We start from the raw sequence: 193,760 nt of genomic DNA on the forward strand, positions 1-193,760 counted from the left end.
CCCCCCCCCCCCCCCCCCCCCCCCCCCCCCCCCCCCCCCCCCCCCCCCCCCCCCGACTCTGTGCGGTGACCGCACCGGCTAGGTCGGGACGGTGGTCTCGATGGCGGTGCAGCGCCAGCGGCCACGGTGGTGCTCCAGGCGCAGGGCCAGGGCGTGCACGCGTCCACGCAGGACGACGACGGCGCCGGTCTCCATCACCCCTGGTACGGGCGCTTGCACCCACGTTCGCAGGACACGGGGTGGCGCGATGAAGGCCTTGCCGCCCGGGACCGGAACGCGGTGGACGGCCAAGCCCTGCCAGACCTCCGGGTCCGCCGTACCTGAGAGATGCCGTGGCGGACGCGTCCCGGCCAGGATCTCGATGACGATCCGTACGGTGGCCTCAGCGTGCCCTCGCGGCGGCGTACCGACCAGCGACAGATGCGATTTTCGCCTGGCCGCAGGGAGCGGGACGTCCCGTTGGAGGGCCAGCGAACCGTTCGTCTTGCAGCCGGCGGTGTTCGGGACGATGCGTACGAGCGTGTGCCCGTGGGACATGGCGGCCTCCTGGCGGATCGGCGACGTACACCAGAGGCACCAGAAGGCCGGTTGATACAGGCCCGCCGAAGAAAGCTCACCGGAAAAGCCGAACGGCGGCGCACGTCGCATTCGACGCGCGCCGCCGTCCGGGCGAGTCCTCCGGGAGGAGGGAGGAGGGGAGGACTCTCAGGGGTGGCTTACCTGTTCCCAGGTCAGGCGGTGTCCTCCGGCTTCGCCGCCTTCTCCTTGTCCGCGCCGGCCTTCTTCTCGGACGCTCCCGCGTCGGCCGCGGCCAGCTCAGGGGACACGGCAGGGTCGGCGGCCACCGACTCCTCGCCCTCCGGTTCCCGTCCGGGCGTCGCGAAGTTGAACTTCTCGATCAGGAACTTGAAGATCACGTAGTAGAGGAAGAAGTAGAGCACTCCCATCCCCAGGATCAACCCCAGTCCCTTGGTGTTGTCCTTGGTCATGTTGAGCAGGAAGTCGATCCCGCCCGCGGAGAAGCCGAACCCGAGCTGGGCCCCGGCGGCCTCCAGTACCGCCATCGAGATGCCGGTGAGCACCACATGCACCGCGTACAGCACCGGTGCGACGAACATGAACGCGAACTCGATCGGCTCGGTGACGCCGGTGACGAACGCGGTCAGCGCGGCGGAGATCATGATGCCGCCGACGGCCTTGCGGCGGTGCGGCGGCGCCGCGCGCCAGATCGCCATCGCCGCGCCGGGCAGGCCGAACATCAGCACCGGGAAGAATCCGGCCAGGTAGCCACCCGCGTTGGGGTCGCCGGCCAGGTAGCGGTTGATCTCGCCGTGCACCACGCCGCCCTCGGCCTGGAAGTCGCCGAACACGAACCAGATGAGCGAGTTCGGGATGTGGTGCAGGCCGAACGGCAGCAGCAGCCGGTTGACGACGCCGTACACGCCGGCTCCCAGCGCCCCCGCACCGGTCACCCAGTCGCCGAAGCTGTCCAGCAGGCCGCCGAGGACCGGCCACAGGAGGCCGATGAGCACGCCGAGCGCGAGCGCGGCGACCGCGGTGATGATCGGCACGAACCGGCGGCCACCGAAGAAGGCCAGCCAGGTCGGCAGCTTGATCCGGTAGTACCGCTGGTAGAGCAGGGCGGCGATCACACCGATGAGGATGCCGCCGAGCACGTCGGTGGGGTTCTTGGCACCCCAGTCGATGACCTGCGCCGGGGCCCCGTCGACCACCTTGGTGATCATGACGCGGTCCTTCAGCTCATCGCTGTAGGAGAACATCACCTTGGACACCCGGTCGTAGACCAGGTAGCCGACCACGGCGGCCAGCGCGGTGGAGCCGTCGGCCTTGCGGGCGAAGCCGATCGCCACACCGACGGCGAACAGCAGCGGCAGCGCGGCGAACAGCGCGTCGCCGGCGTTGCCGACGACGTTGGCGACCTCGATCCAGCCCAGGCCGTCCTTGCCCAGCATGTCGGCCTGGCCCAGCCGCAGCAGCAGTGCCGCGGCCGGCAGGACGGCGATCGGCAGCATCAGGCTGCGGCCGATCCGCTGGAGCACGGCGAGGGTCTTCGACCCTCGGCGCGGTGCAGTGGTCCCGCCCACTGCGGTTGTCGAACTCATCAGGGGGTTCCTCCTCGAAACGGAAGGGGTTCTACGCGGGGGATGGGGGGTTCCCGAGGGCTGTGTGAACCTGGTAGCGATCGGCCCGGTAGGTCGAAACGCCCAGCTCCGCGCAGACTCCTCCGGAGTAGGAGCGGCGTTGCAGGAGCAGCACGGCGCTGCCCCGGGATATCTGCAGGTGCCTGGCCTCCGTGGAGTCGGCCAGCCCGGCGTCGATGGTCTGGTCACCGGCGTCGAAGACCAGTCCGTAGACCGCCTCCAGCACGCCGTACAGCGAACGGTCCGCCAGCCGGCGGTCGAGCAGGTCGGGGGCCAGCGAGGCCAGGATGTGCGAACGTTCCAGCGCCATCGGCTCGCCGTCGGCGGTCCGCAGCCGCTCGATCACGTGCACTCCGGTGCCGGGCGGTACCTCGAAGATCCGGGCCAGCCTGGTGTCGGCGGGCATGGTCCGGCGGTCCAGATCGACCGAGCCCGGCCGCATCCCGCGCGCCAGCATGTCCTCGGTGAACGAGACCAGCCGGAGCGGCATCTCGATCTTGGGCCGGGCCACGAACGTGCCCTTGCCCGGGACGCGGTACAGCCGTCCCTCCGACACCAGCTGGTCGACGCCCTGCCGGACCGTCATCCGGGACACCCCGTACGTACCGCACAGCTCGCGCTCCGAGGGGATCGGAGCATCGACGGGCAGCTCCGAGCCCTCGATCAGGTCGAGCAGGATGGCCCGGAGCTGGAAGTACTTGGGCACCGGGCTGTGCGGGTCGATCGTCGTCACGGGCGTCCTCGGGGGCCGGGTCCAGGTCCGCGGCAAACCGGCCGATTTGCCACAGTTCCTAACTGGTCTAGGCCGGACTAGACCACAGCATTGGAACCACTGTCAATGCACGAACGGATAACGACCGGATCACGCCAAGGCCGCCCAAGATCGAATGAACTCCCAGGTCAGAACGCTGCGCGAGGAGCGTGCCCTGGTCAAAGGGAGCTCCGTAGGGCCGCGGCGGCGCCTGGACTGACGAACGCAGGGAGCGAGGAACGAGCGACCGGAGTGAGGAGGGAAGGCGGCGCCTTAAGGCGGCCCGGAGGGGCGACCGGAAGGCTCTGTTTCCGGGGGCGCATCTTCTTCCGGCTCTCGGCCTGGGGTGGGGAGGTTGAAGCGCCTGATCACGAAGGTGAAGATCAGGTAGTAGAGGACGAAGTAGATGACGCCCAGGCCGATGATCAGGAACAGGTGCCGGGTGTTGCTCTTGGTGGCGTTCAGCAGCATGTCGATCAGGCCGGCCGAGAAGCTGAAGCCGAGCTGGGCGTCGATCGCGGCCAGCAGGTACATCGACACCCCGGTCAGCAGGACGTGGATGCCGTACAGCACCGGGGCCACGAACATGAACGAGAACTCGATCGGCTCGGTGACGCCGGTGACGAACGCGGTGAGCGCGGCGGAGATCATGATGCCGCCGACGGCCTTGCGGCGGTGCGGTGGCGCGGCGCGCCAGATCGCCAGCGCGGCGCCGGGCAGGCCGAACATCAGCACCGGGAAGAACCCGGCGAGGAACGTCCCGGCGTGCGGGTCGCCGGCCAGGTAGCGGTTGATCTCGCCGTGCGTCACCCCGTCCGGGCCCTCGTAGCTGCCGAACACGAACCAGATCAGCGAGTTGAGGATGTGGTGCAGGCCGAACGGCAGCAGCAGCCGGTTGGCGATGCCGTACACGCCGGCGCCGATCGCGCCCAGCCCGGTGATCCATTCGCCGAACGAGTCGATCCAGCCGCCCAGCGCGGGCCAGATCAACCCGAACAGCACGCCCAGCAGCAGCGCCGCCGCCGAGCTGACGATCGGGACGAACCTGCGGCCGCCGAAGAAGGCCAGCCAGGCGGGCAGCTTGATCCGGTAGAAGCGCTGGTAGAGCAGCGCCACCATGAGGCCGACCATGATGCCGCCGAGCACCTGGGTGGGGTTCTTGACGCCGAAGTCGATCACCTCCTTGACCGTCCCGTCCTCCTGCTGGACGTTGGCCACCACGCCGCCCTTGAGCTGCTCGGAGTCGGCGAACATCACCTTGGTGACGCGGTCGAAGACCAGGTAGGCGGCCACGGCGGCGAGCGCGGTGGAGCCGTCGGAGCGGCGGGCGAAGCCGATCGCCACGCCGACCGCGAACAGGATCGCCAGGTTGTCCAGCAGCGCGCCGCCGGCGGCGGCGAAGATCTCGGCGACCCGGTTCCAGCCGAGCCCGTCGGCGCCGAGCAGGTCGTCCTGGCCGAGCCGGAGCAGGATGCCGGCGGCGGGCAGCACGGCGATCGGCAGCATCAGGCTGCGGCCGATCCGCTGCAGGACGGCGAACATGGCCGGCCAGAGGCCGCCCGAGCCGTCGCCGGCGTTCCCGCCGGACGTGGCGGTCAACGAACTCATGAGCGGTCGCCTCCCCCGAGACCCGGCGTCTGTCGCTTTGACTGATTGGTGGGATATGGTGCCTACTGGTCTAGGCCGGACTAGACCAGTTGACCCGGTCGGCATCGCCCCGTGATGGTGGCGTCACAGAGAGTGCGCACCGATGGCATCACTTCTGATCACCGCCAGCAGCATGATCGCTTCCCCTGAGGGGGCCTCTACCCGCGTCCTGACCCCGGGATACGTCCGGGTCGAGGACGGAGTGATCACCGAGGTCGGCGAGGGCCGGCCGGCGGGCGCGCCCGGGGTCGATCTGGACGGCGGGATCCTCGCTCCCGGGCTGGTGGACCTGCAGGTCAACGGGTTCTTCGGGTACGACATGGCGGACGTCGACGAGACCGGCTGGCACACCGTGACCAGACGCCTGCCCGAGACCGGCGTGACCGCGTTCCTGCCCACGTTCATCACCGCTCCCGTACGGGAGCACGCCGAGGCGCTGCGCCGGACCCGCGACCTGCTGCCGGGGCTCCCGGACGGCGGCAGCCGCGTGCTCGGCGTACATCTGGAGGGGCCGTTCCTCTCCGAGAAGCGCAAGGGCGCCCACAACGCCGTGCACCTGACCGACCCGACGCCCGAGGCGATCGCCACGCTGCTGGAGACCGGCCTGGTCACGCTGGTCACGCTGGCCCCCGAACGGGACGGCGCCCTGGACGCGATCCGTACCCTCACCGAGAACGGCGTGCTGGTCAGCGTCGGCCACAGTGACGCGACCGCCGACCAGGTCTCGGCCGCCGCCGACGCGGGGGCCCGCAAGGTCACCCACATCTTCAACGCCCAGTCCGGTGTCCATCACCGCACTCCGGGCGTCGCCACCCAGGCGCTGACCGACCCCCGGCTGAGCCCCGGCCTGATCCTCGACCTGCACCACGTGACGGCGCCGGCCGCCCGGCTGGTCTTCATGTCCGCGCCCGGACGGGTCGTGCTGGTCACCGACGCCGCCTCGTCCGCCGGGATGCCGCCCGGGACGTACGACCTGGGCGGCGAGCCGATCGAGATGCCGGCCGAAGGGCCGCCGCTGCGCGCCGACGGCACCATCGCCGGATCCGGCCTGCGGCTGGACGAGGCCATCGCCAACGCGATCGCGATCGGGATCGACCCGGTGACCGCGATCGACGCCGCCACCCGCGTTCCGGCCGGCCTCATCGGCCGTACCGACCTGGGCCGCATCGCCCCCGGCGCCAAGGCCGACCTGGTCTGGCTCGGCCCCGACCACCGGGCGCATGCGACGTGGATCGCCGGGGAGAACGTCTTCGGAGGGGATCATGACTAGCACCAGCCGGATGCGCGCGGAGATCGGCGAACAGCCCGACGCGCTGCGCCGTACGATCGACGCCCTGCTGCCGAGGATGGCCGAAGTGGGGCTGCTGGCGCGGGAGACCCGCCAGGTCCTGTTCATCGCGCGCGGGTCGTCCGACAACGCCGCGATGTACGGGCGCTACCTGGTGGAGTCGCACGCCGGGAGGCTCGCCACCATGGCGGCGCCGTCCATCGCCACCACCTACCGCAGCAGGCTGGACCTGTCCGGGGTGCTGGCCGTGGCGATCAGCCAGTCGGGCAAGACCGAGGAGATCGTGGAGACCCTGGACTGGGCGGCCGCCTGCGGCGCCCGGACCGTGGCGGTCACCAACGGCGCGGGCTCGCCGCTGGCCGAGGCCGCCGAGGTCGCGCTGATCACCGAGGCGGGCGACGAGATCGCCGTACCGGCGACCAAGACCTACACCACCCAGCTGGCCGCGCTGTCGGTGCTGGGCCTCGGCCTCGGCGCCGACGTCGAGCCCGGCGACCTGCGCCGGGTCCCGGACGAGGTGGCGCGGATGGTCGAGCTGACCGAGGCGTCCGCGGAGCTGCCCGCGATCGTCGAGGAGCTGGCCGCGGTGCCCGGCGCGGTGGTGTCGGGACGCGGGATCGCGTTCGGCACGGCGCTGGAGCTCGCGCTCAAGATCAAGGAGGCGTGCTACCTGCACGCCATGGGCCTGTCGTACGCCGACCTGCTGCACGGGCCGATCGCGGTGGTCGACGACCAGACCCCGGCCATCCTGGTGGCGGCCGACTCCGGCCCCACCCTGCCCGGGACGATCGCGCTCGCCGAGCGGGTCCGCGGAGCGGGTGCCCGCGCGTACGGTATCGGTGGCGGTACCGGACTGGAACGCGCGTGCTCGCGGGCGCTGCCCGGCCCGGCGCTGCCCGAGTGGGTCGCCCCCCTGGGGCTCATCGTGGCGGGCCAGCTCCTCGTCGAGGCACTGGCCCGCAGGCTCGGCGTGGACCCCGACGTCCCGCGCGGGCTCAACAAGGTCACCCAGACCGGCTGACGGCCGGAACGGGACGAAAAACAGGAGTGCACATGGACAAGGCCGAAGCCATCGTGGCGGCGCTGGGCGGCGCCGGGAACATCATCGAGATCGAGCCCTGCGCCACCCGGCTGCGGACCGAGGTCTCCGATGCGGGCAAGGTCGACGAGGCGGCGCTCAAGAAGGCCGGCGCGTTCGGCGTCATGCGCAGCGGCACCGTCGTCCAGGTGGTCGTGGGCCCCGAGGCCGACACCATCGCCAGCGACATCGAGGACATCCTCGAGTAGGAACCCCTGGAAGGCGGACCCCTGGAAGGCAAGGCAATGACGCGAGTACTGGCACCGGTGGACGGCCGCGTGGTCGGGCTCGCCGGGGTACCCGATCCGGTGTTCGCCCAGGCCATGGTCGGGCCGGGCACCGCGATCGACCCCGAGCGGGCGCCCGGCCGGGCACTGTCCCCGGTGGACGGCAAGATCGTCAAACTGCATCCGCACGCGTTCGTGGTCGTCGACGCCGAGGGCCACGGCGTGCTCGTCCACCTGGGCGTGGACACCGTCCAGCTCAAGGGCGCGGGCTTCGAGCTGCTGGCCGCCGAGGGCGACCAGGTGACCGCGGGGCAGCCGCTGGTCGGCTGGAACCCGGCCGACATCGAGGCGGGCGGCCGTTCCCCGGTCACCGCCGTGGTGGCACTGGACGCCGGCGCCGACGCGCTGACGGGCGTGCGGGAGACCGGCGAGATCGAGAGGGGGGCCGAGCTTTTCACGTGGACCTGAGTGCCGCGGTCTTCGACCTGGACGGCACGCTGATCGACACCGAGCCGCGCAACCGGGTGATGTGGTCCCGGCTGTTCGAGGCGCACGGGGCCGCGTACGACCACGACCTGATCTCTTCGTTCGTCGGGCGGCGCGGCCGCGAGGTCCTCGCCGAGCTCATGCACCTGTTCCCCGGCCGTACGGTCGAGGAGCTGTTCGAGCAGGCCATCGCCTACGAGCACGGTCCCGACGCGCCCCCCATCGGCGTGGTCCCCGGCGCGGTCGAGCTGATCAGGGCGCTGCACGAGGCGGGCGTCCCGCTGGGCGTGGCGACCTCCGGGCAGCGCTCGTACGCCGAGGGCCTGCTGGAAGAGCTGGGCGTGCGGGAGTGCTTCGGCGCCGTGGTGACCGCCGACGACGTCAGGACGGGCAAGCCGCACCCGGAGGGTTTCCTCGCCGCGTGCGCAGGGCTCGGCGTCGCGCCGCAGCGGTCGGTGGGCTTCGAGGACGCCCCGGCCGGGGTGGCCGCGGTGAAGGCCGCGGGTATGACCTGCATCGGGGTGACCACCACGCTGCCGGCCGCCGCCCTGATCGAAGCCGATCATGTGGTGGCGAACCTGAAGGAACTGGACGTCCTGCCGGGGCCCGCGCTGCGGGTCCTCGGCGGCTGAGAGAGACGACCCCCCGCCGGGACCGGCCTGCAGGGGCGACATACGAGGAGTTGCTGTGACCGAGCGTAACGTCAAGATCGAGTCCAAGGTGGGGCTGCACGCCCGGCCGGCCGCGCTGTTCGTGCAGACCGCCGCCAAGGCTCCGATGGACGTCACCGTGGCCAAGCGCGGGGGCGCTCCCGTGAACGCCAAGAGCATCCTGGCCGTTCTCGGCCTGGACGCCCGCCACGGCGAGGACGTCGTCATCGCCGCCGACGGCGACGGCGCCGACGAGCTGCTGGACGATCTGGAGGCCCTGCTCGCAAAGCCGGAGCCCGAGGGTGCCTGAGCGGCTGCAGGGCGCGGGCGTCAGCCCCGGAATCGGAGCGGGCCCCGTCCGTACCGTGGCGGGGGCCGTGCCGGAGCCGGACGCCGGCGCCCGGCACGGTGGTGACGCCGCGGCCGAGAAGGCGTCCGCGCTGGCCGCGCTCGAAGCGGTGGCCGCCGACCTGGAGGCCCGCGGCGCTCAAGCGGGCGAGCTCGGCAACACCAGCGGTATGGAGGTGCTCGGCGCGCAGGCGATGATGGCCCGCGACCCGGGCCTCGCCGACGGCGTGTCCGCCAAGGTCGACGAAGGCGTCGCCGCTGCCCGGGCCGTGTACGAGGCGTTCGGTGTCTACCGCGAGATGCTCGCCAGTGCGGGGGAGTACCTCGCCGCCCGGGTGAGCGACCTCGACGACATCCGCGACCGGGCCGTCGCCCGGCTGCTGGGCCTGCCGATGCCCGGGATCCCCGAATCGGACGAGCCGTTCGTGCTGGTCGCGCGGGATCTCGCGCCCGCCGACACGGCGCTGCTCGATCCCGCCAAGGTGGTCGCGTTCGTGACCGAGCAGGGCGGGCCGACCAGCCACACCGCGATCCTGGCCCGGACGATGGGTGTCCCCGCCGTGGTGGCGCTGCCCGGCGCGACCGCGCTGGCCGACGGCACCCGGGTCCTGGTGGACGGCGGTGCGGGCACCGTCCAGGTCGACCCGGACGAGGCGGAGGTCGCGGCGGCGCGCGGCGCGGCGACGGCCCGCGCCTCGCTGCTGACCGAGGCCGCCGGCCCCGGCGCCACCAAGGACGGGCACCAGGTCCCGCTGCTGGCCAACATCGGCGGGCCGCGCGACATCGAAGGGGCGCTCGCCAACGGCGCCGAGGGCGTCGGGCTCTACCGCACCGAGTTCCTGTTCCTCGACCGTTCCGAGCCGCCGACCGACGCCGAGCAGGAAGCGGCGTACCGGACCGTTCTCGAAGCCTTCCCCGAGGGCCGCGTCGTCGTCCGGACCCTGGACGCCGGCGCGGACAAGCCGCTGGCGTTCCTGCCGCCGCCCGGAGACGAGCCCAACCCGGCGCTCGGCGAGCGCGGCCTGCGGATGGCGCGTTCCTACCCGGACGTCCTGCGCGCCCAGCTCGCGGCGCTGGCCCGTGCCGCCGCCGGAACGACGGCGAAGCTCGAGGTCATGGCGCCGATGGTGACCGACGCCGACGAGGCCGCCTCGTTCGCCGCCGAGTGCCGTACGGCCGGGATCGAGCATCCCGGCGTCATGATCGAGGTGCCGGCCGCCGCGCTGCGCGCCGCCGATCTGGCGGCCGAGGTGGAGTTCTTCAGCATCGGCACCAACGACCTGACCCAGTACGCGTGCGCCGCCGACCGGCAGATCGGCGGGCTGGCCGCGTTCCAGGACCCGTGGCGCCCCGCGGTCCTGGACCTGGTCGCGATGACCGCCGGTCCCGCCGCCGAGGCCGGCAAGAGCTGCGGTGTCTGCGGCGAGGCGGCCGGTGACGCGGTCCTGGCCTGCGTGCTGGTCGGACTCGGCGTGACCTCGCTGTCGATGAGCGCGCCGTCGCTGCCGCTCGTACGGGCCGCGCTGGCCCGGCACACCCTGGCCGAATGCCGCCAGGCGGCCGCCGCCGCGCGCGCCGCCCGTACGGCCAAGGACGCAAAGGAATTCGCCCGAGTCCTCCTGCCGTACCTGAGCGACCTAGGCCTCTGACAGCCGACCTAGACCACCGCGCGAGTGCGTTTTCTGCCCGGTGAGGCGACGCCGAAGGCGAGCCTCACCGGGCAGATCGCGAAGCGATGCCGCGCTCGCACAAGGCACGGTCACGGTGCGAGCCGCCAGGCGAGCACCGTGGGCCGGGACTTTGAAACACAGCGCTCAGCCGGTGATGAGCCAGCGGCCGCCGGTTTGGCGGAGGGTGTAGCGCGCCGCGAGGATCCCGCCGGGACGGGCCGGTTCGCCCTTCCACTTGAGATCCTCGAACCCGACCGTGATGTCCCCGTTCTCGGGCCCGGCCTCGGCCGTGGGCACGGTCACGCCGCGCAGGGCGGTGACGTCCTGGGGCCGCAGCTTGCCCTTGGCCTCGTCAAGTCCCTTGCGGCAGTCGCCGGCCGCACCGAACGTGGCGCTCTCGTACCCGGGCGTGAGGTGGGAGCACACCTTGGCGTCACCCGCCGCGATCCCGCGCAGGTACTGGTAGAGCACCTTCCTGGCCGCGAGGCTCTGCGCGGCGGGGACGGCGGTCTGCGTGCTGGGCCGCTGGTCGCCCGGCTCGGGCGTGAGCGGCGGCATCGTCGCCTCACCCTCGCCGCACGCGCTGAGCGCCATGGCGAGGATCGGTACGGCCAGAAGCGGAACGAGTGCCGTACGGGCCCTACGGGACCAGGGCATGGACGCGGGGTGCACGGAACCTCCTGGGGGCTGGCTCGCGCGATCTTCCCAGGCTGCGGCCCGCCCGTCCATACGCGCGGGTCTACCCGTACGACAGTCCGTGACCGGGGGGCTGCCCGCCCGCCTTCACCGGGAGCCTGCCGATCGGATCGACCGAGCCCGCCAGGACCCTGGCCAGCGCCGCGATCGAGACGGCGCCGCCGGAGTAGGTGGCCAGGGCGGCCTTGGCCCGTCCCGACTTGTCCAGGTCGTACGGGCGGCCCAGCGCGGCGACCACGACCGGCTTGCCCCCGAGGGCGCGGATCCGGGCGGCGGTCGCGGACGCGCCGGCGTTCTCCGTGGTCAGGACCGTGACGTCGGCCGAGGCGGGCGAGCCCGCGATGGGGATCCCGGCGCGGCGCAGCGCCTTCGCCAGGCTTTCGCTGCGGGGGCCGGTGACGTGGACGGTCTTGTCCTTGCCGAGAGGCAGGACCCGGTCGTCATTGCGGACGAGCGTGACGGCGTGCTCGGCGACCCGTGAAGCGGTGGACTTGTGGGATTCCGCCCCGACCACCGCGTCCGCGCGTGCGGGGTCGGCCATGGTGCCGGCGAACAGGCCGCGCAGCTCCTTGAGCCGCAGGATCCGGCCGACCGACTCGTCCAGGCGCTTGGGCGGGATCTTCCCGTCGCGTACGGCGCGTACGACCGCCTTGTGGGCCGTCGGCAGGCTCGGCGGCATGAGCAGCTGGTCGGCCCCGGCGTTGATCGCCCGGACCGGGGTGGCCGCGTCGCCGTACTTCTCGCGCGCCCCGGCCATCTGCAGCGAGTCGGTGACGATGACGCCCTGGTAGCCGAGATGCTGCCGCAGCAGGCCGGTCAGCACGGTCTTGGACAGCGTGGACGGGTCGCCCGACTTGTCGAGCCCCGGGACGACGATGTGCGCCGACATGATCGCGTCCACCCCGGCGGTGATCGCGGCCTTGAACGGGGGCGCGTCCAGCCGTTCCCACTGGGCCCGGGTGTGCTTGATCACCGGCAGCCCGGTGTGGCTGTCGGTGTCGGTGTCGCCATGGCCGGGGAAGTGCTTGGCGGTGGCCGCGACGCCGGCCGCCTGGTAGCCGCCGATGGCCGCGCCGAGCAGCTGCGACACCAGCGCGGGATCGGAGCCGAACGACCGCAGCCCGATCACCGGATTGGCCGGGTTGATGTTGACGTCGGCGACCGGCGCGTAGTTCTGGTTGATCCCGACGGCGCGCAGCTCGGTGCCGGTGACCTGGGCGGCGGCGCGCGCGTCGTCGGTCCGGCGGGTCGCGCCGAGCGCCATGTTGCCGGGGAACTTGGTGAGGAACGGGGTACGCGTGACCAGCCCCTGCTCCTCGTCCACGGCCAGCAGCAGCGGCAGCTTGGCGGCCTTCTGCAGGGAGTTGGACAGCCGTGCGGTGCCCTCGGGCCCGCCGGCCATGTTGCCGGGGAAGTAGATCAGGCCGCCCACGTGGTAGCGCTTGATCATCGACCTGGCGTCGGCGGCGCTGGAGAAGGTCGGCACGAACAGCTGCCCGACCTTCTCTTCCAGGGTCATGTCCGCCACGTACCCGGGGATCCATTTGCCGTCCGGTGTGGGCGAGGCGCTCGGCGAGGACGTGGCCGCGCCGGTACGTGACGCGGGGTCGCCGGTACGGGGGCCGCCGTCAGGCGCGGAGCCGCCGCCGCAACCGGCGAGCGGTACCGCGACCGCGGCCACCGCGGCCAGCGCGATCATAGGTGAGGCACGCACGGGAGAAGACTCCCCGACATGGTCGCTGTTACTCGTTCGTGATCGGACCCGGGTGACGCTAACCGGTCGGGCGTCCCGTGTCGATTCACGCTGCGTCGATTCGCGCCGTGTCGACGCGCGGCGCGCCGTGGGCCAGGGGCCGAGGATCAGGGGAGGGGGTGGCCGAGTCTGCGCAGCGCGAGGGCGGCGGCGCCCACGGCCCCGTCGCCGGCCCGGCGGGGCTCGGCGGCGAAGCGGTCGCGCAGCCCGTCCCGTACCGCGTCGGCGACGGGGCCGTCGCGCAGCACCGAACCGTGCATGACCACCGGCGCGTACGGGTCGTTCAGCGCCGGCCGTACGGCGTCGACGTCCCGCAGCAGCCACTCGGCGGCCTCGGCGGTGATGCGCCTGGCCACCGGATCGCCGGCGGCCGCGGCGGCCGCGACCACCGGGCCGAGCCGGCCCAGGGCCGCGGGCGGGCGGCCGTACACCTCTTTGATGATCGCTTGGGCCAGCTGGGGATTGGGCGGCGGGCCGGGCTGGAAGCGCGGTACGGGCACCGGCCGCGGATCGGGCGGACGCCCGTGCTGGTCACCACGGTGCTGTTCGCCACGGTGCTGTTCCGCACGGTGCTGGTCACCACGGTGCTGTTCGCCACGGTGCTGGTCACCACGGTCGGGCCCGTCGACGACCAGGACCGCGGTCGTTCCCTGGGCGAGGGCGGCGAGGCGGGGGCGCGTGCCGGGCAGCGGGCCGCTGCCGTTCCCCGGGGGACCGTTGCCGGGCGGTGCCGGGCCGTGATCGGCGGAAGGGGACGGGGCCGGTCCCGCCATCGCCGGCGCGCGATGGTGCCGCGCGCGGCGCCGGGCCGGCTCGTACTCCTTCGCCGCCGGCGCCGCCGCGCCGAGCAGCGCGCGCGGCACCGACTCGGTCAGCAGCGTCGGGGAGCCGCGTCCGTCGTAGGCCGCCAGGGCCGCGCGGACCGCCTCCCTCCCGAGCCAGACGGCCGAACCCTCGTCGCCGACCAGCCAGCCGTAGCCGTCGGCGCGCTGCAGGATCGTCCCGTCGCTGATCACCGCGGCGCCCGCGCCGGTACCGGAGAACACCACGATGCCCTTGGGGGCGGTGGTCCCGGCGGCGAAGGCGACCGCGATGTCGGTCACGACGGCGGGCGAGCCGCGCAGCCCGGCGATGTTCCAGGCGCGCCGTGCGGCCGCGACCGCAGCGGGACGTCCCGCCGAGCCGGCCCCGGCGATCCCGAACACGCCGCCGATCACGTGGGAACGATCCACATCGGCGAGCGCTTCCCGGAGGGCCATGGTGAGCGCCCCCGCGGTGTCGCCCCCGGAATTGGGGTTGGCACCGGGGCCGGTTCCGAAACCGGCCGGAGCTCCCCCGAGCGTTAGTACGACACAGCGGGTCTTCGTGCCACCCGCGTCTATACCGATCACGTACGGACCGGCCAAATGGGTCAACACATGGCGACCGTAGCCCTTTCTACCGTTGACGTGACATCCTGCAAGTAAGAAAATTTCTTCCATGAGGAAACCCACCGGCTCCGAGCCGGGCAGCACCGGGGAGGCCGGCGCGCTCAGGACACCGGCGTCGCGTGAGGGCGTGACCAGGGACGCGACGCCGCTGAGCACCGTGGTCAGGGTGCGTTCCCTGCTGCCTTCACTGCCCCCCGCTGAGCGCCGAGTCGCTCAACGCGTCATCGACGACCCCGAAGGGGTCGCCAACTCCACCATCACCGAACTCGCCCAGACCTGCGGTACCTCTGAGACCACGGTCATCAGGTTCTGCCGGGCGATCGGGTTTCATGGTTATCCAGAGCTGCGGCTGACCCTGGCCACCGAAGCGGGCCGGGCGCAGAGCGCCACCGGCGGCCGGGTCATCGGCAGCGACATCAGTCCCGACGACTCGCTCGAACAGATCGTGGAGAAGGTGACGTTCGCCGATGCCAGGGCCGTCGAGGAGACCGCGGCCCAGCTCGACATCAAGACGCTCGAGCAGGTCGTGGACGCGGTGGTCGCCGCGGACCGGGTCGACGTCTACGGCGTCGGCGCCAGCGCCTTCGTCGCCGCGGACTTCCAGCAGAAACTGCACCGCATCGGCAGGGTCTGCTCCGCCTGGTCGGACGCGCACATCATGCTCACCAGCGCCGCGGTGCTGGGGAGCGGCGACGTCTCGATCGGGATCTCGCACACGGGCGCGACGGTGGAGACCATCGACGCGCTCGAAGTCGCAAAGAGCAAGGGGGTGACGACCGTAGCCCTGACCAATTTCCCCAAGTCGCCCATCGCCGAGGTGGCCGATCTCGTCCTCACCACGGCGGCCCGGGAGACCACGTTCCGCTCGGGCGCGACCGCCAGCAGGCTGGCGCAGCTGACAGTGGTCGACTGCCTGTTCGTCGGCGTGGCCCAGCGCACGTACGGCTCCACCCGAAAGGCCCTCGAGGCCACGTTCGAGGCAGTCCGTGGCCGAACCGTACGACCCGACCGGAGGCGTCGGTGATCGATTGCGAACTGCCCACCGAGGGGCGCAACCCGCGCACCCTCGACGTCGACACGCTGCCCACCCTCGAGGTGCTGCGCCGCATCAACGCCGAGGACGCGACGGTGCCACTGGTGGTGGCGTCCGTGCTGCCGGAGATCGCCGAGCTGGTCGACATGGCCGTCGGCTCGCTGCGCGACGGCGGCCGGGTGCACTACTTCGGCGCCGGTACCTCGGGCCGGCTCGCGGTACTGGACGCGGCGGAACTGCCGCCCACGTTCGGTATCTGGGGCCGGGTCGTGGCGCACAACGCCGGCGGTTTCGGCGCGCTGTCCCAGGCGGTCTCGGAGGTCGAGGACGACCACGAGCTCGGCGCCAGGGACGCGAGCGAGGTCCGGGACGGCGACGTCGCGATCGGCATCGCCGCCAGCGGCCGTACCCCGTACGTGCTGGGCGCGCTGCGGGCGGCCGCGGCGGCCGGCGCGCGGACGGCGCTGATCAGCTGCAATCCGCACACCCCGCACGGTGAGGAGGTCGAGGTCCATATCGCGCTGGCCACCGGACCCGAGGTGATCAGCGGCTCCACCCGGATGAAGGCCGGCACCGCGACGAAGCTGGTGCTGAACTCCTTCTCCACCACGCTGATGATCAGGATGGGCCGGACCTACTCCAACCTGATGGTCAGCGTGAACGCGCTCAACTCCAAGCTGCGCGCCCGGCTGGTGCGGATCCTCACCGAGGCGACCGGGATGGACCCGGTCTCGTGTGAGAACGCCCTGGTCGAGGCGGGCGGCGACACCCGGGTGGCGCTGGTCTCGCTGCTGGGCGAGGTACCCGCAGCACGCGCGACAAGGGTCCTGGAGGAATCCGATGGCGGAGTGAGAGAGGCCCTGCAACGCCTCAGATCCGCCTGACCTCTCGTTGACTCGTGGCGTGTTCGCCCCGAAAACGGCCCCGGAAGGGCGAACACGCCACGAGTCGACCTCCTACTTCAGGTAGGGGCGCAGCTCCTGGCGGGCGACGGTCCGGACGTGTACCTCGTCCGGGCCGTCGAACAGCCGCATGGCGCGGACCCAGGTGTACATCTGGGCCAGCGGCGTGTCGTCGCTGACGCCCGCGCCGCCGTGTACCTGGATCGCGCGGTCGATGACCTCGTGCGTGATCCGGGGCACGATCACCTTGATCGCCGCGATCTCGGTACGGGCCCCCTTCGCGCCGTGCTTGTCGATCAGCCAGGCCGTCTTGAGCGTCATCAGCCGGGCCTGCTCGATCGCCATCCGGGACTCGGCGATCTGCTGCTGGACGACGCCCTGCGTGGCCAGCGGGGCACCGAACGCCACCCGGTCGACGGCGCGCCGGCACATCAGCTCAAGGGCGCGCTCGGCCATGCCCAGCGCCCGCATGCAGTGGTGGATGCGGCCGGGCCCGAGGCGGGCCTGAGCGATCATGAACCCGTCGCCCTCGCCCGCGATCAGGTTCGAAGCCGGCACCCGGACGTTGTCGAACCGCAGCTCCGAGTGCCCGTGCTGGTCCTGGTAGCCGAAGACGGGCAGGTGCCGGACGATCGTCAGCCCGGGGGTGTCGCGTGGCACGAGGATCTGCGACTGCCGCCGGTGCGCGGGCCCGTCCGGGTCCGACTTGCCCATCACGATGAAGATCTTGCAGCGCTCGTCGGCGGCACCGGTGATCCACCACTTGCGGCCGTTGATCACGTACTCGTCGCCGTCCCGGACGATCGACGTGGTGATGTTGGTCGCGTCCGAGGAGGCCACGTCCGGCTCGGTCATCGCGAACGCGGACCGGATCTCGCCGTCCAGCAGCGGCTCCAGCCAGCGCTTCCGCTGCTCGTCGGTCCCGAACATGTGCAGGACCTCCATGTTCCCGGTGTCCGGGGCGGCGCAGTTGACCGCCTCCGGCGCCAGGTCGGGGGAGCGCCCGGTCACCTCGGCGAGCGTCGCGTACTCCAGGTTCGTGAGCCCCGACACGTCCGGCAGGAAGAGGTTCCACAGACCGCGCCTGCGCGCCTCGGCCTTGAGCTCCTGGACGACCGGCGGCAGCGCGTGCGGATCGTTCGCGGCCCGCCAGGCCGCGTACACCGGCTCGGCCGGGTATACGTGCTCGTCCATGAACTCCAGCAGTCTCGTCTGGTGGTCCCGCGCCTTGGGGCTCAGTTCGAAGTCCATGACCGCAGTTTCGCAGAACGCGATTCGGTCGGTCTTGCCGGGATCGCCTACCATCGGGCCGTGACCGTCAACGCTGTGATCACCGACTGGGGCGGCGTGCTGACCTCCCCCCTGAACGATGCCGTCGCCGTCTGGCTCGCCGCCGACGGCATCGACGTCGCCGTCTGGCTCGCCGCCGACGGCATCGACGTCGCCGGCTACAAGACCGTGATGCGCGGCTGGGTGAAGCAGGCCTACGACGGGTCGGGCGTCAACCCCATCCACGGCCTGGAGGACGGCACCCTCGACGTGGCCGAGTTCGAACGGCTGCTGGCCGCCGAGCTGCGTACCGTGGACGGCGGCCCGGTCGTCGCCGAAGGCCTGATCCAGCGGATGTTCGGCGCGTTCCATCCGGTCGAGCCGATGTACGACGCGCTGCGCGCCGCCCGCGCCTCGGGCACCCGTACCGCGCTGCTGTCCAACTCCTGGGGCAACGACTACCCGCGCGACCTGTTCGCCGATCTCTTCGACGCCGTGGTGATCTCCTGCGAGGTCGGCATGCGCAAGCCCGACGAGCGCATCTTCCATCATGCCGTCGAGCTGGTCGGCCTGCCCGCCGCCGAGTGCGTGTTCATCGACGACATCGAGCACAACATCACGGCCGCCGCCGCCGTCGGCATGAAGACCGTCCACCACACCGACGTCGACACGACACTCGGCGAGCTGCGGGCGATGGGACTCGCCGTCTGACGATCTGGCAGACTTGCTGATCGTCATGCGCGTCTACGTTCCGTCCACACTCACCGGTCTCGCCCGCGTCCACGAAGCGCGGGAGGCCGGGCCAGCGCCCCTCGCCGCCTACGCGGTGACACCGGCGCTGCGCGAGTGGTACGCCGAAGGCGACACCGAGGAGCTGGAGTACGCGGCGCTGACCGCCGCCGCCCGCGCCTCGCTGGGCCTGCTGGCCGACGATCCCGAGGCCCCGCCGCGCCGGGTCGTGCTGGCCGCCGAGGTCCCCGACCAGAGCGTCGACCAGATCGGCGCTGCCCGAGGCCCATTCAGCGACGACGACCGCGCCCTCGTCCGGGTGACCGTCCCGATCCCGTGGCGCAAGATCGCGGCCGGGCATCTGGACGATCCCGGCGCCGCCGACGACGTACGGGCCGCCGCCGGGGCGCTCCCGGCCGCCCGCGCGGGCGACGACGACGCGGCCTTCACCGTGGCCGGCGCCGAAGGCCACGAGCTGATGTGGTTCGCCACCCAGGAACTGCGCGACCTGATCTCCTGACCTGGATCCCTCCTGCTTCCCCTTCACGGGGCTGGGTAGACCTGCTGGCATCGACGACGATGTCGGACTTCCAGGGAGCAGGCGATGGACGCCGTCACGAACGTCCCCGTACCGGTGAACGAGCCCGTCAAGGGGTACGCGCCCGGCAGCCCCGAGCGGGCCGCGCTGGAGGCCAGGATCAAGGAACTGGCCGGCGAGCGGACCGAGCTCACCATGACGATCGGTGCCGAGCGGCGGCTCGGCGGCGGTACCCCGATCGACGTGGTGGAGCCGCACAACCACGGCCACGTGCTCGGCACGATGGGCAACGCGACCGCCGTCGACGTGCAGGCCGCGATCGCGGCCGCGCGCGCGGCGGCGCCGGCCTGGCGGGCGATGCCGTTCGACGAGCGGGCCGCGATCCTGCTGCGCGCCGCCGACCTGCTCGCCGGCCCGTGGCGCGCCACGATCAACGCCGCAACGATCCTCGGCCAGTCCAAGTCGGTCCAGCAGGCCGAGATCGACGCGGCCTGCGAGCTGATCGACTTCTGGCGGTTCAACGTCGACTACGCGCGCCGGCTGTACGCCCAGCAGCCGATCTCCTCGCCCGGCGTGTGGAACCGGATGGACTACCGGCCGCTGGAGGGGTTCGTGGTCGCGATCACCCCGTTCAACTTCACCGCGATCGCCGGCAACCTGCCGACCGCGCCCGCGCTGATGGGAAACGTGGTGATCTGGAAGCCGTCGCCCACCCAGCAGCTCGCCGCGCACCACACGATGCGGCTGCTGGAGGCCGCCGGACTGCCGCCCGGCGTGATCAACCTGGTCACCGGGGACGGCCGGGCCCTGTCGGAGGTGGCGATCCCGCACCCGGACCTGGCCGGGATCCACTTCACCGGCAGCACCGGCACGTTCCAGCACCTCTGGCGTACGGTCGGCGAGCACATCTCCACGTACCACGGCTATCCGCGCGTGGTCGGCGAGACCGGCGGCAAGGACTTCGTCGTCGCGCACCCCTCGGCCGACCCCGCCGTACTGAAGACCGCGCTGGTACGGGGCGCGTTCGAGTACCAGGGCCAGAAATGCTCGGCCGCCTCCCGCGCCTACGTCCCGCGCTCGATCTGGACGCGCATCCGGGACGGGTTCTGCGATGAGGTCGAGGCGCTGACCATGGGGAACGTGGCCGAGGACCTGTCGCTGTTCATGGGCGCCGTGATCGACGAGCGCGCGTTCGCCAAGCACAAGGCCGCCCTCGAACGGGCCCGCGGGATCGACACGATGAAGGTCCTGGCGGGCGGCATGCTGGACGACTCCCAGGGCTACTTCGTCCGGCCGACCGTGCTGGAGTCGTCCGACCCCGAGGACGAGATCTTCGTCCAGGAGTACTTCGGTCCCATCGTGGGCGTGCACGTCTACGACGACGGCGACTACGACACGATGCTGACCCAGATGGAACGCGTCGCCGCGTACGCGCTGACCGGCGCGATCATCGCCCGGGACCGGGCCGCGGTCGAGGCCGCGAGCGAGCGGCTGCGGTTCGCGGCGGGCAACTTCTACGTCAACGACAAGCCGACCGGCTCGATCGTTGGCCAGCAGCCGTTCGGCGGCGCCCGGGCCAGCGGCACCAACGACAAGGCCGGTTCGATCTTCAACCTGACCCGCTGGGCCAGCATGCGCGTGATCAAGGAGACCTTCGTGGCTCCCACCGACCACCGCTACCCCCACATGGGCCCCTGACCATGGCCTTGCGGGCAGTTGCGGTATCCGTCGCCAGGCTCGACGATGAGTCCGCCCGTACGCACGCGTACGGGCGGACCCCGCGCGCCGAACGGCGCCACCGCGAACGTGCTTGGGAACGGGATGACGACGCTGAACCGTCTGGTGCTGTGGAACATCGATCACACGCTCGTGGACGTCGGACGGGTCACCCGCGAGGCGTACGCCGAGGCGTTCCAGCGAACCTGCGGGCGCCCGCTGGTGCGGCTGGCGCCGACCCCGGGCCGTACCGAGTCCGAGATCATCTTCGAGACGCTGGCGTTCAACGACGTCGTCACCACCGATGACCACCTGCCCGCGTTCATGACCGCGCTCGCCGAGTCGTTCGCGGCCCGGCGGGGCGACCTGAAGGCGCACGGCAGGGTGCTGGCCGGCGCCGGCGAGGCGGTGGGCGCGATCGCCCGCCTCCCTGACACCGCGCAGTCGGTGCTCACCGGCTCGATCGAGCCGAACGCGGTGCTGAAGGTGACCGAGCTCGGCCTGGCCGGGCGACTCGAGCTCGAGGTCGGCGGCTACGAGAACGGCGTCTACAGCAAGGCCGCGCTGCTGGAGGTGGCCCGTACGAACGCCGGGGACAAGCACGGTGTCCGCTATGGCGAGCGGGCGACCGTCTACGTCGCCGACTCGCCGCGCGACATCCAGGCCGCGCACATCGCCGGGTCGCCGATCATCGCGGTGGCCTCCGGCAGCGCGACCGAGGCCGAACTGCGCGCCGCCGGGGCCGAGGTGGTGCTGTCCACGCTGGCCGACACCGACGCGGTCGTCCGGGCCGTACTGGAGCTCACCGCGCACTGACCCCGTGGTTGAAGGACCCGTGGTGGCACCTCCGGCGGTCTCAAGATCGCTCAGCTTGCGCAGGTCGTTCGGCACGCCCGATCCTGGGAACGTACGGCTGGGGCGAGGGGAGAGACATGTCGCGCGACACAGAGGTATCCGAAGGTGCGCTGTTGTGGGAGCCGTCTGAGGAGGTCGTCGCCAACGCGCGGGTGACCCATTTCCTGCATTGGCTGTGGGACCGCGGCGTGACGGCGGAGTCGTACGACGATCTGTGGCGCTGGTCGGTCACCGAGGTGGACGCGTTCTGGGACGCGATCTGGTCGTACTTCAAGGTCGTCGGGGAGCGCGGCGACGGGCCTGTCCGTGCTGGCGGCGGCATGCCGGTGGACGGGCTGAGCTGGTTCCCCGGGACGACCGTCAACTACGCCGCCAACGCGCTGCGGCGGGCCGCCGAGGCACCCGACGAGCCGATGGTGATCTTCCGCTCAGAGGCGGGCGGGCACCGGGTGATCAACGGCCGCGAGCTGTGCATGCAGGTCGCGGAGGTGCGCGCCGGGCTGGCCCGGCTGGGCGTCGGCCGGGGCGACCGGGTGGTCGGGTACGTGCCCAACATCCCCGAGGCGCTGATCTGCTTCCTGGCGACCGCCTCGCTCGGCGCGATCTGGTCGTCGTGCTCGCCGGACTTCGGGGCCTCGTCGGTGATCGACCGGTTCGCCCAGATCGAGCCCAAGGTCATGATCGCGGTGGACGGCTACGCCTACAACGGCAAGCGGTTCGACCGGCGCGGGGTCGTCAGCGAGATCGAGGCGGAGCTGCCCACGCTGGCCGCGACCGTGCTGATCCCGTACCTGGACCCCGCCTCCACGCCGGAGGGCCTGCGGGCCGGGATCTCGTACGCGGACCTGCCCGCCACCGACCACGACACGCTGGAGTTCGAGGACGTCCCGTTCGACCATCCGCTGTGGGTCGTCTACTCGTCCGGGACCACCGGCCTGCCCAAGCCGATCGTGCACGGCCACGGCGGCGTGGTCCTCGAACACCTCAAGGCGCTGTCGTTCCACCAGGACCTCGGCCCCGGCGACGTGTTCTTCTGGTACACCACCACCGGCTGGATGATGTGGAACTACCTGGTCGGTGGCCTGCTGGTGGGCTCGACCGTGGTGCTGTACGACGGCGCCCCCATCGACCTATGGAAGATGGCCGCCGACACCGGCATCACCTACATGGGCGTAGGCGCTCCCTACATCACCTCTTGCGCGAAGCAGGGCGAGAAGCCGGGCGAGCAGTACGACCTCTCCGGCCTGCGCGGCATCGGTTCCACCGGCTCGCCCCTACCGCCCGAGGGCTTCTCCTGGGTGTACGAGGCGATCGGCAAGGACCTGCTGCTGGGCTCGCTGTCGGGTGGCACCGACCTGTGCACCGGCTTCGTGGGGCCGTCCGTACTGCTGCCCCTGTACGCGGGCGTCCTGCAGTGCCGCAGCCTCGGCGCCAAGGTCGAGGCGTACGACGACGCGGGCAAGGCCGTCAGCGACGAGGTGGGCGAGCTGGTCATCACCGAGCCGATGCCGTCCATGCCGGTCTCCTTCTGGAACGACCCGGACGGGGCGCGCTACCGCGAGTCCTACTTCGAGATGTACCCCGGCATCTGGCGGCACGGCGACTGGATCAAGATCCGGCCGGACGGCGGCTGCGTGATCTACGGCCGGTCCGACTCCACCCTCAACCGGGGCGGGATCCGGATGGGCACCGCCGACTTCTACCGGGTGGTCGAGGCGTTCCCGGAGATCGCCGACAGCCTGGTGATCGACACCGGCCGGCTGGGCCAGGAGGGCCGGCTGATCCTGTACGTCCAGCCGGCCGAGGGCGGCGAGCTGTCGGACGACCTGATCGGGCGCCTGGCCCGCGAGCTGCGCTCGGCGCTGTCGCCGCGGCACGTCCCGGACGAGATCCACGCGGTCCCGGGCATCCCGCGGACGCTGTCGGGCAAGAAGCTGGAGGTCCCGGTCCGCAAGATCCTCCAGGGCACCCCGGTCGACCAGGCCGCCAACCGCGACTCGCTGGCCAACCCGGAGGTCCTGGAGCACTTCATCCCTCCGTCCTGAGGCGGGCGTAGTCCAGGATGTCGCCGCGCCGGTAGAGGCGGCGGACGCGGCCACCGCCGAGCGGCTCGGTCCGGGCGGGCTCGGGCCAGCCGGCCGGTGGCCGCTTCGGATAGACGGTGACGCTCGTCTGGGCCAGGCCGAGGACGCGGGCGGCGTCGGCGAGCGTGATCAGCTCCTCGGGGTCGCCCTCGCCCTCGCGGGCCGAGCCCTGGTCCTTCTCGTACGCGGCGTACCAGGCGGCCCACTCCGCCCTGTCCCAGTAGAGGGACTTGCCTGCCCGATGGGCCACTTCCGGATGGCCGTTACCGGCCCGTTCGGCCCAGAGCGTTTTCATGGCGTGCCGGGTGAGTCCGTGCTCGGCCGCCAGTTCGTCGCGGGTCGCCAGTCCGGGCGGGACTCCAGGGGCCGTACGGCGCGCCGCGTACCAGCGGTCCCAGGCCTCGGCATCCCACGCGAGCTGGGAACCGACCGTTCCGGCGGGCTCCGGATGGCCGTTGCGGGCCCGCTCGCGGAACCACTTCTCCAGCGTGCTGAGGCCCAGCCCGTACGCGTCCATGAGGTCGGCCCTGGTGTAGGCGCGGCGTCCATCGAGGCTGGTCATGGCCCTATTGTCGCCGCCGCGTCGGCACGCCCGCGAATGTTCCGGACGGGGCGACGCTGAGCTGGCATAATGTCGGGCGTCGCCGGGTCTGGGCGGTTCCCCTGCGCGGCCGGCAAAGATCTCAAGATCAACTCAAAGTGTCCCCAGGGGCGGCGCAGCGTCACATCGCGACGTAAGGTCTCAGGTCCGGGTGAACTTCCCTTGGCTTTGGGGCGTCACACAATCATGGGATCGGTCTGCGCACACGCGGCCGGCGGGTCCCTCGGGTCCGGTCGATCCAGAGAGGGCGGTTCGGCGCATGGAGGTTGGGGCGCTGCGTTCCGGTGACCCGGAGCGGCTGGGGCCTTACGCTCTCATCGGCCGGGTCGGCGAGGGCGGTCAGGGCACCGTGTTCCTCGCCGCCGCCGAGGACGGCGCCCAGGTGGCGCTCAAGCTGCTGCACAGCGAGCTGACCGCCGACGAGAAGGCCCGCGCCCGGTTCCTGCGCGAGCTGGAGGTCGCCAAGCGGGTGGCCCCGTTCTGCACGGCCCAGGTCATCGACGCCGACGCCGGCGGCGAGCGGCCGTACATCGTCAGCGAGTACGTCCCCGGGCCCTCGCTCAACCAGCTGGTGACCGAGCAGGGCCCGCTGGGCGGCGCCGCGCTGGACCGGCTCGCGGTCGGTACCGCCACCGCGCTGGCGGCGATCCACCAGGCGAAGATCATCCACCGCGACTTCAAGCCGCACAACGTGCTGATCGGCGCCGACGGGCCGCGCGTGATCGACTTCGGGGTGGCCCGGGCGATCAGCGGCTCCACCACGCTCACCAGCAAGGTGATCGGGACGCCCTCCTACATGGCGCCCGAGCAGCTGCAGGGCGACGAGATCGGTACCCCGGCCGACGTGTTCTGCTGGGCCGCGACGCTGGCCTTCGCGGCCACCGGCGAGCCCCCGTTCGGCCAGGACACCATCCCCGCGGTGATCAACCGGATCCTGCACCACGAGCCCGAGCTGGGCGAGCTGGACGGCACGCTGCGCGTGCTGGTCACCGACTGCCTCAGCAAGGATCCGGCCGACCGGCCCAACGCCCGCCAGCTGCTGATGCGGCTGCTCGGCCACCAGGAGCCCGCCCAGGTGCCCGCATCGGTCCCCGTCGCCGCCGGCGAGGCCGACGACGAGGACGCGGACGCGATCCTGGCCGAGGGCAGCGAGCTGGCCGCCGAGCTCGACCAGGAGGAGGCGCGCGCCGCCGCGACCGCCGTCCCGTCCCGGTCACCGCTGGGCGCCGCCGGCATCGCGACCGCCGGGACCACCCAGTCCATCGGCCTCGGCCGCAAGGAGCTGTACGGCCGCGAGGACGTGTACGGCCCCGACGATCCGTACGACCCCGACGACGCGTACGGCCCTGAGGCCGCCTACGACGCCGACGAGGCGTACGACGACGTCCAGGACGAAGCCGACGACTGGGCGGGCGGTCCGCGCCGCGAGAGCCACGAGGAGCGGCTGCCGTCGCCCTCGGAGTGGGCGGCACAGAACACGCTGCCCCCCGAGCTGATCGAAGGGCGCGGGCAGGGCCTGCGCCAGGCGCTCGGCGACCGCAACCGGGTGGCCGCCCTCGCCGGCGCCGCGGCGCTCGTCGTCGCGGTGACCGTCGCGTCGGCGATGCTGCTGCTCGGCGGCGACGGCAAGGACAAGACCGGCCAGCCCATCAGCAACTCCAACCGGCCGATGCCGCCCGCGAGTTCGGTCCCGAGCACCACGCCCACCGAGTCGGCCCGCAACGCGCCACGGCCGACGGACACCGGGCAGGGCACGGCGCAGCCCTCGCCGTCGGAGACGCTCTCGCCCACGACGTCCCCGTCCCCGACGGTGAGCGGCGGCCCGGCGACCACGCCGCCGGTGGACCCGCCGACCGACCCGGAGGACCCGCCGACGGATCCCGAGGACCCGCCGACGGATCCCGAGGACCCGCCGCCGGACCCTGACCCGGGTGCCGGTGGTGGTGCGGACACCGGCGCCTGAACGGGCGGTAAAACCGGGTCAATGTTCACCGGCGACAGGTTTGGTGAGCCTGACCCTAAGGAAGGCCATGGTGGCCGCACATCCCCGCGAGTCGGCTTTGGGGGAATTCCTGGCTACGCTGGCGCAGTGAGCGGCGCCACAACGGAGTGGCGAGAGGTCTTCAGGGGAGTTGTTGTTTGATGGGCGGCAAGCTCGACCAGGCCAAGCACGACCTGCTCCGGCGGGCGGCGGAAACGTGCGCGCAGCGGCCGGGGGCCCGCAGCGTGGGGGACGTTGAGGAGGCGGTCGAGTACCTCCGGCTCTACTACCGCAACGTGGCCCCGGAGGATCTGCTGTCCCGGGATCCGGCCGACATCTGCGGGCCCGCGATGGCCCACCGGCTGCTGGGCGAGGAGCGTCCCCAGGGGCGCGCGAAGGTACGGGTCTTCACGCCCACGCTGGAGGAGAACGGCTGGGACCCCGGGCACACCGTGGTCCAGGTGGTGACCGACGACATGCCGTTCCTGGTGGACTCGGTCACGATGGAGCTGTCCCGGCACCAGCTCACCACCCACCTGATCGTGCACCCGCTGCTCGGGGTGGACCGTGACGTGGCGGGCCGGCTCCTGGCGTTCCGCAGGAAGCTGGCCAGCGACACCGACATCGACGAGTCGTGGATCCACATCGAGGTGGACCGCACCAGCGACCGGGCCCGGCTCGACGAGCTGGAGCGCGATCTCATCCGCGTGCTGCAGGACGTGCGGGTCGCGGTCGAGGACGAGCCCAAGATGCGCTCCCGGGCCGGCGAGATCGCGCTCGGCATCCGGGACGAGCCGCCGCCGCTGGCGGAGAAGGAGCTGGACGAGGGCGTCGAGCTGCTCGACTGGCTGGCCGACGGCCACTTCACGTTCCTCGGCTACCGCGACTACACCCTCACCGACGACGGCACCGCGCTGCGGCCGGTCCCGGGCACCGGGCTGGGCGTGCTGCGCAACGACAAGCCCGAGTCCGACAGCTTCGCCGCGCTGCCGCCGGAGGTCCGCGACAAGGCCACCGAGATGCACCTGCTGGTGCTCACCAAGGCCAACTCGCGCGCGACCGTGCACCGCCCCGCCTACCTGGACTACATCGGCGTCAAGAAGTTCGACGCCGCCGGGAAGGTGGCGGGCGAGCGGCGCTTCCTCGGCCTGTTCACGCACGTCGCCTACAGCGAGTCGATCGCCAACGTCCCGGTGCTCAAGCGCAAGCTCTCGGAGGTCTTGGACCGCGCCGAGTTCACCGCCGACAGCTACGACGGCCAGGACCTGATCGAGATACTGGAGAGCTACCCGCGCGACGAGCTGTTCCAGATCTCGGTCGACGACCTGGAGCCGATCGCGCTGGGCGTGCTGCGGCTGCGCGAGCGCCGCCGGCTCAAGCTCTTCCTGCGCAAGGACCTGTACGGCCGGTTCATGTCCTGCATGGTCTACCTGCCCCGGGACCGCTACACCACCAAGGTCCGGCTGCGGATCCAGGAGATACTGCGCAGCGCGTTCGACGGCGTCAGCGTCGACTACAGCGCCAACGTGACCGAGTCGATCCTGGCGCGCCTGCACGTGGTCGTACGCGGCGAGCGCGGCCGTCCGCTCCCTGACGTGGACGTGGAGGACCTGGAGGCCCGGCTGGCGGCGGCCACCCGCTCCTGGGCCGACGACCTGTCCGACGCGATCGTCGAGCAGTGCGGCGAGGAGCGCTCGGGCGTCCTGGCCCGCCGGTACGGCGACGCGTTCCCCGAGGGCTACAAGGCCGACTTCCCGGCCCGTACCGCCGTGGCCGACCTCAAGCGGCTGGACGAGCTGGACGAGTCCCGCGACACCTCGATCAACCTGTACGAGCCGTACGGTGCCGGTCCGGGCGAGCGCCGGCTCAAGATCTACCGGCTGGGCGAGCCGATCTCGCTGTCGCGGGTGCTGCCGCTGCTGCAGAACATGGGCGTCGAGGTGATCGACGAGCGGCCGTACGAGATCCTGCCCAAGAACGCCGGGGGGCCTGGGAACGGCACGGCCGCGGGACGGTCCTGGATCTACGATCTCGGGCTGCGCTACGTCCCGCCGGCGGGCGTGGCCGAGGAGGCCATCAAGGACCTCTTCCAGGAGGCGTTCACCGCGCTGTGGCGGGGCGAGATCGAGAACGACGGCTTCAACGCGCTGGTGCTGCACGTCGGGCTCACCTTCCGGCAAGCGATGATCATGCGGGCGTACGCGCTCTACCTGCGGCAGACCGGGATCACGTTCTCCAAGCGCTACGTCGAGCAGGTGCTGCTGCGCAACCCGTCGATCACCCGGCTGCTGATCCGGCTCTGGGAGAGCCGGCTCGACCCCGGGCTGGCCGGCGGCGAGCAGGAGCGCAGCGCCGGGATCTCCGAGGAGCTGAACGGCGACCTGGACGAGGTCGCCAGCCTCGACGAGGACCGCATCCTGCGGGCCTACCTCGACCTGATCCAGGCCACCCTGCGCACCAACCACTACCAGCGCAAGCCGTACCTGTCGCTGAAGTTCGACCCGTCCGGGATCCCCGAACTGCCGCAGCCGCGGCCCACGTTCGAGATCTTCGTGTACTCGCCCCGGGTGGAGGGCGTGCACCTGCGGTTCGGCTCGGTGGCGCGCGGCGGGCTGCGCTGGTCCGACCGGCGCGAGGACTTCCGTACCGAGGTCCTCGGCCTGGTCAAGGCGCAGGCCGTCAAGAACACCGTGATCGTTCCGGCCGGTGCCAAGGGCGGCTTCGTCGGCAAGCAGCTGCCCGACCCGGCCACCGACCGCGAGGCCTTCATGAAGGCCGGCATCGCCTGCTACAAGGACTTCATCTCCGGGCTCCTGGACGTCACCGACAACCTCGTCGACGGCAAGGTCGTACCGCCGCCCAACGTCGTCCGGCACGACGGCGACGACACCTACCTCGTGGTCGCCGCCGACAAGGGCACCGCGACGTTCTCCGACATCGCCAACGAGGTCGCCGCCTCGTACGGCTTCTGGCTGGGCGACGCGTTCGCCTCCGGTGGCTCGGTCGGCTACGACCACAAGGCGATGGGCATCACCGCGCGCGGCGCCTGGGAGTCGGTGAAGTACCTGTTCCGCTCGCTCGGCAAGGACGTCCAGAGCGAGGACTTCACCACCGTCGGCATCGGCGACATGTCGGGCGACGTGTTCGGCAACGGGATGCTGCTGTCCAAGCACACCAAGCTGGTCGCCGCGTTCGACCACCGGCACATCTTCCTCGACCCCGATCCCGACCCCGAGGCCTCGTTCGCCGAGCGCGAGCGGCTCTTCGCCCTGCCGCGCAGCACCTGGGGCGACTACGACGCCAAGCTGATCTCCAAGGGCGGCGGCGTCTTCCCCCGTACGGTCAAGTCGATCCGGCTCACCCCGGAGATGCGGGCCGCTCTCGGCATCGCCCCCGACGTCAAGGCGATGACCCCGTTCCAGCTGATCCACGCGGCCCTGTGCGCCCCGGTCGATCTGCTCTGGAACGGCGGCATCGGCACCTACGTCAAGGCGTCCACCGAGAACAACGCCGACGTCGGCGACAAGGCCAACGACCAGGTCCGCGCCGACGGCGCCGAGCTGCGCTGCCGGGTGATCGGCGAGGGCGGCAACCTCGGCCTCACCCAGCTCGGCCGGATCGAGTACTCCCGGGGCGGCGGCCTCGTCAACACCGACTTCATCGACAACTCGGCCGGGGTCGACACCTCCGACCACGAGGTCAACATCAAGATCCTGCTCGACCAGGTCGTCCGGGACGGCGAGCTGACCGGCAAGCAGCGCGACCAGCTGCTGACCGAGATGACCGACGAGGTCGCCGACCTCGTCCTGGCCGACAACTACGCGCAGAACGTCGTGCTGGCCGCCACCCGCACGCAGGCGCCGTCCATGCTGCACGTACACGCCCGCTACCTGCGCAAGCTGGAACGCGACGGCAAGATCAGCCGCAAGCTGGAGGCCCTGCCCGACGACAAGGCCCTCGCCGAACGCCGCCAGGCCGGCCTCGGCCTCACCGGTCCCGAGTTCTCGGTCCTGCTCGCCTACTCCAAGCTGACCCTGGACGCCGAGCTGATCGAGTCCAACCTCGCCGACGACCCGTACCTGGAGTCCTGGCTCGTCGACTACTTCCCGAGCCCGCTGCGCGAACGGTTCCGCCCCTACATGGACCGGCACCCGCTGCGCCGCGAGATCATCACCACCGCGGTGGTGAACGACGTGGTCAACAACAGCGGCATCACGTTCGGCTTCCGCCTCAACGAGGAGACCGGGGCGTCCTCGCCCGACATCGCGCGCGCCTACCTGGTCGCCCGCGAGGTCTTCGACATGCCCCGGTTCTGGCGCTCCGTCGAGGGCCTGTCCCACCAGGTCGACGAGTCCACCCAGATCAAGATGCTGCTGGAGGCCCGCAAGCTGACCGAACGCGGCGCCCGCTGGCTGCTGCACAACCGGCGCCCCCCGTTCGACATCCGGGAGAACATCGACTTCTTCTCCGGCGGCGCCGTCACCCTCGGCGCCCGGCTGCCCAAGCTCCTCGTCGGCCTCGACCTGGCCTCGTTCGAGCAGCGCCGCGACGAGTTCGCCGAACGCGGCGTACCCGACGAGCTGGCCGAGCAGTGCGCGATGCTCGTCCCCGCCTACTCCACGTTCGACCTGGTGGGGATCGCGCACGACACCGGTCGCCCGGTCGAGGAGGCCGCCGAGGTCTACTTCGACCTCGCCGACCGCCTCCAGTTGTCCCGCCTGCGCGAGCGCATCATCACCCTGCCCCGCGACGACCGCTGGCGCTCCATGGCCCGCTCCGCCCTCCGCGACGACCTGTACGCCGCCCACGCGGCCCTCACCCGCGACGTCCTGGTCACCAGCGAACCGGGCACCCTGCCCGAACACCGGATGGCCCACTGGTCGGACAAGAACAGCACCGCGGTCGCCAGAGCCCAGCAGACCCTGTCGGAGATCTGGGAGAGCGACAGCTTCGACCTGGCAACCCTGTCAGTGGCCCTAGGAGCAATCCGCACCCTGGTAACAGCGAGTAATTTGCCGAACTAGCTGTATTTACCTGGGGGACCACCCCCAGACCCCCAGGCGGACCGTTCGCGGCCCCTTCGCTCGCTGCGCTCGCGAAGGGGCCGCGCTCGGATCCGTGCGGGGGGCTCCGCCCCCCACGCCCCCCGCCGGGGGAGACCCCCTGGCCCCCGTCTCTGACGGGCTGGGGTGGAAGTAGCGACAAGAGGTCATCGGTGCCGCCGGGTGCCGGTACGGCCCGCCGCAGCGGTCAACTAAAGCAGGACGTCCCGGCACCCGACCGAACCGCGAACCATCCTCGCAGCGTGACCGACCGGTCACTCAGGGAAAATGCTTATCTGGCGAATGTCGGCCATGTCCGCCCCACAGAACCGCTGCCCTCAGCCCGTGACATGGGGGCAAGGGGCGAAGCCCCAGGAGTTGGGGACTAGGGGGCGGAGCCCCCAGCCAGGGGGCGTGGGGGGCGGGAGCCCACCACCCGGACTGGACGCGTTCCCGGAGCGAGCGCCAGCGAGCGCAGGGGGCGTGGCCGGTCCGCCTGGGGGTCTGGGGGTGGTCCCCCCAGGGGTTACTGCCCGCCTGATTCAGCCTGCCGCATCCAGCGGATTTCGGCCTCGATGAAGTCGTCGATGTCGCCGTCCAGGACGGCGGTGGGGTTGCCTACCTCTACGCCGGTGCGGAGGTCCTTGACGATCTGGTACGGGTGCAGGACGTAGTTGCGGATCTGGGTGCCCCAGCTGCTGGTGCCCTCGCCGCGGAGTTGGGACATCGTCTCGGCTTCCTGCTTGCGCTTGCGCTCTAGCAGTTTGGCCTGGAGGACGTTCATCGCGCTGGCGCGGTTCTGGAGCTGGCTGCGCTCGTTCTGGCAGGAGACCACGATGCCGCTGGGGAGGTGGGTGATGCGTACGGCGGAGTCGGTGGTGTTGACGCCCTGGCCGCCGGGGCCGGAGGAGCGGTAGACGTCGATGCGCAGTTCGCTCTCGTCGATGTCGACGTGGTCGCTGCGCTCGACGACGGGGACGACGTCCAGGCCGGCGAAGGAGGTCTGGCGGCGGCTGGCGTTGTCGAACGGGGAGATGCGGACCAGGCGGTGGGTGCCGTGCTCGCCACGGAGGGTGCCGTAGGCGTAGGGGGCCTTCACCGCGAAGGTGGTGGACTTGATCCCGGCCTCTTCGGCGTAGGACGTCTCGTACACCTCGGTGGGGTAGCCGTGGCGCTCGGCCCAGCGCAGGTACATCCGCTGGAGCTGGAGGGCCCAGTCGGCGGCGTCGATGCCGCCGGCCTGGGCGTTGATGGTGACGAGGGCCTCGCGCTCGTCGTACTCGCCGGACATCAGCGTGCGGACCTCGAGCAGCTGGACGGCCTTGACCAGGCCTGCCAGCTCGTCGTCGGCCTCCTTGCGGGTGTCCTCGTCCTCCATCTCGCGGGCCAGCTCGTAGAGCGTTCCGGCGTCGTCGATGCGCTGGCGCAGGCTCTCGACCCTGCCCAGCTCGCTTTCGAGGTACGACAGGCGGCGGGTCACCGACTGGGCACGCTCCTGGTCGTTCCACAGTTCAGGATCGGCGGCCTGCTCGCGCAGCTCGGAGATGTCGCGCCGCATGGCGTCGATGTCCAGCACCTGCTCGATGCTGGACAGGGTCGCGCCGAGTTCCTTGAGCTGTTCTTCCGGGTCGATGCCTGCCACACTCCGAGCTTATCGCCGTCCCGGTACTGCCCCGAGCAGTGCGCGACACCGCATTCCCGCCTGACCAATACGCTGTGGGTGGCAGAATCTCGGGTCACCGCGGCGGAGCGGATCCATTTCGGGGGATTCGTTGGCACAGGGCCGAGGGAGAGGTGGGTTCGGGCGGCGTCATGGCTACTGCGCGAAGGACCTCGTCACTGCTTGTGGTGGCACTGCTGGTGCTGGTGCCGTTCGCGGCGTCCGGCTGCGCCGGAAGCGAACCGGAGGTACGGCCGACGACGGTCGCCGCCACCACCGAGAAGCCCGAGCCCGAGCCGCTGACGCTCGCCGTGGCCGAGCGGGAGTTCCGTACCTTCGTCACCAACGACGATGTGGCGCGTGCCGCCGGTGACGAGCGGCTGGCGCTGACGTGGGTGTCGGACGGCGAGTCGCCGCTGACGGCGGCCGAGTACCGCAAGGCCGCGTTCGACGGTGATCCGGTACGGCGCTACGCGTACGCCGAGCCGAAGCTGTACGTCCCCAAGCTCAAGCCCGACGTGTTCCCGCAGTGGTTCGTGGCGTCGGTGTCGCGGAGCGTCCCGGGGGAGGAGAAGAGCAAGGAGAACGTGCTGATGGCGTTCATCCTGCGCTCGCCCGAGGATCGCTGGACGCTGAGCCTGAAGACGACGATGGCGCCCAAGGCCAAGCTGCCCAAGGTCGTGCTCGACGCCGAGGGGTACGCGACGGCCCTGACGACCGCGGACACCTCGGTGCTGATCAGGCCGCGGGAGATGCCGGGGATCCAGGCGACGGTGGCCTACGAGGGGCCCGACAGCGTGGCCGCCAAGGTGATGAAGTCCGGGCCGGTCACCACCGGTTACTACGCGAAGAGCCGCAAGGCCAAGCGGAAGGCCAGGCAGAAGGACCTGACGCTGCAGACGGTGCTGACCGCCACCCCGTACCCGATCTTCGCGCTGCGGACCGAGAACGCCGCCGGGCTGGTGCTGTACACGCTGTACCGCAACAGCGTCACGGGGGTCAAGGACAAGGAGAAGAACCCGGCCGCGAAGCCGCCGATCCCGCCGGAGATCGCGCATCTGCTGGACGGGACGGTCGAGGGCGACGAGATCCATGTCTCCGAGACCCTGCAGTTCGCCGCGTTCGATCCGGCCCGTCCCAAGGAGGACGAGGACGAGGACAAGGACGGGGCGCCGCGGGCCAAGGCGGATGTGATCGCCGACGCGGGCGGGATCTACAAGGCCGTCACGCCGCCGGCGAAGAATCCCTGACGGCGGCCCGTCAGTAGGCGCGCTGGAGGATCAGCGCGACGAAGAGCAGCGCGACGAGCGCGGCCAGAATCAGCGCGGGCGGGATGGACGGGCCGTCCCTGTGCACCTGGTCCCGGGCGTTCCGGCAGGTCGGGCAGCGGCCCTCGACCACCGGACCCGAGCACCGGGCACAGATCAGATGTTCGCAGCTCATATGGCCGTCTCTCTGGATCGGGAACTAGCTGTCACTAAGAACTTTAGGCGCGATTCCACAGCATTCCGCATGACCGGGATGTAAAGTCCTGGACCAGGCTGGGGCCCGGCCGGTTCGAGGCGGTGGTTCGCCGCCCCTACACTGCTCGGGGCCACATGGTCGCCGGGTTACCGGGGCCGGGGCCTGAGCCCTTAGAGTCGACCGTCCGCGGCCGATAGGCCCGGAGATGTAGCTGGCACCCGCCACTGGAGGTGACCTATCAGCCGGAACGGCGGCTGTATGATGCCGCCTCAGGCAGGTTGACGGACCTGGGCACGGGCCCGCGCAAGCAAGGCGCCCGGAGTACCGCCCTCGTCCACGGCCCCCGCCCCCGGGCCGGTCCCCGGCGGAGAGGTCACGAACCGCTACAGGAAAACTACAGTCCGCATCTCAGGGACGACAAGAGATATAGACGCGATTCCTCCCGTACGTGACCGCGCGGGGTCCTTCGCAAGAATGGTGCTGAACCGCCGTGATGCAGCCGTGATCCACTTCGACAACGTCACCAAGGCCTATCCGACCCAGAACCGGCCTGCCCTCCAGCACGTGAACGTCGCCATCGAAAAGGGCGAGTTCCTGTTCCTGGTCGGGCCCTCCGGCTCCGGAAAGTCCACCTTTCTCCGCCTCATCCTCAAGGAGGAGCGCCCCTCGCAGGGGCACGTCCACGTGGCGGGCAAGGACCTGAGCAGGCTGAGCAACTGGAAGGTGCCGCACCTGCGCCGCAGGATCGGCTGCGTGTTCCAGGACTTCCGGTTGCTGCCCAACAAGAACGTGTTCGAGAACGTCGCGTTCGCGCTCGAGGTGATCGGCAAGCCGCGGCGCTTCATCGGCAAGGTCGTCCCGGAGGTCATCGACCTGGTCGGCCTGGAGGGCAAGGGGCACCGGATGCCCGACGAGCTCTCCGGCGGTGAGCAGCAGCGTGTCGCCATCGCGCGCGCGTTCGTCAACCGCCCGATGATCCTGCTGGCCGACGAGCCGACCGGGAACATCGACCCGGCCACCTCGATCGGCATCATGAAGGTGCTGGACCGGATCAACCGGACCGGCACCACCGTGGTCATGGCCACCCACGACGCCGCGATCGTCGACGCGTTCCGTAAGCGCGTCGTCGAACTGGAGGACGGCCGGGTCGTCCGCGACCAGTCGCGCGGCGTCTACGGCCAGGCCTACTGAGACCCGGCCACCGGCCATCTGAACCGACGGTCCGCGGCGGGCGTACCACAAGCCCGCACCGGACTCACGCTCCCAGGCGGGGCTAAGGCGATCAAGGACAGCGAGGCATGCGCGTACAGTTCGTTCTCCAGGAGATCTGGATCGGTCTCCGCCGGAACCTGACGATGACGATCTCTCTCGTCATCACCGTCGCCATCGCCATGGCGCTCTTCGGCACCGGTCTGCTCATCAGGCAGCAGGTCAACTCGTCCAAGACCTACTGGTACGACAAGGTCGAGGTCTCGATCTTCCTGTGCGCCAAGACCAGCTCCAACCCGTCCTGCCAGAAGGCGGACGCCACCGAGCCACAGAAGGCCGAACTGAAGGCCGAGCTGGAGAAGCTGCCCCAGGTCGCCAAGGTCGAGTACGAGAGCAAGCAGCAGGCGTGGGCGCGCTTCAAGGACCGCTTCGCCAGTACCCCGGGCTTCGTGCAGAGCGCGAAGGAGGGGGACATCCCCGACTCGTTCCGGATCAGGCTGAAGAACCCCGAGCAGTACAAGGACGTCGCGCAGGCGGCGCTCGGCAGACCCGGGGTCGATCAGGTGATCAACGAGCAGGAGATCCTGAAGAAGTTCTTCACGATCCTCAACGGGCTGCAATGGGCCGCGCTGTTCATCGCGCTGGTGCAGGTGATCGCCTCGGTCCTGCTGGTCGGCAACACGGTCCGGCTGTCGGCGTTCAACCGGCGGCGGGAGACCGGGATCATGAGACTGGTCGGCGCGTCCAACACCTATATCCAGCTGCCCTTCATCCTGGAGGGAGCGATCGCGGGACTGATCGGCGGGATCTTCGCATCGGTCCTGCTGATACCCAGCAAGGTGCTGCTGATCGACAGGCTCGCCGGCAACGTCGGGTTCGCGAGCACGCTGGGCTGGGGGACGGTGATCGCCGTCATCGTGCTGTCGATCTGCTTCGGCGTGCTGCTGTGCGCCGTGGCCTCGTTCCTCACGCTGCGCCGCTACCTGAAGATCTGAACCGGACACGGTCCGTACCATCGCACCCGGATACCTCGCGCCCGCGGTATCCGGGTGCGGTCGTTGCCGCCTCTAGACTGGGCGGCCTAGCCTCGCCGCCGGACAAGGATCGACCAGTGTCACGTGAGACAGGGCGCAAGCTCATCGCCCAGAACAAACGGGCCCGCTACGACTACCACATCGACGACGAGTGGGAGGCGGGCCTGGTGCTGATGGGCACCGAGGTCAAGGCGCTGCGCGCCGGCCGCGCCTCGCTCGCCGACGGCTACGCCCACGTCATGGACGGGGAGGTGTGGCTGGAGAACGTGCACATTCCCGAGTACACCCAGGGCACCTGGACCAACCACGCCCCGCGCCGGCGGCGCAAGCTGCTGCTCAACAAGCGCGAGATCCTGAAGATCATCGACAAGTCGTCCGAGCCCGGCTGGACGCTGATCCCGCTCGCGCTCTACTTCAAGGACGGTAAGGCCAAAATCGAGATCGGCCTGGCCCGTGGTAAGAAGTCGTACGACAAGCGCCAGGCCCTCGCCAAGCGCGAGGCCGACCGGGAGATGCAGCGCGCCGCGTCGGCCCGGTTCAGGAGACGGTGAAGGGTACCGATGAGGAACCGAGCCCGGAGGGTGATCGCGGCCACGACCTGCGCGGTCCTGGTCGGCGGCGGCGCGGGCGCCTGTTTCGCCGAGCCGTCCGCACTGCCCACCATGCGGGACTTCCTGATCGCCTGGGAGGTCGGCAACCACAAGGCCGCCGCCCGCCTGACCACCGGCGCCGACCGCGCGGAGGTCGCCGCGGCGCTCGGCCAGGTGAGCGCCCAGCTCGACGCCGCGTCGATGAAGCTGGCGCTGGGCGTCCCCCCGGGCAACGGCCAGGAACGGGCCAAGGCGATCGTCAAGCAGGGCGACTCGGCCGAGGCGCGCTTCTCGGTCAAGGTCGACCTGGGTGAGAACGGCGAGCCCTGGACCTACCTCGGCCTGATGGACCTCAAGCGGATCGGCGGCAAGTGGAAGGTCCAGTGGGACCCGTCGATCATCCACCCCAGCCTCAAGGCCGGGCAGCGCCTCGCCGTGGTGACCGAGGTCCCCGAGCGCTCCCCGATCCAGGACTCGGCCGCCCGCTCCGTCCTGCGCAAGGTCGACGTCGTGGACGTCGGCGTCTACCCCGGCCAGGTCCGCGATCCCGCCAAGACCCTCGCGCAGCTCGCCAAGGCCACCAAGGCCGCCAGCGGCAAGCAGCTGGACACCGAGCGGCTGGTCGGCCGGGTCAAGGCCGCGCCGCCGAACGCGTTCCTGTCCCTGATGACCCTGCAGCGGCCCGACCACGACAACCTCATCCTGCGGCTCCAGCAGGTCCAGGGCCTGCACTTCCAGGCGGTCCAGGAGCCGATCGCCCCCGCGTTCGCCCCCGAGGTCGTCGGCGCCCTCGGCCCGGCCACGGCCGACCGCCTGCAGCAGGTCGGCGCCCCGTACCAGCCCGGTGACACGATCGGCGTCAGCGGCCTCCAGCTGCTCCAACAGCGCCGCCTGGCGGGCACCCCGACCGTACGGGTGGTCGCCCAGGACCCGAGCGGCAAGTCGCGCCAGGAGCTGCGCGCCTGGCCCGGCCAGGACCCGCAGCCGGTCCGCACCACCCTGGACCGCCGGATCCAGCCCCGCGCCGAGCTGGCCCTGAGCGGCCTGAACGTGCCGGCCTCCCTGGTCGTCGTCCGCCCCAGCACCGGCGAGGTGATGGCCGCCGCCAACCACCGCACCCAGGGCAAGAACCTGGCGATGGAGGGCCGCTACACGCCCGGGCTCACGTTCGGGCTCGTCTCCGCGCAGGCGCTGCTGAACGGCGGGATGACGCAGGACACCAAGACCGAGTGCCCGGCCACCACCAGCGTCGGCGGCCGTACGTTCAGCAACCCCGGTGGCAAGGCGCGCCCGGCGTCCACCCTCCAGATGCACTTCGCCTTCTCCTGCGCCACCACCCTCGCGGGCCTGAGCACCCGCCTGGACGCCAAGACACTGGTCGCCGAGGCCCAGCGGCTCGGCCTCGGCACGGGCTGGGCCCTGTCCGTCCCGACCTTCTCCGGCACCGTCCCCACCCCGGCCAACGACGCCGAGAAGGCCGCCATGATGATCGGCCAGGGCGGGATCCAGGTGAGCCCGCTGTCCATGGCCATGGCGGCCGCCGCCGTCGAGAACGGCACCTGGCGCCCCCCGTACCTCCTGCGGGACCCCAGCGACCTCCAGCCGGGCATCACGGCCCAGCCCCTTCCCGGGCGGTCGATCTCGGACATGCAGATGCTGTATCGCCGCGCCGTCCACTCCGGTACCGCCAGCGACGCCAACATCGGCGGCGCCGGCAAGGTCTCCGGCGTGGTCGACACCATCGAGCAGAACGGCAAGACCGTCTCCTGGTTCGTCGGCTCCCGCAGCGACCTGGCCTTCGCGATCGCCGTGGAGGGCAAGGTCAACGCCGCCAAGGTCGCCGCCGGCTTCCTCACCGGCACCCCGGCGGTCCCCGCGAGCCGCTAGCGGTCGAGCCGCCAGCGGTTTTGTGATCTCTTTACGGCCCGGCCGGAACCCGGGACGCCCCCTTGCTCGTCTTTACGGGTGACCGAGGCTCCGCTCGGGGGGTTGCGGACCCGGTCGTCGTGAATGAGACCAGAGCCTCGTCTCGGGGGAGGCTCTGGTCTTGCTTTTTGCGGCGCCTCCGGCTCGCGGGCGGGTGGGGCCTGGGCTTGGAAACACTGCTGGGGCGGGAATCCCGTTGGCGTGGGGTGTGTTAACCATGTAGCGTCTGCTGTGGATGCTTCGGTGTCCGCGTTGACAACTCAACATGGGGGTGACCGGCTTCGACTTCGGTAGGTCGAGCCAGGGGAAGCGGGTCGAGGGTTGCTGTCGTGACCTCGTTAATCCTGTGACAGCAAACCAATAACTGCCAACAAGAAGCAGTCCGAGTTCGCTCTCGCCGCCTGAGGCGAGTAGCGACTCTGTCAGCCCGGGTGAGTCTCCGCCCCGGGGTCTGACATCATCAGGAGACTTCACCTGCCCACCCGGTCGCGGGGTGAGTGGGAACATCTAACAGCGACTGAGCCTGTCGGCGACGCGCCTGCGCGAGCGCCGGGGCTGAGAAAGCGTTAAGCAGGCTGCACCCGGAGAAGCCCTGACTCATCATCGAAGGACGCGGGTTCGATTCCCGCCACCTCCACCATGAAGAACAGCCCGTCCGAAACATGCGTTTCGGGCGGGCTGTTCTGCTGTCGGCGGCAGCCTTACCCTGTACGAGTGATTCCAGCGACCGACGCCGACGAGCTGCCCCGTATCCCGCTGAGCCGGAGGCGGGTGCTGCGCGCGGCCGTGGGGTTGGCCGACCGTGACGGCCTCGACTCGCTGACCATGCGCCGGCTCGCGCAGGAGGTCGGGGTCGAGGCGATGTCGCTGTACCACCACGTCGCCAACAAGGAGGCCGTCTTCGACGGTGTCGTCGAGGTGGTCCTCGGGGAGGTCATGGCGGCGGTGGACGAGGTCGAGGCCCCGTCCCCGGAGGAGGACTGGCAGGCGGCGCTGCGTGCGCGGATCCTTGCCGCGCGGGAGGTCTTCCTGCGCCACCGCTGGGCCCCGCCGGTACTTGAGAACCGGGCCACCGCGAGCCCGGTCTTCATCGCTTACTACGACCAGGTCGTCGCCATCCTCCGGGCGGGCGGGTTCTCCTTCGACCTGGCCCACCGTGCGCTGCACGTTCTGGGCAGCCGCGCCCTGGGGTTCACTCAGGAGTTGTTCCAGCCCGACGGCGCGCAGAGCGCGGACGAGGCCGGCGCGGTCATGGAGCAGATGGCCGACCGGTTTCCGAACATCGTCGGGATGCTGGCGGACGCCGTCCATGACGATCCGGACGGCACCCTGGGCTTCTGCGACGACCAGTTCGAGTTCGAGTTCGCGCTCGACCTGATCCTCGAAGGGCTGGAGCGGCGCCGCGCCGCTGGTTCGTGACCCTCTCCTGAGTGCTTTGGGCACCTTTGGTGACCGGTTGATCCCTTCTGTCGTGGCCATTGACTCCCTTACGTCGTATGGATACCTTACGGCGTATGACAACCTTACGCCGTACGACTGCGCCGAGGCATCGAAGGGGAGACGCCATGAAAGCTTGGGGCTGGGACCGTTACGGCTCGCCTGACGTGCTGACTCTCAAGGATGTCGCTGAGCCGGACATCGCCCGGGACGAGGTGCTCGTGCGGGTGCGGGCGGCGTCCGTCAACCCTTACGACTGGCGCCACCTGCGGGCCGACCCGAAGCTGGTGCGGCTGAGCATCGGCCTGCGGCGGCCCAGGCCGGGCCTGATCCTCGGCGCCGACCTGGCCGGCGTGGTCGAGCGGGTGGGCGACGATGTGACCGGTCTCCAGCCGGGTGACGAGGTCTTCGGGGAGGTCCGGCTGGGCTCGTTCGCCGAGGCCGTCGCCGTCGCGGAGAACCGGCTGGCCGTCAAGCCCGCTCGCCTCACGTTCGAGCAGGCGGCGTCGGTTTCGATGGCCGCGCACACCGCGCTGCAAGGGCTGCGGGACGAAGGGAAGATCTCCGCTGGGCAGCGGGTGCTGGTCAACGGGGCCTCCGGCGGTATCGGTACGTTCGCCGTTCAGCTCGCCAAGACGTTCGGAGCCGAGGTCACCGGTGTGTGCAGCACCCGGAACGTCGGGCTGGTCCGTTCCCTGGGCGCGGACGAGGTCGTTGACTACACCCGCGAGGATTTCACCGAACGGGAGGGGCGTTACGACCTGCTCATGGACATCGTGGGCGACCGGTCGCTGGCGGCGCTACGGCGCCCGCTGACGTCCCGGGGGACTCTGGTGATCGTGGGCGGCATCGCCTCGGGCCGCGGCGCGTTGCTCGGCCCGGCGGCGCAGATTCTCCGCGGGGCCCTGGCCTCGCCGTTCGTCAGCCAGCGCATCGTCAACGTGGGGTGGAAGCCCAACTCCGCGGACCTGCGGTTCCTGGCGGAGTCGATGGAGAAGGAACGGCTCGTGCCTGTCATCGACCGGACCTACCCGTTCGCCGAGACCCCTGAGGCGCTGCGGTACATCGAGCGCGGCCACGCCCGTGGCAAGGTCGCGATCACACTGTGAGCGGGACCTTGTGGACCTCGTCGGCCCGGTGGCCCGCCCGCTCGTGGACGCGCTGCACCGCCTCGGCGGAGGGTGCTTCGGACAGGCAGTAGACCAGGCCCGCTTCCGGGTCCGCCCAGGCGTGCTCGAAGGTCACGCCTTCCTCCGCCTGGATCGCCAGGTCGGCGTCGTGCGCTTCCTTCAGTTGCTCGGCGGTGATGCCGTTGAGTCCGTGGTGTACGTCCATGAACGTGGCCATGGCCAATCCCTCCCGTGAGGTCTCTGGACCGGATTCCCGGTCAACGTACTGCCGCGCCTCGGTCTGACGAACCCACGGAAGGGATCGGTACGTCCTAACCGGGGCAAATTGTGGTGCGGGCCGCTTCGGGGAGGGACTGGAGGCGGTGGGCCGGGAGTTCCAGGAGGGTCGTGTTCTCGGACCAGGGGGCGGCCTCGGCGACCAGGGCTCGGGCCTGGCGCTTGGTGAGGGCGGGGTCGAGCTTGATCAGGGCGTCGCGCCAGGCGTTGGCGACCTTGCCGTGGGCTCGGTCCATGAGGGTACGGAGCAGGCGGCGTTCCGGGTCGTGTTCCGGAGGGCGGCGGACGGCGTCGAGGACCGGGCCCTTGGACGCGATGTCGTAGACGTGGTCCAGGATGGCCGGCGGTTCGGTGGGTTCGGCGAGGAAGACGCGGACGTGATCGGCGCGGGTGGCCAGCAGGACGCGGAGGAGGGCGGGCTCCAGGCCGGCCGGCAGGGCGATGGCGACGTGGCGGAGGGTCGCGGCGTAGGGCTTGGCGAGCCAGGTCGTCAGGCGGACGCGGGGGACACCGGGGAGGATGTCCTTGGGCCAGTCGCCGACCAGGACGTTGGGGCTGAGGTCGGCGAGGCCCTGTGCGGTGAGGCCGAGGGTCGTGTGGGACTCGATCGACTGCGGGCCCTGGGTGTAGATGGCGGCGCTGAAGCGTTCGGCCCTTGCCGTGGCGGCGGGCACGCTCTTGGTGGTGGGGCGCAGGATGTAGAGGTCGGCGGCCGAGCCGATGGCCTCGGCGCCGAAGTAGCGGTTGAAGTCCGGGTAGATGGCCTCGGACACGAGGTTGAGGTCGCTCAGGGCGTTCTGCACCTTGAGGGCGAGCGCGGGGGTGCGGTCGCTGGCGCCGTACGCCAGCAGGATCCGGCCCTGGGCGGGGTCGCGCAGGCCCTCGATCGCCCGGGCCACGAACAGGCCGACGCCGTCGGGCGTGTACGGCGGGTCGGTGATCGCCAGGTCGGCGTACTCGCGGGTGGAGGGCGGGAGGCCCAGGCGCAGGTCGGCCCACCTGGTGTGGACGTTCAGGCCGAGGTCTCCGGCCGTGGCGTCGATGTAGGCCAGGATCCGTTCGTCGATGTCGACGACCGTCGTCTCGACGTGGGGGTGGATCATCGCGACCGCGAGCGAGGTCAGGTCGTGGTCGCCCACGCAGAGCAGGCGCGTGCCCGGCAGCCAGAACCTGGCGCCCAGGAGCAGTGCCCGCCGTACGACCGTTTCGGGGGTCGCGGACACGTGGTCGAGCGCGTGCCGGCCTCGGGGGGCGTGGGCGATGAGGTCGCCGAGGCGCTCGATGGTCTCGGTGTGCTGGGCGAGGAGGTGCTCGACGGGGTCCGCCGGGGTGAAGGGCCGGTGGGCGTCGAGCCGCGCGGTAAGGTCCTTCCGCTGCTCCGGGGTCGGGCGGAACCTGTCCTTGGAGCGTTCTAGGGAGAGGTCCGCCAGGATCGCCTCGATCGATCGCCTGGGGGTCGCCGTCTCGCGGACCAGGTCGGCGAGCGTCCACCAGCGGCCGTCCGCCAGCAGGCTGAGCGCTGTGTGGGCCCGCAGCGGGTCCACGCCTTCCGGTCCGGTCTCCATCCGGGAAGCCTATCGACCTGGGACGGGACCGCGCGGGTCGGGCCTGTTCCCGGAAAGTGCGCGCGGAATTCATCCGTGGCCGAAGGCGGGCGAAGTCCTGGTGTGTCGACTTCGCAGGGTTGTGAGGGGTGTGGATTGGTGCGTTCCTGTTTTGTCGCGGGCGATAGTTCTTGGGGACGCTGATGACGCCGGGGCCTAGTGGGGAGCGAGGGAGGGCCGGAATGCGTCAGGGAGGAGGAGCGGCGCACAATTGCCGCGACTTTCGGTCGACGTATTCCTGATGGTCCAGGAGCACTTATCTACCTAGCGTGCGTAGTGGTCGCGGATGGTTCTCTTGTTCAGGCTCCAACGGATTGAATATCGTGGCCGGGTGGTCGCCGGGGATGCACCGCTCCGCTTTCGACAGGTGCCTCTCGCTACGGCCGGGGCGACGGTACGGCTCATCGGGGGGAACGATGGCGAACGCGAAGCTGACACATCCGGACCAGTGGCCGCGGATATCGGGGATCGTGCCCGTGCGGCAGCGCAGGCGGCTGGCGGTACGGCGGGTCTGGAACCTCGTCGGCCGGCGGGCGGAGCTGGACGAGCTGCTCGGGGTCCTCGAGCGGCTCGGTACGGGGAGCCGGCTCATCGAGGTGACCGGGGACGCGGGGATCGGCAAGACGGCGCTGCTGAGCGAGTTCTCCAAGGCGGCGCGGGCCAGGGGCGCGCTGGTGCTGGCGAGCTGGGGGACGGAGGGGCCGCGCGACGCCCGGTACGGGGCGTTCGACGACGTGTCGCTCTTCGAGGGGGCGCCGGAGATCCGCGGCCGGCTGGCGGAGTTCTTCCCCGAGGACGCCTCGCTGCGGCACCCGCCGGACCGGGTCGTCCGCGAGCTGCTGGAGGAGATGGCCGCGCCCGCGCTGGTGCTGGTCATCGATGATCTGCACGCCGCCGATCCGGGCTCGCTGGCGCTGCTCGCGGGGCTGCTGCGGCGGCCGCCGCGGGTCCCGGTGCTGTTCGTGGTGGCGTACCGCGACCAGCAGGCGGGGACGGCGCTGCGGTCGGCGCTGGACGGGGCGTCCCCGCATGTCGGGGCCGCGCACCTGCCCCTGGACGCCCTGTCGGAGGAGGAGATCGGGGAGATCCTCGCGGAGCAGGGCATCGCGAGCTGGCAGCGGCAGCTGTACGAGGACAGCCAGGGCAATCCGGCGTACCTCAAGGCGCTGATCTCCGAGCGGCTGGCGTCGCCGGGGTCGGTCGAGCAGGGCGGGAGCCCGGGCCATTACGCGGTGTTCCTGCGCGAGCTGGACGGGGTGAGCGAGGAGGCGCGGGCGGCGGCGGACGCGGCGGCGGTGGCCGGGGGGCAGTTCGACGCGGAGCTGGTGGCGCGGATGCTGGACCGGCCGGATTCGGTCACGCTGGCGGCGATCGGTGAGCTGATCGGCCGGGGCGTGGTGCGGCCGGAGGCCAGGGGACCGTACTTCGCGTTCCGGCATCCGCTGGTGCATCGCGCGGTCTACTTCGGTGCCGAGCTGAGCCGGCGGATGCATCTGCACTCCAGGGCCGACGCGGTGCTGAGGGAACGCGGCGCGGCGGCGCCCGAGCGGGCCGTCCACGTCGAGCAGCGCGCCAGGCACGGCGACCTGGAGGCCGTCGACGTGCTGGACGAGGCGGCGCGGGCGATCACCGGGACGGCGCCGGTGACGGCGGGGTCGTGGCTCGCCACGGCGCTGCGGGTGCTTCCGCGGGGCCCCGAGCACGTGCAGCGGCGGGCCCGCCTGCTCGTACGGCTGGCGAAGGCCCGCGGTGCCGCCGGCGACATGCGCGGCTGCCGGGACACCATGCACGAGGCGCTGCGCTTCATGTCGCGGGAGCCGGCGTCCGAGCATGCCAAGGCGGTCGCGTTCACCGCGATGATCCAGCGGATGCTGGGCAACCACGCGGAGACCGACGCGATGCTGCGCGCGGAGTACGAGGCGCTCGGCGAGGCCGACGAGGTGGGCCGGGCGGCGCTGGTGTTCGAGATCGCCTCGCGCGAGCTGAACAAGGGGGACTGGTCGTCCTGCTCGCGCTGGGCGGCGCAGGCGCTGGAGCTCGCGCGGCGCAACGGCCACCGCTCGCAGGAGCTGGCCTGCCTCGGGCTGATGGCGAAGGCGAACGTCAGCGTCGGGGAGCTGGAGGTCGCCTCCGGGCACCTGGCGGCGGCGACCGCGATCCTGGACGGGATGCTGGACGGCGACTTCGCGTACAGCCTCGACGCCGTCGTCTGGGTGGGCTGGAGCGACGCGCTGCTCGAACGCTGGGACGAGGCGCTCTGGCACTTCGACAAGGCGATCCAGTTCGCCGGCCGGACGGGGCGGCTGCTGGCGCTCCCGCACCTGCTCGTGGGCCAGGTGTTCGCCCTCTACAACCGGGGCCGGCTGGACGAGGCGCGCCGCGCCGCCGAGTACGCGGTGTATTTGGCGCAGCGGTCCGGCAGCCCCGAGCAGCTCGTCAGCGCGTACTCGATGCTGGCGTGGGCGGACACGATCATGGGCCGGTTCGACCGGGCGGAGGAGAGCGGCGCGGTCGCGACCGGTCAGTTCCGCGGTACGGTCAGCGGCTTCGAGGCGCTCGCCCTGCGGATGCTGGCCGAGGCGCGGCTGATGACCGGGGACGCCGAGGGCTGCCTGGCGCTGGTCGGCCCGGTCGGCGGCCCCAATCTCGGCTCGGCCGACGCCTGCTCCCGGGTCGCCTGGTACGAGCTGCTGACCCGCGCCGAGCTGGAGCTGGACCGGCCGGAGGCGGCGACCAAGTGGGCCGAGTCCGCCACCGCCGCCGCGCAGATCCTGGACCAGCCGGGACGGGGCGCGCTGGCGAGCCTGGCGATGGCCCAGGCGCTGCTGGCCACCGATCCGGAGGCGGCGCTGTGCTCGGCCGAGCGGGCGGCGTCGGGGCTGGCGGCGGCGGGGATGGCGGTGGACGCGCTGCGCGCCAAGGCCGTGCTGGGCGCGGCCCTGTGGCATCACGACCGCTACGACGACGCCGTGCGGGAGCTGAAGGACGCCCAGCTCGGGCTGGAGCGGCTGGGCGCCGTCACGCTGAGCCGGCTGGCCCGCAAGGAGCGGCGGCGGCTCGCCGCGCGCAACTCCCGGGCCAGGACGGCGGCCACGGCGGCCACCTCCGCCGCGCTCGGGATCGTCGCCGTCCTCACCGAGCGGGAGCGGCAGATCGCCGACCTGGTGGGGGAGGGACTGACCAACCGCCTGATCGCCAGGCGGCTGCACATCTCGGAGAAGACGGTGGAGATGCACCTGTCCAAGGTCTTCGCCAAGCTCGGGGTGTCCAACCGGGCCGCGGTCGCGTCCATGGTCACCCGCGACCGGCCCGCGGCCGATCTCGCCTAGCCGGCGGTCACCCGGGCTGCATCGAGGCGTAGATGGCCCGGGTGTCCTCGGCCCAGGGCGCCGACCGCATCGTGTCGCGGTCGAGCCGGATGTGCACCCGGGTGCCCTCGGCGTGGACGGTGGCGTGGTCGCCCGACAGGACGCGGAACCCGTACGTCACGCTGCTCTTGCCGAACTTCTCCACCCACAGGTGGACGCGGACCGTACCGGTCCCGAGCACCGGGGCCATGAAGCCGATCGAGTACGAGGCGACCGCGACGAAGGTGTCGGGATGCGTGGCGGCGCCGTTGGCGAACGTGTAGCCGCGGCTTTCCCAGAAGTCCGTCAGGGTCCGTTCGACGAGGATCTGGTAGCGGGCGTTGTGCACCATTCCGAGCGAGTCCAGATCGTCGAAGTGCACGAAGTGCGAGTCGTGGTAGCCGTATTCCGTCACGGCGGCGGGGCGGGTCTCTGCGGTCACGATTCACTCCCAGGCGGTACGGAGGGGATGGCCACCGTACCCCTGGAATTTCCACTCGGAGCGGCGTGTCAATCCGCCGTCAGTGCCCCGTCAGTGTCGCGTCAGGGCGCGGTAACTCCGGCATCAGTGTCCGGTCGGAGCGGCGCTTCACAATGGCGTGACTCGCCCCCCACCGGCCCGGAGGCCCATGATGACGTCCTTGGAGATCGGTCCCGAGATCGGCCCCGCCGTTGAGGGGATCATGGAAAGGCGCGGCCGCCGGACCTGGTTCGGTGTGGTGGGCGAGATGGCGGGGGACCGGGCTCCGGTGATCGTCTGCCATGGCGGTCCCGGAATGACGCATGACTACCTCCTTCCGGTCGCGGATCTGGTGGGACGGGGACACGCCTGCGTGTTCTACGACCAGTTCGGCAACGGGCGCTCGGGCCACCGGCCGGACGCGCCCGCCGATTTCTGGACGGTCGAGCTGTTCGTCGACGAGTTGGCGGCGCTGATCGAGCACGTGTCGCCGCCGGACGGCTACCACCTGCTCGGCCACTCGTGGGGCGGCATGCTCGCCCTGGAGCTGGCGGCGCGGCGTCCGGAGGGCCTGCGCTCGATCGTCGTGGCGGACGCCTTCGCGTCCAGCGCCGACTACCTGGACGGTGTGGCCGGGCTGGTGGCCGGGCTGCCCGCCGACGTACGGTCCACGATCGAGGAGCACGAGGCCGCGGGCACCACGGAGTCGCCCGAGTACCAGCGTGCGGTCCGTGCCTTCTACGGCCGGCACGTCTGCCGGGCGCGGCCCGTACCGGACGAGGTCATGCGGACCATGGCCGCGCTCGCGGGCGATCCCACCGTCTACACCACGATGGCCGGGCCCAGCGAGTTCCACATGACGGGACCGTTGAAGGACTGGACCATCGCCGACCGGCTGCATCTGGTCGACGTGCCGGTCCTGCTGATCTCGGGCCGCTACGACGAGGTGACGCCGGGCGCGGTCGAGCCGCTGCGCCGCGGCCTGCCGGACGCGCGCTGGGAGCTGTTCGAGGAATCCAGCCACATGCCCCACATCGAGGAGCGCGACCGCTTCACCGACCTCGTCGCCGCCTTCCTCCGTTGACTCGTGGCGTGTTGGCCGCTCGGGACGTCCCGAAAGGCGAACACGCCACGAGTTAACCCGGGGGGGCGGTCAGGTGGGCGTCAAGGGGACGTCAGCGGGGCTCGCCAGACTGGCTGATGTCGGAGCGGTTCGTCGGGGGAGCGCAGATCATGGTTTCTGGTCGGGTCGCCTGATGGGGCGCGCGGCGGTGCTGTCGGGCGTCGGCGGGCATGTTCCGGGGCGGGCGGTCTCGAACGAGGAACTGGCCGAGCGGCTGGACACCTCGGACGAGTGGATCCGGTCGCGTACCGGCATCGAGCGCCGCCACTTCGCGGCGCCCGGCACGGCCACGTCCGATCTGGCCGTGGCCGCCGGGGAACGAGCGCTGAAGTCGTCCCGCGAAGGCACGGCGGACGCGGTCGTGGTGGCCACCACCACGCCGGACCGGCCCTGCCCGGCCACCGCGCCGGCCGTGGCCGCCCGGCTGGGGCTCACCGGCGCGGCGGCGTACGACGTCGGCGCGGTCTGCACCGGGTTCGTCTACGCGCTCGCCAGCGCGAGCGGGCTGATCGCCACCGGCGTCGCCGAGCGCGTGCTGGTGATCGGGGCGGAGACCTACTCCGGCATCCTCGACCCGCTCGACCGGTCCACCTCGGTGATCTTCGGGGACGGGGCGGGCGCGGTGGTGCTGCGCGCGGGCGAGCCGGACGAGCCCGGCGCCGTCGGCCCGTTCGACCTCGGCAGCGACGGCGGCGGCCGGGACCTGATCACCGTCCGGGCCGGCGGCGCCGAGCAGCGGCTGTCCGGCCGGGAGCCCGCGCCGGCGGACCGCTACTTCGCGATGGAGGGCAAGGAGGTCTTCTGGAACGCGGTGGTGCGGATGGCGGCCTCGTCCCGGGCGGTGCTCGGCCGGGCCGGGCTGGACACCGGCGGGATCGACTGGCTGGTCGGCCACCAGGCCAACCTCCGGATCCTGCGGAGCCTGGCCACCGAGCTGGGCGTCCCGGCCGAGCGCAACCTCGGCAACATCGCCGAGGTCGGCAACACCGCCGCCGCGTCCATCCCGCTGGCGCTCGCCGACGCCCATGCCGCCGGCACGCTCGCGGCCGGCGACCGCGTCCTGCTGACCGCCTTCGGCGGCGGCCTCACCTGGGGGTCGGCGCTGCTGACCTGGCCCGACCTGGCCCCCTCCTGAACGAGCACGGCCTGAACGAGCACACACACCCACACCGGAAGGCAGGAGCCGTCATGGCAGCCATGTACGACACGCTCGTCGATCTGCTGGTCAACCGCTTCGAGGTGGACCGCGCGGAGATCGAGCCGGGCGTCACCTTCGAGGATCTGGAGATGGACTCGCTGTTCCTGGTCGAGCTGCTGCTGGTGGTGCAGAGCGAGCTCGGCGTCAAGGTCGGCGAGGACGCCGCCTCGCCGCGCGACACCATCGAGCGGGCCGCCGAGCTGATCGAGGAGCAGGCGGCGATCGCGGCGCGCGCGTCATGACCGCGCCCGGCATCGCGGTGACCGGGATCGGCCTGGTCACCGCCGCCGGCGTCGGCGCCGGGGCGAGCTGGAGCGGGGTCTGCGGCGGGGTCTCGGCCGCGCGCCGGGACCCCGCCCTGGCGGGCCTGCCGGTCGACTTCTCCTGTACGGTCCCGGACTTCGACGCGGGCAGGCTCGTCGGCCGCCGCAGCAGGCTCGTGCACGACCGGTTCGTCCAGCTCGCGATCGTCGCGGCCCGCGAGGCCGTGGCCGACTCCGGACTCGACCCCGAGACGTGGGACGGTGCCCGGGTCGGCGTGGTGATCGGATGCGGCCTCGGCGGGGTCGCGACCTGGGAGCGGCAGCACCGGCTCCTGCTGGACAAGGGACCGGACGCCGTCTCGGCGCTGCTGATCCCGATGCTCGTACCGAACATGGTCGCGGGCCATCTGGCGATGGAGCTGGGCGCGACCGGCCCCAACCTGGTCACCGCGACGGCGTGCGCGTCCGGGGCGACCGCGATCGGGACGGCGCTCGGCCTGCTGCGCGACGGCGCCTGCGACGTGGTCGTCACCGGCGGCGCCGAGGCGGGCGTGAGCCCGCTGATCGTCACCGGGTTCGCGCAGATGGGCGCGCTGTCCACGCGGACGGCCGACCCGGCGGCGGCGTCCCGGCCGTTCGACGCGGACCGGGACGGCTTCGTCATCGGCGAGGGCTCCGGCGTCCTGGTCCTGGAACGGGAGGCCGACGCGGTGGCGCGCGGGGCACGCGTCCGGGCCCGCGCGGCCGGGTACGGCGCCTCCGCCGACGCCCACCACATGACCGCCCCCGACCCGGCGGGCGCCGGAGTGCTGCGCGCGCTGGATGCTGCATTGGCCGAGGCGGGCGTCGGGCCGTCGGACGTCGACCACGTCAACGCGCACGGTACGTCCACTCCGCTGAACGACGTCGCCGAGGCCAGGGTGCTGGCCCGTACGGTCGGCGGCGGCGCCGCGGTCACCTCCACCAAGGGCGTGCTCGGCCACACGCTGGGCGCCGCCGGGGCGATCGAGGCGGCGCTGACCGTACTGGCCGTGGAGACCGGGACAGTGCCGCCGACCGCCAACCTCACCCGCCAGGATCCCGAGATCGACCTGGACGTCGTCGCCGGCTCACCGCGCGCCCGGCGGGTGGACGTCGCGGTGAGCAACTCCTTCGGCTTCGGCGGCCAGAACGCGGTCCTGATCTTCACCGCCGCCTGAGCCCCCAACGGTCGACTCGTGGCGTGTTCGCCCTCGGGACGTTCCGGGATGGCGAACACGCCACGAGTCAACGGGCGCGGTCAGCTGGCGGCGTGGGTTTCGGGGAGGGTGAGCTCCGGGTCGTGGGCGAGGATCGCGGCGTAGCGGCGCTGGAGCGGGAGGCCGGGTGACAGGCCGAGCTCCTGGTCGAGGAACCGGCGGGTGTGGTGGAACTGCTCCAGTGCCTCGCCCTGCCGGCCCGACCGGTAGAGCGCGAGCATCAGCTGGTCGCTGAGCCGCTCGCGCAGCGGATGCTGCGCCACGAGCCGCCGCAGTTCCGGGATCGCCTGGCGCTCGTCGCCGACGGCGAGCCGCGCGCTGATGAGGTCCTCCTGCGCGGCCAGCCGGCGCTCGTCGAACAGCGCGGCGGCGGCCTGGCAGCGCAGCCCCTCGCCCGCGTCGAGCAGGGCCGGGCCGCGCCATAGCCGCAGCGCGGCCGTCAGCAGCTCGGCCGCGTGCGCGGGACGGTCGTGCAGTGCCGCCGCGCCCTGGGTGGCCAGGTCGAGGAACCTGTTGCCGTCCACGCCGTCCTGCGGGATCTCCAGCAGGTAGCCGTTGCGGACCGAGCGCAGGGGCGTGTGGCCCGCCCCGTCCAGCAGCCGCCGCAGCCGGCTGGCGTGCGCCTGCAGGGCGTTGCGCGCGTTGCGCAGCGGCCGGCCCGACCACAGCTCGGCGGCCAGCTCCTCGTGCGATATCGCCTGGCCCGCCTCCAGTGCGAGGACGGCGACCAGGGTACGCACTTTGCCGGCCCGGATCTCGTGTTGCCTTCCGTTCACCGTGAGGGACACGGTGCCAAGGATTCCGATCTGCACGTCACTCCTATGTCGATGAACATCGACGGACATTGACGCGGGGATGCGTTCGCTAATAACGGTTCAGCGATGATTTTCGATGATTACCGGGCGGTGGTGGTGATGTCAAGACGAGGCTTTTCCTTCGGGCCGGCGAGTGTTGGTGGACCAGGGGTCGTCCAGGGGGACCCCAGGGGGTGCCTAGGGATTGCCCCAATGCCGCGGAAAGGTGCCCGGTGTGACACTGGACGAGTCTCGACCTGGCAGCCCGACAGGGGATCGGAGTGAGCGAGTGACGAGTGAATCCGAGATCGCGGAACCGTGGCCGGTGCCTCGCATCGACCACGTCATGGTGCTGGTGGACCGTCCCGCGTACGACGCGGTGGCGGCGAGCCGGTTCGTCCGCGAGCGTTTCGGCAGGCTCAAGGAGAAGCACGCCGACAGCTCGGTGGCCGGCGCCTACTCCACCCTCGGGGTGGCCGGGGACAACACGCTCATCGAGCTGTTCGGTACCGAGATGCCGGGCTCCGCGCCGCTGACCGGAGGGCTGGTCTTCTCGTTCGAGGTGCCCGGCTCGTCGCTGGCCGCGCGGGCGCTGCTGGACCGGTCGGAGGGTGTCGAATACCGCTATGACCTGGTCGAACGCGGGATCGACGGGGAAGCGGAGAAGCGGCCCTGGTACCACCTGATCAGCGCCGGTCTGGGGGAGGGCAGCCCGCTGCTGCTGTTCCTCAACGAGGTGACGCCCGAGTACTTCGCCGCGGCGGGCGGACGGCCCGCCGCGGACGGGACGCTGCGCCGGAGCGACTACCTGGACGCCGTGCTCGGCGGCCGGCCGACCGACTCCCAGGCAATGCGCGACATCGTCGGCGTGACGCTGCTGACCGGTCCGGAACGGGCCCGGGCGATGGCCCGGACGCTGGCGGTGTTCGGCTTCACCGTCACCGAGGACGCCGGCGGTCTCGAGGTCCGCGGGCCGGATCTGACCCTGCGCCTGCGGATCGACGAAACCGCGCGCGAGCGGATCACGGAAATCCGGTTGCGCATATCGCCGGAACGCGCCGAGCCCGGTGAATTCGATTTCTCCGGCGGTTCCCGTCTGGTCATCGAGGCGAATGGCGCCGCGCGCTGGTTCTTCAACTGAGTGCGGGCCGCGGTCGCGGCCATCGCCATGGCTTTTAGGGCCTGGCGCACCTCTTTTTTCGGTGGAGACGAATGGATACCACGTCCTTGTTCTGCCCTGCCCTGAAACGCCGGATCGGCACCGCGCCGGACGCGGTGGCGGTGGAGTTCCGCGACCGGCGCCTGTCCTACGCCGCGCTGTCGGCGCGCGCGGACGGGCTGGCCGCCGAGCTGGCCCGGCGGGGCGTGCGCCGCGGGGACCTCGTCGGCATCGCGGCGAGCCCCTCGCTGGAGCTGCCCGTGGCGGTGCTGGGGATCCTGCGCGCCGGGGCCGCCTGGCTGCCGCTGGATCCCGGCTACCCGCCCGACCGGCTGCGTTACATGATCGACGATTCCGGGATCGGTCTCGTTCTGGCCGGTCCGGACTCGCCGATCGGTGCCGTCATCGGTGATTCGGGCACGGCCAGGACGAGGCGGCTGGAGATGCTCGATCCCGCGACCGTTCCGCTGGGCGGGCGGGCGCCCGAGCCGGACCTCGTGGCCGAGGATCTCGCGTACGTCATCTACACGTCGGGTTCCACCGGCCGTCCGAAGGGCGTCGCGCTGACCCACGGCGGCCTGGCCAACATGGCGGCCGCCCAGGTCGAGGCCTTCGGGGTCACGCCTGCTGACCGGGTCCTGCAGTTCGCTCCGATCAGCTTCGACGCCTCGGTGTTCGAGATGGTCATGGCCCTGTACGCGGGGGGCACGCTGGTCCTGGCGCCGCGAGAGGACATCCCGCCGGGGCCCGGGCTGGCCGACTTCCTCAAGGAACGCCGGATCACGCGGCTGACGCTGCCGCCGTCCGTACTGGCGACCCTGCCGTACACCGAACTGCCAGACCTCGGCGGGCTGGTGTGCGCGGGTGAGGCCCTGCCCGAGCCGCTGGCCGAACGGTGGCTGTCCGGGCGCCGGATGTTCAACGCGTACGGCCCCACCGAGACCACGGTCTGGGCCACGGTCGCGGAGCTGTCGCCGGGTGGCGGCAAGCCCTCGATCGGCACCGCCATACGTGGCGCCACGGCGCTTGTGCTCGATGAGCGCCTGCGGCCGGTCCCCGATGGGGCCCCAGGCGAGCTGGCCATCGGTGGTGCCGGGGTCGGCCGCGGGTACCTCGGCAGGCCGGGGCTGACGGCGGAACGCTTCGTACCGGATCCCGATCCCGCCCGGCCCGGCGGCCGCCTCTACCTGACCGGCGACCGGGTCGTACGGCGGCCGGACGGGAACCTGGAGTTCCTCGGCCGGCTCGACCACCAGGTCAAGATCCGCGGCTTCCGGATCGAGCCGGACGAGGTCGCGCGCCGGCTCGCGGAGTTCCCGGGCGTCACCGATGCCGTCGTGATCGCCCGCGACCTGGGGGCGGGGACGGAGCTTGCCGGGTACGTGACCGGCGCCGGGCTCGACGTGGCGCGGCTGCGCGCCCACCTGGCCGAACGGCTCCCCGCGTACATGGTCCCGGCCGCGCTGGTCCGGCTGGAGACCATGCCGCTGACCCCGAGCGGGAAGATCGATCGGGCCGCGCTCCCCGCGCCCGGCAAGCCTGATACGGGCTGGCCAGGCACGAGCTGGCCAGGCACGGCCGGGTCCGATCATGTCGAGCCCGCGACACCTGCCGAGCGGGCGCTGGCGGCCATCCTCGCCGATCTCCTCGGGGTCGAGCGGCTCGGAGCCACCGACGACTTCTTCGCGCTCGGCGGCCATTCACTGCTCGCCGGGCGGCTGGCGGCCCGCGTCCGCACGGAACTGGGCAAGGAGCTGCCGCTGCGGCGGATCTACGACAGTCCCACCATCGCCGGCATGGCCAGGTCGATCGACGGCGCCGGGCCCGCGATCACCGTCCCGCCGATCCGTCCCGCCGAAGGATCGGAACGGGACGAGCCCGCGCCGCTGTCGTTCCCGCAGGAACGGATCTGGTTCCTGGAGGACCTGTCGCCCGGCAACCTCGCGTACAACGCGCAGGCGACGCTGCGGCTGGAAGGTCCGCTCGACGCGGAGGCGCTGCGCCGCACGCTGACCGAGATCGTGCGCCGACAGGAGATCTTCCGTACCGCCTTCCGGTCGGTCGGCGGCACGCCGGTGCAGGTCACGCGGGCTCCGATGCCGATCCCGCTGCCGGTCGTCGATGTGTCCGGGCTGCCTGGAGATGAACGGGAGCAGCGCGCTGAGGAGGCCGTTGCGGAGGCGATGCGCGAGCCGTTCGACCTGGGCGCGCCGCCGCTGGCGCGCTGGACGCTGATCAAGCACTCCGAGCGGGACCACTCGCTCGTGCACGTCGAGCACCACCTGGTCCACGACGGCTGGTCGTACGCCCTCTTCCTGAGCGAGCTGCGCGAGATCTACGCCGCGTACGCCGCCGGGCGTCCCTCTCCGCTGCCCGAACCTGAGGTCCGGTACGCCGACTTCGCGCGCTGGCAGCGGGAGTGGATGAGCGGCGACGTCCTGAAAGCCCACCTGGAGCACTGGACGGGCGAGCTGGCCGGAGCCCCGCCCGCCCTGGAACTGCCGACCGACCGGCCGCGCCCACCCGTCCAGACGTTCGACGGCTCGGCGGTACGCGTCGACATCCCGGCGGACCTGTGCCGGCGGCTGCGCGAGTACGGGCGGGCGCGCGGCGTGACGCTCTACGCGACCATGCTCGCCGGGTTCGCCGCGCTGATGTCGCGGTACGGCGGCGGACCGGACGTGGTGGTGGGCAGCGGCGTCGCCAACCGGAGGCTCGCCGAGATCGAACGCATGATGGGCATGGTCGTCAACACCCTGCCGCTGCGGATCGATCTCTCGGGCGATCCCTGGTTCGGCGAGCTGACGCGGAGGACGCACGCTGCCGTGGCCCGCGCGCACGAATGGCAGGACGTACCGCTCGACCGCCTGGTCGAGGCGCTGGCACCGCCGCGCGACGCGTCCCGCAACCCGCTGTTCCAGGTGATGTTCAGCTTCCACGACTCGCGGCTGCCGGACCTGGACTTCGCCGGGCTGCGCGGGACCGTTCTCGAACGGCACAACCGCTCGGCCAAGACCGACATCAACGTGGTGGTGCTCCCGAGGGCCGAGCAGCGCGCCGGGCACGGGGCCGGCGACGACGCCGCGCCGATCACGCTGATCTGGGAGTACGCGACCGCGCTGTTCGACGCCGGGACCATGCGGGCGATGGTCGAGCGCTACCTGACGCTGCTGGACGCGGCGCTGTCCGATCCGGACGGCGTTCCGTTCGACCGGCTGCCGTTGCTGACCGGCGACGCGTCCGCGCAGGTCATCGCCGCCTCGCACGGCCCGGCCACCCCGTTTCCGGCCGACCGGACGATCCCCGAACTCTTCGCCGAACGGGTGGCGGAACGTCCCGAAGCGGTGGCGCTGGTGGACGGCGACCGCACCCGCACGTACGCCGAACTCGACGCCGAGACGGATCGGCTCGCGCATCTGCTGCGGGCACGCGGGGTGGGCCGGGACGTCCCGGTCGGGGTCCTGCTGCGGCGCGGCGACGAGATGATCAAGGTGCTGCTCGCCGTGCTCAAGGCGGGCGGCGCCTACGTTCCGCTCGATCCCGGCTACCCGTCCGAACGGCTGGCCTGGATGCTCGCCGATGTCGGCGCGCCGGTCGTCGTCACCCGGGACGGGCTGTCCGACCGCGTCGACACCGGGTCGGCTCAGGTCGTCCACCTCGACCGGATGGAGGCGGAGCTTGCGGATGTCGTGGCGGAACGCCCGCCCAGACCGGCCGCCGCCGCCCGTCCGGACAGCCTCGCCTACATTCTGTTCACCTCCGGATCGACCGGGCGGCCCAAGGGCGTCATGGTCGAGCACCGCTCGGTGCTGCGGCTGGTGTGCGGTGCGGACTACGTCGACTTCGGCCCCGGCGAGCGCTTCGCGCAGGTCGCGGACGCCTCGTTCGACGCGTTCACGTTCGAGATGTGGGGCGCGCTGCTGCACGGCGGCGCGCTCTGCGTGATCCCGTCCGAGGAGCTGCTGACCGAGGGCGGGCTCGGGCGCGCGCTCAAGGCGAACGCCGTGACGAGCATGTTCCTCACCTCCGCGCTGTTCAGCGAGGTGATGACCGGCCACCCCGACAGCTTCGCCGGGATGACGAACCTGCTGGTCGGCGGGGACGTCCTGAACGTGACGCGCGTCCGGGCGCTGGCCGCGAGCGGTCCCGAACGGCGCCCGGCGCGCCTGCTCAACGGCTACGGGCCGACCGAGACGACCACGTTCGCGGTGTGCGGGCTGATCGAGTCGGTCCCGCCGGACGCGGTGTCGGTCCCGATCGGGCGGCCGATCGCCAACACCAGCGGCCATGTGCTCGACCGGTGGCTGCGGCCGGTCCCGGCCGGGGTACCTGGCGAGCTGTTCATCGGCGGCCCCGGCGTGGCACGCGGGTACGCGAACCGGCCCGCGCTGACGGCCGAACGATTCCTGCCCGACCCGTTCGCGGGCGGCGGGGCACGGATGTACCGGACCGGCGACATCGCCCGCTACCTCCCGGACGGCACGATCGAGTTCCTCGGCCGCGCCGACGGCCAGGTCAAGATCCGGGGATTCCGGATCGAGCCGGGCGAGGTCGAGGCGGCGCTCACCGCGCATTCCGGGGTCGCGCAGGCCGTGGTGATCGTGGACGAGCCGCCGTCCGGGCGCAGGCTGGTGGCCTACGTGGTCCCGGACGCGGCCGGATCGGTCGCCGAAGGTGAGATCCGCGCGCATCTGGCCGAGCGCTTGCCGCCGTACCTGCTGCCGGGCGCGATCGTCCGGCTGCCCGGCCTGCCGCTCACCGCGAGCGGCAAGGTCGACCGCGCCGCGCTGCCACCCGTACCGGACGACAGACCGGCCGGCGAGGCCGAGCGAGTGCCGCCGCGTACCGGAACGGAACGCGAGCTGGCGGAGCTGGCCGCCGGGATGCTCGGCGTACGCGAGCTGGGCGTCACCGACGACTTCTTCGTGCTCGGCGGCCACTCCCTGCTGGCGATGCGGCTGGTGGCCAGGACCAACGAGCGGTACGCGGCGACCGTACCGCTGCGCGACTTCCTGCACGCGCCGACTGTGGCGCGGCTGGCGGCCGTGGCGGACGCGACGCGTGGCGCCGCCGTCCCGGAACGGGCCGGGCCGTCGCCCTTCGCCGACACCGATCAGGACCTGCTGGACCGGCTCGACGACCTGTCCGACGACGAGGTGGACGCATTGCTGCGCGACATGTCCGTGGAAGACAGCCCCGAGGCCGAAGGCGAGGTCGAACGGTGACCGAAGACACGAGCCTGCCCACCATGCACGACAAGAACTTGCCCACCATGCCCGGCGCCAGGCGCACCCTGCTGGCCGAGCGGCTCAGGGAGCGCGCCGCCGCCCGGAGCCATCCGCTCTCGTACCCGCAGCAGCGATTGTGGTTCCTCGATCAGCTCGATCCGGCCAACGCGGTCTACATCGTTCCGCTGACCTACCGGATCGACGGCCCGCTGGACGTACCTGCGATGGAACGCGCTCTCACCGAGGTCGTCCGACGGCACCGGGCGCTGCGGACGGTGTTCCGGCCGGTCGACGGGGTGCCCCGGCAGTTCGTGCAGCCGGCCGGTCCGGTGCCGATTCGGGTACGGGACGTCGCGGGCGCGGCGGATCCCGGCGCCGAGGCCGACCGGCTGGCGGCGGAGGAGGCGCGGGCGCCGTTCGATCTGGAGACCGACCTCATGGTCCGGCCACTGCTGATCCGGATGGGCGACGAGGAGCACCGGCTCTGCCTGACGCTGCATCACATCGCCTGCGACGGCTGGTCGCTCGGCGTCCTCGACGGCGAGCTGTCGGCCGCCTACGGCGCGTACCTGGCGGGCGAGGAGCCCCGGCTAGCGCCACTGGAGACCCACTACACCGACTTCGCCCGCGAGCAGGCGGCACTGCTCGGCGACGGGCGGACGCCCGAGGAGATGCTCGGCTACTGGCGCGACCGGCTGGCCGGGACGCCCGCACTTGCCTCCCTCCCGGCCGACCACCCGCGCCCACCCGCGCAGAGCCACGCGGGCGATCACCTGACCTTCGACATCGATCCCGAGGTGGACCGCCAGGTCGGTGAGCTGGCCCGCGCCTGCGGAGCCACGCCGTACGCGGTGCTGCTCGCGGCCTTCGCGACGCTCGTCCACGCGCACACCGGCGGCGAGGAGGTGATCGTCGGCTCGCCGGTCAGCGGGCGCCCGCGCGAGGACCTGGAGCGGCTCGTCGGCTTCTTCGCCAACACGGTCGTCCAGCGCGTCGGCGTCTCGGGAGCGCCGAGCTTCCGGGAGCTGGTGATCCAGGCCCGGGACGAGAGCAGGGCGGCCGTCGCGCACCAGGACCTGCCGTTCGAGAAGCTGGTCGAGGAGCTGCGGCCAGGTCGCGACCCCGCGTACAACCCGATCTTCCAGCTGATGCTGAGCTATCACGACGGCGACGCGCCGGGCCTCACGCTGCCGGGCTGCCGCGTGCGGATGGAGCCCGGCGACACCTCCACCGCCAAATTCGACCTGACGCTGAGCATCACGCGGTCGGCGGACCGGCTCTCCGCCCGGCTGGAGTACGCCACCGACCTTTTCACTGACGGGACGGCCCGCGACCTCGCGGACCAGTTCCGTACCGTGCTGGCCCGTGCGGTCGCCGAGCCGGACCTGAGTATCGGACGGCTGCCGATCCTGCCGGCCGACCAGGAACGGCGCGTGCTCGCCGACTGGAACCCGGACGCCCGCCCGCTGCCCGAAACGCCGCTGCACGAGCTGATCGCCGAGCGCGCGCGCCGTACACCCGACGCACCCGCACTCCTGGACGCGGCGAACCCGGACGGCCGGACGCTGACCTACCGCGAGCTGGACCGGCGGGCCGGCGCGCTCGCCGCCGTCCTGCGGGAGCACGGCGTACGGGCGGACGTCCCGGTCGGGGTGTATCTCGACCGGTCACCCGACCTGGTCGTCGCGCTGCTGGGCATCCTCAAGGCGGGCGGCGCGTACCTGCCGCTCGATCCGGCCTACCCCTGGGCGCGGCTTGAGTACATGGTCGCCGACTCGCAGGCGCCAGTGATCGTGACGCGCGGCGGTCTCGCCCGGCGAGCCGGTGCCCTGCCCGCCACGACGGTCGACATCGACACCGTTGGAGCGGGCTCGGCGGAAAGCGCAGAGGCGCCGCCGATCACGCTGGAGAACCTCGCGTACGTGATCTACACCTCGGGGTCCACCGGCAACCCCAAGGGCGTGATGATCTCCCATCGCAACGTCCTGAACTTCTTCGCCGGCATGGACGAGATCCTGACCGGCGAGGACGCGGAGACCTGGCTCGCCGTCACGAGCGTCTCGTTCGACATCTCGGTGCTGGAGCTGCTGTGGACGCTGGCCCGGGGACACCGGGTCGCGGTACGCGGCGACGAGCCCGCACGGGCGGCCGGTGGTGAGGTGGTGCCCGCCTCGGTGCAGGCCCGGCCGATCGATTTCAGCCTCTTCTACTTCGGCGGGGACCGGGGCGGCGACCCGGGAGATCGCTACCGGCTGATGCTGGAAGGCGCCAAGTTCGCCGACCGCAACGGCTTCGCGGCGGTGTGGACGCCCGAACGCCACTTCCACGAGTTCGGCGGGCTCTACCCCAACCCGTCGGTCACCGCCGCCGCGATCGCGGCCGTCACCGAACGGGTCGCGATCCGCGCGGGGAGCGTGGTGATGCCGCTGCACGACCCGATCCGGGTCGCCGAGGAATGGTCGGTGGTCGACAACATCTCCGGCGGCCGGACCGGCCTGTCGGTCGCCTCCGGCTGGCAGCCCGACGACTTCGCGCTCGCGCCGGGCAACTACGCCGACCGGAAGCAGATCATGATGTCCGGGCTGGCCGAGCTGCGCGAGCTGTGGCGCGGCGGTACGGTCCGGCGCCGCAACGGGGTGGGCGCGGACGCCGAGGTCGGGATCTTCCCGCCGCCGGTGACGCCGGAGCTGCCCGTCTGGGTCACCAGCGCGCGCAGCCCCGAGACGTTCCGGAGCGCGGGCGAGGCTGGCGCGGGCGTCCTCACGCACCTGCTGGGCCACACGTTCGAGCAGCTCGCCGAGAAGATCGACGTCTACCGGCGGGCCTGGCGGGACGCCGGTCACGAGGGCGACGGCCAGGTCACGGTCATGCTGCACACGTTCGCGGGCGCGGACCAGGACGCGGTCCGCGAGCTGGTACGCGAGCCGCTGAGCGCCTACATCAAGTCGTCGTTCGACCTGCTGTCCGGGCTGGGCCAGGCGATGGGCCAGGAGGCGGACCCGCGGACGCTGCCCGAGGACGAGGTGGACGCGCTGGTCGCGCGCGCGTTCGACCGGTTCTTCGAGACCTCGGGGCTGCTCGGTACGCCCGAGCACTGCGCCGATGTCGTCGACCGGCTCAAGGCGATCGGTGTCGACGAGGCCGCGTGCCTGGTCGACTTCGGTGTCGCGCACGACCGGGTGCTGGCCGGGCTGGACGACCTGGCGACCGTACGGGAGCTGAGCGAGGACCGCCGCCGCGCCGCGCTGGCCGACGAGCCGATCCCCGTCCAGCTCCGCCGCCACGGCGTCTCCCATCTCCAGTGCACGCCCTCGATGGCCGGAGTCCTTGCCGAGGACCCCGACGGCGGCGCGGCTCTGGCCGGACTGCGCAGGCTGCTGGTCGGTGGCGAGGCGCTGCCCGCGCCGCTGGCCGAACGGCTCGCGGAGCTGCTGCCGGACGGCGTCCACAACATGTACGGGCCGACCGAGGCGACCGTATGGGCCACCACCGCGCCGGTCGGCGGCTCCGGCTCCGGACCGGTGACCATCGGCCGTCCGATGACGAACGTGCGCGCGTACGTCGTCGACGCCTACCTGCGGCCCGTTCCCGCGAGCGCGCCGGGGGAGCTGCTGCTCGGCGGGCTCGGTCTGGCGCGCGGCTACCTGGGCCGGGCGGCGCTGACGGCCGAACGGTTCGTCCCCGACCCGTTCTCCGGCGAGCCGGGCGCGCGGCTCTACCGCACCGGTGACCTCGTACGGCGCCGGCCGGACGGGCAACTGGAGTTCCTGGGACGGCTCGACCACCAGGTGAAGGTGCACGGGCACCGGATCGAGCTGGGCGAGATCGAGAACGTGCTGCGCGGCCACCCGGACCTGCGCGCTGCGGTGGCCTCCGTACACGGGGACGACGCGGCCCGCCGCATCGTCGCGTACTGCGTACCGGCCGGGCAGGACGAGGCCGCCGCGCCGACCGCGGCCGAGCTGCGCGCGTTCGCCGCCAGGTCGCTGCCCGACTACATGGTGCCCGCCGACCTGGTCTTCCTCGGCGAGCTGCCGATGACACCGAACGGGAAGGTGGACCGCAACCGGCTGCCCGATCCCGAACGTCCGGCCCGCGCCGAGTACGAGCCGCCGGGCGACGACATCGAACGGCGGGTCGCCGAGATCCTGGCCGGCGTCCTGAAGGCCGACCGGATCGGTGTGGCGGACAACTTCTTCGAGGTCGGCGGCAACTCGCTGCTGGCCGTCCAGGCCCGCGCGCTGCTGGGGCCCGTCCTCGGCGAGCGGCTGTCGCTGGTCGACATCTTCCGGTACCCGACCGTACGGGGCCTGGTCACGGCGCTGACCGGCGACGGTACGGCCGGTGAGGGCCTGGACCGGGCGCGCGCCACGGCGGGCCGCCGGGCACGGGTGCTGGCACGGCAGGCGCGGCAGGCGAAGCAAGCGCGGCTGCGCAAGGCGGTCACGGACAGGAAGACGGGAGGCACCTCGTGACGACTGACGGCGAACCGGACGGCGTGGAGCCGATCGCGATCGTGGGCATGGCCTGCCGGGTCCCCGGCGCCCGTACGGTCGGGGACTTCTGGCGCAACATGCGGGACGGGATCGAGTCGATCACCACGTTCGGGCCGGACGAGCTGCGCGCCGCCGGAGTCGCCGAGGACGTCCTGGCCGATCCCGACTACGTCCCCGCCTCCGGCCATCTGGAGGGCGCCGACCTGTTCGACGCCGCGTTCTTCGGCTTCAACCCGGCCGAGGCCGAGACGATGGATCCGCAGCACCGGGTGTTCTGCGAAACCGCGTGGGCGGCCGTCGAGGACAGCGGCCACGACCCGGGCGGGTTCGGCGGCGGCGATGTCGGCGTGTTCGCGGGCGCGTTCATGAACAAGTACCTGACCGCCAACCTCGCCACCAGCGCGCGGTTCCAGCGCTCGCCGATGGCGCCGCTGGCCCGGATGTTCAACGACAAGGACTTCCTGGCCACCCGCGTCGCCCACCTGCTGGACCTGACCGGGCCCGCCTACACCGTCCAGACCGCCTGCTCGACCTCGCTGGTCGCCACCCACCTGGCGTGCCAGTCGCTGCTGAGTTACGACTGCGATGTCGCGCTGGCGGGCGGTGTCACGGTCAACGTGCCGCTGAAGAGCGGCTATCCGGTCGCCGAGAGCGGCCTGTTCAGCGCGGACGGGCACTGCCGCCCGTTCGACGTGCGGGCGGGCGGGACCGTACCGGGCAACGGCGCGGTCGTGCTGGTCCTGCGGCGGCTGTCGGAGGCGCTGGCCGACCGCGATCACGTCTACGCGGTGATCCGGGGCTCGGCCGTCAACAACGACGGCTCGATGAAGGCCGGGTTCGCCGCACCGAGCGTGGCGGGCCAGGCCCGGGTGATCGCGGCGGCGCTGGCGGTGGCCGGAGTGGATCCGGCGACCGTCGGGTATGTGGAGGCGCACGGCACCGCGACCCGGGTCGGTGACCCGATCGAGGTGACGGCACTGGCCCGCGCGTTCGGGGACGGCGTCGAGCCGGGGCGGTGCGCGCTCGGCTCGGTCAAGGCCAACATCGGGCATCTGGACGCGGCGGCGGGCGCGGCCGGTCTGATGCGGGCGGCACTGGCCGTCCACCACGCGCGGATCCCGCCGAACGGCGGCTTCACTGCGCCCGGCCCGGAACTGGAGCTGGACCGTACGCCCTTCTACGTCCCCGCCACCGCCCGCGACTGGCACGCGGACGGCGAGCCGCGCCGCGCCGGGGTGAGCTCGTTCGGCGTCGGCGGTACGAACGCGCATCTCGTACTGGAGCAGGCACCCGAGGCGGAGGCCGACGACGCCGGGCCCGCGCGTCCGTGGCAACTGCTGCCGTTGTCCGCGCGTACGAGAACCGCGCTGGACACCGCGACCGGGCGGCTGGCCGATCATCTCGAATCCGGCGCCCCAAAGCTGGCCGACGTCGCGTACACGCTGCAGGAGGGCCGCCGGCGATTCGGCGTCCGCCGGTACGCGGTGTGCGCGGACGCGGCCGACGCCGTGCGGGCCCTGCGCGGCGAGGAGCCGAACCGGCTGCCGACCCGGACCGTTTCCGGCGACGCGCGCGAGGCCGTCTTCGCGTTCCCCGGCGGCGGGACCCAGCACCCGAACATGGGCCTGGACGTCTACCGCTCCGAGAAGGTGTTCCGCACCGAGGTCGACCAGTGCGCCGAGCTGCTGGAACCCCGCCTCGGCTTCGACCTGCGCAGGCTGCTGTTCCCTGCCGCGTTCCCGCCGCTGGAGGGCGGCGCGCTCACCGGCGGCCGGGTGACCATGGGACGCGACCAGGGCGCGGGCGTCGTGTCGGCGCTGTTCACGATCGAGTACGCGCTGGCCCGCCAGCTCATGGCGTGGGGCGTCCGGCCCGCCGCGATGATCGGGCACAGCCTCGGCGAGTACGTCGCGGCCTGCCTGGCCGGGGTGTTCACGCTGCCGGGCGCGCTCGACATCACGCTGGCGCGCGGGGAGCTGTTCGCGGCCATGCCGCCGGGCCGGATGCTGGTGATCCAGGAGTCCGAGGAACGCGTCGCCGCGCTGCTGCCCGACCGGGTCTCGGTCTCGGCGGTCAACGCGCCCGAGCTGACGGTCGTGGCCGGACCGGACGAGGACATCAAGGCGCTGCGCACGGAGCTGCGCGCACGCGGCGTCGACTGCCGCAACGTGAGCGTGCCGGTGGCGAGCCACTCCTGGATGGTCGAGCCGTACCTGCACGACTTCACCATGAAGGTGAAGAAGCTGCGGCTGACCGAGCCCGAGCTGCCGTTCGTGTCCAGCGTGACGGGCACCTGGATCACCGCCGATGATGCCACCGATCCCGCGTACTGGGCCCGCCACCTGCGCCGGCCCGTACGGTTCGCGGACGGCGTCGCCGAGGTGCTCGCGGCGCCCGGCCGCGCGCTGCTGGAGGTCGGCCCCGGCCGTACGCTGACCGCGCTCGCGGCGGCGCAGCGGCTGGCTCCGGCCCCGATCGCGATCCCCACCATGGGCCTGCCTCGCGACACCCTGCCCGACCTCGCCCACCTGGTCTCGGCGGTCGGCGGCCTGTGGCAGGCCGGGGTCCCGGTGGACTGGCGGGCCTTCCACGGCGAGGCGGACCCGCGCCGCGTACCGCTGCCCGGCTACCCCTTCGAGGGACGGCGCTACTGGGTCGAGCCGGGCCGCGCGAACACGGCAGGCGAGCCCGAGCCGTCCAGCCCTGACGCGCACGAGGAACCGCAGGCCGATGACGGCTTCGTCCCGCCGCGTACCGAACGGGAACGCCAGGTCGCGCGGATCTGGTGCGACCTGCTCGGGCTCGACCGGGTGAGCATGGACGACGACTTCTTCGATCTCGGCGCCCACTCGCTGATGGTCACCCAGGTGACGCGGGACTTGCGCAGGATGGGCGCCACCCAGCTCACCGCTGCGGACGTTCTCAAGGCCTCCACGGTCGCGGACATGGCCGCGCTGGTCGAACGAGCCCTCGGCGGCGAGCCCCTGGCCCCCGTACGGACGGGCCCGCGCCTCGAAGACGAAGTGGTCCTGGACGAGACCATCCGCGCCGACGGCCTGCCCGCACCCGCCCCGGGACCGCCCGAGACCGTGCTGCTCACCGGCGCCACCGGCTTCGTCGGCGCGTTCCTGTGCGCCGAACTGCTCGCCCGTACGAAGGCGACCGTGGTGTGCCTCGTACGCGCGGCCGACGCCACGGCAGGTACCGAACGCGTGAACGCCGCACTCGACTCCTATGGCCTTCCGGGCGCGGGATCCGGACGCCTCCAGGTGGTCGCAGGCGACCTGGCCCGTCCACTGCTCGGCCTGGGCGACGACGGCTTCGCCGACCTGGCGGAACGGGTCGACGCCATTTACCACTGCGGCGCATGGGTGAACTTCGTGCGCCCCTACCGGGCACTGAAAGCCGCCAACGTGCTCGGCACTCAAGAGATCCTGCGGCTGGCCACGCGGAGCAGACTCAAGCCGGTCCACCACATCTCCACGCTCGCCGTGCTGGCGGGCGCCATGACCGGCGACGCGGACGTGCTGCGCGAGGACGACCCGCTGCCGCCTCCGATCGGCCATGACACCTCGTACAGCCAGAGCAAGTGGGTGGCCGAAGGACTCGCCGGGATCGCCAGGGAACGCGGCGTGCCCGTGTCGGTTTACCGGGCCGGCGGCGTCCTGCCCGACAGCCGCAGCGGCGCCGCCAACACCGAGGACTACGTCACCAAGGTCATCCAGGGCTGCGTCCAGCTCGGCCTCGCACCGCTGCGCCGGTACGAGCTGTCGGTCGGCACCGTCGACCATCTGGCTCGCCAGGTCGTCGCCCTCTCGCTGCGGCCCGAGGCTTTGGGCCGGACGTACCACACCATCGATCCCGAGCCGCTGGCCTGGAACCGGATCTTCGACGAGATCAGATCGTTCGGCCATCCGGTACGCGGCGTGCCGTTCGACGAGTGGCGGACGGCGCTCATCGACGAGGTCGACAGCGCGGGCGACGACAACGCCCTGGCCCCGCTGATGGCGATGGTGGGCGACACCCCGGACCGGGCCATGCCGGTCATCGACTGCGCGAACGTCGCGTCGGCGCTGCCCCCGGAGGCGGCTCCGGCACCCCCGCTGGACCAGGCGTTCTTCGACCGGATGCTCGGCTTCCTCGTCCGGGCGCGACTGCTGCCCCCGACCACTCACCCGGCCCCTGCCAACCTGCCCACGAAAGGGAACTGACGTGTCTCTCCTGCTGACCGGTGCCACGATCATCGACGGGCTCGCCCCCGATCCGCTGCCGCGCGGCTCGGTCCGGGTCGACGGCGAGCGGATCGCCGAGGTGGGGACGGGCGAGGTCGCCGGCGACGCCGACGTCGTCGACCTCAGCGGCCTGACCCTGCTCCCCGGCCTCATCGACGCCCACGTCCATCTCGGCTACGCGAGCGAGATGCGGGCCATGCTCAACAACGAGCTGTCCATCGCCGAGCGCGCCGCCGACATCTTCCGCAACCTGAACGAGACGCTGCAGGCCGGGTTCACCGCCGTGCGCGACTGCGGCGGCATCGACCACGGCGTGATCCGTACCGTCGGCCGCGGGCTGGTGCCCGGGCCCCGGATCTGGGCGTCGGCCTCGCCGCTCGTCCAGTGCGGCGGGCACGGCCACCTCGGGTCGCCGTTCCTGCCGCCGGACGCCACGTTCGCCTTCCGGGTCCGCGGCCTCACCGCGGTCGGCCGGATCTCCGACGGCCCCGACGAGGTCCGCAAGGCGGCGCGGGAGTGCTTCCGGCAGGGCGCGACGTTCCTGAAGATGGCGGTGACCGGCGGCGTCGTGTCGCTGACGGACTCGCTCGGCGACACCCAGTTCACCATCGAGGAGATCGCCACGGCGGTGGCCGAGGCGCGCGCCAGGAACACGTACGTGACCGTTCACGCGCACAACGTCGCCGGGATCCGCAACGCGGTCATGGCCGGGGTCGAGTGCGTCGAGCACGGGACCGGGATCGACGAGGAGACGGCCGCGATGATGGCCGAGCGCGGCGTCAGCGTCGTGCCCACCCTGACCATCGCGCAGGACCTGGTCGACAACTTCGAGCGGCACGGGCTGCCGCCGCAGATCCGCGACCGGGTCGGCGACACCATGCGCGGCATGACCGACGGGCTGCTCGCGGCGCGCGCGGCCGGCGTCCCGGTGGGCTCGGGCTCGGACCTGATCGGCCCGGTCCAGGAGCGGCGCGGGCTGGAGATCGCGCTGAAGGCGCGGCTGCTCGGCGCGATGGAGGCGATCAAGTCCGCGACCTCGGTGAACGCCCGGATCATGCGGGTCGCCGACAAGGTCGGCGCGATCGAGGCCGGCCGGTACGCCGACCTGGTCGCCGTGGACTTCGACCCGCTGGCCGAGCCGGACCGGTTCGAGGACCCGGACCGCGTCGTCCTGGTCGTCAAGGGCGGCCGGATCGTCAAGGACACCCGCAAGTGACCGGAGGAGAGCCGATGAGCGAGCCGCGATACCTGGTCGTGGTCAACGACGAGGAGCAGTACTCCCTATGGGACGAGACGATGCCCCTGCCCGGCGGGTGGCGCGCGGCCGGATTCGCCGGTGCGAAGGCGGACTGCCTGGCCCACATCGAGGAGATCTGGACCGACATGCGCCCGCTGAGCCTGCGCACGGCAGGCTGAGCGGGCCGGGCGAGGGGGGACGGGCATGGCGGTCCGGACGGCCGGGCGAAGGCCATTGATCGTGGGCGTCGGGGGGACGGGCCGCTTCGGCTCGACCACGGAACGCGCGCTGCTTCTCGCGCTGCGGGGGGCCGAGGACGGCGGGGCCGAGGTCGTGTCGTTCGACGGCGCCTTCCTCGCCGAGCTTCCGCTGTTCAGGCCCGGCCTCGCCGCCGGGTCGCCCCGCGTACGGGAACTGCTGGCCGCCGTCGCCCGGTCGGACGGGCTCATCGTGGCCAGCCCCAGCTATCACGGAGGTGTTTCCGCGCTGGTGAAGAACGCGCTGGACCATATGGAGCTGCTGCGGGAGGAGCCCCGGCCGTACCTGGACCGGCGGGCGGTCGGCTGCGTCGTCACCGCGGCCGGGGGCCAGGCGGGCGGCGTCACGCTGGCCGCGCTGCGCTCGATCGTGCACGCGCTGCGCGGCTGGCCCACCCCGCTCGGCGCCACCGTGACCACGTCCGAACGGTCGCTCCAGGCCGGGAACGGGGACGTGGTGGACGCGAGCGAGACGCAGTTGCGGGCGGTCGGGCATCAGGTGGTGGAGTTCGCCATGGCGTTCGGTACGGCCACGGCCGAACTGCCCGCCGGGACGGGGGCCGTCCGATGAGCATCGACCCGGACGTCACGATCGAACGGGACCAGGTCGAGCGGGACCCGGTCGAGCGGGACCAGGCGGAACGGGACCCGGCCGCGACGACCAGCGGGCGGATCGAGGACGCCCGGCGGCGCAAGGAGGCCGCGCGGCAGCCGGGATCGCCCCGGGCCGCGCGGCGGCTGCGCGCGCTCGGCAAGCACACCGCGCGCGAGCGCATCGCGATGCTGCTGGACCCCGGCTCGTTCCTGGAGATCGATCCGCTGGTCCGGCACCGCTCGACCAACTTCGGCATCGAGGCCCGGCGCCCGCACGGCGACGGCGTGGTGGCCGGCTCCGGTACGGTCGACGGCCGCCCGGTCTGCGTGTACGCCCAGGACGTCACCTCGTTCGGCGGCAGCGTCGGCGAGGCGTTCGGGGCGAAGGTCGGCAAGGTCCTCGACCTGGCGATGCGCACCGGCTGCCCGGTGATCTGCGTGAACGACTCCAGCGGTGCCCGGATCGAGGAGGGCGTGCTCGCGCTGGCCTCGTACGGTCAGGTCGCGCGGCGGGTGGTCACCGCGTCCGGGGTCGTCCCGCAGATCTCGCTGATCATGGGGATGTGCGCGGGCGGCGCCGTCTACACCCCGGCCGCGACCGACTTCATCGTGATGGTCGACCGGACCTCGCACATGTTCGTGACCGGGCCCGAGGTGATCCGTTCGGTCACCGGCGAGGTGGTCGGTCTGGAGCAGCTCGGCGGGGCCCGGGTGCACGCGGGTCGTACGGGCAACGCGCACTACGTCGCGGCCGACGAGCCGGACGCGATCGCCTACGTCAAGGACCTGCTGTCCTACCTGCCGGACAACTACCTGGACGAGCCGCCGAGCTATCCCGTGGCGGCGGCCATGACGCCGACCGTCCGGGACGCGGAGCTGGACACGCTGATCCCGGACCGTACCGAGCAGGGCTACGACATGCGGGAGGTGATCGGGCGGATCGTCGACGACGGCGACCTGCTGGAGATCCACCAGGACTTCGCCCGCAACATCCTGTGCGGGTTCGGCCGGATCGAGGGCCACTCGGTCGGCGTGGTGGCCAACCAGCCGATGGCGCTGGCCGGATCGCTGGACATCGACGCCTCCGAGAAGGCGGCCAGGTTCGTCCGGTTCTGCGACGCGTTCGGGATCCCGATCCTGACGCTGGTCGACGTCCCGGGGTTCCTGCCGGGTACGGAGCAGGAGCACGCGGGCATCATCCGCCGGGGCGCCAAGCTCGGCTTCGCCTACATCGAGTCGACCGTCCCGAAGGTGACGGTGATCGTCCGCAAGGCGTTCGGCGGCGGGTACGCGGTGATGGGTTCCAAGGAGCTCGGCGCGGACGTGTGCTTCGCCTGGCCCACGGCGGAGATCGGCGTGATGGGCGCCGGCGGCGGCGTGGAGCTGCTCTTCCGCCGGGACCTGGCCGGCGCGGAGGACCCGCAGGCCTTGCGCGGGACGCTCACGCGCCGCTACCAGGAGACGCTGACCAGCCCGTTCGTCGCGGCGGAGCTCGGCTGCGTCGACGACATCATCGAGCCGTCCGAGACCCGGATCAGCGTGGTCAAGGCAATGCGGGCGCTGCGCAACAAGCGGGTCGTCCCGGTCGGCAAGAAGCACAGCAACATCCCGCTCTGAGCCGGCCGCCCCTGAGCCACCGTGCCGGGGCCCGGGGGCCCGCCCCTGTCACCAGGGGTGGGTCCCCGTTCCGGTGAGGAACGCGCGGTCGGGCAGGTCCTCGGGCGCCGCGGTCGCGTACCGCACCACGACCTCCGCCCCCTCCTCGACGGTCTTCGGGCCGGTGAAGTTGTTCATGTCGGTGGCCACGAACCCCGGGGAGACCGCGCAGGCGGTGACCCCGGAGTCGCGCAGCAGCCCCGCGTACATCACCGACAGCAGGTTGGTCGCCGCTTTGGCGGTGCAGTACGGGATGAGGTCGGCCGGCGGCGGGCCGTCCGCCACCCGGGCGAACGACGACAGCGTGCTGGTCAGGTTCACGATCCGGCCGCCCGACCCGCGCAGCAGCGGCAGGAGCGCCTGCGTCACCGCGAACACGCCGACGAAGTTGGTCTCCAGGGTGTCCCGCAGGTCCTGGACCGTGACCTCGTCGAGCGGCCTGCGGCGGCCCGGCGTGACGCCGGTGACTCCCGCGTTGTTGATCAGCAGGTCGAGCCGGCCGAACTCCGCCGCCACATGCTCGGCGACCGCTCGCACCGTGTCCTCGGCCGTGACGTCCAGCCGTACGAACCGGACGTCGCCGCCGCCCGCGACCAGGTCGGCCACCGCCGCCCGGCCACGATCGGCATCGCGCGCGGTCGCCAGCACGACCATCCCGAGATCGGCCAGCTGCCTGCATACCGCCTTGCCGATTCCCTTGTTGGCGCCCGTGACGAGGGCGACCTTCTGGTCCGTGGTCACGTCGTCTCCGCAGGCTCGGCAGGTTCAGCGGGCTTGGCGGCGGCGGTCGCGGGTGCCGGGGCGGCCGGCGGCGGAGCGAGCCGGATCCAGATCGCGGCGACGGCCAGGGCCAGGACGAGCAGGACCGTACAGAACAGGTACACGTTGCTGTACGGGTCGGTCGGGCTCCCGGAACGGCTGCTCTGCTCCAGGATCGCGGCCATCGCGGCGATGCCCAGCGCGCCGCCGAACTGCCGGGCGGTGGTGTTCAGGCCGCTGGAGGTGGCGAACATCGCGGGCGGCGCGGACATGGCGGCCGAGGCGGACGTCCCCATCGTGGCGGCTCCCATGCCGATCCCGGTGAGGATGCTCGCGGGCAGCCACAGCGTCAGGAACGACGCCTGCTCGGTGAGACCGACGGTCAGCCAGATCGCCGTCACCAGGAACACCGCCAGCCCGAACAGGACCGCGAAGCGAGGACCGCCGAGCTTGGCCGCGTACCGGCCGAGACCCACCGCGATGATGGACGCCGACACGGCACCCGGGGTGTTGGCCAGCCCCGCCTCGAGCTCGGAGTACCGCCACACGTCGGTCATGTAGAGGATGGCGACCAGCATGAACGTGTACTGCGCCATCCCGTACAGCAGCGAGGTGACGTTCGTCGCCGTGAACGTGCGGTTGCTCCACAGCTCGGTGTCGATCGCGGGCTTGGGATGCGTCCGCGACCGCAGCACCGTGTAGGCGAGGGCGGCGAGGCCGAACGCGAAGGTCCCCAGGGTCCGCGGGTCGAGCCGGCCCCAGTCGCCGCCCTCGGTCACGCCGAGGGTGAGGGCGCCGATGCCGAGCGCGATCAGCACGGTGCCCAGCGGGTCCGGGATCCGGTCGAACGAGGCCTTGCCGGGCGGCTCCAGCACCCGCAGCGCCGAGACGATCAGGACCGCGCCGATCGGGATGTTGATCAGGAACACGGCGCGCCAGTCGGACAGCTCCACCAGGACGCCGCCGACGATCGGGCCGGCCGCCGCGCCGATGGCCGAGGCCGCGCTCCAGATCCCGATCGAGCCCGCCCGCCGCTCGGCCGGTCCGTCCAGCAGCAGGATCGCCAGCGAGGAGGGGATCATGGCCGCCGCGCCGGCGCCCTGCACCGCGCGGGCGCCGATCAGGAACGGCAGGTTCGGGGCCAGCGCGCACGCCAGCGACGCCAGCGTGAACAGGCCGATGCCGATCACGAACAGCCGGCGCCTGCCGAGCGCGTCCGCCAGCTTGCCGGACGGCGCCAGCAGGGCCGCGAACAGCACCGCGTAGGCGGTGATGATCCACGAGATGTCGGTCACCGACGCGCTCGGGAACGCGCCCTGCACGTTCGGGATCGCGAGGTTGGTGACCGTCGAGTCGAGCATCGAGAGGAACGCGCCGCCCGAGGCGGTGAGCATGATGGCGAGGTAGCCCGCGCGGGGCCTGGTATCGGTCAAGGGGTGCTCCTGATCGGTGTCTCGTCGTCGGCCCCGGCGGCGATCGCGCCCTCCACCTGCTCGATCCGGGCCCGGTCGAGATCGCCGGCGATCCGCTCGTCCTGGTCGATCAGGCCGTCCAGATCGTGCTTCTCGTAGCCGATGATCCCCATGTCGGCGAAGGTGGCCCGCATCTTGTCGCCGAACAGGCCGATGTCGCTCAGCGTGGGCACGATCCGCGAGAACAGGTGGGTCCGGAACAGCCGGAAGTGCTCCGAGCCGCGCATGTAGTCCATGCACTCGTCGGCGTCGACGTCGAGGTTGCGCCAGACCTCCTCGCCGACGAAGCGCTCCTGCATCATGTGGCAGGCCTCGATGCAGAACTCCTCGCGCTCGGCCAGCTCGGACCGGGTCAGCTCGGGGTAGAACTCGCGCAGCGCCAGCCGCCCGAACGCGACGTGCCGCGCCTCGTCCTGCATCACGTACGTGTTGAGCGCCTGTGCGAGCGGCTCGGTGGCGTTGTCACGGATGAGACCGAACGCGGCCAGCGCGAGCCCCTCGATGAGCACCTGCATGCCCAGGTACGTCATGTCCCAGCGCGAGTCGGAGATCACGTCGTCGAGCAGCGACTTCAGGCCGGGGTTGATCGGGTAGGCCAGCTCCAGCTTCTCCCGCAGGTAGCGGGAGTAGACCTCCATGTGCCGGGCCTCGTCCATCACCTGGGTGGCCGCGTAGAACTTGGCGTCCAGGCCGGGCACGGTGCTGACGATCTTGGACGAGCAGATCAGCGCGCCCTGCTCGCCGTGCAGGAACTGGGAGAACTGCCAGGCGGCCAGGTGGTGCCGTACGGTCCCGCGCTCGCGGGGCCCGAGCCGGTCCCAGACCCGGGAGCCGTAGATCGCGATGGTCTGCTCCGGCACGCCCATCGGGTCGTTGACGTCGACGTCGATCGACCAGTCGAGCCGGTCCGACGCGTTCCACTGCTTCTCCTTGCCCTTCTCGTAGAGGCTGAGCAGTCGGTCGCGGCCCTCGTCGTACTCCCAGTCGAAGATGGTGGTGTTCCCGCCGGGGACGTGCCATTTCGTCTGGTCGACCGGCAGCGCGTACAGGCGTTTGCTCACGCGTCTTTCCTCCAGGAATTCATGGGGCTCGGCGCAAACGTAAATCGCGTACGCCGCCACGGGCAGTAGGGATATCCCTGGTCGCCGCGCTGCAGCCGGCGGCGGCCCGGTCCAGTGCGGGGCCGTCAATGCGGCGTCAGTCGCCGGTCAGCATCGAAGTCCAGACTTGCCGTACATCGCGGCACAAGCTCGCGCTGGAATGGACGGAGACAGCCGTTGAGTGACGCGGAACGCGCGGCCGTGGGTGCCGCGGTAAGGCAGCTGCTGGGGGATTCGCTCGGGTACCTGTACCCGGCGGCGCTGCGGGTGGCGGTACGGACGAAGATCGCCGACCATCTGGCGGACGGCCCCCTTCCCCCCGACCGCCTGGCCGTCCTGGCCGGTGCTGAGCCCGACCACCTGCGCCGGGTGCTGCGCTTCCTCGCCACTCGCGGCGTGTTCCGCGAGGACGAGGACGGCGCGTTCCACCTGACGACCGCCGCCTCCCTGCTGCGCGCGGACTCGCCGCTGCCGATGAGCTCGGTCGTCCAGCTGCTGACCGACGAGCTCTACTGGCTCCCGGCCGGCCGCCTCGAGGACACGGTGCGCAAGGGCACCACCGCGTTCGCCGACATCTTCGGCGCGCCCCTGTTCGACTACCTGGCCGGAGACGAGGAGCGCGGCGCGCTGTTCCACACCGCGCTCGACGACCTGTCGGCCACCGAGCACGGCGGCATCGTGGCGAGCTACGACTTCGCCGACGCCAAGACCGTCGTGGACGTCGGCGGCGGCCGGGGCGGGCTGCTGCACGAGGCGCTGAGCCGGAACGAGCACCTGCGCGGCGTCCTGCTCGACGACAAGTCCGTCGTCGCCGAGCACCGGCTGGACGACCCGGCCATCGCGGGCCGCTGGGAGCTGGTGGGCGGCGACTTCTTCACCGACATGCCGGCCGGCGCGGACGTCTACGTCCTCAAGCGCATCCTGCACGACTGGGACGACGCGAACGCCGTACGGCTGCTGCGCGGCTGCCGCGACGCGATGGCCGGCGGCGGACGGGTCCTGGTGGTCGACACCGTCGTACCGCCGGGCAACGAGCCGCACACCAGCAAGGTCTCCGACCTGGCCATGATGATCGTCTTCGATGGCAAGGAGCGGACCGAGGACGAGCTCGCCGGGCTGTTCGCGCAGGCGGGCCTCCGGCTGAACCGGGTCGTCACGACGCCCGGCACCCTCTCGATCGTCGAGGCCGTCGCGGCCTGACCTCCCGGAATGCGGTGACAGCAGATGACCGACCACGGGCACGACGGCGAGCCGCTCGCCCTGCCGCTCAAGCGCACGGTGCCGACCGAGATCCCCGGGGAGTACGCCGAGCTCCGGGAGAAGAGGCCGGTCTGCCCGGTGACCCTGGCGACCGGTGACCCGGCGTACCTGGTCACCCGGCACGAGGACCTCAAGACCGTCCTCGCCGACCGGCGGTTCAGCCGCGCCGCGATGTGCGAGGAGGGCGCGCCCCGGCTGCAGGCGATCCGGCCGAACCCGGAAACGATCATCAACATGGATCCGCCCCGGCACTCCCGGATCCGCCGGCTGGCCGCCGAGGCGTTCACCGCCGAACGGCTCGAACGGCTCTGGCCGTGCATCGAGGACGCCGTGCGCGAGCTGCTCGACGAGATGGCGAAGATGGCGCCGCCGGTGGACCTGATCACGGCGTTCGCCCGGCCGCTGCCGCTGCGGATCATCTGCGACCTGATCGGGGTGCCGTTCGAGGACCGGGCCAGGTTCGTCCGGTGGGCCGAGATCATCATGACCCTCGGCTCCACCGCCGAGGAGATCATGGCCACGTACATCGAGATGCGCGGCTACTTCGTCGAGCTGGTCGGCCGCAAGCGCGACGAGCCGGGCGACGACTTCCTGAGCGTGCTGGCCCGGCGGTCCGGCGAGGACGGCCGGCTGACCGAGTCCGAACTGGTCAGCCTCGGTACGTTCCTGCTGGTCGCCGGGCACGAGACCAGCATCACGATCCTCACGGCGGCGGTGCACCGGATGATCCGGCACCCGGACCAGCTGGCCGCCCTGCGCGCGGACCCGGCGCTGCTGCCGGGCGCCGTCGAGGAGTTCCTGCGGGTGGGCCTGCCCGGCCTGTCCCCGTTCCCGCGGATCGCGCTGACCGATGTCGAGCTGTCCGGCGAGAAGATCCCGAAGGGCGCCGCGGTGATCGTCCAGTACGAGACCGCGCTGCGGGACCCGCGCGTCCAGGACGACCCGGAGCGCTTCGACATCCGGCGCAAGCAGGCCTCCCAGGTCTTCTTCGGGTACGGCCCGCACTTCTGCCTCGGTGCCCCGGTGGCCCGGGCCGAGCTGCGGATCGGGATCCCCGCCCTGTTCGAGCGCTTCCCGGAGCTGGCCCTGGCGATACCCGAGGACGAGCTGAAGTGGAGGGACTACGCGGTGCTCGGCAACTTCGAGGAATTTCCCGTCACCTGGTGAGGTCGCTGTGGACGCGGTAAGGAAACTGCTGGGCGATTCGCTGGCGTACCTGTATCCCGCCGCACTGCGGGTGGCGGTACGGACGAGGATCGCCGACCATCTCGCGGACGGCCCGCTTCCGCCCGGCCGCCTGGCGGCCCTGGCCGGTGCGGAGCCCGATCACTTGCGCCGCGTCCTGCGCTTCCTCGCCACCCGCGACGTGTTCCGCGAGGACGAGAACGGCGCGTTCCACCTGACCACGGCCGCGTCCCTGCTGCGCTCGGACTCGCCCCTGCCCGTCCGGTCCCTGGTCCTGCTGTTCACCGACCCGCTCTACTGGCTGCCCGCCGGGTGCCTCGAAGACACCGTCCGCGCGGGCCGTACCGCGTTCGACGACGTCTTCGGCGCGCCGATCTTCGACCACCTGGCCACCGACAAGGCCGGCGCCGAACTGTTCTCCGATGCCATGGCCGCGCTGAGCGAGATCGAGCAGGACGGCATCGCCGCCGCCTGCGACCTCCCCCAGCGGGCCACCATCGTCGACATCGGCGGTGGCCTCGGCGGGATGCTCCGTACGATCCTCACCCGGAACCCAGGACTGCGCGGCGTCCTGTACGACCGCGAACCCGTCCTGCACCATCACCGGCTGGACGACCCGGCCATCGCGGGCCGCTGGGAGACCGCGGCCGGGGACTTCTACGACCAGGTCCCACCCGGCGCCGACGTCTACCTGCTCAAACGCATCCTGCACGACAAGACCGACACCGACTGCCTGCGCGTCCTGCGCGCCGTCCGGCACGCCATGCCCGACGGGAGCCGCCTCCTGATCGTCGACCCGCTGGTCCCGGCCGGCGGCGACATTCCTCCCGCGACGATGCTCTCCGACCTTCTGGTGATGGCCGTGTTCGGCGGCAGGGAACGCACCCGCGACGAACTCGCCGCCCTCCTATCCGAGGCGGACCTGCTCCTGCACGAGGTGATCCCCACCACCGGCACCCTCACCATCACCGAGGCCCACCCGACGACCCGGGCGCAAGGCCCCCGTCCAGAGGGCGCCCCCGCGGCCCGCGGCCGCTAGTTTGGGGCGTGTGAAACAGGCGTTCAGTGATTTCTTCGACGGTGTCGGGTACCTGTTCCGCGGGCTGGGGTGGATCGCCCGGCATCCGGTGCAGTGGTTGTTCGGGCTCATTCCGGCGCTGATCGTCCTGCTGGCGTACGGGGCGGCGCTCGGGGCGCTGGCGTGGAACCTGGACGACGTCGCCGGGTGGCTGACACCGTTCGCCGACGGCTGGTCGGAGTGGATGCGGAAGGCGACGCGGGTGGTGGCCGGGCTGGCGCTGTTCGGCGCCTCGCTGTTCGTGGCCATCCTGACGTTCACGGCGCTGACGCTGCTGGTGGGCGACCCGTTCTACGAGAGCATCGCGGTCAAGGTCGAGGACTCGCAGGGCGGTGCGCCGCCGGATCCCGAGGTTCCGGTGCTGACGCAGATCGGCCGGGCGATCAAGGACGCGCTGCTGCTCGCGGTGGTGGCGCTGGCGTTCGCGGTGGTGTTCTTCGTGTGCAGTTTCGTGCCCGTGATCGGGCAGACGGTGGTGCCGGTGGTGGCGGCGTTCGTGTCGGGGTACTTCCTGGCGGGCGAGTTGACCTCGGTGGCGATGGACCGGCGCGGGGTGCTGCGCAAGGAGCGGTTCGCGCTGATGAAGCGGCGGCGGCCACTGATGCTGGGGTTCGGGGTGGCGACCGTGGTGATGTTCCTCATCCCGCTGGGCGCGGTGCTGGCGATGCCCGGTGCGGTGGCCGGCGGGACGCTGCTGGCCCGGGAGCGGCTGGCGGCCGATCCGCAGGTCATGGGGGCTCGGCAGGGATATTGAGCGGCCCGGAAGATGTGTCCGGAGTGTGATGGCCCGCCCCATCGGGCGCCCTGATCTTGCCGTAACCTGTGCCGCATGTCCGATGAGGGGGAGCGCGGGGGGCGCTGGGCCGAGATGAGTGATGACTCCGCCGACCGCGAGGAGAGCGCTCGGGTGACCGTTCCCGAGGTCGATATGCCCGAGCCTGAGGGACGGACGGATTTCTCCGGGCCGTCGCCCGCCGAAGCGGCCAGGCAGGCCGACGATGTGAAGGTCGCGCCCGTGATGGAGGCGCCCGTGATGGCGGCGCCGACACCGCAGGAGTTCGACGACGAGCCGTTGTTCGATGGGGAGGGTGACCCGCAGTACGCGGGGGTGGCCTCCACAGCGCCTTCGGGTCCGGTGAAGCCCGGCAAGCCGAGCAGCGGCAACTGGCAGATGCCGGACTGGATGGCCGACGAGGAGGCCGCCGACGCCAAGCTGGGCCGTGCCGGTGATCTCGACGATGGCCGGCGCGCCAAGAGGGACGCCAAAAGGGACGCCAAGAAGGATCAGGCCAAGCGGGACAGGGCCGGTGACCTCGATGGCGGCGGGCGTTCCAAGCTGGCGCTGTACGGCGGGGTGGGGCTGCTGGTCGTGGCCCTGCTGGCGGCCGGTGGTGTCTACCTGCTCAAGCAGGGCGGCGGTGGGCAGGCCGAGGCCGAGAACAAGAAGTCCGCGACCGACCAGCAGCCGCAGACGCCGAAGGTGGCGATGCCGGCGGCCAAGCCGCTGAAGCGGTTCCAGGGGACGCCGAGCCAGGTCCTGGGGATGGTCCCCGACAAGCAGTCGGGGCTCGTCTATCCGCGGATGGGCAAGCCGTGGCAGCTGCCGACCAAGCAGAACAAGCTCGCCACGCCGGGCTGGTCCGGGCAGCAGGTGCTGGTCACCGAGCGGCGCGGCAGCCAGATGTGGTACGGCCAGCTGATGACCGGCGTGCTCAACCCCAACCTGCAGAGCTCGTACACGGGTCCGGAGAGCGTTCCGGCCGTCGCGGTGCTGGCGGCCAAGGGGATCGAGGCGCAGTACTACGCGTTCCCGCACAAGACGACGCCGCTGGCCTCGCAGGAGCTGAACGTGGGCGGGCGCAAGGGCTGGCTCGTCGCCTCGTACATCACCTACAAGCGCGAGGGTGTGCGGGCGACCGGCGAGGTGGTCGCCACGGCGGTGTTCGACAACGGCAAGCCGGCGCCGGCGGTGGCGTTCGCGGCGGTGCCCAACACGCACAAGAAGCTGTGGCCGGACATCAACCGCTTCCTGGGGCAGCTGAAGTTCTCCGGCTGACCGAATGGCGTTCTAGTACGCTGTCGCCATGGCGATCGGGTTGACCGAAGAACATGAGGCGCTGGCGGCGTCGGTGCGCGGATCCGTCGAGCGGAACGGCACTGCTCCCGAGCAGTACGGACTGCACCTGCCCGAGGAGTACGGCGGGCAGGGGTTCGGGCTGCTGGAGCAGGCCGTCGTGCTGGAGGAGCTGGGCCGCGCCCTGGTGCCCGGGACGTACGCGCCGACCGTGCTGGCCTCGGCGATGATCGCGGCCGGCGGGTCGGAGCGGGTGCGCGCGGAGTTCCTGCCCAGGCTCGCGACCGGTGAGCTGAGCGCCGGGTTCGGTTTCGGTGACGGGCTCGTGCTCGGCGGGCCCGGCGTCGACCTGGTGGTCGTGAACGTCGGCGGGCGATGGGCGGTCTTGGACGGGGTCACCGTTCAGGAGGCGGAGTCGCTCGATCTCACCCGTTCGGTGGGATCGATCGCTCTTGAGGGGCTCTCCGTACCGGAAGAGCGTGTCCTGAACGGTGTCGACGCCCTGGCGGTCGTGCTCCTAGGGGCCGAGGCGTGCGGCGTTGCCGGGCGTGCCCTGGACGACGCGGTCGCGTACGCGAAGCTGAGGGAGCAGTTCGGTCGCCCTATCGGCCAGTTCCAGGGCGTCAAGCACAAGTGCTCCCGCATGCTCATCGCCACGGAACGTGCTCGGGCGGCGGTCTGGGACGCGATCCGCGCGCTGGACGAGGACGAGCAGCAGCGCGCCTATGCGTTGGGCGTCGCGGCCGTACTGGCCGCTGATGCGGCGGTGGAGTGCGCCGAGGGCAACATCCAGGTGCATGGTGGCATCGGCTACACCTACGAGCATGAAGCCCACCAGATCTACCGGCGCGCTCTGACGCTGCGCGCCGTGCTGGGGCGCGGCAGTGAGCACCGTGCCCGGGTCGCCGAGTTGGCGGTGGCGGGCGTGCGGCGGCCGATGGCCATCGAGCTTCCCGAGGATGCCGAGGACCTGCGCGGCGCGATCCGGGCCGAGGTGGCGGAGCTGGCCGCGATGGAGATCTTCGGGCAGCGGGCGGCGATGGCCGAGGGCGGCTGGGTCACGCCGCACCTGCCCAGGCCGTGGGGGCGGGCCGCCGGGCCGGTCGAGCAGATCGTGATCCAGCAGGAGCTGAAGGCGGCCGAGGTCCGTCCGGTTCCGCTGATGATCGCGGCCTGGGTGGTGCCGTCGCTGGTCCAGTACGGCACGCCCGAGCAGCAGGAGCGGTTCCTGCCGCCGACGCTGCGCGGCGAGATCATCTGGTGCCAGCTGTTCAGCGAGCCCGGCGCCGGGTCCGACCTGGCCGGGCTGAAGACCCGGGCCGAACGGGTCGAGGGCGGCTGGGCGATCACCGGCCAGAAGATCTGGACATCGCTGGCCCGCGAGTCCCAGTGGGGCATCTGCATCGCCCGTACCGACCCGGACCGCCCCAAGCACGACGGCATCACCTATTTCCTTGTGGACATGGCGTCGCCGGGCATCGAGATCCGGCCGCTGCGCGAGTGCACCGGCGACGCGGTCTTCAACGAGGTCTTCCTGGACGAGGTGTTCGTCCCGGACGAGCTGGTGGTCGGCCCGGTGAACGAGGGCTGGCGGGTCGCCCGCAACACGCTCGCCAACGAGCGGGTCGGGCTGACCAGCTCGTTCCAGCTGGGCGGTGACCTGCCGAAGCTCGTGCAGCTGGCCGGTGAGATGGACCTGTCCGCCGACCCTCTCGTACGGGACGAGCTGGGCCGGCTGGCCTGCGACGAGCACGCGTTCGCGCTGCTCGGGCTGCGGGCAACGCTCAAGCAGCTGTCCGGTACGGACCCGGGCGCCACCGCCAACGTCCGCAAGCTCGTCGCGATGGAGCACGGCCAGAAGGTCACCGAGTACGGCTTCACGCTGCTCGGCGCCGAGGGCGCGCTGACCGGCGGCTGGAAGGGCGAGCTGCGCCGCAAGTGGACGCGCTACCTGCTGGCGTCGCGGGCGATGACGATCGGCGGCGGGACGACCGAGGTCAACCTGAACGTCATCGGCGAGCGGATCCTCGGCCTGCCCCGCGACACGTGAGCATCCGGGCCATCCCGATCCGGGCCGCCCTGGCTGGGATAGCCTGCTTCGCCTGATGAGGGGGCGAACGCGGCACCTGGTGGCCGCTCTTACCGGGCTGGGCCTCGGCCTGGCGGCACTGGGGCCGGCGCTGGCCCCGGGCTTCGTGCTGTCGTACGACATGGTGTTCGTCCCGGATCCGGCGTTCACCCCGATGACGTTCGGGCTGACCGGAACGGTCGCCCGGCACGTCCCGAGCGACGCCGCCGTCACCGCGCTCGCCATGATCATGCCCGCGTGGATCGTGCAGCGGCTCGTGCTGCTCGCGATCTTCGTGATGGCCTGCACGTCGGCGGCCTCGCTGGTGCCGTCCCGGCGGATGGTCCCGAGGCTGGTCGCGGGCGTCTGCTACGCCTGGAACCCGTTCGTCGCCGAGCGCCTGCTGCTGGGGCAGTGGGCGCTGCTGCTGGGGTACGCGGCGCTGCCCTGGGTGCTGGCCGCCGCGTTCAGGACGGACGAGCGCGGTGGCGGGCGCCGCCTGCTCCGTACGTTGATTCCGGCGGCGATCGGAGGGTTCGCGGCCCTCGCCGTATCAGGGCTTGCCGCGCTCATCGTCGGACGGCGGCGCCTCAAGGTGGTCGCGGTCCTGGCCGTACTGAGCCTGCCGTGGCTGGTGCCGGGGCTACTGCGGCCTGGGGGCGTGCCAGGGGACGGCTTGGCCGTCGAAGCGTTCGCCGCACGCGCGGACACTCCGTTCGGCACGCTCGGCAGTCTGCTGCTCCTGGGTGGTATCTGGAACGGGGAGACCGTACCCGTCGGCTACGGAGCCCCGATCACGGCCATCTTCTGGGCCCTGGTCGTGGCGGGAGGGCTCTTCGCGTACGGGAAGTACCGCGAGCGCATCGGCCCTTGGGCGCGCCCCGTCGCGCTGGCGGCCGCGGCCGGGTTCGCAGTGGCGGCCCTAGGGGCGGTGTTCCCGTCCGTACTGGAGGGTGCGATCGGGCTGTGGTCGGGCTTGGCCGTGTTCCGGGACGGGCAGCAGTTCGTCGCGCCACTGGCCGTCGTCATAGCGGTCGGCCTGGGAGTGGCGGCCGATCGAGCCATCGAGGCGAAGTATTCGCCCGTCGCCTATGGAGCGTTGCTGGCCCCCGTGGTGTTGCTGCCCTCATTGGCTTGGGGAGCCGCCGGGCAACTGCGTTCTGTGGACTACCCGGACGACTGGGCGCGCGCGCGGCAGGTCATCGAGGCCGACCGTACGCAGGGGGACATCCTCGTACTGCCGTGGGCCCTCTACCGCAGTTACCCCTGGAACGATGGCCGGCGCTCGCTCGACCCGCTGCCTCGCTACCTGCACCAGCGGCGGGTGATCGTGAACGACGCGGTGATGGTGGACGGTTCGACGGTCGCGCCGGAGGACCCGAAGGCCATGCGCCTGGACGCGGCGGTCCGTTCCGGCGGCCCGCTGACCGAGGTGCTGCGGGACGCGGGGGTCCGGTACGTCGCGGTGGACACCGTGGACCCGGCGGCGGGTCCGGAACGGCTGCCCGGGGCCGAACCCATCGTCCAGGGACGGGATTTGGTCCTGTACCGAATACCGGTATCGGCCTACGCCGCAGAGGAGAAGGTGCCGGTCGGTGCCGTGGTGATTGCCTGGATTGTCGTAAGTGTGGCGATTTCCTGGTCAATGCTGACCCCAGGTACTACTCTGGGCCTCCCGTTACTCGGGAGTACTCCCCGTCGACGTTCCCCCCATCGAAGGGCCCCCTGATGCGCATTGCCGTTGCCGCGATCGTCGGTGTCCTACTGGCCTCCCTCGCCTCGTTCGGCGTGGTGCAGATCACGAACGCCTCCCAGCAGGACCCGGTCATCAAGCCGCTCTACAACTACGGCTCGCGCTGAGCACCGGGTCACTGAGGTCCCGTGGGAACCCTGGGCGGGGAACCCGCCCTGCTGGAGATCGTGGTCCCTGCCTATAACGAGGCCGAGCGGCTTCCGCTCGGCCTGACCCTGCTCGGCGACAAGCTGGCCGGCCTCGGCGTGCGGTCGGAGATCCTCGTCGTCGACAACGCCAGTACCGACGGTACGGCCGATGTCATCGCGGGCTGGGACGGGCCGGTCCCGGTCCGCGGCCTCCACTGCGAGCTCCGCGGCAAGGGCGCGGCCGTACGGGTCGGCCTGCTGGCCACCCGCGCCCCGTACGTGGGGTTCTGCGACGCCGACATGGCCACCGACCTGGCCGCCATCGACGAGGCGCTCGACCTGCTGCGCACCGGCCGTCCCGTGGTCGTCGGCTGCCGCCGGCATCCCGACTCGGTGGTCGAGGGGTACGGGCAGTTCATGCGCCGGCTGGGCGCGATCACGTTCAACCGGATGGTCCGCGACCTGGTCGGCGACATCGCCGACACCCAGTGCGGCTTCAAGTTCTTCTTCGGCCCGCTGGCCCGGGCCGCCGCCGCCGATCTGCGTACGGCCGGGTTCGCGTTCGACGTCGAACTGCTGATGCACTGCGTCCGCCGTGGCGCCGAGATCACCGGAATCCCGGTGGTGTGGTCCGACTGCCCCGGGACGACGTTCTCGGTACGGCGCCACACCTCCCAATGCGTGCTCGACCTCGCCCGCATCCGCGCCCGGGCGACCCGTTTCGGGGGCCTGATCCCCGCGTCGGCACCGGTCGTCCCCCAGATCCTCGCCGTACAGCCCGCACCAGCGCCGTCCCCCCTCGTGCTGCCGAAGGGTCCTGAGGCCAAGACGGGATGAGCATCGGCACTACGCGACTGGCGGTCGTGAACTGGCGGGACCCTTGGCATCCGGCGGCGGGCGGTGCCGAACGCTATGCGTGGGAGGTCGCGCGGCGCCTCGCGGCTGAGGGAGCGCAGGTCCGGTACGTGACGTCGCGCGCGCGCGGACAGCAGCGCCGTAACCGTGTGGAAGGCGTCGAGTTCGTACGGCTCGGGGGCCGCTTCACGGTCTATCCGCTGGTGTTGCTCTGGATGTTCCTCAGGCGCCGCTCGCGCCGGTCCTCCTTTGACGCGGTCATCGACTGCCAGAACGGCATCCCGTTCTTCACTCCCTGGGCGCTGCCCAGGCGCGTCCCCGTCTTCTGCGTGATCCACCACGTACACGACGCACAGTTCGGGCTCTACTTCCCGCGCTGGATGGCTTGGTTCGGCCGCGTACTGGAAGGGCCTGTCAGCCGCTGGGCCTACCGGAGGCACGCGTACGTGTGCGTTTCCCCCTCCACGCTGAGCGCCGTACGGGAACGGCTCGGCTGGACCGGATCGGCCTACGTGGTGCCCAACGGGACAGTGTCCCCTCCAACTGGGTCCGTACAAGAGGAGCCCCGTCCAGAGGAGACCGTTCCGGCCGCCGCACAGGAGAACCCTGGCGGAGACCCCGATCTGGTGTGCGTCACCCGCCTGGTGCCGCACAAGCGGATAGAACGCCTGCTCGACCTGGCCGAGCACCTGAAGCCCCGCTACCCCGGACTCCGGCTGAACGTGATCGGCGACGGTCCCGAGGCGGCCGGATTCGCGGCGGAGATCGTCCGGCGCGATCTCGGCGAGACCGTCATCGCGCACGGATACGTCTCCGAGGAGGCCAAATCGGCGCTGGTCGCGCGGTCGTGCCTGCACCTCAGCACCTCGCAGGGCGAGGGCTGGGGGCTCAGCGTCATCGAGGCCGCGGCCCTGGGCGTACCGACCGTGGCGTACGACGTCGACGGGCTCCGGGACGCCGTACGGGACGGTGTGACCGGCTGGCTGGCCCACTCCGACGAGGATCTCGCGGGCGTGGTCGAGCGCGCTCTCAAGGAACTGGCGGACCCGGAACGGCGGGCCGAGACGGCCGCCGCGTGCCGGGAGTGGGCGGGTGCCTTCGACTGGGCACGGACCGCCGAGCGCTGGGCGGAGCTGATCGCGGCGTCCTCGGCGGCCGGATCGTCGTCGAGCGATGCCGATCGGGCCCTGGTCGTCCGGCGGCGGTACGGGTGACGGTCAGCCGAGGGTCGTGGAGGGACCCGTGCGTGACCTGCTGCTCGCCGAGGGCGACGGAGCCTGGCTCGTACGGGAGGCGACCGCGCTGGAGCGGCTGCTCGGGCACGCCGGCGCCGGCGCGGGAACAGACGAGGACGCGGGCACGGACGCCTGATCCTGCACCGCCGCGACATGATCGGAAGGAGTCCGCGGAGCCATGGCCGTGGGAGAGGCGAGACAGCCTCGTACCAAGGGGGACGCGCCCGCCCCCCGCCCCGCCATGCCCGCGCTCCCGGACGCGGCGGCCGACGAGGTCGATCCGCGGCTGCGCGACCGGCTGCGGACGGTGGTGTGCTGTCTCGCCCTGACCGCGCTGGCGTTCTCCACCCGGCCGGGCGCGATCCTCGCCGACACCAAGATCGACATGGCCGTGAACCCGCTCGGGTTCCTGGGCCGCGCGATGCACCTGTGGGACGCCGAGCAGTTCGGCCAGCTGCAGAACCAGGCGGTCGGCTACCTGTTCCCGATGGGGCCGTTCTTCGCGCTCGGCGACCTGGCCGGGATGCCCGCCTGGATCACCCAGCGGCTGTGGATGTCGCTGCTGATGTGCCTGGCGTTCCTCGGCGTCCGCAAGCTCGCGGCCCGGCTGGGCGTCGGCGGCCCGGCGGCCCGGCTGGCCGGGGCGATGGCGTACGCGCTGGCCCCGAACGCCCTGGCCGCGATGGGGCAGCTGTCCTCGGAGTACCTGACCGCCGCGATGCTGCCGTGGATCGTGCTGCCGCTGGTCACCGCCGCCGAGGGCGGTGGCCGGGTACGGGCGGCGGCCCGGTCCGGCATCGCGGTCGCCTGCTGCGGCGGCATCAACGCGACCGCGACCGTGGCGGTCCTGGTCGTCCCGTTCATCTACCTGATCACCCGGCCGCGCGCTCCCCGGCCGGACGAGCCCGCCAAGGCCGAGGGCAAGCCCGCCAAGAGCGGGCGGAAGCGCGAGCGGCTGCCGCGGCTGCGGCTGCTCGCCTGGTGGTCGGCGGCCGTCGGCGCGGCCATGGCCTGGTGGCTGATCCCGCTGCTGCTCACCGGGACGTACGGCTTCTCCTGGCTCACCTACACCGAGAAGGCCGCGACCACGACCGGGCCGACCGGCCTGATCAACGTGCTGCGCGGCGCCGAGCGCTGGGTCAACTACCTGTTCATCGACGGGCAGGTGTGGTGGCCGGTCGGGCACGGGCTGTCGCTCAGCCCGCTGCCGGTGATCTGTACCGGGGTGGTCGCCGCGCTGTGCCTGGCCGGGCTGCTGACCCGGCTGCTGCCCGAGCGCACCTTCCTGCTGCTGACGCTGGTCGCCGGGCTGGCGATCATCTCGGCGGGGCATCTCAGCGACCTGCCGGGGCCGTTCGCGCCGCAGATCCGCGACATCCTGGACGGGCCGCTCGCGCCGCTGCGCAACCTGCACAAGTTCGACGCCGTGATCCGGCTGCCGCTCGCGCTGGGGCTGGCCCACCTGGTCACCGTGACCGCCCGTACGAGGGCCACCGGGCGCTTCCAATGGCGCGACGGCGCGCGCGCCCTCATCAGCGCGCCCGTGGTCGCGATCGTGGCGCTCAGCGGTATCGGGGCCACGGCCGTCTCCCACGGCCTCTCGGGGCCCGGCGAGTTCAAAGAGGTACCGCGCTACTGGAAGGACGCCGCCTCCTGGCTCAACTCGCGCGCGGGGCAGCAGGGCGTGCTGGCTCTACCCGGGTCCGCGTTCGGTGAGTACCTCTGGGGACGGCCCATGGACGACATCGTCCAGCCGTTGCTGACCGCGCGCTGGGGCGTACGGCAGCTGGTCCCGGCGGGTTCGCCCGGTTACACGCGCGCGCTTGACGCGGTCGACCATCAGGTACGGTCCGGGCAGAGTTCGGCCGGACTGGCGGAATTCCTAGGGCGCATGGGCGTGCGCTACGTCCTCGTACGCAACGACCTGCGCCGGGAGACCCTGCGCGGAGGCTGGCCCGCGCGCCTGCACCAGTCCCTCGACGCCTCCCCGGGACTGCGCCAGGTGGCGGCGTTCGGAGAACCGGTCGGCGGGGACTTCTCCGACGACGCGACCTCGGCGGTGAACCAGAAGTACCAGCCGCTGGAGGTGTACGAGGTCGAGGGCGCGGCGCCGGTGGCGGGGCTGGCCGACGCCGGGGACCCCCTCCGGGTGTACGGGGGACCGGAGTCGCTGCTGACCATGGCCGACACCCGGGCGCTGCCACGACCGCCCGTACTGCTGAACGGCGACGCCCCCGACCTCGGCGGCACGCCCGTGATCACCGACTCGCCCCGGCTGCTGCGCCGGGGGTTCGGCGAGCTGCACCAGACGTCCCAGACGCTGACCGCCGACGAGCGCGAGAAGGGCTCCGACGTCCTCGCCGAGGGCTGGCGCGACTACGCGACGACGGTGGCCTACAGCGGCATCCGCAACGTCACCGCGTCGTCATCGGCCGGGGGAGAGGACGTGATCCCGCAGGCCCGCAGGCCCGACGCGGTCCCGTTCGCGGCCCTGGACGACGACCCGCTCAGCGCCTGGCGGACCGGCGGCTGGAACGGGGCGGCCGGCCAGTGGCTCAAGGTCGACTTCGGCATGCCGCGCGAGATCCCGAGCCTGACGGCCGCGCTCGTCCAGGACCGCGACGAGGGGCCGCCGGTCACGAAGATCGCGGTGGAGACCGAGAGCGGGATCGTCGAGCAGCGGGTCAACGCCACCACCGCCGCCCAGCCGCTGCGCGCCGCGCCCGGCGCGACGCGGTGGCTGCGGCTGCGGATCACCGAGGTCGCCCCGAACGGCGGCTCCGCCGCGTTCACCGGCGCGGGGATCAGCGACCTGCGCATCGGCGGTGTCACGGCGGGCCGCACCTACGTGCTCCCGGCACCAGAGGGCGTCTCGGGTACGCCGTCGTACGTGCTGAGCCGGGCCCCCGGCGCGCGGCCGGAGTGCATGAAGGGCGCCACGCGGTGGGTCTGCTCGGAGACCCTCGGCGCGCGGGACGAGGAGGGCACGGGCTTCGACCGTACGATCACGGTCCCGCAGCCGCACCAGGCGAGCCTCTCCGGCACGGCCACGATGACCGATCCCCGGCTGATCGCCCGGTACACGGGGCTGAGGGGCGATCCCCGCGTCGCGGCCAGCAGCGTCCTGACCGACCATCCCGCGGCCCAGGCCCGATCGGCGTTCGACGGCGATCCGGCGACGGCCTGGATCGCGGGGGAGGGCGAGCGGGCCCCGACGTACGCCGTCCAGTGGGGCCGCGCGACCGAGGTCTCGCAGCTCACCCTGGATCGGCCGCCCGCCGTCTCGGGCCCCGTTCACGTCCAGATCGAGGGCCGCGGCGGCCAGACCCGCGAGGCGCTCTCGGACGCGCGCGGGAAGATCGTGTTCGCCCCGATGGAGACCGACCGGCTGAAGCTGACGATCCGGCGCGGCGGCCGGCTGCAGCCCGTCCAGATCAGCGAGCTGAAGATCCCGGGGGTCCGGCCGTTCCGGGACGTCAGGGGCCTGGCACTGGGGCTGAAATGCGGGTTCGGGCCCCGGCTCCGCGTCGGCGGCAGCACGGTCCACACCAAGGCCACGGGCACGATGGGCGATCTCCTGGAGGGGCGTCCCATCGCGTACCAGGCGTGCCGCAAGACGCCGCTCCAGGCCGGCGCCAATCGGCTGGCCTCGCTGCCGTTCGACGGCTACCGCATCGAGACGGCCCTGGTGGGGCCGCGCATCGGGCCCGGCGAGACGGCGACGGAGCCGGTACGGGTGCTGCGCTGGACGCCCGGCGAGCGCAAGGTCCAGGTGAACGCCGACGGGCGTTCCTTCCTGACCGTGAACGAGAACTACAACGTCGGCTGGGAAGCGCGCATCGGCGGGAAGAAGCTGCGCGCGGTCCGCCTGGACGGATGGAAGCAGGGCTGGATCGTGCCCGCCGGCACCAGCGGCACGGCCGAGATGACCTTCCGCCCGGACCGCGCCCACCGGATCTCGGTCGTGGCCGGGCTGAACCTCCTGCTCCTGATGCTGCTCGTCGCGATCTGGCCCGGTGGCCGCAGGCGGGACCAGCGCCCTCGCACGCCCCTGGACACGGCCGCGAAGGGCTGGCCCGCCTGGGCCGCCATCACGCTCGCGGCGGCCCTCGGCCTCTGGATCGCCGGGCCGCCCGGCCTCGCCGCCACGGCGGGCACGGCCCTGATCTGCGGCTGGGCCGCCACGCGCCGGTCCCGGCTCCTCCAGGCGATCGCCTCACCCTGGATCGTCGCGATCCTCATGATCGCCGGAACGGGCTGCCTCGCCTTCGGCCTCTGGGCCAAGACGGTGGAGAACCCGGCGGCCCCGTCCGGAATGCTCGCCGACGTCGTCCCTCAGCTCATCGGCCTGGTCATTCTCGGCCGGGCGGCCGTTCAGCTGTGGCGGCCCCGCCGGGCTTCGCCGGCAGGTCGGGAAGGGTCGATCGAGCTGAACTGGGCGGGCCCGGACGCCCGTCCTCCGGGTCGCCGTCCGGCGGATCCTCCTGGACCGCCGGCCGTACCACCGGCAGATCCTTCCGGGTCTCCGCCGGCCGGTCCGGACGATCCGGCTCCGGTTTCCGAGCCGGCTCCGGCTCCGGTTCCGCCTTCCGAGCCGGTTCCGGCTCCGCCTGTTGTGTCGGCTTGGCCTCCGGCTCCGGCTGCGCCTTCCGGTCCGGCTGCGCCTTCCGGTCCGGCTTCGCCTTCGGCCGATCGCGGCGCGGACGAGCCAGACGCTGCGCCGGCCGCTCCACCAGGTAGTAGCTCGCCGTCGCCACTGCGATGGTCGCTGCCAGCAGAAGAGGAAGATCCGTCTTGACGCTTCCCTTGAACGCCCGGCCGGTCCAGTCGTACCAGCCGACGATGATGAGCATCTGCCACAGGAACACGCTGTAGGAGATCCGGCCCAGGAACCGCATCACCGGATTGCCCAGGATCGCGTTCATCACCGGATCGCCGCCGCCGGGAGCCAGCGCCACGGGCGCGACGAACGCGGCGGCGCACAGCCCGCTGACGACGACGTCCAGAATCGACGTCCAGGCCATGTCCATCGACCAGACGCCCAGGCCGAGCGGGCCGGTCACCGGAGTCGAGGCGATGACGTACAGCAGCGCCGCCCCCGCCCAGCACGCGCGCCATGACGCGGCGACCGTACGGCACAGGCGCGGTACCGGCCCGTACGGTTCCAGGCGGGCCCAGACCGTGATGACGGCCAGCGCCATCCCGATCGCGAACCAGGCGAAGAAGCGCGGCAGCCACAGCCCGATGTTCTGGTGGTACGGCGTCAGGAAGATGACGGCCGCGTAGACCATCGACAGCCCGGCATAGGCAGCGAGTCCCCTCAGCAGCCGCTTGGCCCGTACGCCGACGTCATTGGAAGAGGTGCGACGCGCGTACCAGGCCAGAACCGCCGCCGTGGCGGGCAGGGAGAGGTACCAGGCCGCTTCCACGGCCAGGCTCCAGGCCTGCCCGAGGTGCGGTGGCCCCAGGCTGCTGTCCCACCACGGCTCGGGAAGGTACGTGTGGGTCAGGGTGAGCAGCGAGCCCCACGAGATGGGGTCGGCGATGTGCCACAGGCCCGCGGTGAGCATGAAGCAGATGACCACGGCCCAGTAGGCGGGCAGGATACGGAAGGCGCGCTTGCGCAGGTACGTCCTGGTACTGGGCTTGGGGCGCCGCACGTCCAGGACGGCCGCCGCGAACGGCCGGTAGAGCAGCAGGCCGGAGAGCGTGAAGAAGATCGGCACCCCGATCTGGCCGCCGTTGTAGAGCCAGCCGTACTCCCGGTAGAGGCTGCCGGACGATCCGGCCACGTGGAAGACCAGCACCGCCAAGGCCGCGATGGCACGGATGCCGTCCAGCGCGTCCTGATGACCCGACACCGCCGGAAGGCCCGGTGCGGGCCGTGCGGTGGCCCGTACGGTGGTGGTGGACCCCCACTGGCCGTTGCTCATGGCAGCCGGCGTAGCACGAGGACCAGGTTCCAGGTGGCGACCTCCCGCAGCCCTGGGACGCGGACGATGCCCCCGGCCCAGCGCGGGAGGTAGCGCGGCATGGCGTTCAGCACCTGTACCTCCTCACAGGAACGGGCCCAGCTCAACGCCGCCGAGACCGAGACGGCGTGCAGGCTCTCGCCGAAGCGGTTCTTGGGCGGACGCCCGTGCGTGCGCTCGTAGCGCCGCGCCGCCCGGTCGCCACCCAGGTAGTGCCATGGGGACGTCTCGTGCCCGCCCCAGGGGGACAGCCAGTTCGTGAACGACAGGAAGACGATGCCCCCTGGCCGTGTCACCCGGACCATCTCCGTGGCCATCTTCCAGGGGTTCGGTACGTGTTCGAGGACGTTGGAGGAGAAGCACACGTCCGCGGAGCCCGTCCGGAAGGGCAACGCCAGAGCCGAAGCCACCAGCGTGTTCGCGGCCGGAACGCCGAGCGAGGACAGTTCGGCGGCGTCATGGTCGATGCCCACGCAGCGGGCCCCCGCCGCCTGGAGCTCGCGGGAGAAGAACCCGGTCCCGGTGCCCACATCGATGACGGCGGCACCGTCCAGTTCGGTGTACACGCCCAGCTGGGCGACCGTGTCACGTGCCATCAGCCGGTAGAAGGACTCCGGATCCGCCGTCTCCCTGCGGAACGCGCTGAACAGCCGTACGGAGCGCGCGAGCGTGGCCGACCGGTCGGACGGTGTGGGGCGGACCGAAGTCATGGCCACCTCGCGGGTGTCGGGGCTGGGTAGGCCGGATCTTACCGACCGGTAGAGAGCAGATGGGAGGTCTCGGCGTCCGGGACCGGATCCGGACCGGCGGCGGCGACCTTGCGCGGCAGCAGCGGGGCCAGTACGGCCGCGAGCGCGAACGCCCCGGCACTGAACAGCAGGGTCCGCGCACCCGCCCCGGCGAACCCGGCCGGGCCGCCGGAGAGCCCGCGCCCGCCGAAGAAGATCACCCCGGCCAGCGCGACCCCCATCGCGTTGCCGAGCTGGATCACCGAGTTGAGCACGCCGGAGGCGGCCCCGGCATCGGCCGCCGGGAGATCGCCCAGCACCAGGTTGGACAGGATCGGGATCGTCAGCCCCATCCCGATCCCCGCCGCGAACAGCCACGGCGCGATCTGGACGGCCGTCACGAACTCGGCGTGCCGGGCCACCGTCCAGGCCAGCCCGGCGGTCCCCGCCGCCATGACCGGCGTGCCCGCCGCGACCAGGGCACGCGCCCTCGGCTGCCCGAACCGGTTGGTGAGCTGGGCCGTACAGGCGATCCCGGCCGGCCAGGCCAGCCCGGTCAGCGCCACCCGCAGCGGCGACCAGCCGAGCCCGAACTGCAGCGTCCAGGTCAGCACGATGAAGTAGGCCGAGACCCCGCAGAACAGGACGAACAGCAGCGCGTTCCCGGCGGCGAACGAGCGGCGCCGGAACAGCCCGGCGGGCACCAGCACGGACCGTCCCTCGCGCTCGCGGCGGCGCTGGTTGCGGACGAAGACGTACAGGACCACGCCCGCCGAGGCCATCGACGCGGCCGTCCAGGGCGGCCAGCCCTGCTCGCGGCCCTGCACGAGGGGATAGGCCAGCAGCAGGGAGGCCACCGAGATCAGCAGCATCCCCGGAACGTCCAGCCGCAGCGGCCGGTCGGCCCGGGACTCGTTCATCCAGCGCATCGCGCCCGCGAGCGCGATCGCCCCGACCGGCAGGTTGACCAGGAAGATCCACCGCCAGCCGAGCCCGCCCCCGTTCAGCAGCCCGCCCAGCAGCGGCCCGCTGACCTGCCCGACGCCCAGCACCACCCCGTACAGGCTGATCGCCAGCGTGCGCTCCCGGCCGGACCGGAACTCGGTGGCGATCATCGACATCACCTGCGGCACCATCACGCCGCCGAACGCGCCCTGCGCCACCCGCGCCGCCACCAGCATCCCGGGCGAGGGGGCCACCGCCGCCAGCGCCGAGACCACCGTGAACCCGGCCACCCCGATCACGAACACCCGGCGCCGCCCGTGGATGTCGCCGAGCCGGCCGCCGGTGACCAGCAGCAGCGCGAAGGCCAGCGTGTACCCGGCGGTGAACCACTGGCCGGCCGCGTACGAGGCGCCCAGATCGGTCTGGATCTCGCGCAGCGCGACCCCCACGATCGTGACGTCCACCAGATCCATGAACGTCGCCAGCAGCACCGCGAGCAGCGCGAGCCAGCGGGCCCGCGGCGTACCGCCGGTGCGTGCCATAGGGGCCTTCCCGAGATGTCGGTCGTACCGCAGGTCGCCGGTCTTGTCGGACGTCCTATTGGACGGGCGATTTGAGAGGTCCTGTAGGGTAACGCGCACATGCCGAGCACGGCCTCCTGGCCGGTGGAACCAGCGGCGTCCTCCGGAGGTGTTCATGCGGCGACCGGTCGGATTGATCCTGATCTGCCTGGGCGCTTTCTGTCTCACTCTCGCGCCCCTCGTGCGGTTCTACGTGGCCGGCCAGGTCGTCAAGGCGCCACTGAACCGCTACCAGGTCACCCGCCTCGAGGCCAAGAACGCCACCTACTTCGACACCGCCACGCTCAAGACCAAGACGGGCGCCACGCTGCAGGCGAGCAACACCGTGCGCGGTGACGTCCGGGCCAACGGCGGCAACGACCGGATCGCGGTCTGGGACTCCTCCACCAACATCGTCGACACGGCGAACCCGGACAAGCCCATCCAGCTCCAGGGCTACCGGATCGCCTTCGACCGGCGGACGTCCCTGCTGACCAACTGCTGCGGCGTCAACGTCGACGGCGACACCCAGGTGAAGATGTCGGGATACGGCCTGCTGTTCCCGCTGGCGAACGTGCACAAGCGGGACTACGACTTCTTCGACATGACCACCAAGCAGTCCGTCCCGATGCGCTACTCCGGCGAGGAGAAGGTCCGGGGCCTGACGGCGTACCGCTTCGTCCAGCAGGTCCCCAACAGCAAGACCGCCGCCCTGGACACCAAGCTGCCGGCCAAGCTGCTGGGCCTGAAGGCGTCGGCGCCCGACCAGAAGGTGGACCGCTACTCCCAGGCGACCATCACGATGTGGGTCGACCCCCGTACCGGCATCCCGGTCAAGCACCGCCAGCAGATCCACAGCACCGTCCAGACCGCGGACGGCAAGGGCAAGATGGTCGTCGCCTCGGCCGACCTCAACACCGAAGCCGGCTCGATCAAGGGCCTGGTGGACATGGCGAACAGCAACGCCTTCAAGATCAACGCGGTCCGGCTGCACATCCCCCTCGGCACCGTCCTGGCCGGGCTGATCATGCTGCTGGTGGGCGCGTTCACCGGCCTGTCCGGCGGCGGGCGTCCCAGGACCCCGCCGGCCCCGCGCCGTTCCGACGGCAAGTTCGGTGCCCCCGCCCCGGCCCGCCGCGACTGACACCCGCCGCGACCTGACGCCCGCCGCGACCGCCCGCCGGTCCGCCGCTGCTGCCTGCCGGCACATCTAGTACCTGTTCTAACGAGATTTCGCATGTCCCACACCCGTTCCAATTTCCTAACTAGAACCTGTTGCAGTTTCGTGGGGCGGCGCCTAGTGTCGAGGCGTGCGGACAAGAGTCACCGAACTATTCGGCATCGAGTACCCGATCTTCGCGTTCAGTCACTGCCGCGACGTGGTCGCGGCCGTGAGCCGCGCCGGCGGCATGGGCGTCCTCGGCGCCCTGAACTTCACCCCCGAGGAGCTCGAACTCGAGCTCAAATGGATCGACGAGAACGTCGGCGGCAAGCCCTACGGCGTCGACGTCGTCATGCCCGCCAAGTACGAGGGAGCCGACGCCGGTGATGCCGGCGAGCTGCTGTCCCGGCTGCAGGGCATGATCCCCGACGGGCACAAGGAGTTCCTCGAGAACCTGCTCGCCGAGCACGGCGTCGAGCCGCTCAACGACGCGGGCGCCGGCAAGGCCCTGCTCGGCTGGACCGACGTCACCGCCCGCCCGCAGGTCGAGGTCGCGCTCCGGCACCCGATCGCCCTGCTGGCCAACGCGCTCGGCCCGCCCCCGGCCGACGTCGTCGAGGAGGCCCACCGGCACGGCGTCAAGGTCGCCGGCCTGGCCTCCAACGCCCGGCACGCCCGCAAGCAGGTCGAGGTCGGCGTCGACATCATCGTCGCCCAGGGCACCGAGGCCGGCGGTCACACCGGCGACGTCTCCACGATGGTCCTGATCCCCGAAGTGGTCGACGCGGTCGGCGAGGACACCATGGTCCTGGCCGCCGGCGGCATCGGCCGCGGCAAGCAGATGGCCGCCGGCATGGCCCTCGGCGCCGACGGCGTCTGGACCGGCTCCATCTGGCTCACCGTGGACGAGGCCGACACCTCCGAGAAGGTCCGCGAGAAGATGCTCGCGGCCACCTCCCGCGACACCGTCCGCTCCCGCGCCTGGACCGGCAAGCCCGCCCGCTTCCTCAAGACCGCTTGGACCGAGGCCTGGGAGAGCGAGAACTCGCCCGGCACGCTCCCGATGCCGATGCAGTTCATGCTGATCTCCAGCGCCCTGCCCCGGATCCAGCGCTCCGGCGACGGCGAGCTGGTCACCTTCCCGGTCGGCCAGATCGTCGGCTCCATGAACCAGGTCAAGCCCGCCGCCCAGGTCGTCTACGACCTGATCGAGGAGTACGTCGAATCCCTGGAACGCCTGAACACCATCACCGAAGCAGAATAGTTGTGGGGGGCGACCCCCCACGCCCCCCGGAGGGGCGACTGCCCCCCTGCGCTCGCTGGCGCTCGCTTTGGGAGGCATTCGCCCCTTGCAGGGGGCTCCGCCCCCTGCACCCCCGCCAAGGGGCTTCGCCCCCTGGACCCCCGGAACGGTTCCGGGGGGCTTCCAGGGGTCAGGTCCAGCGGTTGGGGTTCAATTTGCGGTAGAGGGGGCGGCGGCGCCTGTGGGGCGGCTTGAAGTGGGTCCGGTCCGCGACGGCCATGATCGCCGTTGCGGCGGCCTCGCCCAGTTGCTGGGCGCTGACCGACGGGTGCACATCGCGTTCCGGACGGAAGCGCAGGTCGTCCACATCGCCTAGCACGGTGGCGCCGGTACGGTGCAGATCGTCGAGGTCTTCTTCGCTCCATCGCTGGACCAGCTCACTCGCGGCCTCCGGGACTCCGATCCGGGGGCCGCGCGGCTGTGCGCTCTCGGTCAGGATCCGTTCGCGTAGCGCCCGCGCCTCGAAGTCGTCCCAGCCCGCCGCCTCGATCGCCCGGTTGAGGTGCATCATCAGCTCCGTCTCCGGTAGTGAGAGTCCTGCGTGGGTGCGCCGTACTAGAAGGTTTTCTGGTGGTAGGTCCGTCTGGGCGCCGATGGTGTCGGCGAATCTGTGCCAGAGGAGGTCGGGTGGGGTGCCGGGGTTGATGATCACCGTGATCCGCCCGGCCACTCCGGTCCAGCGGCGGACCAGCCCGCCGAGCGCGAACGAGCGCCACAGATGCAGGTGCCGCTCCTCCTCGATCGCCCGGCCGCCACGGTCCCGCTGCTCGGCCAGCGACTCGAAGAACTGCCGCGCGCCCAGCGACCGGCCGTTGCGCACGTGCTGCTGCCAGAGCGAGGGCAGCGTCCGTCCCAGCGCCCTGGTCGTGATGACCACGTCCAGCTCGGCGGGGCGCAGCTCCTCGGCCAGCCGCTGGACGGCGGGAGCGCGGATCACCGACAGTGCCTCGGCGGACAGGAGTACCGTCCCCGGCCAGTCCCGTACGCGTTCGGACAGCCGCGCCCATTTGCGCTGCTCGGCTTCGGCGCGCTCGGCCGAGACCCACGGGAACTCGGTGCCGAGCAGGCCGTACGCCGCCCGCTCGTGGTTCTCGATCGCGTCCGGCAGGATCTCGCGCAGCGACGGCGGGAAGAGGATCCCCGCCTTGGCGGCGAGCCCGTCCGTACAGCTCCCCAGGATTTCCTGCAGGTACGTCGTTCCTGATTTCTGCTGACCGATATGCAGGATCACCTTGGTCGCCATACGCCCCCCGAACTCTCTACCAGCCCTAACGGCGGAGAGTAACCGCCCGGACCCACCGGATCGGCGGTGAGTCCGGGTGGTTAACGGAACGTTGGGGGGACGTTCATCCCCGTCAGGACACCCGGGTCATCGTGGAGTCGTAACCGCCACCGCCCGGGTAGACCCAGGCACCGTCCAGGGGCCTCGTTCATGATCGCTCCTCTCGCGTCGGCCGCCCTATGACGGCGCGGCCGGCGAAAAGGAATCGGTGACCGTGCTGATCGATTCAGAAGCGGGTCAGCCAGGACAGGACGCGGGCCAGCACGTAGTAGACCCCGGCGGCGATCGCCCAGTTCACGTAGAGCTGGCGTTCGGGGTCGGTCTGGGTGAAGGCGTCCTGGAACGGGGTCGCCAGCCAGCGTCCCGCGTCCAGGGTCGCGTCGACCAGGGTGTTGCCGGGATTGGCGTCGCCCCAGACGAGCAGCATGCCCAGGCCCAGGACGATCACTGCGGCCCAGCCCGCGGCCATGATCGTCATGCTGACCGGGTTGGGGCGGCTGCGGCGCCACCGGGAGGGCTTCCGCTCGACCACGGTCGCCGGACCGGCGGTGCCCTCCGGGCTCGTGCGCTTGCGTCGCCGGAGTAGGGATACGGCCATTGCTGTCACGCTCCTTCCGCGCAGGGAGCCTGCCTCGGACCGAGCGTGGGAAACGGTGGGCGTGTTTCCGGACATCCCATAAGGGGCGCCGGCTTCAGAGCCTGGCGGGCAGTCCGAACAGGTCGAAGGTGTGCGCGTCGAAGGTGGTGATCTCGGCGATCCCGCCGTCCACCCGGAGGACGTCGATGTTCACCGGTGTGAAGGTCTCCCCGTTCTGGCGCACGTAGTTGGCCACCGCCGGCTGCCGGTTGGCCCAGATCGGCAGCGAGCGCCACTCGCCCCACGCCGCTTCGCCTTCGATCACCGGCGTCCACAGCTCCAGGATCGCCTCGCGGCCCTCGTACACCAGGCCGTGCGGCGGCATCGTCTGCCGGGCGTCCTCCCTGAGGAGCTCCGTCAGTGCGGACAGGTCAGAGCGTTCGCTGGCCTCCACGTACCGGCGGAGAACCTCGCGCTCCTCAAGGCCTGCTCGTGCGGTCCATTCCGACCGCTTCTCCGGGAGGTTCTCGCGCAGCGTCCCGCGTCCACGCTGCAGGGCGCTCTTGACGGACGCGACGCTCATCTCGAGCATCTCCGCCGTCTGAGGGGCCGGCCAGCCCAGGACGTCCCGCATGATGAGCACGGCCCGCTGCCTCGGCGGCAGATGCTGGATCGCGGCCAGGAACGCCAGCTCGATCGTCTCCCGTTCCACGACCGTCGCGCCCGGCTCGTCCAGGAACCGGTCGGGGAACGGCTCCAGCCACGAGATCTCCGCCATCGGCGCCGGAGCCGCCGCCATCTCCCGGGTACGGGACGGGCTCGCGAGGGCGTCCAGGCAGGCGTTGGTCGCGATGCGGTACAGCCACGCCCGGAACGTCGACCGCCCCTCGAAGCTCTCCCGCTTCCGCCAGGCCCGCAGCAGCGTCTCCTGGACGAGGTCCTCGGCATCGGTGAACGACCCGAGCATCCGGTAGCAGTGCACGCGGAGCTCATGCCGGTGCCGCTCGGCCATCTCCGCGAATTCGCCCTCGTCCACAGCGCCACATCGTACGGACCGGCTACGACAGGGCCATCCGTTCGGTGCCAGGTCCGGACAGGCTGGAAAGTCCCGTGGTCCGCCCGGACGCCAGCAGGAGCAGGTCGGCGGTCGTTCCGCGGATCTCGTCCGGGCCCTCACCCGCCGACCAGTCCAGGTCGGTGGCGACCAGCGTGATGCCCTTCAGGCGCTTCCGGGCGCCGTAGAAGGCGCTGGCACGGACGTGTTCGATGGCCGCGATCGTCGGCTCCGGAGGCATCTCGCGTGCGCGCCCCAAGGGTCGCGCGATGTCCTGCCCGTGCACCAGCGCGTCGACGAGCGGGTCCAGGGCGGCGGCGAACGGAGCCCGCTTGGCGGAGCCGGCCGTCTCGCGGATCTGCGCGATGAGATCCGCCGGCTCGAATTCGGCCGCGCGCTTGCGGGCCTGGTCGGCCATCATCCGGTTCCAGTCGCCACGGGCCCGGACGATGCCCTTGATCATGCCGGGCAGCGTGTCGCGGGTGGACATGGTCAGGTGGGCGGCCACGTCGCGTACCGTCCAGCCGGAGCACAGCGAGTCCACCCGCCACTCGTGCTCGTCGAGGTCTTCGAGGAGGTCGGCGAAGCTGAGCCGTTCGGCCTTCGTCCAGGCGAGGATCTTGTCGTTGTCCATGTTCGGCCCCTTCTCAGTCAGGTGGTGGCCGTACCGTCTTGGACGGTCTTCAGCCTGCGGCGCAGGTGGGCGCGCTCGGGTTCGGTACCGGCCAGGCCGAGCGCCTCCCGGTAGGCGGCCGCGGCCTCGGCGGGCCGGCCGAGCCGCTGCAGCAGGTCCGCCCGCGCGGTCGGATAGGGATGGTGGCCGCGCAGCCGCGGCTCGCCGGCCAGCCCGTCCAGCAGTTTCAGGCCCGCCTCGGGGCCGTCGCGCATCGCCACGGCGGCGGCCCGGTTCAGCGCGACGATGGGGGACGGGATGAGCGTGAGCAGCACGTCGTAGAGCGCCACGATCTGCGGCCAGTCGGTACTCGCGACGTCCTCGGCCTCGTCGTGCAGCGCGGCGATCGCGGCCTGGACCCCGTACGGGCCGGGCCCGCCACCGGTCAGCGCGACGATCACCAGCCCCCGGCCCTCCTCGATCATCGCGCGGTCCCAGCGCCCGCGGTCCTGGTCCTCGAGCAGGATGAGCTCCCCACCGGGACCGGTACGGGCGTCCCGCCGCGCGTGGATCAGGAGCATCAGCCCGAGCAGCCCCGCGACCTCCCGCTCGTCCGGCAGCAGCCGGCGCAGGATCCGCGCCAGCCGGACCGCCTCCTCCGCCAGGTCGAGCCGCTGCAGATCCGGGCCCGCACTGGCCGCGTACCCCTCGGTGAAGATCGAGTAGAGCACCTGGAGCACTCCGGGCAGCCGTCCCGGCAGCTCGTCCGCACCGGGCACCCGGAACGGGATGCGCGCCTGGCTGATCTTCTTCTTCGCCCGCACGATCCGCTTGGCCATCGTCGCCGGCGGGACGAGGAAGGCGCGGGCGACCTCGGGCGTCTCCAGCCCGCCGAGGCACCGCAGGGTCAGCGCCACCCGGTCCTCGGCCGGAAGGGCCGGATGGGCGCAGGTGAAGAACAGCTCCAGCCGGTCGTCGGGCAGGTCCCGTCCCGCGTCCGGGGGCGGGGCGGAATCGGCCCGTTCCGCCTCCACCCGCAGGACGGCCAGCCGCTCGGCGTAGGTCCTGTCCCGCCGCAGCCGGTCGACGGCCTTGCGCCGGGCCGTGGTCATCAGCCAGGCCCCGGGCTTCGGTGGGACCCCGTCCACCGGCCAGCGCACCAGCGCCGCCTCCATCGCCTCGGAGGTGACCTCCTCGGCCAGATCGAGATCACCGAAGCGGCGGACGAGGGACGCCAGCAGCCGGCCCCGCTCCTCGCGGAACATCGCCTCCACGGTCGGCCCCGCGGTCCGCTCGTCCATCGCCGTCAGGCCCCGAAGTCCGCGATCGGCCGTACGACGATCGAGCCGCCGTCAAGGGCGCCGGGGCAGCGGGCGGCCCAGTCGAGCGCGACGTCCAGGTCCGGAACGTCGATCACGTAGTAGCCGCCGAGCACCTCGTGCGTCTCGGCGAACGGCCCGTCCGTGATGATGGTGCGCTCACCGTCCGCGCCGACCTGGATCGTCGTGGCGGTGGTCAGGTCCGCCAGCGAGTGCGAGTCGACCACGATCCCCGCCCCCTGCACCTCCTGGTCGTACTTCATCCAGTCCTCGGGGGTGCACGTGGCGTCCTCGATGTTCGCCGGGCTGTGGATCAGCAGCATGTACTTCATGATCGTCTCCTGTCGCGGTGTGGTGCGTCCGGCGTGATCCGCCGTACGACATCACTACGAACAGGGTGCCGCCTAAAAGACATCCGGACGCCACTCGGTTTCCGACCTGGCCGAATCTTCGCTAGCGGACCGTAGTCGGACGCTAGGGTCGATACCCGGTGTGTCGGTCCGATCACTGTGAGGTGCTCAATGTCAGCGACCGCTCGTAGCCTGCCCTACGCCCCCGAGGCCGACCAGGTCCCTATGCTGGAGGCGCAGCAAGAGGGGATGTGGCATGGCCGCTGACATGGAGCATGATCCGCGGTGCGTTGAGGAGCAGCGGCTTCTGAACGGCTTCCTGGAACTGGACACGCCGGAGGGTTATCGCGCGGAGTTCATCGAGGGAGAGATCGTCGTGTCGCCACCCCCGTTCGCCAAGCACGAGAAGATCGTGGCTCGCATCATCATGCAGGTCAGGGATCACGCCGCGACCATCGACTTCGCCGGTCAGGTGGGCCTGCGACTGGACCGGGGGGAGCGGTGCACGAAGAACCTCCTCATCCCGGACACGGTGTTCGCCCCTCTCGAGTTCGACGTGTTCGAGGTCGAAGACCCGTGGATCCCCCCACACGACCTGCTGATGGTGGTGGAGGTGACCTCCGGCAAGCCGGAGCGTGATCGAGGGGTGAAGCGGCACTGCTACGCCAAGGCCGGCATTCCGCTCTACCTGCTGGTCGACCGCTCGGAGCAGACGGTGACGCTGTTCAACGAGCCCGATCAGGCGGCCGAGGACTATCGCGAGGATGTACGCGTCGGCTTTGGGAAGCCGGTCGAGCTGCCCGAGCCGTTCTCCTTCACCCTCGACACGGGCGAGTTCGCCTGAGCCCGTCGCCGGTTCAGCGTTGCGTGAGGGACTGCGGGTAGTCGGTGATGATCCCGTCCACTCCGAGTCCGAGCATCTTGCGCATGGCGCCGGGCTCGTTGACCGTCCACACGTTGATGCCCATACCGAGACCGTGGACCCGGTCGACCAGGGCCTGGTTGGTCACCGTGTGCTGCGGGTTCACGTCGTCGGCCCATTTGCTCAGGGCGACCAGTTCGGTGTCGGTCGGACGTTCGGCGTCGAGCACGCCGACGGGGACCTGGGGAAGCAGGTCGTGGAAGCGCCGGGCGTCGTCCACCTCGAAGGACTGGACGCCGAGCCGGTCCTTGGCGAGTTCCTTGCGCAGGTAGCCCCCCGGTACGGCGCGAAGTTCGCCGGCGAGATCGTCCGGCAGCCCCTCGTAGTGCGCGCACGGGCTGATCTCGGCCAGCAGGCCGGTCTTGCCCCGGACCTGCCCGATGACCTGGCGTACGGAGATGACGCGCTCGCCCGCGAAGCGCTCGTGGAACCACGAGCCGGCGTCGAGCGTGCGCAGTTCGTCCCAGGTGAAGTCCGATACGCGGTACGACGCGCGGCCGGGGAAGCGCTGCTCGACGTCGGTGGTCCGTTCCATGGTGCAGTCGTGGAAGTTGACCAGCCGCCCGTCCTTGGTGCGCTGGACATCGATCTCCACGGAGTCCGCGCCCTGCCGGATCGCGGTACGGACGGCGATCGCGGTGTTCTCGGGGGCGACACCGGACGACCCGCGATGGGCGATCACGTCCGCTCCGGCGGCACTGGCCGGGACGGCCGAGACGATCAGCACCGGCAGGCCGATCATGGAAGCGAGGGCGACGCGCAGGGCGGCGATTCGCATGGAGGGCCTTTCGTAGGACGACATCGCGATCAAGGTGTCGGTCCTCGATGGCGCCCTCGTCAACACGCGGTGTCGCGTCGAAGGACGGTGCGTGGCACGTCGCCCTAGGTTCGTTCGGCCATCGGGCTCAGCAGAGCCAGACGATGTCCGTGAACCTCAGCACCTTGGCGTCGTCATCGATGATGAACGTGATCATCCCGTGACTGTCGCCATGACCGAAGAAGGCGTGGCGCTCGGCGGTCTGACCAGGCCGGATCGGGACGGCGTCCCAAGGCGCGTCGAGAAGTTGCAGGATTCGCTCGAACAGCAGTCCGTGCCGCACCTCATCCGGCAGCCCGTTCAGTTCGTACAGCGCTCGTCCGAAGAATCCTCCGAACTCGTAGGTCACAGCCGGCCGGCCCACCCATCGATCTGATCGGCACCTACGAACTCGTCGTCACGGCCCTCCAAGGCGGCTCGGACGCCCTCTTCGAAGTACGGGCCGGAGTACGCGATCGCGCGGAGCCGCCACTGACGCACGACTTCACGAATCTGGCGATACCGCTCGAAGTCATGAGCGGCATCGAGGGCAGCGTCGTACTCATCGCGGAACTGCTTGCGAAACGAGTGCGGCAGGGCGTTGTAGATCGCGGCCGGATCGTCGCCAGGATCGTGGCGGTGGGCCGGGTCCACGGGCTGGGCGCTCATGGTTTCGAGCCTACCTTCGAGGCGTTCGTCTTCCAGAGGGTCTCTGCTGTGGACATCTCGCGAGCGTCGGCGCCGGGGACATTCGGCGAACTTCTGGACGGGGGGCTGCTTTTTGCTCACCCTCGGTAGTCTACCGTGCGCGGTCTGGTGATCACTTGCCCTGGAAGACGGCGGGGCGCTTCTCCTTGAAGGCCTTGGAGCCCTCCTTGGCGTCCTCGGAGGCGAAGACGGGCCAGCCGATCTCGTCGCTGATCTTGAGGGCGTCCTCTTCGGAGAGGTGCGCGGTCTCGCGGTACGTGCGCAGGATGGCCTGGACGGACAGGGGGCCGCAGGCGGCGATCTGGTCGGCGAGTTCGCGGGCGGCGGTGAGGGCCTGGCCGTCGGGGACGATCTTGTTGATCAGGCCCATGTCCAGTGCTTCCCGCGGGGTGACCGCGCGGGCCGTGAGCATGATGTCCATGGCGGCGGCGTAGCCGATCTGGCGGGGGAGGCGGATCGCACTGCCGCCCATGGGGAACAGGCCGCGCTTGGCCTCGTACAGGCCCAGGGTGGCGCCCTCGGCGACGACGCGAAGGTCGGTGCCGGTGAGGAGTTCGGTGCCGCCGGCGACGGCGTAGCCCTCGATGGCGCAGATGAGCGGCTTGGTGGGACGGGCCTCGCGGAGCAGGCCCTTCCAGTGGTAGTTCGGGACCTTGTCCATCCGCGCCTGGATGGCGGGGTCGGATGGGGGAGTGCCCATGGCCTTGAGGTCGGCGCCCGCGCAGAAGGTGCCGTCGGCTCCGGTCAGGATGCCGACGCGTACCTCCGGGGTCTCGGAGATGTAGGCCCAGGCGTCGGCCATCCCGATGAGCATCGACCCGCTCAGCGCGTTGCGGGCCTCCGGTCGGTTCAGGGTCACGATGACGACGTGCCCGTCCTGCTCGACGGTGCAGTGCTCGGTGCTGATCGGCAGTCGCTCGGCCATCGTTCCTCCACTCAACCGGTCATAAAACAAGAACAGATTCTAGTAACAGGTTCGGCTCGTCAACAGGTCTTGCCGATCAAAACGAGAACGTGATCTACTTTGCCCCCCGGCACCCTTGTGGGGTGCGCCGCGATCACCGAGGAGAACCGATGGGGTCGTTGGGTTTTTGGCGGCTGGCACAGGCCGACCCGGAGTGGATCGCCGCCGTCGACCCGGACGGTACCGAGTACACCGCCGGCGAGCTGCTGGGCCGGGCGAACCGGCTCGTGCACGGGCTGCGCGATCTGGGCCTGGAACGGAACGACGGCATCTGCGGGCTCGTGCCCAACGGTGTGGACGGACTCGTCCTGTACCTGGCCGCGCTGCAGGCCGGCTGGTACTACACGCCCGTCAACTGGCATCTGACCGGCCCGGAGATCGGCTACATCGTGGCCGACAGCGAGGCCAAGGCGTTCATCGTCCACGAGCGGTACGCCGCGGAGGGCGCGCGCGGAGCCGAGGAGTCGGGCATCGACCCGCGCCGGCGGTTCGCGATCGGCGCCGTCGAGGGCTTCCGGCCGTACGAGGAACTGGTCGCGGGGCAGCCCGATTCGCTGCCGGCCGACCGCAGCAACGGCGCCACCATGCACTACACGTCCGGTACGACCGGGCAGCCCAAGGGCGTGCGGCGCAAGCTGATGGGGCTCGACCCCGATGACAGCGCGGAGCTGCTGACGTTCCTGCTGGGGCTGTTCGGCATCCCGCCGGGCCGGCCCGCCGGGCAGGCGCCGCAGGCGCACCTGATCACCTCGCCGAACTACCACACCGCCGTCACGCAGTTCGGCGGTACGGCGCTGAACATGGGCCACACGCTGGTCTACATGGACCGGTGGGAGGCCGAGGACTGCCTGCGCGTGATCCAGCAGTACGAGATCACCAACACGCACATGGTGCCGACGCACTTCAAGCGGCTGCTGTCGCTGCCCAAGGACGTGCGCGAGCGGTACGACGTGTCGTCGATGAAGTGGGCGATCCACGCGGCGGCTCCGTGTCCCGTACCGATCAAGCACCAGATGCTGGACTGGTGGGGCGACTGTATCTGGGAGTACTACGCGGCCACCGAGGGCGGCGGAACGATCGCGAGCCCGCAGGACTGGCTCGCGCACCCCGGAACGGTCGGCAACGCCTGGCCGATCAGCGAGCTGCTGATCGTGAACGACGACGGCGAGCCGGTGCCCACCGGAACGCCCGGCACCATCTACATGAAGATGGCCGGGGTCGAGTTCGAGTACAAGGGCGACCAGGAGAAGACGCAGAAGAACCGGCTGAAGGACCACTTCACCGTCGGTGACATCGGCTATCTCACCGAGGACGGCTTCCTGTTCCTGTCCGACCGCAAGTCGGACATGATCATCTCGGGTGGCGCCAACATCTACCCGGCCGAGATCGAGAACGAGATCATCCTGCACGCCAAGGTCGCGGACGTGGCCGTGTTCGGCATCCCGGACGAGGAGTGGGGCGAGCAGATCAAGGCGGTCGTCGAGCCCGCCGCGGGCATCGCGCCGGGGCCGGAACTGGCCGCGGAGCTGCTGGCCTCGCTGGAGGGCCGGCTGGCCAAGATGAAGTGGCCGAAGACCATCGACTTCATCGAGGTCATGCCGCGCGAGCCCAACGGCAAGCTGCTCAAGCGCAAGCTGCGCGACCCGTACTGGAAGGACCACGAGCGTGCCATCTGAGGCGCCCAACCATGTCCTGGAGTTCCCCGGCGGCTACACGCGCTCGGTCGGGCCGGTCATCGGGCGGTTCCTGAGCGAGCTGCGCGACGGCCGGCTGGTCGGGGTGCGGACGGCCGCCGGCCAGGTCCTGTTCCCGCCGCTGGAGTACGACCCGGCCGACGGCGAGGAGGTCACCGGCGAGTTCGTCGAGGTCGGCCCGGTCGGCACGGTGAAGACCTGGTCCTGGGTGCCGCGGCCGCTGAAGACCCACCCGCTCGACCGGCCCTTCGCCTGGGCGCTCGTCCAGCCGGACGGCGCCGACACGGCGATGCTGCACGCGCTCGACATGGGCGTGTTCCAGGAGGGCGCCGAGCCGCCCAAGGAACTGCGGACCGGGATGCGCGTGCGCGCCCAGTGGCGTACGGACCGTACCGGCGCCATCGGCGACATCGCGTGCTTCCTCCCCGAGGTCACGATGATCACTTCGCCGACCCGGCTGGAGTACCGGCTGCAGCCCGGCCGCGCGCTGAGCCGGTTCCTGGACGGCATCGCCGAGGGCCGGATCCTCGGCCACCGCTGCGACGTCTGCGGCGAGGTCATCGTCCCGATGAAGGGCCTGTGCTCGCGCGACGGCGTCCCCACGACCGAAGAGGTGGAGCTGCCGCACACCGGCACCGTCACCACGTACGCGGTCAACAACCTGCCCGACCCGCGCGCCCCCGAGGTGCCGTTCGTGTCGGCGTACGTGCTGCTGGACGGCGCGGGCGTGCCGCTGCTCAGCCTGGTCTCCGGCATCCCCGCCGACCAGGTCAGGGAGGGCATGCGGGTGAAGGCCGCGTGGCGCCCGCGCGAGGAGTGGGGCAAGACCATGAACAACATCAAGTGGTTCGAGCCCCTCGACGAGCCCGACGCCCCCTACGACGCGATCAAGGATTTCGTATGAGTACGGTCGCTGCGAGCGGAGCGAGCAAATGAGCAGAGACGTCGCCGTTGTCGCGTTCGTGCAGAGTGTGCACGCCGCGGAGCCGGCCGGGTTCTCCGACATCGAGCTGCTGGCCCCGGTGATCACCGGGATCAAGGAGCGGACCGGGCTGAAGCGGTTCGGGTTCACCTGTTCCGGGTCGAACGACTACCTGGAGGGCAGGCCGTTCGCGTTCGTGTCGGCCCTGGAGACGGTCGGCGCGTGGCCGCCGATCGCCGAGAGCCATGTGGAGATGGACGCGGCCTGGGCGCTGTACGAGGCGTGGGTCCAGCTCCAGCACGGCGAGATCGACACGGCCCTGGTGTACGGGTTCGGCAAGTCGACCCAGAACGATCTGCGCGAGGTCATGACGCAGCAGCTCGACCCGTACTACCTGGCGCCCCTCGGCGTCGACCAGGTCTCGCTGGCCGCACTCCAGGCCAGGGCGTACATGGAACGTTCGGGGGCCAAGGAGGACGATCTGCGCGCGGTCGCGGCGCGGTCGCGGACATCCGGACGGGACAACCCGTTCGCGGTGCACCTGCCGGAGCCGGAGGACACCGGCTACGACGTGGCGCCGCTGCGCCCGTACGACGTCGCGCCGATCACCGACGGGGCCGCCGCGATCGTGCTGGCCACCGGTGACAAGGCGCGCGAGCTGTGCGAACGGCCCGCGTGGATCCGCGGCATCGACCACCGCGCCGAGGCGCACTCGCCGGGAGTCAGGGACCTGTCCCGTTCCGAGTCGACCCGGCTGGCCGCTGAGAAGGCGGGCGCGACCGGGATCGAGGTGGCGGAGCTGCACGCGCAGTTCAGCCACGAGGAGCTGATCCTGCGCGAGGCGCTCGGGCTCGGCGAGGGCGCCACGGTCAACCCGTCGGGCGGGCCGCTGTCGGCGAACCCGATGATGGCCGCCGGGCTGATCCGGATCGGCGAGGCCGCGGCCCGCATCCACGACGGCTCGGCGAACCGGACGCTCGGCCACGCCTCCTCGGGGCCGTGCCTGCAGCAGAACCTCGTCTGCGTCCTTTCGGGAGACAACAATGGGTAACCCCTGCGCGGTCATCGCCGAATCGGTGGGCTCGGGGTCAGACCACGTCATCAACCGGGAGCTTCACAATGGGTAACCCGTGCGCGGTCATCGGCGTGGGTCAGACCACGTACAAGACCAAGCGGCTCGATGTGTCGATGGCTGGGCTGCTGCGCGAGGCGGCCGTCAAGGCCCTCGAGGACGCCGGGCTGACCTGGAAGGACATCGACGCCGTCGTCGTCGGCAAGGCGCCCGACATGTTCGAGGGCATGATGATGCCCGAGGCGTACCTGGCCGACGCGCTGGGCGCCAACGGCAAGCCGATCATGCGGGTGCACACGGCCGGCTCGGTCGGCGGGTCGACCGCGATCGTGGCGGCCGGGCTGATCCAGAGCGGCGTGCACGAGCGGGTGCTGACCGTCGCGTGGGAGAAGCAGTCCGAGTCCAACGCGACGTGGGCGCTGACGGTGAACGGGCCGTACACGACCTCGCTGGTGGTGGGTGCCGGCGGCTACTTCGCCCCGTACATCCGCGCCTACATGCGGCGGTCCGGCGCGCCCGACCACATCGGCACGCTGGTCGCGGTCAAGGACCGGCAGAACGCGCTGAAGAACCCGGTCGCGCATCTGAAGATCCCCGGCATCTCGCGCGAGATGGTCGAGGCGACGCCGATGCTGTGGGAGCCGATCCGCTACCTGGAGACCTGCCCTTCGTCGGACGGCGCGTGCGCGATGGTGCTGTCGTCGGAGGACGCGGCGCGCAAGGCGCCCAACAAGCCCGCGTGGATCCACGGGACGTCGATGCGGTCCGAGCCGATGGGGTTCGCCGGCCGTGACACCGTGAGCCCGCAGGCCGGCAAGGACGCCGCGGCGGACGTGTACCGGCAGGCCGGGATCACCGATCCGCGCCGCGAGCTGGACTGCGCCGAGGTGTACGTGCCGTTCTCCTGGTACGAGCCGATGTGGCTGGAGAACCTCGGGTTCTGCGGCGAGGGCGAGGGCTGGAAGCTGACCGAGGCCGGCGCGACCGCGCTGGACGGGGACATCCCGTGGAACGCCTCGGGCGGCGTGCTGTCGTCCAACCCCATCGGCGCCTCCGGCATGATCCGGTTCGCCGAGGCGGCGCTGCAGGTACGCGGACTCGCCGGCGACCATCAGGTGGACGGCGCGCGCCGGGCCCTCGGGCACGCCTACGGCGGCGGCGCGCAGTTCTACTCGATGTGGATCGTCGGATCGGAAAAGCCCTAGCACCACCCACCCCTCGTCCTCCGGAGGCCGTCCGATGGAGTTCAACCACGCCGATATCTTCGAGGGAGTCGCCGACGCGATTGGGGACCGCGTCGCGCTCGTCTGCGCGGACAGGCGGCTCACCTACGCCGAGGTGGACGCGCAGGCCAACCGGCTCGCGCACCATCTCCTCTCGGCCGGGGTCAAGCCCGGCCAGCATGTCGCGATGCAGCTCTACAACGGCATCGAGTACGCCGTCGCGCTGCTCGCCACCCTGAAGATCAGGGCCGTTCCGATCAACGTGAACTACCGCTACGTCGAGAAGGAACTGCTCTACATCTTCCGCGACTCCGACAGCGTCGCGCTGCTGTACGACGTCGAGTTCGACGACCGGGTGGCCACCGCCGTCGCGCAGGCACCGGATCTGCGGCACCTGATCGCGGTCGGCGGGGCGTCCAGCGTCCCGGGCGCGGTGGAGTACGAGCAGGCACTGGCCGCCCAGCCCGACACCCGGGGCTTCCCGGCCCGGTCGGAGGACGACACCTACATCGTCTACACCGGCGGCACGACCGGCATGCCCAAGGGCGTCATGTGGGGCCTGAAGGACATGCTGATCGCGTTCTGGAACCCCGCGCTGCCGCGCCCGGACCGGCCGGAGGACGTGGTGGGCAACGCCGTGAGCGGCGGCCCGATGGTGATGATGCCGATCGCGCCGCTGATGCACGGCGCGGCGCAGGTGGGCAGCTGGATCGGCTGGTTCATCGGCGCCACGCTGGTGTACGTCCGCAAGTTCGACGCGGTGGGGATCTGGCGGACGATCGAGCGCGAGAAGGTCAACTCGCTGACCATCACCGGTGACGCCATGGCCATCCCCATGGTCGAGGAGCTGGAGCGCACGCCGTACGACCTGTCCTCGCTGCTGGCGTTCGTCTCGACCGGCGCGATCCTGAGCGGCACCGTGCGCGACCGGCTGGCCGAGGCGATGCCGAACGTGATCATCATGGACCGGTTCGGCTCCACCGAGTCGGGGTCCACGGCGGCGGCCGTCTCGGGCTCCAGCCCCGAGAAGGGCCTCCGCTTCGAGGCCGACGTGGAGAACGTCGCCGTGCTGGACGACGCGCTCAAGCCCGTCGTGGCCGGCTCGGGCGTGCTCGGCCAGGTCGCCCGCAGCGGCTACATCGCGCGGGGCTACTACAACGACCCGGAGAAGACGGCCAAGACGTTCCCCGAGGTCGAGGGGCGGCGCTGGCTGCTCACCGGCGACATCGCCACGGTCGAGGCCGACGGCAGCATCGCGGTGTTCGGACGGGGCTCGCAGGCCATCAACACCGGCGGCGAGAAGGTCTTCCCCGAGGAGATCGAGGCCGTGCTCAAGGGGCACCCGGCCGTCTTCGACGCGGTCGTCACCGGCATCCCGGACGAGCGGTTCGGGTTCCGGGTGGCGGCGGTCATCCAGCCGCACGGGGAGACCCCCAAGCCCGAGGACCTCGACGCGTTCTGCCGCGAGAACCTCTCGGGCTACAAGGTGCCGCGCACCTACGCGTTCGTGACCGAGATGAAGCGCTCGCCCGCAGGGAAGGCCGACTACCGCTGGGCGAAGGCCCAGTTTTAAAGACCCGGCCCACGGTGCTCGCCTGGCGGCTCGCATCGTGACCGGATCTTGGGCGAGCGCGGCATCGCTTCGCGATCTGCACGGGTGAGGCTCGCCTCCGGCGTCGCCTCACCCGTGCAGGTAACGCGCTCGCGCGGTGGCCGGGGCCGCTTGAGGCAGGCACTAGGCTCCCGGGGAGACAGGGAGATCGAGGTGGGAGCTTGTCGACCCCGGAACGCGAGCGGGCGGTGGCCGAGCTGCGGGAGGCGATGCAGCGCAGCACGCTCTACACGGTGCTGCTGCACCACACCACCGCGAGCAAGGCGGGCCTGAACGTCACCGACGCGCAGTGCCTGAACGCGCTGTCGCTGGACGGCCCGCAGACACCGGGACGGCTCGCGCAGATGATGGGGATCACCACCGGCGGTGCGATCACCGCGGTGATCGACCGGCTGGAGAAGGCGGGCTACGTCAGGCGCAGCCGGGATCCCGACGACCGCCGGCGGGTGATCGTCGAGCTGGTCCCCGAGAACGCCGAACGGTACGCGCGCTACTTCGAGCCCATCGCCGAGGAGTTCGGCGAGCACCTGGCCGGTTACTCCGACACGCAGCTGCGCGCGCTGTCGGACTACATGCGGCACAGCAACGAGACGATGCCCGGCCTCATCGACCGAGTCCGGCATATGCCGTAATACGGAGTCGGTGCTCCTCGCGGGTCCGCCGCTGTGAGAGCGTGCGTCCCATGTCTTCCTCGACGCGCAACGCGTACGCGTTGGCGGGCCTCATGGCCGCCGCCGGGACCACCCACTTCGTCGCGCCCAAGCCGTACGACACGATCGTCCCCGGACGGCTGCCCGGCAGCCCCCGGGCCTGGACGTACGCCAGCGGCGTGGCCGAACTGGCCTGCGCCGCCGCGATCGCCGTACCGAAGACCCGGCGCGCCGGTGCGTTCGCCACGGCGGCGCTGTTCGCGGCCGTCTTCCCGGCCAACGTCAAGATGGCCTATGACTGGCGGCGGCGGCCCCTCCCGCAGCGCGCGATCGCGTACGGGAGGCTGCCGCTCCAGGCCCCGCTCGTCGCCTGGGCCATGCGCGTCGCCAAAGACGGCCGCTAAGCACCCCGCTCACTTCCGGGCAGGCCGGTGGAGGCGCTTTAGCGGGTGGTGATGATGGCTGAGCCGTGGCCGAACAGGCCCTGGTTCACGGCGATGCCGACTTGGGCGCCTTCCACCTGGCGGTCTTCGGCCTGGCCGCGGAGCTGCCAGGTGAGCTCGCAGATCTGGGCGATCGCCTGGGCCGGGATCGCCTCGCCGAACGAGGCCAGCCCGCCGGACGGGTTCACCGGGACGCGGCCGCCGAGCGTGGTGGCGCCGGAGCGCAGCAGCTCTTCGGCACCGCCGGGCTCGCACAGGCCGATGTCCTCGTACCAGTCCAGCTCCAGGGCCGTCGACAGGTCGTACACCTCGGCCACCGACAGGTCCGACGGGCCGATCCCCGCCTCCTCGTACGCGGCGTCGGCCAGCGAGGCCCGGAACGGCCGCTCCGGCGCGGGTACCGCCATCGCCGAGTCGGTCGCGAAGTCGGGCAGGTCCACCACGGTCTTGGGGAACGTGGGCGTGACCGTCGACAGGCCGGAGATCCGGACCGGGTCCTTGATCCCGTGCTTGCGGGCGTACTCGGTCGAGCACAGCACCAGCGCGGCGCCGCCGTCGCTGGTGGCGCAGATGTCCAGCAGCCGCAGCGGGTCGGCGACCACGGCGGACTCGCGGACGTCCTCCAGGGTCACCTCCTTGCGGTAGCGGGCGTTCGGGTTGGCGAGCCCGTGCCGGGCGTTCTTGACCTTGACGGCGGCGAAGTCGTCCAGCGTCGCCCCGTACATCGCCATCCGGCGCCGCGCGTAGAGCGCGAAGTAGATCGGGTTCGTCGCGCCGAGCAGCCGGAACCGCAGCCAGTCCGGGTCGTCGGGACGGTCGCCGCCCACCGGCTTGAAGAAGCCCTTGGGCGCCGCGTCCGCGCCGACCACGAGGGCCACGTCGCACAGCCCGGCGAGGATCCGTGCCCGCGCGTTGTCGATCGCCTGCGCGCCCGAGGCGCACGCGGCGTAGCTGCTGGAGATCCGCGCGCCCGACCAGCCCAGCGCCTGCGCGAACGTGGCGCCCGAGATGAAGCCCGGGTAGCCGTTGCGGATCGTGTCGGCGCCCGCGACGTACTGGACGTCGGTCCAGTTCACCCCGGCGTCGGCCAGCGCCGCGCGGGCGGCCGCCAGCCCGTACTCGACGAAGTTGCGCCCCCACTTACCCCAGGGATGCATCCCAGCGCCGATGACGGCAATGTCGTTGCTCACTGGACCGGCCTCCACATCCATACGGTGTATTCGGCCTCGTCGTCCTCGTACAGGATGCCTTCGGCCAACTCGACCTCCATGCCGACCTCGAGGTCGGCGGTGCCGAAACCGGGGACGACCTGGCCGAGGACGACCATCTTCTCCGTCTCCAGCTCGACGGCCGCGACCGTGTAGGGCCGGAACGGGTCGGGGGAGACGTAGGGCGGCGGTGGTTTGTAGCGGGAGTCGGCGTACGACCAGATGCGCCCCCGGTTGGAGAAGGAGTACTCCTCCAGCTCGGAGCCGTCCTTGGGGCCGGCGCAGGTGGGATTGCGGCAGGCCAGGTCGTTGCGCGGGAAGTACGGGGTCCCGCACGCCGTGCAGCGGGTCCCGATGAGCCGCACGTCGTCTCCGGTGGAGAACCAGCCCTCTACCGCGGGCCGCCGTTCCTTGGTCGTGCTCAACGCGCCTCCCTGGATTTACCGGCCCCTCGATTCACCGGCGCAGCCTAACGAACAAACGTCTGCTTGAATCCGGCCGCTCCCGCTCACTGGAACGGACCGCCGGGTGGACCGCGCCTTCCAACCGGCAGGGCTTCCTAACTGACGCGTCAGTCACTTCGGTACAGTGCAACCGAGCCGGATTCTAAGGAGTACGCATGCGGACTGGGCTTCAAGGAAAGACCGCACTGGTCACCGGGGCGTCCCGGGGCATCGGCAAGGCGACCGCCCTGGCGCTGGCGGCCGAGGGCGCCAACGTCGTGCTCTCCTCGCGCAAGCAGGAGGCACTGGACGAGGTGGCGGCGGAGATCCGCGCCGCGCACCCGGAGGCCGGGGTACTGGCCAAGGCCGCGCACGTGGGCGACCCGGAAGCGGCCAAGGCCTGCGTGGACGCGGCCGTCGCCGAGTTCGGCGCCCTGGACGTGCTGGTCAACAACGCCGGGACCAGCCCGCACTTCGGCCCGATGGTCGACATCGAGCCGGCCGCCGCGGAGAAGACCGTCCAGGTCAACCAGTTCGCCGTGGTCCTGTGGACCCAGCTCGCCTGGAAGGCGTCGATGGCCGAGCGCGGCGGCTCGATCATCAACATCGCCTCGGTCGGCGGCCTGATCACCGAGCACGGGATCGGGTACTACAACGCCACCAAGGCCGCCGTCATCCACCTCACCCGGCAGTTCGCGATGGAGCTGTCGCCCGGGGCCCGGGTCAACTGCATCGCGCCGGGGCTGGTCAAGACCGCGCTCGCCCGCGCGCTGTGGGAGAAGAACGAGGAGCAGATCAGCAAGAACATGCCGCTGGGCCGGCTCGGCGAGCCCGAGGACATCGCCAGCGCGGCGGTCTTCCTGGCCGGCGACACCGCGTCCTGGATGACCGGGCAGACCCTGGTCATCGACGGTGGTACGACCATCCGTGCCTCGATCGCCTAGTTCGTTCGCCCGTTCGCCAAAGGAGCAAGCATGAGCCGCTGGGGACTGACCGTACCGCTGACCGGGCTGCCGCTGGCCGAGCACCGCGAGATCATCGCGGGGCTGCCCGCGCTCGGCTACACCGACGCCTGGTCCGCCGAGACCAATGGCACCGACGCGTTCACGCCGCTCGCCCTGACCTCGCAGTGGGCACCCGAGCTGCGTCTCGGGCCGGCGATCGTGCCGGTCTACACGCGCGGGCCCGCGCTGCTGGCGCAGCAGGCCGCCACCCTCGCCGATCTGGCCCCCGGCCGGTTCGTGCTGGGGATCGGTACCTCCTCCGACACGATCGTCGAGCGCTGGAACGGCATCCCGTTCGAGGAGCCGTACAAGCGCACCCGCGACACGCTGCGCTTCCTGCGCAAGGCGCTGGCGGGGGAGAAGGTCAAGGAGGAGTACGACACCTTCACGGTCAAGGGCTTCAAGCTGGAGAGGGCCCCGGGTACGCCGCCGCCGATCGTGCTGGCGGCGCTGCGTCCGGGCATGCTCCGGCTGGCCGCTCGTGAGGCCGACGGCGCGATCACCAACTGGCTCGCGCCGAAGGATGTCCCGACCGTACGGAGCGAGCTGGGTGAGGACCCGGAGCTGATCGCCCGGCTGTTCGTATGCCCGACCGCGGACGCCGACGAGGCCCGCGCGATCGGCCGCTGGATGATCGCCGCGTACATGACCGTGCCGGTGTACCGGGCCTTCCACGAGTGGCTCGGCCGGGGCGAGGCGCTGCGCCCGATGAACGAGGCGTGGGCCGCCGGCGACCGCAAGAAGGCGCTGGAGCTCATCCCGGACCAGGTCGTGGACGATCTGATCGTGCACGGCTCGCCGGCGGCGTGCCGGGCCCGGATCCGCGAGTACGTGGACAACGGCCTCACCACGCCGGTGCTCGCGATCGTCCCGGGCGGCGGGCTCTCGACCGCCGACGCGGTACGGGAGCTGGCACCCAACGCGTAGTGCGATGCCTGATCGGAACGCCTGATCGGGGCGCCTGATCGGAACGGCGGAGGAGCCCGGTGCGCGGTGGCGCCGGGCTTTTTCGCTGTCCGAAATTGGTGCGGATCGATGTTTACCCCCCGAAGGTCTCGGAAAGGGTCGTCCGGACAGGTCCGTTGACCTGCCGCGTAACGACCGTGACGTAGACCGAGACGTGAAGGAGCCCATAGTGCTCACCCTGACCAGCGGCGCCGTCCAGGTGATCCGTACCGTGACGGCCAACCCTGAGATGCCGCCGGAGACCGGCATCCGCATCGAGTCCGGGATCGACGGCTCGGACGCGCTCCGCCTGTCGGTGGCCCCGGCCCCCGAGGCGGGCGACCAGGTCGTGGAGGCCGAGGGCGCCCGGGTCTACCTGGAGCCGGTCGTGGCCGAGATGCTCGAGGACAAGACCCTCGACGCCCAGGTCGACCCCCAGGGCGACGTGGCCTTCAGCATCGCCGAGGGCGAGGACGGCCCCGGCCCGGCGGCCGTCTGAGCCGCCCAGTCTTCCCAAAGCACGGCTTCCGCAAGCTTCACCGCGCGTTCCTGAACTCCCCGTTCGGCCAGGAACGTCGGCGCGAGTCCTTCAAAGCCGTGCGGCCGGGGTCCCTTTTCCGGGGTCCCGGCCGCACGGCTTTTTGGAAGGCCGTGCTTTTGCAAGACTGGGCGCCGTGACGACGCCCGAGCCGGAGACGCCCGAGCCAGATCAGCAGGACGAGACCGAGGCGCCGTCGCGGGAGGAGTTGGACCGCCAGGTGCGCGATCACTACGGATCCGGATGGCGCGACCAGCCGCGCGGCCTCGCCTGCGCGGTGGTCGCCGCCTTCCTTGTGCTGACCACGGTGGCCTTCGGCCTCGCGATCATCGCGATGGTGCTGGCCGTGCGGTGAACGGCCCCCGGTTCTGAACGGACTCGGTCCCTGAACGGACTCGGTCCTTGAACGTCCTCAGTCCTTGAAGGAATGGTGCGGGCCCAGCGCCCAGTACTCGTAGAGCCCGTAGCCCGTGTCGTGGGACGTGGGCGCGGCGCCGTCCAGGTACTCGTAGCGGCCCACGGAGTCGACCATCCCCCACATGCGGGCCGCGTCCTCTTCCTTGCGGGTGTCGTACGAGACGCCCTGCACCTTGAGGTCGGGCCCCTGGTACATGCCGTGCTTCCAGTCGGGCTCCAGTCCGTATCCCGTGCCCACCATCATGTGGACGGGCAGGATCGGTGTCGCCCGTACGGCGAACGGCCGGCCGCCAGGGGGACTGAACACGATGGTCGCGGTCGAGACCTCGCGGGTGCCGTCCACGTAGATGGGGTGGTACTCGGGACGGCCCAGATACTCGTTCTCGCGCGTTTCGTCCGACCAGACTCGCACGGACTCTTCCAGTAGCCGGCGCCCCTTGTCGTCCTCCTGGACGATGCAGAGGATGGTGTGGTCCTCGAACTGCATGGGCGTGTAGAGCCAGTAGAACGTGCCCGTGTTCTTGACCTGGATGCCGGGCGGCTCGGGCTCCCCGACGGGGCGGATGCCCCAGGAACGGTCCCGCGAGCCCCACCAGCGGTCCGGGGTGATCTCGATCCGCTCGCCGTCGATCACGACCGATCCGGTCCAGCGGCCGGTCTGCGCGAGCCGCCGCGAGTCGAACACCACCCGCTCCTGCCAGCGCAGGTAGTGCGGCGGCTCCAGCGTCGCCGGGATCGCCCCCTCCCAGGTGAGGTCGAACGAGAGCCCGTGCTCGTTGTCGTCCAGGACGACCCGGAGCCGCTTGAGGCCTTCCAGGACCTCGACCCGGAACGGTCCGACCCGGGTGTCCATCCGGTCGTCGCCCAGCTCGCGCGAGGCCCGGACGACCTTGTGCGCGGGGCCGCGCCGCGCCACCGCGAAGGCGTCCATCACGCCGAGGTTCGGGTACTGCCCGATGCCGATGATCAGCATCAGCTCGTCCGAGCAGCCGTGCAGGTTGAAGTAGTAGCGGTCGTAGAAGTTGCGGTCGGACGTGGTGACGTGCCGCATCACCTCCGGGGCCTGGTGCACGGGGTAGTCGTCGAGCGGCGAGAGCGTCACGGGCGGTCCCCTCCGATGATCTTGGCGAGCAGCCGGCTGCAGTTGTTGTCGTAGGGGAACTCGCTGTCGGGTTCGATCCACTCGAAGTCGATCATCGCCTGCCCGATCCGCGCCATGATGACCGCGAACTTGAATCCGGACAGCACCTCGTAGTACTCCAGGTTGCGCATCGGCCGCCCGAGCAGGTCCTCGTACCGTTCGACGGTCGCGCCGTACGAGGGGAAGCCGGGCAGGCGGGGCGCCTCGACGCCCTCGGAGTGGTGCCGGTCCAGGAACATGAACCAGGCCAGGTCCTCCTCGGGGGCGCCCAGTACGGCGTTCTCCCAGTCCAGGACGGCCTGGGGCACGCCGTCCTGGAAGATGACGTTGCCGATGCGCGCGTCCCCCCACAGCAGGCGCGGCGGGTCGGGCTCGTCCGGGCGGTTGGCCTTGAGCCACGAGAGGGCCTGCAGGGCCGTCTCCTGCGGGCCGTCGTACGCCCAGTGCAGGTAGTGCTCGTAGTAGGCGAGGCGCTGTTCCAGCCCTGGGGCGCCCCACTGGGGCTGGTCGAGGAAGCCGAGATCGAGCGCGTCCGGGTCGAGCCGGTGCAGGCGGGCGAGGATGTCGAGCGTCGACCACCACATCGCCGCCCGCTCCTCCGGCGGGACCTCGGTGACCCAGCCGTCCATGTGGTACGGGGGCATGTCGGTCGGGACGCGGCCCTCGATCCGTCCCATCACGAAGAACGGGGCGCCGAGCGGCTCGGTGGACGGCTCGTACCAGCGGATCGGCGGGACGGGGATGTCGGTGTGCTCGTCGAGGATCCGCATCAGGCGGTACTGCTCCTCGAAGCGCGGCTCGGGGAAGATCTGGTACTTGACCGGAGCGACCCGGGCCACGCACGGCTCCCGGGTCTCCGGTGATCCGCCGGGACCGGTCCAGGCCACGTCGAACAGCAGGGTCTCGCTGGAGAAGCCGCTGGTGGTCGGGGTCTCCAGCAGCGGGACGCGGGCGCCGGGGAGGCGCCCGTCCAGCCAGCCGGTGAGGCTGCGCAGGGTGACGTCCGGATCGCGTTGGTCGGGAACGGGCATGGCCGCCTCCTCGCGTCACCGGGTGGGGGTGGGTCGAGGTGACCAGGTCCCGGGGACTCAAAGTGAAACGTGTTCTATCAACGCGCCCACACCAAGGTCAATGGCCCTTCCCATCGGCCGGCCATCGCCCGCCCATCGGCTCCCCACCGATGCCGGCGGCCGGCGGCCGTGAAAAGATCGGACGATGCGTCTCACCAAACTCGGACATGCCTGCGTACGGCTGCAGAAGGACGACCGGACCCTGGTCATCGACCCCGGGGCGTTCACCCCCGAGGGTGACGCCCTCGACGGCGCCGACGCGGTCCTGATCACGCATGAGCACTTCGACCACTTCGATCCCGACCGGCTCCGCAAGGCCATGGTGGAGAACCCGGCGCTGGAGGTGTGGACGTCCCGCGTCGTCGCCGAGAACCTCGCCGACCTCGGCGGGCGCGTCCACGAGGTCGGGCACGAGGACGCGGTGACCGTCGCCGGATTCGACGTGCACGTCTACGGGCGCGACCACGAGATCCTGCACCCCGACGTTCCGCCGATCCCCAACACGGGCTTCCTCGTCGACGGCGAGGTCTTCCACCCGGGTGACGCGCTCACCGTCCCGAGCGAGCCCGTACGTACCCTGTGCCTGCCCGGCAACGCGCCCTGGATGAAGGTGCCCGAGCTGTTCCTCTACACCCGTGAGGTACGGCCGGAGCGCGCGTTCGTCATCCACGACGGGCTGCTGAACGCCAACGGCCTGGGCGTGATGGAGAACGCCGTGACCAACGCCGGCAAGCAGCTCGGCAAGGAGTTCCGCCGCCTGAAGCCGGGCGAGTCGGTAGAGCTGGACGCGTCTTGACCGAGATCCGGGCGGTGTTCTTCGACATCGGCGAGACCCTCATCAACGAGGGCGAGATCTACGGGCGGTGGGCCGACTGGCTCGGCGTACCGCGGCACGCGTTCCTCACCAAGCTGGGCGCCGTGCTCGCGACCGGCGGCAGCCACCTGGACCTGCTGGAGTACTTCCGCCCCGGCTTCGACTTGAAGGTGGAGCAGAAGAAGCGGATCGAGGCCGGGATGCCGAACGGCTTCGACGCGTCCGACCTCTATCCGGACGCGCGGTCCTGCCTGTCCCGGCTGCGTGCCCAGGGCCTGTACGTCGGCGTCGCCGGCAACCAGCCGGTCGAGGCCGACGAGCAGTTCGCCGCGCTGGGCCTGGAGGCCGACGTGGTGGGGATCTCCGACGTGTGGGGGGTCGAGAAGCCCGCGCAGGAGTTCTTCGCCCGCTGCGCCGACCTGGCGGGCGTGCCCGCCGGGGAGATCCTGTACGTGGGGGACCGCATCGACAACGACGTGCTGCCCGCGCTGGCGTTCGGGATGCAGACGGCGTTCCTGCGGCGGGGCCCGTGGGGCTTCATCCAGCGCGATCCCGAGGCCCTGGCGCGCTGCACGTTCGTGCTGGACGACCTTGAGGTTCTCCCCGACCTCGTCGCGGCACGCAACGGGGGTTGAGAGCCGGCGTTGAGGGCCGGCACCGCGGGTCGAGGACGGGCGGCCCTCCCCCTAGGGGCGATCCCCTAATCCGCGAGTAGGGCATGAAGACCGGCCGCTGGAGTGATTCGCGGACGGCCCCGGTTTCCTACCGTGGAAGACGTATCCGCAGCTGGTGGATACGCATCCTTCACAAGAAATCGGGGAGTAGCCCATCATGAACGGCATTTACCGCCCGCGCGACGGACGCATGATCGCCGGTGTCTGCGCCGGTCTCGGCCGGCGGTTCGGCATGTCGGCCGGGACCGTCCGGCTGCTGGCCGTGCTGTCCTGCCTGCTGCCCGGCCCGCAGTTCGTGGCCTACCTGGTGCTCTGGATCATGCTGCCCAACGAGGACCGCAAGGCCGCCCGCTCCTACTGACGGCCCACCGACGGCCTACCGGCGCTCGGGTCCTGACGGTTCCGGCCGATCTCCCCGCCCTGGCCCTTGGTCCCGGCGACCGCACGGTGTTAGATCGTGGCACGGCGTTTCCGAGAGGCCCGGGGAGGGAGCGGTAGTGCCGTACGAGGGCGCGGGGCCGGGTCCCGGCGCGGACACCGCAGGCGACGCCGCGGGCACGGGCACGGGCGCCGGTACAGTCACGGGCGCCGCGCGGCGGCTGCTGGGGGGACTGCGCGAGCTGGCCCGCGCCCGGCACGAGCCGGGGCGGGACGTCGGCGCGCACGATCCGGTGCACTGGCTGGCCGACCTGCCCGGCGAGGTCTATGTCGAGACCGACGCGGGCCCCGGCGACGTGATCTTCAGCATCCCGGTCATCCCGCTGTCGCCGCCCGCGGTCCTGGAGGAGTTCGACGGCTGGCTCGGGATGCGGCACTGGTACCGCGCCCTGCGCGACACGGCCGAGCGCGCCGCCGCGCAGGGTACCCAGGTGGTGCTGGCCACCGGGCTGCTCGCCTGGCGGCCGCCCGAGGGCCCGGCCATCCGCGACCACCTGCTGTCCACCCCGGTCCGGATCGCCGTCGACGAGCGGTCCGGGCGGCTGGACGTGATCCTGGACGGCCGCTCCTCCGCCCGCGACCGCGAGCTGCTGGCGGGCCTGTCCAGGTTCTGGCACGACCGTACCGAGTGGGTCTGGGACACCATCCAGGCCACGCAGGGGTACGGGCTGCAGGCCTCGGTGGCCGACGTGCTGCGCAAATGGTGCACGGTCGCGTTCGGCGACCGGAGCGAGGCGGTGACGTTCCGGGAGGACTGGGTCCCCGTCCCGGCGGGGCAGATGCCCTCGATCCCGCAGCTACGGCTCGCGCCCGCGCTGGTCGTCCGCCCGCCCGGACAGGCCGCGGTGGCCGAGCACTTCGACCGGCTGATCGCCCGCCTGGACGAGGGACCCGTGCCGGCCGGTCTCGCCACGTTCCTGGCGCCGAGGGGCCGTTCGCCGGTCCTGCACGTCGAGGACCGCGGTCCCGCGACGATCGCCGACATGATCGCGGGGCTGCTCGCCCAGGGCCGCCGCGTCCTGGTGGCGAGCCCGGACGGCCCGGCCGCCGGGGAACTGCACGCCACCCTGCCCGCCGGTATCGCCGGCCTGTGCGCGGCAGTGACCGGCGCCGGCGCGGCGAGCACGGGAGGTCCGGTGAACGCTGGAGGCCCGGCGAGCACGGGCGGTCCGGCGGCTTCGGACTCGGTGGCCGCCGCGATCCTCGAACGCGCCGCCGTACACGACCCGTCCCAGCACCGGGAGCGGCTCGCGGAGCTGACCCGGCAGGAGACCGCCGCCCGTACCGCCGTCACAGAGCTGCGCCAGCGGCTGGAGCACTCCGAGGGTGCCGAGACCCACGACCTCGGCTCCCGCTACCAGGGCACCCGGGTCGCGCTCGACGAGCGGCTGCGCGCGGAGGCCGCCGGTCTCGCCTGGATGCCGGCGCGCCCGGGGATGGCGGAGAAGGCCCCCATCACCCGGCCGCAGGCCGCCGATCTCGTCCGGCTGCTGGCCGAGGAGACCACCGAACGGCGGGCGCGGGTGGCGCAGCGCGACGTCGATCCGGCCACCCTGCCGAGCCCCCCGTACGTCCGGACGCTGATCGAGGCGGAGGCGGCGGCGATCGCGCGCGCCGAACGTTCCGAGACCGACCTGTCCCGGCGGCTGCGCCAGTGCGACGTCCACCTGCTCGCCCGCCTCGACGGCTGCGCGAGCGCGGTGAACGCGGCGCTGCACGAGCTGGGGCTGGAAGGCCACCCCGGCGGCTGGGACTCCACCGACCACGCCGTGCTCGCGTTCACCGACGCCCTCGCCCGGCGCCGCCCGGCGGTCTGGGAACGGGTCGCGGAGATGACGTCCCAGGCCCAATGGGCCGAACGGGCCCTGCGGTCCCAGGCCGGGCACCGGGTCAGGATGCCGCCCGGCGATCCCGACCTGCGGCAGCTGGCCGACGCCGTACGGCAGCTGCGCCACTACCTCGACGACGGCGGCTCGTGGAAGCGCGGCCCGCTGCGTTCCGCGACGCAGCGCCAGACCGAGCCCCTCCTGCACGGCATCACGGTCGACGACCGGCCGCCGACCGATTCCGGGCTGCTCGGCATCCTGTTCACCCACCTCATGGTGCGGATCGCCTGCCGCGAGCTGCAGTACGTGTGGGAGGCGGCCGGAGTGTCGTTCCCGGCCGACGTCCCGCTGGAGGACCGGGTCTCCCGCTTCGTCCGCGCGCACGCACGCCTGGTCCGCCTCCGGGACGTGCTGCCCGCGATCGAGGAGACCGTCGAACTGCTCACCCGTGCGGAGCTGGGCATCCCGCTGACGCACCCGATCCAGTGGCACGGGTACGTCACCGGCCTCGGGAACGCCATCCACGCCCTCGGCGTGAACCGCGCCGCCGCCGACCTCGCCGCGCTGCGCGACTCGATCGGCAAGCGCGGCGACGGCGACGGCGAGGACCCGCCCGAGCTGCGTGCCGCGCTCGCCGCGATCGATGCCAGGGACGACGGCGCGTACGGCCGCTGCCTTCGGGGACTGGCCGAGGCCCGGCATGAGCGGGTGCTGCAGAACCGGTGCGAGGAACTCCTCGACCGCGTCCACGCCGCGCATCCCGACCTGGCCGAACTGCTGGCCACCACGGCGGGCGACCCCGACTGGCACGTACGCGCCGAACGCTGGGACGAGGCGTGGGCGTGGGCCCGCGCCACGGCCCTGCTGGCCGAGATATCGCCCTCCACCGCCGAGACGGGCCTGCGCGACGAACTCGACGAGGCCACCGAACGGCTGGACGAGGCGAGCGCCCGGCTGGCATCGGCCCAGGCCTGGGGTACGGCCCTGGCCCGGATCGTCCCGTCGGTCACCGCGCCGGCGGAGGTCGTCCCCGCGTGGATCGTCCCGCTGTGGCGGGTCCCGGACGTGCTGCCGCCGCGCCCGGACGCGTTCGACGTCGTGATCGTGGACGGCGACAGCGGCGCGGGCGCGGAGGCGCTCTTCGTCCTGTGGCCGGCTCCGCGCGTGATCCTGGTCGGCCCGCGCGGGCCGGACCTCCCCGTCCCCGACGGGCCCGTCCCTGCCGACCTCGCCGAGTACGCCGACCCCACGGCGACCCTCTTCGGCGCGCTCTTGAACCGCTTCGACCCGGCGGCCCTTCCGCAACGGGCGGTCGCGCAGGCCGAGGCGCCGGTCGCGACACCGCTCCCGGTCGCGCTGCCGCGACCGGGACGTTCCATCGTCACCTACAAGCGCTCGGAGCTGGTCGAGCTGGTGCGCAGGGCCGCCGACGGCGAATCCGGCCGCACGGACGACCAGCTGGTCGAGCTGGTCAGCGCGCTGCTGGACTGCCCCGCGGACGAGCAGCTCCTGGTCGGCGCCCGGATCCGGTACGCCGTGGAGGTCTTTCGCGGAACGGAATGACGCGTGCGGCGGCCGAGGCGCGCGGCGGCTCAGTCCTCGACGTCGACGCCGAATCCCCGGGCGAGATCGTCCAGTCCCGTCCCGTACCCCTGCCCGATCGCGCGCAGCCGCCAGGTCCCGCCCCGGCGGTAGATCTCCGCGAGCAGCATCGTGCGCTCGGTCGTCCCCGCGTCCAGCGTCGCCTGCGCCAGCGGCCGCGCGTGCCGGCCCTGGCCCGCCGTGATCTCCACCGCGCCCAGCTCACCGAACGTCGCGTTCCCGTCGATCGCCGCCGCGACCACCACCTTGCGGACCGCGCCGGGCAGCGCGGCCAGGTCGATCGTGACCGCCTGCTCGGCCGGCCCGTCCGCCGACAGCGCCACCGCGCCGCCCGGTCCTTCGGGCGCCCCGTAGAAGACGAAGTCCTCGTCGCAGGTCACCTGCTCGTCCTCGTCGACCGCGAACGCGACGAGATCGACCTCGCAGGCCGTCTGCTGCTCCCACGAGGCGGCGACCGTCCACCGCGCCGCCGCCGCGCTCACCGGAAGGTCCGCGACGGCGCCCCGGATCAGGACGAACGGGTCCGCCGGCCGCTCGCGCGCCGGCCTCGGAACGGGCGCGCCGAGCCAGGCCCCCTCGTACACCGGCAGCTCCAGCGTCTTCACCCGCACCATCCGCCGGTCGTCCTCGCCGCCCGCGAGCACCACCACGTCGGTCACGCTCGCCGACAGGTTCACCGCCGCGGCGCCGCCCAGCTCGACGACGCGGGTCCGGGCACTCGACGCCTCCGGATGGCTCCCGCCGACGACCAGCACGCGCCGTCCCGCCAGCGGTCCCTTCCCGGTACGGGTCTCAGCGGGGGCCTCGGTACGGGGCGCCGGGACCGCTACCTGGGTCGGCGCCTTCGTCTCCTCATGCGCGACCCCGGTGCGGACGTCGTCGAGCATCCGCAGGAAGGTGCGCTCGTCGAGGACGGGCACGCCCTCCGCGAGGGCCCGGCGCGCCTTCGCCGATCCGGACGAGACGTCGTTGGTGACCAGCGCGCTCGTGTAGCCGCTGACGATCTCCATCATGTTCAGCCCGGCCGTCACGGCACGGGCGACCAGTTCCTCGCGGGGGACGCGGGTCCCGCCCGTGATGGCCACCTTCATCCCCTGGACGAGCGGGCCGCCGTCCGCCAGCCGTCCCGGGCTCCGGTACGTGCAGCGGAGCTTGGGCGCGCGGGGCCGGTACGTGCCGTTCTGCTTGGGCGGGCAGGCCACGAGCGGCAGCGACAGCCCGAGCCGCGACGCCGCGATCAGCGAGCCGCGCAGCACGCCGGAGAGCGCGCGAGCGTCCTCCAGCGCGTCGTGCGCGCGGCCCTGCTGGACGCCGTAGTGGGCGGCGAGCGTGGCCAGCCGGAGATCGGCCGTCGGCGGTGCCAGCCGCCGGTTGAGCGCCAGCGTGCACATCCGCCGCTGGACCGGCAGCGCGACCCCGGTCCGCGCGAACTCCCGTTGCAGGAATCCGTAGTCGAACGGCGCGTTGTGCGCGACCAGCACGCGTCCCCGCAGCAGATCGGCGACGTGCCCTCCGACCTGCTCGAACGTCGGTGCCCCGCGCAGCCGTTCGGCGGTCAGCCCGTGGATGTGCACGGGCCCGGGATCGCAGCCCGGATCGAGCAGCGTCGAGAACTCCCCGGTCTGGGTGCCGTCCGGGGCGGCCGTGACGACCGCGATCGACAGGACGCGGTGCTCGGACGAGCGCAGACCCGAGGTCTCCACATCGACGAGCGCCCATTCACGAGAGTCGGTGCGCTGCATGCCGGAAGGTTAAAGCACCACTGACCTGCACATGTACGAAGGGTGCTGAAATGCCCACATGCGGTCAGTGCGGCGGGCGGAGCCCGCGCCTGCGGCTTTCGGCTGCCGGGTGTCAGCCGCGTTCTGTACAAAGAGACGTGTGGCCGACTGGGACGAGGATTCGCGGGCGCTGCTGCGCGCCGCCGCGTACCTGCGGGACGGTGGCGCCGGGCTCGCGGTCATGGCCGATCGTCCGCTCGGGCCGGTGCTGCAGTACGCCGGGGACGTCCTGATCGCGGCACTGGAGCAAGGGAAGCCGGACGCCGGACGGCCGGCGCGCAAATGCGTCGAGGAGCTGGACGGGCGCGGCTGGGACGGCGACGCGGAACTGGCGGCCGAGCTGACCGCCGCACTGGAGGGCGCGCGGAGCGAGCTGGCCGAGGTGCCGGTGGATCTGGGCACGCTCGGAGTGCGGCTCGACGCCGACCAGGCCGAGGGGGTGCAGATCGTGGACCTGCACACCGGCGACATCGGCCCCGACATCGAGGCCGACCCTGATATCGACACTGAGCCCGGCCGCTGGTTGACGTTCTGGCCCGGAGGTCCGTCGTCCGACCCTTCGGAGGAACGGCAGCGGGGCCGTGCCCGGCAGTGGCTCGCCGCGCACGGCTACCGGTCCGGTCCCCGCTCGCTCTGACTCTCTAACTCACGAGCCCGGCCGTACGAGCGGGAACGGGATGGTCTCCCGGATGCTGCGGCCGGTGAGGGTGATCAGCAGCCGGTCGATGCCCATGCCCATGCCGCCGGCCGGGGGCATCGCGTACTCGAGCGCGCGCAGGAAGTCCTCGTCCAGCTCCATCGCCTCCGGATCGCCGCCCGCGGCCTGCAGCGACTGCTCGGTCAGGCGCCGCCGCTGCAGGATCGGGTCGATCAGCTCCGAGTAGGCGGTACCCAGTTCGAGCCCGAAGACGATCAGGTCCCACTTCTCGGCCAGCCGCGGGTCATCGCGGTGCGGCCGGGTGAGCGGCGAGGTCTCGGCCGGGAAGTCGCGGACGAACGTGGGCGCCTTGAGGCCGTCCTCGACGAGGGCCTCGAAGAGCTCCTGGACGAGGCGTCCCTGCCCCCAGTGGGGATCGACGTTGATCCCGGACCGCTCCGCGATCGCCCGTACGGTCTCCAGCGGCGTGTCGGGGGTCAGCTCCTCGCCGAGCGCGCCGGACACCGACCCGTACACGGTGATCTCCCGCCACGGCTCGGCCAGGTCGTACTCCACCCCGTCCCTGACCAGCACGGTGGTACCGAGCGCGGCCTCGGCGGCGGCGATCACCAGCTCGCGGGTCAGGGTGGCCATGGTGTCGTAGTCGCCGTACGGCTGGTACGCCTCCAGCATCGTGAACTCGGGGTTGTGCTTGGGCGAGACGCCCTCGTTGCGGAAGTTGCGGTTCAGCTCGAAGACCTTGCCGACGCCGCCGACCAGCAGCCGCTTGAGGTAGAGCTCGGGCGCGATCCGCAGGTACAGCTGCATGTTGTACGCGTTCATCCGGGTGGTGAACGGCCGGGCCGTCGCGCCGCCGTGCACCGGCTGGAGCATCGGCGTCTCGACCTCCAGGTAGCCGCGGTCGCGCAGGCCGTCCCGTACGGCCGCGACCGCGTCGCCGCGCGTGCGCAGCATCCGGCGCGACTCCTCGTTGACGATGTAGTCGACGTAGCGCTGCCGTACCCGCGCCTCGGGATCGGCGAGGCCCGTGCTCTTGTTCGGCAGCGGGCGCAGGCACTTGGCGGTGAGTTTCCAGCTACCGGCCAGCACGGAAAGCTCACCGGTACGGGACGTCACCACCTCGCCGGTCACGCCGACCTGGTCGCCGAGGTCGATCAGCGTCTTCCAGGTCCGCAGCGAGTCCGCGCCGATCGTCTCGGCGGTCAGCATGACCTGCAGGTCGCCCGTCTCGTCCCGCAGCGTCACGAAGATGAGCCGGCCGTGCTCGCGGGCCAGCACGACACGCCCGGCGATCGCGACGGCCGCGGCCGTGTGGGTGTCGGGCGCCAACTCGGGGAAGCGCTCGCGGATGCCGGCGGCGAAGTCGGTGCGCTCGAAGCCGAGCGCGTACGGCTCCATCCCGGCCTCGCGGATCTGCTCCAGCTTGGCGTGCCTGACCCGTTCCTGCTCCGACAGCCGCCGCTGCGGGGCGCGCCGCGCCTCGGCCGCCTCCTCGATCTCCTGGATCTTGGCGACCAGGTTGGGCGAGGGCACCGTACGGGCGGCGCGGTCCAGCCGGGGGCGGCTGAAGCTCGGCAGGAAGCCCTCGGCCTTGGCATAGGCCAGGCCGAGGCGGAGGATGTCGCGGTTCTGCGTGTAACAGATGAAGCGGGGCCGCCAGTCGGGGTTGTACTTGGCGTTGGCCAGGTACAACGACTCCAGTTGCCAGAACCGGGAGGCGAACGACAGCAGGTGGTAATACAGCCGCGCCACGGGACCGGCGCCGATCTGCGAGCCGCGCTCGAACGCCGAGCGCAGCATCGCGAAGTTCAGCGACAGCTGCTGCGCGCCGACCGTCGCGGCCTTCTCGGCCAGCTTGGCGACCATGAACTCGTTCAGCCCGTTCTCGGCCGCGCGGTCGCGCCGCATCAGGTCCAGGGACAGGCCCGTACGGCCCCAGGGGACGAAGCTGAGCAGCCCGCGCAGCTCGCCCTCGGCGTCGAACGCCTCGACCATCACGCAGCGGCCGTCGGTCGGGTCGCCGAGCCGGCCCAGCGCCATCGAGAAGCCGCGCTCGGTCTCCTCGCCGCGCCAGGCGTCGGCGCTGCGGATCAGCTTGGCCATCTCCCAGCCGGCGATCTGCTCGTGCCGCCGGATCCGGACCGTGTACCCGGCCCGCTCCACCCGCCGTACCGCCTGCCTGACCTGCCGCATCTCGCGGCCCTCGAGGTTGAAGTCGGCCAGGTCCAGGATCGCCTCGTCGCCCAGCTCGAACGCGTCGAACCCGTGCCGCCGATAGATGTGCGCGGCCCGCTCGCCGACGCTGACCGCGCCGGGGATCCAGGCGTGCGCGCGGCACTCGCCGAGCCACGCCGCGATCGCCTGGTCCCAGGACTCCGGATCGCCCAGCGGATCCCCGCTGGCCAGCGACACCGACCCCTCCACCCGGTAGGCGATGGCGGCCTTGCCGTTGGGCGCGACGATGACGTCCTTGTCCCGGCGCAGCGCGAAGTAGCCGAGCGAGTCCTGGTCGCCGTACTCGGCCAGCAGCGTCCGCGCCGCCATCTCCTCGTCGGCGTCCAGCACCGCGTCCCGGCGGCCCGGCCGGAACAGCGCCCAGAACGTCACGATGAGCAGCCCGGTGCCGAGCACCCCGATGATCACGTCGACCCAGCCGGGCACCAGCACGCCGAGCGGCTCGCCGGTGACGCCCGCGCCCAGCACCGTCTGCAGCGCCACGTACGAGGGATCGGACCAGAGCCCGCCGCGCGGATCCTGGTCGGTGACCGTGACCAGGATCGTGCCGATCCCGCCGCTGACCACCACGAGGCCGGTGAAGATGAACGCCGCGACCCGGCGGTTGGCGCGGTCCGGCAGCGTGGTGAACTCGCGCCGCGCCGCGATCAGCAGGCCCAGCACGGCCAGGAACACGCCGGTGGTGATGCACTCGCCGATCGGCGTCGGCTCGTCCGGATCGAGGATGAGCGCGACCAGCAGCAGCGTCGAGGTGGTCGAGTACAGCCCGAACAGCAGCACCAGGATCCGCCAGGCGGCCTTCTTGCGCCGCCGCACGCCCATCGACAGCAGGATCAGCAGCAGCCCGAACGGGACGCTGGCGGTGAAGCCGAGGTAGTAGATCCACCGCAGCGCCCAGATGTCGGCGACCTCGAGGATCAGGTCCGACGACAGCCAGGCCAGGATCGACAGGATCCCCGACAGCCGGGTGTACCAGAAGAAGATCGTCGGCACCGACTGGATCAGGCCCCTGCTGATGGGCTCGCCTCCGCTCGCCGGCTCGCGGCCGCCTTCACGCGGCGGCTTCCCTCCTCGCGTGCTCACTCCTTCGTCGCTCCGCGCGCTCGTCAGTCCAGCCGCCGCGCGGCCGCTCGCGCCGGCCCCATCCTCCGGGTCGGGCTTACTCGCGGTGCCAGGATTCGTCACGTTCGTCCACACTTCTGTCGCTCGCTTGCCGTCCGTGCCGCGAACCACCGCGACACGTCGCGCGTCCTACGGGTAGGGGACGCCGTCACAGGGGGGACAATGGCGTACGGGTCACTTTCCCGCCGCGAGGCGTCCTCCCTGCGCGCTCCCTCTTCCCTGCGAAGGCCGTCCAAGATTGTCAGCAAAAGTCGATATGGTCGCGGATATGCCTAATGAGACCTCCGGTGAGCGTCTGCTCGCCCACCGTTACCGACTGGTCACCCAGGTCGGACGCGGCGGTATGGGTACGGTCTGGCAGGCTCACGATGAGGTCCTCGGTCGTGACGTTGCGGTGAAAGAGGTCATCCTGCCGCATGGTCTCACCGATGAGGAACGCTCGGTCCATCACAAGCGGACGTTCCGCGAGGCGCGAACCGCGGCTCGCCTCGGCCACCCCGGTGTCGTCACGGTGTACGACGTCGTCGAGGAGGACGGCCGGCCGTGGATCATCATGGAGCTCATCCAGGCCCGCTCGCTCGATCAGGTGATCAAGCAGGAGGGCCCGCTGGACACCCGGCGCTCCGCCGAGATCGGCCGCCAGATGCTGGCGGCGCTGCACGCCGCGCACGAGGCCGGCGTGCTGCACCGCGACGTCAAGCCCAGTAACGTGCTGGTCACCCGGGGCGACCGGGCGGTGCTCACCGACTTCGGGATCGCCACCGCCGCCGGTGACGCCACCCTCACCCAGACCGGCCTGGTCATGGGTTCCCCCGCCTACATCGCTCCCGAACGCGCCCGCGGCCGTACCGCGGGGTCCGCGTCCGACCTGTGGTCGCTCGGCGTCACGCTGTACGCGATGACCCACGGCAGGTCGCCGTTCGAGCGCTCCGAGCCGATGGCGGCGCTGGTCGCCGTCATCTCCGAGGACCCCGACCCGCCCGAGAACGCGGGCAAGCTGGCGCCCGTGATCCGCGGGCTGCTGCACAAGGACCCCGAGCAGCGGATGGACGCCATCGAGGCCGGCGCCCTGCTCGACAACATCGTCCGGCAGGAGTCGTTCGACACCCAGCGCACGCTGGCCGTCGAGGTCCCGCCGGAGCAGTACCTGGAGGAGTACCGGGCCGCGGCGGCCACGGACGCGGGCCAGGACGGCGCCTCGCGCACCGCCCAGGACGAGGCGTACCAGGACGAGGCCTACGCGGCCACCTACGCCGACGAGACCTACGCCGACGAGACGTACGCGGAGTCCTACGCCGAGCAGGGCGCGCCTGACGATCCGGGCCGCACCCTTTACGCGCCCGACCCCTCGGCCGGCGAGACCGCCCGTTCCGCCGAGGAGGCGCCGAGCGCCATGGCGTGGCGCCCGGGCCCGCCCACCGAGCCCGCGGGACGGCCGCCGGCCGTCGGCGACCGGCCGCCCCTGGTGGGCAACCGGAACGTCGTCGTGGTCGCCGCGATCGTGGTGGTCCTGCTCGTCGCCGTCGTCGGGTTCGCCCTGGCCAACGGGGGCGAGGACAAGGAAGGCGGGACGCGGGGGAGCACCGCCCCGCCCGAAGCCAAGCGGACGGCGCCCAGTTCCGCTCCCGCCTCGCCGTCGCCGAGCGGTACGCCGGGGATCCCGGAGGGCTTCCGGCTGCACGAGGACCCGACCGGGTTCTCGATGGCCATCCCGAAGGACTGGAGCAAGGCCAAGAAGCGCAGTTCCTCCGCGTCGAGCGTGTTCTTCGAGCCGCCGAGCGGCCCCGGCTACATCCAGATCGACCAGACCGACAATCCCAACGACAGCGCGCTGGAGGACTGGGAGAAGTACGCGCCCACGGCGAGCGGCCGGTTCAGCGGCTACCGGGAGATCAAGATCGCGCCGGTGGTCGACGGCGAGCCGGTCAGCGACCCCGACGGCGAGGACGCCGCCGACTGGGAGTGGACCTACGACGGCAGCGGCGGGCGGCTGCACGCGCTCAACCGCGGCTTCGTCATGAACGACATCGGGTACGCGATCGTGCTGGTCGCGCCGGACAAGGACTGGGAGAGGACGTTCGCCGAGATGGCGCCGATCTACACGTTCTTCAAGCCCGCCGACAACTAGCTCGCCCGGGGCCGCCGCCCCTCGGTTTTCGGTCCTTGACGATAAATAGGTAAGGTCGCCACTCATGTCGGACGGGGATGGATCGGCGCACGCGCAGCGGGGGGACGGGCGCGTGCTCGCCGGGCGCTACCGGCTCGTGTCGGTGGTGGGACGGGGCGGCATGGGGACCGTCTGGCGCGCCCAAGACGAGATGCTCGACCGCGAGGTCGCGGTAAAGGAAGTGCTGCTGCGGCACGAGTTGAGCGATGCCGAGCGCGCCGACCGGCACCGCCGCACGCTGCGCGAGGCCCGGGCCTCGGCCCGGCTGAACCATCCGGGCGTGGTGACCGTACATGATGTCGTGGACGAGGACGACCGTCCGTGGATCGTGATGGAGCTGGTCCCGGCCCGGTCCGTCCAGGAGATCCTGGACGAGGACGGGCCGCTGCCGCCCGGCCGGGTGGCGGCGATCGGCCGGCAGGTCGTGGGGGCGCTGCGGGCGGCGCACGCGATCGGCATCCTGCACCGCGACGTCAAGCCGGCCAACGTGCTGCTCACCGGCGACGACCGCGCGGTGCTCACCGACTTCGGCATCGCGCAGGTCGCGGGGGACGCGACGCTGACCCAGACCGGGCTGCTGGTGGGCTCGCCCGCGTACATGTCGCCCGAGCGGGTGAAGGGCGAGCGCGCGATCCCGGCGTCCGACCTGTGGGCGCTGGGCGCCACGCTGTACGCCGCCTGCGAGGGCCGGCCGCCGCACCACCGGAGCGAGGCCATGGCCGTGCTCGCCGCCGTCATGACCCAGGAGCCCCCGCCGCCGCGCAACGCCGGCCCGCTGGGATCGGTGCTGTACGGGCTGCTGCAGCGCGACCCGGTCGACCGGCTGAGGGCCGAGCAGGCCGAGGAGATGCTGGGCCAGATCGCCGCACAGAGCGCCGCACAGGCCGTTGCACAGAGCGCCGCGCCCGCCCCGAACGGGGCCACGGCGTCCTGGCAGCAGAGCCAGGCGGCGGGCGGGCCCGCGGACCGTACGGCCGGGCTGATGCCGCCGATGCCGGACCTGCCCACCCAGGACCGCGGTGACCAGCGCGCGTCCCCCGACTGGCCCACGACGGGCACGCCGGGCACGCCGGCCAAGCGGCGCAGGATGCTGCTGCCGCTTCTGGCGGGCGCGCTCGTCGCCGCCGTCATCGTGGGCATCGCGGCGGTCGTGTACTGGCCGGAGGCCAAGTCCGCCGGCGGTGAGTTCGATGCCGTCCCGACGCCTACGGCCCCGACGGGCAGCGCACCGGCGGGAGCGGGCCGGCCGACGAAGCCGCCCGCGACGGCTCCGGGCAAGGACCTGCCGGCCTTGCCCGCGGGCTACAAGCGGGCGCGCGGCCCCGGTTTCTCGATCGGGGTACCGGACGGCTGGGTCAGGCGAGAGCAGGGCCTCAGCACGTTCTGGCGCGATCCCCGGACCGGTGCCTACGTCCAGGTGGACCGTACGGGCTGGACGGGCGACCCGTACCAGCACTGGACGCAGTGGGCGCGGGAGGTCCAGGCCAAGAACTCGCTGGCGGGCTTCCGGCGCCTCAACCAGCGCAGGACGTGGGTGGGTGCCCGGCCGGCCGCCGACATCGAGTTCACCTGGAGCAGGTTCCGCGCGATCGATCGCGGCGTCATCGCCGGCGGCCGGTCCTTCGCCGTCCTGGTGGTCGTTCCGACACCGAGGTGGAATGAATACCAGCCGACCGTGAACAATGTCCTCGACGCGTTCCAGCCGTGAGCGCGACTAGGCAGGGCCGCGCGACACGGGGGACCATCTAGCTATGGGACAGGGTCATCTGCTCGCCAACCGGTACCGGTTGGACGCGGTGGTCGGCCGTGGCGGCATGGGCACGGTCTGGCGCGCCTATGACGTGATGCTCGATCGTGAGGTCGCGGTCAAGGAGGTGGTGCTGCCGCCGGGGCTGGGTCCCGACGAGCACGAGCTGACGTACAAGCGCACCTTCCGGGAGGCGCGGGCCTCCGCGCGGCTCAACCACCCCGGCGTCGTCACCGTGCACGACGTCGTGGAGGAAGCCGACCGGCCGTGGATCGTGATGGAGCTGGTCCGCGCCCGTTCCCTGCAGGACGTGCTGGAGGAGGGCCTGCTGGAGCACCAGCGGGTCGCCGAGATCGGGCTGCAGATGCTCGCCGCCCTGCGGCACGCGCACGAGAAGGGGATCCTGCACCGCGACGTCAAGCCCAGCAACGTGCTCATCACCGACGCCGGCCGGGTCGTGCTCACCGACTTCGGCATCGCCCAGGTCGAGGGCGACGCCACGCTCACCCAGACCGGCCTGGTGATGGGCTCGCCCGCGTACATCCCGCCGGAGCGCGCGCAGGGTGAGCGGGCGGTCCCCGCCTCCGACCTGTGGGCGCTCGGGGCGACGCTGTACGCGGCGCTGGAGGGCCGGTCGCCGTACGAGCGGTCCGATGCCATGTCCTCGCTCCAGGCGGCGCTGATCGAGCCCGTACCGCCGCCGCGCAACGCCGGGCCGCTGCGGACGGTGCTGGAGGGTCTGCTCGCGCGCGAGCCCTCCAGGCGGATGACGGCCGCGCAGGCGCAGCCCATGCTCAACCATGTCGCCACGATGCCCCGGCCGATCCCGCCCATGTTCACGCGGCGTTCCGAGGACACCGTGATGGACGAGCCGCAGAGCGGCTACGAGCAGACGGTCGTGGACGAGCCCGCCGAGACCATCCTGGACGCGTCGGAGTTCGAGGAGCTCACCCGGCACGACCCGGGCCCGGGCCCGTCGGCCTCCCAGGCTCCGCCGCCCTCGTACGGGCCCAGCAGCGCCACGTTCAGGCCTGACCTGCCGCCCTCCACCGGCCACGGAACGGGCCACGGAACGGGCCAGGGAGCGGGTCAGGGGACGGGCCAGGGCGGTGCCCCCCGGGATCCGGAGGAAGTACGGACGCTGCTGGAGACCGAGTGGACGCCCCCGCCCGCACACGGCTCCCAGGCGCACGGGTCTCAGCCGCACGGGGGCAGGCCACCGCACGTGCCGCATACTCCGCCTCCGTGGGAGCAGCCCCAGCAGTTCCAGCAGTGGCAGCAGCCCCAGGGGCCCGGTCCCGTGTCCGGGCCGGGACCGGGGCCGGGGCCGGGGCCCGGAGGCCATCGCGAACGGGAGCGCCGCAAGACCATCGTGATCGTCACGATCGCGGTGATCCTGGTGGTGGCGGCCGTGCTGGGCGGTGCGCTGATCCTGCGCACCAAGCTCAACTCCGGCGCGAGCGGGACCTCGGGCGGGACCTCGGACGGAAGCGGAGTCAGGGTCGAGGTCGGCTACAGGGACTGAGAGCCGGCCACCGGGACGGGGGGTCGGCTAGGGCTTGTCTCAAAGTGGCCTCAGCCACCGCGCGAGCGCGTTACCTGGCCGGTGAGGCGAAGCCGGAGGCGAGCCTCACCGGCCAGATCGCGAAGCGATGCCGCGCTCGCACAAGAACCGGTCAGGTACGAGCCGCCAGGCGAGTACCTGGGCCGGGTCTTTAGAAACACAGCCGCCAGGCGAGTACCTGGGCCGGGTCTTAAAACAGGTCAGCTGCCGGCGATGAGGGCGTTGAGGGCCAGCCGCATGTCGGCGACATGGGCGTCCAGCTCGTCCAGCGTGCCGGCCGCCTGGCCCGCGCCGCCCCGCAGCCGGGCGACATCGTCCTCGACCAGCGTCATCCGGTCGTCCAGCGACTTGAGGATCTGCTCGCCGCCGGCCGCGCCGGCGTCGTCGTCCAGTGCCTGCCGCAGCAGCGCCGCCTGCCGGCGCAGCTGCAGCGTGCGGCGGTGCAGCTCGACGAAGATCGAGACCTTGGCCCGCAGCAGCCAGGGATCGAACGGCTTGGTCAGGTAGTCGACCGCGCCCGCCGCGTAGCCCTGGTAGGCCTGCTCGCCGGCCTCGCCCGCCGCGGTGAGGAAGATGATCGGGATGTCCCGGGTCCGCGGCCGGCTCTTGATGTGCCCGGCGGTCTCCAGGCCGTCCATGTCGGGCATCACGACATCGAGCAGGATCAGCGCGAACTCGTCGTTCAGCAGCTCCTTGAGCGCCGCCCGGCCGGAGGCGACGGTGACCACCTCGACCGGGAGCGCGTCGAGGACGGCCATGAGCGCGATGAGGTTCTCCTCGCGATCGTCCACGGCCAGGATCTTCGTGGCGTGCGGCAACGGCTCCTCCGCGCATCGGTCAGGGGCCTGTCCTGCGCCCAACCCTGTCATGCCCGTGCCGGTACCGACAGGCCGTCGGCACCGGAACGGCAGGGAGCCAGCATAGAGTGCCGTTCTCAGGACAGCCATCCGGGCTTGACCAGGCCCGACTCGTAGGCGATCACGACCAGCTGGGCGCGGTCGCGGGCACCGAGCTTGACCATCGTCCGGCTCACATGGGTCTTGGCGGTCGCCGGGCTCACCACCAGCCGGGCGGCGATCTCGTCGTTGGTCAGCCCCTCGCCGACCAGGGTCATCACCTCGCGCTCGCGCTCGGTGAGGGCGTTGAGCCGGGGCGCGGGGGCGGGCTGCTTGGCCCGGGTGGCGAACTCGGCGATCAGCCGCCGGGTCACGCTGGGCGACAGCAGCGCGTCGCCGGCCGCCACCGCCCGGACGGCATGGATCAGCTCGACCGGCTCGGTGTCCTTGACCAGGAAGCCGCCGGCTCCGCCGCGCAGCGCCTCGAACACGTACTCGTCCAGCTCGAACGTGGTGAGGATGACGATCCGTACCCCGTCGAGCCGCTCGTCCGAGGCGATCCTGCGGGTGGCCTCCAGCCCGTCGAGGCCGGGCATCCGGATGTCCATCAGGATCACGTCCGGGCGCAGCCGGCGGGCCTGCGCCACGGCCTCCTCGCCGTCGCCCGCCTCGCCGACCACCTCGATGTCGGCCTGGGCGTCCAGCAGCGCCCGGAACCCGGCGCGGACGAGGATCTGGTCGTCGGCCAGCAGGACCTTGATCACTTGGTGTCTCCCTCGGCTGCGGCCCGTGTTTCGGCTGACGGGGCGTCGGCGGCCCGTGTTTCGGAGGACGGCGCGTCGACGGGCAGGGTGGCGCTCACCCGGAACCCGCCGCCGGGGCGCGGGCCGGCCTGGAAGTCGCCGCCGAGGGCGGCGGCGCGCTCGCGCATGCCGTTGATACCGCTGCCTCCGGGATGGTCGTCCAGCAGGGACACGCCCTGGCCGTCGTCGTCGACCTGTACGGCGACCTCCCGCTCACGGTAGGCGATCCGGACCCGGGCCGTCACCGGTCCGGGCCCGGCGTACCTGGTCACGTTGGTCAGCGACTCCTGGACGATGCGGAACGCGGCCAGATCGGTCCCGGCCGGAAGCGGCCGCCGGTCGCCGGTGATCTCGGCCTCCACCCGCAGGCCCGCCGACCGGGCCCGGCCGAGCAGCTCCTCCAGCCGGTCCAGCCCGGCGGTCGGGGAGCGCGGCGCGGTCTCGCCCTGCGAGCGCAGCACGCCGATCACCGACCGCATCTCGGTGAGCGCCTCCTTGCTGGCCTCCTTGATCGCGGCCAGCGCGGTCCTGGCCTGCTGCGGATCGTCGTCGATCAGATGCAGCGCCACGCCCGCCTGCACGTTGATCATCGAGATGTTGTGCGCCAGCACGTCGTGCAGCTCGCGGGCCATCCGCAGCCGTTCCTCGCTGGCCTGGCGGCGTTCCTCCTCGGCCCGGGTACGGGCGGAGGCGGCGGCCCGCTGGGCGCGCATCCGGATCAGCTCCCCGCTGATCAGCGCGACCAGGGCCCAGCCGAGCGCGAACGCCGTCCCGCCCAGGCTGGGCTCCTCCACCGGGAAGGCCGTCCCGGCCCGGCCGCGCTCCTCGAACGGCACGCCGATCACGGCGGTCAGCGCGAGGTAGCCGCCCAGCGCGGCGAAGCTGCCCGCCCAGGTCACCAGCCGGTGGCCCGCGACCACGGCGCTCAGCAGCGCGACGGCGACCGACAGCACCCCGGGCCCGTACGTGTAGGCGCGCAGCAGGTAGAGGCCGGTGACGGCGCCGACCGTCACCAGCGTGAAGACCGGATTCCGGCGGCGCAGCAGGAGCAGGGCCGGGCCGGCGAGCAGCAGCGCGAACCCGAGCGGGTCGAGCGGTGTACTGGTGTACTCCGGCTCGCCCCATCCGCCGTGCGGGTCGCCCCACGGCTTCGAGCCGTCCGGCTGCCCGCTGCGGCTCTCCCCGCTCTGCGCGCCCATCGACCCGACGACCTGGAAGAACGCCAGGAACAGCGGGACGATCCAGACCGGCCATGTGCCGGGCAGCGGCAGGTGGGATCGCACCTGGGCGCTCGGCGGGGAACTGCTCATGTGAGCAAGCTAGATGATCGGTACAGGTCCCGGCGTCGCCCAGGGGGCGTCAACGGCCGTACTCCCTCAGCCGTACGGGCGATCTTCGAGAGCCGCCGTCCGGGGGATGCCCGGAACGCGCCCTTCCGGCCAGGCTGAAGCCATGATCGAAAACGTCGTCGCGGGGGCCGCGGCATGAGGTCCGCCGACCCGCTCGCCCTGGCCGGGCCGGCGATCCGGTACGGCTCGGGAGTGTGGACGCTCGTCCTGTGGGCCGGCCTGTTCCGCGACGCGTACATCACCGGGACGCTCGGCGGCCGCGGCCTGCTGCTCGGCGGCCTTCTGCTGCTGGGCGCCGACATGCTGGTACGGACCGCCCGGATCTTCCTGCCGCCGCTGCTCTACGGGCTGCTGGAGAGGCGGCCGGGCCTGCGGGCCCGGGTGATCCGGTGCTTCTACGCGATCCAGCGGACGGGCAGGCGCTCGAAGCCCTGGCGGACGGTCGAGCGGAGCCGTACGGGATCGCCCGCCGAGGCCAGCCGGCCGGGCCGTTCCAGCACGGCGGTGACCAGTGCGCGCAGGTGGAGCCGGGCCAGCATGGCGCCCAGGCAGGCGTGCGTCCCGTACCCGAGGGCCAGCTGCGGGCGGGCTCCCGCACCCACCCTGAACCGGTCCGGAACGAAGCGTTCGGGCTCGGGGAACACCGTGTCGTCATGGTCGGCGGCGGTGAGCCACAGCGAGACCCGCTCCCCGGCGAGCAGCGGGACCCCGCCCATGATCGTGGGCCGCAGGACGGTCCGGCGCACGCACATGACCGGTGTCCACCAGCGCAGCATCTCCTCGACGGCGCTGTCGACGAGGTCGTCGTCGGCGCGCGATGCCCGCAGCCGGGCGTACTGCTCCGGATCGCGCAGCAGCGCGTACAGGCCCCCGGCCAGGGTGTTGCGGAGCGTCCCGGGCAGCTCGGCGGCCACCTCGGCGGCGAAGTCGGCGGGGTCGGCGGTGATCCGGGCCAGCAGGGCGCCGGCGGGCGGCTCCATATCGATCATGCCGGTGGCAGGCCCGGTGGCAGGCCCGGCCGGCGGTCCGGCCGTGGGGCCCGGCGTGCCGTGCGGAGCGGTGCCGGATTCGGCGGCGAACAGCTCCGGGTGGGCGAGGGCGTGCCGGACGTCGGCGTACCGCAGCACCGCCCACGACCCCGGCCCGCCGGCGATCCGCTCGTCGAGCCACACGACGGGCGTCCTGGCGCGCAGGCGCTCCAGCCGGTCGTACGGTACGCCGCGCGCGTAGGTGTCAGGGCAGGCCAGGGCGTCCGCGTCCGAGACGGGGTGGGTGCCTCGCCGTCGAGGCATGAACGCGTCCTCTCGTCTCCGGGACCGGTCTTCGGGAGCGGGGTCAGCCCGCGAGCCACTCCCCGGTCTCGACGCTGACCAGCCCGTGCCGCGCCGCCTCGATGACCGCCTCCCGCTGCGAGTGCACGCCGAGCTTGCTCAGCACGCTCTGGACATGGCTGCGGGCGGTGCTGCGGGTGACCCCCATGGCCTTGGCCAGGGCCTGGGTGGACTCGCCGCGGGCCAGCCGGGTCAGCACCTCGCGCTCGCGCGGGGTGAGGAACCGCGCGTAGTCCTGGGCCTGGCTGCGCGGCCGGTCGGCGGCCCCGCCGCGCCGGGTGGCCTGATCGACGACGATCTCGCCGGCCGCGACCCGGCGCAGCACCGCCAGGATGTCGCCGGCCTGCTGGCCCTTGTGCGCGAAACCGCGCACGCCCGCCGCCAGCCCCGCGTCCAGGACGCGCTGCTCCAGGAAGCCGGTCAGCACCACGAACCGGGTGGCCGGGGCCGCGGCGCGCAGCCGCTGCATCCAGTCCAGCGAGGTGCCCGTGGGGAACCGCAGATCGATCAGGCACACGTCGGCCTGCCGGACGCGCAGCAGCGGCAGCACGTCCTCGGGGGAGTACGCCACTCCCGCGACGGTATGCCCCGCGTCGGCCAGCACCAGCGACAGCGAGTCGGCGAACACCGCGTGGTCGTCGCAGATGATGACCCTCATGGATGCGGCCGCCAGTCGTCGGCGCACGCGGCCCCGGCCGGGACGGCGTCGGCGGGCGGCGCCGACGGCAGCAGGACGCGGACCCGGGCACCGCCCATCTCGCAGGTACGGATCTCCAGCCCGCCGCCGTACTCGGAGATCAGGTCGTGCACGATGCCGAGCCCGAGCGAGGCCAGCCCGCCCTTGCCCGCGCCGAAGCCGGGACCGTCGTCGTCGACCTGGACGGCGACCCAGCCCTGGTCGGCCGTGACGCGCACGTCCACCCGGCCTGCCGCGACCCGGCAGGCGTTGTCGAGGATGTTGCGCAGCGCCCGCCACAGCGCCACCGGGTCCATGTGGGCCCAGGCCTCGTCCCCGGTGAAGCCGACCTCGTGCGGGGTGGCCAGCCGCATGCCGGTGACCACCTCGGCGGCGAGGTCGTCCACGCGGATGCGCTCGGGGGCGGGCAGCGGCCGCGTCCCGTCGTCGCCGTCGTCCGCGTCGAGCCGGTTGAGCAGGTGGTCGAGCCAGCGGGTCTCGCCGAGCAGCTGCTCGACGCGCTCGCGGCTGCCGGCGCCGATGTCGTCGGCGACCGCGACCGCCGAGGCGAGCATGATGATCGTGCCGAGCTCATGCCGGATGTCATGGCGCAGCCGCCGCCGCCACAGGCCGGGATCGTCCGGCCGGGGCCGGTGCGGTCCGGCGGGTTCGCCGCCGGGCGCCGTGACATGGTCGGGCACGTCCACCGGAGATGACCGAGACTGCCCGTTGTTCATCGAAGGACCCCCGTCCGGTAAATACCAGCACCGTGACGACGGTCACCCGCGAGCGTTCCGATGTCCAGACAATTGACCGCAACCGACCGGTCAATGACCGGAAGTGGACATGCTTTTGCGCAGGGTAAACCGAGGTGTTTCCGCGTACGTCTAGAACGGTGTCCCTAAGGGGATTGTGTTCGGCCTCCGGGGCATTTCTTTCATACCTACGGCGTAGCCGTCTTGCGCATTCCGGCGGGTGTGATCGAGGGGTGCCGGCGAGAGGGTGACAGCATGCCCACGGTCACTTTTCTCGGACATGCGGGGATGGCGGTGCGCGCGCGGGCGTTCCGCCTGCTCGCGGATCCCTGGCTCGCCTCGGCGGGGGCCTTCCTCGGGGCCTGGCACCAGTACCCGAGAAACGATCATCTCGATGCCGGCGCGCTGGCCGACGCCGACTGGGTCGCCGTGTCGCACGAGCACCTCGATCATTTCGACCCCTGGTTCATCGAACGGCTCTCCGCGCGGACCCGTATCCTCATTCCGCGCTATCCGGGACCCGCGTTCAGAGAACGGATGGCGCTGGCCGCCGGTTCCCGCCAGGTAATCGAGGTGCCGGCCTGGGAGAAATTCCCACTGGACAATCGCGGCTCCTGGCTCACCGTCATTCCGGAACTCTCGCCGATGTGCCATGACGCGGCATTTCTCGTGGTGGCGGACGGCCGCGCGATCCTGCACGGCAACGACGCCAGGCTCACCGCCGCGCAGGCCCGCCGGGCCAAGCATCTGGCCGGCGGCCGGCTCGACCTGATGGCGCTGCAGACCTCGGGCGCCTCCTGGCATCCGATCTGCTACGAGTATCCGGCCGAGGAGATGGCCCGGATCTCGATGGAGAAGCGGATCTCCAAGCTGCGCGCCGCCCACCGCCTGGTCCGGCAGGCGGCGCCGGAACTGGCCATCCCGTTCGCCGGCCCGCCCTGCTTCCTGGACGAGGAGGTCGGGCATCTCAACTGGGTCCTGGACCAGGACGGCGGCGCGTTCTGCGACCCCGACGTCTCGGTCCGCTGGCTGAGCGAGCACCTGCCCGGCCAGCGCTGGGACTCGTTCAGGCCGGGGGACACGCTCGACCTGGACACCGGCGGCGTGGTCCGCGACCCGGTCTCGGCGGAGTTCCGGTACGACGACGACTTCCGCGACGGCTACCTGCGGCGGTACGCGGCGGACCGGGCCGCGGCCATCGAGGGCGTGCTGGCGGACTTCCCGCATCCCGGGCCGGGGCTGTTCGACCGCTTCGCCGCCCACTTCCACCATCTCGGCGGGCTCAGCGGCTACTTTCTCGACAAGATCGACATGATCGTCCGCTTCGATGTCACCGGCCCGGGCGGCGGGGTCTTCGACGTCGGGTTCTCGCCCGGCGGGATCACGGTGGACCGGTCCCGGCCGGAGGTCCGCCCGCACTACCGGATCACCACGGCGGGCCGCTGGGTACAGGGCGTGCTGGACGGCCGGGTCGCCTGGGAGGACCTGCTCATCTCGTTCCGGCTCAGCCTCTACCGCGACCCCGACGTCTACAACGACCACCTCGTCGGCCTGCTCAAGCACGCCAACGCCCCCGCGCTGCGGGCGGTCGAGGCGTACGAGACGGGCCGCGACGAGTCCGAGCGGATCATCGTCGAGTCGGGCGGCCACACCTACGACATCCCGCGCTACTGCCCGCACGCGGGCGAGGACCTGGCCGTCGGCGCGGTCGTCGACGGCGGCCTGGTGCACTGCCTGGCCCACAACTTCGCGTTCGACCTGGCCACCGGCGACTGCGTGAACGCCCGCTGCGTCAACCTGGGCAGCCGCCAGATCTCGTGAAAATTCCCGGATACAGAGGGTTATTCCGCCCCTACGTATATGCCGGTCATGCTACGTTTCTCAAGGTCATGCGGGGGTTGTGAAGGGGTTCGGGGAGTGCTGGGTAACAAGAGAATAGGCCTGCTGGCCGCTGGTTTCGTGCTGCTCATCGTGGCCATGGAGGTGCTCGCACTCCAGATCGGCTCGCTGCCGCTGGACATGCCGAACGCGCCGGCCCTGGCGGAGAACCCCGCCAAGCCCTGACATCCCGTACCGAGGACCCCGTCTCGGCGGGTCCTCCCTGGTATGCGGCTCCTATCTGGTGTTACGTGCCTTCATGATCGACTGAAGGTCCGGATGGCTTCCGCCGGACGCGTCCGCGAGGGTCGGGCAGGCCCACTGCTCCTGGTGTCCCCAGGAGTAGGCGATGTCCATCGGGGGACGCGGGACGAGCCGGTCCCACCGGTGCAGGATCTGGCGCAGCTGCGTCTCGGTGGGCAGCCAGTACTGCCGGTCGCCCTTGGAGCAGCCCTGCCCGAACGTCTGGAACACCGGGACCACCACGCGCCGCGGGATGCCGGCGTCGTCGGCCATCCGGATCATCCGGTCGATCGCGCCGATGTCGCAGCGCGACCGGACCCGGGCCGAGCCCTTGCAGGGGTACGGATCGAGCCCGACCAGGTCCACGTTCACCTTGTCCGGCGTGACCGGCTTCATCGGCCAGTCGGTCAGCGAGATGAACGAGATCTGCCCGGGAGCCTCCCGTTCGATGAGGTCGGCGCGGCGGCGGATCTCCCCGGCGATCCGCGGGCACTCGCGCGGGTTGGGCTCGTCGGACAGGTACCAGCCGTACACCTTGGGGTGGCGCGCGAGCCGCCGTACGGCCTCGGTCAGCGCCTCGTACGACAGCTCGAAGTCGCCGCAGGTGAAGTTGCCGACCCAGAGCATGGCGCGCATGCCGTCCGGGACCCCGTCGACCGAGGCGGCGTCGGGCTTGACGTCCACCAGGTCGTAGCCGAGCTCCCGCAGCCGCGGGTAGTCGGACGGCTCGGTGTTGAGGGCGATGTTCAGCGTCCTGGCGGGCTCGGCGGCGGGCGTTCCCGGGCTGGCCGGGGGACCGGTGTACGGCTCGTACCCGGAGCCGCCGCGCATCACATAGAAGAGGAGGCCCGCGACCAGGAGCGCGACGGCCGCCACGGCGGCCGGGATCTTCGCCCGCATGTCCAACGCTCGCATGCTGTCTCCCCGAACGGTTCGTCAGGCGGCGGAGCCGGGCTCCTCGGCGGCCGGCGGAGGGACGGGCGCGGCCCTGGCCGGGGCCGCGGGCTCGGCGGGCGGGATCTCCATCGGCGGGATCGTGAAGCCGAGGATGTGCCGGACCGTGTCCCACAGCGCCCGGACGGTGGCGCCCATGGACGGATCGCGCAGGTACACCGAGTCCACCGCGACCCGGGCGGGCACGATCCGCTCGATGTAGTTGACGAGGTCGACCTCCTCGCCGGGCGGCAGCACGTCGAAGTCGCGTAGCCGGACCTCGGAGACGCCGGTGAGCCCCGGCCGGTGGTCGAAGATCCAGCGGCAGCCCGGGGCGTAGTGCACGGCCAGGTCGTAGGTCTCCGGTCGCGGCCCGACCAGCGTCATCTGGCCGCGCAGCACGTTCACCAGCTGCGGCAGCTCGTCCAGCGACCACTCGCGCAGCAGCTTGCCGATCCGGGTCAGCCGGGGATCGCAACCGGCGGTGACGGTCAGCCCGCCGACGCCCTGCCGCATCGTCCGGAACTTGTACATCGTGAACGGCCGCCCGCCCTGCCCGACCCGCGTCTGCCGGAAGACCCCCGGACCCGGGCTGGACGCGCGGACGAGCGCGTACAGCAGCAGCAGCGGGACGCACAGCAGGACCAGCCCGGCGGCCGCACCGGCGATGTCCAGGACGCGCCGCGCGGTGGACGGGGGGACGCCGTCGGACGGATCGACCGGGCGCGTCTCCAGCCCGTGCCCCGGTTCGCCCTCGTGTCCCGGATCCCTCTCGCGCCCCGGTTCCTTCTCGCGCTCGGGCATCGCGGTCACCCCTTCCTCTCGACGTGGCGGAACCACGCCAGCAGCGCGACGGTGGTCGCGACGAAGGACACCGACGTGGCGATGGCGGCGCCCGCCGCCTCGTACCGGGGGATCAGGTACACGCCGCTGACCACCACGACGACCAGCCCGATCGCCTGGCCCGCCGAGGCGGCGCCGGGCCGGCCGACGCCGTACAGGAAGGCCATGATCAGGCCGGTGACACCGAACGTCACGACCCCGGCCAGCCGGATGTAGGTGGGCACCACCGCGTCGTCGAAGACCTCGCCGAACACCCAGGGCAGCGCCGTTCCGGCGATCAGCGCGAGCGGCAGCGCGGTGAGCACCGAGACCCCCAGCGCGGGCAGGATGAGCCGCTTCGTACGGCGGGTGGCCTCGGCCCGGTCGTCGCGGGCGAAGTCGGGATACAGCACGTAGTTGAGCGCCAGCCCGGGCAGCTGCACCAGCTCGGCGAACTTGCTGGCCACCGTGTAGACGCCCAGCACCTTCGGCCCCGCCAGCGCGCCGAGCAGCGCCATGTCGAAGCGCAGCTGGAGCAGGTCGATGAGCTGGCCGAAGTAGCCGCGCAGGCCGTACCCGGCGATGGTACGGCCGAGCTTGAGGTCGGGCCGTCCCCAGCCGGCGAAGAACCCGCGCCGCGCGAGCCGGACCACGATCCAGGCGGCCGCCGCCACGTCCGCCAGCACCAGCCCGGTGATCAGCGCGCCCGGCCCGTACCAGCCGATCAGGATCACCAGGTAGATCGGCAGGAACACGAACTCCTCGACGGCGATCGCCAGGCTCGCGCCACGGATGTCGTCGGTGCCCTGGAGCAGCCCCTTGCCGACCGACACGAACCCCTGCGTGAACGTCGGCACGGCCGCCACCAGCGCCACCCAGTACCCGAACGACTGGAAGAACGCCAGGTAGATCAGCGGGCTGAGGGCCAGCCAGCCCAGCGCCCCCGTCAGCGCGCCCCCGGCCGTCAGCCACGCCAGCGTCGGCCGTACGCGCGACTGGTCATGGGCCTTGCCCGCCCCGTCGTGACCGGCCAGGAAGTACGGCGCGGCGGCGGGCAGCCCGGCGTTGGACAGGTGGCAGACCAGGCCGGGCAGGATCCGTACCAGCGTGAACGCGCCGACCAGGGCCGGACCGCCGATCCGCGCCACCATGATCGTCGCGATCCCCAGCGAGGCCAGCGCGCCGACCCGCCCCGCCATGTTCCCGGCCATCAAAGCGACGATCTTCCCGGTGATCGTCCGGGCAGGGGGCTCTGTTCCCCGGTCGCCTCCGGGGCGCCTTTGGCGCCGCGTGCCTGCCCCGACCAACCGACCCCGCCGACCTCCTCGGCCCTCCTCGCTCCGGTCGCTCGTTCCTCGCTCCCTGCGCTCGTCAGTCCAGGCGACGCCGCGCCCCTCCGGCTCCCTCACAGGGCCCTCCCCTCGCGGCGGCCGAAGAGGTGGAGGGCGGCGATGAGGCCGAAGAACGCCCAGCCGTGCCGGTAGTGCAGGGTCTCGTAGAACAGCCCGGACACCAGGAAGACCAGGACGAGCGCGCCGAACAGCTCCGGGCGCGGCACGACCGCCGCGTACGAGGGGATCAGCGCGTCCCGGCGGCCGATCCGCAGGCAGTAGAGCAGCACCACGAAGATCAGGCAGACCAGCGCGATCCCGCCGAGGAAGCCGCGCTCCAGGACGGCCGCGATGTAGTCGTTGTGCGCCTCGCGGACGTAGGTCTCCTGGTTCTGCAGCATCGCGGCCTCGGTGTGGCCCGCGCCGATGCCCCAGGGATGGGTCTGCTCCTCCATCATCCGGACCGTGGTCGCGAACACCGTGCTGCGCGAGCTGGTGCTCTCCCCGGTCGTCCGGCCGATCGAGTCGCGCAGGATGGGGGAGGCGGCGCTGGCGCGGTCGAGCAGCGGCTGGACGTCGATCTGGGACAGGGCCGCGACCCCGCCGCCGCCGACGAACACCGCCAGCGAGACGACCGCGACGGCGTGGTGGGCCTTGCCCTCACGGAACAGCCGGAAGACGTACCCCGCCACGATCGCGAGGCCGAGCGCGAGCGCGCCGCCGTTGGAACCGGTCAGGATCTCGGCGAGCAGCAGGGTCGCGCAGACCGCCCAGCGCCGCCACGCCTTCTCCGGGTAGCGGGCGGCACGGGAGATGAAGTAGACGCAGATGAACCAGTTGGACGCGTAGTTGGCGTCGCCGAAGGTGAACATCGCCCGCTCGCCGTCGATCTGCTTGCCCGACAGCGCGTCGTTCCCGATCACGAACCCGAAGATCATGACGAGGGCGTAGAACGTCCCGATCAGGACCCAGGACCGGATCGCCAGCCGCAGGAACCGCACGTCCCTGGCCAGGTTGACGACGCAGACGCCCCACAGCAGCACGAAGATGTCCTTGACCAGGGTGAGCGCGCCGACGTCGTTCACGACCGCCGCGATCCCGCCGGCGATGATGGTCAGCAGCGTCGGGATGAGGAACGGCCACCGCACCGGATGCCTGTGCGTGGCCGCCCACAGCAGCACCGTGATGGTCAGGACCACGAGCGCGAGGTCGGGCAGCCCGGTGTTGCCGGGTCCCGGCGGCAGCCCGAACGGCATCAGCATCGGCAGCGAGGCGATGCTCCCGACCAGGACCAGGCCCACCAGCGGCCACCGGCGCCGCGGTTCAGGCGTCGACGGCCCGTCCCCCGGCGCGGGGGCGTCGAGCCTGGGGAGGGCGCGCTCGGTGGTCGTCGTCATGGCCTGTGCTCTCCGATCACGCCTGGTAGGGCCGCTGGGAGGTGCCCCGGTACGTGTCGTCGAGGACCGATCCCAGGTACTCGGGGGAGAACCAGCCGCCCACCCGTTCCCGGGCGCGCTCGGCCATCCGGGCGGCCGCGACCGGGTCGTCCAGCAGGTGCGCGATGGCGCCGGCGAGGCGTTCGGGATCCTGCGGCGGTACGAGCAGGCCCGTCTCCCCGGACAGCACCAGGTCCTGGTTGGACGGGACGGCGGTCGCGACCAGCGGGATTCCGGCGCCGATGGCCTCGACCAGCACGCACGGCAGGCCCTCCCACCGGCTCGCCATCGCCATCAGGTCGAACGCGGGCAGCACGTCGGCGACGTCGTCGCGGTGGCCGAGCCAGCGCATCCGGTCCTGGATGCCGAGCCTGGCCGTCAGCTTCTCCAGCTCCCCGGCCATCGCGCCGCCGCCGACCCACAGCCCGAACACGTCCTCCGGCAGCCGGGCCAGCGCCTTCGCGAAGATCTCCGGGCCCTTCTGGAACGTGAGCCGCCCGATCGAGCCGACCACCTTCACCCCGAGCGGCAGGTCGAGCCGCCGCCGGGCCTGGGCGCGCGAGCCGGGCGCGGCGGCGTAGGCGTCCACGTCCACGGCGGGCCATGACAGCCGGATCCGTTCCGGCGTGGCCAGGCCCAGGCGCAGCGCGGTGGTGACGGTCTCCGACCCGATCGCCAGGAACGCGTCGGTGTGCTTGGCGGCGACCCGTTCCAGCCGGATGTAGGCGTACCGCCGCGGCCATGACTGGAACTCGTTGAACGGGAAGCCGTGCCAGGTGTGCACGATGCGCGGCACTCCGGCGCGCGCCGCCGCGATGCGGCCGATCACCCCGCCCTTGGCGCTGTGCGTGTGGACGACGTCGTACCGTCCCTCGGCCAGCACCCGGGTCAGCGTGCGCAGCGCGGCCCGGTCGTCGCGCGGCGAGATCTGCGGGACGAGCGGCCCGACCTGGACGATCTCCATCCCGGCCTTGTACGCCTGCGGCGTCAGGTCTCCGGCGGCGGCGTTGGCGACCGCGTCATCCCCGTACAGGACCTCCTTGACAGGGGAGTCGCCGGCCGTCCGGCTGTCCATGCCGACGCCACCGGTGACGATCGCGCGCTCGTACCCGGACGGGTCCAGCGCCAGCGCGCCGTTCAGCGCTACCTGGCCGGCCCCGCCGTTGAACCGGGTGATCACCGTGGCCACCCTGAGCTTGCGGTCTGTCCTCACGAGCACCTCACTCACACGAGCCCTTCACGCACGACACGGGACTCACAACACGGGCTCACAACACGGGCGGATCGGAGCGGGAGGCCTCGCACGGCGAGGTCGCCTCGCCGCAGGGACGCGGCCGCCGTACGGGGCGGTACTCGGGCATCAGCCGGCGCAGCACCAGCCGCACCTCGTCGGCGTCGCCGCGCCCGGCGGCGCCGGCCAGCGCGTCCAGCAGCCGCGGCAGCCCGGCGGGCGGCGGCGCGGGCCTGGTGCCCCAGATCATGGGATGGGCGGTACGGAGCCGGCGCTCGGAGTCGGCGAAGGTCTTCTCGGCGAGCTTCTCGCCCGGCCCGAGCCCGCTGAACCGGATCGTCACCTCCGGCAGCCGCAGCTGCTCGGCGTACCGGTGCACCAGCTCGACCACCGGGACCGGGCTGCCCATGTCCAGCACGAACGTCTCGGCCTCCTCCGACAGCGCCGCCACCTCCAGCAGCAGCCCGGCCGCCTCCGCCACCGTCATGAAGTGCCGCGCCACCTCCGGATGGGTGACGATGACGGCCTCGCCCGAGGAGATCCGGCCGGCCAGCGTCGCCAGCGGCGGCCCGTCCGCGCCGATGACGCTGCCGATCCGTACGGCCGCGAAGCGGGTCGGGCCCGGGGTGGCGGTCTGCGGCAGCAGCTCGCCGAGCCGCATCGTCGCGCCGAACACCGAGGTCGGGTCGGCGGCCGTGTCCGACGACACCAGCACGAGCCGTTCCACGCCGTGGTGGACGGCCGCGTCCACGAGATGCCGGGTCCCGAACACGTTGGCGGCCACGCCCGCGCACGGATCCCGCTCGACCTTGGCCAGCTCGTTCTGGCCCGCCGTGTGGAAGACCAGCGCGGGCCGCGCCTCGCGGAGGATCCCGTCGATCCGGTCACGGTCGCGGACGTCGGCCTCCGCCGGTGTCACCCTCTCCGCGCCGAGTCGTCCGGCCAGCTCGCGTGCCAGCCCGTCCAGTCGCGGGGCGTCCCGGTCCACCAGGCACAGCGCGTCCGGATCGAGCCGCGCGACCCGGCGGCACAGCGCGGAGCCGATCGTCCCGCAGGCCCCGGTGACCAGCACCCGCCGGCCGCCGATCAGGCGCCGGCCGCGCAGCCCGGCCACCACGACCTCGTCCCGGCCCATGAGCACCGCCATCGGGCCGGCCTCGCGCGCCGGGGGCGGTACGGGACGGCGGAGCCACGGCAGCCGGCGCGCGGTCATCCCCGCGCCCGCAACGCCCCGGTGAACGCGCTGATCACTCTTTCCAGGCCGTCGTCCGACAGGCCCGGATACAGCGGAAGCGACAGCAGCTCCTCGGCGACGAGATCCGTCACGGGGACGGTCGCGCACTCCTCCGCGCCGAGGATCTCCTGGTACGCGGTCATGTGGTTGGCCGGGATGAAGTGGACCGACGTCGCCACGCCCGCCGACTCCAGCTCGGCGATGATCGCGTCCCGGTCTGGCACCCGTACCTGGTAGAGGTGCCAGGCGTGCTGGATCCCGGCCAGCTCCCGCTGCGGTACGACCAGTCCGGGCAGGCCGAGCAGGGCCTCGTCGTACCGCGCGACCAGCTCGGCCCGGCGCCGCTGCCACTCGGGCAGCGCGGTCAGCTGGGCCCGCCCGATCGATGCCTGGATGTCGGTCATGTTGGCCTTGAGGCCGATCGTCTTGACGTCGTACCGCCAGCTGCCGCCGGGCAGGTAGCGCCGCCACGAGTCCTTGCTCATCCCGTGCAGCCGCGTCGCCCGGATCCGGTCGGCGAACTCCTGGTCGCTGGACGCGACGGCCCCGCCCTCACCGATCGGCATGTTCTTGGTGGCGTAGAAGCTGAAGCAGGCGGCATAGGAAGAGGAGCCGACCGGGGCACCGCCCCGTGCCGCACCCGGACCGTGCGCCGCGTCCTCGATCACCCGCGTACGGTCCAGCCCCGCGGCCTCGGTCAGTGCGGCGACGTCGACCGGGTAGCCGCCCTGGTTCTGGACGATCATCGCGGCCGGCCGTGAACGGGCCGCCGCGGCCGCGACCGTGGCGGCACTCGGGACCAGTGTCGCCGCGTCGATGTCGACCAGCACCGGGCGGTGCCCGGCGTGCAGGATCGCGTTGATCGCGCCGCAGAACGTCAGGCTCGGGGTCAGCACCGCCGAACCCGGCGGCAGGTCCATCGCGCGCAGGCACAGCTCCAGCGCGGCCGTACAGGAGGCGACCGCGACGACGTGCGCGGCGCCCAGATGGTCGGCGAAGTCCTGCTCGAACGCGGCGGTCTGCGGCCCGGTGGTCACCCATCCGGAGTCGAGCACCTTCACCACCGCGTCCGGTACCTCGCCGGCGAACGACGGCACGGTGAACGGGACGGTGGACTGCTGCTCGGAACCCATGGCTACCCCTTGATCTTTCGCGTGGTGGCGGCGACCCCGAGCAGCGGCCAGCCGGAGGCGGTGACCAGGTCGCGGACCGACTCCAGGCCCGAGACGCGGGTCACCGGCCCGGCCACCGCGACCACGCCGACCACGTCGTCGGCGCCCGGGTCGATGTCCTCGAAGGCGTGCACATGGCACACCGAACGGGTGAGCACCGGCTGCGTGACCTCACTGGGAGAGGTGACCTCGCCGGACTTCTTGGGGATGACGGCGGTCCCGGCACTGCGCGCCCCGGCCCGTACGACCGAGGTGTCGGACCCCGCGTCCTCGCCGCCGCCGTTCGTGCCGCCGTCCTCGCCCGGCTCGGCGGGGCCGTTCCCGTTGGACGACGCCTTGCCCGGACGGGCGTTGACGACCTTGGTGTCGTCCCCGTACACGGCCGCCGCGACCCGGGAGACCAGCTCGGGCGGCAGCGGCCCGCCCGCCCCGACCAGCGCCACCTTGCCGACCTGCTCGCGCCGTGCGGCCAGCCGGATCCGGCGGCCGAGGTCGGCGAGTTCGGCGTCGCCGCGATCGGCCCAGCCCAGCAGCGGCACGCCCAGCCGCCGCGACACCCGCGACTGGCCGGGCACGGTCGGCCGGAACATCTCGATCACGACCGCGATCAGGATCCCGGCCACCAGCCCGACCAGCCCCGCCACCGCCGCCATCATGATCACCGGGTTGGTCCGGGGCGCGAGCACCGCCGGCTGCACCACCGACGCCGTACCGGTCGTGCTCAGCTGCGTCCGCAGCTCGGTGCGGCTGGTGCGCAGATCGCTCAGCTCGGCCGCGACCCGTTCGCGCTCGTTGGCCGCCTGGATGTCGGGTACCGGAATGGCCCCGGCCTGCCGCGACAGGGGCCCGAGCCGCTTCTCCAGCTCCCGGATCCGCTTCTCGATGGTGGCCAGCTGCGCGGTGATCGCGCCCTGGTTGGACTGGTTGATCTCCGCGACCACGGCGGTCCCGATCGCGTCGGTCAGCCGCCGGGCCACCGCCGCGTCGGCGTCCTCGATCGTCAGCTCCACCACCGTCGACGTACCGAGCCCGGCCACCGAGGTCCGCTTCGCCAGCTCGACCTGATCCCGGGTGAGCCGCTGCTCCCGCAGCACCCGGTCCACCAGCGTGCGGCTGGTCGCGAACGCCTTGACCTGGCTCACCACGATGCTGACGCCCGCGTCCCCGGGCGCCGCGTCGGTGGCCTGGCTGCTGGCCTGGATCCGGGACACGGCCTTGTGCGGCGGTTCCTGCGCCGACATCACCAGCGCGGCCAGCACCAGCGGAAGCAGCGTCATGGCCAGCAGGAGCGCCCAGTAGCTGCGAACCACCCGCGCGGCGACTTCGTCGATCTCCACGATCTTCCTCCCGGCATCGTCCAGCCGAGCGTAGGAACGCGATCACCAAACCGACTCGCCCAACGAGACCATCACCCGCTACGTCATTTTGAGGGGCCCCCAAGGTCGACTCGTGGCGTGTTCGCCCTTCTGGACCGCTCCAAAAGGCGAACACGCCACGAGTCGACGGGACGGGCGGGTGGCCGGCGCGGGTGGCGGTCAGCGGGGTTTCAGGCCTGATCGCATGGCCAGGGTGATCGCTTCCAGGGCCGAGTGCATGTCGAGTTTGGCCAGCAGGTTCTGGGTGTGGGTGCGGACGGTGTTGGCGGACAGGCCGAGGCGGTCGGCGATCTCCGCGCGGTTGAGGCCGTCCACCATGCACTGGAGGACCTCGCGTTCGCGGGGGGTCAGCTCGGCGAGCAGGCGGCCGCCGCCGTTCGGTTCGGGGGCGTCGTTCATCAGCCGGCGCAGGACGTCGCCGAGGATGTCGGGCGGGAGCCAGCCGCCGCGCCGGGCGGCGCCGCGGATCACGCGGGCGACCAGGTCGGCGCTCTCGGTCTTGGACAGCCAGCCGATCGCGCCGCGCCGGACGGCCTGGACGATCGCGTCCACCTCGCTCATCGCCGACAGGATCACCACCCGGACGTCGGGGTGGTGCTCGCGCAGCCGGTCCAGGACGTCCAGGCCGTTCTCGGGGCCCAGCATCAGGTCGAGCACCACGACGTGCGGGCGCTCCGTGGCGGCCAGCGCGAGGGCGCGGCGGGCGTCGCCGGCCACCGGGAGGATCACCAGGTCGGGTTCCCTGCCGAGCCGGGCGGTGAGGGCCTCGGCGAACAGGGCGTGGTCGTCGACGATCAGGACGCGGATGGGCTGCTGCATGGGACGACCATGGACGGTGCGGTGGCCGGCCGGAACCCGCAAACGCTGTACTCCGGACCTGGACGTACGGGAACGGTGCGTCATCGGACCGGCCGTATCGCCGGGATCGGCGCAGGTGAGGGTCGCGGGAAGGGATCCGGGCGCGGACGCGTGCCGGGCGGCGGAAGTTCACGCCCGTCCGGACCCGGTCACCTCGCGATCGGCCCGTTGACCACGCGCGGTGGCGTGCCGAAGCTGTGCGTACCGATTCGTAGGGGGCTCGATGCGTTCGAGGGAAGCGATATGAAGGTCCTGATCACCGGGGGAGCGGGCTTCATCGGAAGCACGATCGCCTCCGCCTTCGCAGAACGGGGGATCACCCCCGTCGTGCTCGACAGCCTGGTCACCGGCCGACACGAATTCACCCAGGGAAAGGTCTTCTACCAGGGCGACATCGGCGACGGCGCGCTGGTCGACGAGATCTTCGCGGCGCATCCCGACATCGCCGTGGCGGTGCACTGCGCGGCGCTGATCGTGGTGCCCGACTCGATGGCCGATCCGCAGCGCTACTACCAGATCAACCTGACCAGGACGCTGGACCTGGCCGGCCATCTGATCCGCAACGGCTGCGATCGGATGATCTTCGCCTCGACCGCGGGGATGTACCGCCCCGAGCCCGATCTGTCGGTCACCGAACTCTCGGCGTTGGAGCCGCAGAACCCCTACACCCGCTCGAAGATGATGGCCGAACTGCTGCTGGAGGACCTCTGCGCCGCCTACGGCCTGCGGGTCGTCTCGCTGCGCTACCTCAACCCGATCGGGGCCGACCCGCTGATGCGGACCGGCCTGCAGAGCAGCAAGCCCACGCACGCGCTCGGCAAGATGATCGAGTCGTACGAGCTGGGCGTGCCGTTCCGGATCACCGGGGTGGACTGGGAGACCCGCGACGGTACGGCGGTACGCGACTACATCCACGTCTGGGACATCGCGCGGGCGTTCTGCGAGGCCGCCGACCGGTTCGACGCGATCATCCCGCCGGAGCGCCCGGACGGGAGCCGCGGCTACGAGGTGATCAACCTCGGCACCGGCGGCGGGACGACCGTACGGGAACTGGTGGAGGCCTTCCGCGGGGTGGTGGGCGACGGGTTCAGGGTCGAGGAGGCCCCGGCCCGGCCGGGCGACGTGGTGGGAGCCTTCGTCGACCCGGCCAAGGCACGGGAAATGCTCGACTGGAAGCCGGAATTCTCCATCGAGGACGCCATCCGCCATTCCCTGGAATGGGCGTCGCGGCGCAGCACAATCGACGCCGCCTGATCACGCCGTCCCGTTGACTCGTGGCGTGTTCGCCTTTCGCCGGCGGCGATGGGGCGAACACGCCACGAGTCAACGCGGGGTGAGGGTGATGGGAAATTCCGTCACGCCTCTGACGAAGGCGTTGGGGAGGATTCTGGGACCCTGGTCGTCGGCGCGTTCGGCGGTGCCGACGCGGGCGATGAACTCCTCGAAGAAGATCTGCAGTTCCAGCCGGGCCAGCGAGGCGCCCAGGCAGAAGTGCGGGCCGAGCCCGAACGCGATGTGGTCGCCGGGGCGCCGGGTGACGTCGAAGACCTCCGGCCGGTCGAAGACCTCCTCGTCCCGGTTGGCCGACCCGTACATGAGCAGGACCTGCTCGCCCGCCGGGATCGGTACGCCGCGTACCTCGGTGTCGGCCGCCGCGACCCGGCACATGTTGAGGATCGGCGTCGTCCAGCGGACGAACTCCTCCACCGCGTCCGGGATCAGCGAGGGGTCGTCGCGCAGCAGCCGCCACTGGTCCGGGTGGGTGATCAGCGCGTCGAGCGCGGTGGCGATCACCGTACGGGTCGTCTCGGCGCCGCCGACCAGGAGCAGCAGCGCCTCGTGGGCCAGATGCTCCTCGTCGTAGGCGGGCTGGTCCGGCCCGGCGTTGGCCCAGATCGACATCAGGTCGTCGGCCGGGCAACCGCGCCGTTCCTTGGCCAGTTCCAGGGCCGCCACGGCGAACCCGGCCGCCGCCTCGGTCGATTCCTGGGTGACGTAGCGCAGCCCGCCGCCCGCCAGCACGGCGGTCGCCGACCAGTCCACCAGGCGCGGCCAGGCGTCGTCGGGGAAGCCGAGCAGCCAGCCGATCACGCGCGCCGGCAGCGGCGCGGCCAGGGCCGGGACGGCGTCGACCGTGCCGGCCTCCAGGGCGGTGTCGATGCAGTCGATCGCCGTGGCCCTGATCCGGTCGGCGTAGCGGGCCGTCCCGCGCGGGGTGAACCACCGGTAGACCATGCGGCGCCGGTGGGCGTGCTCGGGATCGTCCATCCCGATCATGGACGGATCGGCGGGCGTCAGCTGCGGCCGGTACCCGCCGGAGTTGGTCCAGGTCCTGGCATCGCGCTCGATCGCGAAGATGTCGGCGTGCCGCGAGATGCCCCACAGCCCGTTGGCCTCGTCGTGGTAGACGGGTGCCCCGGCACGCAGCTCGGCGTACACCTTCCAGGGGTCGCCCGCGTACATCTCGCCGTCCAGCAGGTCCACGGTCGTGCGCATTGCCTCACTCCTCAGGGATGACTCCGCCGAGCGCCTCGGCACCGAACATCGGCTCGAAGACGGCCCGGAAATCCGGCCCGCGGCGCAGGTGGTGGCCGCCGTCGACGTTCACGACCTGGCCGGTGATCCAGGACGACTCGGGCCCGGCCAGGAAGCGGGCGGCCTCGGCGATGTCCTCGGGCTCGCCGACCCGGTCCAGCGGCATGCAGGCCAGGTAGTCGTCCAGGACCGGTCCCGGGTCGGTGATCCCGGCGACCAGCTCGGTCCGCACCAGGCCCGGCCGGATCCCGTTCACCCGGATCCCGGCCCCGCCCAGCTCGTCGGCGCCCAGCTGGACCAGGTGGTCCACCGCCGCCTTGGAGACGCCGTACGCGCCGAACCAGCGGTGCGTGTTGGACGAGGCGATCGAGGAGATCGCCACGAACGCGCCGCCGCCCGTACGGGCCATCAGGCGCGCGGAGTGCTTAAGCACGAGCATGGTGCCGGTGGCGTTGAGCTCCAGGGTGTCGCGCCAGGCGGCGGTGTCGAGCTGGGGGATGGGCCCGACCGAGGTGGTACCGCCCGCGCAGTGGATCACGGCCCGCAGCGGGGAGGTCGCGGCGGTGGCGCGGACGGCGGCCGCCACCTGGTCCTCGTCCACGACGTCGGCCACCACGTACCGGCAGCCGAGTTCCTTGGCCGCGGCCTGGAGCCGTTCGGCGGTACGGCCGCAGATCATCACGTCCGCGCCGTCGGCCGCGAGCCGCCGCGCGCAGGCCAGGCCGATGCCGCTGCCGCCTCCGGTGACCAGGGCGGACGTGCCGTCGAGGCGCGATGACGTCATGTCGGGCTCCTGAGCGATTCGGGGGTCCAGAGCGGCTCGGGGGTCTCGAAGCCGGCCGGGGCGCCCCAGGCGTTCCGGTGGCTGACCTCGTGGGCGGGACGGCGGGCGGCCACGCCCCACCGGCCGGTCGGGTAGCCGAACGAGACGCAGCACGCCATCGACCAGCCCTCGTCCTTGGGGACGCCGAGGATCTCGTTGGTCTCGTCCGGGTGGAAGAAGCTCAGCACGGAGGTGATCGAGCTGCCGACGCCCTCGGCGCGGGCGGCGAGCTGGGCGCTCCAGATCGCCGGGAAGATCGAGCCGCCGTTCGGGTCGAACCGCGTGTATCCGAACAGGAACAGCGGGACCTCCTCGAAGTGGTCGGCGAGCCACTGCGCGGACTTCACGACGCGGAGCATCTGGGCGCTGTCGGGGTCCTCGGGATCGGCGTTGGCGGCGTCGATCCGCTCCTTGTAGACGGTCTTCCACAGCTTGTCCATGGCGTCCCGGTAGAGCGGCCCGATCCGGCCCTTCAGGCCGGGATCGTCGACCAGCAGGAACCGCCAGCTCTGGCTGTTGCCGCCGCTGGGCGCCCGTACGGCGGCGTCCAGCATCCTGCGCTGGACCTCCACCGGGACCGGATCCGGCCGGACCCGCCGCATCGCGCGGGTGGTGTAGAGGGCCTCGTGCAACTCCATCGGCATCCGTGCTCCCGTTTCGTGGTCCCCGTCCGGTACCTGGAGACCCGTGTCTAAACTAGCGTCGCAACCAAGCAAGCGATAGGGCGAATCCCGGCCGCGTCCGTTGCATCCTCGCCCGCCGGGCGGTGGCCGGACAAGGCCGCCGCGGGCCCTGGAATCGGGCGGCCCTGGAACGCGTGCGAGGCCCGTTCCGCCGGTACCGGGGGCGCGATGGGAACGGATGTACGAGAGGATGGCCGCGGTCACACGTTCGGTCACCGAAGGAGGCGCGTTGAGCGGCGATGTGCGGTTCACCGTCACGCGGACCCTCAGCAAGGAACAGCAGGCCCGTCGCGAGCGGCTGATCGAGGCCGCCCGGATGCTGGCGCTTGAGGGCGGCTATCCGGCCGTGACCATGCACGATGTGGCCGATCGCGCCGGTGTGGCGCGGGCCACCGTCTACCGCTACTTCGCGACCAAGGACCATCTGCTCACCGAGGTGGCCGCCAGCTGGGCGCAGCGGGTGACCGCCGACATCGACGCGCTCGCGGTCGGCGACACCCCGGTCGAGCGGCTCACCGCCCTGCTGGAGCGGATCGTCCGGGCCGGGGCGGAGCAGATCCCGCTGGCCTCGGCGATCGTCCAGGCGGTGACCTCGGACGACTCCAGCGTCGAGGACGACCGCACGGTGCTGTTCCTGTTCCTGCGCGACCGGCTGGCCGCCGCGATCGGCGACCCCGTCCCCGAGCGGGACCAGGTGGAGATCGTTCTCGGCCATGTGCTGCTGGCGGCCCTGGTCAGCCTGACCTCACTGAGCACGCCGGTCGACGAGGTCGCCGCGATGGTCCGCGATGCCGGACGGCTCGTCCTGGCAGGCGCCATCGCGGGACAGAACGCCGAGGCTGGAGCGGGCGCAGGGGCCGGAGCGGGCGCGTAGGCAAAGCCGGCGCCGTAAGCGAAGCCGGGGCCGTAGGTGAAGGCAGACCGGGGTGTAGGCAGAGGTAAAGGGCCTCTGCGGTGTGAGGTGTGTCTCGCGGCCGTTCGTGACCCTGGCTTGGTGTGGCCTTTGTCTCGGCTAGTTCGACGCTGACCGTGCCGTTCGGGCCGTGCTCCGCGGTTCGTTCCGCTTCTCGCCCGGCGTCTCGCGCTGCTTCTCGCCCTGGGTTCCGGCGCTTTCCTCAGTGCCCGGCCGGCGCTGCCGTTCCGCCGGCCTGCGGACGGGCAGCGGGGCCCCGGAGGCCCGCACGGGCAGCCTTTCCGCGAGGGAGCGGGCGAGCATCAGCCCCCCGGCCACGGCGAGGGCGAGGCAGACCACGCCCAGCCCCGCGAGTCCCAGCAGAGTGATCGCCAACAACCCGAAATCCGACCCCATCGATCCGTCTCCTCCCCGGGCGCCACTGGGGCGCGGTGCGGTTCCGCGTCCGGATCATGCCCAGATGTCGGGAAGAGATGCGAGGTGTGGGTGGTTTTGAACCTAGGGCCGGGTGCTTTGCCCCGGATTTGCCACAAGTAAGAAGTTTGATACCTTCTGACCACCTCCGCGATGCACCCCATGCGTCGCTCATCGGGAGGGCGGACCGAGCCGGACGGCCGGATCCCGCCACCCGAGGTCGTGTGTGCGGTCCATGAACCCGCACGACCGTCATCCATCTGATCGCAGTGCCGGTGGCGCTTCATGGCCGCCGGACCGCCGAGTCCGTTCCGCACCGCACAGCGGTGCCAGGAGCCGGGGACCCAACCAACCTGGGGTGAATCGGCGCACGTCCGCGTGTGCCGTAGGGCGACTTCCATGCCCGAATCCGACAGCTAACCCGGTAGGCGGCCATGGAAGAAAAGAGACTCTGACTTGTCGTTCCGCAACTCTCCCGCTCTCGCCGCTCTCCGCGTCCGTACGAGCGAACTGACCTCCCAGACCTTCGCCCTCCGCGGGCGCGCCGCCGCCGGTGTGATCGGTGGCGCCACGATGGGCGTGCTGGCCCTCGGCTCGGCCATGGGCGCGGTGGCCTCCACCACCCCGACCGCCGACCAGGTGCAGACCGTCGCCGGCGTGGCCGGTGTCGGCAAGGGCGGCCACGCCGCCGTCGACCAGCTGACCGACAAGGCCGGTAAGGCCGGCAAGACCGAGTCGACCTCGCAGAAGGCCACCGGCACCGTGGCCGGCGAGGCCGGCGACGCCCAGGAGGACGCCGGTTCGGCCAAGGACGCCAACGCCGGCGCCAAGGCCGCCACCGCCCAGGAAGTGATCGGCCTGGCCAAGAAGCAGGTCGGCATCTCCGAGGGCAAGGGCGGCCAGACCAAGTTCCACGACTGGTACGTGGGCACCGACAACGCCAAGCTGACGGCCCAGCGTGACGGCGGCAACGTGTCCGCCTACAACGGCGCCCAGTGGTGCAACATGTTCGTGTCCTGGGTCGGCGCTCAGACCGGTGTCAAGGGCATGGGCTGGGACGCCTACACCGTCCAGCACGCCATGTGGTTCAAGAAGACCGGCCGCTGGGGCCAGGAGCCCAAGCCCGGCGCCGTGGTGTTCTTCGCCTGGAACGGCGGCGGCATCTCGTCCATCAACCACGTCGGCCTGGTCGTCAAGGACAACGGCGACGGCACCATCGACACGGTCGAGGGCAACACCGGCAACGCCGTGAAGGAGAAGACCCGCAAGGTGTCGCAGGTGGCCGGCTACGGCTACCCCGACTACCGCGGGAAGTGATCCCGCGCGGGTGATGAACCCGTGCTGACGGACCCGAGCCGAGGGCGCCCGGCCACCATGATCATGGTGGCCGGGCGCCCTCGGCGTTTCCCCATGTTCTGGGGCATAACGGAGATCACCCCCGAACATTGACGTCCGCTTGATCCCAGATCGACCCGGCAATGGGCCTGGCTGGAAATGCCTACCCCGGAACGGTCGAAAGCGGGCGAAGGGGGATGGGATGCGGGTCCGGCCCGACGTCAGCGTCGTCGTGATCGCCTACAACGACGCCGGGCGGCTGCCGCGCGCCGTCCGCTCGGTGCTGGCCCAGTCGCTGCGCAGCGTCGAGGTGGTGATCGTCGACGATGCCAGCACCGACGGCACCGGCGAGGTCGCCGACCGGTTCGCCGCCGCGCATCCCGGCCGGGTCCGGGCCGTCCACCTCCCGGAGAACTCCGGCGGCTGCGGCCGGCCCCGCAACGTCGGGATCGAGCACGCCCGCGGGGCCCGGGTGATGTTCCTCGACAGCGACGACGTCCTGGACCGGCACGCCTGCCTGACCATGGTGGCCGCCGCCGAGGAGACCGGCGCCGATCTCGTCTCCGGCCTGTGCGTACGGTCACATCTGGGCCCGCACGCCAGGGAGACGCTCTGGTACCCCCGGCTCTACCGGCGCCGGGCCGTGCACGACTCCGTCCTCGATCACCCCGACCTGCTGTACGACACGCTCTCGACCAACAAGTGCTACCGCCGCGACTTCCTGGTCGCCGGCGGCCTCCGCTTCGTCGAGGGCCTGCACTACGAGGACCTGCTGTTCTCGGCCGAGGCGTACCTCGCGGCGGGCCGGATCGCGGTCGTCCCGCACCGGGTCTACACCTGGTACGTGGAGCCGCACGCCGACCGGCCCTCGATCTCCAACCGCCGCCGCGAGCTGGGCAACCTGGCCGACCGGCTGGAGATCCACCGCCGGATCGACCGGGTCTTCCGCTCGCACGGGGCGACCGAGCTCAAGCTGGCCAAGGACGCCAAGTTCGTCAACCACGACCTGCTGCTCTACCTCTACGACCTGCGCGTCCGCGACGCCGGCTACCGGCGGCGCTTTCTGGAGCTGGCCGCCCCGTACGTCGCCGAGCTGCATCCCGGAGCGCTGGAGGCGGCCAACCGGCTGCCCGCGATCGCCGCGTACCTGGTGGGCCGGGGCGATCTGGAGAGCGCGATCGCCGCCGCCGAGTTCGCCCGCAAGAAGGTCCCCGAGCTCCGCGCCGAGCTGATCGAGCAGGAGGGCCGGATCTACTGGGGCGAGCGGCACCTCCAGGACGGGCCGGGCCGGGACATCCTGGACATCACCGCGCTGGGCATCCACGCCCGGCCCTTGAACGAGCTGCGGCCGGCCACCATCGTGACCGAGCTGCGCCGCGCCGGGTCACGCGCCCGGATGTCCGGATGGGTCGCCAACCCGCTCGGCCGCGTACCCGCCGATGCCCGGCTGCGCGGCGAGCTGGAGCTGCGGGACCGGCGGCACCGCGCGCGGGCCGTCCGCTTTCCGGCCAGGCTCGACCATCGCGGCGACCGGATCGCATGGCGCGCCGCGTTCGACTCCCGGCACCGGCTGCGCCCGCTCGGCTTCGTGGACCCGCTCTGGGACGCCCGGCTGATCATGCGGGTGAACGACGACCGCCTCGTCCTGCGGATCGCCGTGGACAGGGGGGCCGTGGACAGGCACGAGGGAAGGGCGGGCGAGGCAGGGGTCGCCGGTACGGCGGAGCACCCGGGAATCAGCGGAGTGCGGTTGGCGGTCCGTCCAAGGCTCACGCGCCTGGCCGGTACGAGCCTGAGGTCGTACGTGACGGAGGCGGGGAACCTGACGTTCGTTCTCGAAGGAGGCGGACGGCTGACCCGGCCCACCGTGGCCGCGATCCGCGGGTTCCGCCGCAGCGCCGCCGGCCGCCGGGCCTGGCGCAGTGCCCTCCAGGTGGAACGGTCGGCGCGCGCCCTACGGAAATCCCTGCGGCGCAACCTGACGGCTCGCAAGACCAAGACCGCCGTCTTCAACCGGGTGCTCTCAAGGCTTCCGGTACGGCGAGGCACGGTCGTCTTTGAAAGCCATCTGGGCAAGCAGTACTCCGACAATCCCAAGTACATCTACCGGGAGCTGCGCCGTTCGGGCATTCCTGTGCGGGCGTACTGGTCGTACGAGGGGAGCCCCAAGGGTTTTCCCTCCGACGCCACACTCGTGCGTCGCGGGTCATGGCCGTACTACCTCGCTCTCGCGCGCGCGCAGTTCTGGGTCGACAACCAGGGCTTCCCTGAGGGGCTGCGTAAGCGGAAGGCCACCACGTACGTCCAGACGTGGCACGGCTCCGCGTACAAGCTGATGGGGTTCGACAAGCCGAGCCTCAAGAACGCCTCGCGCGCCGAGCAGCAGAAGTTCCGGCGCATGGTCGAGCGGTACGACTGCTTCCTCGTCCGTTCCGAGCATGACGAGCGGACGCTGGTGCCGGGCATGGGTGTCAGCGCCGAACTGCTGCCGGTGGGCTACCCGCGCAACGACCCGCTCGTGACCGGTGATCGGGACCCCGAACTGGCGCGCGAGCTGGCCGAACTGCGCCGCGAGCTGGGCCTGGACGACGGGCGCGAGGTGGTCCTGTACGCGCCGACCTTCCGGGGCGGGCCCAACGGCAGGCCGATCGCCCGCGCGGGGCTGCCGTTCGACGCCGCCCGCTTCGCCGCCGAGCTGGGCGGCGCGCAGATCATGCTCGTACGGCCGCACTACCTGAGCCGGACGGTCCTGCCGCGCCGGCTGCGGCACGCGGTTCGGACGGTCGGGCACATCGCCGACATCACGCCCCTGCTGCTGCTGGCGGACGCGCTGATCACCGACTACTCCTCGGTGATGTTCGACTACGCGCTGCTGGACCGTCCGATGATCTTCTACACGCCGGGGGAGGCCGAGCGGGACGGCCCCCCGAACGTCACCCGCGGCCAATCCTGGGCACCGCGCGGCAGGGAGAGCGAGGGCGGCTACTTCGACCTGGCCGAGGAGGCCCCGGGCCCGGTGGTGGCGGACGAGGACGCGCTGTTCGCCGCGCTGTCCGGCCTGGACGCGGTACGGAGCGACTACGCCGATCGCCGCCGCGCCTTCGCGGCGCGCTATGGCGAGCACGACCGCGGCACGGCCGCCAGGGCGGTCGTCGACCGGTTCTTCAGGGATTCCAGGAACCTCAGGGAGGGAACGCGGCGTGCCTGATTCCAGGGACATCTTCATCGTGTGCAACAACGTCGAGGAGATGGGCGGCGTCCAGCAATGGGCCCATGACACGGCCCGGTTGATGGCGGGCCGCGGCCACCGCATCACCCTGGTCGGCATCACACGGGGAACTGAGCCACATCACCATGAGGCCGACCTGCCGTACAGGGTGGAGTGCCTGCATGAGGCCTGGACGCTGCCCACCCTGCAGTGGCGCCCTCGTACGTTGCGCGCGCGCGCCGACATCTGGTCCCGGCTAAGGGAGAACAGGCGTGCGGCGACCGTACGGCGCGGCGCGGATCGGCTGTCGGAGCTCCTGGCCAAGGCCAGGCCCGGTGGAGTGGTGATCGTGGCCCAGGTCTGGGCGATGGAATGGGTCGCCCAGGCCCGTACCCGGGGGCTGCGGGTCGTGGGGATGTCGCACGAGTCGTACCAGGCGAGCCGCGCCTCGTCGCGGTACGCGCGCGTCAAGGAGCTGTACGCGGGGGTCGACCGGATGCTCTCGCTAACGGCCGAGGACGCCGACGCATGGGCACGGGACGGATTCTCCAACGCCGACCACATCCCTAACGCGCTGCCCGTCATGCCAGTCCCCGCGGCCATACGGCGGGAGCCGGTGGTCGCCTGCGTGGGGCGGCTGTCCCACGAGAAGGGCGTGGACATGGCGATCGAGTCCTGGGCCTCGATCGCTGCGCGCCATCCGCGCTGGCGGCTGCGGCTGTACGGCGCGGGCCCGCAGGAGGACGAGCTGCGGGACCTGGCCGCGCGCCTCGGGGTGGCCGGATCCGTGGAGTTCGCCGGGGTGACCTCCCACGTGATGGAGGCCCTGGGCCGGGCATCGATCCTGGCCCTGCCGTCCCGCCAGGAAGGCCTGCCGATGGCGCTGCTGGAGGCGATGGCGGCCGGGCTCCCGGCGGTCGCGTTCGACTGCGCGCCCGGCGTCCGGGACGTGATCACCGACGGGGTCGACGGACTGCTGGTTCGGGCCGGCGACACCGCCCGCTTCGCCGCCGAGCTGGAGCGCCTGATCCTGGACCCGGGGCTACGCCGGCGGCTGGGCACTGCGGCGCCTGGTGCAATAAGCCGGTTCGACCCGGCAGCGGTACTGGACCGCTGGGAATGGCTGTTCGACCTACTCCACCGCGACCTCCCGCCCCTGTCAGCGGTACCGCCGGTGCCCGAGCCGGCCGGGGCGATGGACCGGATTCGTGAGCGTCGATTGGATCTGTGATGGCCGGGTCCGCGGGCTTAATTTACGGACCATGACGCATCCGCTGCTCTTCCTGCTGACGGCCACCACGCTGATCGCGATCCCTGGTCCCAACCACCTCTACATCACCGCGCGCAGCGTCGCCGAGGGGCGGCGGGCGGGCATCGCGTCCGCGCTCGGTGTGGAGACCGGCACGCTGGTGCATGTGGCCGCTGCGGCGGCGGGACTGTCGGCGCTGGTCGCGGCCTCGGCGACCGCCTTCTCCGTGGTCCGGTACGCGGGCGCCGCGTACCTGGTCTACCTCGCCGTCCGGACGCTGCGGGGCGGGCGCTCCGGCGACGCGGCCGGCAAGGCGCCCGAGCCGCGCGCGCTGGGCCGGGTCTACCTCGACGGCCTGCTGATCAACCTTTTCAACCCCAAGGTGATCCTGCTCTTCCTGGCGTTCCTGCCGCAGTTCGTGGATCAGCGGGCGGGGGCCGTACCCGCGCAGATCGCGGTCCTGGGCCTGGCGGTCGCGCTGATCGGGCTGGCCAGCGACCTGCTGTACGCGATCGTGGCGGCCTCGATCGGCGGCCGGTTGCGCCGTCGCGGGACCGCCCGCCTCCGGGGCGGCGGGCGTTACGCGACCGGCGCCGTCTACCTGGCGCTGGGCCTGGTGGCGGCGTTCGCGGCCCCGGGAAAGGCGGCCCCGTCCATTCGATGAGCCCTGTCCATCCGGTGAGCTCTGTTTGTTCGATGAAAGGGGCCATGCCGGCCGTTGACCTCGTGACTTGACCCCCGCGATGCTGGTCCTATCGCTGGCGCGTTGTCGCATAGCGCTCCCGTACGCGGTGGCTTTGTCACCTGGATGACAACGAAACCGGGGTAATGCGCGGTCCGATGCGGAGTGCTCCCGATCACACGCAGGTAACTTCCGTTGCGCCCCTGGTTTTCGATCGGGGCGGGGAGGTGTGATCGGTGACCACGACACTTGACGAACGCTCACCGCTGAAGCCCTGGGTCGGCGTCCCTTGCGAGATGTCCGACCTGATGCGGCCGCACCTCGAGACGCTGGCCGAGGAGATGATCCAGGAGATCCTCTCGGGCGTCCCCGAATACTCGCGGCCGCAGGACGAGGAGTACTCCCGGCTCGTCCGGCTGGCCGTCGAGGGCGCGCTGCGGCAGTTCGTCGACCTCATCGTCGACCCGGAGAGCTCCTGGGAGCCGGTCGCGGCCGTCTACCGCGAGATCGGCTGGGCCGAGGCGCGCGAGGGGCGCAGCCTCGACGTGCTGCAGACTTCGCTGCGGCTGGGCGCCCGGGTGGCCTGGCGGCGCCTGGCCGCCGAGTCGGAGAACTTCAACATGTCGCGCGGCACGCTGGCCAGCGTCGCCGAGGCGATCTTCGCGTTCCTGGACGAGATCGCCCGCGCCGCCACCGAGGGCTACACCAAGGCCAGGGCGCAGGAGGCGGGCGAGCTGGAGCACCGTCGCCGCAGGCTGCTGGACCTGCTGCTGGCCGAGCCGCCCGCGGCCCCGCAGGCGATCGCCGACCTGGCCAGGCTGGCCCAGTGGCGCGTCCCGCGCACGGCGGCCGTCGTGGTGCTGTACGAGCGGGGCCAGCAGCCGTTCTCGCACCCGTCGCTGCCGCCCGACGTGCTCGCCGACGTCAACCGGCGGGAGCCGTGCCTGATCGTTCCGGATCCGGAGGGCCCGGGCCGGGGCCGCATGCTGGAGTCGGCGCTGCGCAACTGGGTCGCCGCCCTGGGGCCGACCGTACGGACCGGCGACGCCGCCAAGTCGCTGCGCTGGGCCCGCGAGGCGCTTCCCCTGGCGCGGCGCGGGGTCCTGCCCGCCGACCGGCTGATCCGCTGCGCCGAGCACATGCCCACACTGGTCGTCTTCAAGGACGAGGAACTCGTGCGCGCGGTCGCGGACCTGCGCTTGGCGCCGCTGAAGGCGGTCCGGCCCCGGCACCGCGAGCGGCTCATGCGGACGCTGCTGTCCTGCCTGCAGAACGGCTTCAACGCCACCGAGGTGGCCGGGCGCCTCCACGTACACCCGCAGACGGTCCGCTACCGGCTGCATCAGCTGGAGGAGCTGTTCGGCCCGCGCCTGTACGAGCCGGAGTCCCGGCTGGAGATGGAGATGGTGCTGACCGTGTGGCTCACTACTCCGGCGTCCGAGGAACGGGACAACGGGGCCGCGCAGCCGGACGGCGCGCGCGGGGAAGGGGGCCGCATGCAAGGGGCGCGACGTACCGCCGCGCCCCTCGTCTCCGGTCCTTGACGGGCCGCTCCCGCCCGCCCCTCTCAGCGTTCCGCCGGGCGCCGCGTCGCCGGCACGTGCGGATCGACCGTACGGGGCGGGCGGCGGGTGACCGGCACGTACGGCCGGGGCCGGTGCCGCGCGGCGAAGAACGACGCGCGCAGCTCGTGGACCACGTCCTCGGCGGGCCTGGCCACGATCCCGACGATCCGTCCCGAGGCCAGGAACATCACCCGGTCCGACAGCGCCGCCGCCTCCGGCCGGTCGGTCACCGCGATCACGGTCGTACCGAACTCGCCGGTGCACTCGCGGAGCACCGCGAACGTCTCGGCGGTCATCGCGCCGCCGCCCTCGATCTCGTCGACCAGCAGGACGCCGGGGTCCGGCAGCAGCGCGGCGGCGCACATGGTCAGGTGCCGCCGGTCCGCGGACAGCCGGCCGACCGGGGTGCCCAGGTCGCCGGTCAGGCCGAGCACCTCGGTGACCCGCTCGATCCGGACCGCGTCGGCGGGCGAGCCCGCGAGGGCGGCGGCCCACTCCAGGTTCTCCTCGACCGAGCGGTCCAGGAACGGCCGGGCGTGCGAGAGCACGAACCCGACCTCGCCCCGGCAGATCTGCCGGATCTGCTGCGGCAGCCAGGGCCGCGCGTCGCCGCGGCCGACATAGACGCGGCCGACGCTCGGCGGCTCGTGCCCGGCCAGGCAGGCCAGCAGTGTGCTCTTACCGGACCCGGAGGGCCCCATCAGGGCGCAGAGCTCGCCCGCCCGGAACGCGACGTTCACATTGTCGAGGGCGGGCGCGGTGGCGGGGTCGAACGTCTTGGTGAGCCCGGTCGTGTACGCGGCCACCAGGCACTCGTCGGCCCGCTGCCGAAAGGTCCGCTTGCGTGTCCTACTCGGGTGGGTGATGCGCGGCATCGTCATGCAGTTCCCCCGAATTCATCGTGCATGGTGAGGTTCGTCCACTTTGTGGCTATCGACCAGCCTGGTCGACGGTTCGAATCGGGGGCGTAACCACTGCGGAGATCTCTCTTAAAGAACTGCGTTCGGCCGCAGCGGCGGGGGACGTCCCCAACGGCCGAAGCGCCTGCCCGGACGAGCCGTGGCAGGCGCTTCGAGGATCGGTCAGGACACTCGGCGGCGATGGTGCGCGGGGGAGGAGCGGGCGGGGCTCCGGCCGTTCTGGCCGTGCTGGCCGTTCTGGCTCCGCGCCTGCCTCGGGACCGGGATGAGCAGCGCGATCGTCGCGACGAGCAGGGCGAGCACGGCGGTCGGCCGGATCGGCTCCAGGCCGTTCCAGGCCGCGTCGGCGTAGGCGGCCGCGGAGCCGCCTGCGGCGCCGATCCCGAGCGCGAAGGCGAGCACGCCCGCGCCGCAACCGGCCAGGGCGGTCACCTGCCTGCTCCGCCAGCGCCTCTGGTCGTTCCGGAAGTACAGGCCGCGGGCACCGGACCACAGCAGGAGCAGGCCGGCCAGCGCCGCTCCGGTGAGGGCCAGCGGGCGCAGCAGCAGGTCCAGCTCCTCGGTCGCCGCGCTCCGCTCGTTCAGTACGGTCCGCGCGGGGTCGCCGGTGGCCGGGGTCGCCGCGCCGCTCTCGCCCGCCGTCGTCACCATCTCGGGCGGCGGGCCCAGCAGCCCGGCCACGCCCTGGATCGCGACGACCGCGTAGAACAGGCCCGCCGCGATGATCAGGGCGCTCGCCAGCGTCCGGGCCACGGTGGGGGCGAGCGGGGACGGCGCGCGGCGGGGCGGGGGGTCCTCGCGCGGATGCCGGATCAGGACGCCTCGCGCGTCCGTGCCGTCGTACACGATGCTCACTTTCTCCCCCAGAACGTCGGCTCCGCGGCTCGTCCGGCCGGTCTCGTCCGCTGCCCGATCATGAGCCACAATGCCCGGGCCCGACCGCCGGAAACTCTAGAAAGGATCAAGAAACCGGGCGCCGGGTCCGGCGACAATCCCGATGGAACCCCAGGTGAAAGGCGTGGCAAAGTCTCCATCAAGTGATTGACGGAGAGTGGGGCGGCGCCTACCGTGGGACGCATGAGCAGCACCGAATCCGGCCGTGAGCGGATCATCGACGTGGCCACCCGGCTGTTCGCCGCACTCGGCTACGACGGCACGTCCACCCGCATGATCGCCGAGGCCGCCGGCCTGAACATCGCCACCGTCGCCTACCACGCGGGCGGCAAGCGCGATCTCTACCTGGCCGTCATGGAACGTGCCCATCTGGCCGAGCGCGACGCCCTCGAGGAGGCCGCGGCCGCGTTCACGCCCGACCCGGCCGGCGTCCACGAGATGATCGACCGCTATCTGGACTTCTGCGTCGACAACCCCGACATCCCCGCCCTGTGGATGCACCGCTGGCTCTCGGACGCCGCCGACGTGGCCCACCTGGAGAGCGAGTACGTCAAGCCGCTGATCGACGACGTCTGCGCGACCGTGCGGGGCGCGGTGAGCGCCGACGTGGACGTCGAGTACGCCGTGATGACGATCATCTGGTGCACGCACGGCTTCTGCCGGGGCGGGGTCCTGGACGCGGAAGGGCAGCGGACGGGCCTCGGCAGCGCCAAGGAGATCATGCGGTTCCGGGCCCATCTGCACCGCATGATCGCCCGGCTCCTGGCCTTCCCCGACTGAACCCGCCCCGCCTGAACCCGCCCGGAACGAGCGCATCCGGAACGAGCCGACCCCCTAAGGAAGCCCATGCCGTCTGAACCGACCCCCCGAGTCCTGCCGGAAAGCGGCCGCCCGGCCGGCGAACTCCTGGCCGAACTGGCCCGCCTCAAGACCGCCGACCTTCCCGTACGCGGCGGCCAGGTCACCGCCTACGTCTACGACACCGGCCGCGCCGAGATCCACGATCTGGCGTCCCGCGCGTACCTGGAGATGCTGGAGGTCAACGGGCTGGACCCGACCGCGTTCCCGAGCATCGTGGCGCTGGAACGGCAGGTGCTCGGCGCCGTCACCGAGCGGCTCGGCGGCGGCTCCGGCATCTTCACCAGCGGCGGTACGGAGTCGATCATGCTGGCCGTCAAGGCGGCCAGGGACGCCCGCCCGATCGAGGGACGGCCCCAGATCGTCGTCCCCGTCACGGTCCATCCCGCCTTCCACAAGGCGGCCCACTACCTGGGCATGGATATCGTGTCGGTCCCTGTCGACACCACGACCTATAGGGCCGATGCCAAGGCGATGGCTTCGGCGATGACATCCCGTACCGTCCTGGTGGTCGCCTCCGCCCCCTCGTACCCGCACGGCGTCATCGACCCGGTCACCGATATCGCTGCCGCCGCCGCCGAGGCGGGCGTGCTGTGCCATGTGGACGCGTGCGTCGGCGGGTGGATGCTCCCCTGGTTGAGGGAGAGCGGCCGTGCCGTACCGCCGTTCGACCTGTCCGTACCTGGGGTCACCTCGTTGTCATGCGACCTGCACAAGTACGGGTACGCGCCTAAGGGCGCCTCAGTGATCCTGTTCCGGGACGAGTCGTTGCGGCGCCACGCCTACTTCGCCTCAGCGGAGTGGCCCGGCTACACCGTCATCAACTCCACCGTCCAGAGCAGCAAGACCGCGGGTCCGCTTGGCGCGGCCTGGGCCACCATGATGGCCATCGGCGCCCAGGGCTACCGTGACCTGGCCTCCGGTGCGATGCAGGCGGCCGAACGGCTCATGGCAGGAGTGGCAGACATCCCCGGACTGCGCGTACTGGGCACCCCGGACGCGCCCCTGGTGGCCGTCGCCTCCGACGACCCCCAACTCGACGTCTTCGTCATCGCCGACGAGGCGCGGGCACGCGGCTGGTTCTTCCAGCCCCAGCTCTCGTACGAGGGCAGTCCCGCCAACGTGCACTTCACGCTGACCGGCGTGAGCCTCGCAGGCGTCGAGGCACTCCTGCAGGCCCTCAACGAGTCCGCCAAGGCGGCACGTGACGCGGGCCCCACCGAAGTCCCCGCCGAGCTGACCGACGCGCTGGCCACCCTCGACCTCGAAGACCTGGACGACGAGGGCTTCGCAGGGCTCCTCGGCTCCGTGGGAGTGGGGCTCGGCGACGGCGGGCAGCCCGAGATGGCCGTCGTCAACGCCATCCTGAACGCCCTCCCGCCCAGCACCCGGGAGGAACTGCTCGTCCGCTTCCTCTCGGCCCTCTATTCAGGCCACGTCTGACGTAGTAGGCGGTGTCTCAAAGTGGCCTCAGCCACCGCGCGAGCGCGTTACCTGGCCGGGGAGGCGAAGCCGAAGGCGAGCCTCACCGGCCAGATCGCGAAGCGATGTCGCGCTCGCCCAAGGCACGGTCACGGTGCGAGCCGCCAGGCGAGCGCCGTGGGCCGGGTCTTTGAAACACTGCCTAACCGAGCCGGATGAGCCGTTCGGGAATGGACGGCTCGTTCAGGGGCTGGCCCAGTACGAGCGGAATGCTGGACGCGCCGGCCTTGACCGCCCCGACCCGTTCGCCTTGGCCTGCCGTATGGGGAGCGTCACCCTCCGCGCTGACCTGCACGGTCAGGCCAGGCCAGCCCACCACGATCACCGGGGACCCGGCCTGCAACGCCGTCAGGCCGCCGAGCCCGTCGTCCACCTGCGCCACCCGCGCGCCCTGCGGAGCCAAGGTGACCGCCGTGAACGCGCTGTGCGCCGCCGCGAGCAGGTTCCTGCCGGCGGTGAGAGCACCCATGGCACTGGGGGACTGCTGCCCCATGACGGCCCCGAGGATCAGCGTGCTGACCCCGCTCACCTGCTTGCGCGCCGCGAAGACGTAATTGCCGCCCGCCGCGTCGGTGTAGCCGGTCTTGCCGCCGACCACGCCGTACTGGCCGAGCAGGATGTTGCCGCCCTGCCGCACCGCGCTGCCGTCGTCGGGAACGTACGCGCGCTTGCTCACGATCTCGACGAACGCCGGTACCTTCATGGCGGCCCGCAGCAGCTTCAGCTGATCGGACGCCGTGCTCACGGTCGTCGAGAGGTAACCGCTGGGGTCGGTGTAGGTGGTGCTCGTCATCCCCAGGGACTTCGCCGCGTCGTTCATCTTGGCGACGAACGCCTGCGGGTCGCCCGCATCCCAGCGGGCCAGCTCGTGCGCGACGTCGTTCGCGGAGATGACCATCAGGGCTTCGAGCGCCTTGCGTTCGGACAGCTGCTGCCCCGCGGTCACCTCCAGGATCGATTCCCCGCGCGACTTGCGGGCCGGAATCTGCGCCGCCGCTTGCGGAGACACCGTGAACGTGGGCCCCGGCTGCCCTGCGGTCAGCGGGTGGTCACGCAGGAAGACGTACGCCGTCATCACCTTGGCGACGCTGGCGGTGGGCGTCGGAATCGTCCCCCCGGACTCGCCCATGGTGCCGAGCCCCTCCACGTACAGGGCCGACTGCCCTTGCAGAGGCAACGGCAACGTCGGCGCAGACCCAGGGAAGGTGTGGCTGGAAGCCGGAAGCGTGAGTTCCAGGGTCGGGTCGGGAACGGGCCGTACCAGCTGCCCGGCCGCCGCACCCGCCACCAGCACCAGCCCCACGATCGTGGCGATCAGCCACCCGCGCCGCTTCTTCTTCTCTTTCTTGTGCCCGCGCCCTTCTTCAGCAGCGGCTTCATAGACCGCGCCGTAGTCCCGCTCCTGGGCGTACTCGCGCTCCTGGGCGTAGTGATGGGGCTGCGCGTATCCGTGCTGAGGCTGCGCATACTCCTGAGGCTGCGCGTACTGCTGGGGCTCCCCGTACTGCTGCGGCTCCCCGTAGTGCTGAGGCTCCGCGTACTGCTGGGGCTCCGCGTAGTGCTGAGGCTCCGCGTACTGCTGGGGCTCCGCGTACTCCTGCGGTTCTGTGTAGTGCTGAGGTTCCGCATATCCCTGAGGAGCGGCGGCGTACTGCTGGGGCTCTGTATTCCTCGGGGGCGCCGCATAGGACTGGGGCTCTGCATACCTCTGAGGCTCCGCGTAGTGCTGTGGCTGTTCGAACTGCTGCGGGGGAGTGAACGCTTGTGGCGCGGCGTACTGCTGCCGTTGCTGTGGCGGAGTCGCCGGTAGGTCGAGAGAGGTCCGTTCAGCCACCGGCTCGGGGACGGGCACATCCAGCGATGTTCGCGCTGCCGGTGACTCCTCCGCCTGTAGCGCGGCCTTCGCCGGCTCTTCGGGCTCGGGCTCGGGCTCCGGCCCGGGTTCCGGAGGGGCGGGGGTGGCGGGGGCTTCCTCGGCGGCGACGGCCTCTGGAGCCTCCGGCTCTTCCCGTACGGCCTCGGGCGCCGGCGGCTCCGGCTCCGGCACCTGCCTGCGCCTGATCGCGGAGGTGTCGATCTCCGGAACGGTCGGAGCCGCGGTCGCCGGCTTGCCGGACGAGGGGAACATGACGGTCCACTGGCCGGAGGAGCCGGCCCGCACTGACGAGGACTCGGGAGCGGCCGGAGCGTCCTCGGCCTTTCCGGTCTCCTCGGGTTCCTCCGCCTTCTCGGGTTCCTCCGCCTTCTCGGGCTCCTCCGCCTTCTCGAGGTCCTTGGTGCCCTCGATCTCCTCGGGTTCTGCTTCCTCGGGCTTCTCGGGCATTTCCGCGGCCGGTACGACCGGGAACTCGGCGGTGTCCGCCTGAGGGGAATCGTCCTGTTCGGCCGGATCGGCGGGCGCGTCTTCAGGATCCTGCGGGGGCGCTGAACCCTGCACGGCGCGGCCTCCTCGGCTCGTGTCCACGGGCGGGCGGAGCCGTCTCGCCGGCGTTCCCCCGTACACCTCTGAAACATGCGTAGTTTAGCCGGAAAGTTCGCGTGGCCAGGAGCCGGCGATCTGCATCGGACGCGGTGAGTGACCTCGATCCTGCCGGGTAGGGCGACGGTTGTCCCGGGTCGGCGGAGGCCGGCCCACGGGCGAGCCGACCCGCCGAGCCGACCCACGAGGAGCTGCTGACCCATGGCAACGAAGATCCGCGACATCATGACGGGATCGCCGACCTCGGTGTCCCCCGAGCTCGACATCGTCACGGTCGCGCGGGCGATGCGGGACGAGGACATCGGCGCGGTCCTGGTGGCCGAGGACGACACGGTGTACGGGCTGGTGACCGACCGCGACCTGGTGGTACGCGGGCTGGCCGCGGGCGGCGACCCGACCTCGGCCAAGGTCGGCGGAATCTGCAGCGAAATCACGGCCACGATCGGCCCGGACGACTCCGTCGACACGGCCGCCAAGCGGATGCGCGAGCGCTCCGTACGGCGCCTCCCGGTCATCGAGAACGGCAGGCCGGTGGGGATCGTCTCCCTGGGCGACCTGGCGATCGAGAAGGACGACCGGTCTGCCCTCGCCGACATCAGCGCCGCCAAGGGGAACGCCTGACGCCTCCCTGACACCTGGGGGCGCCGGCATCTGAGGGCGCCGGCATCTGGGGGGGGCGCCGGCACTTGAGGGCGTTGACCTCTGAGGACGTTCAGGCGGGGAGGGCCGCCACCAGGCGGTCGAGTTCCTCGTTGGTGTTGTAGTAGTGCACCGAGGCCCGGACGGCCGGGGACACGGCGGCCGGGTCGAACTGCTGATCGCTCCCGTGCGTGACGCTGACGTTGACGCCGCGTTCACGCAACGCGAGCTTCACCCCGGCGGCCTCGTGGCCGTCCACGGTGAACGTCACGATCCCCGACCGCCGCTCCCCTCGGTCCAGGACCTTGATCCCAGGCCGTCCGGCCAGGTCGTCCCTGAGCCGGGCGGCCAGCCGCGTCACCCGCCGCTCGATCTCGTCCAGGCCCAGCGCGACCGCGAGGTCGGCGGCGGCTCCGAGCCCGATCTGCCCCGCGACGAACCGTTCCCAGGTCTCGAAGCGCCGCGCGTCGTCGCGGATCTCGTACGCGTCCGGTGCGGTCCAGGACGCCGAGTGCAGATCCAGGAAGGGCGGCTCCAGGGTCCGCACGAGCGGGCGCCGCACGTACAGGAACCCGGTACCGCGCGGCCCGCGCAGGAACTTGCGCCCGGTGGCCGACAGGATGTCGCAGCCGATCTCGGTGACGTCCACCCTGAGTTGGCCCACCGACTGGCACGCGTCCAGCAGGAACAGCGCGTTCGCCGCCCGGCACAGCCGTCCCACCTCGGCGGCCGGGTTGACGAGGCCGTTGTACGTGGGGATGTGATTGATCGAGACCAGCCGGACGTCCCCCTTGGCCAGCTCCGCCTCCAGCGCCTCCAGCGAGATCTGCCCGTACCGGTCGTCGGGTACGACGTCGACCCGTACGTCCTGCCGGGCCGCGACCTGCAGGTAGGGGATGGCGTTGCTGGCGTACTCGCTGCTGGTGGTCAGGATCCGGTCGCCCGGGACGAACGGGATCGCGTAGAACGCCATGTCCCAGGCCCGGGTGGCGTTCTCCACGTAGGCGATCTCGTCCCGGTCGGCGCCGATGAGCCCGGCGACCGCGTCGTAGAAGCGTTCCAGGGCGGGCTCCGCCTGCTCGGCCGCCTCGTACCCGCCGATCATCGACTCCAGCCGCAGGTGCCCGTCCACGGCGTCGATCACCTGCCGCGGAGGCAGGGCCGCGCCGGCGTTGTTGAGATGGGTCACCCGGGCGCAGCCGGGGGTCTGGGCGCGCAGATCTTCGATGTTCACCGGACTGTCGTACCCGCCTGAGAGTCTCGTCAAGACGCGGGATTTGACCTCAACCATTCTTGAGGATTCATCATCGTCTCGTAGCCGCCCACCGGCGGCGGATCGATGAAAGCGGTGAGACCGATGGACATGGAAGTCACGGCGTGGATGTCCTTGCACCACGCGATGAACGCCCAGGACAGCAGGCCGTTCTCCAAGGCCACGCTCAAGCGCATCGCCCGCTTCGCGGTGCCGCACCGCCGCCACCTGGTCTTCTTCCTCATCTCCAGCGTCGTGATGGCCGTCCTGGCGGTGGCCACCCCCGTCCTCGCCGGCCGGGTCGTCAACGCGATCGTCGGCGGCTCCGACACCGACACCGTCGTCTGGCTGGCCGTGCTGATCGCCGGGCTCGCCGTCGCGGAAGGTGGCCTCGGCCTGGCCAACCGGTGGCTGTCGTCCAGGATCGGTGAGGGCCTGATCCTCGATCTGCGCACCAGCGTGTTCGACCACGTCCAGCGGATGCCGGTGGCCTTCTTCACCCGCACCAGGACGGGTGCCCTGGTCAGCCGGCTCAACAACGATGTGATCGGCGCCCAGCGCGCGTTCAGCGACACGCTCTCCGGTGTGGTGAGCAACCTGGTGATGGTGCTGCTGACCTTCGCCGTCATGGTGCAGATCTCCTGGCAGATCACCCTGCTCGCGCTGATCCTGCTGCCCGTCTTCGTGCTGCCCGCCCGCCGGATGGGCTCCCGGCTGGCCCACCTCGAGCGCGAGGCCGCCCGCCACGACGCGGCCATGAGCACCCAGATGACCGAGCGCTTCTCCGCTCCCGGCGCCACCCTGATCAAGCTGTTCGGCCGGCCCGCCCGCGAGTCCGAGGAGTTCGCCGCCCGCGCCCGCCGCGTCCGCGACATCGGCGTCCGCACCGCGATGGTCCAGCACGTCTTCATCACCGCGCTGACGATGGTCTCGGCCCTGGCGCTCGCCCTCGTCTACGGGCTCGGCGGCTTCTTCTCCCTGCGCGGCCAGCTCGACGCGGGCGCCGTCGTCACCCTCGCGTTCCTGCTCACCCGCCTGTACGCCCCGCTCACGGCCCTGGCCAGCTCGCGGGTCGAGGTGATGAGCGCGCTGGTCAGCTTCGAGCGCGTCTTCGAGGTCCTGGACCTCAAGCCGCTGGTCGCCGAGCCCGCCGAGCCGAAGCCCGCCCCCGAGGGCCCGGCCGCCGTCGAGTTCGACGGGGTCACGTTCGCCTACCCGTCCGCCGACAAGGTCTCCCTCGCCAGCCTCGAAGAGGTCGCCACCCTCGACAGCCGCGGCGGCGTCGACGTCCTGCACGATGTCTCGTTCCGCGTCGAGCCCGGCCAGATGGTCGCCCTCGTCGGCTCCTCGGGCGCCGGCAAGTCCACCATCGCCCAGCTCCTGCCGCGCCTGTACGACGCCGATTCCGGCACCGTCCGGCTGGGTGGCGTCGACGTCCGCGACCTGAGCTTCGCCTCCATCCGGGCCACCCTCGGCATGGTCACCCAGGACGGCCACCTCTTCCACGAGTCCATCCGGGAGAACCTCCTGCTGGCCCGTCCCGAGGCCTCCGAGGACGACCTGTGGGACGTCCTCGAGCGCGCCCGCCTCAAGGTCCTCATCCAGAGCCTGCCCGACGGCCTCGACACGATCGTGGGCGAGCGCGGCTACCGGCTCTCCGGCGGCGAGCGCCAGCGCCTCACCATCGCCCGCCTCCTGCTGGCCCGTCCCCGGGTCGTCATCCTGGACGAGGCCACCGCCCACCTCGACTCCACGTCCGAGGCCGCCGTCCAGGAGGCCCTCACCGAAGCGCTGGAGGGCCGTACCTCGGTGGTGATCGCGCACCGCCTGTCCACGGTCCGCGCCGCCGACCTCATCCTCGTCGTCGAGGACGGCCGCATCGTCGAGCGCGGGACCCACGAGACCCTGCTGGCCGCCGGGGGCCGCTACACCGAGCTCCACCACACCCAGTTCGACCAGCAGACCCCCAAGGCGGCGGCGATGGCCTGACATCCCGCCTCACCACTGCGTCGACCGCGTCCGGCTCTGCCTCGCTCCCGAGCGAGGCAGAGCCGGACGCGGCATGTCACCGACCATGAAAAGGCCCCTCCTTTAGGTGGGGCCAGATGTGACCCATAGGCGTGACCTATCAGGCACCCACCGTCACCGCGTCCTCAGTGAAGTGTCAGCCGTTCTGTTGTGCCATGCGAGAGCCGATACAAGGCGTCACTAATCGCTCACCGGAGTTGGCGGACCACTTTCACGCATGGCACCCATCGGGTACGCCGCGTCACTGTGTCATCACAGATTTCCTGGCAACGAGTCCGGCCTCTCCATTTGGGGCTGGGCTTTGTTTTGTTCGGATCCGTGCGGGTAATCCGCGCCAGTAGCCAGGCGAACGGCGAGGTGAAGCGCAGATGAAATTCCGGACCGGGGTGGCGATCGGAGCCACCACTTATGCGGCTGGGCGATGGGCGCGGGCGTCCGTGCACCGGCTGCGGCCGGGACGGCGCCTCGTCGCCTACTACGAGGCCAAGCTGGAACGTGCCGTACGGCGGCTCACGGCCCGGGCCGAGCAGGGCGGGCCGCTGGTCAAGGCCGCGCTGGCCGGCGTCCGCGCGCTCAGCGAGGGCAAGGGCCCGGTACGGGCGCTGCTGAGCTTCGGCTGGACGGCGCTGAAGGAGACGCTCGCCGGGATCTTCGGGGGCGGCCGGAAGGCGCGGGTCACCACCATCGTGGAGCAGATCGACATCGGAGCGCCGCGCCGGCTGGTGTACGACCAGTGGACGAGGTTCCAGGACTTTCCGTCGTTCATGAAAAAGGTCGTCAGCGTCGATCAGATCGCGGACGAGAAGCTGAACTGGAAGGCCAAGGTCTTCTGGTCCAGCCGGCGCTGGGAGTCCACGATCGTCGATCAGGTACCCGACGACCACATCGCGTGGCGCGCCGATGGCCGGATCGACGGAACGGTCAGTTTCCACGCCCTCGCCCCCGATCTGACCCGCGTGCTGCTGGTGATCGAATACCGCCCCCGCGGCCTGTTCGAGCGGATCGGCGATATCTGGCGGGCACAGGGCCGCCGTGCCCGGCTGGAACTCAAGCATTTCCGCCGCCATGTGATGACGCGTTCCCTCGTACGCCCGGACGAGGTGGAGGGATGGCGCGGCGAGATCCGTGACGGCGAGGTGGTCGGCACCCGCGAACGCGGAAGGGCGCGTGCGAACACGGGTGGAAGGGCGCGTGCGAGCACGGGCTGAACGTCCCTACGGAAACGTCCCTACGGAACGGAGGAATTTCATGAAGCGTGGATCCTGGGCATCGAAACTGCCCACGGGCCAGGTCGCGAAGCGGCTGCCCATCGGTGGCCGGAAGAAGTCGTCCGGCCTGAGCAGGCTCCCGGCCAGGCTTCCGGTCGGAGGCTCCAAGAGCAAGCTGCCCGGCGGGCGGACCGCCGGTACCGCCGGCGGGCTCCTGCTGGGTGCCGGCGCCGCGGTGGCGGCGGCCCGTGCGGCCCAGCGGTTCAGCGGCCGGCGTGGCGAGGGCGAGGGCGACGGCGGCGACGAGCGTCCCGCCGAGGCCGGCGAGGAGCGCGCCGCCGAGCAGCCCGCCGACGGCGGCGAGCGAGAGGCCGAGGGCGGCGAGGAGAAGAAGGGCCTGTTCGGCCGGATGAAGGAGAAGTTCGGCGGCAAGAAGGGCGGTGGCGGTGGCGGCAAGAAGATCAAGGTGACCGATATCGAGGAGCACATCGATATCGGTGCCTCGCGCCGGCTGGTGTACGACCAGTGGACGCGGTTCCAGGACTACCCGTCCTTCATGAAGAAGGTCGTCAGCGTCGACCAGGCCGAGGACGTGAAGCTGAACTGGAAGGCGAAGATCTTCTGGTCCAGCCGCAAGTGGGAGTCCACGATCGTCGAGCAGGTCCCGGACCGGCACATCATCTGGCGTTCCAAGGGCGACAAGGGCCATGTGGACGGCACGGTGAGCTTCCACAAGCTCGCACCCAACCTGACCCGCGTGCTGCTGGTCCTCGAATACCACCCGCAGGGCCTGTTCGAGCGGACCGGGAACATGTGGCGCGCGCAGGGCCGCCGCGTCCGGCTGGAGCTCAAGCACTTCCGCCGGTACGTGATGACGCAGTCGCTGCTGCGCCCCGACGAGATCGAGGGCTGGCGCGGCGAGATCCACGACAGCGAGGTCGTCAAGACCCACGAGGACGCGGTCGCGGAGGAGGAGAAGGCGCAGTCGGAGCCCGAGAAGGAGTCCGCCGAGGCGAAGTGACCGGCATGCCGGACGTGCCGCCACGCGACGCGGTCCGGCCGCCTGAACCGCAGTCTGAAGCGCCGGCTGAAGCAGGCTGAAAGGCCTGGCACGGCCGACCGGCCACTCCTCCGTGTCGTTCCATGGTCTCCGCCGCCGAGCTCCCCGGCGGCGGAGACCACGACCGGAGACCGCCGTACCGCCCACGCAGGCCGCTGAACCGTCCAGCAAGGTCAACGCCGTTCACGGACGTCAACGCCGTCCGCGGACGTCAGCGTGGTGCGCGGACGTCAGCGTGGCGCGGGGCGCGGATTCTCAGGTGTCGAGACCGGCGAGCAGGCGGGCGACATCGAGGCCGCTGTTCAGGTAGTCCACGAACAGCACGTTGTTCAGGGCCCACTTGGACCGCCGGTACCGGACGAGGAAGATGGCGTCGTCGGCCGAGTGGCCGAGATCGATGAGCGTCTGCGCGACGACGAGTCCCGAGCGGTTGTAGCCCGAGTGGCACCGGACGAGGACCTTCCGCCCGTCGCGTACGGCGGTCGCGGCGATCTCCGCGAACCGGCAGACCGCCTCGATCTGCTCGGCGCTGAGCGGGCCGTCCGGCATCGGTGCGTGGTGATGCTCGGTCCGGTCGTCCGGACCGTGGCCTTCACGCGTGTAGAGGCTGAGCACCACGTCGAACTCGTCCCGGACGATCGCCGGCGTGCCGTCCTCGTAGACGTGGCCGCCCATCCACAGGCTGGGGATGATCTCGTTCCAGGGCGCCCCGGCATCGGGCGCTCCCCGTCCCTTGGTGCGCATCCGGCCTCCGCATGTCCAACCGAGCCCCGCAGGTGCGTCACTCAGCCTACTGAGGCCCGAGGCGCAGGACCGTCAGACCCGTCCGTCAGGTCACATTGCCGTCGAGATAGGCCCAGGCGCCTTCGTTCCTGACGAAACGGCTGACCTCGTGGAGTTCGCCGCCCGTGTGATGGGCGCGGAACTCCACCGTTCCCTTGGTGTGGAACGGGCTGCCCTCGGTGGTGTTCAGGATCTCCAGCCGCTCCCACCGAAGGCCCGCCGGAAGGTCGACCACTCGCGGCCGCGTGCTGGGATGCCAGCTCTTGAGCAGGTACGCGGCGTCCTGGACGGCGAAGGCGCTGTACCGGGAACGCATCAACTCCTCGGCCGTCCTGGCCTGGGCCTCGCCACGATGTAGCCGTCCGCAGCAGTCCTGGTACGGAGCGGCGGACCCGCACGGGCACGCGGCCGGACGTTGCGGCTTCCCGGGACGTTCGGGTTTCCGGGGATGTTTGGGCATCCCCTCATTCTGGCCGCTGCACGGCGTCCACCATGACGTCACCCAGGAGTAAGGGTGTGCCGGACGGGCAGGAGCCGGACGTGAGCACCGCCGCGCTGATCGTCATCGACATGCTGAACCCGTACGAGCACCAGGACGCCGATGTCCTGGCGGAGAGCGTCGAGAAGATGGTCGAGCCGTTGCGCGGACTGATCGCCCGGGCCCGCGAACGCGATGACGTGCGCCTGCTGTACGTCAACGACAACTACGGCGACTTCTCGGCCTCGCCCGGCGACCTGGTCGGGAACGCTCTGCGGGGACGGCGGCCGGACCTGGTGGAGCCGATCCGGCCGCCGGACGACTGCCCGTTCCTGGCCAAGGTGAGGCACAGCGTCTTCTACGGCACCGCTCTGGAGTACCTGCTGATCCACGAACGGATCGACAAGATCATTCTGACCGGCCAGGTCACCGAGCAGTGCGTCCTCTACAGCGCGCTGGACGCGTACGTCCGGCACTTCCAGATCAAGGTGCCCCGCGACGCCGTCGCCCACATCGATCCGGAGCTGGGCGACGCCGCCCTGCGGATGATGGAACGCAACATGCGGGCGGAGATCGTCGACGCCGCCGAGTGTCTCGGCTGACCCGTCCGGATCCAGGCGGTACGCCCGGAATGCGGCCTGTGCGGCCGTTGCAGGACGTGGATTCGGGGCAGGGACCCGCACAAGGGGGTGGCGGAATGGCCGATGCCGATGTCGTCGTGGTGGGCCAGGTGGCCCGCGACCTCGTCGTGGTGGTCGATGAAGTGCCCGAGGGCGGCGGGTCCGTTCCGGTACGGACGCGGAGTGAGATGCTCGGCGGCAAGGGCGCCAACCAGGCGGTCGGACTGGCGCAGCTCGGGGTCCGGGTGGCGCTGGCCGGCGCCGTCGGCGAGGACGCGGTCGCCGCCGATCTCCTCGCCCAGGCGAAGGCCGACGGGATCGATACCTCGCACGTGGTGCGACGTGCGGGGGCCACCAGCGCACTGATCATCGACATCGTGGACGGCTCCGCCCGCTGGCGCTACCTGGAGGACATTCCGGACGAGACGCTGGTGACGGAGGCCGACATCGATGCCGCGCGCGGAGCGCTGTCCCGGGCGCGCTACGTCCTCGTCCAGTTGCAGCAGCCGGCCGCGACCGCCCTGCACGCCGCGACCGTGACGCGCGCGGCCGGTGGCCGGGTGGTCCTGGACGGCGTACCGCAGGATCGCGACGCCTGCGCCGGCCTGCTGGGCACCGCCGACATCCTGCGCGCCGACGCGCAGGAGACCGACCTGCTGGCCGGCTCACACATCGGCACGCCGGAGGCCGCCGTACGGCTCGGCCGGGACGTTCTGGGCCGTGGCCCGTCCCTGGTCGCCTTGGCGGTCGCTGACCAGGGCAATATGTTCGTCTGGCCGGACGGTGAACTCTTCCTGCCCCTCGGCGACGCCGATGTGGTGGACACGACGGGCGCCGGAGACGCCCTGGTGGCAGCGCTCACCGCGTCCCTGCTCCGTGGCGAACCACCACGGAACGCCGCACGGCACGCCGTCGAGGCCGCAGCCGCCACGGTCGGTCATCCCGGTGGACGTCCCGCCCTGAGCAGGAGGCGAAGTCCCGGGGAGAAGCGCGCGGATCGACTCCGGTGAACGCACCGGCCTTCCGTGCGTGCTCCAGCACCTCCCGCCACCGCTGCCGCCCCACCGTCCGGGCGCGCATCCGCGCGTACGGGAGGTTCCGGTAGGTCACCTCGATCCTGTCGGGGCCTCCGGACGGTTGATGTCCTTGGCCGCCCCGTACCCGGAGAAGCGGCGGCGGACCATATGGACGGGACGCCGTTGCCTGTCGGACTTGTGGCGTTATCGGGCGAGCCGGGATAATCGCCGGACGCGGCCCGGCTCCACGGGCGGATCCGGCGATCCGGATCTGATGGCGTCGGGAGGCAGAATGCGGCTTTTCGCGGCGGTCGTTCTGGTGGCGGGGCTGTTGACGGCCTGCGGCGACACCCAGAGCGGATCGATCCTCGACAAGGACACCCTGGTCGTGGGGGTACGGCCGGACCTGCCCTCGCTCGGGGTGAAGCGCACGGATGGAACGTTCGAGGGCTTCGACATCGACGTCGCCCGCTATGTCGCGAAACAGCTGGGACGTGACGTCCGCTTCATCCCGGTCCTGGCGGCCGACCGCATCCCGGCGCTGACCTCGAAGCGGGCCGATCTGGTGCTGGCGACGCTCTCGGTCACCCCCGACCGCAAGACCAAGATCGCCTTCGCCGGCCCGTACTACACCTCGTACCAGGACGTCATGGTCCATTCCAAGGACACCGATGTGAAGGCCGTGCGCGACCTGAAGGACCGCAGGTTCTGCGCCGTCGAGGGCGCCGACCCCACCAAACGGCTCCTCGCGCTCCACGGAATGTCCGCCCGGCTCGTCACGGCCAAGGACTACGACGAGTGCATGCGGATGATCCACGGCGGAATGGTCGACGCGATCACCACCAACGACGTGATCCTGGCGGGCCTGATCAAACGGCACGGCCGGCAGACCCGCCTGGTGAACGTCAAGCTCAGCGAGCAGAACACCGGAATCGGCATCCGCCAGGGCGACCCCGACGGCTGCGAGGCGCTCAACCGGGCCATCACCAAGATGTACCAGGACGGCACCACGCGAAAACTGGTCGCCAAATGGTTCGACGGCACCGGCCTCGATGTGTCGATGACCGAAGTCCCGCAATTCGAAGGCTGCGACTGACCCGCTCCCGAGACCCGCGCGACCTCACCTGCGCGTGGCCGGGTTGTAGATCAGATAGGTGAACTGAGGAGCCCGGCCGTCGGGCCCGGCCGCCCCGATCTAGGCGTTGACAAGATGTCTCCGTTTCAGGCAATCTAGGCATCGTCAAGTTTTAGTGAGTCGACGTTGAGGAAGCGCATGACGCACGCCCGCGGCACGATCCGGCAGATGTGGCAGCTGCTGGAGCCCGTACACGCCACGCTCTACTACGCCCCGGAGATGTTCGACGCGGCGGCGGGCCTCGGCCATGCCGTCGACGAGCGGTGGCCGAGCTACTTCTCCTACAGGGCCGCGCCACTCGGCCCGGTAGGTCCGGAGCTGGTGAACGCCCTCTTCTACAGCTTCAGTCCGCAGATGGTGGAGCGGTACAGCGCACCGGCATGGCTGACAGCCACGCCCGAGCAAGTCCTGGACGCTCGGGCCGGCGGGATGGACCGCGTACTACGCAGGCTCCTGGGCGACCGGATCGGTTCGCGGGACTTGGACGAGGCGGCAAAGCTGGCCCGCCGCGCCGCCGAGGCCACGGACACGGCCGGCCGCCCGATGGCCGCCGCGAACGCCGCCCTGCCCTGGCGCGAGGAGCCGCACATGATCCTGTGGCAGGCCGCGACGATCCTGCGCGAGCACCGCGGCGACGGCCACATTGCGGCCCTCCAGGCACACGGCATCGGCCCCATCGACTCCCTGGTCACGCACGCCGCCGTGGGCGCCGCGCCCGAGCAGGTGTTCAGCAGCAGGCAGTGGACCGCCGATCAGTGGACCGCCGCCCGCGAACGCCTCGCGGTCCGCGGCCTGGTGAAGCCCGACGGCACGGCCACCGACGAAGGACACCGGCTCCGTACCGAGGTGGAAAGGCTCACGGACGAACTCGCCGCCGCCCCCTGGAGCGCGCTCGCACCGGCGGAAACGGCCAAGCTGGCCGACCTGCTCATGCCGCCCGTACTGGACATCGTCGGCACCGGACTCCTGCCGATGCAGAGCACCCTGGGCATCGGCATGACGTACGAATAACGCCCTATCCGGTGCGGCCGAGCGAGGAGGGGGCTTCGCGCGCGTCGATCAACTCGTCCCAGTGCCGCTCCGCCCAGGAACACGCCGCCGCCATCGGCTCCAGCAGGCTGCGACCGAGCGGGGTCAGCTCGTAGTCGACCCTGCGTACCGGCGCGGCATGCGCCGTACGGCTGACGAGGCCGTCGCGTTCCAGCGTACGCAGCGACTGGGTGAGCACCTTGGCGGTGACGCCGGGCAAGGGACGCCGCAGCTCGGAGAAGCGACGCGGCCCGTCCTCCAGGCAGCGAATGATCATCCCCGCCCATTTGTCGCCGAACCGGATCGGTGACAGGTCCGACGGGCAGACCGGGTCGAACATGTCCGGATCCAGTGGTTTGGTCACCTGCTCACCGTAGCCGGTATCCGATCGGTAACCACGCTCCCGGCTAGCGTCCGGGCAACGCCGGATCGAACCGGCACCCAGGTGAGGAGTACGCATGAGCAGGATCGTTGTGTTCGGTGCCGGCGGCAGGGCCGGCCGGGCGGCAGTGACGGAAGCACGCCGGCGTGGACACGAGGTCACCGCCGTGGTCCGCGATCCGGCCAAGCACGAGGACTTGGCGGACGGCGTACGCCTGGTAGCCGGAGACGTCACCGACCCCGACGGCGTCGCCGAGGCGGCCCACGGCCACGACGCCGCGATCAGCGCCGCCTTCGACCTCGGAGTAGCTCCCGACGGCTTCGCCACCGCCGCCGCCCGCGCCCTGCTGGACGGGCTCACGCGGGCCGGTACGGGCAGGCTGGTGGCCGTCGGCCTGGCGTCCGTCCTGCCGACCGCGTCCGGCGTCCTCCTGATGGACACCGACGGCTACCCCCAGGACTACCGCACCTTCTACCTGGGACATGCCGCAGGAAACGACACCCTGAGCGCCGCCACCACATCGCTGGACTGGCTGGTCCTGAGCCCGGCCGGGGACTTCGACCACGAGGGTGCCCGTACGGGCCGCTACCGAACGGCCCCCGCCGACGCCGCCAGCCGCATCTCCTACGCCGACTTCGCGATCGCCCTGGTCGACGAGATCGACACACCTGAGCACCACCGCACTCACGTGGGCGTCGAGGAGCACTGACACACGAAAGACGAGAGGCACTGGCCCCGGCCACACCCCGCAAGACCATTCTGATAACCGCAAACGCGCCACCATTCGTACAAGCCAGAACGCCGGTAACGGACGTAGTTCGTCGACCCCTAAGGCTCATCCAGACGACGGCTCAGGCTTGGCTTAACCGCGTCCTGACATCACCTTGCCCGGCTGCTGTCGCGTCGGTCCCGGGGGCTGTAAAGTCCCTGGGGCCCGCGCTCGGTCAATCGTGAGACGGTAGGCCCTGAGGTGAACTGAATGGCTCGTCGTACCGTCCCCGTGTCCGCCACCATCGGTGCTCAACCGTTCGCCTGCACCGTGTGCAGGTCAGAGTGGTTCTGGCATCGAAAGGTCCACTTGACCTCGGGAACGGAGTTCGCGGGCTGGACCAAGCCATCGGCAACGGGCCTGCATTGCACCGTGTGCGGCTACCTGCATTTGTTCTACAACGACAACCTGCAGCTACGAGACCAGCACAGCCCTACCTGAGATGCAGGACTTCCCTGCACATCTTCCGCGGCAGGATCGAAAACGGCGGCTCAGGGCCCCGCATCGCTGCTGAATGAGAAACACCCGGTAACCGTCCAAGCACCCGGACACCCGCCCCCAAAGCGGATCAACTGGACGCCCCGCCCGGCCGGCAGGCGGCCCGTTCACGGGTGTGACGGGCCGCCCGTCTCCAACGTGGTGGTTCGCTGGGGAAGCGGCGTCCATGGCGAGTTCACACGAAAGGGTTGCGCCCAGGTGAACGGCCGGAGATTCTCATATGGTCCAAGGGGCCTCATCCGCGGGGAGATTGCCCATGGGAAGCCGTTCCGGCATGCCGCTGCCACATGCCTGCCGCGAGCCGTCCGATCTTGTGCACGCCCTGACCGCGCTCCATGACGCGGTGCAGAGCTCGGACACGCACATCGGTGAAGTCGCCAAGAGGCTTCCGGGCGTGCCGCACGGTTCGCCCGGCGGGGCCTGTGCACCCCAGGAACCGCTGGAACGCGGCAAAGACGCGCACGGCACCGGAGGAAGCGTCGGTCCCACGGGCGGTCCGGCGGCTGAAGGCGATCCGGGCGGGACGACCCGGCAGGACGGTTCGCGTGACCTGAGCGTTCGGGACCCGGACGATCCGGTCCATGGCCTGCGCCGGCCCGTCTACGAATCGTGGCGGCGTTCCCGGGATGCCGGGATAGCGGTCGCGATCCCTGCCGCGCCTCAGGTGTACGAACCCGGAGACCTCGCCGAGGCCCGTGCCGCGCACCCCCTCGACCCGCACCTGCCGATGCTGCGCGGCCTGTTGCGCTCGTACACCGACGAGACCGAACACCTCATGGTGGTCACTGACGCCGACGGGCATGCGCTGTGGTGCGAGGGGACTCCGGCGGTATTGCGGCAGGCGAGCCGGATCGGGTTGCTGGAGGGCTTCTGCTGGTCGGAACGGTCGATCGGCACCAACGGCATCGGCACCGCGCTGGCCACCGGCGCGCCCCAGTACGTCTATTCGGCCGAGCATCTGGTCTCGTCCCTGCACGGCTGGTCCTGCGCCGGCGCACCGATCGTCGACCCCGACACCGGCCGGGTCATCGGCTGCGTCGATGTCAGCGGCACCGTCAAAGCGCTGCATCCGGCCGCCGTGGCGCTGGTCGGTGCGGCCGCCGCGCTCGCCGAGGCCCAACTGGAACTGCAGATGCGACGCGGTGACGAGTCGCTGCGCGAGCGCTACCGCCGTCACTTGGACGGGTTGCGCGGTGAGCCCGGAGCCCTGGTGACCCCGACCGGCCGCATCCTGCTGGCCGAACCCGCCGAATGGCGCGGACGGCGGATACAGGTGCCGGCCCCCGGCGGTGCCCTTGCGTTCCCCGACGGGAGCCAGGCCGCGGCCGAACCCGTCGGCGAGGTCTTCCTGCTTCGGGCGACGTCGGCCGTACGCCGCCCATCGTCGCCCAGGCCACGTCCGGGGAGCGCCGAAACCCCGCTGGCGCGCGGCCGAACGTCCGGTCCTATCGGTGGCGCCGCAGCGGACACGCCGCTGCTGGCCCTGGCGCTCCTGGGCGACGATCCCCCTTCCGCCTGGATCGACGGCCGCCGGCTGCGGCTGTCGCTGAGGCACGCCGAGATCCTCGCCCTGCTCGCCCTTTACCCGCGAGGCCTCACCGCCGACCGGCTGTCCCTGCACCTGTACGGCGAAGCGAGCAACCCGGTCACGGTCCGCGCCGAGATCCACCGGTTGCGCGCTCAACTCGGCGATGTCGTCCGAGCCAAGCCGTACCGGCTGGATTGCGCCGTGGACGGCGACCTCCTGGCGGTACGGCGGTTGCTGGACGCGGGCGAGGTCGCCGCCGCGATACGGCTCTGGCGCGGAGACCTCCTGCCGCAGTCGGACGTTCCCGCCATCAGAGCCGAACGCGACGAGCTGACGATGCTCCTGCGGCGTTCACTGCTGGATCACGGTGACATCGACCTGCTGTGGACGTACACGCGGACCGAGACAGGCCGAAACGACCTGGAGGTCCTGGAACACCTGAGCGCGCTCCTTCCCCCCGGAGACCCACGCCACGACGCCGTGGCCGCGCGCGGGCGACGGATCCTCACCGAGGACGACTGAACGACACTCGCCCTTTCACCATGCCGACCCCTCACCTGCGACGAACGCGGATCGCACGGATCCGTCACTGTGCGCAACCGATCGATTGCAACGTGCATGCAACGTAGTGCGATCTACCATGCCGCAAGTCGGTCGAACGAGGCCGGCCAAATAGCGGTGTCTCCGATGCGTACCGAACTGGGGAGGGGGGACGCATCGGAGGCACCGTGGCCGACCGCTATTCGCGGAATGGCGCGCCTCGACATTGTCGGGATCATCGCGAGGGGGATTCTGTTTGCTGTGCCTGACTTGCCGCCGGGTGTGCCCGGCGGGACGGCCGGATGAGTACACCACGCGACGCGCACACCTGATCGTTGATCACGGCCTGTGCGCCTGCATGAGCCACGTTCCACCAACGGCAACGCCGACCGGCCGCCTCCAGATCCCCGAGGTGGACGCCGCCGATTCTCAGCGCCACGGGAACCGCGTCCGGCGTTCACCCTGATCACGACCTCGGCGGAGACGGAACTTCCGCAACGGTCATGAAGTCCTCCGCCGCGACATGCCGAATTCTCACACGTCCCGCCGCGATCTCCTGGACCGAATTCGCGCTCGCTTGAGCGACCGACTTGGCGGAACGGTCAATGGCGAGGACGTGCCCCTATGACGACCGTGCCGCCACGGCAAGCGCGGCGGCCCCCGGCCCGCACCCGATCTCCAAAAATCGCGCCTGCTGAGTGAACGGCAACGCGTCCACGGTCTCGGCAAGGCGAGGCGAAAGACTCCCGGACATAGGATCACACTAAACTCTCGAAACGATCAGACGCCGACCCGTTCCACCTCAATCTCAGCGCGAACGCCGGCTCTCGATTTACCGGGCCCCGTGCCGTTCCAGAACATCCAAAGGCCATCCGAGAAGGGAGGCGGGCGTGCGCACGCGGGTTTTCCTGGAGGCGGCCACGGTCGGGGGAGGCTGGACGACCATGCTCGCGGTGCTCTTGGTCGCCAACGCCTACACCAACGAGCCGGAGCCGCCCTACCTGCGGTGGGTGTGGGTGATGCTGGCCGTGGCGGCCGCGTGCGCGGCGGTGGCGGCGCTGGTGGTGGCCGGTCAGTGGCGCGTACGGCAGGACGGCGTCACTCTCAGCCCTGGTCACGTTGCCGGCCTCGGGCTCGGTGCGGCCGTGTGGCTCGTCGGCGGACTGTGGTGTTACTCCTGGCTCATCTTCCACGGGGCCGGGCCCCCGGTCCACTGCACGTTCCCGGGAGTCCAGGGCGAGTCTCACTGCCTGTCTCAAGACGTGGGTGAGTCGCTAGCCTGGCTGCTCGCTCTATCGGCGAACGGCGTACTCGTGTGCTTGGCGATCCTGGCCGGGTTCGGCCGCTGCTCACGCATTGCCGCGCTGCTGTCACCGGCTTTGATCGCTGGTTTGTACGGGCTCGCCCGCCTTCTGCTGGGCCCGCGCTTCCTGTGATCACCCCACGACGACCGCGAGGTTTCCCGGAGCTTGCGTACCCTTTCCCTCCGGTAATTGCCTGAGGGTTGGAGACAGCCTCTTGGGGAGCTTGGAATACAGATGGAACACGCACGCCGGCATATGGCGTCCCAAGCCGGCGTCCGGTGTCACATGCTCTAGAGACGACAGAAGCCGGTTTCCGCAGGTCGAGCGCGGAAACCGGCTGATCGATTTGGGGTGCCCCCTGCAGGATTCGAACCTGCGCACACGGCTCCGGAGGGCGCTGACCCGATCACCATCGGCAACGCTGCTGACCTGCTCTCGAACGGCTCCACGCACTCCGACGCTCGCGGGCGTTCCGCGTATATTCCGGATCTTGGTCAAAGTTTCCGCAGGCCGAGTCGGCTCCACTCCGGCGATCCCTTCATCTAGGATGGCAGCCATGACCGAGCTTCCGGTAGGTGACGATCACCAGGTAATCCGCCTCGGCGGTCAGGCCGCCGTGGTCGTCCCGCTTGATGAGTACCGGCGGCTGCGTGACCTCGAACGCCGTACGGAACTCGTGGAGCAAGCCGACGCGGAAGAGGCACAAGCCTTGGCTGAGTACCGGGCGCAGCAGGACGCGGGAACCGTGAACACGGTCTCGCAGGATGAGGTACGGCGCCGGTTCGGGCTCCCTACCTGATGACCTACAGCGTCACGTGGAGTGAACGGGCTGTCTCCTCCGGATCCCGCTACCTCGCTGACGATGCTGTGGGCCTGGCGCAGGTCATGACCGCCACTGACCTACTCGCTGACGACCCTCGCCCCGCGGGCTCCTTTGCCTACGGCAGTGAGGACCTGCGGCGGATCCGTGTCGGCCGGTACCGGGTCCTCTATGAGATCTATCCGGCAGACCAAAGCATCATCGTCCTGCACGTTGGCCGGGTTGCCTAGCCTGCCGCTGGACCGTGCGGCGTAGCCGCTGTTCTTCACCCCACCTTCCTCCCCCGGCGGGCCCTTCCCGCAGTAACCACCCTGCCTGATCTTCCCGTCTGCCGTCGTCCCACCCCGTAGGGGAAGCGGGCCAGGGCCAGGGGGCGAAGGTGGAGCGCCCCACTGGACGAACGACCTTCGCCCCCTGGCCCTGGTCTGCTTGGCTCGTCTGGGACGTCGGCAGGCGGGACGATCAGGCTTCCACCTCAACTCTCGGCAACCGTCACGTTGCGGGCTGACCTTCCCGGAGCCGGAGTGCCCCCGCCGGAGGCATGTAAGAACATGTGTCTCCGCCTCGATGTACGTCGCGTTCGGCCTGCTGTAGAAGATGGCGGATGGATGCGAACGCCAGACCCCTGGATCAACTCGTGGCTCTTCTCCCACCGCCCGAGAGTCCCGTCCCTGGGATGCGGTCCTGGAAGGAGGTGTTCGAGGAGTTGGGAACCGCCTTGCCGACGGACTTCGTCACCTTGATCGAGCGGTACGGGGCGTTCGAGGTCGGCAGCTTGGGAGAGAGCGATTATGAGGGGCCGCACTATTTGGAGTTTCTTGCGGTCTCTGATCCGCGGGTGGTGCGGAAGCAAGTGACATGGGCACAGGCGGCTGGGATGCGAGCGGATGCCTACAACCCTCTACGCGAGCATGACTCGGAAATGTACCGGCTCTGGCCTGAGCCTGGAGGGTTCCTGGGGTGGGGGACCACGATCGAGGGTGACTGGTTCGGCTGGTTGACCGAAGGCGATCCCGAGGGGTGGCCGATCGTTGCGGACGGCCGGGGCAACGAGTGGATAGATGAGCAACCCTTGCGGATCACGACCACCGAGTTCCTCTTGCACTGGTTCTCCGGCGCTCCGGACCTGCCGTACATGGCCCAGCTCTGGGCGGGGGGAGAGTGGGATCCAGTGGAGTGCAAGTCTCTGCTCTCCTGAGTCCGGCGGCGGCGCGCCCCCCGTGACCGCCGTCAGCCGGAGAGCTGGCCGGCGGCTGCGCGGTGCGCGGCCGTCCGGGCCGCCGGTCGGTGACCGGCGCCCACGCCGCACGCGCCGACCGGCGGAGCCGGGCGGCCGGGGCGGCGACGCGAGCGCCGCCGCCCCTTGATCTTCCTGACCCTCACCCTCGATTCCTACGGGCGGGTGCGGAACGGCGTGCCGGTCGATCCGGACTCCTACGACTACGCGCGGGCGGCGCGGGATGCCCTGCACTTCTCCAAGCTGGTCGATCGGTTCGTGCAGAACCTGCGGCGCTTTGTCGGGCATGACGTGCAGTACTTCGCCACCGTCGAGCCCCAACGGCGCCTCGCCCCGCATCTGCACATGGCCATACGCGGGACCATCTCTCGCGCTGAGCTGCGGCAAGTGGCGGAGGCGACCTATCACCAGGTGTGGTGGCCCTCGACCGATCGCGTCGTCTACTCCGGGCATCGCCTCCCGGTCTGGGACGACTCGGCGGGCGAGGACGGCGGCTACCTGGATCCTGAAACCGGCGCGGTCCTTCCGACCTGGGATGAGGCGCTGGATGAGCTGGGCCAGGACGAGACCGCCGAACCCCTGCACGTGCTCCGGTTCGGGCGCCAGCTCGACGCACAGGGCGTCATGGCCGACTCGCCCGAATCCCGCAAGCTGATCGGCTACCTGACCAAATACCTGGTCAAGGGCGTCTCCGAATGCCATGAGGCCGAGACCACCGCTGAGCGTGACCACGTCGACCGGATGGCCGAGACGCTGCGGTACGAGCCGTGCTCACCGACGTGCGCGAACTGGCTCCGCTACGGCGTCCAGCCCAAGAATCCGCGGGAAGGTCTCGCCCCTGGGTTCTGCAAGGGCAAAGCCCACCGCCGCGAACACCTCGGCTACGGCGGCCGGCGGGTCCTGGTCTCGCGCAAGTGGTCCGGCAAGACCCTCGCCGACCACAAAGCCGACCGAAAGGCATGGGTCCTCGCTCGGCTCGCAGAGGCAGGAATCCCGGTCGTCAATCCGACCGATCCCCAAGCGGTCCACGTGTGGGAACGCGCGGGACCCGGTGACCCGGACGTCAAGCCGGTCGAACAACGGCTCATGCACATGATCAACGAACGCGTACAGCGGCGGGCCCAACTCGACCAGGCCACCGAACAGACCACCCCTGATCTTTCGGCAACTCAGGAGGCCGCGTGAACGTGAATGATGACGACTACATGACCGTTCCTGAGGTTCTAGTGTCCCGAGTCGTTAATTAGTTGGCAGTATGTGGCGAGGGTTTCGAGGATGTCGTCGGCGTGTTTTGTCCACACGAACGGCTTGGGGTCGGCGTTCCACTCGTTGATCCAGACACGGACGTCC

General features: G+C 71.4%; 158 protein-coding genes, 1 other RNA gene, 2 pseudogenes and 1 riboswitch. Of the genes and pseudogenes, 97 read left to right on the plus strand and 64 right to left on the minus strand.

All coding sequences use genetic code 11. The features are described from left to right. Positions 1-78: 78 nt before the first annotated feature. The 4 genes from ACH34Q_RS25385 to ACH34Q_RS25400 form a co-directional block, all read right to left on the minus strand. Positions 79-537 carry an Rv3235 family protein gene (locus tag ACH34Q_RS25385; RefSeq protein WP_395985553.1) on the minus strand — a complete coding sequence of 153 codons (459 nt, stop codon included), beginning with the start codon at positions 535-537 and terminating at the stop codon, positions 79-81. 194 nt (positions 538-731) lie between these two features. Beyond that, the gene (locus ACH34Q_RS25390; RefSeq protein WP_395985554.1) at positions 732-2,123 is read right to left on the minus strand and encodes a PTS transporter subunit EIIC; all 1,392 of its coding nucleotides are present in this window, start codon (positions 2,121-2,123) and stop codon (positions 732-734) included. A 31-nt stretch (positions 2,124-2,154) separates the two neighbouring features. Further along, the gene (locus tag ACH34Q_RS25395) at positions 2,155-2,895 is read right to left on the minus strand and encodes a GntR family transcriptional regulator (protein ID WP_395985555.1); all 741 of its coding nucleotides are present in this window, start codon (positions 2,893-2,895) and stop codon (positions 2,155-2,157) included. Between the two features lie 291 nt (positions 2,896-3,186). Further along, positions 3,187-4,521 (minus strand): PTS transporter subunit EIIC, encoded by a 1,335-nt coding sequence (locus tag ACH34Q_RS25400; protein ID WP_395985556.1) that lies wholly within the window; start codon positions 4,519-4,521, stop codon positions 3,187-3,189. Positions 4,522-4,663: 142 nt separating this feature from the next. On the opposite strand from ACH34Q_RS25400, the gene nagA reads away from it, so the two are divergent. The 7 genes from nagA to ptsP are packed head-to-tail and all read left to right on the plus strand — an operon-like array spanning position 4,664 to position 10,286. Further along, a complete protein-coding gene (gene nagA, locus ACH34Q_RS25405) occupies positions 4,664-5,830 on the plus strand; it encodes an N-acetylglucosamine-6-phosphate deacetylase (RefSeq protein WP_395985557.1) in 1,167 nt (388 codons plus the stop codon). Continuing rightward, positions 5,823-6,869 carry an SIS domain-containing protein gene (locus ACH34Q_RS25410; RefSeq protein WP_395985558.1) on the plus strand — a complete coding sequence of 349 codons (1,047 nt, stop codon included), beginning with the start codon at positions 5,823-5,825 and terminating at the stop codon, positions 6,867-6,869. Before nagA ends, ACH34Q_RS25410 begins: the two co-directional genes overlap by 8 nt. 32 nt (positions 6,870-6,901) lie before the next feature. Continuing rightward, entirely contained in the window at positions 6,902-7,135 is a 234-nt protein-coding gene (locus ACH34Q_RS25415) for a glucose PTS transporter subunit EIIB (RefSeq protein WP_395985559.1), read from the plus strand. A 36-nt stretch (positions 7,136-7,171) separates the two neighbouring features. Further along, a complete protein-coding gene (locus ACH34Q_RS25420) occupies positions 7,172-7,621 on the plus strand; it encodes a PTS glucose transporter subunit IIA (protein WP_395985560.1) in 450 nt (149 codons plus the stop codon). Beyond that, entirely contained in the window at positions 7,612-8,271 is a 660-nt protein-coding gene (locus tag ACH34Q_RS25425; protein WP_395985561.1) for an HAD family hydrolase, read from the plus strand. Before ACH34Q_RS25420 ends, ACH34Q_RS25425 begins: the two co-directional genes overlap by 10 nt. A 55-nt stretch (positions 8,272-8,326) precedes the next feature. Further along, positions 8,327-8,599 (plus strand): HPr family phosphocarrier protein, encoded by a 273-nt coding sequence (locus tag ACH34Q_RS25430; RefSeq protein WP_395985562.1) that lies wholly within the window; start codon positions 8,327-8,329, stop codon positions 8,597-8,599. Continuing rightward, entirely contained in the window at positions 8,592-10,286 is a 1,695-nt protein-coding gene (gene ptsP, locus ACH34Q_RS25435) for a phosphoenolpyruvate--protein phosphotransferase (RefSeq protein ID WP_395985563.1), read from the plus strand. The genes ACH34Q_RS25430 and ptsP overlap by 8 nt, the downstream gene beginning before the upstream one ends. Before the next feature lie 165 nt (positions 10,287-10,451). On the opposite strand, the gene ACH34Q_RS25440 is transcribed toward ptsP, so the two are convergent. From ACH34Q_RS25440 to ACH34Q_RS25450, 3 genes are all read right to left on the minus strand, one after another. Continuing rightward, entirely contained in the window at positions 10,452-10,979 is a 528-nt protein-coding gene (locus ACH34Q_RS25440) for a hypothetical protein (RefSeq protein ID WP_395985564.1), read from the minus strand. A gap of 67 nt (positions 10,980-11,046) precedes the next feature. Further along, entirely contained in the window at positions 11,047-12,717 is a 1,671-nt protein-coding gene (locus ACH34Q_RS25445) for a glycoside hydrolase family 3 protein (RefSeq protein ID WP_395985565.1), read from the minus strand. 146 nt (positions 12,718-12,863) lie between these two features. Next, positions 12,864-14,174 carry a BadF/BadG/BcrA/BcrD ATPase family protein gene (locus tag ACH34Q_RS25450; RefSeq protein ID WP_395985566.1) on the minus strand — a complete coding sequence of 437 codons (1,311 nt, stop codon included), beginning with the start codon at positions 14,172-14,174 and terminating at the stop codon, positions 12,864-12,866. A 61-nt stretch (positions 14,175-14,235) separates the two neighbouring features. Here ACH34Q_RS25450 and ACH34Q_RS25455 point away from each other — a divergent pair, with 61 nt between their 5' ends. Next, on the plus strand, positions 14,236-15,210 hold the full coding sequence (locus ACH34Q_RS25455; RefSeq protein ID WP_395985567.1) for a MurR/RpiR family transcriptional regulator: 975 nt from the start codon (positions 14,236-14,238) through the stop codon (positions 15,208-15,210). Beyond that, positions 15,207-16,103 carry an N-acetylmuramic acid 6-phosphate etherase gene (locus tag ACH34Q_RS25460; protein WP_395985568.1) on the plus strand — a complete coding sequence of 299 codons (897 nt, stop codon included), beginning with the start codon at positions 15,207-15,209 and terminating at the stop codon, positions 16,101-16,103. The genes ACH34Q_RS25455 and ACH34Q_RS25460 overlap by 4 nt, the downstream gene beginning before the upstream one ends. 72 nt (positions 16,104-16,175) lie before the next feature. Here the strand turns inward: ACH34Q_RS25460 and ACH34Q_RS25465 are convergent, their stop codons facing one another. After that, a complete protein-coding gene (locus tag ACH34Q_RS25465) occupies positions 16,176-17,372 on the minus strand; it encodes an acyl-CoA dehydrogenase family protein (RefSeq protein ID WP_395985569.1) in 1,197 nt (398 codons plus the stop codon). 60 nt (positions 17,373-17,432) lie between these two features. On the opposite strand from ACH34Q_RS25465, the gene ACH34Q_RS25470 reads away from it, so the two are divergent. The 5 genes from ACH34Q_RS25470 (at position 17,433) to ACH34Q_RS25490 (ending at position 23,273) form a co-directional block, all read left to right on the plus strand. Continuing rightward, a complete protein-coding gene (locus ACH34Q_RS25470) occupies positions 17,433-18,101 on the plus strand; it encodes an HAD family hydrolase (protein ID WP_395985570.1) in 669 nt (222 codons plus the stop codon). A gap of 25 nt (positions 18,102-18,126) precedes the next feature. Further along, on the plus strand, positions 18,127-18,639 hold the full coding sequence (locus ACH34Q_RS25475) for a DUF6912 family protein (protein WP_395985571.1): 513 nt from the start codon (positions 18,127-18,129) through the stop codon (positions 18,637-18,639). Positions 18,640-18,723: 84 nt separating this feature from the next. Beyond that, on the plus strand, positions 18,724-20,355 hold the full coding sequence (gene pruA, locus ACH34Q_RS25480) for an L-glutamate gamma-semialdehyde dehydrogenase (protein ID WP_395985572.1): 1,632 nt from the start codon (positions 18,724-18,726) through the stop codon (positions 20,353-20,355). Positions 20,356-20,478: 123 nt separating this feature from the next. Further along, positions 20,479-21,189, plus strand: a complete 711-nt coding sequence (locus tag ACH34Q_RS25485) for an HAD family hydrolase (RefSeq protein ID WP_395985573.1) — start codon at positions 20,479-20,481, stop codon at positions 21,187-21,189. Between the two features lie 116 nt (positions 21,190-21,305). Further along, positions 21,306-23,273, plus strand: a complete 1,968-nt coding sequence (locus tag ACH34Q_RS25490) for an acetoacetate--CoA ligase (RefSeq protein WP_395985574.1) — start codon at positions 21,306-21,308, stop codon at positions 23,271-23,273. On the opposite strand, the gene ACH34Q_RS25495 is transcribed toward ACH34Q_RS25490, so the two are convergent. Beyond that, the gene (locus ACH34Q_RS25495; RefSeq protein WP_395985575.1) at positions 23,257-23,874 is read right to left on the minus strand and encodes a hypothetical protein; all 618 of its coding nucleotides are present in this window, start codon (positions 23,872-23,874) and stop codon (positions 23,257-23,259) included. The two genes, ACH34Q_RS25490 and ACH34Q_RS25495, sit on opposite strands and share 17 nt — an antisense overlap. Positions 23,875-24,172: 298 nt before the next feature. Between ACH34Q_RS25495 and ACH34Q_RS25500 the strand changes: the two genes are divergently transcribed. Both ACH34Q_RS25500 and ACH34Q_RS25505 read left to right on the plus strand, forming a co-directional pair. Further along, positions 24,173-25,876, plus strand: a complete 1,704-nt coding sequence (locus ACH34Q_RS25500; RefSeq protein WP_395985576.1) for a serine/threonine protein kinase — start codon at positions 24,173-24,175, stop codon at positions 25,874-25,876. Between the two features lie 179 nt (positions 25,877-26,055). After that, positions 26,056-30,918, plus strand: coding sequence for an NAD-glutamate dehydrogenase (locus ACH34Q_RS25505; protein ID WP_395985577.1), 4,863 nt, complete (start codon positions 26,056-26,058; stop codon positions 30,916-30,918). 544 nt (positions 30,919-31,462) lie between these two features. Here ACH34Q_RS25505 and prfB read toward each other — a convergent pair. Continuing rightward, positions 31,463-32,578, minus strand: coding sequence for a peptide chain release factor 2 (gene prfB, locus ACH34Q_RS25510; RefSeq protein ID WP_395985578.1), 1,116 nt, complete (start codon positions 32,576-32,578; stop codon positions 31,463-31,465). A 206-nt stretch (positions 32,579-32,784) separates the two neighbouring features. On the opposite strand from prfB, the gene ACH34Q_RS25515 reads away from it, so the two are divergent. Next, the gene (locus tag ACH34Q_RS25515; protein ID WP_395985579.1) at positions 32,785-33,846 is read left to right on the plus strand and encodes a hypothetical protein; all 1,062 of its coding nucleotides are present in this window, start codon (positions 32,785-32,787) and stop codon (positions 33,844-33,846) included. 10 nt (positions 33,847-33,856) lie between these two features. On the opposite strand, the gene ACH34Q_RS25520 is transcribed toward ACH34Q_RS25515, so the two are convergent. Continuing rightward, complete coding sequence (locus tag ACH34Q_RS25520) at positions 33,857-34,039, minus strand: hypothetical protein (protein ID WP_395985580.1); 183 nt, start codon at positions 34,037-34,039, stop codon at positions 33,857-33,859. 522 nt (positions 34,040-34,561) lie between these two features. Here ACH34Q_RS25520 and ftsE point away from each other — a divergent pair. The 7 genes from ftsE (at position 34,562) to ACH34Q_RS25555 (ending at position 41,365) form a co-directional block, all read left to right on the plus strand. After that, a complete protein-coding gene (ftsE, locus tag ACH34Q_RS25525) occupies positions 34,562-35,251 on the plus strand; it encodes a cell division ATP-binding protein FtsE (protein ID WP_395985581.1) in 690 nt (229 codons plus the stop codon). A gap of 107 nt (positions 35,252-35,358) precedes the next feature. Then, a complete protein-coding gene (gene ftsX / locus ACH34Q_RS25530; protein ID WP_395985582.1) occupies positions 35,359-36,264 on the plus strand; it encodes a permease-like cell division protein FtsX in 906 nt (301 codons plus the stop codon). A gap of 116 nt (positions 36,265-36,380) precedes the next feature. Continuing rightward, the gene (gene smpB, locus ACH34Q_RS25535; protein WP_395985583.1) at positions 36,381-36,854 is read left to right on the plus strand and encodes an SsrA-binding protein SmpB; all 474 of its coding nucleotides are present in this window, start codon (positions 36,381-36,383) and stop codon (positions 36,852-36,854) included. A gap of 9 nt (positions 36,855-36,863) precedes the next feature. Beyond that, on the plus strand, positions 36,864-38,780 hold the full coding sequence (locus ACH34Q_RS25540; protein ID WP_395985584.1) for a penicillin-binding transpeptidase domain-containing protein: 1,917 nt from the start codon (positions 36,864-36,866) through the stop codon (positions 38,778-38,780). Positions 38,781-39,086: 306 nt separating this feature from the next. Beyond that, positions 39,087-39,459, plus strand: a transfer-messenger RNA (tmRNA) gene (gene ssrA / locus ACH34Q_RS25545). Positions 39,460-39,533: 74 nt separating this feature from the next. Continuing rightward, positions 39,534-40,238: a TetR/AcrR family transcriptional regulator gene (locus ACH34Q_RS25550; protein ID WP_395985585.1), complete on the plus strand. Its 705-nt coding sequence runs from the start codon at positions 39,534-39,536 to the stop codon at positions 40,236-40,238. Between the two features lie 146 nt (positions 40,239-40,384). Next, positions 40,385-41,365 carry an NAD(P)-dependent alcohol dehydrogenase gene (locus ACH34Q_RS25555; RefSeq protein ID WP_395985586.1) on the plus strand — a complete coding sequence of 327 codons (981 nt, stop codon included), beginning with the start codon at positions 40,385-40,387 and terminating at the stop codon, positions 41,363-41,365. Here ACH34Q_RS25555 and ACH34Q_RS25560 read toward each other — a convergent pair. Beyond that, entirely contained in the window at positions 41,355-41,603 is a 249-nt protein-coding gene (locus tag ACH34Q_RS25560) for an SCO4226 family nickel-binding protein (RefSeq protein WP_395985587.1), read from the minus strand. The genes ACH34Q_RS25555 and ACH34Q_RS25560 overlap by 11 nt on opposite strands. A gap of 94 nt (positions 41,604-41,697) precedes the next feature. Beyond that, a complete protein-coding gene (locus ACH34Q_RS25565) occupies positions 41,698-43,227 on the minus strand; it encodes a bis-aminopropyl spermidine synthase family protein (RefSeq protein ID WP_395985588.1) in 1,530 nt (509 codons plus the stop codon). 455 nt (positions 43,228-43,682) lie between these two features. Between ACH34Q_RS25565 and ACH34Q_RS25570 the strand changes: the two genes are divergently transcribed. Continuing rightward, a complete protein-coding gene (locus ACH34Q_RS25570; protein ID WP_395985589.1) occupies positions 43,683-46,595 on the plus strand; it encodes an AAA family ATPase in 2,913 nt (970 codons plus the stop codon). A 7-nt stretch (positions 46,596-46,602) separates the two neighbouring features. Here the strand turns inward: ACH34Q_RS25570 and ACH34Q_RS25575 are convergent, their stop codons facing one another. Further along, a complete protein-coding gene (locus ACH34Q_RS25575; RefSeq protein ID WP_395985590.1) occupies positions 46,603-47,055 on the minus strand; it encodes an acyl-CoA thioesterase in 453 nt (150 codons plus the stop codon). 187 nt (positions 47,056-47,242) lie between these two features. Between ACH34Q_RS25575 and ACH34Q_RS25580 the strand changes: the two genes are divergently transcribed. The 4 genes from ACH34Q_RS25580 (at position 47,243) to ACH34Q_RS25595 (ending at position 50,856) form a co-directional block, all read left to right on the plus strand. After that, positions 47,243-48,157 carry a proline iminopeptidase-family hydrolase gene (locus ACH34Q_RS25580; protein WP_395985591.1) on the plus strand — a complete coding sequence of 305 codons (915 nt, stop codon included), beginning with the start codon at positions 47,243-47,245 and terminating at the stop codon, positions 48,155-48,157. 172 nt (positions 48,158-48,329) lie between these two features. After that, the gene (locus tag ACH34Q_RS25585) at positions 48,330-49,331 is read left to right on the plus strand and encodes a beta-ketoacyl-ACP synthase III (protein WP_395985592.1); all 1,002 of its coding nucleotides are present in this window, start codon (positions 48,330-48,332) and stop codon (positions 49,329-49,331) included. Positions 49,332-49,384: 53 nt separating this feature from the next. Further along, entirely contained in the window at positions 49,385-49,636 is a 252-nt protein-coding gene (locus ACH34Q_RS25590) for a phosphopantetheine-binding protein (protein WP_395985593.1), read from the plus strand. Then, on the plus strand, positions 49,633-50,856 hold the full coding sequence (locus tag ACH34Q_RS25595) for a beta-ketoacyl-[acyl-carrier-protein] synthase family protein (RefSeq protein ID WP_395985594.1): 1,224 nt from the start codon (positions 49,633-49,635) through the stop codon (positions 50,854-50,856). Before ACH34Q_RS25590 ends, ACH34Q_RS25595 begins: the two co-directional genes overlap by 4 nt. Positions 50,857-50,936: 80 nt before the next feature. Here the strand turns inward: ACH34Q_RS25595 and ACH34Q_RS25600 are convergent, their stop codons facing one another. Continuing rightward, a complete protein-coding gene (locus ACH34Q_RS25600) occupies positions 50,937-51,707 on the minus strand; it encodes a BTAD domain-containing putative transcriptional regulator (RefSeq protein ID WP_395985595.1) in 771 nt (256 codons plus the stop codon). 271 nt (positions 51,708-51,978) lie between these two features. On the opposite strand from ACH34Q_RS25600, the gene ACH34Q_RS25605 reads away from it, so the two are divergent. The 8 genes from ACH34Q_RS25605 to ACH34Q_RS25640 all read left to right on the plus strand — a co-directional run bounded on the left by ACH34Q_RS25605 (position 51,979) and on the right by ACH34Q_RS25640 (position 70,509). Continuing rightward, entirely contained in the window at positions 51,979-52,830 is an 852-nt protein-coding gene (locus ACH34Q_RS25605; protein WP_395985596.1) for a DUF5829 family protein, read from the plus strand. A gap of 71 nt (positions 52,831-52,901) precedes the next feature. Then, on the plus strand, positions 52,902-58,073 hold the full coding sequence (locus ACH34Q_RS25610) for an amino acid adenylation domain-containing protein (protein WP_395985597.1): 5,172 nt from the start codon (positions 52,902-52,904) through the stop codon (positions 58,071-58,073). Further along, positions 58,070-62,551, plus strand: coding sequence for a MupA/Atu3671 family FMN-dependent luciferase-like monooxygenase (locus ACH34Q_RS25615; RefSeq protein ID WP_395985598.1), 4,482 nt, complete (start codon positions 58,070-58,072; stop codon positions 62,549-62,551). The genes ACH34Q_RS25610 and ACH34Q_RS25615 overlap by 4 nt, the downstream gene beginning before the upstream one ends. Further along, entirely contained in the window at positions 62,548-66,783 is a 4,236-nt protein-coding gene (locus tag ACH34Q_RS25620) for a type I polyketide synthase (RefSeq protein ID WP_395985599.1), read from the plus strand. Before ACH34Q_RS25615 ends, ACH34Q_RS25620 begins: the two co-directional genes overlap by 4 nt. Before the next feature lies 1 nt (position 66,784). Then, a complete protein-coding gene (locus tag ACH34Q_RS25625) occupies positions 66,785-68,020 on the plus strand; it encodes an amidohydrolase family protein (protein WP_395985600.1) in 1,236 nt (411 codons plus the stop codon). A gap of 14 nt (positions 68,021-68,034) precedes the next feature. After that, entirely contained in the window at positions 68,035-68,220 is a 186-nt protein-coding gene (locus ACH34Q_RS25630; protein WP_395985601.1) for an MbtH family protein, read from the plus strand. 25 nt (positions 68,221-68,245) lie between these two features. Continuing rightward, on the plus strand, positions 68,246-68,869 hold the full coding sequence (locus ACH34Q_RS25635; RefSeq protein WP_395985602.1) for an NADPH-dependent FMN reductase: 624 nt from the start codon (positions 68,246-68,248) through the stop codon (positions 68,867-68,869). Continuing rightward, positions 68,866-70,509: an acyl-CoA carboxylase subunit beta gene (locus ACH34Q_RS25640; protein ID WP_395985603.1), complete on the plus strand. Its 1,644-nt coding sequence runs from the start codon at positions 68,866-68,868 to the stop codon at positions 70,507-70,509. Before ACH34Q_RS25635 ends, ACH34Q_RS25640 begins: the two co-directional genes overlap by 4 nt. Positions 70,510-70,557: 48 nt before the next feature. On the opposite strand, the gene ACH34Q_RS25645 is transcribed toward ACH34Q_RS25640, so the two are convergent. The 3 genes from ACH34Q_RS25645 to ACH34Q_RS25655 are packed head-to-tail and all read right to left on the minus strand — an operon-like array spanning position 70,558 to position 73,840. Beyond that, positions 70,558-71,289, minus strand: coding sequence for an SDR family NAD(P)-dependent oxidoreductase (locus ACH34Q_RS25645; protein WP_395985604.1), 732 nt, complete (start codon positions 71,287-71,289; stop codon positions 70,558-70,560). Next, positions 71,286-72,740 (minus strand): DHA2 family efflux MFS transporter permease subunit, encoded by a 1,455-nt coding sequence (locus tag ACH34Q_RS25650; protein WP_395985605.1) that lies wholly within the window; start codon positions 72,738-72,740, stop codon positions 71,286-71,288. The genes ACH34Q_RS25645 and ACH34Q_RS25650 overlap by 4 nt, the downstream gene beginning before the upstream one ends. Continuing rightward, positions 72,737-73,840: a ferritin-like domain-containing protein gene (locus ACH34Q_RS25655; RefSeq protein WP_395985606.1), complete on the minus strand. Its 1,104-nt coding sequence runs from the start codon at positions 73,838-73,840 to the stop codon at positions 72,737-72,739. Before ACH34Q_RS25655 ends, ACH34Q_RS25650 begins: the two co-directional genes overlap by 4 nt. A gap of 216 nt (positions 73,841-74,056) precedes the next feature. Here ACH34Q_RS25655 and ACH34Q_RS25660 point away from each other — a divergent pair, with 216 nt between their 5' ends. The 12 genes and pseudogenes from ACH34Q_RS25660 to ACH34Q_RS25715 form a co-directional block, all read left to right on the plus strand. Further along, on the plus strand, positions 74,057-75,079 hold the full coding sequence (locus ACH34Q_RS25660) for a methyltransferase (protein WP_395985607.1): 1,023 nt from the start codon (positions 74,057-74,059) through the stop codon (positions 75,077-75,079). A 24-nt stretch (positions 75,080-75,103) separates the two neighbouring features. Beyond that, positions 75,104-76,306 carry a cytochrome P450 gene (locus ACH34Q_RS25665; RefSeq protein ID WP_395985608.1) on the plus strand — a complete coding sequence of 401 codons (1,203 nt, stop codon included), beginning with the start codon at positions 75,104-75,106 and terminating at the stop codon, positions 76,304-76,306. A gap of 7 nt (positions 76,307-76,313) precedes the next feature. Further along, entirely contained in the window at positions 76,314-77,363 is a 1,050-nt protein-coding gene (locus ACH34Q_RS25670; protein WP_395985609.1) for a methyltransferase, read from the plus strand. A 10-nt stretch (positions 77,364-77,373) separates the two neighbouring features. Then, complete coding sequence (locus ACH34Q_RS25675) at positions 77,374-78,156, plus strand: EI24 domain-containing protein (protein ID WP_395985610.1); 783 nt, start codon at positions 77,374-77,376, stop codon at positions 78,154-78,156. Positions 78,157-78,231: 75 nt separating this feature from the next. Beyond that, positions 78,232-79,458 (plus strand): hypothetical protein, encoded by a 1,227-nt coding sequence (locus ACH34Q_RS25680; RefSeq protein ID WP_395985611.1) that lies wholly within the window; start codon positions 78,232-78,234, stop codon positions 79,456-79,458. A 28-nt stretch (positions 79,459-79,486) separates the two neighbouring features. Then, complete coding sequence (locus ACH34Q_RS25685; protein ID WP_395985612.1) at positions 79,487-81,526, plus strand: acyl-CoA dehydrogenase; 2,040 nt, start codon at positions 79,487-79,489, stop codon at positions 81,524-81,526. A gap of 55 nt (positions 81,527-81,581) precedes the next feature. Continuing rightward, the gene (locus ACH34Q_RS25690; RefSeq protein ID WP_395985613.1) at positions 81,582-83,273 is read left to right on the plus strand and encodes a hypothetical protein; all 1,692 of its coding nucleotides are present in this window, start codon (positions 81,582-81,584) and stop codon (positions 83,271-83,273) included. Then, positions 83,273-83,404 (plus strand): hypothetical protein, encoded by a 132-nt coding sequence (locus ACH34Q_RS25695; protein ID WP_395985614.1) that lies wholly within the window; start codon positions 83,273-83,275, stop codon positions 83,402-83,404. Before ACH34Q_RS25690 ends, ACH34Q_RS25695 begins: the two co-directional genes overlap by 1 nt. A 21-nt stretch (positions 83,405-83,425) precedes the next feature. After that, the gene (locus ACH34Q_RS25700) at positions 83,426-84,262 is read left to right on the plus strand and encodes a glycosyltransferase (protein WP_395985615.1); all 837 of its coding nucleotides are present in this window, start codon (positions 83,426-83,428) and stop codon (positions 84,260-84,262) included. Then, positions 84,259-85,494: a glycosyltransferase family 4 protein gene (locus ACH34Q_RS25705; protein WP_395985616.1), complete on the plus strand. Its 1,236-nt coding sequence runs from the start codon at positions 84,259-84,261 to the stop codon at positions 85,492-85,494. The genes ACH34Q_RS25700 and ACH34Q_RS25705 overlap by 4 nt, the downstream gene beginning before the upstream one ends. 28 nt (positions 85,495-85,522) lie before the next feature. Next, positions 85,523-85,651, plus strand: coding sequence for a hypothetical protein (locus tag ACH34Q_RS25710; protein WP_395985617.1), 129 nt, complete (start codon positions 85,523-85,525; stop codon positions 85,649-85,651). A 105-nt stretch (positions 85,652-85,756) separates the two neighbouring features. Beyond that, positions 85,757-87,847, plus strand: a pseudogene (locus tag ACH34Q_RS25715) (alpha-(1->3)-arabinofuranosyltransferase family protein); the annotation flags it as partial. Between the two features lie 2,020 nt (positions 87,848-89,867). On the opposite strand, the gene ACH34Q_RS25720 reads toward ACH34Q_RS25715, so the two are convergent. The 3 genes from ACH34Q_RS25720 to ACH34Q_RS25730 are packed head-to-tail and all read right to left on the minus strand — an operon-like array spanning position 89,868 to position 93,702. Next, entirely contained in the window at positions 89,868-91,448 is a 1,581-nt protein-coding gene (locus ACH34Q_RS25720) for an acyltransferase family protein (protein ID WP_395985618.1), read from the minus strand. After that, positions 91,445-92,197, minus strand: coding sequence for a class I SAM-dependent methyltransferase (locus ACH34Q_RS25725; protein WP_395985619.1), 753 nt, complete (start codon positions 92,195-92,197; stop codon positions 91,445-91,447). Before ACH34Q_RS25725 ends, ACH34Q_RS25720 begins: the two co-directional genes overlap by 4 nt. A gap of 38 nt (positions 92,198-92,235) precedes the next feature. Then, positions 92,236-93,702: an MFS transporter gene (locus ACH34Q_RS25730; protein ID WP_395985620.1), complete on the minus strand. Its 1,467-nt coding sequence runs from the start codon at positions 93,700-93,702 to the stop codon at positions 92,236-92,238. A gap of 154 nt (positions 93,703-93,856) precedes the next feature. Here ACH34Q_RS25730 and ACH34Q_RS25735 point away from each other — a divergent pair, with 154 nt between their 5' ends. Then, positions 93,857-94,864, plus strand: a complete 1,008-nt coding sequence (locus ACH34Q_RS25735; protein WP_395985621.1) for a DUF3068 domain-containing protein — start codon at positions 93,857-93,859, stop codon at positions 94,862-94,864. 166 nt (positions 94,865-95,030) lie between these two features. Continuing rightward, positions 95,031-96,146, plus strand: coding sequence for an NAD(P)H-dependent flavin oxidoreductase (locus ACH34Q_RS25740; RefSeq protein WP_395985622.1), 1,116 nt, complete (start codon positions 95,031-95,033; stop codon positions 96,144-96,146). Positions 96,147-96,315: 169 nt separating this feature from the next. On the opposite strand, the gene ACH34Q_RS25745 is transcribed toward ACH34Q_RS25740, so the two are convergent. From ACH34Q_RS25745 to ACH34Q_RS25770, 6 genes are all read right to left on the minus strand, one after another. Continuing rightward, positions 96,316-97,428: a hypothetical protein gene (locus ACH34Q_RS25745; protein ID WP_395985623.1), complete on the minus strand. Its 1,113-nt coding sequence runs from the start codon at positions 97,426-97,428 to the stop codon at positions 96,316-96,318. A gap of 265 nt (positions 97,429-97,693) precedes the next feature. Further along, entirely contained in the window at positions 97,694-98,065 is a 372-nt protein-coding gene (locus tag ACH34Q_RS25750; protein WP_395985624.1) for a hypothetical protein, read from the minus strand. Positions 98,066-98,159: 94 nt separating this feature from the next. Then, entirely contained in the window at positions 98,160-99,080 is a 921-nt protein-coding gene (locus ACH34Q_RS25755) for an RNA polymerase subunit sigma-70 (RefSeq protein ID WP_395985625.1), read from the minus strand. 22 nt (positions 99,081-99,102) lie between these two features. Beyond that, positions 99,103-99,732 carry a maleylpyruvate isomerase family mycothiol-dependent enzyme gene (locus ACH34Q_RS25760; RefSeq protein WP_395985626.1) on the minus strand — a complete coding sequence of 210 codons (630 nt, stop codon included), beginning with the start codon at positions 99,730-99,732 and terminating at the stop codon, positions 99,103-99,105. Between the two features lie 17 nt (positions 99,733-99,749). Beyond that, on the minus strand, positions 99,750-101,012 hold the full coding sequence (locus tag ACH34Q_RS25765) for an RNA polymerase sigma factor (RefSeq protein ID WP_395985627.1): 1,263 nt from the start codon (positions 101,010-101,012) through the stop codon (positions 99,750-99,752). Between the two features lie 5 nt (positions 101,013-101,017). Next, positions 101,018-101,362, minus strand: a complete 345-nt coding sequence (locus ACH34Q_RS25770) for a YciI family protein (protein WP_395985628.1) — start codon at positions 101,360-101,362, stop codon at positions 101,018-101,020. 274 nt (positions 101,363-101,636) lie between these two features. Between ACH34Q_RS25770 and ACH34Q_RS25775 the strand changes: the two genes are divergently transcribed. After that, positions 101,637-102,224, plus strand: a complete 588-nt coding sequence (locus ACH34Q_RS25775; RefSeq protein ID WP_395985629.1) for a Uma2 family endonuclease — start codon at positions 101,637-101,639, stop codon at positions 102,222-102,224. Positions 102,225-102,237: 13 nt separating this feature from the next. Here ACH34Q_RS25775 and ACH34Q_RS25780 read toward each other — a convergent pair whose 3' ends face one another. From ACH34Q_RS25780 to ACH34Q_RS25795, 4 genes are all read right to left on the minus strand, one after another. After that, on the minus strand, positions 102,238-103,080 hold the full coding sequence (locus ACH34Q_RS25780) for a glycerophosphodiester phosphodiesterase (RefSeq protein ID WP_395985630.1): 843 nt from the start codon (positions 103,078-103,080) through the stop codon (positions 102,238-102,240). Between the two features lie 127 nt (positions 103,081-103,207). Next, the gene (locus ACH34Q_RS25785; RefSeq protein ID WP_395985631.1) at positions 103,208-103,468 is read right to left on the minus strand and encodes a hypothetical protein; all 261 of its coding nucleotides are present in this window, start codon (positions 103,466-103,468) and stop codon (positions 103,208-103,210) included. After that, on the minus strand, positions 103,465-103,767 hold the full coding sequence (locus ACH34Q_RS25790) for a DUF6247 family protein (RefSeq protein ID WP_395985632.1): 303 nt from the start codon (positions 103,765-103,767) through the stop codon (positions 103,465-103,467). Before ACH34Q_RS25790 ends, ACH34Q_RS25785 begins: the two co-directional genes overlap by 4 nt. Positions 103,768-103,918: 151 nt before the next feature. Continuing rightward, positions 103,919-104,731 carry a crotonase/enoyl-CoA hydratase family protein gene (locus ACH34Q_RS25795; protein ID WP_395985633.1) on the minus strand — a complete coding sequence of 271 codons (813 nt, stop codon included), beginning with the start codon at positions 104,729-104,731 and terminating at the stop codon, positions 103,919-103,921. Between the two features lie 149 nt (positions 104,732-104,880). On the opposite strand from ACH34Q_RS25795, the gene ACH34Q_RS25800 reads away from it, so the two are divergent. The 7 genes from ACH34Q_RS25800 (at position 104,881) to ACH34Q_RS25830 (ending at position 112,347) form a co-directional block, all read left to right on the plus strand. Then, on the plus strand, positions 104,881-106,446 hold the full coding sequence (locus ACH34Q_RS25800) for an acyl-CoA synthetase (RefSeq protein WP_395985634.1): 1,566 nt from the start codon (positions 104,881-104,883) through the stop codon (positions 106,444-106,446). Then, positions 106,436-107,368: a Zn-ribbon domain-containing OB-fold protein gene (locus tag ACH34Q_RS25805; protein WP_395985635.1), complete on the plus strand. Its 933-nt coding sequence runs from the start codon at positions 106,436-106,438 to the stop codon at positions 107,366-107,368. The genes ACH34Q_RS25800 and ACH34Q_RS25805 overlap by 11 nt, the downstream gene beginning before the upstream one ends. Before the next feature lie 28 nt (positions 107,369-107,396). Continuing rightward, positions 107,397-108,437 (plus strand): thiolase domain-containing protein, encoded by a 1,041-nt coding sequence (locus ACH34Q_RS25810; RefSeq protein WP_395985636.1) that lies wholly within the window; start codon positions 107,397-107,399, stop codon positions 108,435-108,437. A gap of 68 nt (positions 108,438-108,505) precedes the next feature. Continuing rightward, positions 108,506-109,663, plus strand: a complete 1,158-nt coding sequence (locus ACH34Q_RS25815; protein WP_395985637.1) for a thiolase domain-containing protein — start codon at positions 108,506-108,508, stop codon at positions 109,661-109,663. 34 nt (positions 109,664-109,697) lie between these two features. Continuing rightward, positions 109,698-111,254: an acyl-CoA synthetase gene (locus ACH34Q_RS25820; protein ID WP_395985638.1), complete on the plus strand. Its 1,557-nt coding sequence runs from the start codon at positions 109,698-109,700 to the stop codon at positions 111,252-111,254. A gap of 200 nt (positions 111,255-111,454) precedes the next feature. Then, entirely contained in the window at positions 111,455-111,925 is a 471-nt protein-coding gene (locus ACH34Q_RS25825) for a MarR family winged helix-turn-helix transcriptional regulator (RefSeq protein ID WP_395985639.1), read from the plus strand. Between the two features lie 50 nt (positions 111,926-111,975). Then, on the plus strand, positions 111,976-112,347 hold the full coding sequence (locus tag ACH34Q_RS25830; RefSeq protein WP_395985640.1) for a hypothetical protein: 372 nt from the start codon (positions 111,976-111,978) through the stop codon (positions 112,345-112,347). A gap of 38 nt (positions 112,348-112,385) precedes the next feature. On the opposite strand, the gene ACH34Q_RS25835 is transcribed toward ACH34Q_RS25830, so the two are convergent. After that, entirely contained in the window at positions 112,386-113,543 is a 1,158-nt protein-coding gene (locus ACH34Q_RS25835) for a lipid-transfer protein (protein WP_395985707.1), read from the minus strand. Positions 113,544-113,572: 29 nt separating this feature from the next. Continuing rightward, the gene (locus ACH34Q_RS25840) at positions 113,573-114,019 is read right to left on the minus strand and encodes a Zn-ribbon domain-containing OB-fold protein (RefSeq protein ID WP_395985641.1); all 447 of its coding nucleotides are present in this window, start codon (positions 114,017-114,019) and stop codon (positions 113,573-113,575) included. A 194-nt stretch (positions 114,020-114,213) separates the two neighbouring features. Between ACH34Q_RS25840 and ACH34Q_RS25845 the strand changes: the two genes are divergently transcribed. The 4 genes from ACH34Q_RS25845 to ACH34Q_RS25860 all read left to right on the plus strand — a co-directional run bounded on the left by ACH34Q_RS25845 (position 114,214) and on the right by ACH34Q_RS25860 (position 116,879). Beyond that, the gene (locus ACH34Q_RS25845; RefSeq protein ID WP_395985642.1) at positions 114,214-114,981 is read left to right on the plus strand and encodes an SDR family oxidoreductase; all 768 of its coding nucleotides are present in this window, start codon (positions 114,214-114,216) and stop codon (positions 114,979-114,981) included. Between the two features lie 30 nt (positions 114,982-115,011). Then, positions 115,012-115,968, plus strand: coding sequence for an LLM class F420-dependent oxidoreductase (locus ACH34Q_RS25850; protein ID WP_395985643.1), 957 nt, complete (start codon positions 115,012-115,014; stop codon positions 115,966-115,968). A gap of 208 nt (positions 115,969-116,176) precedes the next feature. Beyond that, on the plus strand, positions 116,177-116,485 hold the full coding sequence (locus tag ACH34Q_RS25855) for a Fe-S cluster assembly protein HesB (protein ID WP_395985644.1): 309 nt from the start codon (positions 116,177-116,179) through the stop codon (positions 116,483-116,485). Between the two features lie 175 nt (positions 116,486-116,660). Next, positions 116,661-116,879 (plus strand): hypothetical protein, encoded by a 219-nt coding sequence (locus ACH34Q_RS25860; protein ID WP_395985645.1) that lies wholly within the window; start codon positions 116,661-116,663, stop codon positions 116,877-116,879. Between the two features lie 57 nt (positions 116,880-116,936). On the opposite strand, the gene ACH34Q_RS25865 is transcribed toward ACH34Q_RS25860, so the two are convergent. Together ACH34Q_RS25865 and ACH34Q_RS25870 are read right to left on the minus strand one after the other, a co-directional pair. Continuing rightward, on the minus strand, positions 116,937-118,043 hold the full coding sequence (locus tag ACH34Q_RS25865) for a hypothetical protein (RefSeq protein WP_395985646.1): 1,107 nt from the start codon (positions 118,041-118,043) through the stop codon (positions 116,937-116,939). After that, complete coding sequence (locus tag ACH34Q_RS25870) at positions 118,040-119,113, minus strand: phosphotransferase family protein (protein ID WP_395985647.1); 1,074 nt, start codon at positions 119,111-119,113, stop codon at positions 118,040-118,042. The genes ACH34Q_RS25865 and ACH34Q_RS25870 overlap by 4 nt, the downstream gene beginning before the upstream one ends. Before the next feature lie 184 nt (positions 119,114-119,297). Between ACH34Q_RS25870 and ACH34Q_RS25875 the strand changes: the two genes are divergently transcribed. The 4 genes from ACH34Q_RS25875 to ACH34Q_RS25890 all read left to right on the plus strand — a co-directional run bounded on the left by ACH34Q_RS25875 (position 119,298) and on the right by ACH34Q_RS25890 (position 124,467). Beyond that, the gene (locus tag ACH34Q_RS25875; protein WP_395985648.1) at positions 119,298-119,948 is read left to right on the plus strand and encodes an MBL fold metallo-hydrolase; all 651 of its coding nucleotides are present in this window, start codon (positions 119,298-119,300) and stop codon (positions 119,946-119,948) included. After that, on the plus strand, positions 119,945-120,601 hold the full coding sequence (locus ACH34Q_RS25880; RefSeq protein WP_395985649.1) for an HAD family hydrolase: 657 nt from the start codon (positions 119,945-119,947) through the stop codon (positions 120,599-120,601). Before ACH34Q_RS25875 ends, ACH34Q_RS25880 begins: the two co-directional genes overlap by 4 nt. A gap of 196 nt (positions 120,602-120,797) precedes the next feature. Next, the gene (locus ACH34Q_RS25885; protein WP_395985650.1) at positions 120,798-121,001 is read left to right on the plus strand and encodes a PspC domain-containing protein; all 204 of its coding nucleotides are present in this window, start codon (positions 120,798-120,800) and stop codon (positions 120,999-121,001) included. Positions 121,002-121,137: 136 nt separating this feature from the next. After that, entirely contained in the window at positions 121,138-124,467 is a 3,330-nt protein-coding gene (locus tag ACH34Q_RS25890; protein WP_395985651.1) for a hypothetical protein, read from the plus strand. Positions 124,468-124,496: 29 nt separating this feature from the next. Here ACH34Q_RS25890 and ACH34Q_RS25895 read toward each other — a convergent pair whose 3' ends face one another. Beyond that, a complete protein-coding gene (locus ACH34Q_RS25895) occupies positions 124,497-126,248 on the minus strand; it encodes a TerD family protein (protein ID WP_395985652.1) in 1,752 nt (583 codons plus the stop codon). 139 nt (positions 126,249-126,387) lie between these two features. Between ACH34Q_RS25895 and ACH34Q_RS25900 the strand changes: the two genes are divergently transcribed. Continuing rightward, positions 126,388-126,924 carry a hypothetical protein gene (locus ACH34Q_RS25900; protein WP_395985653.1) on the plus strand — a complete coding sequence of 179 codons (537 nt, stop codon included), beginning with the start codon at positions 126,388-126,390 and terminating at the stop codon, positions 126,922-126,924. A gap of 9 nt (positions 126,925-126,933) precedes the next feature. Here the strand turns inward: ACH34Q_RS25900 and lysX are convergent, their stop codons facing one another. Further along, the gene (gene lysX / locus ACH34Q_RS25905) at positions 126,934-130,185 is read right to left on the minus strand and encodes a bifunctional lysylphosphatidylglycerol synthetase/lysine--tRNA ligase LysX (RefSeq protein ID WP_395985708.1); all 3,252 of its coding nucleotides are present in this window, start codon (positions 130,183-130,185) and stop codon (positions 126,934-126,936) included. A gap of 385 nt (positions 130,186-130,570) precedes the next feature. Between lysX and ACH34Q_RS25910 the strand changes: the two genes are divergently transcribed. The 3 genes from ACH34Q_RS25910 to ACH34Q_RS25920 all read left to right on the plus strand — a co-directional run bounded on the left by ACH34Q_RS25910 (position 130,571) and on the right by ACH34Q_RS25920 (position 135,741). Next, the gene (locus tag ACH34Q_RS25910; RefSeq protein WP_395985654.1) at positions 130,571-132,430 is read left to right on the plus strand and encodes a protein kinase; all 1,860 of its coding nucleotides are present in this window, start codon (positions 130,571-130,573) and stop codon (positions 132,428-132,430) included. A 64-nt stretch (positions 132,431-132,494) separates the two neighbouring features. Next, entirely contained in the window at positions 132,495-134,177 is a 1,683-nt protein-coding gene (locus tag ACH34Q_RS25915) for a serine/threonine-protein kinase (RefSeq protein WP_395985655.1), read from the plus strand. Between the two features lie 43 nt (positions 134,178-134,220). Further along, positions 134,221-135,741 (plus strand): serine/threonine-protein kinase, encoded by a 1,521-nt coding sequence (locus ACH34Q_RS25920; protein WP_395985656.1) that lies wholly within the window; start codon positions 134,221-134,223, stop codon positions 135,739-135,741. 239 nt (positions 135,742-135,980) lie between these two features. On the opposite strand, the gene ACH34Q_RS25925 is transcribed toward ACH34Q_RS25920, so the two are convergent. The 6 genes from ACH34Q_RS25925 to ACH34Q_RS25950 form a co-directional block, all read right to left on the minus strand. Next, the gene (locus tag ACH34Q_RS25925) at positions 135,981-136,598 is read right to left on the minus strand and encodes a two-component system response regulator (RefSeq protein WP_395985657.1); all 618 of its coding nucleotides are present in this window, start codon (positions 136,596-136,598) and stop codon (positions 135,981-135,983) included. 116 nt (positions 136,599-136,714) lie between these two features. After that, positions 136,715-137,380 carry a response regulator gene (locus ACH34Q_RS25930; RefSeq protein ID WP_395985658.1) on the minus strand — a complete coding sequence of 222 codons (666 nt, stop codon included), beginning with the start codon at positions 137,378-137,380 and terminating at the stop codon, positions 136,715-136,717. Continuing rightward, the gene (locus ACH34Q_RS25935) at positions 137,377-138,729 is read right to left on the minus strand and encodes a sensor histidine kinase (protein ID WP_395985659.1); all 1,353 of its coding nucleotides are present in this window, start codon (positions 138,727-138,729) and stop codon (positions 137,377-137,379) included. Before ACH34Q_RS25935 ends, ACH34Q_RS25930 begins: the two co-directional genes overlap by 4 nt. Before the next feature lie 434 nt (positions 138,730-139,163). Further along, a complete protein-coding gene (locus ACH34Q_RS25940) occupies positions 139,164-140,060 on the minus strand; it encodes a cytochrome P450 (RefSeq protein WP_395985660.1) in 897 nt (298 codons plus the stop codon). A gap of 43 nt (positions 140,061-140,103) precedes the next feature. Beyond that, entirely contained in the window at positions 140,104-140,757 is a 654-nt protein-coding gene (locus ACH34Q_RS25945) for a response regulator (RefSeq protein ID WP_395985661.1), read from the minus strand. Next, complete coding sequence (locus ACH34Q_RS25950) at positions 140,754-141,482, minus strand: sensor histidine kinase (protein WP_395985662.1); 729 nt, start codon at positions 141,480-141,482, stop codon at positions 140,754-140,756. The genes ACH34Q_RS25945 and ACH34Q_RS25950 overlap by 4 nt, the downstream gene beginning before the upstream one ends. Positions 141,483-141,785: 303 nt before the next feature. Here ACH34Q_RS25950 and ACH34Q_RS25955 point away from each other — a divergent pair, with 303 nt between their 5' ends. Together ACH34Q_RS25955 and ACH34Q_RS25960 are read left to right on the plus strand one after the other, a co-directional pair. After that, positions 141,786-143,351, plus strand: a complete 1,566-nt coding sequence (locus ACH34Q_RS25955) for a Rieske 2Fe-2S domain-containing protein (protein ID WP_395985663.1) — start codon at positions 141,786-141,788, stop codon at positions 143,349-143,351. 96 nt (positions 143,352-143,447) lie between these two features. Then, positions 143,448-143,594 carry a hypothetical protein gene (locus ACH34Q_RS25960; protein ID WP_395985664.1) on the plus strand — a complete coding sequence of 49 codons (147 nt, stop codon included), beginning with the start codon at positions 143,448-143,450 and terminating at the stop codon, positions 143,592-143,594. Positions 143,595-143,645: 51 nt separating this feature from the next. On the opposite strand, the gene ACH34Q_RS25965 is transcribed toward ACH34Q_RS25960, so the two are convergent. The 9 genes from ACH34Q_RS25965 to ACH34Q_RS26005 form a co-directional block, all read right to left on the minus strand. After that, the gene (locus tag ACH34Q_RS25965; RefSeq protein ID WP_395985665.1) at positions 143,646-144,566 is read right to left on the minus strand and encodes a hypothetical protein; all 921 of its coding nucleotides are present in this window, start codon (positions 144,564-144,566) and stop codon (positions 143,646-143,648) included. A 21-nt stretch (positions 144,567-144,587) separates the two neighbouring features. Continuing rightward, positions 144,588-145,388: a sugar transferase gene (locus tag ACH34Q_RS25970; protein WP_395985666.1), complete on the minus strand. Its 801-nt coding sequence runs from the start codon at positions 145,386-145,388 to the stop codon at positions 144,588-144,590. Positions 145,389-145,393: 5 nt separating this feature from the next. Then, complete coding sequence (locus tag ACH34Q_RS25975) at positions 145,394-146,617, minus strand: oligosaccharide flippase family protein (protein WP_395985667.1); 1,224 nt, start codon at positions 146,615-146,617, stop codon at positions 145,394-145,396. Positions 146,618-146,811: 194 nt separating this feature from the next. Next, positions 146,812-148,134 carry an O-antigen ligase family protein gene (locus ACH34Q_RS25980; protein WP_395985668.1) on the minus strand — a complete coding sequence of 441 codons (1,323 nt, stop codon included), beginning with the start codon at positions 148,132-148,134 and terminating at the stop codon, positions 146,812-146,814. A gap of 16 nt (positions 148,135-148,150) precedes the next feature. Beyond that, positions 148,151-149,386 carry a glycosyltransferase gene (locus ACH34Q_RS25985; protein WP_395985669.1) on the minus strand — a complete coding sequence of 412 codons (1,236 nt, stop codon included), beginning with the start codon at positions 149,384-149,386 and terminating at the stop codon, positions 148,151-148,153. Positions 149,387-149,441: 55 nt separating this feature from the next. Then, entirely contained in the window at positions 149,442-150,617 is a 1,176-nt protein-coding gene (locus tag ACH34Q_RS25990; protein WP_395985670.1) for an SDR family NAD(P)-dependent oxidoreductase, read from the minus strand. After that, positions 150,614-151,771, minus strand: coding sequence for a DegT/DnrJ/EryC1/StrS family aminotransferase (locus ACH34Q_RS25995; protein WP_395985671.1), 1,158 nt, complete (start codon positions 151,769-151,771; stop codon positions 150,614-150,616). The genes ACH34Q_RS25990 and ACH34Q_RS25995 overlap by 4 nt, the downstream gene beginning before the upstream one ends. 2 nt (positions 151,772-151,773) lie before the next feature. Further along, positions 151,774-153,147 (minus strand): hypothetical protein, encoded by a 1,374-nt coding sequence (locus ACH34Q_RS26000; RefSeq protein ID WP_395985672.1) that lies wholly within the window; start codon positions 153,145-153,147, stop codon positions 151,774-151,776. Between the two features lie 198 nt (positions 153,148-153,345). Further along, positions 153,346-154,005: a response regulator gene (locus ACH34Q_RS26005; protein WP_395985673.1), complete on the minus strand. Its 660-nt coding sequence runs from the start codon at positions 154,003-154,005 to the stop codon at positions 153,346-153,348. A gap of 282 nt (positions 154,006-154,287) precedes the next feature. On the opposite strand from ACH34Q_RS26005, the gene galE reads away from it, so the two are divergent. Further along, positions 154,288-155,298 (plus strand): UDP-glucose 4-epimerase GalE, encoded by a 1,011-nt coding sequence (galE, locus tag ACH34Q_RS26010; protein ID WP_395985674.1) that lies wholly within the window; start codon positions 154,288-154,290, stop codon positions 155,296-155,298. A gap of 69 nt (positions 155,299-155,367) precedes the next feature. On the opposite strand, the gene ACH34Q_RS26015 is transcribed toward galE, so the two are convergent. The 3 genes from ACH34Q_RS26015 to ACH34Q_RS26025 are packed head-to-tail and all read right to left on the minus strand — an operon-like array spanning position 155,368 to position 158,046. Next, on the minus strand, positions 155,368-156,540 hold the full coding sequence (locus tag ACH34Q_RS26015) for a cytochrome P450 (RefSeq protein WP_395985675.1): 1,173 nt from the start codon (positions 156,538-156,540) through the stop codon (positions 155,368-155,370). Between the two features lie 4 nt (positions 156,541-156,544). Then, the gene (locus tag ACH34Q_RS26020) at positions 156,545-157,363 is read right to left on the minus strand and encodes an SDR family oxidoreductase (RefSeq protein ID WP_395985676.1); all 819 of its coding nucleotides are present in this window, start codon (positions 157,361-157,363) and stop codon (positions 156,545-156,547) included. Continuing rightward, positions 157,360-158,046 (minus strand): nitroreductase family protein, encoded by a 687-nt coding sequence (locus ACH34Q_RS26025; protein ID WP_395985677.1) that lies wholly within the window; start codon positions 158,044-158,046, stop codon positions 157,360-157,362. Before ACH34Q_RS26025 ends, ACH34Q_RS26020 begins: the two co-directional genes overlap by 4 nt. 268 nt (positions 158,047-158,314) lie before the next feature. On the opposite strand from ACH34Q_RS26025, the gene ACH34Q_RS26030 reads away from it, so the two are divergent. Then, positions 158,315-158,959, plus strand: a complete 645-nt coding sequence (locus tag ACH34Q_RS26030; protein ID WP_395985678.1) for a TetR/AcrR family transcriptional regulator — start codon at positions 158,315-158,317, stop codon at positions 158,957-158,959. Positions 158,960-159,097: 138 nt separating this feature from the next. On the opposite strand, the gene ACH34Q_RS26035 is transcribed toward ACH34Q_RS26030, so the two are convergent. Continuing rightward, the gene (locus ACH34Q_RS26035) at positions 159,098-159,394 is read right to left on the minus strand and encodes a hypothetical protein (protein ID WP_395985679.1); all 297 of its coding nucleotides are present in this window, start codon (positions 159,392-159,394) and stop codon (positions 159,098-159,100) included. Positions 159,395-159,700: 306 nt separating this feature from the next. Continuing rightward, positions 159,701-159,858, plus strand: a riboswitch (cyclic di-AMP (ydaO/yuaA leader). A 10-nt stretch (positions 159,859-159,868) separates the two neighbouring features. Between ACH34Q_RS26035 and ACH34Q_RS26040 the strand changes: the two genes are divergently transcribed. The 5 genes from ACH34Q_RS26040 to ACH34Q_RS26060 all read left to right on the plus strand — a co-directional run bounded on the left by ACH34Q_RS26040 (position 159,869) and on the right by ACH34Q_RS26060 (position 167,430). After that, the gene (locus ACH34Q_RS26040; protein WP_395985680.1) at positions 159,869-160,729 is read left to right on the plus strand and encodes a CHAP domain-containing protein; all 861 of its coding nucleotides are present in this window, start codon (positions 159,869-159,871) and stop codon (positions 160,727-160,729) included. 220 nt (positions 160,730-160,949) lie between these two features. Further along, positions 160,950-163,955 (plus strand): CDP-glycerol glycerophosphotransferase family protein, encoded by a 3,006-nt coding sequence (locus tag ACH34Q_RS26045; protein WP_395985681.1) that lies wholly within the window; start codon positions 160,950-160,952, stop codon positions 163,953-163,955. Next, on the plus strand, positions 163,948-165,186 hold the full coding sequence (locus ACH34Q_RS26050) for a glycosyltransferase (RefSeq protein ID WP_395985682.1): 1,239 nt from the start codon (positions 163,948-163,950) through the stop codon (positions 165,184-165,186). The genes ACH34Q_RS26045 and ACH34Q_RS26050 overlap by 8 nt, the downstream gene beginning before the upstream one ends. Before the next feature lie 31 nt (positions 165,187-165,217). Next, positions 165,218-165,868, plus strand: coding sequence for a LysE family translocator (locus ACH34Q_RS26055; protein WP_395985683.1), 651 nt, complete (start codon positions 165,218-165,220; stop codon positions 165,866-165,868). Positions 165,869-166,182: 314 nt separating this feature from the next. After that, positions 166,183-167,430 carry a PucR family transcriptional regulator gene (locus tag ACH34Q_RS26060; RefSeq protein ID WP_395985709.1) on the plus strand — a complete coding sequence of 416 codons (1,248 nt, stop codon included), beginning with the start codon at positions 166,183-166,185 and terminating at the stop codon, positions 167,428-167,430. 23 nt (positions 167,431-167,453) lie between these two features. Here the strand turns inward: ACH34Q_RS26060 and ACH34Q_RS26065 are convergent, their stop codons facing one another. Next, a complete protein-coding gene (locus ACH34Q_RS26065; protein ID WP_395985684.1) occupies positions 167,454-168,332 on the minus strand; it encodes an ATP-binding cassette domain-containing protein in 879 nt (292 codons plus the stop codon). 201 nt (positions 168,333-168,533) lie between these two features. Continuing rightward, positions 168,534-169,226: a hypothetical protein gene (locus ACH34Q_RS26070; protein ID WP_395985685.1), complete on the minus strand. Its 693-nt coding sequence runs from the start codon at positions 169,224-169,226 to the stop codon at positions 168,534-168,536. Between the two features lie 222 nt (positions 169,227-169,448). Here ACH34Q_RS26070 and ACH34Q_RS26075 point away from each other — a divergent pair, with 222 nt between their 5' ends. Next, positions 169,449-170,045: a TetR/AcrR family transcriptional regulator gene (locus ACH34Q_RS26075; protein ID WP_395985686.1), complete on the plus strand. Its 597-nt coding sequence runs from the start codon at positions 169,449-169,451 to the stop codon at positions 170,043-170,045. 66 nt (positions 170,046-170,111) lie between these two features. Then, positions 170,112-171,566, plus strand: coding sequence for a pyridoxal phosphate-dependent decarboxylase family protein (locus ACH34Q_RS26080; protein ID WP_395985687.1), 1,455 nt, complete (start codon positions 170,112-170,114; stop codon positions 171,564-171,566). 181 nt (positions 171,567-171,747) lie between these two features. Here the strand turns inward: ACH34Q_RS26080 and ACH34Q_RS26085 are convergent, their stop codons facing one another. Continuing rightward, on the minus strand, positions 171,748-174,042 hold the full coding sequence (locus tag ACH34Q_RS26085) for a hypothetical protein (protein ID WP_395985688.1): 2,295 nt from the start codon (positions 174,040-174,042) through the stop codon (positions 171,748-171,750). Between the two features lie 243 nt (positions 174,043-174,285). On the opposite strand from ACH34Q_RS26085, the gene ACH34Q_RS26090 reads away from it, so the two are divergent. After that, positions 174,286-174,705, plus strand: coding sequence for a CBS domain-containing protein (locus ACH34Q_RS26090; protein WP_395985689.1), 420 nt, complete (start codon positions 174,286-174,288; stop codon positions 174,703-174,705). Between the two features lie 91 nt (positions 174,706-174,796). Here the strand turns inward: ACH34Q_RS26090 and ACH34Q_RS26095 are convergent, their stop codons facing one another. Continuing rightward, complete coding sequence (locus tag ACH34Q_RS26095; RefSeq protein ID WP_395985690.1) at positions 174,797-175,957, minus strand: aminotransferase class V-fold PLP-dependent enzyme; 1,161 nt, start codon at positions 175,955-175,957, stop codon at positions 174,797-174,799. A gap of 123 nt (positions 175,958-176,080) precedes the next feature. Here ACH34Q_RS26095 and ACH34Q_RS26100 point away from each other — a divergent pair, with 123 nt between their 5' ends. The 3 genes from ACH34Q_RS26100 (at position 176,081) to ACH34Q_RS26110 (ending at position 180,232) form a co-directional block, all read left to right on the plus strand. Further along, entirely contained in the window at positions 176,081-177,964 is a 1,884-nt protein-coding gene (locus ACH34Q_RS26100) for an ABC transporter ATP-binding protein (RefSeq protein ID WP_395985691.1), read from the plus strand. A 407-nt stretch (positions 177,965-178,371) separates the two neighbouring features. Then, positions 178,372-179,211, plus strand: coding sequence for an SRPBCC family protein (locus ACH34Q_RS26105; RefSeq protein ID WP_395985692.1), 840 nt, complete (start codon positions 178,372-178,374; stop codon positions 179,209-179,211). Between the two features lie 40 nt (positions 179,212-179,251). Beyond that, on the plus strand, positions 179,252-180,232 hold the full coding sequence (locus ACH34Q_RS26110) for an SRPBCC family protein (protein ID WP_395985693.1): 981 nt from the start codon (positions 179,252-179,254) through the stop codon (positions 180,230-180,232). 294 nt (positions 180,233-180,526) lie between these two features. Here the strand turns inward: ACH34Q_RS26110 and ACH34Q_RS26115 are convergent, their stop codons facing one another. Next, a complete protein-coding gene (locus ACH34Q_RS26115) occupies positions 180,527-181,015 on the minus strand; it encodes a hypothetical protein (protein ID WP_395985694.1) in 489 nt (162 codons plus the stop codon). An 85-nt stretch (positions 181,016-181,100) separates the two neighbouring features. Further along, positions 181,101-181,514: a YchJ family protein gene (locus ACH34Q_RS26120; RefSeq protein ID WP_395985695.1), complete on the minus strand. Its 414-nt coding sequence runs from the start codon at positions 181,512-181,514 to the stop codon at positions 181,101-181,103. Between the two features lie 56 nt (positions 181,515-181,570). Here ACH34Q_RS26120 and ACH34Q_RS26125 point away from each other — a divergent pair, with 56 nt between their 5' ends. The 4 genes from ACH34Q_RS26125 to ACH34Q_RS26140 all read left to right on the plus strand — a co-directional run bounded on the left by ACH34Q_RS26125 (position 181,571) and on the right by ACH34Q_RS26140 (position 185,314). Then, the gene (locus ACH34Q_RS26125; protein WP_395985696.1) at positions 181,571-182,134 is read left to right on the plus strand and encodes a cysteine hydrolase family protein; all 564 of its coding nucleotides are present in this window, start codon (positions 181,571-181,573) and stop codon (positions 182,132-182,134) included. Positions 182,135-182,229: 95 nt separating this feature from the next. Further along, positions 182,230-183,162: a PfkB family carbohydrate kinase gene (locus ACH34Q_RS26130; RefSeq protein ID WP_395985697.1), complete on the plus strand. Its 933-nt coding sequence runs from the start codon at positions 182,230-182,232 to the stop codon at positions 183,160-183,162. A 298-nt stretch (positions 183,163-183,460) separates the two neighbouring features. After that, the gene (locus ACH34Q_RS26135; protein ID WP_395985698.1) at positions 183,461-184,264 is read left to right on the plus strand and encodes a transporter substrate-binding domain-containing protein; all 804 of its coding nucleotides are present in this window, start codon (positions 183,461-183,463) and stop codon (positions 184,262-184,264) included. A 177-nt stretch (positions 184,265-184,441) separates the two neighbouring features. After that, positions 184,442-185,314 carry a hypothetical protein gene (locus ACH34Q_RS26140; protein WP_395985699.1) on the plus strand — a complete coding sequence of 291 codons (873 nt, stop codon included), beginning with the start codon at positions 184,442-184,444 and terminating at the stop codon, positions 185,312-185,314. Between the two features lie 4 nt (positions 185,315-185,318). On the opposite strand, the gene ACH34Q_RS26145 is transcribed toward ACH34Q_RS26140, so the two are convergent. Further along, on the minus strand, positions 185,319-185,696 hold the full coding sequence (locus ACH34Q_RS26145) for a winged helix-turn-helix transcriptional regulator (RefSeq protein WP_395985700.1): 378 nt from the start codon (positions 185,694-185,696) through the stop codon (positions 185,319-185,321). A gap of 94 nt (positions 185,697-185,790) precedes the next feature. Here ACH34Q_RS26145 and ACH34Q_RS26150 point away from each other — a divergent pair, with 94 nt between their 5' ends. The 7 genes from ACH34Q_RS26150 to ACH34Q_RS26180 all read left to right on the plus strand — a co-directional run bounded on the left by ACH34Q_RS26150 (position 185,791) and on the right by ACH34Q_RS26180 (position 193,595). Further along, positions 185,791-186,423 carry an NAD(P)-dependent oxidoreductase gene (locus ACH34Q_RS26150; protein WP_395985701.1) on the plus strand — a complete coding sequence of 211 codons (633 nt, stop codon included), beginning with the start codon at positions 185,791-185,793 and terminating at the stop codon, positions 186,421-186,423. An 814-nt stretch (positions 186,424-187,237) separates the two neighbouring features. Next, positions 187,238-189,031: a GAF domain-containing protein gene (locus tag ACH34Q_RS26155; RefSeq protein ID WP_395985702.1), complete on the plus strand. Its 1,794-nt coding sequence runs from the start codon at positions 187,238-187,240 to the stop codon at positions 189,029-189,031. Between the two features lie 908 nt (positions 189,032-189,939). Then, on the plus strand, positions 189,940-190,485 hold the full coding sequence (locus ACH34Q_RS26160; protein WP_395985703.1) for a hypothetical protein: 546 nt from the start codon (positions 189,940-189,942) through the stop codon (positions 190,483-190,485). A 424-nt stretch (positions 190,486-190,909) separates the two neighbouring features. Next, on the plus strand, positions 190,910-191,152 hold the full coding sequence (locus ACH34Q_RS26165; protein WP_395985704.1) for a hypothetical protein: 243 nt from the start codon (positions 190,910-190,912) through the stop codon (positions 191,150-191,152). 86 nt (positions 191,153-191,238) lie between these two features. After that, complete coding sequence (locus tag ACH34Q_RS26170; protein WP_395985710.1) at positions 191,239-191,403, plus strand: type II toxin-antitoxin system RelE/ParE family toxin; 165 nt, start codon at positions 191,239-191,241, stop codon at positions 191,401-191,403. 374 nt (positions 191,404-191,777) lie between these two features. After that, complete coding sequence (locus ACH34Q_RS26175; RefSeq protein WP_395985705.1) at positions 191,778-192,371, plus strand: hypothetical protein; 594 nt, start codon at positions 191,778-191,780, stop codon at positions 192,369-192,371. A 165-nt stretch (positions 192,372-192,536) separates the two neighbouring features. After that, positions 192,537-193,595, plus strand: a complete 1,059-nt coding sequence (locus ACH34Q_RS26180) for a replication initiator (RefSeq protein ID WP_395985706.1) — start codon at positions 192,537-192,539, stop codon at positions 193,593-193,595. A 38-nt stretch (positions 193,596-193,633) separates the two neighbouring features. Here the strand turns inward: ACH34Q_RS26180 and ACH34Q_RS26185 are convergent. Continuing rightward, a pseudogene (locus ACH34Q_RS26185) lies at positions 193,634-193,760 on the minus strand (IS630 family transposase); the annotation flags it as partial.

The sequence above is a fragment of the Actinomadura sp. 9N407 genome, from assembly GCF_044326315.1.
GTDB lineage: Bacteria > Actinomycetota > Actinomycetes > Streptosporangiales > Streptosporangiaceae > Spirillospora.

Excerpts from the sequence above, each read along its gene's own strand:
- ACH34Q_RS25555 (WP_395985586.1), top strand. The coding sequence starts at position 40,385 with ATGAAAGCTTGGGGCTGGGACCGTTACGGCTCGCCTGACGTGCTGACT.
- ACH34Q_RS25595 (WP_395985594.1), top strand. The coding sequence starts at position 49,633 with ATGACCGCGCCCGGCATCGCGGTGACCGGGATCGGCCTGGTCACCGCC.
- ACH34Q_RS25630 (WP_395985601.1), top strand. The coding sequence starts at position 68,035 with ATGAGCGAGCCGCGATACCTGGTCGTGGTCAACGACGAGGAGCAGTAC.
- ACH34Q_RS26135 (WP_395985698.1), top strand. The coding sequence starts at position 183,461 with ATGCGGCTTTTCGCGGCGGTCGTTCTGGTGGCGGGGCTGTTGACGGCC.
- ACH34Q_RS25810 (WP_395985636.1), top strand. The coding sequence starts at position 107,397 with ATGAGCAGAGACGTCGCCGTTGTCGCGTTCGTGCAGAGTGTGCACGCC.
- ACH34Q_RS26065 (WP_395985684.1), bottom strand. The coding sequence starts at position 168,332 with ATGACGATGCCGCGCATCACCCACCCGAGTAGGACACGCAAGCGGACC.
- ACH34Q_RS26075 (WP_395985686.1), top strand. The coding sequence starts at position 169,449 with ATGAGCAGCACCGAATCCGGCCGTGAGCGGATCATCGACGTGGCCACC.
- ACH34Q_RS25410 (WP_395985558.1), top strand. The coding sequence starts at position 5,823 with ATGACTAGCACCAGCCGGATGCGCGCGGAGATCGGCGAACAGCCCGAC.
- ACH34Q_RS26100 (WP_395985691.1), top strand. The coding sequence starts at position 176,081 with ATGGACATGGAAGTCACGGCGTGGATGTCCTTGCACCACGCGATGAAC.
- ACH34Q_RS25640 (WP_395985603.1), top strand. The coding sequence starts at position 68,866 with ATGAGCATCGACCCGGACGTCACGATCGAACGGGACCAGGTCGAGCGG.
- ACH34Q_RS25945 (WP_395985661.1), bottom strand. The coding sequence starts at position 140,757 with ATGAGGGTCATCATCTGCGACGACCACGCGGTGTTCGCCGACTCGCTG.
- ACH34Q_RS25915 (WP_395985655.1), top strand. The coding sequence starts at position 132,495 with ATGTCGGACGGGGATGGATCGGCGCACGCGCAGCGGGGGGACGGGCGC.
- ACH34Q_RS25505 (WP_395985577.1), top strand. The coding sequence starts at position 26,056 with ATGGGCGGCAAGCTCGACCAGGCCAAGCACGACCTGCTCCGGCGGGCG.
- ACH34Q_RS25920 (WP_395985656.1), top strand. The coding sequence starts at position 134,221 with ATGGGACAGGGTCATCTGCTCGCCAACCGGTACCGGTTGGACGCGGTG.
- ACH34Q_RS25390 (WP_395985554.1), bottom strand. The coding sequence starts at position 2,123 with ATGAGTTCGACAACCGCAGTGGGCGGGACCACTGCACCGCGCCGAGGG.
- ACH34Q_RS25815 (WP_395985637.1), top strand. The coding sequence starts at position 108,506 with ATGGGTAACCCGTGCGCGGTCATCGGCGTGGGTCAGACCACGTACAAG.
- ACH34Q_RS26020 (WP_395985676.1), bottom strand. The coding sequence starts at position 157,363 with ATGACGTCATCGCGCCTCGACGGCACGTCCGCCCTGGTCACCGGAGGC.
- ACH34Q_RS26105 (WP_395985692.1), top strand. The coding sequence starts at position 178,372 with ATGAAATTCCGGACCGGGGTGGCGATCGGAGCCACCACTTATGCGGCT.
- ACH34Q_RS25610 (WP_395985597.1), top strand. The coding sequence starts at position 52,902 with ATGGATACCACGTCCTTGTTCTGCCCTGCCCTGAAACGCCGGATCGGC.
- ACH34Q_RS26130 (WP_395985697.1), top strand. The coding sequence starts at position 182,230 with ATGGCCGATGCCGATGTCGTCGTGGTGGGCCAGGTGGCCCGCGACCTC.
- ACH34Q_RS25685 (WP_395985612.1), top strand. The coding sequence starts at position 79,487 with ATGGCGATCGGGTTGACCGAAGAACATGAGGCGCTGGCGGCGTCGGTG.
- ACH34Q_RS26155 (WP_395985702.1), top strand. The coding sequence starts at position 187,238 with ATGGGAAGCCGTTCCGGCATGCCGCTGCCACATGCCTGCCGCGAGCCG.
- ACH34Q_RS25490 (WP_395985574.1), top strand. The coding sequence starts at position 21,306 with ATGTCGCGCGACACAGAGGTATCCGAAGGTGCGCTGTTGTGGGAGCCG.
- ACH34Q_RS26005 (WP_395985673.1), bottom strand. The coding sequence starts at position 154,005 with ATGCAGCAGCCCATCCGCGTCCTGATCGTCGACGACCACGCCCTGTTC.
- ACH34Q_RS25830 (WP_395985640.1), top strand. The coding sequence starts at position 111,976 with ATGTCTTCCTCGACGCGCAACGCGTACGCGTTGGCGGGCCTCATGGCC.
- ACH34Q_RS25455 (WP_395985567.1), top strand. The coding sequence starts at position 14,236 with ATGAGGAAACCCACCGGCTCCGAGCCGGGCAGCACCGGGGAGGCCGGC.
- ACH34Q_RS25680 (WP_395985611.1), top strand. The coding sequence starts at position 78,232 with ATGTCCGATGAGGGGGAGCGCGGGGGGCGCTGGGCCGAGATGAGTGAT.
- ACH34Q_RS25495 (WP_395985575.1), bottom strand. The coding sequence starts at position 23,874 with ATGACCAGCCTCGATGGACGCCGCGCCTACACCAGGGCCGACCTCATG.
- ACH34Q_RS25995 (WP_395985671.1), bottom strand. The coding sequence starts at position 151,771 with ATGGGTTCCGAGCAGCAGTCCACCGTCCCGTTCACCGTGCCGTCGTTC.
- ACH34Q_RS25735 (WP_395985621.1), top strand. The coding sequence starts at position 93,857 with ATGCGGCGACCGGTCGGATTGATCCTGATCTGCCTGGGCGCTTTCTGT.
- ACH34Q_RS25990 (WP_395985670.1), bottom strand. The coding sequence starts at position 150,617 with ATGACCGCGCGCCGGCTGCCGTGGCTCCGCCGTCCCGTACCGCCCCCG.
- ACH34Q_RS25585 (WP_395985592.1), top strand. The coding sequence starts at position 48,330 with ATGGGGCGCGCGGCGGTGCTGTCGGGCGTCGGCGGGCATGTTCCGGGG.
- ACH34Q_RS25730 (WP_395985620.1), bottom strand. The coding sequence starts at position 93,702 with ATGGCACGCACCGGCGGTACGCCGCGGGCCCGCTGGCTCGCGCTGCTC.
- ACH34Q_RS26035 (WP_395985679.1), bottom strand. The coding sequence starts at position 159,394 with ATGGGGTCGGATTTCGGGTTGTTGGCGATCACTCTGCTGGGACTCGCG.
- ACH34Q_RS25565 (WP_395985588.1), bottom strand. The coding sequence starts at position 43,227 with ATGGAGACCGGACCGGAAGGCGTGGACCCGCTGCGGGCCCACACAGCG.
- ACH34Q_RS26060 (WP_395985709.1), top strand. The coding sequence starts at position 166,183 with ATGTCCGACCTGATGCGGCCGCACCTCGAGACGCTGGCCGAGGAGATG.
- ACH34Q_RS25955 (WP_395985663.1), top strand. The coding sequence starts at position 141,786 with ATGCCCACGGTCACTTTTCTCGGACATGCGGGGATGGCGGTGCGCGCG.
- ACH34Q_RS25475 (WP_395985571.1), top strand. The coding sequence starts at position 18,127 with ATGCGCGTCTACGTTCCGTCCACACTCACCGGTCTCGCCCGCGTCCAC.
- ACH34Q_RS25975 (WP_395985667.1), bottom strand. The coding sequence starts at position 146,617 with ATGGCCGGGAACATGGCGGGGCGGGTCGGCGCGCTGGCCTCGCTGGGG.
- ACH34Q_RS26150 (WP_395985701.1), top strand. The coding sequence starts at position 185,791 with ATGAGCAGGATCGTTGTGTTCGGTGCCGGCGGCAGGGCCGGCCGGGCG.
- ACH34Q_RS25415 (WP_395985559.1), top strand. The coding sequence starts at position 6,902 with ATGGACAAGGCCGAAGCCATCGTGGCGGCGCTGGGCGGCGCCGGGAAC.
- ACH34Q_RS26165 (WP_395985704.1), top strand. The coding sequence starts at position 190,910 with ATGACCGAGCTTCCGGTAGGTGACGATCACCAGGTAATCCGCCTCGGC.
- ACH34Q_RS25420 (WP_395985560.1), top strand. The coding sequence starts at position 7,172 with ATGACGCGAGTACTGGCACCGGTGGACGGCCGCGTGGTCGGGCTCGCC.
- ACH34Q_RS25705 (WP_395985616.1), top strand. The coding sequence starts at position 84,259 with ATGAGCATCGGCACTACGCGACTGGCGGTCGTGAACTGGCGGGACCCT.
- ACH34Q_RS26175 (WP_395985705.1), top strand. The coding sequence starts at position 191,778 with ATGGATGCGAACGCCAGACCCCTGGATCAACTCGTGGCTCTTCTCCCA.
- ACH34Q_RS26140 (WP_395985699.1), top strand. The coding sequence starts at position 184,442 with ATGACGCACGCCCGCGGCACGATCCGGCAGATGTGGCAGCTGCTGGAG.
- nagA (WP_395985557.1), top strand. The coding sequence starts at position 4,664 with ATGGCATCACTTCTGATCACCGCCAGCAGCATGATCGCTTCCCCTGAG.
- ACH34Q_RS25465 (WP_395985569.1), bottom strand. The coding sequence starts at position 17,372 with ATGGACTTCGAACTGAGCCCCAAGGCGCGGGACCACCAGACGAGACTG.
- ACH34Q_RS25760 (WP_395985626.1), bottom strand. The coding sequence starts at position 99,732 with ATGGACAACGACAAGATCCTCGCCTGGACGAAGGCCGAACGGCTCAGC.
- ACH34Q_RS25720 (WP_395985618.1), bottom strand. The coding sequence starts at position 91,448 with ATGAGCAACGGCCAGTGGGGGTCCACCACCACCGTACGGGCCACCGCA.
- ACH34Q_RS25665 (WP_395985608.1), top strand. The coding sequence starts at position 75,104 with ATGACCGACCACGGGCACGACGGCGAGCCGCTCGCCCTGCCGCTCAAG.
- ACH34Q_RS25935 (WP_395985659.1), bottom strand. The coding sequence starts at position 138,729 with ATGAGCAGTTCCCCGCCGAGCGCCCAGGTGCGATCCCACCTGCCGCTG.
- ACH34Q_RS25690 (WP_395985613.1), top strand. The coding sequence starts at position 81,582 with ATGAGGGGGCGAACGCGGCACCTGGTGGCCGCTCTTACCGGGCTGGGC.
- ACH34Q_RS26170 (WP_395985710.1), top strand. The coding sequence starts at position 191,239 with ATGACCGCCACTGACCTACTCGCTGACGACCCTCGCCCCGCGGGCTCC.
- ACH34Q_RS26055 (WP_395985683.1), top strand. The coding sequence starts at position 165,218 with ATGACGCATCCGCTGCTCTTCCTGCTGACGGCCACCACGCTGATCGCG.
- ACH34Q_RS25885 (WP_395985650.1), top strand. The coding sequence starts at position 120,798 with ATGAACGGCATTTACCGCCCGCGCGACGGACGCATGATCGCCGGTGTC.
- ftsX (WP_395985582.1), top strand. The coding sequence starts at position 35,359 with ATGCGCGTACAGTTCGTTCTCCAGGAGATCTGGATCGGTCTCCGCCGG.
- ACH34Q_RS25835 (WP_395985707.1), bottom strand. The coding sequence starts at position 113,543 with ATGCATCCCTGGGGTAAGTGGGGGCGCAACTTCGTCGAGTACGGGCTG.
- ACH34Q_RS26025 (WP_395985677.1), bottom strand. The coding sequence starts at position 158,046 with ATGCCGATGGAGTTGCACGAGGCCCTCTACACCACCCGCGCGATGCGG.
- ACH34Q_RS26110 (WP_395985693.1), top strand. The coding sequence starts at position 179,252 with ATGAAGCGTGGATCCTGGGCATCGAAACTGCCCACGGGCCAGGTCGCG.
- ACH34Q_RS25845 (WP_395985642.1), top strand. The coding sequence starts at position 114,214 with ATGCGGACTGGGCTTCAAGGAAAGACCGCACTGGTCACCGGGGCGTCC.
- ACH34Q_RS25965 (WP_395985665.1), bottom strand. The coding sequence starts at position 144,566 with ATGCGAGCGTTGGACATGCGGGCGAAGATCCCGGCCGCCGTGGCGGCC.
- ACH34Q_RS25780 (WP_395985630.1), bottom strand. The coding sequence starts at position 103,080 with ATGCGAATCGCCGCCCTGCGCGTCGCCCTCGCTTCCATGATCGGCCTG.
- ACH34Q_RS25695 (WP_395985614.1), top strand. The coding sequence starts at position 83,273 with ATGCGCATTGCCGTTGCCGCGATCGTCGGTGTCCTACTGGCCTCCCTC.
- ACH34Q_RS25400 (WP_395985556.1), bottom strand. The coding sequence starts at position 4,521 with ATGAGTTCGTTGACCGCCACGTCCGGCGGGAACGCCGGCGACGGCTCG.
- ACH34Q_RS25540 (WP_395985584.1), top strand. The coding sequence starts at position 36,864 with ATGAGGAACCGAGCCCGGAGGGTGATCGCGGCCACGACCTGCGCGGTC.
- ACH34Q_RS25385 (WP_395985553.1), bottom strand. The coding sequence starts at position 537 with ATGTCCCACGGGCACACGCTCGTACGCATCGTCCCGAACACCGCCGGC.
- ACH34Q_RS25560 (WP_395985587.1), bottom strand. The coding sequence starts at position 41,603 with ATGGCCACGTTCATGGACGTACACCACGGACTCAACGGCATCACCGCC.
- ACH34Q_RS25940 (WP_395985660.1), bottom strand. The coding sequence starts at position 140,060 with ATGCCTCGACGGCGAGGCACCCACCCCGTCTCGGACGCGGACGCCCTG.
- ACH34Q_RS25850 (WP_395985643.1), top strand. The coding sequence starts at position 115,012 with ATGAGCCGCTGGGGACTGACCGTACCGCTGACCGGGCTGCCGCTGGCC.
- pruA (WP_395985572.1), top strand. The coding sequence starts at position 18,724 with ATGGACGCCGTCACGAACGTCCCCGTACCGGTGAACGAGCCCGTCAAG.
- ACH34Q_RS25570 (WP_395985589.1), top strand. The coding sequence starts at position 43,683 with ATGGCGAACGCGAAGCTGACACATCCGGACCAGTGGCCGCGGATATCG.
- ACH34Q_RS26090 (WP_395985689.1), top strand. The coding sequence starts at position 174,286 with ATGGCAACGAAGATCCGCGACATCATGACGGGATCGCCGACCTCGGTG.
- ACH34Q_RS25870 (WP_395985647.1), bottom strand. The coding sequence starts at position 119,113 with ATGCCCGTTCCCGACCAACGCGATCCGGACGTCACCCTGCGCAGCCTC.
- ACH34Q_RS25875 (WP_395985648.1), top strand. The coding sequence starts at position 119,298 with ATGCGTCTCACCAAACTCGGACATGCCTGCGTACGGCTGCAGAAGGAC.
- ACH34Q_RS25485 (WP_395985573.1), top strand. The coding sequence starts at position 20,479 with ATGACGACGCTGAACCGTCTGGTGCTGTGGAACATCGATCACACGCTC.
- ACH34Q_RS25520 (WP_395985580.1), bottom strand. The coding sequence starts at position 34,039 with ATGAGCTGCGAACATCTGATCTGTGCCCGGTGCTCGGGTCCGGTGGTC.
- ACH34Q_RS25635 (WP_395985602.1), top strand. The coding sequence starts at position 68,246 with ATGGCGGTCCGGACGGCCGGGCGAAGGCCATTGATCGTGGGCGTCGGG.
- ACH34Q_RS26115 (WP_395985694.1), bottom strand. The coding sequence starts at position 181,015 with ATGCGCACCAAGGGACGGGGAGCGCCCGATGCCGGGGCGCCCTGGAAC.
- ACH34Q_RS25725 (WP_395985619.1), bottom strand. The coding sequence starts at position 92,197 with ATGACTTCGGTCCGCCCCACACCGTCCGACCGGTCGGCCACGCTCGCG.
- ACH34Q_RS25775 (WP_395985629.1), top strand. The coding sequence starts at position 101,637 with ATGGCCGCTGACATGGAGCATGATCCGCGGTGCGTTGAGGAGCAGCGG.
- ACH34Q_RS26080 (WP_395985687.1), top strand. The coding sequence starts at position 170,112 with ATGCCGTCTGAACCGACCCCCCGAGTCCTGCCGGAAAGCGGCCGCCCG.
- ACH34Q_RS26045 (WP_395985681.1), top strand. The coding sequence starts at position 160,950 with ATGCGGGTCCGGCCCGACGTCAGCGTCGTCGTGATCGCCTACAACGAC.
- galE (WP_395985674.1), top strand. The coding sequence starts at position 154,288 with ATGAAGGTCCTGATCACCGGGGGAGCGGGCTTCATCGGAAGCACGATC.
- ACH34Q_RS25580 (WP_395985591.1), top strand. The coding sequence starts at position 47,243 with ATGATGACGTCCTTGGAGATCGGTCCCGAGATCGGCCCCGCCGTTGAG.
- ACH34Q_RS25500 (WP_395985576.1), top strand. The coding sequence starts at position 24,173 with ATGGAGGTTGGGGCGCTGCGTTCCGGTGACCCGGAGCGGCTGGGGCCT.
- ACH34Q_RS25765 (WP_395985627.1), bottom strand. The coding sequence starts at position 101,012 with ATGGACGAGCGGACCGCGGGGCCGACCGTGGAGGCGATGTTCCGCGAG.
- ACH34Q_RS25745 (WP_395985623.1), bottom strand. The coding sequence starts at position 97,428 with ATGGCGACCAAGGTGATCCTGCATATCGGTCAGCAGAAATCAGGAACG.
- ACH34Q_RS25980 (WP_395985668.1), bottom strand. The coding sequence starts at position 148,134 with ATGACGACGACCACCGAGCGCGCCCTCCCCAGGCTCGACGCCCCCGCG.
- ACH34Q_RS25800 (WP_395985634.1), top strand. The coding sequence starts at position 104,881 with ATGGGGTCGTTGGGTTTTTGGCGGCTGGCACAGGCCGACCCGGAGTGG.
- ACH34Q_RS25820 (WP_395985638.1), top strand. The coding sequence starts at position 109,698 with ATGGAGTTCAACCACGCCGATATCTTCGAGGGAGTCGCCGACGCGATT.
- ACH34Q_RS25790 (WP_395985632.1), bottom strand. The coding sequence starts at position 103,767 with ATGAGCGCCCAGCCCGTGGACCCGGCCCACCGCCACGATCCTGGCGAC.
- ACH34Q_RS25590 (WP_395985593.1), top strand. The coding sequence starts at position 49,385 with ATGGCAGCCATGTACGACACGCTCGTCGATCTGCTGGTCAACCGCTTC.
- ACH34Q_RS26120 (WP_395985695.1), bottom strand. The coding sequence starts at position 181,514 with ATGCCCAAACATCCCCGGAAACCCGAACGTCCCGGGAAGCCGCAACGT.
- ACH34Q_RS26015 (WP_395985675.1), bottom strand. The coding sequence starts at position 156,540 with ATGCGCACGACCGTGGACCTGCTGGACGGCGAGATGTACGCGGGCGAC.
- ACH34Q_RS25795 (WP_395985633.1), bottom strand. The coding sequence starts at position 104,731 with ATGGCCGAGCGACTGCCGATCAGCACCGAGCACTGCACCGTCGAGCAG.
- ACH34Q_RS25970 (WP_395985666.1), bottom strand. The coding sequence starts at position 145,388 with ATGCCCGAGCGCGAGAAGGAACCGGGGCGCGAGAGGGATCCGGGACAC.
- ACH34Q_RS25910 (WP_395985654.1), top strand. The coding sequence starts at position 130,571 with ATGCCTAATGAGACCTCCGGTGAGCGTCTGCTCGCCCACCGTTACCGA.
- ACH34Q_RS25770 (WP_395985628.1), bottom strand. The coding sequence starts at position 101,362 with ATGAAGTACATGCTGCTGATCCACAGCCCGGCGAACATCGAGGACGCC.
- ACH34Q_RS25895 (WP_395985652.1), bottom strand. The coding sequence starts at position 126,248 with ATGCAGCGCACCGACTCTCGTGAATGGGCGCTCGTCGATGTGGAGACC.
- ACH34Q_RS25750 (WP_395985624.1), bottom strand. The coding sequence starts at position 98,065 with ATGGCCGTATCCCTACTCCGGCGACGCAAGCGCACGAGCCCGGAGGGC.